General features: G+C 72.7%; 184 protein-coding genes and 10 pseudogenes (2 of these 194 cut by a window edge). 71 read left to right on the forward strand and 123 right to left on the reverse strand.

What is annotated here, in order from left to right; genetic code table 11:
- From ACZ5GH_RS02050 to ACZ5GH_RS02065, 4 genes and pseudogenes are all read right to left on the reverse strand, one after another.
- Positions 1-118, reverse strand: a pseudogene (locus ACZ5GH_RS02050) (tyrosine-type recombinase/integrase) (its annotated part extends 265 nt beyond the left edge of the window); the annotation flags it as partial.
- A 418-nt stretch (positions 119-536) separates the two neighbouring features.
- Positions 537-926 (reverse strand): hypothetical protein, encoded by a 390-nt coding sequence (locus ACZ5GH_RS02055; protein ID WP_464333212.1) that lies wholly within the window; start codon positions 924-926, stop codon positions 537-539.
- A 158-nt stretch (positions 927-1084) separates the two neighbouring features.
- Positions 1085-2299 carry an acyl-CoA dehydrogenase family protein gene (locus tag ACZ5GH_RS02060; RefSeq protein WP_387747896.1) on the reverse strand — a complete coding sequence of 405 codons (1215 nt, stop codon included), beginning with the start codon at positions 2297-2299 and terminating at the stop codon, positions 1085-1087.
- Positions 2300-2358: 59 nt separating this feature from the next.
- On the reverse strand, positions 2359-3384 hold the full coding sequence (locus ACZ5GH_RS02065; protein ID WP_464333213.1) for a phosphotransferase family protein: 1026 nt from the start codon (positions 3382-3384) through the stop codon (positions 2359-2361).
- A 293-nt stretch (positions 3385-3677) separates the two neighbouring features.
- On the opposite strand from ACZ5GH_RS02065, the gene ACZ5GH_RS02070 reads away from it, so the two are divergent.
- Complete coding sequence (locus ACZ5GH_RS02070; protein ID WP_387747892.1) at positions 3678-4469, forward strand: hypothetical protein; 792 nt, start codon at positions 3678-3680, stop codon at positions 4467-4469.
- A gap of 38 nt (positions 4470-4507) precedes the next feature.
- On the opposite strand, the gene ACZ5GH_RS02075 is transcribed toward ACZ5GH_RS02070, so the two are convergent.
- Positions 4508-4729, reverse strand: a complete 222-nt coding sequence (locus ACZ5GH_RS02075; protein ID WP_387747890.1) for a hypothetical protein — start codon at positions 4727-4729, stop codon at positions 4508-4510.
- Between the two features lie 453 nt (positions 4730-5182).
- On the opposite strand from ACZ5GH_RS02075, the gene ACZ5GH_RS02080 reads away from it, so the two are divergent.
- From ACZ5GH_RS02080 to ACZ5GH_RS02090, 3 genes are all read left to right on the forward strand, one after another.
- Positions 5183-6412, forward strand: a complete 1230-nt coding sequence (locus ACZ5GH_RS02080) for a polysaccharide deacetylase family protein (protein WP_464333214.1) — start codon at positions 5183-5185, stop codon at positions 6410-6412.
- A 343-nt stretch (positions 6413-6755) separates the two neighbouring features.
- Positions 6756-7937, forward strand: coding sequence for an MFS transporter (locus tag ACZ5GH_RS02085; protein WP_464336782.1), 1182 nt, complete (start codon positions 6756-6758; stop codon positions 7935-7937).
- 135 nt (positions 7938-8072) lie between these two features.
- Positions 8073-8942, forward strand: coding sequence for a LysR family transcriptional regulator (locus ACZ5GH_RS02090; RefSeq protein ID WP_464333215.1), 870 nt, complete (start codon positions 8073-8075; stop codon positions 8940-8942).
- Positions 8943-9306: 364 nt separating this feature from the next.
- Here the strand turns inward: ACZ5GH_RS02090 and ACZ5GH_RS02095 are convergent, their stop codons facing one another.
- The 3 genes and pseudogenes from ACZ5GH_RS02095 to ACZ5GH_RS02105 form a co-directional block, all read right to left on the reverse strand.
- On the reverse strand, positions 9307-12321 hold the full coding sequence (locus ACZ5GH_RS02095) for an ATP-binding protein (RefSeq protein WP_464333216.1): 3015 nt from the start codon (positions 12319-12321) through the stop codon (positions 9307-9309).
- 29 nt (positions 12322-12350) lie between these two features.
- Positions 12351-13282, reverse strand: a pseudogene (locus ACZ5GH_RS02100) (IS5 family transposase).
- A gap of 140 nt (positions 13283-13422) precedes the next feature.
- Positions 13423-15486, reverse strand: coding sequence for a transglycosylase domain-containing protein (locus tag ACZ5GH_RS02105; RefSeq protein ID WP_464333217.1), 2064 nt, complete (start codon positions 15484-15486; stop codon positions 13423-13425).
- A gap of 288 nt (positions 15487-15774) precedes the next feature.
- Between ACZ5GH_RS02105 and ACZ5GH_RS02110 the strand changes: the two genes are divergently transcribed.
- Positions 15775-16884 (forward strand): hypothetical protein, encoded by a 1110-nt coding sequence (locus ACZ5GH_RS02110; RefSeq protein WP_464333218.1) that lies wholly within the window; start codon positions 15775-15777, stop codon positions 16882-16884.
- Positions 16885-17024: 140 nt separating this feature from the next.
- Here ACZ5GH_RS02110 and ACZ5GH_RS02115 read toward each other — a convergent pair whose 3' ends face one another.
- The 14 genes from ACZ5GH_RS02115 to ACZ5GH_RS02180 form a co-directional block, all read right to left on the reverse strand.
- Positions 17025-17924: a Gfo/Idh/MocA family protein gene (locus tag ACZ5GH_RS02115; protein ID WP_387747879.1), complete on the reverse strand. Its 900-nt coding sequence runs from the start codon at positions 17922-17924 to the stop codon at positions 17025-17027.
- A 149-nt stretch (positions 17925-18073) separates the two neighbouring features.
- On the reverse strand, positions 18074-18745 hold the full coding sequence (locus ACZ5GH_RS02120) for an O-methyltransferase (protein WP_464333219.1): 672 nt from the start codon (positions 18743-18745) through the stop codon (positions 18074-18076).
- Positions 18746-18901: 156 nt separating this feature from the next.
- Positions 18902-19561 carry a DedA family protein gene (locus tag ACZ5GH_RS02125; RefSeq protein ID WP_464333220.1) on the reverse strand — a complete coding sequence of 220 codons (660 nt, stop codon included), beginning with the start codon at positions 19559-19561 and terminating at the stop codon, positions 18902-18904.
- 201 nt (positions 19562-19762) lie between these two features.
- The gene (locus tag ACZ5GH_RS02130; RefSeq protein WP_464333221.1) at positions 19763-20578 is read right to left on the reverse strand and encodes a class I SAM-dependent methyltransferase; all 816 of its coding nucleotides are present in this window, start codon (positions 20576-20578) and stop codon (positions 19763-19765) included.
- 527 nt (positions 20579-21105) lie between these two features.
- Complete coding sequence (gene tkt, locus ACZ5GH_RS02135; RefSeq protein WP_464333222.1) at positions 21106-23253, reverse strand: transketolase; 2148 nt, start codon at positions 23251-23253, stop codon at positions 21106-21108.
- A gap of 163 nt (positions 23254-23416) precedes the next feature.
- A complete protein-coding gene (locus ACZ5GH_RS02140; RefSeq protein ID WP_464333223.1) occupies positions 23417-23830 on the reverse strand; it encodes an ATP-binding protein in 414 nt (137 codons plus the stop codon).
- A 255-nt stretch (positions 23831-24085) separates the two neighbouring features.
- Positions 24086-24433, reverse strand: coding sequence for a PRC-barrel domain containing protein (locus ACZ5GH_RS02145; RefSeq protein WP_387747867.1), 348 nt, complete (start codon positions 24431-24433; stop codon positions 24086-24088).
- Positions 24434-25481: 1048 nt separating this feature from the next.
- Complete coding sequence (locus tag ACZ5GH_RS02150; RefSeq protein WP_464333224.1) at positions 25482-25613, reverse strand: hypothetical protein; 132 nt, start codon at positions 25611-25613, stop codon at positions 25482-25484.
- A gap of 428 nt (positions 25614-26041) precedes the next feature.
- Positions 26042-26569, reverse strand: coding sequence for a GNAT family N-acetyltransferase (locus tag ACZ5GH_RS02155; RefSeq protein ID WP_464333225.1), 528 nt, complete (start codon positions 26567-26569; stop codon positions 26042-26044).
- A 646-nt stretch (positions 26570-27215) separates the two neighbouring features.
- Positions 27216-27791, reverse strand: coding sequence for an HD domain-containing protein (locus tag ACZ5GH_RS02160; RefSeq protein ID WP_464333226.1), 576 nt, complete (start codon positions 27789-27791; stop codon positions 27216-27218).
- The gene (locus ACZ5GH_RS02165; protein WP_464333227.1) at positions 27788-28918 is read right to left on the reverse strand and encodes a helix-turn-helix domain-containing protein; all 1131 of its coding nucleotides are present in this window, start codon (positions 28916-28918) and stop codon (positions 27788-27790) included. The genes ACZ5GH_RS02160 and ACZ5GH_RS02165 overlap by 4 nt, the downstream gene beginning before the upstream one ends.
- A 227-nt stretch (positions 28919-29145) precedes the next feature.
- Positions 29146-29694, reverse strand: coding sequence for an HAD domain-containing protein (locus tag ACZ5GH_RS02170; RefSeq protein WP_464333228.1), 549 nt, complete (start codon positions 29692-29694; stop codon positions 29146-29148).
- Positions 29695-29813: 119 nt separating this feature from the next.
- Entirely contained in the window at positions 29814-30608 is a 795-nt protein-coding gene (locus tag ACZ5GH_RS02175; protein ID WP_464336783.1) for a spermidine synthase, read from the reverse strand.
- Positions 30609-30715: 107 nt separating this feature from the next.
- Positions 30716-31702, reverse strand: coding sequence for an alpha/beta hydrolase (locus ACZ5GH_RS02180; protein WP_387747857.1), 987 nt, complete (start codon positions 31700-31702; stop codon positions 30716-30718).
- A gap of 475 nt (positions 31703-32177) precedes the next feature.
- Between ACZ5GH_RS02180 and ACZ5GH_RS02185 the strand changes: the two genes are divergently transcribed.
- Positions 32178-33581: a selenium-binding protein SBP56-related protein gene (locus ACZ5GH_RS02185; protein WP_464333229.1), complete on the forward strand. Its 1404-nt coding sequence runs from the start codon at positions 32178-32180 to the stop codon at positions 33579-33581.
- 19 nt (positions 33582-33600) lie between these two features.
- Here the strand turns inward: ACZ5GH_RS02185 and ACZ5GH_RS02190 are convergent, their stop codons facing one another.
- The 4 genes from ACZ5GH_RS02190 to ACZ5GH_RS02205 form a co-directional block, all read right to left on the reverse strand.
- Positions 33601-34869: a globin domain-containing protein gene (locus ACZ5GH_RS02190; RefSeq protein ID WP_464333230.1), complete on the reverse strand. Its 1269-nt coding sequence runs from the start codon at positions 34867-34869 to the stop codon at positions 33601-33603.
- Positions 34870-35179: 310 nt separating this feature from the next.
- Positions 35180-35608, reverse strand: a complete 429-nt coding sequence (locus ACZ5GH_RS02195; RefSeq protein ID WP_464336784.1) for a DUF6114 domain-containing protein — start codon at positions 35606-35608, stop codon at positions 35180-35182.
- 104 nt (positions 35609-35712) lie between these two features.
- A complete protein-coding gene (locus tag ACZ5GH_RS02200; RefSeq protein ID WP_387747851.1) occupies positions 35713-36369 on the reverse strand; it encodes a DUF6230 family protein in 657 nt (218 codons plus the stop codon).
- A 185-nt stretch (positions 36370-36554) separates the two neighbouring features.
- Positions 36555-37283: a TetR/AcrR family transcriptional regulator gene (locus ACZ5GH_RS02205; protein ID WP_464333231.1), complete on the reverse strand. Its 729-nt coding sequence runs from the start codon at positions 37281-37283 to the stop codon at positions 36555-36557.
- A gap of 638 nt (positions 37284-37921) precedes the next feature.
- On the opposite strand from ACZ5GH_RS02205, the gene ACZ5GH_RS02210 reads away from it, so the two are divergent.
- The 3 genes from ACZ5GH_RS02210 (at position 37922) to ACZ5GH_RS02220 (ending at position 41145) form a co-directional block, all read left to right on the forward strand.
- Positions 37922-38590 (forward strand): Tat pathway signal sequence domain protein, encoded by a 669-nt coding sequence (locus ACZ5GH_RS02210; protein ID WP_387747847.1) that lies wholly within the window; start codon positions 37922-37924, stop codon positions 38588-38590.
- 261 nt (positions 38591-38851) lie between these two features.
- The gene (locus ACZ5GH_RS02215) at positions 38852-39724 is read left to right on the forward strand and encodes an AAA family ATPase (RefSeq protein WP_387747845.1); all 873 of its coding nucleotides are present in this window, start codon (positions 38852-38854) and stop codon (positions 39722-39724) included.
- Positions 39721-41145, forward strand: coding sequence for a vWA domain-containing protein (locus tag ACZ5GH_RS02220; RefSeq protein ID WP_464333232.1), 1425 nt, complete (start codon positions 39721-39723; stop codon positions 41143-41145). Before ACZ5GH_RS02215 ends, ACZ5GH_RS02220 begins: the two co-directional genes overlap by 4 nt.
- Positions 41146-41226: 81 nt before the next feature.
- Here ACZ5GH_RS02220 and ACZ5GH_RS02225 read toward each other — a convergent pair whose 3' ends face one another.
- The 3 genes from ACZ5GH_RS02225 to ACZ5GH_RS02235 form a co-directional block, all read right to left on the reverse strand.
- Positions 41227-42195, reverse strand: a complete 969-nt coding sequence (locus ACZ5GH_RS02225; protein ID WP_387747841.1) for an alpha/beta fold hydrolase — start codon at positions 42193-42195, stop codon at positions 41227-41229.
- A gap of 223 nt (positions 42196-42418) precedes the next feature.
- Positions 42419-45934, reverse strand: coding sequence for a S8 family serine peptidase (locus ACZ5GH_RS02230; protein WP_464333233.1), 3516 nt, complete (start codon positions 45932-45934; stop codon positions 42419-42421).
- Positions 45935-46163: 229 nt separating this feature from the next.
- The gene (locus ACZ5GH_RS02235) at positions 46164-47015 is read right to left on the reverse strand and encodes a siderophore-interacting protein (RefSeq protein ID WP_464333234.1); all 852 of its coding nucleotides are present in this window, start codon (positions 47013-47015) and stop codon (positions 46164-46166) included.
- An 81-nt stretch (positions 47016-47096) separates the two neighbouring features.
- On the opposite strand from ACZ5GH_RS02235, the gene ACZ5GH_RS02240 reads away from it, so the two are divergent.
- The 5 genes and pseudogenes from ACZ5GH_RS02240 to ACZ5GH_RS02260 form a co-directional block, all read left to right on the forward strand.
- On the forward strand, positions 47097-47948 hold the full coding sequence (locus tag ACZ5GH_RS02240) for a TetR/AcrR family transcriptional regulator (protein ID WP_464333235.1): 852 nt from the start codon (positions 47097-47099) through the stop codon (positions 47946-47948).
- A gap of 32 nt (positions 47949-47980) precedes the next feature.
- On the forward strand, positions 47981-48271 hold the full coding sequence (locus ACZ5GH_RS02245) for a hypothetical protein (RefSeq protein ID WP_464333236.1): 291 nt from the start codon (positions 47981-47983) through the stop codon (positions 48269-48271).
- A 45-nt stretch (positions 48272-48316) separates the two neighbouring features.
- Positions 48317-48485 (forward strand): annotated as a pseudogene (locus tag ACZ5GH_RS02250) (transposase); the annotation flags it as partial.
- Positions 48486-48537: 52 nt separating this feature from the next.
- Entirely contained in the window at positions 48538-48699 is a 162-nt protein-coding gene (locus ACZ5GH_RS02255) for a hypothetical protein (RefSeq protein ID WP_387747829.1), read from the forward strand.
- 81 nt (positions 48700-48780) lie between these two features.
- Positions 48781-48906: pseudogene (locus ACZ5GH_RS02260) on the forward strand (GNAT family N-acetyltransferase); the annotation flags it as partial.
- A gap of 4 nt (positions 48907-48910) precedes the next feature.
- On the opposite strand, the gene ACZ5GH_RS02265 reads toward ACZ5GH_RS02260, so the two are convergent.
- A complete protein-coding gene (locus tag ACZ5GH_RS02265; protein ID WP_387747827.1) occupies positions 48911-49108 on the reverse strand; it encodes a hypothetical protein in 198 nt (65 codons plus the stop codon).
- Between the two features lie 162 nt (positions 49109-49270).
- Between ACZ5GH_RS02265 and ACZ5GH_RS02270 the strand changes: the two genes are divergently transcribed.
- The 4 genes from ACZ5GH_RS02270 to ACZ5GH_RS02285 all read left to right on the forward strand — a co-directional run bounded on the left by ACZ5GH_RS02270 (position 49271) and on the right by ACZ5GH_RS02285 (position 52248).
- Entirely contained in the window at positions 49271-50623 is a 1353-nt protein-coding gene (locus ACZ5GH_RS02270; RefSeq protein ID WP_464333237.1) for a D-alanyl-D-alanine carboxypeptidase family protein, read from the forward strand.
- A 104-nt stretch (positions 50624-50727) separates the two neighbouring features.
- Entirely contained in the window at positions 50728-51252 is a 525-nt protein-coding gene (locus ACZ5GH_RS02275; protein ID WP_464333238.1) for a P-loop nucleotide/nucleoside kinase family protein, read from the forward strand.
- Positions 51253-51302: 50 nt separating this feature from the next.
- On the forward strand, positions 51303-51716 hold the full coding sequence (locus ACZ5GH_RS02280) for a PPOX class F420-dependent oxidoreductase (protein ID WP_464333239.1): 414 nt from the start codon (positions 51303-51305) through the stop codon (positions 51714-51716).
- A gap of 130 nt (positions 51717-51846) precedes the next feature.
- A complete protein-coding gene (locus ACZ5GH_RS02285) occupies positions 51847-52248 on the forward strand; it encodes an NTP pyrophosphohydrolase (protein ID WP_464333240.1) in 402 nt (133 codons plus the stop codon).
- A gap of 120 nt (positions 52249-52368) precedes the next feature.
- Here the strand turns inward: ACZ5GH_RS02285 and ACZ5GH_RS02290 are convergent, their stop codons facing one another.
- Complete coding sequence (locus ACZ5GH_RS02290) at positions 52369-54567, reverse strand: M4 family metallopeptidase (RefSeq protein ID WP_464336785.1); 2199 nt, start codon at positions 54565-54567, stop codon at positions 52369-52371.
- Between the two features lie 508 nt (positions 54568-55075).
- Between ACZ5GH_RS02290 and ACZ5GH_RS02295 the strand changes: the two genes are divergently transcribed.
- Genes ACZ5GH_RS02295 through ACZ5GH_RS02305 form a run of 3 tightly spaced genes read left to right on the forward strand, consistent with a single transcriptional unit; the run spans position 55076 to position 57953 of the window.
- Positions 55076-55237, forward strand: coding sequence for a hypothetical protein (locus ACZ5GH_RS02295; protein ID WP_401108243.1), 162 nt, complete (start codon positions 55076-55078; stop codon positions 55235-55237).
- The gene (locus ACZ5GH_RS02300) at positions 55234-57471 is read left to right on the forward strand and encodes a heavy metal translocating P-type ATPase (RefSeq protein WP_464333241.1); all 2238 of its coding nucleotides are present in this window, start codon (positions 55234-55236) and stop codon (positions 57469-57471) included. The genes ACZ5GH_RS02295 and ACZ5GH_RS02300 overlap by 4 nt, the downstream gene beginning before the upstream one ends.
- Positions 57468-57953, forward strand: coding sequence for a copper chaperone PCu(A)C (locus ACZ5GH_RS02305; RefSeq protein ID WP_387747813.1), 486 nt, complete (start codon positions 57468-57470; stop codon positions 57951-57953). The genes ACZ5GH_RS02300 and ACZ5GH_RS02305 overlap by 4 nt, the downstream gene beginning before the upstream one ends.
- Positions 57954-57993: 40 nt before the next feature.
- Here the strand turns inward: ACZ5GH_RS02305 and ACZ5GH_RS02310 are convergent, their stop codons facing one another.
- The 3 genes from ACZ5GH_RS02310 to ACZ5GH_RS02320 all read right to left on the reverse strand — a co-directional run bounded on the left by ACZ5GH_RS02310 (position 57994) and on the right by ACZ5GH_RS02320 (position 61180).
- Positions 57994-58998 (reverse strand): Acg family FMN-binding oxidoreductase, encoded by a 1005-nt coding sequence (locus ACZ5GH_RS02310; protein ID WP_464333242.1) that lies wholly within the window; start codon positions 58996-58998, stop codon positions 57994-57996.
- A gap of 215 nt (positions 58999-59213) precedes the next feature.
- Positions 59214-60065: a universal stress protein gene (locus ACZ5GH_RS02315; RefSeq protein ID WP_464333243.1), complete on the reverse strand. Its 852-nt coding sequence runs from the start codon at positions 60063-60065 to the stop codon at positions 59214-59216.
- A gap of 275 nt (positions 60066-60340) precedes the next feature.
- Positions 60341-61180 (reverse strand): alpha/beta fold hydrolase, encoded by an 840-nt coding sequence (locus tag ACZ5GH_RS02320; protein ID WP_387747807.1) that lies wholly within the window; start codon positions 61178-61180, stop codon positions 60341-60343.
- Between the two features lie 39 nt (positions 61181-61219).
- Here ACZ5GH_RS02320 and ACZ5GH_RS02325 point away from each other — a divergent pair, with 39 nt between their 5' ends.
- Both ACZ5GH_RS02325 and ACZ5GH_RS02330 read left to right on the forward strand, forming a co-directional pair.
- Positions 61220-62365, forward strand: coding sequence for a saccharopine dehydrogenase family protein (locus tag ACZ5GH_RS02325; protein ID WP_464333244.1), 1146 nt, complete (start codon positions 61220-61222; stop codon positions 62363-62365).
- The gene (locus tag ACZ5GH_RS02330; RefSeq protein WP_464333245.1) at positions 62362-62943 is read left to right on the forward strand and encodes a TetR/AcrR family transcriptional regulator; all 582 of its coding nucleotides are present in this window, start codon (positions 62362-62364) and stop codon (positions 62941-62943) included. The genes ACZ5GH_RS02325 and ACZ5GH_RS02330 overlap by 4 nt, the downstream gene beginning before the upstream one ends.
- A gap of 38 nt (positions 62944-62981) precedes the next feature.
- Here the strand turns inward: ACZ5GH_RS02330 and ACZ5GH_RS02335 are convergent, their stop codons facing one another.
- The 10 genes from ACZ5GH_RS02335 to ACZ5GH_RS02380 form a co-directional block, all read right to left on the reverse strand.
- Entirely contained in the window at positions 62982-63701 is a 720-nt protein-coding gene (locus tag ACZ5GH_RS02335) for a response regulator (protein ID WP_401108848.1), read from the reverse strand.
- 207 nt (positions 63702-63908) lie between these two features.
- Complete coding sequence (locus tag ACZ5GH_RS02340) at positions 63909-64442, reverse strand: hypothetical protein (RefSeq protein WP_387747801.1); 534 nt, start codon at positions 64440-64442, stop codon at positions 63909-63911.
- 104 nt (positions 64443-64546) lie between these two features.
- Positions 64547-66370, reverse strand: coding sequence for an aa3-type cytochrome oxidase subunit I (ctaD, locus tag ACZ5GH_RS02345; protein ID WP_464333246.1), 1824 nt, complete (start codon positions 66368-66370; stop codon positions 64547-64549).
- 214 nt (positions 66371-66584) lie between these two features.
- The gene (locus ACZ5GH_RS02350) at positions 66585-67472 is read right to left on the reverse strand and encodes a Vgb family protein (RefSeq protein ID WP_387747799.1); all 888 of its coding nucleotides are present in this window, start codon (positions 67470-67472) and stop codon (positions 66585-66587) included.
- A gap of 57 nt (positions 67473-67529) precedes the next feature.
- A complete protein-coding gene (locus ACZ5GH_RS02355; protein ID WP_387747797.1) occupies positions 67530-68639 on the reverse strand; it encodes an AI-2E family transporter in 1110 nt (369 codons plus the stop codon).
- 99 nt (positions 68640-68738) lie between these two features.
- Positions 68739-69836, reverse strand: a complete 1098-nt coding sequence (locus ACZ5GH_RS02360; RefSeq protein ID WP_387747795.1) for a winged helix DNA-binding domain-containing protein — start codon at positions 69834-69836, stop codon at positions 68739-68741.
- The gene (locus tag ACZ5GH_RS02365; protein WP_464333247.1) at positions 69833-70537 is read right to left on the reverse strand and encodes a glycerophosphodiester phosphodiesterase; all 705 of its coding nucleotides are present in this window, start codon (positions 70535-70537) and stop codon (positions 69833-69835) included. Before ACZ5GH_RS02365 ends, ACZ5GH_RS02360 begins: the two co-directional genes overlap by 4 nt.
- Positions 70534-70980 (reverse strand): hypothetical protein, encoded by a 447-nt coding sequence (locus ACZ5GH_RS02370; RefSeq protein ID WP_464333248.1) that lies wholly within the window; start codon positions 70978-70980, stop codon positions 70534-70536. The genes ACZ5GH_RS02365 and ACZ5GH_RS02370 overlap by 4 nt, the downstream gene beginning before the upstream one ends.
- A 71-nt stretch (positions 70981-71051) precedes the next feature.
- Positions 71052-71468, reverse strand: coding sequence for a TOBE domain-containing protein (locus tag ACZ5GH_RS02375; RefSeq protein WP_464333249.1), 417 nt, complete (start codon positions 71466-71468; stop codon positions 71052-71054).
- A 101-nt stretch (positions 71469-71569) separates the two neighbouring features.
- Positions 71570-72754, reverse strand: a complete 1185-nt coding sequence (locus ACZ5GH_RS02380) for an ROK family transcriptional regulator (protein WP_387747785.1) — start codon at positions 72752-72754, stop codon at positions 71570-71572.
- Positions 72755-72863: 109 nt separating this feature from the next.
- On the opposite strand from ACZ5GH_RS02380, the gene ACZ5GH_RS02385 reads away from it, so the two are divergent.
- Entirely contained in the window at positions 72864-74105 is a 1242-nt protein-coding gene (locus ACZ5GH_RS02385; protein ID WP_464333250.1) for an MFS transporter, read from the forward strand.
- Positions 74106-74199: 94 nt separating this feature from the next.
- On the forward strand, positions 74200-74970 hold the full coding sequence (locus tag ACZ5GH_RS02390; protein ID WP_464333251.1) for a dienelactone hydrolase family protein: 771 nt from the start codon (positions 74200-74202) through the stop codon (positions 74968-74970).
- A 100-nt stretch (positions 74971-75070) separates the two neighbouring features.
- Here ACZ5GH_RS02390 and ACZ5GH_RS02395 read toward each other — a convergent pair whose 3' ends face one another.
- Complete coding sequence (locus tag ACZ5GH_RS02395; protein WP_387747779.1) at positions 75071-76369, reverse strand: MFS transporter; 1299 nt, start codon at positions 76367-76369, stop codon at positions 75071-75073.
- 244 nt (positions 76370-76613) lie between these two features.
- On the opposite strand from ACZ5GH_RS02395, the gene ACZ5GH_RS02400 reads away from it, so the two are divergent.
- The 6 genes from ACZ5GH_RS02400 (at position 76614) to ACZ5GH_RS02425 (ending at position 81814) form a co-directional block, all read left to right on the forward strand.
- The gene (locus ACZ5GH_RS02400; RefSeq protein ID WP_387747777.1) at positions 76614-77150 is read left to right on the forward strand and encodes a CGNR zinc finger domain-containing protein; all 537 of its coding nucleotides are present in this window, start codon (positions 76614-76616) and stop codon (positions 77148-77150) included.
- A gap of 139 nt (positions 77151-77289) precedes the next feature.
- Positions 77290-78030: a TVP38/TMEM64 family protein gene (locus ACZ5GH_RS02405; protein WP_464333252.1), complete on the forward strand. Its 741-nt coding sequence runs from the start codon at positions 77290-77292 to the stop codon at positions 78028-78030.
- 144 nt (positions 78031-78174) lie between these two features.
- Positions 78175-78690 (forward strand): DinB family protein, encoded by a 516-nt coding sequence (locus ACZ5GH_RS02410; RefSeq protein WP_387747773.1) that lies wholly within the window; start codon positions 78175-78177, stop codon positions 78688-78690.
- A 282-nt stretch (positions 78691-78972) separates the two neighbouring features.
- Positions 78973-79365, forward strand: a complete 393-nt coding sequence (locus tag ACZ5GH_RS02415) for a cell division protein SepF (protein WP_387747771.1) — start codon at positions 78973-78975, stop codon at positions 79363-79365.
- A gap of 149 nt (positions 79366-79514) precedes the next feature.
- Positions 79515-80234, forward strand: coding sequence for a TetR/AcrR family transcriptional regulator (locus tag ACZ5GH_RS02420; protein WP_464333253.1), 720 nt, complete (start codon positions 79515-79517; stop codon positions 80232-80234).
- Positions 80231-81814, forward strand: a complete 1584-nt coding sequence (locus ACZ5GH_RS02425) for an MFS transporter (protein ID WP_464333254.1) — start codon at positions 80231-80233, stop codon at positions 81812-81814. The genes ACZ5GH_RS02420 and ACZ5GH_RS02425 overlap by 4 nt, the downstream gene beginning before the upstream one ends.
- 147 nt (positions 81815-81961) lie before the next feature.
- Here the strand turns inward: ACZ5GH_RS02425 and ACZ5GH_RS02430 are convergent, their stop codons facing one another.
- The 8 genes from ACZ5GH_RS02430 to ACZ5GH_RS02465 all read right to left on the reverse strand — a co-directional run bounded on the left by ACZ5GH_RS02430 (position 81962) and on the right by ACZ5GH_RS02465 (position 94754).
- On the reverse strand, positions 81962-84457 hold the full coding sequence (locus ACZ5GH_RS02430; protein ID WP_387747765.1) for a SpoIIE family protein phosphatase: 2496 nt from the start codon (positions 84455-84457) through the stop codon (positions 81962-81964).
- Positions 84458-84605: 148 nt separating this feature from the next.
- Complete coding sequence (locus ACZ5GH_RS02435; RefSeq protein WP_387747763.1) at positions 84606-85226, reverse strand: TetR/AcrR family transcriptional regulator; 621 nt, start codon at positions 85224-85226, stop codon at positions 84606-84608.
- 113 nt (positions 85227-85339) lie between these two features.
- Entirely contained in the window at positions 85340-86938 is a 1599-nt protein-coding gene (locus ACZ5GH_RS02440; RefSeq protein WP_387747761.1) for a 4-coumarate--CoA ligase family protein, read from the reverse strand.
- 313 nt (positions 86939-87251) lie between these two features.
- Entirely contained in the window at positions 87252-88424 is a 1173-nt protein-coding gene (locus tag ACZ5GH_RS02445) for an acyl-CoA dehydrogenase family protein (protein WP_464333255.1), read from the reverse strand.
- 12 nt (positions 88425-88436) lie between these two features.
- Positions 88437-90494, reverse strand: a complete 2058-nt coding sequence (locus ACZ5GH_RS02450) for an acetyl/propionyl/methylcrotonyl-CoA carboxylase subunit alpha (protein ID WP_464333256.1) — start codon at positions 90492-90494, stop codon at positions 88437-88439.
- 14 nt (positions 90495-90508) lie between these two features.
- A complete protein-coding gene (locus ACZ5GH_RS02455) occupies positions 90509-92107 on the reverse strand; it encodes an acyl-CoA carboxylase subunit beta (protein WP_387747755.1) in 1599 nt (532 codons plus the stop codon).
- Positions 92104-93813: an acyclic terpene utilization AtuA family protein gene (locus ACZ5GH_RS02460; RefSeq protein WP_387747753.1), complete on the reverse strand. Its 1710-nt coding sequence runs from the start codon at positions 93811-93813 to the stop codon at positions 92104-92106. The genes ACZ5GH_RS02455 and ACZ5GH_RS02460 overlap by 4 nt, the downstream gene beginning before the upstream one ends.
- 206 nt (positions 93814-94019) lie before the next feature.
- Positions 94020-94754: a hypothetical protein gene (locus tag ACZ5GH_RS02465; RefSeq protein ID WP_464333257.1), complete on the reverse strand. Its 735-nt coding sequence runs from the start codon at positions 94752-94754 to the stop codon at positions 94020-94022.
- A 417-nt stretch (positions 94755-95171) separates the two neighbouring features.
- Here ACZ5GH_RS02465 and ACZ5GH_RS02470 point away from each other — a divergent pair, with 417 nt between their 5' ends.
- Complete coding sequence (locus ACZ5GH_RS02470; RefSeq protein ID WP_387747749.1) at positions 95172-95531, forward strand: DoxX family protein; 360 nt, start codon at positions 95172-95174, stop codon at positions 95529-95531.
- A gap of 95 nt (positions 95532-95626) precedes the next feature.
- Here the strand turns inward: ACZ5GH_RS02470 and ACZ5GH_RS02475 are convergent, their stop codons facing one another.
- Positions 95627-96301, reverse strand: a complete 675-nt coding sequence (locus ACZ5GH_RS02475; RefSeq protein WP_464333258.1) for a response regulator — start codon at positions 96299-96301, stop codon at positions 95627-95629.
- Positions 96298-97620 carry a sensor histidine kinase gene (locus ACZ5GH_RS02480; RefSeq protein WP_464333259.1) on the reverse strand — a complete coding sequence of 441 codons (1323 nt, stop codon included), beginning with the start codon at positions 97618-97620 and terminating at the stop codon, positions 96298-96300. The genes ACZ5GH_RS02475 and ACZ5GH_RS02480 overlap by 4 nt, the downstream gene beginning before the upstream one ends.
- A gap of 302 nt (positions 97621-97922) precedes the next feature.
- Here ACZ5GH_RS02480 and ACZ5GH_RS02485 point away from each other — a divergent pair, with 302 nt between their 5' ends.
- From ACZ5GH_RS02485 to ACZ5GH_RS02495, 3 genes are all read left to right on the forward strand, one after another.
- Complete coding sequence (locus ACZ5GH_RS02485) at positions 97923-99413, forward strand: alpha/beta hydrolase family protein (protein WP_464333260.1); 1491 nt, start codon at positions 97923-97925, stop codon at positions 99411-99413.
- Between the two features lie 248 nt (positions 99414-99661).
- A complete protein-coding gene (locus ACZ5GH_RS02490) occupies positions 99662-100204 on the forward strand; it encodes a hypothetical protein (protein WP_464333261.1) in 543 nt (180 codons plus the stop codon).
- A 164-nt stretch (positions 100205-100368) separates the two neighbouring features.
- Positions 100369-101589, forward strand: coding sequence for a C40 family peptidase (locus tag ACZ5GH_RS02495; protein ID WP_464333262.1), 1221 nt, complete (start codon positions 100369-100371; stop codon positions 101587-101589).
- A 271-nt stretch (positions 101590-101860) separates the two neighbouring features.
- Here ACZ5GH_RS02495 and ACZ5GH_RS02500 read toward each other — a convergent pair whose 3' ends face one another.
- Positions 101861-102706: an alpha/beta fold hydrolase gene (locus tag ACZ5GH_RS02500; RefSeq protein WP_464333263.1), complete on the reverse strand. Its 846-nt coding sequence runs from the start codon at positions 102704-102706 to the stop codon at positions 101861-101863.
- Positions 102707-102924: 218 nt separating this feature from the next.
- On the opposite strand from ACZ5GH_RS02500, the gene ACZ5GH_RS02505 reads away from it, so the two are divergent.
- A complete protein-coding gene (locus ACZ5GH_RS02505) occupies positions 102925-103338 on the forward strand; it encodes a VOC family protein (protein WP_387747735.1) in 414 nt (137 codons plus the stop codon).
- A 230-nt stretch (positions 103339-103568) separates the two neighbouring features.
- A complete protein-coding gene (locus ACZ5GH_RS02510; protein WP_387747733.1) occupies positions 103569-105944 on the forward strand; it encodes an ATP-binding cassette domain-containing protein in 2376 nt (791 codons plus the stop codon).
- Positions 105945-106030: 86 nt separating this feature from the next.
- Here ACZ5GH_RS02510 and ACZ5GH_RS02515 read toward each other — a convergent pair whose 3' ends face one another.
- The 5 genes from ACZ5GH_RS02515 to ACZ5GH_RS02535 form a co-directional block, all read right to left on the reverse strand.
- A complete protein-coding gene (locus tag ACZ5GH_RS02515) occupies positions 106031-106552 on the reverse strand; it encodes a GNAT family N-acetyltransferase (protein ID WP_464333264.1) in 522 nt (173 codons plus the stop codon).
- 80 nt (positions 106553-106632) lie between these two features.
- Positions 106633-108501 (reverse strand): endonuclease/exonuclease/phosphatase family protein, encoded by a 1869-nt coding sequence (locus ACZ5GH_RS02520; RefSeq protein ID WP_464333265.1) that lies wholly within the window; start codon positions 108499-108501, stop codon positions 106633-106635.
- Positions 108502-108631: 130 nt separating this feature from the next.
- The gene (locus ACZ5GH_RS02525) at positions 108632-109678 is read right to left on the reverse strand and encodes a Gfo/Idh/MocA family protein (RefSeq protein ID WP_464333266.1); all 1047 of its coding nucleotides are present in this window, start codon (positions 109676-109678) and stop codon (positions 108632-108634) included.
- A 39-nt stretch (positions 109679-109717) separates the two neighbouring features.
- A complete protein-coding gene (locus ACZ5GH_RS02530; RefSeq protein ID WP_387747725.1) occupies positions 109718-110293 on the reverse strand; it encodes a TetR/AcrR family transcriptional regulator in 576 nt (191 codons plus the stop codon).
- 269 nt (positions 110294-110562) lie between these two features.
- Positions 110563-111471, reverse strand: a complete 909-nt coding sequence (locus ACZ5GH_RS02535; protein ID WP_464333267.1) for a LysR family transcriptional regulator — start codon at positions 111469-111471, stop codon at positions 110563-110565.
- 217 nt (positions 111472-111688) lie between these two features.
- Between ACZ5GH_RS02535 and ACZ5GH_RS02540 the strand changes: the two genes are divergently transcribed.
- The 3 genes from ACZ5GH_RS02540 to ACZ5GH_RS02550 all read left to right on the forward strand — a co-directional run bounded on the left by ACZ5GH_RS02540 (position 111689) and on the right by ACZ5GH_RS02550 (position 116381).
- Positions 111689-113077, forward strand: a complete 1389-nt coding sequence (locus ACZ5GH_RS02540; protein WP_464333268.1) for a hypothetical protein — start codon at positions 111689-111691, stop codon at positions 113075-113077.
- Positions 113078-113230: 153 nt separating this feature from the next.
- Positions 113231-114634 (forward strand): TolB family protein, encoded by a 1404-nt coding sequence (locus ACZ5GH_RS02545; protein WP_464333269.1) that lies wholly within the window; start codon positions 113231-113233, stop codon positions 114632-114634.
- A 184-nt stretch (positions 114635-114818) separates the two neighbouring features.
- Positions 114819-116381, forward strand: a complete 1563-nt coding sequence (locus ACZ5GH_RS02550; protein WP_464333270.1) for a TolB family protein — start codon at positions 114819-114821, stop codon at positions 116379-116381.
- Positions 116382-116582: 201 nt separating this feature from the next.
- Here ACZ5GH_RS02550 and ACZ5GH_RS02555 read toward each other — a convergent pair whose 3' ends face one another.
- Positions 116583-117776, reverse strand: a complete 1194-nt coding sequence (locus ACZ5GH_RS02555; protein ID WP_387747715.1) for a glycine C-acetyltransferase — start codon at positions 117774-117776, stop codon at positions 116583-116585.
- Positions 117777-117830: 54 nt separating this feature from the next.
- Positions 117831-118859, reverse strand: coding sequence for an L-threonine 3-dehydrogenase (gene tdh, locus ACZ5GH_RS02560; RefSeq protein WP_401108426.1), 1029 nt, complete (start codon positions 118857-118859; stop codon positions 117831-117833).
- A 492-nt stretch (positions 118860-119351) separates the two neighbouring features.
- Here tdh and ACZ5GH_RS02565 point away from each other — a divergent pair, with 492 nt between their 5' ends.
- Positions 119352-120779 carry a serine hydrolase domain-containing protein gene (locus ACZ5GH_RS02565; RefSeq protein WP_464333271.1) on the forward strand — a complete coding sequence of 476 codons (1428 nt, stop codon included), beginning with the start codon at positions 119352-119354 and terminating at the stop codon, positions 120777-120779.
- 63 nt (positions 120780-120842) lie between these two features.
- Here the strand turns inward: ACZ5GH_RS02565 and ACZ5GH_RS02570 are convergent, their stop codons facing one another.
- Positions 120843-121904 carry an ATP-dependent DNA ligase gene (locus tag ACZ5GH_RS02570; protein WP_387747709.1) on the reverse strand — a complete coding sequence of 354 codons (1062 nt, stop codon included), beginning with the start codon at positions 121902-121904 and terminating at the stop codon, positions 120843-120845.
- A 66-nt stretch (positions 121905-121970) separates the two neighbouring features.
- Here ACZ5GH_RS02570 and ligD point away from each other — a divergent pair, with 66 nt between their 5' ends.
- A complete protein-coding gene (gene ligD, locus ACZ5GH_RS02575; protein ID WP_387747707.1) occupies positions 121971-122978 on the forward strand; it encodes a non-homologous end-joining DNA ligase in 1008 nt (335 codons plus the stop codon).
- 54 nt (positions 122979-123032) lie between these two features.
- On the opposite strand, the gene ACZ5GH_RS02580 is transcribed toward ligD, so the two are convergent.
- A complete protein-coding gene (locus ACZ5GH_RS02580; protein ID WP_387747705.1) occupies positions 123033-124229 on the reverse strand; it encodes an 8-amino-7-oxononanoate synthase in 1197 nt (398 codons plus the stop codon).
- A 171-nt stretch (positions 124230-124400) separates the two neighbouring features.
- Between ACZ5GH_RS02580 and ACZ5GH_RS02585 the strand changes: the two genes are divergently transcribed.
- Positions 124401-126893 carry a DEAD/DEAH box helicase gene (locus ACZ5GH_RS02585; RefSeq protein WP_387748061.1) on the forward strand — a complete coding sequence of 831 codons (2493 nt, stop codon included), beginning with the start codon at positions 124401-124403 and terminating at the stop codon, positions 126891-126893.
- A gap of 70 nt (positions 126894-126963) precedes the next feature.
- Here the strand turns inward: ACZ5GH_RS02585 and ACZ5GH_RS02590 are convergent, their stop codons facing one another.
- Positions 126964-127821, reverse strand: a complete 858-nt coding sequence (locus ACZ5GH_RS02590) for a hypothetical protein (protein ID WP_464333272.1) — start codon at positions 127819-127821, stop codon at positions 126964-126966.
- 248 nt (positions 127822-128069) lie between these two features.
- Here ACZ5GH_RS02590 and bioB point away from each other — a divergent pair, with 248 nt between their 5' ends.
- Genes bioB through ACZ5GH_RS02610 form a run of 4 tightly spaced genes read left to right on the forward strand, consistent with a single transcriptional unit; the run spans position 128070 to position 131878 of the window.
- Positions 128070-129293 (forward strand): biotin synthase BioB, encoded by a 1224-nt coding sequence (gene bioB / locus ACZ5GH_RS02595; protein WP_387747701.1) that lies wholly within the window; start codon positions 128070-128072, stop codon positions 129291-129293.
- Positions 129294-129319: 26 nt separating this feature from the next.
- Positions 129320-130624: an adenosylmethionine--8-amino-7-oxononanoate transaminase gene (locus ACZ5GH_RS02600; RefSeq protein WP_464333273.1), complete on the forward strand. Its 1305-nt coding sequence runs from the start codon at positions 129320-129322 to the stop codon at positions 130622-130624.
- The gene (bioD, locus tag ACZ5GH_RS02605; protein WP_387747697.1) at positions 130621-131379 is read left to right on the forward strand and encodes a dethiobiotin synthase; all 759 of its coding nucleotides are present in this window, start codon (positions 130621-130623) and stop codon (positions 131377-131379) included. The genes ACZ5GH_RS02600 and bioD overlap by 4 nt, the downstream gene beginning before the upstream one ends.
- Positions 131380-131431: 52 nt before the next feature.
- Positions 131432-131878 (forward strand): hypothetical protein, encoded by a 447-nt coding sequence (locus ACZ5GH_RS02610; RefSeq protein ID WP_464333274.1) that lies wholly within the window; start codon positions 131432-131434, stop codon positions 131876-131878.
- Here ACZ5GH_RS02610 and ACZ5GH_RS02615 read toward each other — a convergent pair.
- The 5 genes from ACZ5GH_RS02615 to ACZ5GH_RS02635 form a co-directional block, all read right to left on the reverse strand.
- Positions 131865-132314: a hypothetical protein gene (locus tag ACZ5GH_RS02615; protein WP_464333275.1), complete on the reverse strand. Its 450-nt coding sequence runs from the start codon at positions 132312-132314 to the stop codon at positions 131865-131867. The genes ACZ5GH_RS02610 and ACZ5GH_RS02615 overlap by 14 nt on opposite strands.
- A 212-nt stretch (positions 132315-132526) precedes the next feature.
- Positions 132527-133165, reverse strand: a complete 639-nt coding sequence (locus tag ACZ5GH_RS02620; protein WP_464333276.1) for a hypothetical protein — start codon at positions 133163-133165, stop codon at positions 132527-132529.
- Positions 133166-133218: 53 nt separating this feature from the next.
- Complete coding sequence (locus ACZ5GH_RS02625) at positions 133219-134295, reverse strand: radical SAM protein (protein ID WP_387747689.1); 1077 nt, start codon at positions 134293-134295, stop codon at positions 133219-133221.
- A 55-nt stretch (positions 134296-134350) separates the two neighbouring features.
- Positions 134351-134551, reverse strand: a complete 201-nt coding sequence (locus ACZ5GH_RS02630; RefSeq protein ID WP_387747687.1) for a hypothetical protein — start codon at positions 134549-134551, stop codon at positions 134351-134353.
- Positions 134552-134736: 185 nt separating this feature from the next.
- Positions 134737-135381 carry a helix-turn-helix domain-containing protein gene (locus ACZ5GH_RS02635; RefSeq protein ID WP_387747685.1) on the reverse strand — a complete coding sequence of 215 codons (645 nt, stop codon included), beginning with the start codon at positions 135379-135381 and terminating at the stop codon, positions 134737-134739.
- 112 nt (positions 135382-135493) lie between these two features.
- Here ACZ5GH_RS02635 and ACZ5GH_RS02640 point away from each other — a divergent pair, with 112 nt between their 5' ends.
- Positions 135494-136948 carry an aminopeptidase P family protein gene (locus tag ACZ5GH_RS02640; RefSeq protein ID WP_387747683.1) on the forward strand — a complete coding sequence of 485 codons (1455 nt, stop codon included), beginning with the start codon at positions 135494-135496 and terminating at the stop codon, positions 136946-136948.
- A 102-nt stretch (positions 136949-137050) separates the two neighbouring features.
- Here the strand turns inward: ACZ5GH_RS02640 and ACZ5GH_RS02645 are convergent, their stop codons facing one another.
- From ACZ5GH_RS02645 to paaK, 4 genes are all read right to left on the reverse strand, one after another.
- Complete coding sequence (locus ACZ5GH_RS02645; protein ID WP_387747681.1) at positions 137051-137335, reverse strand: hypothetical protein; 285 nt, start codon at positions 137333-137335, stop codon at positions 137051-137053.
- Between the two features lie 166 nt (positions 137336-137501).
- Complete coding sequence (locus ACZ5GH_RS02650; RefSeq protein WP_387747679.1) at positions 137502-137939, reverse strand: GNAT family N-acetyltransferase; 438 nt, start codon at positions 137937-137939, stop codon at positions 137502-137504.
- A gap of 83 nt (positions 137940-138022) precedes the next feature.
- Complete coding sequence (locus tag ACZ5GH_RS02655) at positions 138023-138694, reverse strand: class I SAM-dependent methyltransferase (protein ID WP_387747677.1); 672 nt, start codon at positions 138692-138694, stop codon at positions 138023-138025.
- Between the two features lie 144 nt (positions 138695-138838).
- The gene (gene paaK, locus ACZ5GH_RS02660; RefSeq protein WP_464333277.1) at positions 138839-140173 is read right to left on the reverse strand and encodes a phenylacetate--CoA ligase PaaK; all 1335 of its coding nucleotides are present in this window, start codon (positions 140171-140173) and stop codon (positions 138839-138841) included.
- A 276-nt stretch (positions 140174-140449) separates the two neighbouring features.
- Between paaK and ACZ5GH_RS02665 the strand changes: the two genes are divergently transcribed.
- The 3 genes from ACZ5GH_RS02665 (at position 140450) to ACZ5GH_RS02675 (ending at position 144033) form a co-directional block, all read left to right on the forward strand.
- The gene (locus tag ACZ5GH_RS02665; protein WP_464333278.1) at positions 140450-142114 is read left to right on the forward strand and encodes a hypothetical protein; all 1665 of its coding nucleotides are present in this window, start codon (positions 140450-140452) and stop codon (positions 142112-142114) included.
- A gap of 113 nt (positions 142115-142227) precedes the next feature.
- The gene (locus ACZ5GH_RS02670; RefSeq protein ID WP_387747671.1) at positions 142228-142563 is read left to right on the forward strand and encodes a hypothetical protein; all 336 of its coding nucleotides are present in this window, start codon (positions 142228-142230) and stop codon (positions 142561-142563) included.
- 306 nt (positions 142564-142869) lie between these two features.
- On the forward strand, positions 142870-144033 hold the full coding sequence (locus tag ACZ5GH_RS02675) for an ROK family protein (protein ID WP_387747669.1): 1164 nt from the start codon (positions 142870-142872) through the stop codon (positions 144031-144033).
- Positions 144034-144164: 131 nt separating this feature from the next.
- Here the strand turns inward: ACZ5GH_RS02675 and ACZ5GH_RS02680 are convergent, their stop codons facing one another.
- On the reverse strand, positions 144165-144938 hold the full coding sequence (locus tag ACZ5GH_RS02680) for a GntR family transcriptional regulator (RefSeq protein ID WP_387748059.1): 774 nt from the start codon (positions 144936-144938) through the stop codon (positions 144165-144167).
- Between the two features lie 319 nt (positions 144939-145257).
- On the opposite strand from ACZ5GH_RS02680, the gene ACZ5GH_RS02685 reads away from it, so the two are divergent.
- On the forward strand, positions 145258-146052 hold the full coding sequence (locus ACZ5GH_RS02685; RefSeq protein WP_464336786.1) for an exodeoxyribonuclease III: 795 nt from the start codon (positions 145258-145260) through the stop codon (positions 146050-146052).
- Between the two features lie 634 nt (positions 146053-146686).
- Here ACZ5GH_RS02685 and ACZ5GH_RS02690 read toward each other — a convergent pair.
- A complete protein-coding gene (locus ACZ5GH_RS02690; RefSeq protein ID WP_464333279.1) occupies positions 146687-147910 on the reverse strand; it encodes a beta-ketoacyl-[acyl-carrier-protein] synthase family protein in 1224 nt (407 codons plus the stop codon).
- Positions 147911-148176: 266 nt separating this feature from the next.
- A complete protein-coding gene (locus tag ACZ5GH_RS02695) occupies positions 148177-148404 on the reverse strand; it encodes a phosphopantetheine-binding protein (RefSeq protein WP_464333280.1) in 228 nt (75 codons plus the stop codon).
- Positions 148405-148917: 513 nt separating this feature from the next.
- On the opposite strand from ACZ5GH_RS02695, the gene ACZ5GH_RS02700 reads away from it, so the two are divergent.
- The 4 genes and pseudogenes from ACZ5GH_RS02700 to ACZ5GH_RS02715 all read left to right on the forward strand — a co-directional run.
- Complete coding sequence (locus ACZ5GH_RS02700) at positions 148918-150027, forward strand: wax ester/triacylglycerol synthase domain-containing protein (RefSeq protein WP_464333281.1); 1110 nt, start codon at positions 148918-148920, stop codon at positions 150025-150027.
- 47 nt (positions 150028-150074) lie between these two features.
- Positions 150075-151046, forward strand: coding sequence for an SDR family oxidoreductase (locus tag ACZ5GH_RS02705; protein ID WP_464333282.1), 972 nt, complete (start codon positions 150075-150077; stop codon positions 151044-151046).
- Between the two features lie 128 nt (positions 151047-151174).
- Positions 151175-151789: a hypothetical protein gene (locus tag ACZ5GH_RS02710; RefSeq protein WP_464333283.1), complete on the forward strand. Its 615-nt coding sequence runs from the start codon at positions 151175-151177 to the stop codon at positions 151787-151789.
- Positions 151790-151948: 159 nt separating this feature from the next.
- Positions 151949-152203, forward strand: a pseudogene (locus ACZ5GH_RS02715) (transposase); the annotation flags it as partial.
- A gap of 542 nt (positions 152204-152745) precedes the next feature.
- Here the strand turns inward: ACZ5GH_RS02715 and ACZ5GH_RS02720 are convergent.
- Positions 152746-153729, reverse strand: a complete 984-nt coding sequence (locus ACZ5GH_RS02720) for a terpene synthase family protein (RefSeq protein ID WP_464333284.1) — start codon at positions 153727-153729, stop codon at positions 152746-152748.
- 342 nt (positions 153730-154071) lie between these two features.
- Here ACZ5GH_RS02720 and ACZ5GH_RS02725 point away from each other — a divergent pair, with 342 nt between their 5' ends.
- From ACZ5GH_RS02725 to ACZ5GH_RS02735, 3 genes are all read left to right on the forward strand, one after another.
- Positions 154072-154728: a hypothetical protein gene (locus ACZ5GH_RS02725; RefSeq protein WP_464333285.1), complete on the forward strand. Its 657-nt coding sequence runs from the start codon at positions 154072-154074 to the stop codon at positions 154726-154728.
- A gap of 507 nt (positions 154729-155235) precedes the next feature.
- The gene (locus ACZ5GH_RS02730) at positions 155236-155556 is read left to right on the forward strand and encodes a transposase domain-containing protein (protein ID WP_464333286.1); all 321 of its coding nucleotides are present in this window, start codon (positions 155236-155238) and stop codon (positions 155554-155556) included.
- Positions 155557-155593: 37 nt separating this feature from the next.
- Positions 155594-156007, forward strand: coding sequence for a phage tail protein (locus ACZ5GH_RS02735; protein ID WP_388986244.1), 414 nt, complete (start codon positions 155594-155596; stop codon positions 156005-156007).
- A gap of 211 nt (positions 156008-156218) precedes the next feature.
- Here the strand turns inward: ACZ5GH_RS02735 and ACZ5GH_RS02740 are convergent, their stop codons facing one another.
- The 7 genes and pseudogenes from ACZ5GH_RS02740 to ACZ5GH_RS02770 form a co-directional block, all read right to left on the reverse strand.
- Entirely contained in the window at positions 156219-156740 is a 522-nt protein-coding gene (locus tag ACZ5GH_RS02740) for an RICIN domain-containing protein (protein WP_464333287.1), read from the reverse strand.
- Between the two features lie 212 nt (positions 156741-156952).
- The gene (locus tag ACZ5GH_RS02745; RefSeq protein ID WP_464333288.1) at positions 156953-157849 is read right to left on the reverse strand and encodes an IS982 family transposase; all 897 of its coding nucleotides are present in this window, start codon (positions 157847-157849) and stop codon (positions 156953-156955) included.
- 108 nt (positions 157850-157957) lie between these two features.
- Positions 157958-158953: a TauD/TfdA family dioxygenase gene (locus ACZ5GH_RS02750; protein WP_464333289.1), complete on the reverse strand. Its 996-nt coding sequence runs from the start codon at positions 158951-158953 to the stop codon at positions 157958-157960.
- A 40-nt stretch (positions 158954-158993) separates the two neighbouring features.
- Positions 158994-160112, reverse strand: a complete 1119-nt coding sequence (locus tag ACZ5GH_RS02755) for a hypothetical protein (protein WP_464333290.1) — start codon at positions 160110-160112, stop codon at positions 158994-158996.
- A gap of 88 nt (positions 160113-160200) precedes the next feature.
- A pseudogene (locus ACZ5GH_RS02760) lies at positions 160201-160341 on the reverse strand (IS1380 family transposase); the annotation flags it as partial.
- Between the two features lie 57 nt (positions 160342-160398).
- Positions 160399-160764, reverse strand: coding sequence for a profilin (locus ACZ5GH_RS02765; protein WP_464333291.1), 366 nt, complete (start codon positions 160762-160764; stop codon positions 160399-160401).
- 486 nt (positions 160765-161250) lie between these two features.
- Positions 161251-162036, reverse strand: a complete 786-nt coding sequence (locus tag ACZ5GH_RS02770; protein WP_464333292.1) for a serine protease — start codon at positions 162034-162036, stop codon at positions 161251-161253.
- A gap of 444 nt (positions 162037-162480) precedes the next feature.
- Here ACZ5GH_RS02770 and ACZ5GH_RS02775 point away from each other — a divergent pair, with 444 nt between their 5' ends.
- On the forward strand, positions 162481-163239 hold the full coding sequence (locus ACZ5GH_RS02775) for a YncE family protein (RefSeq protein ID WP_464333293.1): 759 nt from the start codon (positions 162481-162483) through the stop codon (positions 163237-163239).
- A gap of 74 nt (positions 163240-163313) precedes the next feature.
- Here ACZ5GH_RS02775 and ACZ5GH_RS02780 read toward each other — a convergent pair whose 3' ends face one another.
- From ACZ5GH_RS02780 to ACZ5GH_RS02800, 5 genes are all read right to left on the reverse strand, one after another.
- Positions 163314-164555: a DUF7927 domain-containing protein gene (locus ACZ5GH_RS02780; protein ID WP_464333294.1), complete on the reverse strand. Its 1242-nt coding sequence runs from the start codon at positions 164553-164555 to the stop codon at positions 163314-163316.
- Positions 164556-164597: 42 nt separating this feature from the next.
- Complete coding sequence (locus tag ACZ5GH_RS02785; protein WP_464333295.1) at positions 164598-166154, reverse strand: discoidin domain-containing protein; 1557 nt, start codon at positions 166152-166154, stop codon at positions 164598-164600.
- Positions 166155-166225: 71 nt separating this feature from the next.
- Positions 166226-169681, reverse strand: a complete 3456-nt coding sequence (locus ACZ5GH_RS02790; protein ID WP_464333296.1) for a hypothetical protein — start codon at positions 169679-169681, stop codon at positions 166226-166228.
- A gap of 57 nt (positions 169682-169738) precedes the next feature.
- On the reverse strand, positions 169739-171961 hold the full coding sequence (locus tag ACZ5GH_RS02795) for a hypothetical protein (RefSeq protein ID WP_464333297.1): 2223 nt from the start codon (positions 171959-171961) through the stop codon (positions 169739-169741).
- 111 nt (positions 171962-172072) lie between these two features.
- Positions 172073-174409, reverse strand: a complete 2337-nt coding sequence (locus ACZ5GH_RS02800) for a DUF6603 domain-containing protein (protein WP_464333298.1) — start codon at positions 174407-174409, stop codon at positions 172073-172075.
- A 926-nt stretch (positions 174410-175335) separates the two neighbouring features.
- On the opposite strand from ACZ5GH_RS02800, the gene ACZ5GH_RS02805 reads away from it, so the two are divergent.
- Positions 175336-176319, forward strand: a complete 984-nt coding sequence (locus tag ACZ5GH_RS02805) for a carbohydrate kinase family protein (RefSeq protein ID WP_464333299.1) — start codon at positions 175336-175338, stop codon at positions 176317-176319.
- A gap of 265 nt (positions 176320-176584) precedes the next feature.
- The gene (locus tag ACZ5GH_RS02810; protein WP_464333300.1) at positions 176585-177775 is read left to right on the forward strand and encodes an HAD family hydrolase; all 1191 of its coding nucleotides are present in this window, start codon (positions 176585-176587) and stop codon (positions 177773-177775) included.
- A gap of 16 nt (positions 177776-177791) precedes the next feature.
- Here the strand turns inward: ACZ5GH_RS02810 and ACZ5GH_RS02815 are convergent.
- Positions 177792-178678 (reverse strand): IS5 family transposase gene (locus ACZ5GH_RS02815; RefSeq protein ID WP_464333301.1). Its coding sequence is split into 2 segments (ribosomal slippage): positions 177792-178324 and positions 178324-178678, totalling 888 coding nucleotides; the frame shifts between segments, so codons are not numbered across the junction.
- Here ACZ5GH_RS02815 and ACZ5GH_RS02820 point away from each other — a divergent pair.
- Positions 178586-179650, forward strand: a complete 1065-nt coding sequence (locus ACZ5GH_RS02820; RefSeq protein ID WP_464333302.1) for a trehalose-6-phosphate synthase — start codon at positions 178586-178588, stop codon at positions 179648-179650. The two genes, ACZ5GH_RS02815 and ACZ5GH_RS02820, sit on opposite strands and share 93 nt — an antisense overlap.
- A gap of 192 nt (positions 179651-179842) precedes the next feature.
- On the opposite strand, the gene ACZ5GH_RS02825 is transcribed toward ACZ5GH_RS02820, so the two are convergent.
- Positions 179843-181045, reverse strand: coding sequence for an IS110 family RNA-guided transposase (locus tag ACZ5GH_RS02825; protein ID WP_464333303.1), 1203 nt, complete (start codon positions 181043-181045; stop codon positions 179843-179845).
- Positions 181046-181330: 285 nt separating this feature from the next.
- On the opposite strand from ACZ5GH_RS02825, the gene ACZ5GH_RS02830 reads away from it, so the two are divergent.
- Together ACZ5GH_RS02830 and ACZ5GH_RS02835 are read left to right on the forward strand one after the other, a co-directional pair.
- Positions 181331-181549 carry a hypothetical protein gene (locus ACZ5GH_RS02830; protein WP_464333304.1) on the forward strand — a complete coding sequence of 73 codons (219 nt, stop codon included), beginning with the start codon at positions 181331-181333 and terminating at the stop codon, positions 181547-181549.
- 149 nt (positions 181550-181698) lie between these two features.
- Positions 181699-183219, forward strand: a complete 1521-nt coding sequence (locus tag ACZ5GH_RS02835; protein WP_464333305.1) for a hypothetical protein — start codon at positions 181699-181701, stop codon at positions 183217-183219.
- Positions 183220-183430: 211 nt separating this feature from the next.
- On the opposite strand, the gene ACZ5GH_RS02840 is transcribed toward ACZ5GH_RS02835, so the two are convergent.
- From ACZ5GH_RS02840 to ACZ5GH_RS02905, 14 genes and pseudogenes are all read right to left on the reverse strand, one after another.
- Positions 183431-183826 (reverse strand): YidB family protein, encoded by a 396-nt coding sequence (locus ACZ5GH_RS02840; protein ID WP_464333306.1) that lies wholly within the window; start codon positions 183824-183826, stop codon positions 183431-183433.
- Between the two features lie 671 nt (positions 183827-184497).
- A pseudogene (locus tag ACZ5GH_RS02845) lies at positions 184498-185736 on the reverse strand (IS701 family transposase).
- A gap of 80 nt (positions 185737-185816) precedes the next feature.
- Positions 185817-185915, reverse strand: a pseudogene (locus ACZ5GH_RS02850) (IS982 family transposase); the annotation flags it as partial.
- Positions 185916-186277: 362 nt separating this feature from the next.
- Complete coding sequence (locus tag ACZ5GH_RS02855) at positions 186278-188164, reverse strand: CHAT domain-containing protein (protein ID WP_464333307.1); 1887 nt, start codon at positions 188162-188164, stop codon at positions 186278-186280.
- 59 nt (positions 188165-188223) lie between these two features.
- On the reverse strand, positions 188224-188817 hold the full coding sequence (locus tag ACZ5GH_RS02860) for an IS5 family transposase (protein ID WP_464333308.1): 594 nt from the start codon (positions 188815-188817) through the stop codon (positions 188224-188226).
- Between the two features lie 177 nt (positions 188818-188994).
- Positions 188995-189294 carry a hypothetical protein gene (locus ACZ5GH_RS02865; RefSeq protein ID WP_464333309.1) on the reverse strand — a complete coding sequence of 100 codons (300 nt, stop codon included), beginning with the start codon at positions 189292-189294 and terminating at the stop codon, positions 188995-188997.
- Positions 189295-189304: 10 nt separating this feature from the next.
- Positions 189305-189892 (reverse strand): hypothetical protein, encoded by a 588-nt coding sequence (locus ACZ5GH_RS02870; RefSeq protein WP_464333310.1) that lies wholly within the window; start codon positions 189890-189892, stop codon positions 189305-189307.
- Between the two features lie 252 nt (positions 189893-190144).
- Complete coding sequence (locus ACZ5GH_RS02875; RefSeq protein ID WP_464333311.1) at positions 190145-191551, reverse strand: phospholipase D-like domain-containing protein; 1407 nt, start codon at positions 191549-191551, stop codon at positions 190145-190147.
- A complete protein-coding gene (locus ACZ5GH_RS02880) occupies positions 191538-191954 on the reverse strand; it encodes an AAA domain-containing protein (protein ID WP_464333312.1) in 417 nt (138 codons plus the stop codon). Before ACZ5GH_RS02880 ends, ACZ5GH_RS02875 begins: the two co-directional genes overlap by 14 nt.
- Positions 191918-192565, reverse strand: coding sequence for an AAA domain-containing protein (locus ACZ5GH_RS02885; protein ID WP_464333313.1), 648 nt, complete (start codon positions 192563-192565; stop codon positions 191918-191920). The genes ACZ5GH_RS02880 and ACZ5GH_RS02885 overlap by 37 nt, the downstream gene beginning before the upstream one ends.
- Positions 192565-194736, reverse strand: coding sequence for a DUF6531 domain-containing protein (locus ACZ5GH_RS02890; RefSeq protein ID WP_464333314.1), 2172 nt, complete (start codon positions 194734-194736; stop codon positions 192565-192567). Before ACZ5GH_RS02890 ends, ACZ5GH_RS02885 begins: the two co-directional genes overlap by 1 nt.
- Positions 194737-195039: 303 nt before the next feature.
- A pseudogene (locus ACZ5GH_RS02895) lies at positions 195040-196293 on the reverse strand (IS701 family transposase).
- A 393-nt stretch (positions 196294-196686) separates the two neighbouring features.
- Positions 196687-197259 carry an Imm1 family immunity protein gene (locus ACZ5GH_RS02900; RefSeq protein WP_387747665.1) on the reverse strand — a complete coding sequence of 191 codons (573 nt, stop codon included), beginning with the start codon at positions 197257-197259 and terminating at the stop codon, positions 196687-196689.
- A 1-nt stretch (position 197260) separates the two neighbouring features.
- Positions 197261-201307 carry a polymorphic toxin-type HINT domain-containing protein gene (locus tag ACZ5GH_RS02905; RefSeq protein ID WP_464333315.1) on the reverse strand — a complete coding sequence of 1349 codons (4047 nt, stop codon included), beginning with the start codon at positions 201305-201307 and terminating at the stop codon, positions 197261-197263.
- 371 nt (positions 201308-201678) lie between these two features.
- Between ACZ5GH_RS02905 and ACZ5GH_RS02910 the strand changes: the two genes are divergently transcribed.
- Complete coding sequence (locus ACZ5GH_RS02910; protein WP_464333316.1) at positions 201679-203775, forward strand: trypsin-like serine protease; 2097 nt, start codon at positions 201679-201681, stop codon at positions 203773-203775.
- Positions 203776-203871: 96 nt separating this feature from the next.
- On the opposite strand, the gene ACZ5GH_RS02915 is transcribed toward ACZ5GH_RS02910, so the two are convergent.
- Positions 203872-204315 (reverse strand): HNH endonuclease family protein, encoded by a 444-nt coding sequence (locus tag ACZ5GH_RS02915; protein ID WP_387747659.1) that lies wholly within the window; start codon positions 204313-204315, stop codon positions 203872-203874.
- A 158-nt stretch (positions 204316-204473) separates the two neighbouring features.
- Here ACZ5GH_RS02915 and ACZ5GH_RS02920 point away from each other — a divergent pair, with 158 nt between their 5' ends.
- Complete coding sequence (locus ACZ5GH_RS02920; RefSeq protein ID WP_464333317.1) at positions 204474-206201, forward strand: IS1634 family transposase; 1728 nt, start codon at positions 204474-204476, stop codon at positions 206199-206201.
- Between the two features lie 189 nt (positions 206202-206390).
- On the opposite strand, the gene ACZ5GH_RS02925 is transcribed toward ACZ5GH_RS02920, so the two are convergent.
- Entirely contained in the window at positions 206391-207956 is a 1566-nt protein-coding gene (locus tag ACZ5GH_RS02925; RefSeq protein WP_464333318.1) for a recombinase family protein, read from the reverse strand.
- Between the two features lie 88 nt (positions 207957-208044).
- Between ACZ5GH_RS02925 and ACZ5GH_RS02930 the strand changes: the two are divergent.
- A pseudogene (locus ACZ5GH_RS02930) lies at positions 208045-208182 on the forward strand (exodeoxyribonuclease III); the annotation flags it as partial.
- A gap of 361 nt (positions 208183-208543) precedes the next feature.
- Here the strand turns inward: ACZ5GH_RS02930 and ACZ5GH_RS02935 are convergent.
- From ACZ5GH_RS02935 to ACZ5GH_RS02985, 11 genes are all read right to left on the reverse strand, one after another.
- Positions 208544-210112, reverse strand: a complete 1569-nt coding sequence (locus ACZ5GH_RS02935) for a trypsin-like serine protease (protein WP_464333319.1) — start codon at positions 210110-210112, stop codon at positions 208544-208546.
- A gap of 522 nt (positions 210113-210634) precedes the next feature.
- Complete coding sequence (locus ACZ5GH_RS02940; RefSeq protein ID WP_387747653.1) at positions 210635-211897, reverse strand: sensor histidine kinase; 1263 nt, start codon at positions 211895-211897, stop codon at positions 210635-210637.
- 4 nt (positions 211898-211901) lie between these two features.
- Complete coding sequence (locus tag ACZ5GH_RS02945; RefSeq protein WP_464333320.1) at positions 211902-212669, reverse strand: response regulator transcription factor; 768 nt, start codon at positions 212667-212669, stop codon at positions 211902-211904.
- 125 nt (positions 212670-212794) lie between these two features.
- Positions 212795-213655: an endonuclease/exonuclease/phosphatase family protein gene (locus ACZ5GH_RS02950; protein ID WP_464333321.1), complete on the reverse strand. Its 861-nt coding sequence runs from the start codon at positions 213653-213655 to the stop codon at positions 212795-212797.
- Between the two features lie 179 nt (positions 213656-213834).
- A complete protein-coding gene (locus tag ACZ5GH_RS02955) occupies positions 213835-214734 on the reverse strand; it encodes a D-alanyl-D-alanine carboxypeptidase family protein (protein WP_464333322.1) in 900 nt (299 codons plus the stop codon).
- 525 nt (positions 214735-215259) lie between these two features.
- Complete coding sequence (locus ACZ5GH_RS02960; protein ID WP_464333323.1) at positions 215260-216615, reverse strand: flavin monoamine oxidase family protein; 1356 nt, start codon at positions 216613-216615, stop codon at positions 215260-215262.
- Positions 216616-216837: 222 nt separating this feature from the next.
- Positions 216838-217257 (reverse strand): RidA family protein, encoded by a 420-nt coding sequence (locus tag ACZ5GH_RS02965; RefSeq protein ID WP_387747643.1) that lies wholly within the window; start codon positions 217255-217257, stop codon positions 216838-216840.
- A 13-nt stretch (positions 217258-217270) separates the two neighbouring features.
- Entirely contained in the window at positions 217271-218104 is an 834-nt protein-coding gene (locus ACZ5GH_RS02970) for a phytanoyl-CoA dioxygenase family protein (RefSeq protein WP_387747641.1), read from the reverse strand.
- An 80-nt stretch (positions 218105-218184) separates the two neighbouring features.
- Positions 218185-219741 carry a GMC family oxidoreductase gene (locus ACZ5GH_RS02975; protein WP_464333324.1) on the reverse strand — a complete coding sequence of 519 codons (1557 nt, stop codon included), beginning with the start codon at positions 219739-219741 and terminating at the stop codon, positions 218185-218187.
- 79 nt (positions 219742-219820) lie between these two features.
- Positions 219821-220780: an alpha/beta hydrolase gene (locus ACZ5GH_RS02980; RefSeq protein WP_464333325.1), complete on the reverse strand. Its 960-nt coding sequence runs from the start codon at positions 220778-220780 to the stop codon at positions 219821-219823.
- A complete protein-coding gene (locus tag ACZ5GH_RS02985; protein WP_464333326.1) occupies positions 220777-222300 on the reverse strand; it encodes a flavin-containing monooxygenase in 1524 nt (507 codons plus the stop codon). The genes ACZ5GH_RS02980 and ACZ5GH_RS02985 overlap by 4 nt, the downstream gene beginning before the upstream one ends.
- Before the next feature lie 189 nt (positions 222301-222489).
- Here ACZ5GH_RS02985 and ACZ5GH_RS02990 point away from each other — a divergent pair, with 189 nt between their 5' ends.
- A complete protein-coding gene (locus ACZ5GH_RS02990) occupies positions 222490-223062 on the forward strand; it encodes a TetR/AcrR family transcriptional regulator (protein ID WP_387747635.1) in 573 nt (190 codons plus the stop codon).
- A 3-nt stretch (positions 223063-223065) separates the two neighbouring features.
- On the opposite strand, the gene ACZ5GH_RS02995 is transcribed toward ACZ5GH_RS02990, so the two are convergent.
- From ACZ5GH_RS02995 to ACZ5GH_RS03005, 3 genes are all read right to left on the reverse strand, one after another.
- A complete protein-coding gene (locus ACZ5GH_RS02995) occupies positions 223066-224613 on the reverse strand; it encodes a long-chain-fatty-acid--CoA ligase (protein WP_387747633.1) in 1548 nt (515 codons plus the stop codon).
- A gap of 48 nt (positions 224614-224661) precedes the next feature.
- The gene (locus ACZ5GH_RS03000; protein ID WP_464336787.1) at positions 224662-226113 is read right to left on the reverse strand and encodes an aldehyde dehydrogenase; all 1452 of its coding nucleotides are present in this window, start codon (positions 226111-226113) and stop codon (positions 224662-224664) included.
- 421 nt (positions 226114-226534) lie between these two features.
- The gene (locus ACZ5GH_RS03005) at positions 226535-227866 is read right to left on the reverse strand and encodes an NAD(P)/FAD-dependent oxidoreductase (protein WP_464333327.1); all 1332 of its coding nucleotides are present in this window, start codon (positions 227864-227866) and stop codon (positions 226535-226537) included.
- Between the two features lie 180 nt (positions 227867-228046).
- On the opposite strand from ACZ5GH_RS03005, the gene ACZ5GH_RS03010 reads away from it, so the two are divergent.
- Complete coding sequence (locus ACZ5GH_RS03010; protein ID WP_464333328.1) at positions 228047-228736, forward strand: TetR/AcrR family transcriptional regulator; 690 nt, start codon at positions 228047-228049, stop codon at positions 228734-228736.
- Between the two features lie 623 nt (positions 228737-229359).
- Positions 229360-230686, forward strand: partial view of a fibronectin type III domain-containing protein gene (locus ACZ5GH_RS03015; RefSeq protein WP_464333329.1) — the 5' end (the start) only. The gene runs 1898 nt beyond the window's last position; the window shows 1327 of its 3225 coding nt (coding positions 1-1327); the start codon lies at positions 229360-229362; its stop codon lies beyond the right edge, outside the window.

The following is a 230686-nucleotide window of genomic DNA, read 5'->3' on the forward strand; positions in this document are numbered from 1 at the left end:
CTCGGCGGAGGAGCGCTTTGAAGTGTCGGGTGAGGGTTACGGGTTCGATCGGGTGGCCGTCTGGCCGGGTGAAGAAGTGACCGCTGTCCTTCCGGCTCTGGCCGGCCTTCTCCCGCTCTTAAGCCTGCTGGCGGCCGGTGGCGTCCCGCACGGACCTTTCGCCGACGCGCTCGGCGGCGAAGGCGTCCAGGGCTGGGTGGATGACGCGGCGGGCGCCGAGGAAGAGATCGTCCACCGCTCGGAAGGCTGTCCAGCCGAAGTCGGCGTCGAGCCGGTGCATCTCGGCGACGATGTTCTCGGGGGTGCGGATGCTGACCTCGGGATTCATGGAGGCGGCTGCTCCGCAGAAACCGCACTCGTAGGGCAGTCGCGCGAGCACACCAGTTTGGCCTCGATGCGGCCGTCGACGGTCCGGTACGGGTCCTGAGCGAGGAAGCGGCGGCGACGGCGAGGGAGTCGATGTCCGGGACGAGCCAGCGGGTGGTGTCGCCAAAGAGCTGGACGCCGCCGGCGGTGGTGCCGAGCAGGCAGTCGCATCACATCACCTTCGGCAGCTCGCGGCGCCGGTGGCCGTCCCCGAGCAGGGCAGCGACCCGCATCTCGCCCTCACCGATCACCAGGGCCTCCAGGCAGGCGAAGCGCGGATTGGACAGGACGCGCCGCGGGTCGGCCTTGGCGTGGTGGCCGTCAGCCATCAGCGCGATCGCCGGGTCCAGGGCGGTGGCAATCCACGCCGTCAGCTCGTAGGTCGGGGCGAGGAGGTTGAACGCGAGCCAGCGCGGCCACAGCGCGTTGACGACGTCGGCGTTGCGCCGGATGCCGCCCCTGTGGGCCTTGGCGTCCAGGGTCCCGACGCCTGCCTCAGTTCCGGCGCTGCCGGTGCGGACCGTGTCCCGCGCGATGCCGAGCCGTCGGGACACAGCCATGATCGAGTGGCCCCGGCGCACTCCAAGACGATCTGGGCCGTCGAGCGGCGACGGGCCCAGGACCGGAGCACCTCCCGCCGGGCATCGGTGACGGGTGACGGCGGGAGCTTCGAACCAGGACGGCTCGCACCCGGCCGACGCCGGATCTCCGGATCAGGTCACTGGCGGTACTTCCGCAGCTCCCGGCGAGCCAGGGAGCGCTTGTGCACCTCGTCCGGGCCGTCGGCCAGCCGCAGGGTGCGGTTGCCGGCCCAGAGCTGGGCGAGCGGGGTGTCCTGGCTGACGCCGGCGGCGCCGTGGGCCTGGACGGCCTTGTCGAGGATCCACTCGACGGTGCGCGGGGTGGCGATCTTGATCGCCTGGATCTCGGTGTGCGCACCCCGGTTGCCGACGGTGTCCATCAGCCAGGCGGTCTTCAGCACCAGCAGCCGCAACTGCTCGATCCGCACCCGGGACTCGGCGATCCAGTCCTGCACCACGCCCTGCTCGGCCAGCGGCCTCCCGAACGCCACCCGCTCGCCGGCCCGGCGGCACATCAGCTCCAGCGCCCGCTCGGCGATGCCGATGGCGCGCATGCAGTGGTGGATCCGGCCGGGGCCGAGCCGGGCCTGGGCGATGGCGAAGCCCGTCCCCTCCTCGCCGATCAGGTTCTCCACCGGGACGCGGACGTCCTCGAACAGCACCTCGGCGTGGCCGCCGTGGTCGGCGTCGTCGTAGCCGAAGACCGTCATGCCGCGCTTCACCGTCACGCCCGGGGTGTCGCGCGGGACGAGCACCATGCTCTGCTGGCGGTGCGGCTCGGCGGCCGGGTCGGTCTTGCCCATCACGATGAGGATCCGGCAGTCGGGGTTCATCGCGCCGGTGATGTACCACTTGCGGCCGTTGACCACGTACTCGTCGCCGTCCCGTTCGATGCGGGTGGCGATGTTGGTGGCGTCCGAGGAGGCGACCTCGGGCTCGGTCATCGCGAAGGCGGAGCGGATCCCGCCGTCGAGGAGCGGGCGCAGCCAGCGCTCGCGCTGTTCGGCGCTGCCGAACTGGGCGAGCAGTTCCATGTTGCCGGTGTCGGGCGCCGCGCAGTTGAGCGCGGGCGGCGCCAACTGGATGCTGCGGCCGGTGATTTCGGCGAGCGGGGCGTACTGGAGGTTGGTGAGTCCGGCGCCGAGCTCGCCGGGCAGGAAGAGGTTCCAGAGGTTCTGCTTGCGGGCCTCGGCCTGGAGGTCGGCGACGACCGGGGGGACGGCCCAGGGTTCGCGGTCCCGGTCGGCGAGTTGGGCGGCGAGGACGGGCTCGGCGGGGTACACGTGCTCGTCCATGAAGGCGAGCAGCTGCTCGCGGAGTTCGTTCGTCCGGGCGTCGTAGGCGAAGTCCATCGGTGTTCGGTTCTCCTTGAGGGTGCGCGGGCTTCGGGAGCTCAGGCGTTGAGGGGTGATCAGGCCTTGAGAGTGCCCAGCCCGTGCCGGGCGAGGATCGGGGCCATCTCGCCGGCGCGCTCGAAGCCGGCGCCCAGGGTGCGGCCCTGCTGGAAGCGGAAGTGGATGCCCTCGGCGACGGCGGCGAGCTTGAAGGAGGCGAAGGCGACGTACCAGTCGAGGTCCTCCGCCCGGCGGCCGGTCGCGTCGGCGTAGCGGGAGACGATCTCGTCCGGCCCGGGGAAGCCGGGGGCCGTCATGGCGGAGGGGATGATGCCGCCGCCGACGCCCGCGAGTTCGGTGTACATCACCAGGAGGCCGACGTCGGTGAGCGGGTCGCCGAGGGTGGACATCTCCCAGTCCAGGACGGCGGCGATGTCGTCGTCCGCGTCGACCAGCACGTTGTCCAGGCGGTAGTCGCCGTGCACCAGGGCGGGCGCGGGTGAGGCCGGCAGCCGCCGGCCGAGGAGGTCGCCCAGCCGGTCCAGGTCCGGCAGGTCGCGGCTGCGGGAGGCGGCGAGCTGCTTGGCCCAGCGGCGCAGCTGGCGCTCCAGGTAGCCGTCCGGGTGCCCGAAGTCGGCGAGGCCGACGGCGGCGGGGTCGATCCGGTGCAGGGTGGCGAGGGTGTCGACCAGCCTGTATCCGAGCGCGTGCACCCGCTGCTCGCCGAGGGCGGCGAGCGGGGCGGCGTCCCGGTGGGCGGTGCCGGGGACGTACTCCATGAGGTACCAGGGCGCGCCGAGCACGTCCTCGCCCTGGTCGAGCAGGAGCGTACGGGGAACGGGGACGCCGGTGTCGCGCAGCGCGGTCATCACCCGGTACTCGCGGCTCATGTCGTGGGCGGTGGCGAGGACGTGCCCGAGCGGGGGCCGGCGCAGCACCCAGCGGGAGACGCCGTCGCCCAGGACGTACGTGAGGTTGGAGCGGCCCCCCTCGATGAGGTCGGCCCGCAGGGCCCCCTGGAGGGTGCCGGGCAGCTCGCGCTCCAGGTGGGACCGGAGTCGGGCCAGGTCCAGGCCGGGCGGGTCGGCGGGGGTCTCGGCCATCGGGCGGCTCCTCCAGGCGGGGTCTCGTTGACTAAGCGCTTGCTTAGCATTCAGCCGCGGGCGTCCGCTGTCAATGCCACCATGTCGATGCCGCTCAAGGTCGCTCAAGACCGCACATCCATGCCGTACCCGGAACCGCTCGACGAGCACGGCGGTGGCCTCGGAGTCCGGTGCGCCACCGGTACCGGCCTGGTCCGTTCACGCGTGCAGGTTGACGGGATCGATCCGGGCGGGAAGATCCTTTTCCACCGAGGGATCCGCGGACCATCCCCTACCCTGCCGGGGTGGCTGGAATGAGGATCATCGTGTGCCTGCCCGGTGCGGACGCGACCAGGGTGGACGAGGCGGTCGCGGAGGCGATGCGGCCCTTCGCGTCGGACGGCGCGGGCGCCGTGGAGCGGGATGTGTGGGACAGCTACCGGATCACCGGCGGCGGAGGGCTGCCCGTCCTGCCCGGCCACGAGGACGACCCGCGCCTGGTCGCCGGGCGACCGTTCCCCGACGGGACGCCGGACGGAGCGGAACCCGGCCTGTGCGCGGGTGGACCGCGCGAGCTGATCGACTTCCGCGACCGGCAGCGGACGGAGGCCGCCGAACACACCGGCCTGGTGTGGGACCGCTGGCGGGAGGTGGCCGCCGAACACCCCGTCGCGCACGGCGAGTCCGTGTTCTACGGGCGCCACCTCGCTGACGGTGGAACCCGGGCGTCCTACCCGGGCTCGCGGGAGGCTGTCGCCTACCGGGCGCAGCCGGCCCTACGCGCCTGGGCCGAGGTCGCGCCGGCCCTCGAACGGCGCGACCTCGGCGACCACTTCACCTTCGACTGGGACCCGGTCGGCATCGGCGAGCGCAGCCGCGAGGAGTTCACGCTGGCCTACGCGTTCAGCCTGCTGCCGCCGCGCGGTGTGCTCACCCTCGGCGGATGGTGGTGCGACGGTGACGAGGAGCCGCTGCACGGGGCCTGCCGGGGCCGGGCCACGTGCGACCACGAGCCGGAGGTCGCCGGCAGGCACCAGGATCTACTGGCCTACCTCATCGGCCTTCCCGGCGACACCCTGCTGGTCAACGTCCGCTGCCACGTGTGAGTCGAGGGGGCCGCTCCGTCGAGGGGGCCGCCCCCGGCTCAGCGGGGTTCGGCGGGCTGCGTGGCCCCGGCCACGCCGTAGATGGTGATGGCGGGCGCGGGGACCGAGCCGGGAGCGGCGGTCGCGGCACCGGCGGCGCCGACGGCGATGCCGGTGACGACGCAGGCGAGCACCGCGGCGGCTCCTGCAGCGGAGGCGAGCCGACTCCGGCGGGTCGTGGTCGCCGGACGGTCCAGCGGGCGGTAGTACGTCCTGTTCATGGCACACCAGTCCAATCGGGAAGGTCCACGGAGGTTCATGGGGCTGATGCGACCCTAGCCGGGACCGGAACGATTGGGTACGGAGCGCCGTGGCCATGCCACGAACTTGGCCGGAAAGCTGTGCGGCGCGCCCCCCTGGGGACGGATGTCGCCGAACTGGACGACGAGACCTCCGTCCTCGAACCCGACCACCGACCGGTGCTCCGCGCCGCCCTCCAGCGCGTCCTGGACCGTCACGCCGGCGCGGTTCCGGCGGAGCATCCGCCTTGTGACGTAGGGCAGTTGCTTCCTCCCCCGTACCCTCCGCAACCGTGCCGGACCCGCCTCGACAGAGGTCGATCAAAAGTGTTCTGATGATCACATCCATCGATCGTCTTCAGAACGCCGTCTGATCGAAGATCAGAGAAATGGGGTCCGGTGCGGACTGCTCGCAGCTCGGCCATCCTGCTGGCAATGGGGGTCCTCGGGGCCTCCGCCCTCGCGACGGGATGCTCCGGCACGCAGAGCAGACCCTCCTCCGCCGCCACCGGCACCACGCCTTCCACCCCCGCCGCGAGCACCACGACGGAGGCCCCCGCGCCGCCACCGCCGCCCGCTCCCACGCCCACCTGGGACGGCCAGGTCAAGGTCCTCGGCGACGGCTCCACCTCCGACACCGGCCCACAGCCCAAGCAACCCGTGCCCGAGCGGCTCAAGCCGGGCGAGAAACCGCCGCAGTTCGTCGTCTTCTCCTGGGACGGCGCCCTGGAGGGCGACGAGCGCCTGTTCTCCCGCTTCCGCAAGCTCGGCGTGGAGAACAACGCCCAGATGACCTTCTTCCTGACCGGCCTCTACACCCTCCCCAAGTCCAGGAGCACGCTCTACCAGCCGCCGCAGCACAAGGCCGGCGAAGCCTCCATCGACTTCGCCACCGACCCCCACATCAAGGACACCCTGGAGCAGCTGCGCCTGGCCTGGCTGGACGGCAACGAGATCGGCACCCACTTCAACGGGCACTTCTGCGGCCCCAAGGGCGGCGGCGACTGGAGCACCGAGGAGTGGAAGAGCGAGCTCGACCAGTCGGTCTCCTTCGTCACCAACTGGAAGACCAACACCGGTCTCAAGGACCTCCCCCCGCTCCCCTTCGACTACACCAGGGAACTGGTCGGCGGCCGCGCCCCCTGCCTGGAGGGCCAGAAGAACCTGCTGGCGGCCGAGAAGGCGGCCGGCTTCCGCTACGACGCCAGCTCCCCGGGCGAGTTCCAGGTCTGGCCCGTCAAGAAGGAGGGCATCTGGAACTTCCCGCTGCAGATGCTCCCCTACTCCGGCAAGTCGACCCAGAGCCTCTCGATGGACTTCAACTTCCTGGCCAACCAGTCCGGGAACACCACCAACGGCGACCCCAAGAAGTACGACACCTGGGAGAAGGAGACCCGGGACAGCTACCTCGCCGGCTTCGAACGCGTCTACAACGGCAGCCGCGCCCCGCTCTTCATCGGCAACCACTTCGAGTCCTGGAACGGCGGCATCTACATGCAGGCCGTCGAGGACGTGATGAAGAACGTCTGCAAGCGCGACGGCGTCCGCTGCGTCTCCTTCCGTCAGGTCGCCGACTGGCTGGACGCCCAGGACCCGAAGGTCCTCGACAAGCTGCGCCAGCTCGACCCCGCCCAGCCGGCCGACTGGTCCCGCCTGGTCAAGTGACGCGGCGGCCCCGCAGGGACCTGGGCCCTGGACCCTGGCCCCTGGGACCTCGGCCCCCACGGTCATCTCCGAACGAGATGACTGACATTCCGAAGCATCTCCTCAAGTGAGGAAGCAGCGGGGGCGGATCAACGCTCGTACCTGCGGGACGGCAGCGAGGAGGCTGCCGTCCGCCCCGCCCCCGCCGGAATCCCCGGCCCGCTGCCACGAGTAGGTGCACATGTCCGCATCGCCGGATCTCCCGACCGCCGCGCGCCAGCGCGAAACCGCGACCGCAGGCGCAAGCTCGACCACGACCGCAGGCGCGACCACGACCGCCGCCCCGGCTGCCGCCCCGCACGGCGTGCCGGGCTGGCTGATCGCGCTCTTCGCCGTCGCCTCCGGCATGACGGTCGCCAACCTGTACTACGCCCAGCCCCTGCTGTCCTCGCTGAGCGCGGTCTTCCACACCAGCACCGCCACCACCGGGGCCCTGATCACCCTCACCCAGGTCGGCTACGTGATCGGCATGCTCTTCCTCGTCCCGCTCGGCGACCGGCTGGAGAAGCGCAACCTGATCACCGCCCTGCTGACGGTCACCACCCTCGCCCTCGTCGCGGCCGGGCTCGCCACCAGCTTCCCCATGCTGCTCGTCGCCTCCCTGATCAGCGGCGCCACCTCCGTCGTCGCCCAGGTCCTCGTCCCCTTCGCCGCGAGCCTCGCCCCCGACCACGCCCGCGGCCGCATCGTCGGCCGGGTGATGAGCGGCCTGCTCACCGGCATCCTGCTCTCCCGCACCCTGAGCAGCCTGGTCTCCGACCTCGCCGGCTGGCGCACCGTCTTCCTCGGCTCCGCCGTCCTGATGGCCCTCCTCGGCATAGCGCTGCGCATCGCCCTGCCCGCCCACGCCCCGACCACCACCATCCCCTACCACCACGTCCTGCGCTCCACCGCCCGCCTGGTGCGCACCCACCCCGCCCTGCTGCGCCGCGGCCTCTACCAGGCGGCCATGTTCGGTGCCTTCAGCGCCTTCTGGACGACCGTCTCCTTCGTCCTGACCGGCCCCGGCTTCCACTACTCCCCCGTCGGAGTCGGCCTGTTCGCCCTGGTCGGCGCCGCCGGCGCGGCCGTCGCCCCGTTCGCCGGACACTGGGCCGACCGCGGGCTCGTCCGCCCCGCGACCGGCATCGCCTTCACGGTCGCCGCCGCGGCCTTCGCCCTCGCCGGCTTCGGCGGGCGCAGCGTCGTCCTGCTCGCCCTCGCCGCCGTCCTCGTCGACATGGCCGTCCAGGCCACCCTGATCCTCGGCCAGCACACCGTCTACCAGCTCGACCCGGCCGCCCGGGCCCGCCTGAACAGCGCCTTCATCGCCATGTTCTTCGTCGGCGGAGCAGCCGGATCCGAACTCGGCTCCGTCCTCTACCACTCCTGGGGCTGGACCGGCGTCACCGTCCTCGGCACCGCCCTGCCGCTCCTCGCCCTCCTCTACTGGACCACCGAACGCCGGCCGGAGGCGGACGCGGGCGCCGGCACGGCGAAGGCCTGATCCCGTCGCGACCGCCGGTCCGTCCCCCCGCCGGGGGCCGGGCCGGCGCCGCCCGCCCACCGCCTACGATGCGGTGACGACCGACAGCGCGCCGCCTCCGGACCGGACGGAACGCGGCCCGACCAGGAGTGGACGATGGACCTGCGGCAGATGGAGGTCGTGGTCGCGGTGGCGGACACCGGCGGCTTCACGGCGGCGGCCCGGCGGCTGCACGTGGTCCAGTCCTCGGTCTCCAGTACGGTCCGCGCCCTCGAACGCGAACTGGGCACCCCGCTGTTCGACCGCACCACCCACCGCGTCGCCCTCACCCCGGCCGGCGAGGCGTTCGTCCCCGCCGCGCGGGCGACCCTGCGCGCCGCCGAGCACACCCGCGAAGCGGTCAACGCCGTACGGGGGAAGCTGTGCGGCCGGGTGACGGTCGGCACCATGCAAGGGGTCTGGGCCGGACTCCACCACGCGCTCGCCACCCTGCGCGCCGAGCACCCGGGCGTGGTCGTGCGGCTGCGCCAGGCCGCCGTCGCCGACATCCGGCAGTCACTGCGCGACGGCACGGTGGACCTGGCCGTGGTGGCGCTCGACCGCCGGCAGCAGCGCGGGCTCACCACCAGGCTGCTGTCCCGCGAGGACATGGTGCTGCTGGCGGCGCCCCGGCGGGTGCTCGCCGGGACGACCCCGGAGGGCGAGGTGCGACTCGCCGACGTCGCCCGGCTGTCCATGGTGGACTTCACCCCCGGCTGGGCGATCCGCGACGCGGTCGACCGGGCCTTCCGGGCCGCGGGCGTCGACCGCAGCACGACCTTCGAGGTGAACGACATCGTCGCGGCGGCCGAGCTGGTCCGCAACGACCTGGGCGTCTGCATCATGCCCAGGTCGATCGCGGACCGCTTCCCCGATCTCCCCCGGTACCGCTTCGAGCGGCACGCACCGCACTGGAAGGTCATGGTGGTCCGGCCGCCCGGCGAGGCACCGCCGGCGGTCGCCGCGCTGCTGCGGCACATCACCTGACGCCGGGACGGCGGGGCCTCACTGCTGGACACCGGCCCGAAGAACCGGGTCATCCTGCCCGTCGATCCGTCGGATCCGGATCCGGCCCGCGTTCGCGGGGCCGCTGGACGCGCCTCCGGCCGGGTCCGTCCCCTGCGCGGACCCGACCGGCTGCTCGTGCGGCGGGTACCGGACGGGCGCGTCGACCGGGCCTGGGGCCTGGTTCGTGTGCCTGTCCTGTGCCGTGGGGATCGATCCTAGGCAGGGGCGTCTTACCGAATGCTTACCGATTGGCCGGCGACCGGTACGACGACGGTAAGGCGGTAAGACGGGGCGGTAGAGCGGTAAGGGCGTAAGACGGTGGGACCGCCGGCGCCCCCGTCCGCTACCGGATGTCGCTCAGCTCCCGCGCCTCCGCCAGCACCCGCGCCGCCGACTCGGGCAGCCCGGCCGCCCCGTACGCCCGGCCGAGCGCGCGCAGCGCCTCCGCGAGGAAGGAGCGCCAGCCGCGGGCACGCCACACCAGGACCGACTCCTCCAGGTGCGCGACCGCCGAGGCGTGGTCCCCCGCCGCCAGGTCCAGCTCCCCGAGGATGCCGAGCGCCTGGGCGAGGTGGTGTCCCAGGTCGAAGCGGCGGGCGATGGCCAGCGCGGCCTCGGCAGTCCCGCGGGCCCGGCCGTCGCCGGTGGCCGCGTACAGCATGGCCAGGTAGAGCAGCGAGAACGCCTCCACGTAGCGGTCCTTGAGGGAGCGGGCCATGGCGAGCGAGCGGAGCAGCAGTTCGCCGCCGCGCTCCACCTGGCCGGCCCGGCCGTGGGCGGCTCCCAGGAACTGGATCGCGGTCGCCTCGAAGCGGGTGTTGCCGATCAGCCGCGCCAGCCGCAGCGTCTCGGTGAGGTGCTCGATCGTGCGGTCGAGGTCCGTCTCCCCGTAGGCGATGGCGATGATCTGGTGGGCCCGGGCCTCGCCGCCCGGGTGGTCGTGGGCGGCGGCGAGGTCCAGGGCGCGGCGGCCGGCGTCCAGGGCCTCTCGCTCGCGGCCCTGCGCCACCAGGCTCCAGGCGGTCAGCACGAGGGCGTCGGCGGTCCCGCGCGGTTCGCCCACCTGCTCGAACAGGTGCTGGAGCTGCCGGGCGCGGTCCGCCAGGGCGACCATCGTCTGCGAGCCGTCCGCCAGGTCGACGGCCGTCCCGGCGCCGTCGGCCGGGGTGGTCCAGGTCGTCACCTCGATCAGGCCGCGGGTGAGCACCGCCGTGCCCAGGCCGTCGCCGGCCGCGCGGCAGGCCTGGAGGACGGCCAGGTGGGTGGTGCGCCACTCGTCGTACAGGCCGCGCACGTCGCAGTACTTCTCCTGGCAGGCGGCCAGGTCCCAGGCCGTCGGCACCATGCGCAGCGCGGCGGCCTGCCGGGCGCTCGCGTTCAGGGCCGGCTGCTCGGCGTCGAACCAGGCCATCGGGTCGTCCAGCAGCGCCGCCGCGAGGCCGGACGGCATCGGGTGGCGCGGCGCGGGGCCGTGGATCGGCGCGAAGCACGGCCCGGGCACCTGGTCGGCGGCCTGTTCGGCCAGCCAGAGCCAGGCGCCGAAGGCCCGTTCGAGCGCGGCGGCGCGTACCGCCGGCTCGTCGGCGGCCTCGGCGTGCTCGCGCGCGTACAGCCGGACCAGGTCGTGGAAGCGGTAGCGCAGGTGCGGCTCGGTGCCGGTCTCCTGCAGCAGTTGGGCGTCGATCAGTTCTTCCAGCTGCCGCTCGGCCTGCTCCGGCGGGATGCCGGCCAGCGCGGCCGCGGCCCACGGTGCGAAGTCGGGCGCGTCGAGCAGCCCGAGCAGCCGGAACGTCCGGCGGGTCGGCTCCGACAGCCGGGCGTAGCCGACCGCGAAGCCGGCCCGTACGGCCAGGTTCCCGGCCGACAACTCGTCGAGCCGCCGCCGTTCGTCGCGCAGCAGGTGCGCGAGCCGGGCCAGGGTCCAGCGCGGCCGGGCGGCCAGCCGGGCCCCGGCGATGCGGACGGCCAGCGGCATGCCGCCGCACAGTTCGACGATCTGGGCGGCGGCCACCGGTTCGGCGGCGACCCGGTGGTCCCCGAGGATGCGGCGCAGCAGCGTCCGGGCGTGGGGGGCGTCGAGCTCGTGCAGGTCGACGAGCCGGGAGCCGGGCAGGGCCGTGAGCGCGGCGCGGCTGGTGACCAGGACGGCCGGGCGGGGCCCGGGGCGGTCGCCCGCGCCCACCGCGTCACCCGTACCGGCCGCGTCCCCCGGGGTCCCCGGGAGCAGCGGCCCGATCTGCTGCTCCCCGGCGGCGTTGTCGAGGAGGACGAGCGTACGGCGGCCGGCGAGCAGGGTGCGGTACAGCGCGGACCGCTCCTCCAGGGAGGCCGGAATCTCCCGGGGGTCGGCGCCGAGGGCGCGCAGGAAGGCGGCCAGGACGCCGGCCGGGTCGGCGGGCGTCTCGTCGGCCCCGCGCAGGTCGGCGTACAGCCGGCCGTCGGGGTAGTCCGCGGCGGCGCGGTGCGCGGCGTGGACGGCGAGCGCCGTCTTGCCGATGCCGCCCATGCCGGCGATCACCGGCACCCGGCCGGCCGCCAGGGCGTCCAGGACGATCCGCACCTGTTCGTCGCGCCCGGCGAAGTCCGGGAGGTCCCGGGGGAGTTGGGAGGGAACGCGGGCCGGTCCGGGGCCCGTGCGGGCGCCCTCCCGGTCGTGCGCCAGCAGCGCCAGGAAGACGTTCTGCACCTGCTCGCCCGGCTCGATCCCTAGCTCCTCGGACAGCCGCCGGCGCAGCGCCTGGAAGCGGCGCAGTGCCTCGGCCGCCCGCCCGTCCGCCGCCAGCAGCTCCAGCAGGGCGGCCTGCACGGGCTCGTCGAACGGGTGCTCCTCGGCGAGCGCCGTCAGGGCGGGAACGGCGGTCCGGGCCATCCCGGCGGCGGGTGCGGCCCGGGCCAGGGCCAGGACGGTGGCGCGCACCTCGTCCGCCACGGACGTCACCAGTGGGTCCTCGCGGTTGATCCGCTCCACCCCGGCCAGCACCGGGCCGCGCCGCAGGCCGATCGCCCCGGCCGGGTCCCCGTCGGCGGCGAGCCGGCGGAACCGTCCGAGGTCCACCGCGTCCGGCCCGGTCACCAGCCGGTAGCCCTGCGCGTCGGACTCCAGCGCCACCGCCTCGTCCCCGAAACGTCCGAGCCAGGTGCGCAGCCGGGACATCCCGGTGTGCACCGCGCCCCGCCCGACCCGGTCCGCCTGCCCCGCCCACACGAGGTCCAGCAGCCGCCCGACAGGCAGCCGCTCCCCCTCCGCGAGCAGCAGCGCGCCCAGGAGCCCACGCAGCACGGTGGCCCGCGGCAGCGTCTGCGGCACCGAGTCCACGGCGACCGTCAGGGGCCCCAACAGCCCGAACGTCATCTTCATCCGCTTCAGCCTAGGACACGTCCGGTCGATCATGTGCGGAGCCAGATGGCGAGGGCGGCTGCGGTGATGGTGCCGAGGTAGACGTATCCGCGTTTGTCGTATCGGGTGGCGACGGCTCGGGCGTGCTTGAGCTTGTTGATGGCCCGTTCGACGGTGTTGCGTTTCTTGTACCGCTCCTCGTCGAAGCCCGGTGGCCGCCCGCCGCGCGAGCCTTTGCGCAGGCGGGCGGCCCGGCTGTCGCTCTTCTCCGGGATCGTGTGCCGGATGCCGCGCCTGCGCAGGTAGGCGCGGATGGGTCCGTTGCTGTAGGCCTTGTCGGCGGCCACGCTGTCGGGCGTCTTGCGGGGCCTGCCCGGCCCGGTCCGCGGGATGCGGATCTTCTCCAGCACGGGCTCGAACTGGGTGCAGTCCGCCCGCTGCCCCGGCGTGACGACCAGGGAAAGGGGGCGGCAGCGGCCGTCCGCGCTCAGGTGGACCTTGGTGGTGAACCCGCCCCGCGAGCGGCCAAGGCCCTCGCCTCCAGCACCACCTCCACCAGGCGGGCGACGAGGCTCTGCCACGGCGTCTCGTCCTGGTGTTCGCCCTGCCCAGCCCCCTTTGAGGCCAGGGCCGGTGGTGGATCGGTGCGGGCACCGGCCGCGTGCTGGTGGGCCCGCACGATGGTGGAGTCGACGGAGATGTCCCAGTCGATGTCGCCGGCCGCGTCCGCTTCCGCCTGGACCTGCTGGAGCAGACGCTCCCACGTCCCGTCGGCCGACCACAGCCGGTGGCGCTCGTAGACCGTCTTCCACGGCCCGAACCGCTCGGGCAGGTCACGCCAGTGCACACCCGTCCGCACCCGGTGCAGAATCCCGTCGATCACCTGCCGATGGTCGCGCCACCGGCCACAACGCCTGTTGCTGACCGGCAGGAACGGCCGCAGCCGTTCCCACTCGGCATCCGTGAGATCACCCCGCCCCATGCCCGAACTAACGACCAAGGCCGGTGATAGTCACATGATCGGCCGGACAAGTCCTAGTACCGCGCGGCCCGCCGCCCGATACCGCGGAGCCCGCCGACCCGGTACCGCGGAGCCCGCCGCTCCACGGGCCCCGCAGCGGGCTACCGGGCGGCCGTCGACTTCATGTAGGCGGACCAGATGCGGGCCGGAAGGGCGGCGTCGGAGGCGTCCGGAGCGGCGCCGCCGAGGCCTTCCAGGGAGAGCAGCTTCATGTCCTTCAGGTCCGCGCGGAACACGGTGACCGCCGTCGACGACTGCCCGTCGTAGCCGACGAACCACCCCGCCGTACGGTCCGCGGTGGTGCCCGGCTTGGCCGCGAGGTTCGGGCCCGCGTCCGCCGCGGCCTTGGCGGCGCCGTCGCGGACCGAGCCCTTGAGCGCCGCGTCCACCTCGGCCGCGACCGCCGGGGCCAGCGCCTGGACGGCGGCCGGCAGGCGCAGGGGCAGCTGGACGCCGTTGCGGGAGACCTTGAGCACCGAGTACGGGTCGGTGTGCCGGCCGCCCGCCGCGAAGGTGGCGTACGCGTCGGCGGTGCGGACGGCGCTGGGGGTGGAGTTGCCGACGCCGAGGGCCGGGACGAGTTCGCCCAGGCTGGTGGGAAGCAGGCCGAGCTCGGTGGCGGTCCGCTGCACCCGGTCCAGGCCGACGTCCATGCCGAGCTGCATCAGCGGCCCGTTGACGGACTGCTCGACCGCGTTCCGCAGGGTGATCGTGCCCCAGCTCCGCCTGCCCTCGTTGACGGTCTTGACGATCTTCCCGTCCCTCCCCCAGTACGGCCCCTCCGGGGTCATCACGTTCACCCCGTCGTCGCCGTTGTAGGGGGTGGCGGGGGTCACCGGGGTGCGGTCGCCGTCCCGCCGGCGCTGCGCCCCCTCGCCGAGACCGGCCGCGTACACCACCGGGGTGAAGGCCGAACCGATGGGCACGGTGGTGGTGTTGGCGTTGTTGAAGCCCTGTTTCAGGTAGTCGGGGCCGCCGTGCAGCGCGACGATCCTGCCGTCCGGGGCCACCGAGGCGGCGCCGACCTTGAGGAACCTGTCGGCCTCCCGGTTGTCCGGGTCGATCCCCGCGGTGGCCTCCCGCACGGCGGCGGCCAGGGCGTCGACCTTCGGCTTCTCGAAGGTGGTGCGGATCTGGTGGCCGCCGAGGTCGAACTGGGCCGGGGTGATGTCGCTGTGGCTCTCCACGTACGCGCGGGCCATGTCCACCAGGTACCCGATCTGGCCGCTCAGCCCCGCCGACTTCGGCTGCGGCCTGGGCTCGGGGAAGACGGTGTACCGGGCGCGATCGGCGGCGGACAGCTTTCCGACCTTCACCATCCGGTCCAGGATCCAGGACCAGCGCTCCTCGGCCCGCTCGTGGTTCTGCGGGCCCACCGCCGGGTCGTACTGCCCGGCGCCCTTCAACACGGCTGCCAGCAGGGCGCCTTCGCTCGGGTCGAGCTGGGAGACGTCCTTGCCGTAGTAGGCCGCCGCGGCGCGCTCGATGCCGTAACTGCCGCGCCCGAACCAGCTGGTGTTGAGGTAGCCGGCCAGGATGTCCTGCTTGGTCATCCGGTCGTCCAGCTTGACCGCGATGACGATCTCGCTGAGTTTGCGGGAGATGTCCTGGCGCTGGTTCAGGTAGATGTTCTTGACGTACTGCTGGGTGATGGTGGAACCGCCCTGGGTGTCACCGCCCATGACCATCTGGGAGACGGCGCGGCCGATGCCGGTCAGGGAGATGCCCGGGTCGGTGTAGAAGGTCTCGTTCTCGGCGGCGAGCACCGCCCACTGGACGTGCTCCGGCACCTGGCCGAGCGGCACCTCCTGCCGGTTGGTCGGGCCGATCCGCGCCATCTCGGTGCCGTCCGCCCAGTAGTAGACGTTGTTCTGCTGGGTGGCGAAGGAGTTCAGGTCCTCCGGGACCGCGGTGTTCACGTAGAACCAGACCAGCCAGCCGACCAACGCCGCCGTGCCGGTCCCGGCCACCAGCAGCAGCTGCCGCCAGGACGGGAGCCAGCGGCGGATCCCGCGCCGTCCGCGGCGCGGGTAGTCGATCCGCAGCGAGGGGCGCCGCCCCTTCAGCGGACGCGCCTCCTGGAGCGGCCCGCGTCGCCGCGGTAAGCGCCACCGGCGGCGTCCGGGCTTCTCGTCCTCGGGCCCGTCGTCCTGCTGAGCACGCACAGTCCGGTCTCCGATTCGCTCGTGGGACTGATCCTCCGCACTCAAGACGCGATGAGAACATCAGTACGTAGGCCTGGCCGCGGTGTGATCATGGTCATACTCCGAGCCCCTGACACGGGTGACGGGTGGGGCGCGTGGCGGGCGGGCGCTCTGGGACGGGGCTGGCCAGCGGCGGGGCGGGCACCCGGCGGCGGAGCGGGCCGACGGCGGGCGGGCACCCGGCGGCGGAGCGGGCGGCCGTGCGGAAGCCGGTCCGCCGCACCCCCGGGCTACCGCCAGAATGGCGCCATGAGGATGATCCAGACCGCGCTCGGCGCGCTGCTGCTCCTACTGGTCGTCGGCAGCATCCTGCGCACGCTGGTCGTTCCGCGCGGGCTCTACTCGGCGCTGGTGATGCGGCTCTGGCGGGTGCTGCGCACCCTGCTGCGGCTGTCCGCCGTACCGGCCCGCGGGTACCACGCACAGGACCGGGCGCTCACCTGGCTGGCGCCGCTGGTCCTGCTCGGCATGCTCGGGGTGTGGCTCAGCTGCATGCTGACCGCCTACACCCTGCTGCTGCACGGCACTTCCGAACTCAGCTGGTCGGTGGCCGTGCGCGAGGCCGGGTCCAGCCTGTTCACCCTCGGCTTCGCCAGCGGCGAGCGGCTGCACCTCTCCGCGATCGACTTCCTGGCCGCCGCCAGCGGTCCGCTGGTGATCGCCCTGCAGATCTCCTACCTGCCGACCCTCTACGCCGCCTACCAGCGCCGCGAGACCGAGGTGACACTGCTCCAGTCCCGGGCCGGCGAGCCCGCCTGGGGCCCCGAGCTGCTGGCCCGCCAGTCCCTGGTGGACACCGAGACCGCCCTGCCCCAGCTCTACCGGGACTGGGAGCGGCTGGCCGCCGACATCGGCGAGAGCCACTCCAACTACCCGGTGCTGCTCTCCTTCCGCTCCCCGCAGCCCAACCGCAGCTGGGTGGTCGGGCTGATCGCCGTGATGGACGCCGCCGCCCTGCACCTGGCGCTCTGCCCGCGCTCGGCCCCGCCCGAGGCCCGGCTGGTGCTCCGGGCCGGCTTCACCGCGATGCGCGACATCGCCCGCTCGCTGCGGATCGGCTTCGACCCGGACCCGGACCCGGACCTCCCGATCCGGCTGACCTACGCCGAGTACCTGGGCGCGGTCGCGATGATCACCGCGGCCGGCTTCCCGCGCGAGCGCCCGGTCGAGGACGCCTGGGCGCACTTCCACGGCTGGCGGGTCAACTACGAGGCGCTGGCGTACGAGCTGGCCCGCCGCAGCGACGCCGTCCCCGCGCTGTGGACCGGCCCGCGCGACTTCCACGCCCCGGTCATCCCCCCGGCCCGGCCCCCGGACCGCCGGCCTTCCTCGGCTCCGCCGCAGCTGCCGCCGTCCTGAGGGGCGGGACGCGGCGGGGCCCGGCGCGGATCTCCTCCGCACCGGGCCCCGCCGTCTCAAGCGCTCAGCCGTCCAGTCGGTCAGCCGTCCAACCGCCCAGCCGTTCGCTCGATCACTCGATCGCTCAGGCGCTCAGAAGCTCAGACGTCCACCGTGGCACCGCTCGCCAGCGAACGCTCGGCGGCGGCCAGGATCTCCACCACCCGCAGGCCGAAGTCGGCCCCGCAGGGGTGCGGCTCGCCGGAGGCCGCCGAGGCCTGCAGGGCGTCCAGCGCCCGGTGCAGCGCCGCGACCGGGCCCTCGCCCCGCGCGGGCAGCTGCACCACGCCGTGCTCGCCGCGCAGCTCCATGCCCGTCCCGCCCGCGGCGAGCGGCGCGGTCAGGCTGAGCGCGAGCGTGCTGGAGGCGCCGCCGGCGTGCCGCACCACCAAGTGCACGGTGTCCAGCGGGCCGGCCGCCGCCGTCACCCGGGTGGCGTCGCCCAGCACCGGCAGCAGCACGGACAGCGCGTGCGGGCCGACGTCCCACAGCGCGCCCTTCTCCTCCCGCCACGGCGAGGCCGCGTACGGGCTGGTGCTGCCGGGGGCGAACACCGAGCCGAGCCAGTCCGAGCGGCCGGTGAACCAGCCGCCGAGCTCCGCCTGCCGCTCGATCCACGGGATCTGCTCGCCGCCGAAACGCACGGTGAAGAAGACCACCGAGGCGACCTTGTGCTCGCGCACCGCCACGGCCACGGCCTCGGCGTCCGGCACGGTCAGCGCGACCGGCTTGTCCAGCAGCAGGTGGCAGCCGGCCTCGGCGGCGCGCACCGCGAGGCCCGCCTGCACGGTCGGGGGCAGCGCGATGGAGACCGCGTCCACGTCGGCCAGCAGCCGGTCGAGGTCCGCGTACCCCGGCACGCCGTACCCGGCGCCCAGCGCCTCGGCCGCCTCCGGTCGGCGGCCCCAGACGCCGGTGAACTCCAGCCCGGGGTGCTCGGCCAGGACGGGCGCGTGCACCCGCTCCGCCCAGGGGCCGGTTCCCAGCAGTCCGATCCGCACGATGTCTCCGTTCTCCGGTGTTCGAGTGTTCGAGTATCCGCGTGTTCGCGTGTTCGCGTGTTCGCGTGTTCGCGTGTTCGCGTGTTCGCGTATCCGCGTGTCCGCCTGTTCCTGGCGGGCATCCCCCATGAGGGTCCCCCGGCAAGGCTTCAGCCCAGGACGCGGGCCAGGGTGAAGCCGTCGTAGCCCTTGCTGCCGACCGTCTGCACCGAGGTCGCGGTGACCGTCGGCTCGGCCGCGATCAGCTCGTGCAGCGCGCGGGTGCCGAGCACCGCCGGGTCGGTGCTGGCCGGGTCGGCGACCGCGCCGCCGCGCACCACGTTGTCGACGATGATCAGCGAGCCGGGCCGGGTCAGCTGGAGCGCCCGCCGGAAGTACTCCGGGTTGCTCGGCTTGTCGGCGTCGATGAAGACCAGGTCGAAGGGCTCCACGCCCTGCTCCACCAGCGCGGCCAGCGAGTCGGCCGCCCGGCCCGCCCGTACCTCGGCGACCCCGGCCAGCCCGGCGGCCGCCAGGTTGTCCCGGGCGACCTCGGCGTGGTGGGGGTTCAGCTCCAGGGTCAGCAGGGTGCCGTCCGCGGGCAGCGCCCGGGCCAGCCAGATCGCGCTGTAGCCGCCGAGCGTACCGACCTCCAGGATCCGCTTCGCGCCCTGGGTCAGTGCCAGCAGGTGGAGCAGCTTGCCCTGGTTGGGCGCCACCGCGATCTTCGGCAGCCCGGCCGCGTCGGCGGCGGCCGTCGCCCGCTCCAGCACCGCGTCGGGCCCGACCAGCTGCTCGGTGAAGTACGCGTCCACGGCGTCCCAGGTCGGCTGCAAAGACATCGGGCCCTCCGGAGTGCAAGATCGGCAGGTACCCGGCCGATGCTACTCCGAGGGCCCGAAGGCACCACGACGACGGTTGTGGACGACCGACCGAGGACCGACCGACCGGACGAACGGTCGGACGAGCGACCGGTCCTCGACCGGCTACCCGACCCGCTACTCGGCGGCGGCGCCGGCCTTGGCCGCCTCCGCCGCCTCCTCGGCCTCGATCCTGGCGTGGGTCTTGGCGGCACGGCGCTTCATGATCCAGGCCGAGAGCAGGCCGATCACCAGCGCCGCCCCCAGGCCCGCCCAGGAGAACCGGGACAGCCAGGGCTCGATGCTCTTGCCGACCTTGTAGATCAGCAGCGTCGTACCGCCGGCCCAGACGATGCCGCCCAGCACGTTGGCGATCAGGAACTTCCAGTACGGCATCTTCAGCGCGCCCGCCAGCGGACCGGCGAAGATGCGCAGCAGGGCGATGAACCGGCCGAAGAAGACCGCCCACATGCCCCACTTCTGGAACGAGCGCTCGGCGGTGGCCAGGTGCGAGGGCCCGAAGTGCTTGGGGAACTTGCGTCCCAGCTTCTCGAAGAGCGGCTTGCCGCCCTTGCGTCCGATCGAGTAGCCGATCGAGTCGCCGATGATCGCGCCGGCGATCGCACAGATCGCGACGCCCCACGGGCTCACCACACCCTTGACGGCCATGAGGGACGCCGTGACCAGGGCGATCTCGCCGGGCAGGGGAATGCCCAGCGATTCCAGGCCGATGATCAGACCGATCACGGCGTACACCGCCGTGGGCGGAATCCCCTCGATCCAGGCGTCGATGTGCAAGGCCAGTCCCTCCGTGGCAGGACGGGACCGGCAGCGCTCCCCCTGGAGCAGCGTGCCCGTCCCGGCATTTCGTCCGATGGCGGCACCCAGGCCGCTCCCCCAGAGCGAGCCTAACGTGCCGGGCGGCCTGTCCCCCCGGCCGATCACCCGTGGTTACGACGTACGCCCCGAGGCCATGGTTCCAGGTCGGCCGGCGTTTCTTCAAGATTCGGCAAAACGCAGTGCGACCACGGACGGGCGCTGCTTGATCCGGCGCGCGAGCGGCAGCAGGGCGCTCACGGGCCAGCGTCCGCCCTCCGGGTACACCTCGCGCAGGTCGGTGACCCCGGGGTGCGCGGTGGCCAGCCGGCCGCGCTCGTCCGCGTCCATCCCGAACGGCATCGGCGGGGCCTGGTAGTGCCGGTCCCGCAGCTTGCCCTCGACGGCCCGCCGGCTGAACCAGCGCGGCACCGCGTCCAGCACCATGGCCCCGCCGGGGAAGCGCTCGGCGCAGGCCGCGATCAGGTCGCGGACCTCCTGCGGCCGCAGGTACATCAGCAGCCCCTCGGCGCTCAGCAGCACGCCGTTCGCCGGGTCCACCTCGTCCATCCAGCCCGGTTCGGTGGCCGAGTGGGCGACGATCCGGTGCCGCTCGTCCGGCGGCAGCAGCCGCCGCCGTAGCGCGGCCGTCTCCGGCAGGTCCACCGACAGCCAGTGCGCCCGTCCGTTGTCCACCCGCCAGGCCTGGGTCTCCAGCCCGCCGCCGAGCCCGACCACGGTGCCGCGCGGGCAGCGGATCAGGAAGTCGGCCACCTCGCGGTCGAAGCAGGCCGCCCGCAGCGCCTGGAGCTGGCTCACCAACGCGTTCCGGCCGAACCGCCCCGCGAACGGGTAGTCGATCCGGTCCACCAGCTCGACCGCCTTCGGGTCCGGCAGCACGGTGTCCGCCCGCCGCGCCTCCAGCGCCCGGTGCCACAGCGTCCACAGCGCCGTCTCCGGCACCTGCCCCAGCTCCGGCCGCACCCCGCCGCCACTCATCGCGCACTCCTTCGGACGTGGTCCCGTCATGGGCATGAACCCGCCGATTCTCACACCCCGCCCGCCCCTCCCCTCCCGCCGACGCGCCGACCACCCCAAGGGGGCGCATCCACCCCGACAGGGGCGCACACCGCACAGCGCACGCCGTCGCCCTTGGTCGCACAGGGGCCGGACACCGGCGACGGCCCTGCACGATCCGCAGGAGTTCCAGCGGCCGCAGCCGGTCCGCCCCGCCGAGACCGTCACACCCGGGTACGTGCTGTGCTACGAGTACGACGGCCTGGGCTGGTGCCATGGCTGCGAGGGACGCGGCCGGCTGCCCGACCCGACCGGCGGGCGAATCAACTGCCCCGCCTGCCACCGGAGCCGCGTCTGCGTGATCTGCCGGGGCGCGGCGGAGCTCGCCATCTCCCAGCTGTCCCCTGCCAGCGTGGCCACTACCCGGAGTTGGACCGCTAACGGGCCCGACCGACTCGGCGGTCCGCACCCTCGACGACCGTGAAGGTCGGCCCGCGCCGGCCCGCGGGTCAGCCCGCCGCTGCGGCGAGGCTCTCCCGGGCGGCCGCGGCCACGGCCTCGGCGGTGAGGCCGAACTCCCGGTACAGCCGCTCGTAGTCGGCGGAGGCGCCGAAGTGCTCGAGGCTGACGATCCTGCCGTGCTGCCCGACCAGCTCGCGCCAGCCGAGTGCCACGCCCGCCTCCACGCTCACCCGCGCCGTCACGGCGGGCGGGAGGACCTCGTCGCGGTACTCCCGGGGCTGGGCGGCGAACCACTCCAGGCACGGCAGCGACACCACCCGGCTCGCCACGCCCTCGTCGGCCAGCAGGTCCTGGGCCGCCGACGCGAGGTGGACCTCCGAGCCGGTGGCGAGGAGCAGCACCTGCGGCGCGGCGCCGTCCGCCGGGTCCCGCAGCACGTAGCCGCCGCGGGCGGCGCCGTCCGCCGGCGCGTACCCGGCCGCGCCGCGGTCCAGGACGGGCACCTTCTGCCGGGTGAGGACGAGGCCGGTCGGCCGGTCGTGCTGCTCCAGCACCGCCCGCCAGCAGGCGGCCGTCTCGTTGGCGTCGCAGGGGCGCACCACGTCGAGGCCGGGGATCGCGCGCAGCGCCGCGAGGTGCTCCACCGGCTGGTGGGTGGGGCCGTCCTCGCCGAGGCCGATCGAGTCGTGGGTCCAGACGTAGATCGTCGGGAGCTTCATCAGCGCGGCCAGCCGCACCGCCGGCCGCATGTAGTCGCTGAAGGTCAGGAAGGTGCCGCCGTAGGGGCGGGTCAGGCTCTGCAGGGCGATCCCGTTCAGGATCGCCCCCATGGCGTGCTCCCGGATCCCGAAGTGCAGGGTGCGGCCGTACGGGCCGCCCTTCCACTGCGCGGTCTCCACGCCTTCGGGGAGGAACGAGGGCTCGCCCTCCATCGTGGTGTTGTTGCTGCCCGCGAGGTCGGCGGAACCGCCCCACAGTTCGGGCAGCGCCGGGGCGAGCGCGGTCAGCACCCGGCCCGAGGCGGCGCGGGTGGCCAGCCCCTTCGGGTCCGCGGGGAAGTCCGGAAGGCGGTCCGCCCAGCCGTCCGGCAGCCGGCGCTCCGTCAGCCGGTCCAGCAACGCGGCACGCTCGGGGTGCTCGGCGCGCCAGCGCTCGTAGCGCGGGGTCCACGCCTCGTGGAGCTCGCGGCCGCGCACCCGTGCCTCGCGGGTCCGGGCGAGGACCTCGTCCTCGACCGTGAAGCTGGCTGCGGGGTCGAAGCCGAGGAGTTCCTTGGTGGCGGCGACTTCCTCGTCGCCGAGCGCGGAGCCGTGGGCCTTGCCGGAGTTCTGGAGGTTGGGGGCCGGCCACCCGATGACCGTCCGCAGGACCAGCAGCGAGGGCCGGGTGGTCTCCGCGCGGGCGGCCCGGAGCGCTTCGAGGACGGCGTCGACGTCCTCCACGTAGCGGCCGGTGCGGGTCCAGTCGACGGTCTGCACGTGCCAGCCGTACGCGCGGTAGCGGGCGGCGACGTCCTCGCTGAACGAGACGTCGGTGTCGTCCTCGATCGAGATGTGGTTCTGGTCGTAGACCATGATCAGGTTGCCCAGCTGCTGGTGGCCGGCGAGCGAACTCGCCTCCGCGGTGACGCCCTCCATCAGGTCGCCGTCCGAGGCCAGGACGTAGACGTGGTGGTCGAAGGGGCTCTCGCCGGCCGGGGCGTCCGGGTCCAGCAGGCCGCGTTCACGGCGGGCCGCCATCGCGATCCCGACGGCCGAGCCCAGGCCCTGGCCGAGCGGACCGGTGGTGATCTCCACCCCTCGGGTGTGCCGGTACTCGGGGTGGCCCGGCGTGGCGGAGCCCCAGGTCCGGAGGGCCTTCAGGTCGTCGAGCTCCAGGCCGTAGCCGGTGAGGTAGAGCTGGATGTAGAGGGTGAGGCTGGTGTGGCCGCAGGACAGCACGAACCGGTCCCGTCCCAGCCACTGGTCGTCGGCGGGGTCGTGGCGCAGGACGTTCTGGAACAGCAGGTGGGCCAGCGGCGCCAGGCTCATCGCCGTCCCGGGGTGGCCGTTGCCGGTGCGCTGCACGGCGTCGGCCGCGAGCAGCCGGGCGGTGTCCACGGCCCGGACGTCCACGGCGTCCCAGCCCGCCTGCGCGGCGACGGGGTCGGCCAGCGACTGGTGGCGGCTCGCGGGGTGCTTGTCGGGGGGTGTCACGGGTGTCCTCCCAGAGGGCCGGTCGGGTCGGTGAGGTCGCCGGGAACGGCTCGGGGCCGCCGCGCGGCCCCCAGCGTCTACCCGGTGTCCGGACCCGCATGGCCCGAACCGGTCCGGGATTCACCCTCCCGGGACGGCCGGCGCTCACCTGGCCCGCCGGCGCTCAGTGGGACGGCCCCACACCCGGCGGGTGGAAACAGGCGGTGACCGTCTTGCCGTTCTTCTGCCGGCGGGTGTGCCAGTGGTCGGCGAGCGCCTCGACCAGCTTCAGGCCCCGCCCGCCGACGGCGTCGGGGGCGGCCGATCGCGGACGGGGCAGCCGGGGGCTGTGGTCGTGGACGCTCAGGTGCAGACAGCGCCCGTCCCACGTCAGCACCAGCTCCGCGTCACTGCCGGCGTGGACGTGGGCGTTGGTGGTCAGTTCGGACACGGCCAGCACCACCGCGTCCGCGACCGCCGGCGCGTCCCGGTTCCAGCCCATGGCCTCCAGATGCGTCCGCGCCCACTCCCGGCCGGCCCGTACTCCCGCGCCGAGCGGAAGGCGTCGGGCCCACCCCACTCCGTGGATCCTGGCCATGCAGACCTCCCTCCAACCTTCGGATGCCTTCGAGAACCTCCGGATGCGTGCGTCCAGCGCCTGCCCGCATCCGGTCACCGCATGCCGACGCACCTCACGGTCCGTCGGCCGTCGGCCGTCGGCCGGAGACCGGAGACCGGCGACCGGCGACCGGCGACCGGTCAGGCGCACCGGCGCTCCCGCCACTCCGCCGGGAGCGCCGCAGGGCCCCGACCTGGTGGTCGGGGCCCTGCGGGGCGCGCCGGTGAGGGGCGGTCAGAGAGCCCCGCCGTAGTACCCGCCGATCGCCCGATGGTAGTCCGGGTCCGCGGTGTGCCGGTCCTTGTGGAACTCGGGCGAGTTCTTCACCTCGTCCTTCGTCCGGTTCACCCACACCGTCCGCTCGACGGTGTCCACGCGCCGGATGGTGCCGGCGGGCAGCAGCACTTCACGGCCGAAGATCCACGGGCCGGTGTCGACCACGATGTGCGCGGAGTCCACCTCCTCGGTGTGCCGGTCCACCTTGCCGATGTGACCGTCCTCGGCCTCGACCCGGTAACCCGTCAGGTCGGTGCCCGGGGCGTAACCCTCGGCGTTGCCGTAATCCCACAGTCCACTGGTCACAACTGCCTCCTCGTCGGACGGAGTTACCGTCTTCCTGGTGTGGCTGCCGGTTTCCCCCGTCCCGGCGGAACATTCCCCCGCAATCCGCACTTTCTCCCAGAGACGGGGCCCGCTGCGGGCGCCCGGCATCCGCTCGCGCCGGGCGCCCGCCCGCACGGGCCGCTGACGCATGAATCCGCAGATCAGGGGCAGACGGACGCGGAGAGCGGCCGGCGCATCCAGGGCCCGGCCCGACGACGAAGGGAGCAACCCGCCGTGACCGAGCAGACCCGGCCCCTCGAGGCCGCGCCCCCTCCCGACCCCGGCGGCCCCTCCCGCCCCCCGCTGGTACCGGACCCACCGCCGCCACCCGGCGCCCCCGTACCGCCCCCGGAACCGCACCCGCGTACCCCGGCCCCACCGAACCCCGAACCGGCCCCACCGGGACCGGGCGAGCCCCACGCCCCCGAGCCGCCGGACTGACCCGGGCCGATCCCGCCCGACGGGCCGCCGGGCCGGTCGGGCCGCGGGCCGTCACCGGGGTATCGGATCCGAGCCCGTCGGAGCCGCTCCGGCTTCCTTCCGCGGGGGCTCGGAGTCGAGCCGGCGGTGCAGCGCGCCCGCACCGGACGGGGCGCCCGAGGGCCGCCGACCACTCCCTCCTGCGCCCCTACCCGGGCTCCCGGGGCGCCCCTGTCGAGCTGACGCGCACCACCGCCCTCACCAACGCGAACGCCGCCGCCGGGACGGCGGCCACGGCCAGACGGCGGCGCCAGACGCGCTTGCGGCCGGGAACGTGCCGGCCCTGCGCAGGGTGGCCGCGACGGCGCCGCAGCCGTCGAAGGGCCCACCCGGCCGCCACACCGCTCCACGGCCCCGGTACCAGGCCGAACGCCTTGAACGTCACATCTGCAGGCTTCACGGTGCCCGCCTCCTTTCGCACAACGGCCCGGACGACCAACAAGGGCATCCCGGGCCCGGCAGGCCGACCCGGCCCCGAGTACGAGACCCCCGCCGCCCACCGCTTCGACCCGCCCCGGCCCCGCCCACGGCGAGCCGGGGCCGGGGCTCATGACGCGGCGCCGCCGCTCACCGCGGGGCCGTCCTCCTCGCCGGCGTCGCCCGCGTCCCACACGTACTGGCCGTAGTCGTGGCCGACCTCCAGAGCCTGGCACTGCACGGAGATCAGGTCGTACGCCACGTCGCTGAACCCGGTTTCGCCGGTAGCCGTCGCGGGGCCTCCCTTCTCGGTGTTCGTCGCTCCGGTGCCCGGGCGCGTGCCCGGCGGGCGGGGCGGCAAACCCGCAGGCCCACGCCCCGCCGGAGGGACGCCGAGGGACGTCAGCCCTCGTGGCTGCAGACGGCCCCCGTCCAACCCCGAATGGCCCCGCCGATCACCCGCAACCCGAGGTCAGGACCGGCCCCCGCCCTGGAGCGGTCATCCGTCGGCGCCCCCGTCTCGCGGGGCCCGGCGGCTTCCCGCGAGCACCGGAGCGGCGGGCCGCGCCGAGTGGACGTCAGCCCTCGAAGTCGGACCAGGAGATGCCGACGCCCGTACAGCACAGACCGGCTCGACCGCCTCCGTCAGCGGCCCGGACCGCCCTTCACGCACCTGTCCGAGCGGTGCGGTCAGACTCCCCTGGCAGTCAGGTCGAGCCGCCAGTCGTTGGACTCCGACCAGGTGCCCTTGGGGTATTCGAAGGAGGTCGTGCCGACCAGGTCGAACCCGGCCTTGCGGCACACCGCGTTCGACGCCGCGTGTTCCACGTGGGGAAACGCGTGCAGGTAGCGCCGGTCGCCACGCGCCGCCGCCCGGTCCGCAGCCAACCGCAGGGCCTCGACCGCGTATCCGTTACCGCCGAACTCCGGAAGGATCCCGTACCCGGTCTCGTACACGTCCTCGCCGTTCCACTCCCGCTCCCAGTACCCGACCGAACCGATCGCCACCTCACCGAGGTGGACGATCAGCATCTCGCCGCCGTCAAGGCGCAGGTAGCGCGCATGACGATCGGCGATCGCCTGCTCGGTCTCCGGTCCGCCGAGGTGCTCGGTCATCTCGGGAGTGTTCTGGCGGTGCAGGATCTGCAGACCCTTTTCGGACCATGGTGCGAGGTGAAGAGTGTTCATGGCGCGGACAGTACGCCCCGCCACTGACATGACCGACCGCACCGCCGCCCCGGCGCACAGAGCCGCGCCCGCATGTCCTCGACTCGGACGCCACCACGCCGGGCGGAATCGGCTTCCGACGCCCGATGACTACCGGTACACCTGCCACGGCGGCGGCCCCGGCCACCCCGGCCAGGGTGGGGGCGGGGGCGGAGCGGGCTGCGGGAGCGGCGGGGGCTGGTAGACAGGCCCATCATGGTGACGCGGAGGATCCGATCGACCATGACCAGGAGGTCCGGGCAAGTGGAGGACGAGGGCCGTGGCGATCACCGTGAACAGGACGAGCAAGAGCGTGCGTGGCACTCGGAACTTGCTCCACATGTCCTCATTGTGCCCCGGCGGGAACGCGGTCACCCATCGTTCTAACTCGCGGAAATAACAAGTGAGTTACCACGTGCGACAGATTTCACGCGACGTACGCGACACGGACGCCGCGTCCCACACGAGGTTTTCCCCAGCGGGCAGCGATGGCGTCGCGGCCGCGCCTCGGACCTCCGCCTTCACGGCGGATCTCGGCAAGGCGGCCAGGGGCCTGCCTGAGTCCGCGCAATATTGCCGGCACCAGGCCGAAGCCGCCGTACGACAGTTGCTCGCCGCTGGTCAGCTGACCAGCAGCCGGAGACGACGTCAGCAGGCATTAGCTGAGGTAGACCTTCTGCCATTCCAACGACGTCATCGTCAGTGCGGCCTCGGCGAGGGTGCGAGCCGACTCGGTCTTGAGGCTGCCGAGGCTGCTGTCGATCCACGGCTGGACGTTCTGGTATCCCTGCTCACGGTACTCCACCGCCTGAATCAGGCACTCCAGCTTGTCCGCGTCGTGGGCGACGGTGACTTCCAGGCTCTCGGCGTTCTCGTACTCCTCCACAATGGCTTGCACCCCCGCGACGACGGCCGGGTGAGCGGCGCTGACCTGGTCGGCAGTCACGCGTTCGTTCGAAGCAGCGGTGAGGTAGCGCCGGCTGATGTGCGGAATATCGCTGACCCGAGTCTCCTGGGTGTCGTGGAAGAGACACAGCAGGGCGACCTTGGCCGGGTCTGCGCCCTCCATCATCGCGAGTACCGCGCCGACGACTCCCGCCCGGAACGAGTGCTCGGCAATGGTCTCCGGGTCCTTGACCCCAGCGATCCACCAGCCGGAGCGCTTCGCCCGCTTGAGCATGCCCGCCTCGAACAGGAAACCAGCGGTGCCTTTCGCCTGCTTGTCGTCCGTCATCGCTGTCCTTCGCTGTTGGATCGGTTGTTGCTGTAACCGCCTACCCGCAGACCGTAGTGCACAGACTCCAACTCGCGACGGGACTGCTGCGAGAGGCCGGCTCCATCGAGCAGTGTGCGAACACGTGCGGCCAGGTCGCGGGCTGTGCGGGGGTCGGCGTCGGCCAGCCCCCGGCGGGAGAGCAGGAGTGCCCAGATCGAATGGACGTACAGGTCTGTGTACGCGCCGGCACGGTCCAGCCGGACGGCGAGCTGCCGCAGCAACGAGGAGGCATCCCACGCCGGGCGTTCCTGCTCCGCCATGAAGTCGTCGCTGGTCTGGGGCCGTGAGTCGAGCCCGAGCCAGTGCGCCCAGTAGTTCAGGTTCGCGGCTTCGAAGTCGTCGTTGTCGGTGATCGAGCGGGCGATGAAGTACCGGAGCAGTTCGGGATCCCCCTGCCGCGCCAGAGCCGCTGCGACCGACCGAGCCTCGGCCCAGCGCGGTGACCAGCCCGAGCCGGCCGAGGGAATCCTGCCCCTGCGCTGCATCCCGCCGAACCACTCGACCACATCGCGGGCACGGTCGTAGGAGGACAGGTACCAAACCTGTCTCCGGAGCAAGGCGGTCTCGGCACCGCCGGTCTCCACCAGGTCGGCGGTATGCCGGAGGTTGTCGAAGAAGCGCGAACGCACGTCCTGACCGAGGAGCGGCGCGGTGGAGACCGGCCCGCGTCGGGCGGCGGGGATGCTCAACTCGGATGCCACCGCGCCGGGCAGGACCCCGCTGACCGCCCACCCGATCATGTGCGTGGTGTCCCGGGTAAGAACCCACCCGGCCAGTGGATGCTCCAGAACCTCGGCCCTCGTAGGCCGGGACCGCAGTATCTCGCCGAGGACGAAGTCCGCATCCATCGCAAGGCTGATCAGGTCCACCAGCCCGGTCGGCGCGCCGAGCAGGACCAGCTTCCGGCGCAGCAGCACCAGGTTCCCGGCCCTCGTGGAGGAGAGCGGCCGACGGCCGGACTCCCAGCCCTGCACGGTGCTCTTGTCGATGCCCAGATCCACGGCCAACTCGTCCTGAGTCCTCGGGATCTGCTCCCGGATGACCTTGAACAGGAAGCCGGAAATCACCCCTTCGGGGATCCGCATGGGCGCGGACTTCCCGCGCGGGGGTCGGTTCACCGCGTGCGGCCCGCTCGGCCGCGTCGTGGTAGGTGTCCTGGTCGTCCACGACGTTGTACGCCGGCCACTTGTCGAGCGCGGCCCGCAGCACACGCATGGGGAGGTGCGTCTCGCCATCGATCTGTCCTCTTCCACGCCGCGTAGCGGTCCCCGGGATGTTGTGACAAAGGCGGGGAGCGGCCCGGCCCTTCCGCTCAGCCGAGCCCGTTCGACCAGTCCGTCAGCCGGGCGAAGTCCTTCGTCGTCAGGCCGGTCTTCGGGTCGACGTGGTGGAGGAGGGCCGGGCCGTCGTGGTGGGCGGCGACCCAGGTGCGGTCGGCGTCCGTGATCAGGTCGTCGACCCAGGCGAACGGGCGGCCCTGCGCCCAGGCGACGATCTCCGGGGTCTTCCAGAACACTCCGCCGTCCGGCTCGGGCCGGGGTTCGGGCCAGGCGAGGTACGGCAGGGCGGGCAACCCCAGGAGGGGCGCGATGAAGGTGTTGGCCTCCTCTTCCCAGGTCGTCGCCCAGACCAGGTCGAAGGGCAGCGCGGCGAGGGCCGGCCCGTGGGCCGGGTTGAGCCAGACCCGCAGCGGCTTCGGGGGTTTGTGGGGAAGGCCCCACGCGGTGAGCCGGCGGCGCTCGGCCGCCGCCCAGCGCGGCGTCATCAGGCGGTGGGTCTCGTACCCCTCGGGCCGCCGGTACGGCTTCGCCGCGTGCGGGTTCAGTGGTCCGTCGACGTCCACCAGCAGCAGCGGCCGCATCGTCTCGCCTCCTCCGGGTTCGTCCCCGCACGCTATCGGCGGGGACCGGGGAGGCCCAACGGATTTCCGGGCCCGGGACGGGGGGACGGTGGGCCCCGGGGCCTCGGGGCCCCGGAGCCTCAGCCGATGCTGAAGGCGCCGTCCGGCGGGGGCGGGGAGTCGGTGGCCTCGGCGTCGGTGACCGGGGCGATCCGGCCGACCAGGGCCGCCAGGTCCTCCCCCTCGGTGAGCCGGGCCGGGAAGATGTCGCCCGCGAGCAGCCGGGTCAGCTCGGCGACCGGCAGCGGCGCCGTCGAACCGGCCAGCAGGATGTTGCCGTACCGGCGGCCGCGCAGCACCGGCGCCTCCGCCACCAGGCAGACGTACGGGAACACCGCCCGTACCGTCGCCGCCTGGGCCTTGGCGAAGGCCAGCGGCGGGCCGTCCGCCAGGTTCGCCGCGTAGCAGCCGCCGGGGCGCAGCGCGGCCGCCGCCAGCCGCAGGAACTCCACCGAGGTGAGGTGGGCGGGGGTGCGCGAGCCGTGGAAGACGTCGGCGATCACCAGGTCCTGGGAGCCGGCCGGCACCTCGGCCAGGGCCGCGCGGGCGTCGCCGACGGTCGCGGTGATGTTCGCGCCGGGGCCCTGCCAGGGCAGTCGCTCGGTGACCAGTTCCAGCAGCGGTCCGTCGACCTCCACCACCCGCTGCCGCGAGCCGGGCCGGGTGGCGGCCAGGTAGCGCGGCAGGGTGAGGGCGCCGCCGCCGAGGTGCAGCGCGTCCAGCGGCCGTCCGGCGGGGGCCAGCGCGTCGGCGAGGTGGCCGAGGCGCCGGGTGTACTCGAACTCCAGGTGGGTGGGGTCGGCGAGGTCGACGTACGACTGCGGGGTGCCGTCGAGGGTGAGCAGCCAGCCGCCGTCGCGGTCGAGGTCGGGCATCAGCTTGGCGAAGCCCAGGTCGGTCTGCCGCCCGACCGGCAACGGATCGTCGTGCGAGTCGAACGAGTCGTCGGAGTCGCGCGAGTCGGGCTCGTGCTGCTCGGAGGTCACGCGTGCTCTCCGACGGCCCGCCCGGCCACGGGCTCGACGTCCAGGTAGGCCGCGAGCCAGTGGTCCAGCTCGGCGAACACCTCGGTGCGGGCCGCCTCGCCGGAGAGCACCAGGTCGTGCATGCCGCCCTCGATCCGCACGATGGTGACGTGCCGGCCCAGCCGGGGGCCCTGCGCGGCGATGTCGTCGGCGCGCAGCACGGCGTCGGCGTGGTGCAGCGCGTTGTGCCACTTGGTGGTGGAGATGGACCGGGTCGAGGCCATCAGCAGCACCGGCACGTCGATCCCCAGCCCGTGCCGCAGCCGCCGGTGGCCCTGGTGGATCGCCGACAGCCACCCCGCGAACAGCGGGAAGCTCTCGGGGCGCTTGAGGGTGAGGTCGAAGTCCCACTCGCCCCGGTGGTCCTTGTGCAGGCTGTGGGTGTAGTGCGGGTTGAGCGCGGACGGCAGGACGCGGGTCGGCGCCATCCGCCCGAGCGCCGTCAGGGGCGGCCCGCCGAGCGCGCGGACGGCCGGCCCGGTCGGCATCGACAGGAACGGCGAGTTGAGGAACAGCCCGTCCACCACCCCGCGCCCGGACCGCCGGCCGGCCCACAGTGCGGCGACGAGGCCGCCGGTGGAGTGCCCGTTCAGCAGCAGCTGCCGGTGGCCGTCCACCTCGCGGATGATCCGGACCGCCTCGTCGATCTCCTCGTCGTACTCGGCGAGGTGGCGGACGAAGTTCGGCGACTGGTGCGGGCGCAGCGAGCGGCCGTACTTGCGCAGGTCGAGGGCGTAGAAGGAGAACCCGAGCGCGGTGTAGTGGTCCGCGAGGTTGGTCTGGAAGAAGTAGTCGTTGTAGCCGTGGATGTACAGCACGGCCCGCTCCGACCCGGGCACCAGCCGGCGGACGAGCGTCGCGCACACCGGCCCCTCGCCGTCCGGCCGCAGCGTCAGCTCGGCCGCCTCGTAGGGGGCACCCAGGATGTCTTCACGGAAATCCATCAGCTCGCCGCACCCGTCCTCTGCTCCGCCTGCCCGGATCGGCAGGCGACCACCCGTTTCCGCCCCTGACCATACCGGCCGGTAGCCGCGGAGCGCTCGGCGGCCGGGGGTGTCACGCGTCGGTCCGCTCCCCGGCGCCGCGGACGGGGCCGGGATTCCACCTCGCCGGGGGTGAACAGGGCGACCATTCGGACGGAGGAACGAGGACGGCCGGGCGCCGCGGGGGAGGGTCTCCCGGGAGGTGATCAGGAGGCGGCGGCGGGCGGACGGCGCCGGCGGAGGCGGACCTGGTCGGGGGCCGGGCGTGGAGGGCCGGCTGCGCCGTGTGCACCTGGACGACCGGGGCGTGGACGTTGCCGCCCCGAATGCCGTCGTGCACGCCGCCAGGGTAGCCGTCCGCCCCTCGTGCGCCTGCTGTGCGCCGGTGGTCGTGTGGAACGCTTCCCGGACCGACAAGGCGAGTTGGGGAGTCTGCATGCGGCACGGGCACATCGATCCGTCGCTCTACCGGTCGGCCGCCGAGGCGATCGCCGCTCCGCCGGAGAAGCTGGCGTACGTGGCCGGCTTCGACCGGTCGGGGCGTCGGCCGGACGCGCTGCTGAGCGTCGACACCGATCCGGATTCCGCGAGCTACGGGAAGGTCCTGAACTTCGCCGAACTTCCCACGCTCGGCGACGAGTTGCATCACTTCGGCTGGAACGCCTGCTCCAGTGCCCTCGCCCACGCCTGCCACGAGAACCCGGAGCGGCGCTACCTGCTGCTGCCCGGGCTGCGCTCCTCCCGGCTGTACGTGCTGGACACCCGTCCCGACCCGGTCCGCCCGCGCCTGGTCAAGACGGTCGAGGCCGGGGAACTGGCCGCCCGGGCGGGCTACTCGCGCCCGCACACCCTGCACTGCGGCCCCGACGGCGTCTTCCTGTCCTGCCTCGGCAGCGGCGAGGGCGACGACGGCCCGGGCGGGGTGGCACTGCTCGACCACACCACCTTCGAGGTGCTGCGCGCCTGGGAGACCGAGCGCGGGTCGCAGCACTTCGCCTACGACGTCTGGTGGCACCTGGGCACCAACGTGGCCGTCACCAGCGAGTGGGGCACCCCGCGGATGGTCGAGGACGGCGTGGTGCCGGACCTCCTGCTGGGGCGCAAGTACGGCCACGCGCTGCACTTCTGGGAGCTGGACTCCGGCCGCCACCTCCAGCGGGTGGACCTCGGCGACCAGTACCAGATGGTGCTGGAGCTGCGCCCGGCGCACGACCCGCAGGCCGAGTGGGGCTTCGCCGGGGTGGTCACCAACGTGGAGGACCTCTCCTCCTCGGTCTGGCTCTGGTACCGGGAGGGGCCGGCCTTCACCGCGCGCAAGGTGATCGAGATCCCCGCCGAGCCGGCGAAGGCCGAGGACCTGCCGCCGGCGCTGCGGCCGTTCGGCGCGGTGCCGCCGCTGGTGACCGACATCAACCTGTCGGTGGACGACCGCTGGCTGTACGTGTCCGCCTGGGGCACCGGCGAGTTGTTCCAGTACGACGTGTCGGACCCGTTCCACCCCCGGTTGGCCGGTTCGGTCCGGCTCGGCGGGATCACCGCCCGCACCCCGCACCCGGCCGAGCCGGGCCGTCCGCTGAGCGGGGCGCCGCAGATGGTGGAGATCAGCCGGGACGGCCGACGGCTCTACCTCACCAACTCGCTGTACGGCGCCTGGGACGACCAGTTCTACCCGGACGGCATCGAGCCGTGGATGGTCAAGCTGGACGCGGACCCGGAGGCCGGCGGGCTGAGCGTCGACGAACGCTTCTTCCCGCACGGCGCCGACTTCCGGGGCCTGCGCGTCCACCAGACCCACCTGGCGGGCGGCGACGCCTCCTCCGACTCCTACTGCTACCGCTGAGCCGTCCGCACCGCCGGCGTCACCGGAACAGCGCCTGGTCGAACCGTACCCGCGCCGGCGGCAGCCCGGCCGCCGCCAGCCGGGTGCGGACGGACCCGACCATGCCGGCCGGCCCGGTGACGCAGGCCAGGTGCTCGCGCCAGTCGCCGGCCGCCGCGACGGTGTCGGCGAGTTCGCCGACGGTGACCGGGGTGACGGTCAACCACGGCTTGTGCAAGCCGAGTTCGGCCAGGGACTGCCAGTCGTAGAGGTCCGCGCGGTCCCGGGCGCCGACGAACAGGTGGACCAGGCGGCCGGCCGGCCGGTGGGCGGCCTGCTGCTCGACGATCGCCTTCATCGGGGCGAGGCCGGTGCCTCCCGCGACCAGCAGCAGGTCCCGGACGTCGTCGTCGGGCAGCAGGCTGCCGCGCGGCGGGCCGAGGCGCAGCCGGTCGCCGACGGCGGTGTGCTCGACCAGGGCGGCACTGACCCCGCCGGGCCCGGTGCGGCGGACGTGGAACTCCACCTCGTTGTCGGCGCGCGGGGCGCAGCCCATCGAGTACTGCCGCCAGGTGTGCGGCAGCGCCGGGTGCTCGACGGTGCCGTACTGCCCGGCCCGGTACGGGTACGGTTCGCCGGTGCGCACCCGCAGCACGGCGAGGTCGGGGCGGCGGCGCTCATGGCCGGTGACCACGGCGTGCCAGTACGGGGGTTCGGTGAGCGCGGAGTCGGCGCCGGCGACCATCGCACCGACGGCGAAGCGCAGCATCCGCACCCAGGCGCCCTCCAGTTCCTCGCTCCAGCGCTCGCCGGCCCGGTGCCGGACGGCCGCGCACAGGGCCTCCTCGAACGCCTCGTAGTGCACCGGCCGGACGCCCAGTTTCCGGTGGTCGCGGCCGAGTTGGCGCAGCGTCCGCTCCAGTTCGGCCGGCCGGTCGAGGTGGTCGATCAGGTGGTGGAAGATCCGTTCGAGGTGGAGCTGCTGGAACTCCATGGAGTCGGGGAAGAGCGGCCGCAGGTAGGGGCGGTGGTCGAACATCACCGCGTAGAGGTGGTCGATCAGGTCCGCGAGCGGGGAGATCAGGTCGAGGTCGCGCCGGATCAGGTACTGGTCGGCGGCGCCGTCGTAGCCGCTGTCCCCGCCGTGGGCGCCGTACCCGAGGTCGCCGCCGCCCGAGGAGGACGGGGCCAGGAGTCGGCGTCGCAGGCGCATCGCGTGATGGCGGGCGATCAGGCGGTCGTACTCGGCGGTGGCAGTGGCGGTGCCAGTGTTCGTGCTGCTGCTGTTGTCCATGTCCTGTTCAGTCAACTGCCCGCCCGCCGAACGCGAGAAGGGCCGATCGCCCCGGGCGGACCCGGGACCATCGACCCCTTGCGTCGGTGCCGACGGACCGGGAGGGTTGACGGCGGCCGGGACCGCGGCCGGAACCGCGGCTGGGACCGCCCGGAACGGGCGGGCACGACCGGAGGGTGCCCCGCGCCCCCGTGCCCCGGCGCCCCGTGCCCTGGTGCTCTCCCACCACCAGGACCCCGGGGCGCCGCCGTCACGAGCCCCTGGCCGTCCGGCTGCGGCCCGCCAGGCGCCGGCCCCGACAGGCCGTGGAGACCCGTCAGGCCCGTCAGGCGCCCGCCCGGCGCGCCTCCCGGCGGTCCAGCCGCCGCTGCCGGCCCTGGCGCAGCGGCTGGTCGGGCAGCCATCCGAAGGTGAGGCAGGCGCCGACCACCCCGAGCAGCATCCCGATCACGAAGCCGCCCAGGTTGGAGGTGATCCAGCTGCCCAGCGAGGCCAGCAGGGCGAGGATGGAGTAGAACAGCCGCTGCGCCGGGTTGAACAGGATCAGCAGGCCGCACAGCACCATCACCGCCGGCACCAGGTACCCCGCCAGCCCCTGCATCCCGATGTGCAGGATGACGGGCAGCGGGGCCTTCAGGGTGAACAGGATCTCGGCGCCGCCGAGCGTCACCAGCAGCCCGCCCCAGAACGGTCGCTTGCCCCGCCAGTCGCGCTTGGCCGGGCGTGCGGCGGGCTCGGCGGCGGGGGCCGCCACGGCCTGGGCGGGCGCGGCCGCCGTCCCCTCGGCGGCCACCCCCTGGGCCCGTGCCGCGGTGTCCCCGCCGGTGCGGGCCGGCTCCGGTACGGACTCCGTCATGGTCAGCAGCCCGTGGAGCTGAAGCTCAGCCGCAGGTTGGGCAGCTTGAACCCGACGGCGGTGCTCGCGTAGTTGTGCTGGTTCAGGTTGGTCAGCGTGACGTGGTCGGCCTGCTGGCCGAACACGCCGGGGTTGCCCTTGCCGATCGGTCCGGCCTTGGTGTACGTGCTGGCGTCGCCGCCGATCTCGATGTTCCTGAACTCCGCGTTGCCGGAGAGCAGGTCGGAGTCGGTGGTGAGGTCGGAGGCGGTGACCGGGGTGCCGCCGTCGCCCGCGTGGATCACCAGGTTGATGCCGCCGAGGTCGACGCTCTGGCAGAGGTTGGTGATCTCGGCCTTCTTGATCGCCGACACCGCGACCAGCACCTGGCCGCCGGTGGACCCGGCGTTGGGGCTGTCGGGGATCATCGAGTCCAGCGCGCCGAACTGCGCGAAGCCCTCGCCGTCCAGCTTGTCGGCGGTGATGGTGAACGGCATGCCGGAGATGGAGAACTGGGCGGCGAGCACGCCCTGCGCGGTGAGCGCCATCAGGACGCCCCCGGCCGCGACGGCCGGCACGGCCATCAGGGCGGTGCGCTTCATCCGAACCCGGCCTCTTCTCGGCGCGCTCGGCGTCTGCGGGGTCTCGGCCGCCGTGGCGGCGTCCTCGGACATGGCCATGTGTGCTCCCTGTGGATGGAATGGGTGTGCAGGCACTGGCACGTTGTCCTGGCGCGGACAGCGTTACCCGGCCCGACCGGGCCGTCCGCCCCTTGGCAGCGGGGCGGGCCCGGTCGGCGCTCGGTGAGTAACTGGGAAGCTACTGCCCGGTATTGGCCGGGTCAATACGGGTGCACGGAGGATCTTCACCAGTCCGCGACCCGCTTCGGCCAGTCCCGCACCCCCAGCCGCTCGGCCGCCTCCGCCGGGCCGAGGAACGGCGACAGGCAGAACATGCTCAACACCGGTAGCAGTTCCATCAGTTGTTCCGTCCGGCCGGAGTCGATCCGCCGGTAGATCGCGCTGTAGACGCCGCCCACCACGGCGTCCACCATCTCCTTCGCCTCGACGCCGCCCGGAAGTTGGGGCACGTCGGCGAAGAACCCCCGGAATCTGGTGAGCAGTTGGGCCCGCTCATGCCGGCCGGCCGGACCGACGGCCTCGACCTCGATCACCGCCATGGTGGCGAACGCCGGTGTCCCGGCGAGCAGTTGGAGCATCACGCCGAGGGCCTTCCGGATGCCCCGGCACCAGTCGGATTCGGCCGTGAAGGCCTCCGCCATCCGCCGGATCACCACGCCGGTGCCGTGCCGGTGCGCGGCCAGGAAGGCGTCCTCCTTGCCGCTGAACAGCTCGTAGAAGACCGGCCTGGTCACGCCGGCCGCCCGGCAGATGTCGCTGACCGTGGCGTGCTGGTAGCCGCGCTCGGCGACGGTCCGCACCAGACCGTCCAGCAGCCGGTCGCGCTGGGTGGCGGCGATGACGCCGGCGGGCAGTCGGCGCGGGCCGGGCTTGATCGAGCGGGCCGGGTCCCGGCCGGTCCGGGCGCCCGGCAGCAGGACCACGTCGGCTCCGCGGAGGTGTTTCCGATCCATCACCAACTCCTGTGTCCTGTATTGACATTGACGTAACACCGGGTTTACAACACTGACAGGTTTCCAACCGGTGGGCGAGCAGGCCCCCACCGGTCGAACCTCCGGGGGCCCCGGTCGGCCCGAGGCGAACGCCCGGGCCGTCGGGACCACGGCGGAGGCGGGACCGCGACGGTGGCAGCCGTCGACGTGCCCCCACGGCACCGCACGTCCCCGACCGAACGGCGCGGTGCCGCTGGTGGTCCACGCCGCCGTCCGTACGCAGGGCCGCACGGCAGCACCACCGCACGCCGGTACCACCACCGCACCACCGCACGCCGGTACCGCCGCACCACCACCGCACCACCCGCACCGCAGCACCACCCGCACCTCCGTACGCCCACCCTCGCGTACGTCCGCACCGCCGTACCGCACGGACGGGCCCGTGGCGCCGGGCCCGCCCTCCCTCGGCACCGTCCGAAGCCCGCGCGACGCAGCCTGCGGGACACCTCCCGCGGGACGAACCGGCTCGACGGAGCCTTCGGCACGAGGCCACCGGTACCAAGCCTCCGGCACGCCATGCACCTCCCCCGCCGTGCTCACCACCACACCCGCACGCCGGGATTCCCCCACCCGTCCTCCGGACGGAGAGAGGTACCCTCATGCGCATCCGCCGCACCCTCGCCACCACCGCCCTCGCCGCGCTCGCCCTCACCGGCGCGGCCGTCTCCCCCGCCCAGGCCGCCGGCGCGGTCCTGACCACCGGCAGTCCGACCGGCCCGGCCGTCGCCGTCGGTGACGTGCTGACCGCCAACCTGGTCTCCGGCACCTCCGCGACCTTCTACAACAGCGCCACCGGGACGACCGGCGTCAAGTGCGCCGCCTCCTCCTTCTCGGCGACCGTCACCTCCAACCCGGCCGCGCCGGGCAGCGCCGTCGAGCGGCTCGACACCCAGACCTTCGGGTCCTGCACCTCCAACGTCGTCGGTGTCACCGGCGTCAAGAGCGTCACGGTCACCAACCTGCCGTTCACCAACACGGTCAGCGACGCCCCCGGCAACCCGGTCAAGCTCACCCCCGGCGCGGCCGGCGTGATGGGCACCACCGTGGTGCTCAACACCATCCTGGGCAGCATCAGCTGCAACTACCAGAACACCACCGGGATCAACGGCACCACCTCCAACACCGGCAACACCATCGGGTTCGCCGGCCAGGCGTTCACCCTGGCCTCCGGCCCGAGCCTGTGCTTCTCGACGGGCTACTTCAGCGCCACCTACGGCCCGGTCGTCGACAGCTCCGTCGCCGGCAGCCCGGTCCTCTTCGTCAACTGACGCCGGGACGCGGCTGAGGGCCCCGGGTCCACCGCCCACCAGGCCCGCCGGCACCACGGCGGCGTACGGCACCTTCACGGGGCCGTACGCCGCTCCGCCGTACGCCGCTCCGCCGTACCCGCCCCGTAAGCGCGCCCTGACCGAACGCCCCCCGTCACCCGTCCCCGGACACCCGCCCCCGCCCCAACCCCCGAGACAGCGAAGTGACCGGCCGGTAGGGTGGCGCCGCACGCAGACGGCCAACCGGAACGGGGCAGGCGGATGAGCGACGACAGCACGGGCTTCTTCACCTCGGTGGCGGACGCCGCCGAGCAGTTGGCCGCCACCGGCTACCTGGCCTCCACCGCCGTGGCCACCACCGTCTTCCTCGCCGACCGGCTCGGCAAGCCGCTGCTGGTCGAGGGCCCCGCCGGGGTCGGCAAGACCGAACTCGCCAAGGCGGTCGCCGAGATCGGCCGCGCCCGGCTGGTCCGGCTCCAGTGCTACGAGGGCATCGACGAGGCCCGCGCCCTCTACGAGTGGAACCACGCCAAGCAGCTGCTGCGGATCACCGCCGGCCGCGACGAAGGCTGGCAGGAGGCCCGCACCGACATCTTCGGCGAGGAGTTCCTGCTCACCCGCCCGCTGCTCACCGCGATCCGCGGCGAGGAGCCGACCGTGCTGCTGATCGACGAGATGGACAAGGCCGACGTCGAGGTGGAGGCGCTGCTGCTGGAGGTGCTCAGCGACTTCCAGGTCACCGTCCCCGAGCTGGGCACCATCACCGCGACCCGCCGCCCCTTCGTCCTGCTCACCTCGAACGCCACCCGCGAGCTCTCCGAGGCGCTGCGCCGCCGCTGCCTCTTCCTCCACCTCGACTACCCCGACGCCGAGCTGGAGCGCCGGATCGTCCGGCTCAAGGTGCCCGGCCTGGACGAGACGCTGGCCGAGTCGCTGGTCCGGATCGTCGGCGCGCTGCGGGCGATGGAGCTGCGCAAGGCGCCGTCCGTCGCCGAGACCATCGACTGGGCCCGCACCCTGCTCGCCCTCGGCGCCGACACCCTGGACGAGGCCGTCGTCCGGGACACCCTCGGGGTGATCCTCAAGCACCAGGACGACGTCCGCAAGGCCGCCCAGAAGCTCACCCCGGCGTGACGGCGCCGCAGCCGGCCGACACCGCAGCCCGCCTCACCGGCCTGGTCCGCGCCCTGCGCGGCCACGGCCTGCGGATCGGCCCGGCCGAGACGGTGGACGCCGCCGCCGTGCTGGACGTCCTCGGCTTCACCGACCGCGAGCGGATGCGGGCCGGCCTGGCCGCCGCCCTGCTGCGCTCGGAGGGCCAGCGGACGGTCTTCGACGCCGCCTTCGACCTGTTCTTCCCGCTCGGCGTCGGCACCCCGGAGGCCGTCCGGGCGGACCCGCCGCCCGTTCCCGACGACCCCGAGCCGCCGCGTTTCGGCCGCCCCGACCCGCTGCGCGAGCAGCTGCGCGACCGCCTCGCCGCCGCGCTGGCCGCCGACGACCGCGCCGCCCAGGCCCGGCTGGCCGGCGAGGTGGTGGAGGCCTTCGGCCGGTACGGCACCGGCGGCTCGCCCGGCACCGGCGGCTGGTCCGCCCAGCAGGCGCTCGGCCGGCTCGCCCCCGAGACGCTGCTGGCCCGCGTCCTGGCCGCCCTGCGCGAGGGCCAGGACGCCCCGGACCTCTCCGACCTGGTGCTCGCCGACGAGATCCGCCGCCGCATCCGGGACTTCCGCGCCCTGACCGCCGGCGAGGCCCGCCGCCGGGTCGCCGAGCTGCGCGGCCCCGAGCGGATCGCCGAACGCGCCGTCGCCCCCACCCCCGACCTGGTCGACTTCCTCTACGCCGGCCGCGACCAGCTCGCCGAACTGCGCCGCACCGTCCACCCGTTGGCCCGCAAGCTGGCCACCCGGCTGGCCGCCCGGCGCCGCCGCGCCGCCCGCGGCGAGATCGACCTGCGCCGCACCCTGCGCCGCTCGCTGACCACCGGCGGGGTACCGCTGCGCCCCGCGTACCGGCTGCGCCGCCCGGCGCGCCCGGAGCTGGTGCTGCTGTGCGACGTCTCCGGCTCGGTGGCCGGCTTCGCCGACTTCACCATGCTGCTGGTGCAGGCGATGAGCGAACAGTTCAGCAAGGTCCGGGTGTTCGCCTTCGTCAACCGCACCGCCGAGGTCACCGGCCTGCTCCGCGGCGGCGACGACCCGGCCCGCCTGGCCGCCCGGATCCTCGCCGAGGCCGAGGTCACGGGCTACCACGGCAACAGCGACTACGGCTCCGCGCTGGGCGGGTTCGCCGAGCACCACCTGGACGCGGTCGGCCCGCGCACCTGCGTCCTGGTCCTCGGCGACGCCAGGAACAACCAGCGCGACCCCAACCTGGACGCGCTGCGCCGGATCGACGCCCGGGCCCGCCGGGTGTTCTGGCTCAACCCCGAGCAGCCCTCGCTCTGGCCGACCGGCGACTCCGCCGCCCTGGCCTACGCGGGCGTGGTGGAGATGCACTCCTGCCGCAACGCCCGCCGCCTCGGCGAGCTGATCGCCCGCCTGCTGCCGGTCTGACGCCGACCGGGGCCACTGGTCCGCGCCGAGGCGGAACGCCGGCCCCGGGCGGGCGGCCGCGACCGGCGTTCCGTCGGCCGATCACTTGTCCAGGTGCGCCAGGAAGTCCAGCAGCGCCTCGGTCACCTCGGCCGGGCGTTCCTGCTGCGTCCAGTGCCCGGTGTCCGGCAGCCGGACGTGGCGGTGCAGCCTGGGCAGCCGCCCCAGCAGGTGGTCCAGCACCGGGGGCGGGACCATCGCGTTGACCAGGTCCTGCTCGCCGACCACGAACAGCGCGGGCACGTCGACCGTCACCCCGCTGAAGGCGGCCAGCAGTTCGGCGTTGCGGTCGAGGTTGCGGTACCAGTTGAGGCCGCCGGTGAAGGCCTTCGCCCCGTGGGTGGCGTAGTCGGCCGTGAAGACGTCCAGGTCCGCGTCGGTGAGCCAGTCCGGCAGCCGCTCCGGCTCCGGGACGGTGTCCAGCAGCCCCTTGCCCTCGGGGATGATCCACGGCCGGGGCACGCCGTCCGGCTGCCTGCCGCAGAGGATGCGGCGCAGGCTGGACTTCACGTCCGCGGCCAGTTCGGCGTCGGCCTTGCCGGGCTCCTGGAAGTAGACCTGGTAGAAGCCCTCGCCGAAGGCCGCCCGGGCCGCCTCCAGCGGCGGCGGCCCGCCCACCGGCAGCGGCGGTACGCTCAGCCCGGCCACCCCGCGCACGAGGTCGGGGCGCAGCGCGGCGGTCGTCCAGGCCACCGGCGCGCCCCAGTCGTGCCCGACCACGACCGCCCGCTCCTCGCCCAGCGCGCCGATCAGCGCGGTCACGTCGCCGACCAGGTGCAGCAGGCTGTAGGCGTCCGCCCGCTCCGGCTGCGCGCTGCGGGCGTACCCGCGCTGGTCCGGCGCGACGACCCGGTAGCCGGCCTCGGCGAGCGGCCCGAACTGGTGCCGCCAGGAGTACCAGCTCTCCGGGAAGCCGTGCAGCAGCAGGACCAGCGGCCCTTCGCCCTGCTCCGCGAAGTGCAGCCGTACGCCGTTCACCTCGGCCTCGCCGTGCTTGATCGCCTGGTTCAACTCGAAGACTCCCCATCCGGTGACGACATCCGTTCACTCCCGACCCTGCCCAGCCGACCGGCCCCGGAACCCACCGGTGCCGCGCCGGTACCGCGTTGGTGCCCGCACGGCCCCACCCGCAAGGTGTCCGGCCCGCAAGGTGTCCGGCCCACCGGACGCGGCCGAGGCCGCCCCGGCGATCCGGGACGGCCTCGGTCTCGACTCCGGTGGAACCGGCGTGAGGTCAGCCCACCGTGTAGCTGTACGGGATCGCCGCGAGCACCGAACCGGTGGTGTTCAGGACGTTGTTGGCGGTGGCCACGCCGGTCGGGCCGGAGACCAGGTACAGCACGCCCCTCACGGTGCTGCCCCTGGGGCCGGCCGGGGTCAGCGTCACCTGGAGCGAGCCGGTGGCGCCGGGGGCGACGGTCACCGGGACGGCGGCCGCGGCCGAGGCGTCCACGGAGGCGGCGTACGGGTCACCGGTGCTGGAGGTCAGCGCCGGGTCGAAGGCCGGGGTGTGCGCGGTGGCCGTGACGGTGGAGGTGCCGGCCGGCGCCCCGCCGGTGCCGAACGGGCCGATCTGCTGGACGAAGGTGCCCCAGTTGCCGGGGACGACCGGCTGCTCGGCGGTGCCGTGGTCGGTCGCGACCGAGACGGCCGAACCGTCCTGGGCCTTCCTCAGGTCGCCGAACAGGTCCGGCGAGCCGGCGGTGGCGCTCAGCTCGATCTGCGCCGGCGTGGAGGACGCCGCCACGGCCTGGAGCCGGTCGGTGCCCGGCGGCACCAGGAAGGACGGCACCGCGGAGTCGAGGCTGAGCGGCAGGCTGACGGTCGCGGAGGCGCCCCGCGGTACCAGCGGCAGGTCCACCCGGCGGTCCAGCCGGCCGTCGGCCGCGATCCGCTGGGTCGCGACGGTGTTGTTGGTGTAGTCCACCTGGACGGTGACCGGCTTGCCGGCCGCCAGCCTGGTGCGGGTGTCGTTCGGCAGCCCGGCCGCGGTGGCCTGGTTCCGGTCGAACGCCACGGTGCCGGTGAAGTCCTGGGCGAGTTCCTGGCCGCTGACCGGGCCGAGCACGTTCAGGACGAACCGCCAGCGGCCGGCGGCCGGGGCGACGGCGGTGGCCGAGACGCCGTCACCGGTGCCGGCCGGGTTGCCCTGGGCGTCGAACAGCCCGTTGCCCTCGATGTCGACCGGGGTGCCGTTCGGGCTGATCAGCGCGCCCTGCATGAGCAGCTTCGGGTCCTTGCCGACAGTCACGCCGACCCGCAGGTCCCGCTGCCCCTTCGGGACGTCGAAGGCGTACGAGAAGCTCTGCGTCGGCGAGGCGCTGCGGGCGTTGCCACCGGTGACGGTTCCGGTGAAGGTGCCCTTGCCGTGGTCGACCGGGACGAGGCTGCGCAGCACGACCGGGACGCTGGTGGTGTGGCCGTCGGAGCTGGAGACCAGTACGGCCTGGCTGGAGTCGCCGCTGGTGGCCGGGGTGGTGAGCTGGACCTTGAGGGTCCTGGTCTGGCCCGGCTTCAGGTCGGTGGTGCTCGGGCTCACGGCGCCGGCCGGCACCGCGCGCTGGGTGGCGGTGCCCAGCTGGACGTCGCCCTTGTAGCCGGCGGGACCGGCCGGGGTGTAGAGGACGGCGGTCCACTCGCCGGCCACCGGGTGCGGGACGTCGACCAGGCCGAAGTCCGCCGGGGTGGCGCCGCCCTGCGGGCGGGTGTTGGTCTCGAAGCGGCCCGAGGGGTCGAGCAGCGTCATGCGGACCACCGGTCCGTTGGTGACCGGGTCGGGCGCGCCCTGCCAGGCGATCGAGGCCGCGAGGCGGTCGGCGCCGGCCGGGACGGTGAACGTGACCTGCTTGCGCACCCAGTCCGCGCCGTTGGTCGCGTACTTGAAGGTGTCCGTCGAGGACGGGTCCAGCTGGACGGTCTGCCGCTCGCTCGACTGCGGGGCGAAGGTGCGGGTCGCGGCGCTCACCGTCTGGGTGCTGTCGCCGGTGTTGGTGACGGACACCTCGGCGGTGTGGGTCGAGCCGGGGGCGCCGGCGATGTCGACCTGGCCGGTGCCGACCACCACGGTCCGCGCGCCCCCGGTGCCGTCCCCGTCGTCGTAGCCGCGGGCGGCCTCGACGGCGGCGCGGACGTTCAGCAGGCCGGCGCCCTGCTCCTCGGCCGGCACGCCGAGGTCGGTGGCGGTGCCGGTGAGGAGCTTCTTCACCAGGGCCGGGGACGGCGAGTCGCCGCCGTGGGTGTCCCGGTAGGCCTGGATGACCAGGGCCGCGGCGCCCGTCACGAAGGGGGCGGACTGGCTGGTGCCGCCGAACGGCTGGATCGGCGAGGGCCGGCCGTTGTAGCCCTTGCAGTCGGTGTACCTGCTGGTGTCGGGCGTGCACAGCGCCCAGTCCGACTCGCCGGGCGCGACCAGGTCGACGGTCCGGCCGGCCTGGGTGAAGCCGCCCGAGGAGAGCGCGGAGATCCGGTTGTCGCTCCAGGTCCGGTTGGAGAACTGGGAGGCCGCGTAACCGGTCTGCTGGTAGTTCTGGTTGTCGGTGGAGGCGCCGACCGCGATCACGTACGGGTCGGTGGCCGGGGTGCCGATCGTGCCGCTGATGCCGGCGTCACCGGTGGAGACGGCGACGGTGACACCGGCCTTGACGGCCTGCTCGTTGAAGAGCGAGATGGTGTCGTGGGCGCCGCTGTCCGGGGTGACGTTGCCGCCGAAGGACTCGTTCAGCACGTCCACGTGGGCGACCCGCACCGCGTAGTCGATCGCCTGGAGGATCGACGAGTTGGACATCATCTCGCCGCCGGCCTTCAGCGCGACCAGGTCGGCGTCCGGGGCGAGGCCGCGGATGCGGATGGTGCAGCCGGTCGGCAGCGGGTGCGAGGCGTTGACGAACGCGGAGACGTCGTAGACCTGGCGGCCCTGGGCGATGACCGCCGAGGCGTCGCCGAAGGCCTCGGCCGCGCCGGTCGGCGCGTCCCAGCCGTCGCCCGCGAAGTCCTGGTGGTCGACCACGGCGTGCGAGCCGTCGGCCCGGATGAAGTCCGGGTTGTCCGGGTCGAGGCCGTCCGCGATGTAGGCGACCTTGACGCCCTTGCCGGTGGCCAGGTCCTCCACACCGGGCTTGCCGTTGCCGGTGACGGCCCGGGTCGAGTACAGGGCCTCGGGCTCCAGGAGCGGCTTGCCCGGGTCGGAGGGGCAGACCGTGTTGGTCGCGTTCTCCTCGGCCGCCTGAGCCTTGCCGCTCTGCCCCTTGCCGTCCAGAGCCTTGCCGTCCTGAGCCTTGCCGTCCTGACCGTTGCTGCCCGGAACGGCCTGCACAGCGGCGTCGGCCTGTGGCGAGGCGTCGGCCTTGGGCGCCTTGGCACCCGCGGCGGCAGCGGCGGCCTTCGCCTTGGCCGCGGTCGGCGGGGCGACCTGGACCTGGCCGTCCGCCACCACCGCGGCGACCGCCGGGTCTGCCTGGAGCCGGGCCCGCAGGGCGGGACCGACCGTGGCGGAGAAGGCGTTGCCGACCACGAAGGTCTTGATGTCGGTGCCGCCGCCCGCCCTGACCCTGTCCAGCAGCGGCGCCTGGGCGTCGGCGGCCTTCTGCTGCCGGGCGCCCAGGTGGCGGTGGTCGGCCGGGGCGTCCGCGATCTGGTCCTTCAGGATCACGATCACCGGCACCGGGGCCCCGTCCGCGGGCGCCGCCTGGGCGTTCTGCGGGGCGGGGGCGGCCGGGGCCGCTCCGGCGACCGTCCCGAGGCTCAGGACCATGGACGCCGCGGTGACCGCGACGGCGGCTGTTAGCCGGGTTTTCCGCCAGCTGATCATATAAATCCTCTCGTCAGATGGACAGCTGACGCATTTCAACGCACCTGAGAGGATCACGACAAGGGGGTAAATCCCCATCAGAAAGTAAAGTTGACCATCGATCAGTAAAATTCGGAGCGGAAATCGGGCCGAACCCCCCGCTTTCAGCCGATCGGCCCTTTCCGAGCCCCGCTCAGCGGCCGGCCGGCCGCTCCCGGGCGTCCGCCAGGTCCTCGGGGGTGGGCGCGTCGTCCTGGGTCAGCCGGTGGCGCCAGTAGCCGGTGAAGTCGATGTTCCCCTTCGGCACCCCCTGCTCCTCGACCAGGCACCGCCGGATCGCCCGGACCGCCCCCGCCTCCCCGGCCAGCCAGACGAAGGGCTCGCCCGCCGGCAGCACACCGTCCCGGAACGCCTCGGTGAGCACCGCACCCGGGGTCGCGCCGTCGCGGTACAGCCACTCCACCTCCAACTCGGCGCGGCTTTCCAGGCTTTGGCGCTCCGCCCGGTCGGCGACCTCGATCCAGGCGTACGCCCGCACCCCCTCGGGCAGCGCCCCGACCAGCGTCGCGAGCGCCGGCAGCGCGGTCTCGTCACCGGCCAGCAGCACCCAGTCGGCGGCGGCCGCCGCCTCGGCGAACGGCACCGGCGGGGCGTACAGCGCGGACGGACCGACCATCCCGAGCCGGTCCCCCGGCGCGGCGCGCAGCGCCCAGGCGGCGGCCGGGCCGGTGTCGCCGTGCAGCACGAAGTCGATCTCCACCAGTCGGGTGCCGGGGCGCCGTCCGCGCAGGGTGAAGCTGCGCAGCAGCGGGCGCCGCTCCTCCGGGATCGCCAGGTAGGCCTGGTACCAGCCCATCGGGTCGTCCTGCCGGGCGGGCAGCACCGGCTCGCGCTGCCCCGGGCGCGGGAAGCAGAGCTTGAGCTGCTGGTCGGGGGCGGTGCCGGCGGTGTCGGGCAGATCGTCGGCCGCGAAGGCGATCCGGGCGGTGCGCGGGGTGATCCGGCGGACCTCGACGACCTCGACGAAGGTGACGGGCAATGTCATCGCGAAACCCCTCCGATTGATAGCCTTACGGCATAAAGAATTGCTCCGGAAAAGATACTTTACGCCATAAGGAGATGCCGGATGACCGTCTACGCCGGGCAGGGCGACGCCCACCGCTCGCTCGCCCTGCTCTGGGGCGCGCCCGAGGAGCCGCGCACCGGGCGCAGCGGCCCCAAACCGGGCCTGAGTGTGGACGCGATCGTGTCCGCCGGCATCGCGGTCGCCGACGCCGAGGGCATGGCCGCCCTGTCGATGCGCGCCGTCGGCGAACGGCTCGGCCGCACCGCGATGGCGCTCTACACCTACGTGCCCGGCAAGGCCGAACTCCTCGACCTGATGCACGACCGGGCGCTCGCCGAACTCCCCACCGCCGTCCCCGCCGAAGCTCCCGCGCCCGACGACTGGCGGCAGGCCGTCACCGGCTGGGCCGAGGAACTGTACGCCTGCTACCTGCGCCACTCCTGGGTGCTCCAGGTCTCGCAGGCCCGCCCGGTGCTCGGCCCCGCCGAACTCGCCGCGATGGAGGCGCTGTTGAGCGCGCTGCGACCGGCCGGCCTGACGCCACCGCGACTGCGCGGGGCGGTCGCCGCGCTCTGGCAGTTCGTCCGCGGCCTGGCCGCCACCGCCGCCGACGCCCGCGGCGCGGCGGCCGCGACCGGGGTCACCGACGAGGACTGGTGGGCCACCCGCTCGGCCCGACTCGCCGAACTGGCCCCGGACTTCGCGCAACGCTTCCCGCTGCTGGCCGCCCTCCAGACCCCCACCGGCGACACCCCGGAAGGCCCCCACCGGGAGGCCTTCCGCACCGGCCTCGCCGTGCTGCTCGACGGCATCGCGGCGGACGAGGCGTCCGAGGCGCACCGGGATGCCTCAGGGGCAGACGGTGACCCGGGCGCCTGGGCGTTTCGTTTGGATCATGGCGAGGGCGAGTGATGACGGCGGTTCCCGGGTGGCACCCTGGTGCGATGCGACCTGGAACCGACGCCACCGAGAACGACCTGCGGCAGCTGCTCAATCAGTGGGATCCGATCGGCGTCGCCGACGAGGTGCGGGACGAGTATGACTGCATGCTCGCCCCTCTGCTCCAGCGCCTCCGTGCTGGCGCGGACCAGGAGGAGATCGGTGCGCTTCTGCGGCAGGAGCTGGAGGAACACTTCGGTCTCGACCCTCTGGGCCTGCGACCTGACGCGATGGCAGCCCGAGTGATCGGCTGGTGGGCGACTGTCGGCAGGGCTGATGGCACCAGCTGCGTCTAGGCTGTGTGGCGAAAGTGGATCTGGTGCTGTGGATGATCACGGTTCATGGGTCGGGGAGATCTCACGGACGAGCAGGGCGGTGCTGGAGCCGTTGTTGCCGAAGGGCACGAAGGCGGGCCGGCCACCTGTCCGGCCTCCGCGGCGGTTGATCGATGGCATACGGTTTCGGGTCCGTACTGGGGTTCCGTGGCGGGACGTGCCCGTCGAGTACGGGCTCAACGCCCACATCGCCCGGTCCCTCGGACACTACGGGTAGGCTCGTAGGTATGGGAATTGACTGGGAGAACATACTCGACGCAAGCGGTGACGACCTCGACGATGCCTACAACAGGGCGGTCTCCGCGGCCATCCACAGCGATGACCCGGCGGAGGACCGTCGGCCACTCCCAGTCGGCGAAGAGCACGACGACACAGACGGCTTGCGCTGAACCGAGGAAACGCCCCGGCAAGCCGCGGCGTTTCGCCATCGGGTCAGAGGTCAGTCAAGAGGCGGCCGAGCTCGACTATGCGGCTCGATCGCCGCCTTCACCGAACTCGTCATCCCCGGCAACGGCACGGGTGACGGCCGGGACTACGGCACGGGGGTGCTGCCCGAGCACCGAGGTCACGGCTTCGGCCAGATGATCCGAACGAAACCGACTAACCGCGGTGGGCGGCGGGGAGGGCCAGCACGACGCCGAGCACCACCAGCGTGGCGTACCCGGCGACCTCGTGGCCGACCGGTACCAGGACCCGGACGAAGCCGAACAGCCGGAAGCCGTCGATCCAGGTGGACAGCAGGCCGGAGGTGCCGCCGACGATCAACACGGAACCGAGGTAGCCGAGCAGGGTCTTCATGATCCCGAGCCTAGGAAGCCGCCCCTCGGCCGGGCATCCGACTTTCGGCGCGGCCGGGCACCACCAAAGTCGTGGTTTCCGCGCGGCCGCGCACGGCTCCGGACGGCTCCGGACGGAGCAGCAGGCCCGGCGGCCCGGCGGCCGCCCGGGTACGTTCGCCGTGTGCTCCCCACCCGCATACCGCCGAAGCCGCCGTACGTCGCCAGGGCCGCGGCCACCGCCGGTACCGCCCTGGTACTCGCCGCCGTCGCCCCGTCGGCCCTCGCCCAGGACGCCGTCCCCGCCGTCGGCGGCGAGCGGCTCGGCCTCTCCGCCGTCCAGGTCGCACCGCTGGCCGGGGCCCCCGCGCTGCCGTCGGCGCTGACCGGCCGCTCCTGGCTGATAGCCGACGCGGCCACCGGCGAGGTTCTCGCCGCCCGCGACGCCCATCTGCCGCTGCCCCCGGCCAGCACCCTCAAGATGCTGTTCGCGGACACCGTGCTGCCCAAGTTCGACCGGGCGCTGGAGCACCGGGTCACCACCGCCGAGCTCGCCGGCCTCGGCGCGGGCAGCAGCCTGGTCGGCGTCAAGGAGGACCTGCCGTACCGGGTCGAGGACCTCTGGCGGGGTGTCTTCCTCAGCTCCGGCAACGACGCCGTCCACGTCCTCGCCCACATGAACGGCGGCCTCCAGCGGACCGTCGCCGAGATGCAGGAGCGCGCCCGGGCGCTCCAGGCCCGCGACACCAGGGTGGTCTCCCCCGACGGCTACGACATGGACGGCCAGGTCTCCTCCGCCTACGACCTCACGCTCTTCGCCCGGGCCGGGCTGCGCAACGCCGACTTCCGCGCCTACTGCGCCACCCGCACCGCGCGCTTCCCGGGCGGGCTGGACAAGCTCACCGGCCAGCGCGCCAGCTTCGACATCGCCAACACCGACCGGCTGCTGGGCAAGTACCCCGGCCTGATCGGCGTCAAGAACGGCTACACCACCAACGCGGGCGCCACTTTCACCGGCGCCGCCGAACGCGGCGGCCGCACCCTGCTGGTGACGGTGATGCACCCGGAGGTGCAGAGCAAGGTCTACGACGAGGCCGCCAGCCTGCTGGACTGGGGCTTCGCCGCCGCCGGGAAGGTCCAGCCGGTCGGCCGACTGGTCGACGAGGTCGCCGCGCCCTCCCCCACCGCGCAGGCCGGGGCCCAACCCGGGGCCGACGCCGAGACCGACGCCGTCGAGCAGGTGCCGCCCTGGTCCCGCCCGCCGGTGACCGGCGGCTCCGGCACCGGCCTCGCCCCCGCCGCCTGGACCGCCGCCGCCCTCGGCGCCGCCCTCGCCGCCTGGGCCACCGCCCGTACCGCCGCCCGCCGCCGCACCGCACCCGCCCGGGCCGTGGCCGCCCCGGCGTACGGCGGGGGCGGCGCGACCGCCCTCGGGGGCGCCACCGCCGTCGGCGGGCGCGGCCGGCGCCGCCTCACCCGTCGCGCCCGCGCCCTGGTCCACTCCGCCCGGAGCCACCGGCACCGCCCGCCGCGCTGAGCGCCGGCCGGTCCCCGCTCGGGAGCGGGTCGGGCAGCCGCCCCGCCGTGGCCGGCCGGAGAAATCGGTGGCCGGACACCCGGCTCCGCGGGCACCATCCAGGGGTGACGACGTTGTTCCTGATGGTCGGCCTGCCGGGCGCCGGCAAGACCACGGAGGCCCGGCGGCTCGCGGCGGAGCACGGCGCACTGCGCCTGACGCCCGACGACTGGATACTCCCCCTGTTCGGCACGGCGGAGGCGGACGGGAAGCGCGACGTGCTGGAGGGGCGCCTGCTCTGGCTCGCCCTGGAGGCGGTCCGGCTGGGCACCGACGTCGTGGTGGACTACGGCTGTTGGTCCCGGGACGAGCGCTCCGCGATCCGCTGGCTGGTGGAGGCGGAGGGCGCGTGCTTCCGCATGGTCTACCTGCCGGTGGACGACGCCACCCAGCGCGCCCGGATCGCCCACCGCTGGGCGACTTCCCCCGAGGAGACGTTCCCGATGACCGAGGCCGACATCCGGCACGGGCGGGCGCACTTCGAGGAGCCCGACGCGGCGGAGCTGGAGGGCCGCGAGCCGGTCGGCCCGCCCCCCGGCCCGGTGGACTGGCGGCGGTGGGCCGCCCACCGGTGGCCGTCGTTCGGCTGACCCGCGCCGACGCGTGGGAGGCCCGGGCGACAGGCCCTAGACTTCCGGCCATGACCACGCCCGACCCCTCCGCCGCGAACCGGCTCGCCCGGATCGTGCAGCTCTCCTCCGGGAGCTACCTGCTCGTCACCACGTACAAGAAGGACGGCACCGCCGTGCCGACCCCGGTGTGGGTGGTGCGCGACGGGGAGGCGCTCGGTGTCTGGACCGTCGCGGACTCCTGGAAGGTCAAGCGGATCCGCAACCGCGCCGACGTGCTGGTCGGTCCCTGCGACGTCAAGGGCCGCCCGACCGGCGAGCAGTACCCCGCCACCGCCGAGATCCTCGGCCCCGAGCGCACCGGCGCCTACCGCACGCTGCTGCGCCAGAAGTACGGCCTGCTGGGCGTGCTCACCCTGCTCGGCAGCCGGCTGCGGCGCGGCGAGCGCGGGACCGTCGGCATCCGGATCACGCTGACGGACTGACGGCGGCCCGGACGCCATCCGCCGCCGGGACACCGACCGCCGCCGGGACGCCACCCGTCGGCCGGACGCCTGCCACCCCACCCCGGCAGGCCGACCGCCGCTGCCGTCCGGGCGTGGCAGGCTGGCGGCCATGGAACAGAACGAGGCCGCGCCGCCGCCCCTGCTGGTGGTCGACGGCGCGAACGTGGTCGGCTCCGTCCCGGACGGCTGGTGGCGGGACCGGCAGGGCGCCGCCGGGCGGCTGCGGGACACCCTGGTCCCACTCGCCGCCCGGGGCCTGCCGGAGCTGCCCGGCCCGCTGGAGGTGGTCCTGGTGGTGGAGGGCGCCGCCCGGGGTGTCGCCGGGCTGCCCGAGGTCCGGGTGGTCGAGGCGGACGGCAGCGGGGACGACCGGATCGTGGAGCTGGTCCGGGCGGCGCGGGCCGAGCACCCGGAGCGGGCCTGCCTGGTGGCCACCGCCGACCGCGGACTGCGGTCCCGGGTCGGCGCCCTCGGCGCCGCCGTGACCGGGCCGCGCACTGTGCGGCCGTAGCGCCGGGCCCCGACCAGGTGACCCGGAGCCCGGCGAGGAACCGTACCGCGCTTCCGGGGAACGGTCCGGCCGGCGAAGCGGGCGCTTCGCCGGCCGGATCACCTCGATGAGGCGTGACGGTCAGAAGACGAGCTTCCAGCCGTCGAGGCGGCCCGAGTCGCCGCGGTACACGTCCTGCACCCGGAGCCGCCAGGTGCCCTTGGCGGGCTGGGCGGAGGCGTCCACCGTGTAGGTCGCGACGACGTTCTCGGCCGAGTCGCCGAGGTTGCTCTTCTTCAGCGGGTACACGGTGCCGTCCGGGCCGACCAGGTCGATGGCCAGGTCACCGCGCCAGGTGTGCTTGATGTCCACGGACACCCTGAGGTCGCTCGGCGCCTGGCCGGGGAGCCGGTCGACGGCGATGTCCGAGAAGACCGCCGGGCCGCCGTCCGGGATCGGCAGGGGGGTGGTGTTCGCGAAGATGCCCGCGGAGACCTTCCAGGAGAACGTCGTCGTCAGGCTGCTGTGGTGGGAGGCCTTGGCGGTGAGGGTGACCGGGTACGTGCCGGGAAGGGCCGGGACGCCGGTGACGCGGCCGGTGACCGGGTGGAGCGTCAGGCCCAGCGGGAGGCCGGTCGCGTGGTAGGTGACGACGCCGGGGTTGAAGTTGACGGCCTTCACCTGGAGATCGGCGGCGGTGCCGATCGCGGTGATCTGGCTGTCGACGGGGTCGAGCAGGAGCCCGTCGACGACGCGCGGGCCGACGTTGATGGCCGCCCAGGCGTTGGCGACGTTCTGGTAGGTCGCGCTGGTCGGCCCGTAGAGGTCGGCGGTGGCCTTCAGGGTGGCGACGCGGGCGGCCGCGTAGTTGGTGGACGAGGTCATGTAGGTGGTGAGCGCCCGGTACCAGATCTTGGTGGCGGCGTCCCGGCCGATGCCGGTCACCGGCAGGCCGTCGGAGGTCGCGGAGTCGTAGGCGACGCCGTTGACGGTCTTGGCACCGCTGCCCTCGGAGGCCAGGTAGAACCAGTGGTTGGCCGGCCCGGAGGAGTAGTGCACGTCGACGGAGCCGAGGTCCGCCGACCAGTAGTCCCTGGACTTGCCGTCCTTGGACGGCTTGTCCATGTAGCGCAGCGGGCTGCCGTCGCCCCTGATGTCGATCTTCTCGCCGATCAGGTAGTCGCCCTGGTCCTGGGGGTTGTTCGCCCAGAACTCGATCGCGGTGGCCATGATGTCGGAGGTGGCCTCGTTCAGGCCGCCGGACTCGCCGCTGTAGACCAGGTTCGCGGTGGCGGAGGTGACGCCGTGGGTCATCTCGTGGCCGCCGACGTCGATCGAGGTCAGCGGCTTGACGTTGCCCGCGCCGTCGCCGTACGTCATGCAGAAGCAGGCGTTGGACCAGAACGCGTTGACGTAGTTCTTGCCGTAGTGGACCCGGGTGTACGCGGCGACGCCGTCGTCCTTGATGCCGTTGCGGCCGTGGACGTTCTTGTAGTAGTCCCAGGTGAGTTGGGCGCCGTAGGCGGCGTCGACGGCGGCGGTCTGCCGGTTGGCGACGGTGCCGTCGCCCCAGGTGTCGGTCGGGTTGGTGAACAGCGTCCTGGTGCCGGTGGTGCCGTTCAGGTCGTAGGTGCTGTGGCCGCCGCGGGTGTTGTCGGTCATCGCGAAGCCGCCGCCGGCCGCCGTGGTGCCGATGTCGACCTGGCCGGAGTACTTGCTGTTGCCGACACCGGTCTCGATGCCCTGGTACTCGAAGATCTTCTTGCCGGATGCGGCGTCGGTGATGACGTGCAGTTCGGACGGCGTGCCGTCCTCCTGGGTGCCCGTCACGACCGTCTCCCACGCCAGGCGCGGGGTGCCGGAGGCGGCCCAGACCACCTTGCGGGCGTCGTCGGCGGCCGGCTCCGCGACCTTCGCCTCCCCGGCGCTCTCCAGCGCGAGGCCCTTCGCCGCCTCCGCGCTCTCCTTGGGCGCGGTGTCGACGGCGATGCTCGCCTCGGTGGCCTTGTCGACGCCCTTCGTGGAGCCGTCCGGCGCGGTGTGGACGACCAGGTCGCCACCGAGCACCGGCAGTCCGTCGAAGGTCCGCTCGTAACGGGTGTGCACGGTGCCGTCCGCGTCCTTGGTGACGCCCCGGACGACCAGCGCCTCCTTCGACTCCAGGTTCAGCGAGGCGGCGGTCTTCGCCAGCGACGCGTCGGCGGAGGCCAGCAGATCACCGCGCTGCTCCGGCGAAAGCTCCACCGGCAGCGCGCCGGCGAAGGCCCGGGCCTCGGCGGAGGCCACGGCGGGAGTCTCGTCGGCGGCGGCGACGCCGGACGTCAGAGCGGTCACCACCATCGCGGCGCTGGCTATCAACGCGCCTGCGGCGGTGGCCTTTCGGAAGGATCGAGTCACACGGAACTCCTTCTGCGACGGCCGGGTTCGGGGCGGCCGGAGTCAGCCGGGCGGCGAGCGTGGTGCCGCCCGGTAGAGCTGGTGGTCCGAACGGGTGGAACGGTGTGTCCGACCCGACGCGATCGCCGCGTCGGGTGGTGCGCGTGCGACGGCAAGGGCCTCTGCCGCGATGGGACGGTACAGTGCCAGCTTTGGTGGGAACGCGTCACCCCGTGCGGCGGCAAGTTGGCCGAAATCCCTTCGCCATCAACCTAATGTCGAGGTGATGATCCGTCAGCAGACGGGCAAATGCGGGAGAAAAGGCGGGCAGCGCCGACGGCGGCGCCCCACCGTCCCCGGCTCCTCGGCCGTCATCCGATTGTTCGCGCACTGTTTCCGAGCTTCCGGGAACCGGCCGGGGTGGCCGTCCGACTGGTGGGGCGTGAGTGCGAAGTCGCCGGGTGTCCGGCCGTTGAGTGTGCTGGCGGGGTTCCTCCTGCTGCTGGTGGTGGTGTTCGTGGTGGCCTACGGGGTGGGGCGGCAGGTGGGGCCGGTGTCGCCCGGGCTGCGGCCCGCCGACGGGGGCGGCGCGCCGCCCGGGGCGGGTGGGCACGACATGGGCGGCATGCGGTGAGCGCCGTCGCGGAGCCCGTGGTGGCCACCGATCTGGCGGTCGGCGGGATGACCTGCGCCGCCTGCGTGGGCCGGGTCGAGAAGCGGCTGGCCCGGATCGAGGGCGTGACGGCCGGGGTGAACCTGGCGACCGGGCGGGCCCGGGTGCTGCACCCGGCCGGGGTGCCGGTCGGCGAACTGGTGGCGGCGGTCGAGCGGGCGGGCTACACCGCCGCGCCGCTGCCCGCGGGGGCGCCGGTCGGGGTGGCGGCCGAGGAGCCGGACGAGTGGTGGCGGCTGCTGGTCACCGCCCTGCTGGCCGTCCCGGTGCTGGTGCTGTCGATGGTGCCGTCGGCGCAGTTCACCGCCTGGCAGTGGGTCTGCTTCGGGCTCGCCGTGCCGGTGGTGACCTGGGGGTCGGCCGGCTTCCACCGCCGGGCCCTGCGGGGCCTGCGGCACGCGGCGGCGACCATGGACACCCTGGTCAGCCTGGGTGTGGTGGCCTCCTTCGGCTGGTCGGCGTACGCGCTGTTCCTCGGCGGGGCCGGGGATCCGGGCATGCGGATGCCGTTCTCGCTGACCGCCGACGGCGGCGGCACCGCGCACGTGTACCTGGAGGCGGCGGTCGGCGTGCCGCTGTTCGTGCTGGCCGGGCGGCTGCTGGAGGGCCGGGTGCGCCGGCGCAGCGGCTCCGCGCTGCGGGCGCTGGCCGAGCTGGGCGCCAAGCAGGTGTGCCTGCGGGACGCGGACGGCGAGGAGCGCCTGGTGCCGATCGAACTGCTGCTGCCCGGGCAGGAGTTCGTGGTGCGGCCGGGCGAGCGGGTGGCCACCGACGGGGTGGTGGTCGAGGGCGGTTCGGCGCTCGACCTGAGCCTGCTGACCGGGGAGAGTGTGCCGGTCGAGGTCGGCCCCGGGGCCCTGGTGGCGGGGGCGACGGTGAACGTCGGCGGCGCGCTGGTGGTCCGGGCCACGGCGGTCGGCGCGGACACCCAACTGGCACGGATCACCGCGCTGGTGGCGCAGGCCCAGGCGGGCAAGGCGCGGGCGCAGCGGCTCGCGGACGCGGTGGCCGGGGTGTTCGTGCCCTGTGTGCTGGCGGTCGCGGCGAGCGTGCTGGGCTTCTGGCTGGGGGCGGGCGCCGAGCCGCAGGCGGCGGTGACGGCGGCGGTCGCGGTGCTGGTGGTGGCCTGCCCGTGCGCGCTCGGGCTGGCCACGCCGACGGCGCTGCTGGCGGCGACCGGACGGGGCGCGGAGCTGGGCGTGCTGGTGCGCGGCCCGGAGGTGCTGGAGAGCCTGCGCCGGGTGGACACGGTGGTGATGGACAAGACCGGGACGCTGACCACCGGCCGGATGGAGCTGGCCGCCGTCACCACCGCGGGCGGTCTCACCGAGGACGAGGCGCTGCGGCTGGCCGGCGCGGTCGAGCACCGCTCGGAGCACCCGATCGGCCGGGCCGTCGCGGCGGCCGCCCGGGAGCGCTGCGGGCCGCCGCCGGCCGTGGAGGGCTTCGCGGCCACCACCGGGCTCGGGGTGTCCGGGACGGTCGGGGGCCGGGCCGTCCGGGTGGTGCGGCCGGACGACACCGTCCTGCCGCCGGCCCTGGCCGAGGCGGTCGCGCGGGCCGGGGAGACGGGCCGCACGGCCGTCGCGGTCGAGCTGGACGGGCGGCCGGCGGCCGTCCTGGAGGTCGGCGACACCGTGCGGTCGGGCAGCTGGCGGGCGCTCCACCGGCTGCGCGGGCTGGGCCTGGAGACCGTCCTGCTGACCGGGGACGGCCCCGGCGCCGCCCGCGCGGTGGCGGCCGAACTGGGCATCGGGCGGGTGCACGCCTGCGCCTCCCCCGAGCGCAAGGCCGAGGTGGTGGCCGAGCTGCGCGCCTCCGGCCGGACGGTGGCGGTGGTCGGCGACGGCGTCAACGACGCGGTGGCACTGGCCTCGGCGGACCTCGGGGTGGCCCTGGCCTCCGGCAGCGACGCCGCGATCGGTGCGGCCGGGCTGACCCTGGTGCGCGGCGACATCGAGGCGGTGGTGGACGCCGTACGGCTGGCGCGGCAGACCCTGGCGACCATCCGGGCCAACCTGCTCTGGGCCTTCGGCTACAACCTGGTGCTGATCCCGCTGGCGGCGGTCGGGCTGCTCAACCCGATGCTGGCGGCGGTCGCGATGTCGCTCAGCTCGCTGCTCGTGGTGGGCAACAGCCTGCGGCTGCGCACCTGGGAGCCCGGGCACGGACGGCGCCGGGGAGGCCGTCGGTGAAGGCGGTCGGACGGCTCGGGGTGGTCGGCCCGCCGGTCGGCGCGGCGGCGCTGGCCCTGGTCCTGCTCTCCGGGTGGACGGCGGTCGGCGGGGCCGGCCGCGCCCGCCCGGTGGAGGCCGGGCCGGGCTGGGTGCTGCTGCCCGCGGCGGGCGCGGCCTCCGCCACCGCGGCCTTCTTCACGGTCCGCAACCCGGGCGACGTACCGGACGAACTGACCGGTGCCAGTTGGCGGTTCGGCGGCCGGATCACCCCGAAGCGGCACCTGCACCAGGGCGCGGCGGGCCGCTGGGAGGCGGCCCCGGCGCTCCCGGTGCCGGGCCGCGGCGAGCTGCGGATGACCCCGGAGGACGCCGACCTGATGATCGCCGACCCGCCGCCGCTGCGGGCCGGCCAGTGGGTGGAGTTCACCCTCACCTTCCGTCACAGCCCGCCGCTGCGGCTCGCGGCCCAGGTGCTGCCCGCGGCCGAACGGCCGCGCTGAGCGGGGCAGGGGGCCGAGCCGGCTGCTGGGGAAGGCCTGCTCAGGAACCCCCGAGGGTCTCCTCGGCGGACCGCCGCGGGGTGGCCGCACCGGGCGGGCCGTAGCCGGCCCGCAGCACCAGCTGGACGTGGCCCGGCCCGGCGGCCGGGTCGCGCAGCGCCCAGCGGGTGTCCGGCCACTCGATCGCCTGGTGCCATACGGTGAGCCGCACCCCGTGCACCGTGGCCAGCAGCCACACCCTCTCCAGCGCCTGCCCGGTGCGCAGCCAGTCCAGCGGGCCGTCGCCGGGGGTGCTGAGCGTGCACAGCTGGGGCAGCGCCTCGAAGCGCTGGGACGGCTGCTGCCCGGGGGCCTCCGGCGGGCGGCCCGCGAACCCGCGCATCGGCACCCGGGCGTCGTGGTCCTGCGGGCCGAGCGCGGCCTGCGGGATGCCGTCCCCGGCGGTGCCGTCGTCGGGCCGCAGCCAGGCGCGGGACTCGGCGGTGCGGGCCGGGTCGGCGGCGTTGCGGCGCTCGGCCTCGGCGGTGAGCGCCTGCACCCGCCGTACGCCCTCCTCCTCCAGCACGGTCAGCACGACGCCCTCCTCGCGGGCGGCGTCGATGAGCTCGCCGACCACCGCCTCGGGCACGTCGCGCTGGGTGAAGGGCAGGCGGCTGGAGTGCCGGGCGGCGACGGCGGGGTAGAGGTCGCGGCCGAACGGCGTCTGCTCGGCGGCCGGGCGGGAGAGGTCCAGCACGGCGAGCAGCCCGGGCTCGGCGGCGTCCGGCAGCAGCCGCACCAGCGGTTCGCGGTCCAGCCGCCCGGCCGCCACCCGCAGGTTGAACACGGCCGCGCCGACCGCGATGTGCACCGCGGCGCCGACCGGGTCGGCCAGCGGTACGGAGCGCCCGGTGTCGGCGTACACGGCGAGCCCGCGCCCGTCCGGGGTCGGCGTGAAGCGCCAGGGCTGGCTGTTGTGCAGCGACGGCGCGGCGCCGCCGGCCGCGGCGAGCAGGCGCAGGTCGGCGGCGCTGAGCATCGGGGTGAGGGCCGGGTCGAGCGTCATGGCGATGCACTCCTTCAACCGCGGGGCTTCGGCTTCGACCGCCGGGTCCGCGCGCGTGCCCGGAGGTCCCGCTGCTTCCGAGGGTGCGCGCCCGGCACGGGCCGGCGAAAGGGCCCTTGGGCCTGTTCCTCCGGCCGCCCCCAGGCGTTCGCAGGCCTGGGGAGGGCCCGTCCGGTGGATCGGGACGGGGGCGGATCCACCGGACGGGCCGCCCGTCACCCGTGCGGAACGACCGCGACGGGAGCCTCGGTGTGGTGCAGGACGGCGTGCGCGACCCGGCCGAGCCGGGGGCCGAGCTCGATCGGGCGGCGGCCCCGGCCGACCACGACCAGCGCGGCGCCGGCCGAGGCCTCGACCAGGGCGCGGGCGGCACCGAGCTGCACGTCCTCGACCACCTCGACGTCCGGGTGCCGCTCGCGCGGCCCGGCCAGGGCGAGCGTCAGCAGCTTGGCCTCCAGCGCCTCCAGCTGCGCGAGCTCGGCCGCCGGGACGGCGCCGCCCGCGTAGCCGAACACCGGCGGCAGCTCCCAGCCGTGCACCGCCCGGACCCGGGCGCCGCGCAGGGCCGCCTCGCGGAAGGCGAAGTCGAGCACCTCGGCCTCCGGGGTGTGGGCGTCGACGCCCACCACCACCTCGCCCGCGCCCTCCGCGCCGGCCTCGCGCACCACGACCACCGGCACCGGGCTGCGCCCGGCCACCGACCTGCTGACCGAGCCCAGCAGCAGCCCGGTGAAGCCGCCGCGGCCGCGCGAGCCCAGCACCAGCAGCTCCGCCTCCTCGGCGGCGGCCACCAGACCGTCCACCGGCGCGTCCAGCACGGCGTCGGTCTCCACGGCCAGCTCCGGGTGCGGACTGCGGACGTCCTCGGCGGCCTCGGCCAGGATGCGGCGGACGGCCTCGGGCAGCGTGTCCGGCTCGGCGAAGGACGACACGCCGTCGGTCAGCCACGGCCAGGCGTGCACCAGGCGCAGCGAGGCGCCCCGGCGCGCCGCCTCGGTGGCGGCCCAGCGGGCGGCCGCGGTGCTCTGCGGCGATCCGTCGACCCCGGCCAGCACGGTTGACGTCATGAGTCCTCCTCCACACTGTCGACACGCTGTCGACGCTCGGCGGTTCGGTGCGGGCCGCGGTGCGCTCTGACGCCCCGTCCGCTCCTCCCCCACCCTGGCAGCGGTGCACGGCCCGGCGGCAGAGGCCGCAGGACCCTCCGCGACGGGACGAAAGGCCCGCCCGACGGAGCCTACGGCCGACCCCGCCGTCCCCACCGCCGACACGATGGCGCCGCCGGGAACACGGCGGTCCCGCCGGTCGGACGGCACTCGGTCCCGGCCGGGCGCCGGAGCCGTCAGCCCCGCAGGGCGCGCAGGAAGCCCAGGAGGTGGGCGTTGAACTCGGCGGGCCTTTCCATGTTCGGGTAGTGCGCGGTGCCCTCGACGGTCACCGCGCGGCCGTCGACGACGGTGCGGCAGACCCGTTCGGCCAGGCCGATGTGGTCCACCGAGTCGATGCCGCCGTTGATCGCCAGCAGCGGGACGGTGATGCCGGTCAGCCGCTTCCAGGTGTCGGTCACCGGCACCAGGTACTGGGGCTCGTCGGGGGTGTGCTTGGCGACGGTGTGCCGGGTCATCTCCTTGAGCCGGCGCACCACTTCGGGGTCGACCTCGTCCAGGCCGCGGTACGGACCGGAGGCGAGCCGGGTGAACGAGTCGAGCCAGCGCTCGCCGTCCCCCTCGGCGAGCGCGGCGCCCTGCTCGGCGGCGAGTTCGCGCAGCCACGGGTCGTTGAACTCGGACTCGCCGGTGCCGTTGCCGCTGATCACCAACGCGCGGACCAGCTCGGGGTGTTCGAGCGCCAGGTCGAGGGCGATCGTCCCGCCCATGGAGAGCCCGACCACGGTGACCGGGCCGAGGCCGAGGTGGCGCAGCAGGTCCGCCAGGTCGTCGGCGGGGCGGAACGGCCGCCTCGCGTTGTCGGAGGCGCCGTGGCCGCGGGTGTCCGGTGCGATCACCCGGTGTTCGGGCAGCAGGGCGGGGAGCTGGTCCGCCCAGCTCCGGTGGTCCAGCAGGCCGCCGTGGAGGAGCACCAGCGGCTCGCCCGAGCCGGCGTCGAGGTAGGCGAGGCGGCCGTGGCCGCTGTCGAACGAATGCAGGTCGAAGGTCGATCCGGGGGCAGCGGAGTACGTCATGACGACAATTTTAGGTCGGACGACCTATATTTGTCTCCCATGAGCACCGACCCCGTGGGCGACGGCCTGCCCGTACACCCCACCTTCCCCTCAGACCGCCTCAGCCACAACCCCGACGGCCCCGTCCTGCTGGTCGGCGGCTACGGCACCGTGGGCGCCGAACTCGCCCGACTCGCCTCCCCCGCCTGGCCGTTGCTGCTCACCGGCCGCTCCGAACGGCGCGGCGCCGCCCTGGCCGCCGAACTGGGCGACGCCACCGTCCGGCGCTGGGACCTCGCCGACCCCGAGCCGTTCAGCGCCGCCGTCCGGGCGGTGGTCGGGGTGGTCAACGACCCGGACGACCGGGTGCTGCGGGCCGCCGTCCGCGCCGGCGTCCCGTACGTGGACGTCACCCGCTGGACCGCCCGGCTGCAGCGCGCGGCCACGCTCGCCGCCCTGCTGCGCCCGACCGCCCCGGTGCTGCTCTCCTCCGCCTGGATGGGCGGGGTGACCAGCCTGGTCGCCGCCGCCCTGGCGGACCGGCTGGGCGGCGCCGAGCGGATCGAGACCGCCGTCCGCTGGGACCTCGCCGACCGGGCCGGCGCCGACTCGGTGGAGTTCATGGACCGCCTCGGGCTCGACTACGAGGTGGTGCAGGACGGCCTGCGCCGCTCCGTCACCCCGCTCAGCCGCCCCCGCACCGTCCGGATCGGGGACTCCCCGACCCTGGTCGCCGGGATCGACACCCCCGAGCAGTTCACCCTCCCGCTCACCCTGGGCGCCACCACCGCCACCACCCGGATCGGCTTCAGCTCCCGCTCCTCCACCACCGCCCTGCTGGCCGCCCGCCGCGCCGGGTTCTTCCGCTGGGGGCGCGGCGAGCGCTGGCAGGGCGCCCGCCGCGCCCTGCTGTACTCCCCCGGCGAGGGCGGCACCGCCCGGCTGCGCGTCGACGTCGGCTCCGGCGGGCGCACCCTCACCGCCACCGTCGAGGACCGGGCCGGACAGGCCCGGCTCACCGCCGTCGGCGCCCTGCTCGCGCTGCGCCGGACGCTCGGCACCGACGGCGCCCCGCCGCCCGCCGGGGTGGCCTTCCCGGAGCAGACCCCCCTGCCCGGGCGAGTCCTGGGAGCCCTCGCGGCACTGGACGTCACCGTCACGGTCTCCGCGGCCGACGGGCGGCCCGGTACGGAGGCGGCGGCATGAGCAACACCCGGGGCCTGAGCGGCAAGGGCGCCCAGCGGCGCGAGCAACTGCTGGACACGGCCGAGGAGTTGCTGGTCACCACCGGCGGCAGCGAGCTGTCCATGCGGGCGGTGGCGGCTGCCGCGGGCGTGCGCCTCGGCCACCTCCAGCACTACTTCCCGACCCACGCCGAGCTGGTGGGCGCCGTACTGGAACGCGTCCTCGGCCGCTCGGCGGAACGGCTCGCCCCGCTGCTCGACCCCGGCCGCGACGAGGACGACCTGATCCGCGCCCTCCTCGCCGAGCAGCAGGACGCCCGCCTGGTCCGGCTGTTCGCCGAGCTGTGGGCACTGGCCGCCCGCGACCCCTCGGTGGCCACCGCCGTCCAGGCCTTCTACACCCGCTACCGGGACCTGGTCGTCTGCTTCCTCGCCGAACGCCGCCCGGCCCTCGGGGAGGACGAACGCCGGGCCCGCGCCCAGGTGTTCATCATGCTGATCGAGGGCGCCTCGCTCTTCCGCTCCGGCCTGGCCGGCGCCCCGGAGACCTCGGCGGACACCGAACTCCTGCGCACCGCCCGGGGGTTGCTGGGACTGTGAGGGAGCCGAACCGCCCCGGAGGGAGCCGGGCGGCCGGGTCAGAACCGGCCGGAGCGCAGCACGGAGGACTGCGGGGCGGCGGAGGCCTGGCGCAGCTCGGTGGCGATCAGGGCGGCCTGCACCCGCCGCTCGACACCGAGCTTGGCGAGCAGCCGCGATACGTGGTTCTTGACGGTCTTCTCGGCGAGGTAGAGCCGCTCGCCGATCTGCCGGTTGGTCAGGCCCTCGCCGATGAGCTCCAGGACCTCCTGCTCGCGCGCGGTCAGGCCCGGCCCGGTGGTGACCGGCTGGGCCGGCTCGGCGTCGCTGCGCAGCCGGTTGAGCAGGCGGGTCGCGGCGCCCGGGTCCAGCATCGAGCGCCCGGAGGCGACGGTGCGGACGGCGGCGACCAGGTCGGTCCCGCTGATCTGCTTGAGCACGTAGCCGGCGGCACCCGCCATCACGGCGTCCAGCAGCGCCTCCTCGTCGTCGAAGGAGGTCAGCATCAGGCAGGCCAGCCCGGGCATCCGCGAGCGCAGCTCACGGCAGACCGAGACGCCGTCGCCGTCGCCCAGCCGGACGTCCAGCACGGCCACGTCGGGCCGCAGGGCGGGCACCCGGACGAGCGCCTGCTCGGCCGTCGCCGCCTCGCCGACCACCTCCAGGTCCGGCTCGCTGTCCAGCAGGTCGTGCACGCCGCGGCGCACCACCTCGTGGTCGTCCAGCAGGAACACCCGGACCGGTGCCGAGGCCTCGGCACCCTCCGTCTTGGTCGCCATCATGATGCGGCTCCGCCTTCGTCACACCCCCGCACACTCCCAGCGGGGCCCAGGGCATCCTCCCCCGGATCCGGCCGCCGCCCCAGGGCCCAACGGCCCCATTCGGACCGGGCCCCGGTGCCCTGGGCCCGGAGCCCCGCCCCCGCCCCCGCCCCCGCCCCCGCCCCCGCCCCCGGCAACGGGCACCGGGCCGTCGGCGCGGGCGCCTCAGCGCCCCTGCCGCCGTACATTGCCCAGCCCCATCAGCAGGAAGGCGAGCGCGACGCCCGCGCCGCTGACCGCCGCGAGCACCACCCGGGGCACCACCGCGCCGCCGCCGGACAGCAGGATGGCCGCCGCCCCCAGCGAGGCGACGGCCGCGCCGACCACCAGCCACCCGGCCAGCACCAGCGCCGGCGGCCGGTCGGAGCGCGGGGCGGGCCCGGCGTCCAGGGCGGCCCAGCGGGCGGCCGCCTCCCGCACCTCCCGGCGGCGGTCGCCCAGGGCCCGCAGCCGCAGCGCCGCGCCGCCGACCAGGCCGGCGAGTGCGATCTGCGCGGCGGGCCGCCAGTCCGGCAGGACGAGCAGCAGCCCGCCCGCCAGCGCGAGCCCGGCCCACCACAGCACGCAGGCCGCGGCGGCCGTACGGGTGGAGCGCGGTCGGTCGGCGCCGGCCTGGAGGTCGGCGATGGCGGGCAGGTACCAGACACAGCCGCTCGCGGTGAGGGCGGCGGTGCCGATGGCGAGAACGGTGTGGTTCACGACCCGGCCTTCCTGGTCACGAAGGGGTGGCGAGAGTGGACGGGCCGTCCCCGCCCGCCCGGCGGCGGCGAGGCGGGCGGGGACGGCGTTCGGTACGGCGGAACTCAGCCGCCCGACGGCGGGTCGGCGGGCCCGGCGGCCGGGGCCTCGGCGGCGAGGGCGGCGGCCGCCCGGTCCGCCCGGCTCAGCGGCCGGTCGTACTTCGCCGGCTCCACGCCCTCCAGGTGCTTGGCGGGCTCCCCGCTGTGCTCCAGCACGTCCCGGGCCGCGATGTCCGGGTGGTGGAGGTCGAAGGCCGGGGATTCGGAGCGGATCCGCGGCAGCTTCACGAAGTTGTGCCGCGGCGGCGGGCAGGAGGTGGCCCACTCCAGCGAGCGGCCCCAGCCCCACGGGTCGTCCACGGTGACCTTCTCGCCGTACTTGGCGGTCTTCCAGACGTTGTAGAGGAACGGCAGGATCGACAGGCCGAGCAGGAACGAGCCGATGGTGGAGACGGTGTTCAGGGTGGTGAAGCCGTCCGACGCCAGGTAGTCGGCGTAGCGGCGGGGCATGCCCTCGGCGCCCAGCCAGTGCTGGACCAGGAAGGTCGAGTGGAAGCCGACGGTGAGGGTCCAGAAGGTGATCCGGCCCAGGCGCTCGTCGAGCTTCCTGCCGGTCATCTTCGGCCACCAGAAGTGGAAGCCGGCGAACATCGCGTAGACCACGGTGCCGAACAGCGTGTAGTGGAAGTGCGCGACCACGAAGTACGAGTCGGAGACGTGGAAGTCGATCGGCGGGGCCGCGAGCAGCACGCCGGTCAGGCCGCCGAACAGGAAGGTGACCAGGAAGCCGACCGTCCAGAGCATCGGGGTCTCGAAGCTCAGCGAGCCCTTCCACATGGTGCCGACCCAGTTGAAGAACTTCACGCCCGTCGGCACGGCGATCAGGAAGGTCATGAAGGAGAAGAACGGCAGCAGGACCTGCCCGGTGACGTACATGTGGTGCGCCCACACCGTCACCGACAGGCCCGCGATGGCCACCGTCGCGGCGATCAGGCCGGAGTAGCCGAACATCGGCTTGCGGCTGAACACCGGGATGACCTCGGAGACGATCCCGAAGAACGGCAGCGCCAGGATGTACACCTCGGGGTGCCCGAAGAACCAGAACAGGTGCTGCCAGAGCATCGCCCCGCCGTTGGCCGGGTCGAAGACGTGCGAGCCGAACTTGCGGTCGCACTCCAGCGCCAGCAGCGCGGCTGCCAGCACCGGGAAGACCAGCAGCACCAGCACCGAGGTCAGCAGCACGTTCCAGCAGAAGATCGACATCCGGAACATCGTCATGCCCGGGGCGCGCATGCAGATGATGGTGGTGATGAAGTTGACGGCCCCGAAGATGCTGCCGAAGCCGGACAGCGTCACGCCCATGATCCACATGTCGGCGCCGACGCCGGGCGAGTGGATCGCGTCGGACAGCGGCGCGTAGAGGAACCAGCCGAAGTCGGCGGCGCCCTGCGGGGTCGCGAAACCGGCCGCGGCGATCAGCGAGCCGAACATGAACAGCCAGTAGGACAGCATGTTCAGCCGCGGGAAGGCGACGTCCGGGGCGCCGATCTGCAGCGGCATGATCCAGTTGGCGAAGCCGGTGAACAGCGGCATCGCGAACAGCAGCAGCATCACCGAGCCGTGCATGGTGAAGGCCTGGTTGAACTGCTCGTTGGAGAGGATCTGCGTTCCGGGCCGGGCGAGTTCGGCGCGCATGACCAGGGCGAGGATGCCGCCGATCAGGAAGAACGCGAACGAGGACACCAGGTACATGGTGCCGATCGTCTTGTGGTCGGTGGTGGTCAGCAGTCTGACCAGGGCCGAACCGGGCCTGCTGGGCCTGACCGCCCCGGCGGGGAGGGCCGTCGGCGGTGAGGTGGGGTCGCCCTGTGCCTGGGTGGCGCTCAAGGACGCGCTCCTTCGGAACGTCGTGCGGATGGGTGGCGATCCATGATCCGAACAGACCGCCTCCGCACCCCAGGGCCCTTCGGCCCGCCCGCCCGGGGCCGCTGGGCCCGAGTTCCCGGGCCCCGACCGGGACCTCCCGACCGCGTGCCCGGGGCCTCACCGGCCGCGCACCCGGGGCCTCCGCACCGCCCGCGCGGGACCTCCCGACCGGCCGTCAGGCTCCAGGCCGCGCCGGCGCCAGCCGGGCGATCTGCCCGCGCTCCAGCGCCGCGTACACCGTGCCGTCCGGGGCGACCGCGATGCCGTGCGGCTCGGCGCCGTCGCCCGGGACCGGGTGGCCGTCGAGCCGCCCGTCCGGGGTGAGCACCCCGATCCGCCCGGCGCCCCACTCGGTGAACCAGAGCCGGCCGTCCGGCCCGGCCGCGATCGCGTGCGGCCGGGCCGAGCGGTCGGCCAGCGGGAACTCGGTCACCCCGCCGTCCACGGTGATCCGCCCGACCAGCCCGCCGCCGATCCCCACGTACCAGAGCGCCCCGTCCGCCCCGGCGGTGATCCCGACCGGCGCGGTGCCCGCGGTGGGCAGCCGATGGACGGTCACCTCGCCGTCGGTGGCGACCCTCGCCACCGCGTCCGCCTGGTTGAGCGTGCACCACAGCGCTCCGTCCGGCCCGGCGGTGATCAGCGACGGGAACGCCCCTTCGACCGGTAGCGGGTACTCCGTCACCTCGCCCCGCACGGTGATCCGCCCGACCCGGTTCGCGTTCAGCTCGGTGAACCAGAGCGCCCCGTCGGGCCCGGCCGCGATGCCGTACGGCCCGGCGTCCGCCGTCGGCACCCCGTACGAGCGCGCCGTCCCGTCCGCGCCGATCCGCCCGATCCGGTGGTCCCGCATCCGGCAGAACCACATCGCCCCGTCCGGCCCCGCCGTGATCACCGAAGGCCCGCACCCGGGCGCCCCGAGGCCGTGGAGCTCGACACCGCCGCCCGCGTCGAGCCGCCCGACCTGCCCGCTGTGCACCAGCGTGAACCAGACGCCCCCGTCCGGCGCCACCGCCACCCCGTACGGCCCGGCCCCCGCCTCGGCGACCTCGATCAGTTCCATGCGACCCCTCCAAGCGCTATCGCGACTCTCGTCGCATTAGCGATCTTCGCACAGCGGTCAGGCCCCGGCAACCGACTTCTCCGCCGCCGGTCCCGGGTCGCCCCGCAGGACCGAGACGACGCCCATGCCCGCGGCGCAGACCGGGACGGCGAGCAGGGCCCCGATGATGCCCGCGATGCCGGAGCCGGCCACCACGGCGACCATGATGGTGGCCGGGTGCAGCTCCACCGTCCGGCTCTGGATGACCGGTTGGAGGATGTTGCCCTCGATCATCTGCACCGCGAGCACCACGCCGAGCGCCCACAGGGCCGTGCCGAGACCGCCGTCGGCGAGGGCCACCAGCACCGCCACCGTGCCGGACAGGAAGGCGCCGACGAAGGGGATGTAGGCGCCCATGAAGACCAGCGCCCCGAGCCCCGGCGCACCCGGAACACCGAGGGCGACCAGGCCGACGGTGATGAAGCCCGCGTCGATCAGGGCGATCAGGGTGGTGCCGCGCATGAACCCGGCCATCGCGGCGAAGGCCCGCTCGGCGCAGGCGATCACGGTCGTGGCGCTGCGCTCGGGCAGGTAGGAGCGGATGGCGTCGCCGGTGCGGTGGCCGTCCCGGAGGAAGAAGAACACCAGGGCGAGCGACAGCACCCCGCCGGCGATCAGCTGGGTGAGCAGGCCCAGCCCGGAGAGCACCCCGCTGGTGAGGGTGGAGACCAGCGAGTCGGTCTCGCCCTTGGCGTTGCTGAGCGCGTGCTGGATCTTCGCGCCGAACGGGCCGAGCCAGTCGGCCAGCCGCTCCCCGGCCTCCTGGAGCGAGGAGGCGATCTGCGGGGCGCTGTGCACCAGGGAGTTGACCAGCAGCGCCAGCACCCCGCCGACCGCGCAGACCAGCACGGTGCAGGTCAGTCCGGCGGCCAGGCCCCGCCCGACGCCCCTGCGCACCAGCCAGGGCACCACCGGGTGGAGCAGCGAGGCGCCGAGCAGCGCCAGGACGAACGGCACGGTCGCGGCCCGCAGTTCGACCAGCGCGAAGACCGCCAGCGAGGCGACGGCGATCAGCAGGATCACCGCCACCGACCAGGCCGCCGCCTGCCGCAGCGCGGGCGGCAGCATCAGGTACGGCCTGCGGTGGTCCGGCGGCCGCTGCTCGCCGGGCTCGCGCTCCACGGACACGGCCACCTCCGCCGGGGTCGTCGGGGATTCCGGACCGCCCCAGCTCAGCAGAGGTTCCGACGGCCCGCGCGGCGGACCTGCCGGGAGTACCCGAACGGACTACCCGGGCGCCTGGAACCGCACCACGCCGTCCTCGCCCGCCCCCGCGAACGCCAGCACCCGCCGCGCCTCGGCCTCCGCCGCCTGCCGGTCGGCCCGCCCCAGCGGCGCGAACGGTACGACGTCCACCTCGCGTTCGCCGGTCAGCCGCCAGGTGCCGGCGACCAGCCCGTCCACCAGCAGCGTCCCGGGCACGATGCCGTTGCGGGTCATCACCCGGCCCCGGTGCTCCTCGGGCAGCACCCGGGTGCGGTCGGCGTGCGAGAGCAGCAGGTTGTCGAAGGGCGCGACCAGCCGTACCGGCGCCGGGGTGTCCGGGTCGGGGCGGGGCGCCTCGGGCAGGTCGTACAGCTGCCGGCCCCGCTCGTCGCGGAAGGCCAGGAGCCGCGGAGCGAGCCGCCGCAGCACCGGGGCGAGGCCGGCCAGGCCGCACCACTGGCGCAGGTCCGCCGCGGAGGCCGGGCCGAAGGCGGCGAGATGGCGCAGCACCAGGCCGTCCGGGTCGGGCGACGGATCGAGCGGTCGGCCGAGCCAGGCTTCGGCGGTGGTGTGGGCGGCCGGGCCGCCGCGCCCCCACAGCCCGCGCGGTGGGACCTGCACCAGCGGCAGCCGGCAGCGGGCGGCCTGGGCGAGGGCGGCCGGGTCGCGGTCCGGCCGGCTCTGCGCGAGCAGCGCGCCGAGCTGCTGGAAGGTGCGCGGCTCCGCCTCGACCAAGGCGCGGGCCTCGGCGGCGAGCGCGTCCAGGTCCAGCCCGGCGAGCCGCTTGCCGTAGGTGGTGCGCAGCGCCTGGTCCAGCATCGGCTGGAGGAGCGGGCGCAGTGTCCGGCAGTCCTCGGCGGTGACCAGGTGGATGGTGCCGCGGTGGAGGGCGATCCGGACCGCGGCCCGCTGCTCCAGCAGCGTGCTCAGCCGCTCGGGCGTGAAGCCGTCGAGCCGGGCGAGCAGGCCGAGGTAGGGCGGCTGGGGCGCGGCCTGGGCCTGGAGTCCGCCGAGGTGGTGGATGACGGCGGCGGGCGGCTGGTCGGTGCGGGCGAGCAGGTGCTGGCGGGCCAGCAGGGCCCGGCCGAGCGCCCGCCGCCCGAGGACCGGGCCGGTCACCGGCGGCCGTCCAGCACCGAGCGCAGGACGCCGATCCGGTTGGAGGTGATGGAGGCGACGCCGCTCCCGCGCAGTCGGCGCATGGTGCGGCGCAGGTCGGCGGTCCAGGTGGAGACGGCGAGTCCCTCGTCCGTCGCGGCGGCGGTGAACTCGGGGGTGACCAGCCCGAACGGCGGGTTGAGGTAGCGCGGGCGCAGGTCGTCCAGCAGGGCGCGCACGGGCATCCGGGGCTGCTTCCAGGTGAGCGCGAGCTCGGCGTCCGGGCTCAGCTCGCGCACGGCGAGCATGGCGGCGGCGGGGCCGCAGAAGGCGACCGCCCGTTCGGCGCCGAGCGCGGTGACCACCGACCAGGTGGCGGCGGCCGGCGCGGCGTCGTCCAGGTCGATCAGCAGCCGGCGGCCGTCGACGGCGGCCACCGCCTTGACCGCCTCGGCGAGGGTGGGGACGGCGAGCGGGCCGTGCCGCAGCTCCGCCAGCTGGTCGGCGGTGACCCGGTCGATCGGGCGCGGGTCGCCCCACAGCCGTTCCAGGGTGCGGTCGTGCAGCAGCACGGGCACCCGGTCGCGGGTGAGCTGGACGTCCACCTCGACGGCGTCGGCCCCGGCGGCGAGCGCGGACTCGACGGAGGGCAGGGTGTTCTCGCGGAACCGGTACGGGTCGCCGCGGTGGGCGACGGCGAGCGGCTTGGCTGCGGCGTTCATCGGACCCTTCCGGTGAGCCAGGGGGTGAGGCTGTGGACGCCGACGTCCTCGCGGTAGCTCGGCTCCCCGGGGACGGTGACGATCAGCGTGGTGGACGGCGGGAAGGTGCGCGCCCGGACGTGCACCAGGTCGGACCAGACGGCGTTCAGGAAGCCGGGGACGCGGTCGCGGTCGACGTCGAAGGGGATGCCCTCGACGGTCACGGTGACCTCGTCGTGGGTGAACAGCCGGACGGTGACGGCGGGGCGGCCGTCGAACTCCAGCAGCGCCTCGTGCGGGAGGCCGGCCGGCTCGTCCGCCGGGCCGTCCGGACCGACCAGGCCGGCGAAGGTCCGGTCGCGGCCGATGTCGTGCTCGGCGCGGACGGTGCGGCCGTGCCGGCCGGCCACGGCCTCGATCGCGAGCACGGCGCTCTGGGTGGTCGGCAGGTGCGGGGGCGGCATCCGGGCCTCTCCTTCGGTTCCGGGACTCGGGCGGCTCGTGCGGGGAGGGCTAGGGAATTGTCAGACACGCCCTAGCGCAGTTCGACCATCACGTTGGTGGACTTGACGACCGCCGTGGCGGGTGCGCCGGGGACCAGCTTCAGCTCCTCCGCCGACTCCCGGCTGATCAGTGACACCACCCGGAACGGCCCGGCCTGGATCTCCACCTGCGCGGCCACGTCGCCGAGCACCACGTGGGTGACGATCCCCGGGAAGCGGTTGCGGGCCGAGGACGGCCGGCCCTCCGCCTCGGCGTTCTCCGGCCGGGCCAGCTCCCGGGCGAAGGCGGCGAGTTCGGCGCCCGGGATGATCCGGTGCCCGTTCTCGTCCCGCGCGGCGGCGACCCGCCCGGCGTCCACCCAGCGCCGCATGGTGTCGGCGCTGACGCCGAGCAGCGCCGCGGCTTCGCCGATGCGGTACGGGTTGGCCGGCACCTCGGGCTGGCGCATGTGCGTCTCCTGACCGTGGTTCGGGATCCGGGGACGGGTGCCCCCGCGCCATCCTGCCGTACCGGCGGCGCGGGTGATCACCCGAGGGCGGCGGACCGGCGCTACGGCTCGCCGAAGAGGTCGCGCCGCACCGCGTCCCCGGCGGTGAGCACCGCCCCGGCGAGCACCGCGCCGCCGCCCGCCGTGCCGGCCCGCACCTCGGTGCTGAGCGGGGAGAGCCGGGCCAGCCGCCGTTCGACCCGCCGGGCCAGCTCCGGTCCGCCGGCCCGGCCGGTCTCGCCGCCGAGCACCACGCAGCCGGGGTCCAGCACCACGCAGACGCCGGCCGCGCCGATCGCGATCCGCTCGGCCAGCTCGTCCAGGAAGCCGTCGCCCGCCGCGCCGGCCGACAGCGCGGCCCGGACGACGGCCTCGGCGGCGGGGGCGTCGTCCGCCGGGTCCGCCGGCAGTCCGTGGGCGCGGGCCAGCGCGCAGATCGCGGCGCTGCCGACCAGTCCGTGGAAGCCGCCCTCGCAGCTGTCGGCGCTGGGCAGGCCGACGGTGCCGGGGACGGGCAGGAAGCAGATCTCGCCGGTGCCGCCGGAGAAGCCCCGGCGCAGCCGCCCGTCCAGGATCACGGCGGCGCCGACGCTGTGGCCGAGCCACATCAGGACGAAGGTGTCGCGGTCGCGAGCGGCGCCGACCCGGTACTCGGCCCGCCCGGCCAGGTTGACCTCGTTCTCCAGGATCACCTCGGTGCCGGGCAGGTCCCGCAGCGCGGCGAGGAGTTCGGCGTGCCAGGCGGGGAGCTTGCCGGTGCTCTGCAGCCGTCCGGTGGCCGGGTCGACCAGCCCGGGGGCGCCGACGGCGACGGTGTGCAGCCGTTCGACGCCGGCGCCGCGGGCGGTCTCCCGCAGGGCGGCGACGACGGCGCCGGCGGTCTCCGGGCCGCCGTCGCCCTCGACCGGGACCTCGGCGGTGGCGAGGCTGCGCCCGGCCAGGTCGGCGACGACCAGGCTGACGCCGCCGGAGCGGACGTCGAAGGCGGCCAGGTGGGCCCGGGACGCGACCAGCGCGTAGAGCCGGGCGTTGGGGCCGCGCCGCTGTTCACCGCGCTCGCCGACGACGGCCACCAGGCCGGTGCGCTGGAGGCGTTCGAGCAGGTCGGCGACGGTCGGCCGGGACAGGCCGGTGAGGTCGCGCAGCTCGGTCGCGGTCAGGGGGCCCTGTTCGAGCAGCAGGTTGAGTGCCAGCCGGTCGTTGATCGCCCGGGCGGTGCTCGGCGTGGCCGTACGCGCGATGGTCATGGCAGATCATCCTTCCAGAGCATTTCTATCAGGGTCCCTTCCTGATAATTTATCCACCGTCACAGGGCACTGTCGCGCCCCTCGTCGCGCGACCGGGAGGGAACACCGAATGAGCGGGACCACCGCACCACCGCCGGAGCCGCTGACCGCCCCGCGCCGGGCCCGGGCGGGCATCGCCCTGGTCTTCTGCGTGCACGGGGCCGTCAGCGGCAGCTTCGTCACCCGCATCCCGTGGATCCAGGACCGCCTCGACCTCTCCGCCGGCCAGCTCGGCCTGGCCCTGGTCATGCCCGCCATCGGCTCCTCCCTCGCCATGCCGCTGGCCGGCCGCTTCGTGCACCGCTACGGCGGCCGGGCGGCGGTGCGCGGGCTGATCTCGCTCTGGTGCCTGACGCTCGCCCTGCCCGCGCTCGCCCCCTCGCTGCCCGCGCTGTGCGCCGCGCTGCTGGTGTACGGCGCCACGGCCGGGATGGCGGACGTCGCGATGAACGCCCAGGGCGTGGAGATCGAGGAACGGCTCGGGCGCTCGATCATGTCCGGACTGCACGGGATGTGGAGTGCCGGCGGCCTGCTGGCCTCGCCCTTCGGCATCCTCGCCGCCCACCTGGAGCTGGACGCCCGGCTCCAGCTGGCCGTCACCGCGCTGATCCTGCTCGCCCTCGCCCAGCCCGTCTGCCGCGCCCTGCCCGACATCCGGGCGCACGAGGGCGCGGAGGAGCCGCCCCGGTTCGCGCTGCCGCCGCGCAGCTCGCTGGTGATCGGGCTGGTCGGCTTCTGCGCGGTCTTCGCCGAGGGCGCCTCGATGGACTGGAGCGGCGTCTACCTGCGGGACGTCACCGGCGCCTCGGCCACCGTCGCCGCCGCCTCGTACACCGCCTTCTCGCTCACCATGGCGGTCAGCCGGCTCGCCGGGGACGCCGCGATCCGCCGCCTCGGCGCCGTCCGCACCACCCGCATCGGCGGCGCCGTCGCCACCGCCGGCGGCCTGCTGGTGGTCGCCGCGGACAGCCCGGCGCTGGCCATCCCCGGGTTCGCCCTCATCGGCGTCGGCATCGCGGTGATCGTCCCGCTCGCCTTCGCCGCGGCCGGCCGGATCGGCACCAACCCCAGCCAGGCCATCGCGGGCGTCGCCACCGTCACCTACACCTCCGGCCTGATCGCCCCCGCGGTCATCGGCGCCCTCGCCCAGGCCACCTCGCTGACCGTCTCCTTCACCCTGGTCACCGCGCTCGCCTGCGCCCTGCTGCTGAGCGCCGGGGCGCTGAAGCTGGCCGAACGGAACTCCGGCGACGGGAACGTGACCGCAATGTCACCGGAAAAGCCTTCCGGAAAAGATCTCTCCGCGATATGATGGTGAATTCCCGAGGGAATTCCCCGCTAAGGTCTCGAACCGCCGGGCGCACACCGCGCCCGGCGGTTCTCGCGTTCCACGAGAGGAATTCCCCGTGTGCTACGACCCGAATGCCGCCCCGCCCGCCTTCAGCCCCGCCCGGTGGCCGCCGGCCGAGGCCGCCCCGCTCACCCTGACCTCGGCCGACGGCACCCGCTTCGGCGCCTTCCTGGCCCGCCCCGAGGTCGCCACCGGGCCCGGCGTGCTCGTCCTGCCGGACAACAAGGGCCTTTCCGCGTTCTACCGGCAGACCGCCGCCCGGCTCGCCGAACAGGGCCACCCGGCCCTCGTCCTCGACTATTACGGCCGCACCGCCGGGGCCTTCCCGGAAAAGCGCCCGGCGGAATTCGGCGAAATGCCGGGCCTGCTCCCCCACCTGCTCGCGCTCACCCCCGGGGGACTGGACGACGACATCACCGCCGCGCTGGAACGGCTGCGCGCGGTCGGGCCCGCCGAGGTGGTCGCGCTCGGCTTCTGCTTCGGCGGCCGGCAGGCCTTCCGCACCGCCGCCCCGCGCTTCGGCCTGGCCGGCGCGGTCGGCTACTACGGCTACCCGGACGCCCTCCACGGCGCCCCGGGGCCCACCCAGCTGGCCGGGGAGCTGACCGCCCCGGTCCTCGCCTTCTGGGGCGGCGCCGACGAGCACATCCCGGCCGGCACCGTCGACGCCTTCGACGCGGCGCTCACCGCGGCCGGCTGCCCGCACGAGTTCGTCCGCTACCCGGGCGCACCGCACGACTTCTTCGAGAGCGCCGCCGTCGAGCACGCCGACGCGGCCCGGGACTCGTGGCGGCGCCTGCTGGCGTTCCTCGCCGGGCCGCGCTGAACCGGGGCCGCACCGAACCCGGGCGGCGCTGTTCAGCGGGTCCCCGGCCGAGAGCCGCCGGACGGCGGACGGCGGCCCCCGGACGGCGGAGGCCGGAGGCTCACGGCGAACCGCTCCTGCGCCGGTGCCGGTCGCCGCTCGCGGTCGCCACGAGGGTCAGGGCCGTGGTGCCCGCGAGGGCCGCCCAGGCCGGGGTGAAGCTGTGCGTGGTGTCGCGGAGCAGCCCGAGTGCGGGCGGGACCAGGATGACGGCCAGCTGGTTGACGGCCATGACCAGGCCGAGCGCGAAGCCGGTCCGGCCCGGCGGGGCGGACTCCGCCAGGTGGGCGACCCAGGGGCCGTACCAGCCGATCCCGAAGAAGCCGAGCCAGGTGAACACCAGGGCGGCCACCGGTGGGGACTGGCCCGCCGGCGTCATCAGCACCGTCAGGCCCGCCACCACCGCGCCCATGCTGACCAGGACGGGCCGGTACCGTCCGCCGCGGCTGCGGTCGCTCCAGGCGGCCAGGCCGATCCGGCCGGTCGCACCCGCCACCTGAGCGGCCACCAGGACGGCGGCCGTCGGACCGGCGCCCAGGCGCGTCACGTCGTGCAGGTACAGCGCGCCCAGGAGGCCGACGCCGCCGTGCACCGCCACCATGCTCGTGCCGGACAGCAGGATCCTCACCATGGCCGGTTCCCGCAGCATCCGCAGCCGGGAGCGCGGCGCGGCGGACGGGGCCCCCTCCCGGAGGTCGGACCGCGTCCGGCCGGGGTCGGCGACCGGAACGACCGCGACGGCGGCGGCGGGCGGCCTCCGGTAGAGGGCCATGAAGACCACGGCTCCCGTGAGTGCCGCGAGCCCGCCCACCACCAGGGCCATCCGCCACCCGTACGCCGCGGCCACGGCCGGCAGGACGGCGGCGGCGACCGCCGCACCCAGCGGCAGTCCGGCCTGCCGCACGCCCATCGCCAGCCCGCGCTGCGCGGGGGCGAACCAGGCGGCGACCGACTTGCTGCCCCCGGGCTGCGCCGTGCTGTACCCGGCGCCGACGACCAGCAGCACGGCCAGCAGGGAGGCGTACCCCTGCGCCAGGCTGCCGAGGAGCAGGCCTCCGGCGACCACGGCGGCGCCGATGCCGACGACCCAGCGCTCGTTGTGCCGGTCCAGCAGCTCGCCGGCCACCAACAGGCCTACCAGGGGGACGAGTTGGGAGGAGGACAGGAGCAGTCCGAGCTGGCCGGTGCCGATGTCCAGTGAGCGTTGCAGGTCGACGGCCATCGCTCCGATGCCCTGCACGAAGAAGCAGGAGGTCGCCTGGGCGAAGGTGGCGATGCCGAGGATCGTCCAGCGGTACCGCCCGGCGGGAGCGGCGCGCCCGCGGTCGTTCCGGACCCTGGTCGCGGTGCGGCCGCTCACCGGCACCGGTCCGGGGCCGGTGACGCCGGGGACGCCGGGGACGAGACCGGGACCGGGGCCGCGCCGTCGAGGGCGGGAACCCGCGTCCCGAGTTCCGGGTGATCGTCAACTTCTTTGGCGGGCACGGCAGTCGATCGATCGGCTCGGGGATGTGCCCGGGCGGTGACCGGCCGGCAGGCCGGGCCGGACCTCCGGCGGTGACGGGGGTGGTGACTCATGCCGCCCAGCCTGGTGTCATGGTCTTATGCATCTCAACCCTTACGGCGGGGACGCCGTGAAGCTCGCCGCCGAGCTGGCCAACCGACGTCCGCAGACCGTCGAAGACCTGACGGACCGCTGCCGCGCCGCCGGGCTGGTGATCGACGGGCCGGTGCCGCAGGCCGACCTGGCGCACACCCTCGCCCTCCTGGACACCTGGGAGGGAGTCGTCGACGCGGCCACCGAAGGCGAGCGGGCCGAGCGGCTCAACCGGATGCTGGCCGCCGGCGCGTCCCACCCCCGGCTGACCGACCACTCCGGCGGCTGGCACCTCCACTACCGCGACGACCGCCTGCCGTTCGCCGCCGTGCTGTCCTCGCTGATCGCCGTGGGCACGGCGTTCCACCTGGTGGGGCGCGGCATGCACCGGCTCGGCCGGTGCGCCGTCGCCGGGTGCACCACGATCTACGCCGACACCACGCGCACCGGCCGCCAGCGCTACTGCTCCCAACGGTGCGCCAACCGGGACGCGGTCCGCCGCCACCGCGCGACGCGGTCGGCGGCGGACCCGGCTCGCGCCTGATCCCCGGGGGGCGTCACCCGGGGACCGGCCGGCGCGCCCGACCGGCACCCGGCGCGACGACCCGTGGTGGGACTCATGCCCCCGCCGGCGGTCGGGGCCGGGAAGCGGGGCGCGGCCGGGTACCGGTTAGGCTCGGGCGGTGTTCGAGCCCGATGCCGCCGTCCCCGCGCCGCCCGCCGTGCCGCCGCAGGCCCCCGCCGCGGCGCCGCAGCCCGTCGCCTCGCCGCGCTCTCCGTGGTGGCGGTTCGCGCTGCTGGTGGCGGTGCTCGCGGCGGCGGCCGGGTCGCTGTTGCTCTGGAGCCCGACGGACCTGCTCTCCGGCGGCCTGGCGGACCGGATGCCCGGGTACTGGTTCGGCCCGCTGTTCGCCCTGGTCTACGCGGTGGGCACGCTCGCCTTCGTGCCCCGCCCCGCGCTGAACGCGGCGGCCGGGCTGCTGCTCGGCATCCAGCAGGGCGTGCTGCTGTCGGTGCTCGGCACCACGGTGGGCGCCGCCCTGGCCTTCGGGCTCGGCCGGGGCCTCGGCCGCGAGGCGCTGCGCCCGTACCTGCGCGGGAAGGTGCTCGGGGCGCTGGACCGGCGGTTCACCGAGCAGGGTTTCCGCAGCGTGCTGGTGCTGCGGCTGCTGCCCGGCATGCCGTTCCAGGCGGCCAACTACGGCGCGGCCTTCTCCGGGGTCCGCTTCCTGCCGTTCGTCCTGGCCACCGCGATCGGCGTGGTGCCGACCACCGCGGTGTACGTCACGGCGGCGGCGAGTGCGGGCCGGCCGGGCTCGGCGGCCTTCCTGCTGTCGGCGGGGGTGATCGCGCTGCTGGTCCTGGGCAGCGTGGTGGGGCTCTGGCGGACGGCCCGAACCCGCCGCCGGGCGACGGCCGACTGAACGCCCGAACCGGCTGAACCGCCCGCCGGGCAGGGACGGACGAGGCGGAGACGGGCAGGGGGACGGAGCCGGACAGGGCGGAAACGGGCAGGTCCGGGCTAAATCATTCGCGCCCGTGCACCACCAGACGCCAGGATGGCGGGCATGACCGAACTCGACCCGCGGGTGGACCCGCCGACGACGGCCGACGAGGCCGCCACCCTGATCGCCTTCCTCGACTACCACCGCGACACCCTCGCGCGGAAGTGCGAGGGCCTGACCGACGACCAGCTGCGGCTGCGCTCCGCCCCGCCGTCCAAGCTCTCGCTGCTCGGCCTGGTCCGGCACATGGCCGACGTGGAGCAGCACTGGTTCCGGTCCATGCTGCCCGGCCGGGAGATCACCGCCTGGCACTTCTGGACCGACGAGAGCGAGGACGGCGACTTCGACGGCGTCGACACCGCCGACGTGGCGGCCGACTTCGCCACCTGGCGCGCCGAGGTCGAGGCGGCCCGCCGGGCCACCGCCGGCCTGCCGCTGGACACCGTCGCCAAGAAGCTGCGCCACGGCGAGCCGGTGACGCTCCGCTGGATCCTCACCCACATGATCGAGGAGTACGCGCGACACAACGGCCACGCGGATCTTCTGCGCGAATTGATCGACGGTTCGACCGGGGAGTGACGCGACGGGTGAAATCGTTCCCGCATTGTTGACAGAAGGTCAATTGCGCAGTGACCGCGACCGATAAGGTCAACGCGCGCAACCGTACGGCGCTGTGCCGCGTCCATGGGAGTGCCCGGGTTCGCCCGGGTTTCCGGCGCGGCACGACTCGTACGGGGGTTGCGAGCGGGCACGGGACCGGTGAACAGTGCGATACTCGGACAGTTCCGACGAGTGGATGACGTGTCAAGAACGGCACGCGACCCCGGGGGACCAGGACGGGACGAGGCAGGGAGGCGCGGCATGGGAGCACTTCGCGACGAGCACCACAACGGGTGGCTGATGCCCTCGGGGAACTACCCGGCCGCGGTGTACGACGACGAGTGGGTCGACCAGGAGACGGTTCCGACCGCCCCCGCGCCCACGAAGATCGTCTCCCTGCGGCCGACGGGCTTCGAGGCGGCCCGGACGGTCGGTGAGCACATCCGGGCGAGCATCCCGGTGGTCATGGACCTCACCGAGATGGAGGAGGCCGAGGCCAAGCGCATGGTCGACTTCGCCTCCGGGCTGATCTTCGGCACCCGGGGCGGCATCGAGCGGATCGCCCGGAGGGTCTTCCTGCTCACCCCGGCCGACGTCGAGGTCATGGTGATCGACCGCCCGATGGACGACACCGGCTTCTACAACCAGAGCTGAGCCGACAGGCCCGGAGCCCGGCCGAGACCGGGGACGGTACCCACCGTCCCCGGTTTTTTGCGTGCCCTGCGGCCGGGGCGTCGCGTCTCGCATGAGAGACGGAACAAAAGAATGAGACATCCATGTCTCACATGACCTAGACTCGACTCATGGCCACCGATCGCGACACCGTCCTGGAAGCCGCCGTCGGCGTGCTCTCCCGCCGCCCCACCGCCCACCTGGACGAGATCGCGCGCGCCGCCGGCATCAGCCGCGCCACGCTGCACCGGCTCTTCCCGGGCCGCGAGGCGCTGATCCGCGAGGTCGGCCTGCTCGGGCTGCGCCGGTTCGCCGCCGCACTGGACACCGCCGAGGTCGAGCGGGGCGACGCCGAGGCCGCGCTGCGCCGCCTGGTGGACGCCTCCGTCCCGGACGCCATGCTCTGCGCCTTCCTGGCCGGCGAGAACCAGCTCTACGAGAACGACGACATCAACGACCTCTGGGAGGTCCAGATCGCCCGGCTGCACGCGCTCTTCCTGCGCGGCCAGCAGCAGGGCGCGTTCCGGATCGAGCTGAGCGCCGCCTGGCTGAGCGAGGCCTTCTTCGACCTGGTGGCCGGCGTCGGCTGGGCCATCCAGGACGGCCGGCTCGCCCCGCGCGACGCCGCGTTCTCGCTCGCCGAGCTGTTCCTCGGCGGCGCGCTGCGCAGACCGGACGCCCGCACCGCCGCTGCCGCCTCCGCCGGGAGCACGACCGCCCCCGGGGCCACGCCGCACGTCACCACCACCCACGGCACCACCACCCACGGCACCACCACCCACGGCTCCACCCCGCACGGCACCACCTCCCCCAGTACCGCCGACCACAGGCCGGACACCGATAAACCATGAGCACCCTGACCGCCCGCCAGCGCTGGACCGGCCTCGCCGTCCTCGTCCTGGCCGTGACCGTGGTCGCCCTGGACGCGACCGTCCTCTCCCTCGCCATCCCGTCGATCAGCGAGACGCTGCGCCCCAGCGGCACCCAGCTGCTCTGGATCGGCGACTCCTACTCCTTCGTGCTGGCCGGCCTGCTGGTCAGCATGGGCGCCCTGAGCGACCGGATCGGCCGCAAGAAGCTGCTGCTGGTCGGGTCCGCCGCCTTCGGCGCCGCCTCGCTGCTGGCCGCCTATGCGCCCAGCGCCGGCTGGCTGATCCTGGCCCGCGCGCTGCTCGGCGTGGCGGGGGCGACCATCATGCCCTCCACGCTCTCGCTGATCCGCGGCCTCTTCCCGGACGACCGCGAGCGGGCCACCGCGATCGGCATCTGGGGTGCGGCCGCCACCGCCGGCGCCGCCCTCGGGCCGGTGGTCGGCGGGGTGCTGCTGGAGCACTTCTGGTGGGGTTCGGTGTTCCTGCTGAACATCCCGGTGCTGGTCCTGCTGCTGGTGTCCGGCGCCTGGCTGCTGCCGGAGTCCAAGGACCCGGCGCCGGGCCGCTGGGACGTGCTCAGCGTGCTGCTGTCGATGGCCGGGGTGATCGGCGTGGTGTACGCCGTCAAGGAGGCCGCCGCGCACGGCGTGGACCGCTGGGACGTACCGGCCGCCTTCCTGCTGGGCGCCGCCGCGCTGTTCGTCTTCGTCCGCCGCCAGCTGCGGCTGGAGTCACCGCTGCTCGACGTCCGGCTGTTCCGCGACCGGCGGTTCACGGCGGCCGTCTCGGCGTCGCTGATCTCCCTGGTCGGGCTCTCCGGCGTGATCTTCGTGGTCTCGCAGTACCTCCAGCTGGTCCGCGGCTACCAGCCGCTCCAGGCGGGCCTGGCCGAGCTGCCGGCCTTCGCGGGCTCCGTGGTCGGCGGTCTGCTGACCGCCCGGATCGCCCGGCGCTTCGGCGCCCGCAGGGCGCTGACGGCCTGCCTGCTGGCGATGGGGCTGGGCGTGGGCGCGCTCGGCTGGCTGGCGCAGGACACCACCTACCTGCTGCTGGCCGCCTCCTTCCTGCTGGTCGGGACGGCCGAGGGCGTGGTCTACACGCTCGGCGCCGACCTGGTGCTGGGCGCCGCGCCCGCCGACCGGGCCGGCGCCGCCTCGGCGGTCTCGGAGACGGCGTACGAGCTGGGCACCGCGCTCGGCATCGCGCTGGTGGGCTCGGTGGTCGGCTCGGTCTACGCGAACGGGCTGGCGGTCCCGGCCGGGACGGACCCGGCGGCCGCCGCCCGGGCCGGCGAATCGCTGGGATCGGCCGTCGAGACGGCGCAGGGGCTGGCGCCGGAGCTCGCCCAGCCGCTGCTGGCGAGCGCCCGCGAGTCCTTCGTCCACGGCATGAACAGCGCCGGGCTGCTGGCCGCCGCGCTGCTGGTCGGTGCGGCCGTGATGGCCTGGCGGCTGCTGCGCGGGCTGTCCGACCCGAAGACCGGGACGGGGACCGGCGCGGGAACGGACGCGGCGGACGTGGTCGCCGTGCCGGCCGCCCAGCCGAAGGTCGACGCGTAGCGGCTCGGACGCGTCGGCGAGAACAACGAGAACGGCCGTTTCCCCCAGGGGAACGGCCGTTCTCGTGCTTGCGAGGGCCGTTCTCGTGCCTGCGAGGGCCGTTCTCGTGCCTGCGAGGGCCGTTGTCGTCCGTGCGGCGAGCGTTCCCTACAGGGTCCCGAAGGGCAGTTCCAGCTCCGCCCAGACCACCTTGCCGTCCCGGGTCAGCCGGCTGCCCCAGCGCTGCGCCAGCTCGCTGACCAGGAACATCCCGCGGCCGCCCTCGTCCTGCTCGGCGAACGGGCGCAGCTGCGGGGTCTGCCCGCCCGCGTCGGAGACCTCCACGGTGAGCACCCGGTCGCGGAACAGCCGCAGCCGGCGCGGGGCGTCGGCGTGCAGCAGGGCGTTCGTGACCAGTTCGCTGACCAGCAGCTCCGCGTAGTCGGTGAGCGTCGACAGGCCCCAGGCCTCCAGGGTGGCGCGGGTGAAGCGGCGGGCCTTGCCGGGCACCCGGCCGCCGCCGGACAGCGGCAGGGTGGCTATCCGGTCGGCGGGCAGCGGCAGCACCCGGGCCATGATCATCGCGATGTCGTCCTCGGTGCCGTCGGTGACCAGCGCCCCGAGGACGGCGTCGCAGCTCTCCTCCAGGGTCCGGCCGGGGCCGGCCAGGGTACGGGCGAGCAGGTCGATCCCGGCGTCCAGGTCCTGGCCGCGCCGCTCGACCAGGCCGTCGGTGTAGAGCGCGACCATGCCGCCCTCGGGGATGCCGAACTCGATCGACTCGAAGGCCACCCCGCCGACGCCCAGCGGCACCCCGGGCGGCACCTCCACGACGGACGCGGTGCCGTCGGGGGCGACCCGGACCGGCGGCAGGTGCCCGGCCGAGGCGACCTGGACGGTGCGCTCCAGCGGGTCGTACACCGCGCAGATGCAGGTGGCGAACTGGCCCTCGCCGATCCCGGAGGCGGTCTCGTCCAGCCGGGTGAGGACCTGCTCGGGCGGCATGTCGAGGGTGGCGAGGGTCCGGGCGACGGTGCGCAGCTGGCCCATCGTGGCGGCGGCCCGGATGCCGTGGCCCATGACGTCGCCGACCACCAGGGCGACCCGCCCGCAGGACAGCGGCACCACGTCGAACCAGTCGCCGCCGACCTCGCTGACCACGCTGCTGGGCAGGTAGCGGTAGGCGATCTCCAGGCCGAGGGTGCGGTGCACCTCCTGCGGCAGCAGGCTGCGCTGGAGGGTGAGCGCGGTCTCCCGCTCGCGGCGGTAGAGCCGGGCGTTGTCGAGGGCCAGCGCGGTGCGGGCGACGAGTTCCTCGGCGAGGGCGACGTCGGCGGCGGTGAACGGCTCGGGGTTGCGCATCCGGATGAACTCGGAGCCGCCGAGCACCATGCCCCGGGCGGTGATCGGCACCATCAGGTACGAGTGGATGCCCGCCGCCATCCCGGGGGCCACCCGGTCCTCGCTGGCCACCAGTCCGCGCAGCGCCTCCTCGTCCACGTGGGCGCGCAGCAGCGGCTTCCCGCTGCGCAGGCACTGGACGTAGCTGCGGTCGGGGGCGTACTCGGAGGTCTCGCCGACCACGTCCACGGCGTGCGCGAGGCCGCTCTCGTAGGACTCCCCGACGGCGACGGCGCGCAGCTTGATGTTGCGGTCGGAGGGGATCGCGGCGGGTTCGGCGCCGCGCAGCACCGGCTCCAGCAGGTCGACGGTGGCGAAGTCGGCGAACCGGGGGACGACGGCCTCGATCAGCTCCTCGGCGGTGCGCTGGAGGTCGAGGGTGGTGCCGATCCGGGCGGTCGCCTCGGCGATGGTGGCGAGCCGCTCCTGGGCGCGGGCGGCGCGGGCCTCGGCCTGGAAGCGCTCGGTCACGTCGATGATCGAGGAGCAGACCCCGAAGATCCGGCCGGTGGAGTCCTCCAGCCGGAAGTAGGAGGCGGACCAGGCGCGGTCCCGCTTGGGGTCGCCGGGGACCCTGCCGTGCGAGCGGGCGTCCACCACCGGCTTGCCGGTCTTCAGCACCTGGCGCATGATCTGCTCGATCTCGACGCTGTTGATGCCGGGCAGTACGGCGGATATCCGGCGGCCGAGGTGGGCGGCGACGGGCACCCCGTTCATCCGGGCCAGCGCCTCGTTGATCCGGATGTAGCGCAGCTCGGTGTCGTAGACGGCCATGCCGATCGGCGAGCGGCCGAAGATGCCGTCCAGCACCGCGAGGTCGGCCTCGACGGCGTGCAGGGCGCGGGTGTCGGAGGCGGTGGCGAGCAGCAGCAGGGTGCCGGCCGGGCCGGCGATCGGGTAGGTGCGGAACTCCAGGTCGACCGTGTGGCCGTCGCGGTGGCGCACCGGGAAGACGCCGGACCACCCGGTGCCGCTCATGATCCGCTGGAAGAGGCCGAGCACCTCGGCGCGGTCGGACTCGTCGGTGAGCAGCTGGGCGGCGTAGCTGCCGACGGCCTCCTCGGCGGGGTACCCGAGCAGGGCCTCGGCGTCCTCGCTCCAGTGCAGGATCAGTCCGTCGCCCTGGAGCAGCGCCGTCGCGAGCGGGACGAGCCGGTGGCCGGTGGGCCGTTCGCCCTCGGAGCGGGCGTCCTCGGGGCGCACCTGGGTGCCGCCCGGTGCCGGGTCGGCGGCGTCGGTCGCGTCCCACTCGTGTCCGTGCATGATCAGGCAGCACCCCGGTTCGGCTCGTGCCCGGCCGGATGGGCCTCGCGGTCCGCGCCGGCCGGGGTTCTTCTCCAGACTGCACGGACATCGGCCGCCCGGCGACCCCTTGGTCAGGGGGCGTCCGGCCGCTCCGGGTGTACGGGCGTCATGGGCGTACCGGCCGCAGCGTACTCTCCAGAACGCCCGCCCACTGCCGGATCACTCCGGAACGTCGGTGGCTGTCGTCGGTGAGCAGGTTGGCGAGGCCCAGTCCGCGGGCGAGGTCCAGCGTGGCCTGCACCGATTCGCGCACTCCGGGGCGGCTCTCGTCGGCGTCCAGGAACTCCACGGCGGCCCGGTGGGCCTCCCGGCCGACGTGGCCCTCCAGGGCGATGATCCGCTCACGCAGCGCCTCCTCGGTGGCGGCGGCGGTCCACAGGTGCAGGGCAGCGCGGAACAGCGGGCCGGTGTAGAGCCGCACGATCATGTCGACCACGGCCCCGGTGCGGTCCGGCCCGGCGGCCGGCAGCTCGTCCGCGTGGGCGCGGACGGCGGCCAGCCGCTCGGCGGTGACGTGCTCGACGGCCGCGGTGAAGAGGTCCTCGCGGGTCGGGAAGTGGTGCTGGGCCGCGCCCCGGGAGACCCCGGCCCGCTCGGCGACGACGGCGACGGTGGAGCCGTGCCAGCCGAGCTCGGCCAGGCAGTCCACGGCCGCCGCGAGCAGCCGGGCCCTGGTCGCTCGGCTGCGGTCCTGCTGCGGGGTGCGGACGGCGGGGTGGCTGGTCATGGCGGCGGGCGGTTCCTGTTCCGGTCGGGGCGCGGCGGGTCCCGGTCGGGGCGCGGCAGGAAGATCCTCACAGACGGGCGCCGGTCTTCGGCCGCCGGGGCGGCCCGGGCCGGTCAGCGGGCGGCGGCGCGGCCGGCCTCGCGGGCGCGCAGTTCGCGGCGGAGGATCTTCCCGGCGGCGGACTTGGGGACGGCGTCCACGAACTCCACCACGCGGACCTTCTTGTACGGGGCGACCTGCCGGGCGACGTAGCCGGTGACCTCCTCCTCGGTGAGGGCGCTGCCCGGGGCGCGGACCACGAAGGCCTTGGGGCACTCGGTGCCCTCGGCGTCCGGGACCCCGATCACGGCGGCGTCGGTGATCTGCGGGTGGCCGAGCAGGACGGCCTCCAGCTCGGCGGGGGCGACCTGGTAGCCCTTGTACTTGATCAGCTCCTTGACCCGGTCGACGATGTGCAGGTAGCCGCGCTCGTCCACGAAGCCGACGTCGCCGGTGTGCAGCCAGCCCTCGGCGTCTACCACCGCGGCGGTCTCGGACGGGCGGCCGAAGTAGCCCTTCATCACCTGGGGGCCGCGGATCAGCAGCTCGCCGCGCTCACCTGGCCCGAGGTCGCCGTCGGAGCCGTCCAGGGCGGCGATCCGCAGCTCGGTGGAGGGGACCATCCGGCCGACCGAGCCGGGCGGGGGGTCGCCCTCGCGCGGGGAGACGACGTGGGTGACCGGGGAGAGCTCGGTCATGCCGTAGCCCTGGAGCAGGTGCGGCAGGCCGAGCCGCTTGGCGCAGGCGTCGGCGAGTTCGTGGTCCAGCGGGGCGGCGGCGCACAGCAGGTACTCGACCGAGGAGAGGTCGTACTGCTCCACGACCGGGTGGCGGGCCAGCGCGAGGGCGATCGGCGGGGCCACCACCAGGGCCTGCACCCGGTGCTCCTGGATCGTGCGGCAGAACTGCTCCAGGTCGAAGCGGGGCAGGACGACCACGGTGGCGCCGCAGCGCAGCGGCTGGTTGAGCAGCGCGGCCAGTCCGTAGATGTGGAAGAACGGCAGGACGGCGAGCACCCGTTCGCCCTCGGCGGGCCGGTAGAGGGCGTCGCACTGGGCGAGGTTGGTGGCGATCGAGCGGTGGGTGAGCATCACGCCCTTGGGCAGGCCGGTGGTGCCGCTGGAGTACGGCAGCACGGCGATGTCCTCGCCCGGGTCGATGGCGACCTCGGGGGCGGGGCCGGCGGAGGCCAGCAGGTCGGTGAGCGAGCGGTGGTCCTCGGCGCCGTCCAGGACGATGATCTCGGCCAGCGGGTGGCCCTGTTCGACGAGCAGTTCGGCGGCCGCACGGGCGGTCGGCAGGAAGCGGGAGACGGTGACCAGCCAGCGGGTGCCGCTGTCGCGCAGCTGGCCGGCCAGCTCGGGGGGCGTGGCGAAGGAGGAGACCGTGGTGACGGTGGCGCCGGCCCTGGTCGCGCCGAAGTAGGCCATCGGGTAGGCGGTCGAATTGGGGCTGAAGAGGGCGACGACGTCACCGCGGCGCACGCCTGTCTCGGCCAGCCCGGCGGCCACCCGCTCGACGGCGGCGGCGAGTTGGGCGTAGCTGGTGCTCTCGCCGGTGATGCCGTCGATCAGGGCCGGACGGTCGCCGTACCTCCGTGCGGCGCCGAGCACCGCCTCGTGGATCGGCAGGTCGACCACGGGGACGTCGGGGAACTCGCTTCGGAACACCAAGGTGAGCCTCCAGTAAGGAAGTTGACGTAGCAACAAAACCGGTGAGCGTTTCGGTGCGGTGCGCGTTCAGGAGCATACGGACAGTCAGGGGTCCGGCTCGGCCATTGTGGGGAACCGGGGACGGGGGATGCGGGGCGCGGTTGCTCCCGGGGGGCGCCCGACCGGGCGGTGCGCACCTCGTCCACCCGCCCCCTGGCGCTCCCCCGCCGGGTGACCCCCTCCCCCGCCGCCGGCCCGGGCCCCGACCGTGGACGCCGCACCGGCCGCGAGGACGGCACCGTGGTGTTCGCGCATCCGTGCGACGGCCGGTGGCTCAGTACGACTTGGGCAGCCCGAGGGTGTGCTGGGCCACGTAGTTGAGCACCATCTCCCGGCTGACCGGGGCGACCCGGCCCACCCGGGTGGCGGCCAGCAGCGCGCCCAGCCCGTACTCCTGGGTCAGGCCGTTGCCTCCGAGGGTCTGCACCGCCTGGTCGACCGTGCGGGCGGCGGCCTCCCCGGCGGCGTACTTGGCCATGTTGGCGGCCTCCCCGGCGGCGACGTCCTCGCCCGCGTCGTAGAGCAGCCCGGCCTTCTGGGTCATCAGCCGGGCCAGCTCGATCTCCACCGCGCACTGGGCGAGCGGGTGGGCCAGGCCCTGGTGGGCGCCGATCGGGGTGGACCAGACGGTGCGGGTCCTGGCGTACTCGACGGCCTTGCCGAGCGCCTGGCGGGCGAGGCCGAGCGAGAAGGCGGCGGTCAGGACGCGCTCGGGGTTGAGGCCGGCGAACAGCTGGAGCAGGCCCGCGTCCTCGTCGCCGACCAGGGCGTCGGCGGGCAGCCGGACGTCGTCCAGGAAGACCTGGAACTGCTTCTCCGGGGCGACCAGCTCCATCGGGATCGCCCGGTACTCGAAGCCGGGGGTCTCGCGCGGGACGACGAACAGGCAGGGCTTGAGCCGACCGGTGCGGGCGTCCTCCGTACGGGCGACGAACAGCACCGCGTCGCAGTGGTCGATGCCGGAGACGAAGACCTTGCGGCCGGTCAGCAGCCAGTCCTCGCCGTCCCGGCGGGCGACGGTGGATATCCGGTGGGTGTTGGAGCCGGCGTCCGGTTCGGTGATGCCGAAGGCCATCCTGCGGCTGCCGTCGGCCAGGCCGGGCAGCCAGCGGCGCTTCTGCTCCTCGGTGCCGTAGCGGGCGATCACGGTGCCGCAGATCGCCGGGGAGACGATCAGCAGCAGCAGCGGGCAGCCGGCGGTGCCGAGTTCCTCCAGGACGATGGCGAGGTCGGTGACGCCGCCGCCCCCGCCGCCGTACTCGGCGGGCAGGTTGACGCCGAGGTAGCCGGCCTTGCCGGCCTCCGCCCACAGTTCGTCGGCGGGCTCGCCGGCCCGGGCCTTGGCGAGGTAGTAGGCGGAGCCGTAGCGGCGGCCGAGGTCGCCGACGGCCCGGCGCAGGGTCCGGCGTTCGGGGGTCTCCAGGAGCTGGCTGCCGATGGTGGACATGCGGGTCCTTCCTCAGGCTTCGGTGGGCCGGACGACGGCCGGGGCGGGCTGGGCGGCGGTCGGGGCGGGCTGGGCGGCGGTCGGGGCGGGCTGCACGGCTGGCACGGGCTGCACAGCCGGGGCGGGCTGGACGACGGCCAGCAGGGTGCCGGTCTCGACCTGCCGGCCGGGGGCGGCGAGCAGTTCGACGAGGGTGCCGTCGGCCGGGGCGGCGACGCGGTGCTCCATCTTCATCGCCTCCAGGACCAGCAGCGGCTGCCCCGCGGCGACGGTCTCCCCGACGGCGGCGACGACCCGGACGACGGTGCCGGGCATCGGGGCGAGCAGCGCCCCGGGGTCGGTGCGAACGGCGGGGTCGGGGAAGCGCGGCAGGGCGGTGAGCGCGGTGCCGCCGGCCGGGGTGTCGACGTGCACCCGGTTGCCGTACCGGGCGATCCGGTAGGTGCGCCGGAGCCCGCCCTCGGACAGCACCACCCGGTCCGGCGCGGCCTCCACGAGTTCGACCTCCGGGTGGCCTTCGGCCAGCAGGCCGGTGCGGGTGAGCCGGTAGCGCACGGTCACCTCGGCGCCGTCCTCGGTGTCCGCTTCGGCGCCGCTCTCCGTGCCGCCCTCGGCCCGGTAGCGCCTGAGCTGCGGCTGGGAGGGCAGGTTGCGCCAGCCGGAGGGCAGCGCGCCCCGGCGGCCGGCCGCGTCGGCCAGGGCGGCGGCCAGCGCGGCGCGTTCGACACCCCCGGTGTCCGGGGCGGTGAGGTCGTCCGAGTGCTCGGCCAGGAAGCCGGTGTGCAACTCGGCGGCCAGGAAGGCCGGGTGGCGCAGCGCGCGGACCAGCAGCTCCCGGTTGGTGGCCGGGCCGTGGATCCGGGCGCGGGCGAGCGCGTCGGCGAGCCGGCGGGCGGCGGCCGCGCGGGTGGGCGCCCAGGCGATCACCTTGGCGAGCATCGCGTCGTAGTGCGGGGTGATCTCGCTGCCGGCCTCCACGCCGGCGTCCAGCCGGATCCCGGCGCCGGTGAACTCCTGGTGCGGGACGGTGAGTTCGAGCCGGTGCAGGGTGCCGGTGGCGGGCCGCCAGTCCTGGGCCGGGTCCTCGGCGTATAGCCGGGCCTCGATCGCGTGGCCGCTGGGGGCGGGGGGCTCGGGCGGCAGCCGCTCGCCCTCGGCGACGGCGAGTTGCAGGGCCACCAGGTCCAGGCCGGTGACCGCCTCGGTGACCGGGTGTTCGACCTGGAGGCGGGTGTTCATCTCCAGGAAGTAGAACCGGCCGTCCTCGGCGAGCAGGAACTCGGCGGTGCCGGCGCCCGTGTAGCCGATCGCCCCGGCCGCGTCGCGGGCCGCCGCGTGCAGCGCGGTGCGGACCTCCGCCGGCAGGCCGGGGGCCGGGGCCTCCTCGATCACCTTCTGGTGCCGCCGCTGCAGCGAGCAGTCGCGGTCGCCGACCGCCCAGACGGTGCCGTGGGTGTCGGCCAGCAGTTGGACCTCGACGTGGCGGCCGGCGGGCAGGTAGCGCTCGCAGAACACCTCGTCCGAGCCGAAGGCCTTGGCCGCCTCGGCGCGGGCGGCCGCCAGTTCGCCGGGGAGGTCGGCCAGGCTCCGGACGACCCGCATGCCGCGTCCGCCGCCGCCCGCGGCGGCCTTGACCAGCAGCGGCAGGTCGGCCTCGGTGGGCTCGGTGAGGGCGCCCAGCACCGGCACCCCGGCTTCGGCCATCAGCCGCTTGGCGGCGGTCTTGGAGCCCATCGCGGCGATCGCGGCCGGCGGCGGGCCGACCCAGACCAGGCCGGCGTCCAGCACGGCCCGGGCGAACCCGGCGTTCTCGGACAGGAACCCGTACCCGGGGTGGACGGCGTCGGCCCCGGCGGCCAGCGCGGCCCGGACGATCAGGTCGGCGCGCAGGTAGGTGTCGGCGGGCGAGGCGCCGGGCAGCCGGACGGCGGCGTCGGCCTCGCGCACGTGCGGGGCGCCCGCGTCCGGGTCGGAGTGGACGGCGGTGGTCGCGATGCCGAGCTCCCGGCAGGTGCGGAAGACCCGGCGGGCGATCTCACCCCGGTTGGCGACCAGCAGGTTGGTGATCATGTCTCGGGAGTCCCTTACAGTCGGAAGACGCCGTAGCCGCGCGCGCCCTCGACCGGCGCGTTGTGGATCGCGGACAGGCACAGGCCGAGCACCGTCCGGGTGTCGCGCGGGTCGATGACGCCGTCGTCGTAGAGCCGGCCGGAGAGGAACGCCGGCAGGGACTCGGCCTCGATCTGCTGCTCGACCATCGCCCGGATCGCCGCGTCCGCGTCCTCGTCGTACGGCCGCCCCTTGGCCGCGGCGGACTGCCGGGCGACGATCGACAGCACCCCGGCGAGCTGCTGGGGGCCCATCACCGCGGACTTGGCGCTCGGCCAGGCGAACAGGAAGCGCGGCTCGAAGGCGCGGCCGCACATGCCGTAGTGGCCGGCGCCGTAGGAGGCGCCCATCAGCACGGACAGGTGCGGCACGGTGGAGTTGGCGACGGCGTTGATCATCATCGCGCCGTGCTTGATGATGCCGCCCTGCTCGTAGTCCTTGCCGACCATGTAGCCGGTGGTGTTGTGCAGGAACAGCAGCGGGGTGTTCCGCTGGTTGGCCAGCTGGATGAACTGGGCGGCCTTCTGGGACTCCTGGCTGAACAGCACGCCCTGGGCGTTGGCCAGCACACCCACCGGGTAGCCGTGCAGGCGGGCCCAGCCGGTGGCCAGGCTGGTGCCGTAGAGCGGTTTGAACTCGTCGAAGTCGGAGCCGTCGACGATCCGGGCGATCACCTCGCGCGGGTCGAAGGGCACCTTGAGGTCCCCCGGGACGATGCCGAGCAGCTCCTCCTCGTCGTACCTGGGCGGCTCGGCCAGCGGGTCCGGGTCGGGGCCGGGCTTGCGGTGGTCGAGCCGGGCGACGATCCGGCGGGCGGTCCGCAGCGCGTCCGCCTCGTCCACGGCGAAGTGGTCGGCCAGGCCGGAGACCCGGGCGTGCATCTCGGCGCCGCCCAGCGACTCGTCGTCGGCCTCCTCACCGGTGGCCATCCGCACCAGCGGCGGGCCGCCGAGGAACACCTTGGCGCGCTCCTTGACCAGCACGGTGTGGTCGGACATGCCCGGCACGTAGGCGCCGCCGGCCGTCGAGTTGCCGAACACCACGGCCACGGTGGGGACTCCGGCGGCGGAGAGCCGGGTGAGGTCGCGGAAGAGGGCGCCGCCGGGGATGAAGATCTCCTTCTGGCTGGGCAGGTCGGCGCCGCCGGACTCGACCAGGTTGACCAGCGGGAGGCGGTTGACCAGCGCGATCTCGTTGGCCCGCAGGGCCTTGCGGAGGGTCCAGGGGTTGCTGGCGCCGCCGCGCACCGTCGGGTCGTTGGCGGTGATCACGCACTCCACCCCCTCGATCACGCCGATGCCGGTGACCAGGGCCGCGCCCACCGGGTGGTCGCTCCCCCAGGCGGCCAGCGGGGACAGCTCCAGGAACGGGGAGTCCGGGTCGACCAGCAGCTCGATCCGCTCGCGGGCCAGCAGCTTGCCGCGCCCGCGGTGGCGCTCCACGTACGCGGGGCCGCCGCCGGCCAGTGCCTTGGCGTGCTCGGCGTCGAGCTCGGCGAGCCTGGCGAGCATCGCGGCGCGGTGCTCGGCGTACTCGGGACCGGCCGGGTCGACGCGGGTGGTCAGGGCGGTCACAGCAGGGCCTCCGGGATGTCGAGGTGGCGGGAGCGCAGCCACTCCCCGAGGGCCTTGGCCTGCGGGTCGAAGCGGTGCCGGGCGGCGACGCCCTCGCCGAGCAGGCCGGTGAGGGTGAAGTTGACCGCGCGCAGGTTCGGCAGCAGATACCGGGTGACGGGCAGGTCGGCCGTCTCGGGGAGGAGTTCGCGGAGCCTCTCGACGGTGAGGGTGTGCGCCAGCCAGCGCCAGCCGTCCGCCGAACGGGCCCAGACGCCGAGGTTGGCGTCGCCGCCCTTGTCGCCGCTGCGTGCGCCGGCCACCAGGCCGAGCGGGGCCCGCCGGGTGGGCCCGGCCGCCGGCGGCTCCGGCAACTCGGCTTCCACCGGCTCCGGTTGGGCGGTGGTGACGGGCGCCGGCGGTACGGCGATCCGGCGGCCGTCCGGCAGGACGGCGGTGTGCTCGACGGCCTCGGCGTCGACGTACGCGGCGCTGAACACCCCGTACGGCGCACCCGGCCCGGGCGGGGCGGCGAGGTGGAAGCCGGGGTACCCGGACAGCCCCGACTCCACGGCGGCCCTGCCGAGTTCGCGCCCGACCCGGGCCGGGTCCGGGTCGCGGGCGGCCAGCCGGAGCAGGGCGGAGGCGGCCTCCTCGGTCGGGGCGTCCGGGTGGTCGGTGCGGGCCAGCGTCCAGCGCAGTTCGGCGGGGCGGGCGCCGGGCGGCAGCGCCTGGGCGAACTGCCGCCGCACCAGGGCGGCCTTCGCCTCGATGTCCAGGCCGGTCAGCAGGAACACCACTTCGTTGAGGTGGCCGCCGAGCCGGTTGAGGCCCGCCTTCAGGGTGGGCGGCGGGGCCTCGCCGCGCACGCCGTCGATCCGGACCCGGTCCGGGCCCTCCTCGGTGAGCCGCACGGTGTCCAGCCTGGCCGTGACGTCCGGGCCGAGGTAGTGCGGTCCGCCGGTCTCGTACAGGAGTTGGGCGGTGACGGTGCCGGTGGTGACGGCGCCGCCGGTGCCCGGGTGCTTGGTGATCACACTGGAGCCGTCGGCGTGGAGTTCGGCGAGCGGGAAGCCGGGGCGGGTGACGTCGTGCTCCTGGAAGAAGGCGTAGTTGCCGCCGGTCGCCTGGGCGCCGCACTCCAGGACGTGCCCGGCCACCACCGCGCCGGCCAGGGCGTCCAGGTCCTCGTGGGTCCAGCCGAAGTGGGCGATCCCGGGGCCGACGACCAGCGCCGCGTCCGTCACCCGGCCGGTCACCACCACGTCGGCGCCCGCGGCCAGGCAGGCGGCGACGCCGAACCCGCCGAGGTAGGCATTGGCGGCCAACAAGCCGTCGGGCAGTCCGAGTTCGGCCCGGCGTGGCAGCAGGTCGTCACCCTCGACATGGGCGACGGAGGCCTCCACGCCCAGCCGCCGGGCCAGCGCGCGCAGCTCCTCGGCGAGCCGGGCCGGGTTGAGGCCGCCGGCGTTGACCACGATCTTCACGTCCCGCTCGCGGGCCAGGCCGAGGCACTCCTCCATCTGCCGCAGGAAGGTCCGGGCGTAGCCGAGCGACGGGTCCTTCAAGCGGTCCCGGGCGAGGATCAGCATGGTCAGCTCGGCCAGGTAGTCCCCGGTGAGCACGTCCAGCGGCCCGCCGGTGAGCATCTCCCGCACCGCGGCGAAGCGGTCCCCGTAGAACCCCGAGGCGTTGCCGATCCGCAGTACCGTGCCGTCGCGCGCCAATGCGCCTCCCCTGCCGGTGAGTTGACGGCATCCTCGGACGGGCGCCGCCGGGCAGCAGCGTGGCACCGCCCGAAGAAAAAAGCAATCATGCTTGCTTGTTTTCGGGCATCCGTTTCCCGCCCTCCGGAACGGGAACGGGCGGGACGGCGACCGCCCGGGTGTCCGTGCCCTGACCGCCGACGGCGGCCTGTCGAGTCGCCGTCCCGCTACTCCGCGGCGGGGGTCAGCCCCTGCTCCGCCGCCCAGGTGCGCAGTGCGGCTTCGGCTTCCGCGCGGGACTGGGGGCCTCGGTCGAGGTGGAGTTGCTGGAGGTGGCGGATGGCCGCTCCGATCGTCCGGCCCGGCGGAAGGCCGAGCAGGGCGATGATCTCCCCGCCGTCCAGCGGCACCGGGACGCCGGGCAGCCGCCGGTGGACGGCGCGCTCGGCTGCGGCGCGCTCCCCGCGCTCGCGCTCGGCCCGCTCCCCGGCGTGCCACTCGTCGTAGTCGGCCACGTCGCGGGCCTTCAGCGCGGCCCGACGCCAGTCCTCCTCGTCCCGTCCCCGGCCGAGCCCCACCTCCAGGAACAGGTCGCGGTGGTCCGGCGCGCCGGGGCCGGCCGGCGCCACCCCGAGCCGGGCGAGCGCCGCGTTGATCGGCCACTCCTCCCGCGGACCACTGAACTCCGCGGTGTGCACGGGCCCCCACTCCCGCGCACCGGCCCGCCAGACGGCGGCGGTCTGGTCCCCGTCGCCGCCCCAGAAGTCCGCTTCGACCCGGGCCACCGGCCCGCTCCGCGAGAGCTCACGAAGGATCCGCGGCAGCTCACCGCGGAGCGCGGTGGACAGCGGCAGCAGCCCCAGGCGCTGCCCGAGCGGGGCGACCACCGCCCCCGGCACGCCTTGGGCCCAGCTCCGCAAGCGGTCGAAGTCGCCGATGACGGCGTCGAGTCGGTACGACATCCGCGCACAGTAGCCGCGCTCCCCCGGCGTCGGCCACCCGCCTCCGGCGCCGACGGACGACGGTGGCACCGGGTGGGTCCGCGGATTGCGCCAGGGCGCACACCGGTGCCGCGCCGGACCGGCCGACGCACGTGCTCAGCGGCGGTACGCGGCCGTGGCGGTCTCGACGAAGGAGCGGACCAACGGGTTGGTGTCCCCCGCGTTCCACACCGCCACCACTCGGCTCGGCGCCATGTCGGCCAGCGGCACCAGGGCCACTCGTGCTCGCCACCGGCCGGCTGCAGACGCCCCGGACCACCCTCGACGCGATGAGCCGCTACGCGACCGAGCCCGCCACCGGCCTAGGGTGAAGGGCCCCTCCCGGCGAACCACACCATCGACGGGCCGCCGTGGACCGGCGGCCCATGAACGGGAACCATGAACGCCGTCTACTGGATCGTCGCGGGACCGCTCGCGCTCTTCTACTGCTACGCGGGCACGCTGAAGGCGGTCCGCAGCCGCGATGAACTCCGCCCGATGATGGCCTGGGTCGACCGCCTGCCCCTGCCCGCCCTCAGAGCCCTGGGGACGGTCGAGATACTCGGCGCGACCGGCCTGCTCCTGCCACCGCTGACCGGCGTCGTCCCCTCCCTGGCACCGGCCGCGGCCATCGGCTTCGTCCTCCTGCAGATCGGCGCGATCACCGTCCACCTCACGGGCGGAGACCGCCGGATCGCACTCAACGCCGGGCTCACCGTCACGGCGGCCGCGGCCGTCTGGCCGGCCACCGGGCCGTGACCGGGCACGGCCCTCGGCCGGTTGGCGCGGCGGCGGGGTCGGCCCCTGACCTGCGGCGAGATCCGATGCCTCTCCCCACCCAGCGGGCGGCCGGGTCAGGTCGGGTGGACGAGGCGGGACTCGTAGGCGAAGACCACGGCCTGGATGCGGTCGCGGAGTTCGAGCTTCTGCAGGACGCGGCCGAGGTGGGACTTGACGGTGGCCTCCGCGAGGTGCAGGGTGGCCGCGATCTCGGTGTTGGACAGGCCGCGGCCGACCTGGACGAGCACCTCGCGTTCGCGGGGGGTGAGCCGTCGCAGGCGCTCGTCGCGGGCGGTGTCGCGGGCGGTGTCCCGGCTGCCGGGGAGGTGAGGGCGGAAGTTCTCCAGGAGGAGGCGGGTGATCCGCGGGGAGACCACCGCGTCGCCGGCGGCCACGCTGCGGATCGCGGTGAGCAGTTCCTCAGGCCTGGTGTTCTTCAGCAGGAAGCCCGAGGCTCCGGCGTCGAGTCCGGCGAAGGCGTACTCGTCGAGGTCGAAGGTGGTGAGGATCAGCACCCTGCTCTGCGGGGAGGCCCGCACCAGCCGCCTGGTCGCCTCGATCCCGTCGGTGCCGGGCATCCGGACGTCCATGAGGACGACGTCGGGCCGCAGTTCCCGGGCGAGGCGGACGGCCTCGGCGCCGTCCGCGGCCTCGCCGACCGGGGCCATGTCGGGCTGGGCCTCCAGGACGGTGCCGAAGGCCATCCGGAGCAGCGCCTCGTCGTCGGCGATCAGGATGCGGATCGTCATGCGGGCGCCTCCGTGCCGCCGCCGAGGTCGAGGCGGGTCCGGACGCCCCAGCCGCCGTCCGGCAGCGGTCCGGCCCGCAACGTCCCCCCGTAGGCGGCGGCGCGCTCGCGCATGCCGGGGATGCCGTGGCCGGCGGGAGTGGCGCCGGAGGACGGCGGGCACGGGCCGCTGTCGGTGACGTCGACGGTGACGTCCACGGCCGAGCACCGCACCCGGACGTTCGCCCGGGTGCCGGGGGGTGTGTGCTTGAAAGCGTTGGTCAAGGCTTCCTGTACCAGGCGGTAGACGGTCAGTTGGGCGGTGGCGGGGACGTGGGTGTGGCTGCCGTGGACCTCCAGCCGGGTCGGCAGCCCGGCGGCGCACATCTGGTCGGCCAGGGCCCGCAGTTGGGCGATGCCGGGCAGCGGGTGGCGCTCCACGTCCGGTTCGGCGTCCGGTTCGTCGGTGCGCAGCAGGCCCAGGGAGCGCCGCATGTCGGTCAGGGCCTGTCGGCCGGTCTCGGAGATCTGGAGCATCGCGGCGGTCGCCTTCTCGGGCGACCGGTGCTGCGCGTAGACGGCGGCGTCGGTGAGCGCGACCATGACGGACAGGTTGTGGGTGACGATGTCGTGCATCTCGCGGGTGATGCGGGCCCGCTCCTCGGCGACGGCCAGCCGCGCCTGCTGTTCCTGCTGCTGCTCCAGGCGGGCGGCCCGTTCCTCCACGGCCGCGAGGTAGGCACGCGTGGTCCGCACGTTCACGCCGAGGACGGCGGCGGCGACGGCCATCGCGCTCGCCGCGACGAAGGGGGTGAGGAACGCGCCGTCCGCCGTCCAGCGCAGGCAGGCCAGCAGGGCGCCCGCCTCCACGACGGCACCGGCGACCAGGGTGGCGCGCCGCCCCGCGTTCGCGGCCACCGTGTAGAGCGCCACCAACAGGGCGATGTCCGCGGGCAGTTGGACGTCCATCAGCCACTGGACGAAGGCCACGGCCGCAACGGTGCCGAACACGGTGAGCGGCGCCCGGCGCCGCCACACCAGGGGCAGCGCGAGCGCGGCCGTGAAGCCGGCGGCCTCCGGCAGGTCCTGCGGCCCGCGCGTGGTCGCGATGTTGAGGACGAGCAGCGCGGGCAGCAGCGAGTCCCACACGGTGGGCGGCAGCCGGGAGCCCCGGCGCCGGGCGGCGCTCAGCGCTCGCGCCGCCCAAGCGGAGGACGCGGCGCCCGGGTCGGCGTACTCCGCCGGCCGTACGGCCGCCCACGCCCGGAGCACCCGGCCCGGCACCCTGTCCCGCCGCCGCACCGGACTGGCACCGCCGGTGCCCGCTGCCGCCTCGGTCATCGCACGTCCCTGTCGATCCGGCGTCATGGCGGCCCGGTCGGGCCCGCCTCCGCGTACCGCGGCCCTGCCACCGTAGGGCCGCGCGCAGGCGGAGCGCATGAGTCCACCGTCGGAGGGCGGCGGTCCGGAGTACGACCGCAGGAGGAGTCCCACCACCTCCCGGGGTCGCAGAAGGACCGCTGATCAGGCGTGCCGGACTGCGACTCCGGTCGCACGGGCGACGCTTCCGGGTGCGGCCGCGGTCGGCGGGGGACGTGCCGCCGGTTGCGGCTCCGGTCGCACGCGGTGGCGACCCGGGATCGATGTGGCGGCGCGCACCGCGCGCCGACGATGGCCGGGTGACCGACATCATCACGGGACCGCAGATGTCCCCCCTGGAAATCCTCGCCCTGCTGGCAGCCCTCGCACTGGTCGTGGCGCGCTGGCTTCCGCCCGCCGCCCGGCCGCCCGTCACCGTCGCGGCGGGACCGGTCTTCGCGCTGTCCGCGGCAGCACTGGGTGTGTCGGGGCTCCGCTGGCAGCTGCTGCCGGTCCTGGCGGGTGGCGCCCTGGCGCTGCCGTTCGCCGTCTCCCCGCTGCTGCGCCGGCGTGCCGGCCGACCGGTCAGGCGGGCCCGCTGGTGGGTGGCGCTGCCGGGTTCGCTCGTCTGCGCCGCCCTGACCGCCACGGGCCCGGCGGCCGCCTGGGCCTTCCCCGTCCCCGTCCTCCCCGAGCCGACCGGCCGCTTCGCGGTCGGCACCCGGGTGGTGCAGTGGACCGACCCGGAGCGCCCCGAGACCGCCACGCCCGAACCCGGTGACCGGCGCACGGTCGTGGTCCAGCTCTGGTACCCCGCGCAACGCAGCCCCGCGGGTGCGCAGCGGGCCCGGTACCTCGGCCGTACGGAGCAGGAGGCGCGGACCGTCGCCGGCGCCCTCGCCCGCTACTCCGGCCTCCCCGGCTTCCTGGTCGACGGGGTTCCGCGCGCCCACGGCCACGCGGTGGTCGACGCCCCGGTGGCCGGCGACGGCGGACGGTTCCCGGTCGTGCTGTTCTCCCCCGGACTGGGCGGCGTGCGCACCCAGAACACCGCCTGGGCGGAGGAGCTGGCCAGTCACGGCTACGTGGTCGCCGCGCTCGACCACCCGTACGACTCCGCCGCCGTCGTGCTCGCCGACGGCCGGACGGTCGGCACCGCGCTCGCCGCCACCGGCGACGACGCCGAGGACGACCGGCGGGCCGCCGAGACGACCGGGATCCGGGCCGCGGACCTCGGCTTCGTCCTCACCCAGCTGGGACGGCTGGACCGGGGCGAGATCGACGGCCCGCTGGCCGGACGGCTGGACACCGGCCGGGCCGCGGCGACCGGCCACTCGCTGGGCGGCGCCGCCGCCCTGCAGGCAGCCCGCCAGGACCGCCGGTTCGCCGCCGTCATCGACCTGGACGGCTACCCCCGCGACCCCGAGCCGCTCCCCTTCCACCAGCCGGCGCTGGCGCTCACCCAGGCCCTCGGCCCGACGACCGACCCGCGGTACCTCCCGCGCCTCAACGAGGTCCTCGGGCGCAGCACCGCGACGGGCTACCGGCTCACCGTCCCCGGTGCCGCCCACCTCACCTTCACGGACGCGCCCCTGTACCTGCCGCCGGTGCCCTCGCTGGTCGGCTCCCTGGGCCGCACCCGGGGTCCGCACATCGTCGCCGCGACCACGCTCGCCTTCCTGGACGCCACCCTGCGGCAGGAACCCGGCGACCTGGCCGGCGCGCTGTCGGCCTACGGCGACCTCACCGTCCACCGCCCGGGCACCGGCGGCTGACCGGCCGAACCACCAGGGCCGACCCACCAAGGGCCGACCGCCCCCGACGCCGCCCGCCCGGGCACCGACGCCGCCCGCCCGGGCCCTGACGCCACCTGCCCGGGCCCTGACGCCACCTGCCCGAACCGCGACAGCCGCCCGCCCGAACCACGTGAGCCGACGCCCGGTCAGGGCCGTCGGCTCACGCCTGCCCCAGCGGGACCCGTACGGAGTCCCACGCCATCCCCGCGACGGTCCGCGGCGACTGGGTGGTCGTCAACCCGACCCACCCCGGCGACCCCTCCTTCCTCCTCGGCCACAACGTGCCGGGCCTGTTCCAGCAGCGCGTCCTGATCGGCGCCTCGGCCGTCCGCGGCGGCCTGGTCTCCCACCTGCCCGAGGACCTCCCCGCCGCCCGCGCCACCCTGGTCGAGCCGTACGCCGTCGTCCGCTACGCCCTCTCCTGCCTGGCCGCCTCGGCCCCCGACACCCTCGTCGTGCACGGGGACGGCCTGACCGGCAACCTCGCCGCCCTGCTCGCGCCCCGCTTCCTCCTCCCGACGGTCCGGGTCGTGGTGGTCCACCGCGGCGAGGCCGGTCTGCGCTGGACCCGGGCCCACCTGCCGCACGCGGTGGGCGTCCTGGACACCGAGCCGCTCGACCGGCACGCCGGCGGCGCCGTCGCGCTCCTGGTCACCATCCATCGCGGCGGCACCGTCCCCGCCGTCGAGGCCGCCCTCGGCTCGCTCGTCGTCCGCCTGGTCATCGACCTGGGCGGCGCCCCGGCCCGTCCGGGCGCCGGGCTGCGGTAGCCGGGCCCCCGCCGCCTCCGGTCGGGCCGGACGCCGGCCGGATGCCGCGCAGTTGCCGGTCGGCGTGCCCGGAACACCCGGACCGGCAACTGCGCGGAACCACAGGACGTAGGTGGGACACGGCCATTGACCCGGAGTCAGCGGTTCGGAAAGGATGCGCGACCATGACTACGCGCGTAAACCTCCTGTCAGGACGGCTGATCGCCTCCCTGCGGTGGGCGGCCCTGCTGTCGGTCCTGGTGTCGGTCGGAGTGTTCTTCGTCGGCGCCGGAGCGGCCCAGGCCGCGCCCGCCTGCGGGGTGCTCTCCACCGGCGGGGCGGCGCAGGCGGACGCCGCCGTCCGCTCGGCCTGCGGGCTGATCGGCACCCCGTACTCGTGGGGCGGCGGCCACGGCTCGCAGCCCGGCCCGACCTACGGCCTCTGCGACCCCGCCAACGGCGCGCCGAACGACTGCCACGTCCGCGGTCTGGACTGCTCCGGCATGGTCCGCTACGCCTACGACCTGGCGGTCGGCGAGGACGTCGTCAACGGCACCACCCGGACCCAGTGGCCGACCTCCCGCGCGGTCGCCCGCTACTACCGGGCGGACGGCACCGCACCGCTGCTCCCCGGCGACCTGGTGTTCTTCGGCAACACCGCCTCCACCATCCACCACGTCGCGATGTACCTCGGGCAGGGCTGGATCGTCGAGGCCCCCTACTCCGGCGGCCACGTCCAGGTGGCGGCGCTCTCCTCGCACGGCGACTACTACGGCGCCATCCGGCTGTACGGGCCCGGCAGCACGACCCCGCCCACCACGCCCCCGTCGAACAGCGGCCAGTACTGGGTGGACACCCTCGCCGACGCGCCGGTGTACGGCTCCCCGACCTCCACCACCAGCACCGGGACGCTGTACCAAGGCACGAACTACGTCTTCTGCAAGGCCTGGGGCCGCGAGGTCTCCAACGGCGGCGCCTACAACCACTGGTGGCTGAAGACGGACCCGGACGTGGGCCCCGGCGGCCAGTGGGTGTCGGCCTTCTACCTGTCCCGCTGGGGCAACGACGTGGCTAAGGACAACAACGGCACCACCATCCCCACCTGCGCGGGCGGCGGCACCCCGCCCGCCACCGGCAAGTACTGGGTGGACACCTTCGCGAGCGCGAGCGTCTACGCCTCGCCGACCTCCACCAACGCCACCGGCACGCTGAACCAGGGCACGAACTACGTGTACTGCAAGGCCTGGGGCCGCGAGGTCTCCAACGGCGACGCCTACAACCACTGGTGGCTGAGGACGGACCCGGACGCCGGCCCGGCCGGCCAGTGGGTGTCGGCCTTCTACCTGTCCCGCTGGGGCAACGACACGGCCAGGGACAACAACGGCACCACCATCCCCGACTGCTAGGGCGTGTCTGACAATTGGCGTCGGATCAGCGAGCGGCGTTGGGGTGCGTGCATCGCAAGGCGGAGGAGGGAGCCACTGCGGAGCATTGGCGACCGACGACAACGCGGCGAGGTGCGTGCCCCGGCGTCGCGTGCCCGGCGGGAATTGTCAGACACGCCCTCTCGCGTGTCCGCCGGGACGAGGCCCGGCTCCCGGGCCGTGGCCTCGTCGCCGGTGGGGGTCGCCGGGCGAGTCGGGGCTGCGCGGGACCGGTGGCCGACGCGGGACCGGGTCAGCCCCAGAACTCCCGCAGGGCGGCGTTGACGGCGGCGGGCTCCTGGGTGTGCGGGTAGTACCCGGGCACCCGGAGGAGCCGGCCCGCGAGGGACTCCGTGAGGGACTCGGCCACGGCCATCAGGGGGAGCCCCACGTGCTCGCGGTACGCGGCGGGCGCGCCCTCCCAGGTCCCGCAGATCACCAGGACCGGCAGGGCGGCCCCCCGGATCGCCTCCAGCGGGATCTCCGCCTCCCAAACAGGCCGCTCGCCCATGGACGTGGCCACGGCGCGGAGCCGGCGCTCCGTGGGCTCGGGCATCTCCATCCCCAGCCCCTCGGTGGACGCACGCAGGTACTGCTCCGGCGTGACGTCGTCCGGGATGCCCGGGGCGCCCTCGCGCACCCGGTCGAGGAGGGCGGCGACGACCGGATGGTGCGCGGCGGCGGTGAAGGCGGAGGGCTGGACGAGGGCGAGCGAGCGGACGAGGTCGGGCCGGCGCGCGGCGGCGAGGAGCACGGCGACGGCGCCGTTCCCGTGCCCCACCAGGTGGGCGCCGCCGGGCCCCGCGGCCCGGGCCCCGCCTTCGAGGACCTCCACGACGTCCTCGGCGTCGACCTCGAAGTCGCTGCGCGCGGTGTCCGGGCTGTCGCCGTAGCCCCGGCGGTCCACCAGGAGGAGCCGCCGGCCGTCCGCGAGGGGCCGCTGCCCGGCGAACCCGTACGCGGGGTCGCTGCCCCAGCTGAAGATGTTGTGGACGAAGAGGGCGGGGGCGTCCGGGTCCACCGAGGTCGCCGGGCCCGCCGGGGCCCGGTCCGCTCCGGCCCGATCGCGGTCGTCCCACACGGTCACGTGCACGGCCACAGGTCATCCTCCCCGGCTCCGAGGGACGTCAACTCCCCTGAGAATAACGGATCGTCGCGGATCGACCCGGTCCAGCCGCCCGGCCGACGACCCCGGCCGACGGCCCCGACCAGCACGGTCGCGTCCATGCCGTGACGATCACCGCCCCCAGGGCGGCCGGGCGGACCGATCAGGATTCGAGAAGCGCCCCGCCGGGGTGCGCGCCTAGCGTTGCAGTCATGAACGAGATCACCATTCACTGGACCTTCCTCCCGCACACCGACCCCGAGGCCTCCCTCGCCTTCTACCGCGACCTGCTCGGCTTCGAGGTGCGCAGCGACGTCGGCGGCGGCGCGATGCGCTGGATCACCGTCGGCCCCGTCGGCCAGCCCGACGTCTCCCTGGTGCTGGAGCCGGCCTCCGCCGCCCCGGGCCGCACCGAGGAGGAGCAGCGGACCGTCACCGAGATGATGGCCAAGGGCACCTACGCCCGGCTCGTCCTGGGCACCACCGACCTGGACGGCGTCTTCGACCGGCTGAAGTCCGGCGGCGCCGAGCTGGTCCAGGAGCCGACGAAGCAGCCGTACGGCGTCCGCGACTGCGCGTTCCGCGACCCGGCGGGCAACATGGTCCGCTTCAACGAGCTGGGCTGAGCCGGGCCCGGCCCGGGCCGCACCGCGCCGAGCCGCCGGGCAGCGCGCCCGCCCCGCCGTCGCCCCCACCCTCGCCCTCCCTCCCGCCGTCGGCCGTACTCGAATCCTGTTCGATCCCGGCCGGATCGATGGTTGGATCGGGGGGTCCGAGCACACCGACGGCGGCCGCGGGGCGGGCCCGCCCGGCCCCCTCCACCCAGACCGCCGAGAGCCAGGGAGCGAAGAGAACGATGCCCAAGCGGACGGACGCGCAGCCGCACGTCGCCGACAGCCACGACCTGATCCGCGTGCACGGCGCCCGCGAGAACAACCTCAAGGACGTCAGCGTCGACATCCCCAAGCGCCGGCTGACGGTGTTCACCGGGGTGTCCGGCTCGGGCAAGAGCTCGCTGGTCTTCGACACCGTCGCCGCCGAGTCCCAGCGGCTGATCAACGAGACCTACAGCGCCTTCGTCCAGGGCTTCATGCCCACCCTGGCCCGTCCCGAGGTGGACGTCCTGGAGGGCCTGACCACGGCGATCATCGTCGACCAGCAGCGGATGGGCGCCGACCCGCGCTCCACCGTCGGCACCGCCACCGACGCCAACGCGATGCTGCGCATCCTGTTCAGCCGCCTGGGCACCCCGCACATCGGCTCCCCCAAGGCCTTCTCCTTCAACGTCCCCTCGATCAGCGGCGCCGGCGCCGTCACCGTCGAGCGCGCCGGCCGGACGGTCAAGGAACGGCGCAGCTTCAGCATCACCGGCGGCATGTGCCCGCGCTGCGAGGGCCGCGGCACCGTCTCGGACATCGACCTCACCCAGCTGTTCGACGACGGCAAGTCGATCTCCGAGGGCGCGATCACCATCCCGGGCTGGAAGACGGACAGCTGGTGGACGGTCGGCGTCTACGCCAACTCGGGCTTCCTCGACCCGGACAAGCCGATCCGCGAGTACACCGAGCAGGAGCTGCGGGACTTCCTGTACCGGGAGCCGACCAAGGTCAAGGTCAACGGCGTCAACCTCACCTACGAGGGCCTCGTCCCCAAGATCCAGAAGTCCATGCTCGCCAAGGACAAGGAGGCGCTGCAGCCGCACATCCGGGCCTTCGTGGAGCGGGCCGTGACCTTCACCGCCTGCCCCGACTGCGGGGGCACCCGGCTCAGCGAGGCCGCCCGCTCCTCCAGGATCGCCGGGATCAGCATCGCCGACGCCTGCGCGATGCAGATCAGCGACCTCGCCGACTGGGTCCGCGGCCTGGACGAGCCCTCGGTGGCGCCGTTGCTCGGCACGCTCCGGCAGGCCCTCGACTCCTTCGTGGAGATCGGCCTCGGCTACCTCTCCCTCGACCGCCCCTCCGGCACCCTCTCCGGCGGCGAGGCGCAGCGGGTCAAGATGATCCGCCACCTCGGCTCCTCGCTCACCGACACCACCTACGTCTTCGACGAGCCCACCACCGGCCTGCACCCGCACGACATCGACCGGATGAACCGGCTGCTGCTGCGCCTACGGGACAAGGGCAACACGGTGCTGGTGGTGGAGCACAAGCCGCAGACCATCGCGATCGCCGACCACGTGGTCGACCTCGGCCCCGGGGCCGGTACGGCGGGCGGCACGGTCTGCTACGAGGGCGACGTGGCGGGGCTGCGCACCAGCGGCACGGTGACCGGCCGCCACCTGTCCGACCGGACGCCGCTGCGGGCGACCGTGCGCAAGCCCACCGGCGCGCTGGAGATCCGCGGCGCGAGCACCCACAACCTGCGGGACGTGGACGTGGACGTCCCGCTCGGGGTGCTCACCGTGGTGACCGGCGTGGCGGGCTCCGGCAAGAGCTCGCTGATCCACGGCTCGATCCGCGCCGAGGAGGGCGTGGTCTCCGTCGACCAGGGCGCGATCAAGGGCTCCCGGCGCAGCAACCCGGCCACCTACACCGGGCTGCTGGAGCCGATCCGCAAGGCCTTCGCCAAGGCCAACGGCGTGAAGCCGGCCCTGTTCAGCGCGAACTCCGAGGGCGCCTGCCCGACCTGCAACGGCGCGGGGGTGGTCTACACCGACCTGGCGATGATGGCCGGGGTGGCCACCACCTGCGAGGACTGCGAGGGCAAGCGCTACCAGCCGGCGGTGCTGGATTACCACCTGGGCGGGCGGGACATCGCCGAGGTGCTGGCGATGCCGGTGACGGAGGCGGAGGAGTTCTTCGGCTCGGGCGAGGCGAAGCTCCCGGCCGCGCACCGCATCCTGGAGCGGCTCGCCGACGTCGGGCTCGGCTACGTGAGCCTCGGCCAGCCGCTCACCACGCTCTCCGGCGGCGAGCGGCAGCGGCTCAAGCTGGCCACCCACATGGCGGACAAGGGCGGGGTGTACGTGCTGGACGAGCCGACCACCGGCCTGCACCTGGCGGACGTCGAGCAGCTGCTCGGGCTGCTGGACCGGCTGGTGGAGTCCGGCAAGTCGGTGATCGTGATCGAGCACCACCCGGCGGTGATGGCGCACGCCGACTGGATCATCGACCTCGGACCGGGCGCCGGCCACGACGGCGGGCGGGTGGTCTTCGAGGGCACCCCGGCCGAGCTGGTCGCCGCCCGGTCCACGCTGACCGGCGAGGCGCTGGCCCAGTACCTGGGCTGAGCCGTACCTCCGCTGATCCGTGCCCGGGCCGGGCCGCCGTGCCCGGGCCGGGCCGCCGTGCCCGGGCCCGGGCCGCCGCGCGCTGGTCAGCCCAGCGGCAGGGCCATCTCCAGGATCCGCGCCGAGGCGTCCAGCACGTACGGCGTCGACTCCCCCGTGTAGGCGAACCCGCGCCGCCGGTAGAACGCGGCGGCGCGGGGGTTCGCCTCGTGCACCCCGAGCAGCATCCGCCCGGCGCCCCGGACCCGCGCCCAGGCGAGCACCGCGTCCAGCAGGCCGTCGGCGACGCCGCGCCCGCGGCCGCGGTGCGCCGGGTCCACCCAGACGCCGATCAGGTCGAGCGCGCGGGCCTGCGTCCGGTTCGGGGCGGACAGCATGGTGCCGACCCACTCCCCCGCGGCGTCCACCGCGACCAGCCCGAGCCGGTCGGGTTCGTTGAGCCAGTCGCAGCGGGCCCGCCACTCGCCCTCGCCGTGCCGGCCGGCGGCCTCGTGGGTCTCGCCGAACGCCAGGGGCGTGTCGAGGAGTTGGGCCAGCCGCACGGCCCGCAGGCGCTGCCAGTCGGCCCGCCCGATCCGCTCGACCCGGTACTCCGTCGGCATCGACATCGGCTCCGCTCCCCGTCACACGGCACTGCCTCCGCCGCCGGCGGTCACCGGTGGCGGAGGCAGGATAGCCGTGGCCGGTACTACGGCTTGATGCGGACCACCTGCGGGTCGTGGTCGCTGGCCTGCTGGGCGAACTCGGCGTTGATGTGCACCACGTCGTACTTGGCGTAGCCGACCTCGGGGCTGACCAGGATGTGGTCCAGCACCTGCGAGTTGCCCTGGAAGACGTACGAGTACTGCTCGGTCTCCGGCAGCTCGTTCACCAGGTCGCGCAGCACGCCGTCCTTGGTGAGCGCGGCGAGCGCGGGCGAGAACTGGTAGTCGTTGAAGTCGCCGAGGGAGACGACCTTGGCCTCCTTGTCGGCGGCCAGCAGCCCGGCGACGAAGGCCTGTTCGACGGTGGCCTGCCTGGTCCGCTGCACCTCGGAGCCGCGGGTCGGCTGCTGGAACCGGCTGTCGATGCCCTGGTCGCCGCCCTTGCTGTTGAAGTGGTTGGCGATCACGAAGACCTTCTTGCCGCGGAAGGAGAACTGGCCGACCAGCGGCTTGCGGCTGTTGGTCCAGGCCTCGTCGTTCGGCTCGATCCGGCCGGGCGAGGCGGTCAGCGCGGCGTCCGCGCCGGTGCCGGTCACGCCGACGGCGGTGGTGGCGGTGCCGCCGGGGATGTCGGTGAAGGACACCCGCTGCGGGTTGAACAGGAAGACCTGGCGGATGTTGCCGCCGGGCTCGCCGCCGTCCTTGCCGTCCTGCGGGTCGATCGAGCGCCAGTCGTAGGACGGGCCGCCGGCCGCCCTGATCGCGGCGGTGAACTTGGCGACGGTCTGGCTCGCGCCCACCGTGCCGTCGTTCTTGGCGCCGTTGTCGTCCTGGATCTCCTCCAGGGCGATGATGTCGGGCGAGCGCAGGTTGGTGACGACGCCCTGGGCCAGCTCGGCGAACTTGGCGTCCGGGTTGCCCGGGGCCAGGTTCTCCACGTTGTAGGTGGCGAGGGTGAGTTCGCGGTCGCCGGGCTGGGCGGTGACCTCGCGCTGGAGGTGGTTGTCCTTCAGCGTGCCCATGGTGCCGGCGACCAGGGTGTAGCCGCCGAAGTTGTTGTAGTCCAGCGGGCCGCTGGTGGTGCCGGTCAGCTCGTCGCCGACGTTGGCCACCGGGAAGGGCTGCTGGGAGACCGCGGCCTGCTGCTGGACCATCAGGCGGCCGACGTTGGGCTCGCGGTAGGACTCGTACAGCACGCCGCCGCGCTTGCTGCGCTGGTCCTGGCGGTCGGCGGCGACCCACAGCTCGTTGTACTTGTCGGTGGCCTGGATCACCCGGACGTCCTTGACCTGGACGAGCATGCCCTCCAGGGACTCGTAGAAGTCCAGGGTGTACTTCTCCGGGCGGAGCCCGACGCCGTCGATGGAGCCGTCCGCGCCGGCCGCCGGGCTGTAGGTGCCGGGGATGTTGCGGGTGTCCACGACCACCGGGGCGGGCAGCGGGTTGCCGGCCGACAGGACGGTGACGCCCGGGGCGGAGATCTCGGTGAGGGACTGCGAGCCGCCGTTGAAGTTCGGGTAGTACTCGGTGACTTTGCCGCTCACCAGCACCGAGTCGCCGACCTTCACGGTCGGGTTGCCGCCGGTGAAGACGAAGACGCCCTCGCTGGTGGCCGGGTCGGCGTCCGGGTTCGGGTCCTGGATCCAGAAGCCCTTGGAACTGCCGTACGCGCGCACGCCGGTGACGATGCCGGGCACGCCGGTGACGGGCTTGCCGGCCTGCGGGGATATCCGGGTGCCGCCCTGGACGTCGTGGATCCGCAGCGGGCCGGCCTCGGTCGGGGCGGGGGTCGCGGGGGCGGCGGCGTTCGCCACCGGCAGTGGGACGAGCACCAGCGAGGCGGCCAGCGAGGCCGGGATCAGGGCGGCGCGCAGCAGGGCTCTGCGGGGGCGGGGAGCGGGGGCGGTGGTCACCGGGCAGGACTCCTAGCTCCGCCGTGCGGCACGGTCGTGGCACGGCGGTCCGGGCGGAGGCGCGCTTCGGGCGCGGCTACTCGCGTGGGGAAGAAGCGGGGGAACGAACACCCGCCCCCCGCGGCGCCCCTCAAGATACGCGCGTAGAAAACGCCCCGACAAGACCTCTCCGGTGAACTGTCGGTTCCACCGGGGTGACGTGACTCACGGTCAGTCCGGGCTGCTCACAGCCCGCCCCGGCGGACTCCCAGGAGGCCTCGATCCGCTCCACGACCAGCTCGCACAGCTCGTGGGTGCGCAGCGCGTCGTGGGCGTCCAGGGTCTGCCCGGCCCGGACGGCCGCCAGGAAGGCCAGCACGCACTGCTCGATGCCGCGCTGCCGGGCCACCGGCACCCAGTCGCCGCGGCGCCGGACGGTCGGCTGGCCGCGGTGGTCGATCACCTCGGCCAGGTTGCGCACCTCGCGCTTGGAGTCGCCGCCGGAGACCTCCAGCACCTCCTCGGTGGAGCCGGACAGCCGGTTCATGATGCCCAGCGCGGTGAACCCGGCCCCGCCGAGGGTGAGCACCACGTGCTCGACCAGCCCGTCCCGGGTGCGGGCCCGGACGTCCACGTGCTCGATCTCGCCGGGGGCCAGGAAGCGCAGCAGGTCCACGACGTGGATGAAGTCGTCGTACACCAGGGTGCGGGCGGTCTCGGGCAGGCCCTCGCGGTTCTTCTGGAGCACGATCAGGTCGCGCGGGCGCTCCTTGGCCTGGGCGTAGCCGGGCGCGTGGCGGCGGTTGAAGCCGACCATCAGGGAGCGGCCGGTGCGGTCGGCGAGGTCGACCAGCCGGCGGGCGCCATCCAGGGTGTAGTCGAGCGGCTTGTCGACGTAGACGTCCACCCCGGCGGTGAGCAGCTGCTCGACGATCGGGACGTGCTGGTCGGTGGCGGCGTGCACGAAGGCGGCGCGGATGCCGCCGGCGATCAGCGCGCCGAGGTCGGTGAAGCGGTGCTCGGGGGCGATCCGGTGGGCCTCGCCGAGCCGGTCCAGCTTGGCCGCGTCGCGGGTCATCAGCCGCAGGTCGAGCCCGGGCAGTGCGGTGAGCACCGGCAGGTAGGCCTTCTGCGCGATGTCGCCGAGGCCGATCACCCCGACCGGGAGCCGGGTGTCGGGTGCGGCTGTCGAACTCATGGGGACTCCTGTGGTGCGCGGTCGTCGGCCGCCTCCACCCTATGCGTCGCCGATCCCGCCCGATGCGTCCGGCCGGGCGGCCAGCAGGGTCTCGGCGATGCCGCGGGCCCGCAGGGCGGCGTCCGGGGTGCCCTCGCGCAGGGCGGTGACGATGGCGCCGTCCATCAGGAGGGCGAACTGCCGTGCCCGCTCGGCGGGTTCGGGGATGTCGGCGTCCCGCATGAGCTGCTCGACCAGCTCGATGACGCGCCGTTTGTGGAGCGCCGCCATCTCGCGGGCCGGGCTGGCGCGGTCGGAGATCTCGGTCATCGTGTTGATGGCCACGCAGCCGCGGTAGTCCTGGGCCGCGAAGCGTTCGGCCAGCGCGTCGAAGACGGTCAGCGGGTGGCCGCCGTGGGCCGCGACCCGCTCGGAGAGCCAGGCGCGCCACCGCTGGTCGCGGCCTTCCAGGACGGCCGTCACCAGCGCCTCCTTGCCGGCGAAGTGCCGGTAGAAGGAGGCCCGGCCCACGCCGGACTCGGAGAGGATGCGCTCCACGCCGACCGCGTGGATCCCGTGGGCGTAGAAGAGGGACTCCGCCGTGCTCAGCAGGCGCGCCCGTGCGTTGACTGCCATGCCACCGATCCTAACCGCCCTTGACGCCAAACGGCACCGATCGGTACCGTTTTCGAGTCGGAACCGATCGGTACCGCCGGACCACCCCTCGACACCGGGTGCCGGCGGCCGGGCACCGGACCGACCCCGAGGACCTGCGGCTGCCCGGCCGCCCGGGCCGGGACGCCACGCCAGCTGCACACGGCGCGGCCGCCCGACCCGGGACGCCGAGCAGCCGCACAGCCTTTTCCGGGCCTCTTCCGGGCAGCGCCGCTCCCGCTCCGGGCCCGTTAGGAGCCTGCGGCCGCCTCGGCGAGGGAGTCCAGGACCGGCCGGATCAGCGGATGCCCGTCGGCGCCCGCCCGGACGGCGGCGAAGACCCGGCGGGTGGCCAGCTCGCTGTCCACCGGGCGCACCGCGACCGCGCCGAGGTCGACGCCGCGCAGCGCCGAGCGCGGCACCAGCGCCACCCCCAGGCCCGCCGAGGCGAGCGCCACCACGGCGCGGAAGTCGTCCGAGGAGTGCAGCAGCCGGGGCTGGAACCCGGCGTGCTCGCAGGCCAGCAGCACCACGTCGTGGCAGGGGTTGCCCGGGTACGGCCCGATCCACGGCTCGTCGGCCAGCGCGGCGACGGCCAGCGGGCCGGCCTCCCCGGCCAGCCGGTGGCCGAGCGGCAGCACGGCCTCGAAGGGCTCGGCGTACAGCGGCACCCGGGTCAGCCGGGCGTCGTCGGCGCGCGGGGCGCCCCGGTACTCGACGGCCACCGCGAGGTCGGCGCGGCCGTCCAGCACCATCGGCAGGCTGGCGTCGCCCTCGGCGTCCAGCACCTTGAGCCGCACCCCGGGCGCGCGCCCGGCGAGCAGGCCGACGGCGGGGGCGAGCACGGAGGCGATGGCGGTCGCGAAGGAGGCGACGGTGACCTCCCCGGAGACGCCCGCGCTGTACGCGGCGAGGTCGGCCTCGGCGCGCTCCAGCTGGGCGAGCACCACGTCGGCGTGGCCGAGCAGGATCTCCCCGGCGGCGGTCAGCCGTACGCCCCGGCCCTCCCGGGCGAGCAGGTGGTGGCCGGTCTCCTGCTCCAGGGCGGCCAGCTGCTGGGAGACGGCGGAGGGGGTCAGGTAGAGGGCGGCCGCCGCGGCGGTCACGGTGCGGTGGTCCGCCACGGCCCGCAGGGTCCGCAGCCGTCGTGCGTCGATCACGGATCAATTCTGCCAGCGCGGCGCGGTGCGGCGGACCGGCCGCAGCGCGGGCCCGGCCCCACCGGAGCGGCGGTTTCGGCCGCGGGCACCGCCGGTGGCGCATTTCCGGACGAGATCGCCTCCGCTCGTTGACCGCCCGCCCGGCCCGGCGCTTGGCTCGTACCGACCGGGCCGCGGGGGCCGTGGGCCCGGCACCGTCACCAGGGGAGGACGATCCATGACGCACCCACCCACCCGACGCCGGCTCGCCCGCACCGCCGCCGTGCTGGCGGCCACCGCCGTGGCGGCCGTCGCCGCCGTCGCCGCGCCGCCCGCCGCCGAGGCCCGGCCGCCCAAGGGCGACACCGCCCGGGTCAGCGAGGGCTTCAAGGGCGAGCAGCCGAACGGCCCGTCGACCGCGCTCGGGCTGAGCGAGGACGGCCGCGCCGCGCTGTTCACCTCGACCGCGACCAACCTGCTGCCCGGGCCCGCCACGCCCGGCGCACCGGACTCCGGCGAGGTCTACGTCCGGGACCTGCGCAACGGCCACCTCGAACGGATCAGCGTCGCCGACGACGGTTCCCGGCTCGACGCCCCCACCACCGACGCCGCGATCAGCGGCGACGGCCGGTTCGTGGCGTTCAGCACCGCCGCCACCAACGTGCTGCCCGGCCAGCCGAAGCACGCCGGCGACGTCTTCGTCCGCGACCGCTGGACCGGCCGCACCGAGCTGGTCTCCGCCGGAACCCTGCCGAGCACCGACGACCAGAGCATCCGCGACGCGACCAGCCCCAGCCTCAGCCGGGACGGCCGCTACGTCGCCTACGCCTCCACCCGCACCGACCTCGCCCCCGGCGTGAAGCGCGGCAAGTCCAACATCTACGTCACCGACCGCTGGACCGGCACCACCCGGCTGGTCACCGCCGGCACCGAGGGCGAGGGCGCCGACAACCACTCCTTCACCCCGACGATCAGCGCGGACGGCGCCACCGTCGGCTTCGCCTCCCGGGCCGGGAACCTGCTCCCGGGCACCCCGGCCGCCGACGCCGACGCGCCCGCGCTGACCGGGCCCCGCTACCGCCCGTACTACGTCTGGAAGGCCAGCACGGGCACGATCACCGGCGCCAGCCTGGACGCCGCCGGCGAGCTGGTCGGCGTCGCCCACGACGGCCGGATCAGCCCGGACGGCCGCTACGCGGTCTACGGCGTCCCGGCGGTCGGCGGCCTCCCCGGCCCGAGCCACGGCGACCGGCTGGACGTGTACGTCCACGAGCTGGCCACCGGCACGCTCACCAAGGCCAACACCGACCTCCCGGGCACCACCGCGAAGTGGTCCGCCACCAGCGGGGTCATGACGGCCGACGACCGCTGGGTCTACTTCGACTCCGCCGCCGACAGCCTGGTCCCCGGCGACACCAACGACACCAGCGACGTCTTCCGCCGCGACCTGTGGACCGGGCGGGTCGAACGGGTCAGCCTCACCCGGGACGGCGGGCAGAGCACCGCGTCCTCCTACGGCCCGGTCGTGGACGCCACCGGCGACACGGTGCTCTTCACCGCCGACGACGGCAACCTGGTGCCGGGAGACGCCGACACCTTCCTCGACGTCTTCCGACGCCGCCTGTGACGCGCTGAACTCCCCTAGGGGATACGACCGGTGGCGTATTTCCCGACGAGATCGCCGCCGGTCGTTGACCAGCCCCGCGCAGGAGGCTTGGCTCTCTCCCGACCGGGCCGCGGGGGCCGTGGGCCCGGCACCGTCACCAGGGGAGGACGATCCATGACGCACCCACCCACCCGACGCCGACTCGCCCGCACCGCCGCCGTGCTGGCGGCCACCGCCGTGGCGACCGTCGCCGCCGTCGCCGCGCCGCCCGCCGCCGAGGCCCGGCCGCCCAAGGGCGACACCGCCCGGGTCAGCGAGGGCTTCAAGGGCGAGCAGCCGAACGGCTACTCGTCGGCGCTCGGGCTGAGCGAGGACGGCCGCGCCGCGCTGTTCACCTCGACCGCGACCAACCTGCTGCCCGGGCCCGGCACCCCGAACTCGGACGAGGTCTACGTCCGGGATCTGCGCAACGGGCACCTCGAACGGATCAGCGTCGCCGACGACGGCTCCCGACTCGACGCCCCCACCACCGACGCCGCGATCAGCGCCGACGGACGGTACGTGGCGTTCAGCACCGGCGCCACCAACGTGCTGCCCGGTCAGCCGAAGCACGCCGGCGACGTCTTCGTCCGCGACCGCCGGACCGGGCGCACCGAGCTGGTCAGCGCGGCCGGCGTACCGAGCACCGACGACCAGAGCTTCCGTGACGCGACCAGCCCCAGCCTCAGCCGGGACGGCCGCTACGTCGCCTACGTCTCCAACCGCACCGACCTCGCGCCCGGGGTGGAGCACGGCCGGTTCAACGTCTACGTCACCGACCGCCGGACTCGCACCACCCGGCTGGTCACCGTCGGCGCGAACGGCGAGGAGGCCGGAAACAACTCCTACCGCCCGACCATCAGCGCGGACGGTTCGACCATCGGCTTCACCTCCCGCGCCGGGAACCTGCTGCCGCCCGACCCGGCCGGAGCCGCCGACCAGGGCGCCGACGACACCGACGGGCCCGCGCTCACCGGCCCCCGCTACTACCCGTACTACGTCTGGAAGGCCGACACCGGCCGGATCACCGTCGGCAGCGTGGACGGCACCGGCGCCCGGCGCGGCGTCGGCCTGGCCGCCCGGATCAGCCCGGACGGCCGCCACGCGGTCTACACCCTCCCGGTCTTCGGCGCCGGGATCCCCACTTCCAACCACGGCATCCGGCTGGACGTGTATGTCCACGAGCTGGCCACCGGCAGGCTCACCAAGGTCAACACCGACCTGCCCGGCACCACCACGAAGCGGTCCTCGGGTTCCGCCGTCATGACGGCCGACAGCCGCTGGGTCTACTTCGAGTCCTACGCCGAGACCCTCGTTGCCGGCGACACCAATGACAGCAGCGACATCTTCCGCCGCGATCTGTGGACCGGCCGGATCGAACGGGTCAGCCTCACCCGGGCCGGCGGGCAGGGCACAGCCGACGCCCGCACCCCGTACGTGGACGCCACCGGCGGCACGGTGCTCTTCGACGCCGAGGACGGCGACCTGGTGCCCGGCGACACCAACGCCGCCACCGACGTCTTCCGGCGCCGCCTGTGACGGCCGGCCCCCATTCCACGTCGCCGCCCCTGACGCCCGACCCCCGTTCCGCATACGTCCGTTGACGTATTTTCCGCCGAGATCACCCACGGACGTTGACCACCGGCCCTCCCGACGATTGGCTCTCCCGAAAAGCCCGTCGCCGGGAGGGAGCCCGGCCGGGCGATCGGAGGGGGACCACCTCATGACCCGTACCATCCGCAACCGGTGGCTGGCGGGCGGCGGCAGCGCCCTGGCCGCGGCCGCCCTGCTCGCCGTCACCGCCGCACCCGCCCAGGCCGCACCGCCGCCGCGCGGCACCACGCAGGTCAGCACCGGGCTGAACGGCGCCGTGCCCGACGACCAGTCCTTCGGCCAGGGCGTCAGCGCGGACGGCCGCTACGCCCTGTTCACCTCCTGGGCCTCGAACCTGGTGCCCGGGACCACGCCGGGCTCGCGCGACGCCTACGTGAGGGACCTGCGCACCGGCCGCACCGAGCAGGTGAACCTGTCCGACTCGGGCGAGCGGCTGAACGGCTGGACCGAACAGGCCGCGATCAGCGCCAACGGCCGCTACGTCGCCTTCGAGAGCGACGCCGACAACGCGGTGCCCGGCATGCAGGTCAAGGGGCGCACCGAGGTGTACGTCCGGGACCTCAGGACCGGCCGCACCGAGCTGGTCAGCGGCGGGCTCACCGCCACCGACACCGACCGGTTCCACGGCTCGTACGCGCCCTCGATCAGCGCCGACGGCCGCTACGTGGCGTACGTGTCCTCCCGGACGGACCTGGACCCGACCGTCGTGGACCCCGGGCCCGAGCCCGAGCCCGGGGTGTCGCTCGCCAGGCCCTACACCTGGAAGATCAACGTCTACCTCACCGACCGCCGGACCCACACCACCCGGCTGGTCTCCCACGACGTGCAGGGCAGGCCGGGCGAGCTCACCTCCTTCCGCCCCACGGTCAGCGCGGACGGCCGCACCGTCGGCTTCGGCTCCATCTCCGACCTGCTGCCGCCCGAGCAGACCCCCGCCCTGGCCGCCGCGGCGGCCGCGGCCGCCGACACCGAACTCACCCCGGGCGCCGCCGAGGCCGCGCGCCGCAGCGTCCCGCAGTCCGTGGCGAAGTCCCTGCCGCAGCCGCTGCTGGCCCGCCCGACCTCCGCCGTCTACTACGCCTACGACGTGCCCTCCAGGACGCTCACCCCGGTGAGCGTGGGCCTCGACGGCGCCGTCGGCAACTCCAGCTTCGAGGCGACGATCAGCCCCGACGGGCGGCGCGCGATCTACACCCTGCCCGAGCCCGGCGGCTCGACCGGCGGCCACCGGTACCACACCGTGCTCCACGTCCGGGACCTGCGCACGGGGGCCGTGACGAAGGTCAGCGGCGGCCTGCCCGGCACCACCTCGACCGGTTCCTCCGACCACGGCTCGATCACCGCCGACAACCGGTGGCTCTACTTCGAGTCCGCCGCCGACAACCTGGTGGCCGGGCCGCAGCACCCGGGCTGGGACGTCTACCGCCAGGACCTGCGCACCGGACGCACCGAGCGGGTCGCCACCGCGCCGGACGGCTCGTCCGGCAACGGCTCGTCCACGCAGCCGTTCGTGTCCGCCGCCGGCACCACCGTGGTGTTCGACTCGACCAGCGGCAACCTGGTCGCCGGCACCGGCACCCCGGCGGCCGAGGGCTACCAGGTCTTCGCCAAGCCCACCGGGCTCCACCGGGGCGACGGCGACGACCAGGGCGAGGACGGCGACGAGCGGTAGCCCGGAGCCACGACGGAACCACGACGGGGGCGGGACGTCGGCGGGGCCGGCGTCCCGCCCCCGCAGCGGGAGGGTGGGGCGGATGGTCTCTGGTCCGTGCGGCGGGGGCGGATCGGTTCGCCCCCGCCGCACGGGAGTCGTGGGCCCGTGGGCCGGTCCGGTTCCGAGCGGTCCGGCCCACGGGCGGCTGGTGGCCGGGGGTTACTCCCCCAGCGCGGCGCGCGCGTCCACGAAGGCCGCGACGGCGCGCTCGACGTCCTCGGTGGAGTGCGCCGCGGACAGCTGGACCCGGATCCGGGCCTGGCCGTGCGGGACGACCGGGTAGGAGAAGCCGATCACGTACACGCCGCGCTCCAGCAGCAGTTCGGCGAGCTTGCCGGCCCGGGCCGCGTCGCCGATCATCACCGGGGCGATCGGGTGGTCGCCGGGCAGGATCTCGAAGCCGGCCTCGGTCATCCTCGTGCGGAACAGCGCGGTGTTGGCCGCGAGCCGCTCGCGCAGTTCGTTGGACTGCTCGACCAGGTCGAGCACCTTGAGCGAGGCGGCCGCGATCACCGGGGCCAGCGAGTTGGAGAACAGGTACGGGCGGGAGCGCTGGCGCAGCAGGGCGACGATCTCGCGGCGGGCGGCGACGTAGCCGCCGGAGGCGCCGCCGAGGGCCTTGCCGAGGGTGCCGGTGATGATGTCCACGCGGTCCATCACGCCGTGCAGCTCGGGGGTGCCGCGGCCGCCCGCGCCGACGAAGCCGACGGCGTGCGAGTCGTCGACCATGACCATGGCGTCGTAGCGGTCGGCCAGGTCGCAGATCTCCCGCAGCGGGGCGACGTAGCCGTCCATCGAGAACACGCCGTCGGTGACGATCAGGCGGCGGCGGGCGTCCTGGGTGTCCTGGAGCTGCTTCTCCAGGTCGGCCATGTCGCGGTTGGCGTAGCGGTGGCGGCGGGCCTTGCTGAGCCGGATGCCGTCGATGATGCTGGCGTGGTTCAGCGCGTCGGAGATGACGGCGTCCTCGGCGCCGAGCAAGGTCTCGAAGACACCGCCGTTGGCGTCGAAGCAGGAGGAGTAGAGGATCGTGTCCTCCTGCCCGAGGAAGGCCGAGAGGCGGTCCTCCAGCTCCTTGTGGACGTCCTGGGTGCCGCAGATGAACCGGACCGAGGCCATGCCGTAGCCCCAGCGGTCCAGGGCGTCCTTGGCCGCGGCGAGCACCGCGGGGTGGTCGGCCAGGCCGAGGTAGTTGTTGGCGCAGAAGTTCAGCACCTCGCCCGGGCGGCCGCCGCCGGTCACGGTGACCGCGGCGCTCTGCGGGGTGCCGATCACCCGCTCGGGCTTGAACAGGCCCGCCTCGCGGATCTCGTCCAGGGTGGCGGCGACGTCGGCACGCACGTTGTCGAACACTGCGGTCTCCTTCAGCAGTTCGGCGGGAGCATTTCGGCGGGGCCCGGGCCGGGCTCAGGCCGTCCAGTCGAGGATGATCTTGCCGCAGTTGCCGCTCGCGGCGTCGTCGAAGGCGGCCTCGAAGTCGGCGGCGGCGTAGCGGCCGGTGATCACCGGGCTGAGGTCCAGGCCGCCCTCCAGCAGCACGGACATCGCGTACCAGGTCTCGAACATCTCGCGGCCGTAGATGCCCTTGATGGTGATCATCGAGGTGACGATCGAGGCCCAGTCCACCGGGAACTGCTCGGCGGGCAGGCCGAGCATGGCGATCTTCCCGCCGTGGGTCATGTTGGCGATCATCGACTGCATCGCCTCGGGGCGGCCGGACATCTCCAGGCCGACGTCGAAGCCCTCGCGCAGGCCCAGCTTCTGCTGGCCCTCCTCGATGGTGTGCTGGGAGACGTCGAGCGCCAGCGTCACGCCGACCTTGCGGGCCAGGTCGAGGCGGTACGGGGAGACGTCGGTGATCATCACGTTGCGGGCGCCGGCGTGCTTGGCGACGGCGGCGGCCATGATGCCGATCGGGCCGGCGCCGGTGACCAGCACGTCCTCGCCGACCAGCGGGAAGGACAGCGCGGTGTGCACGGCGTTGCCGAACGGGTCGAAGATCGCGGCCACGTCCAGGTCGACCGGCACCCGGTGCACCCAGACGTTGGAGGCGGGCAGGGCCACGTACTCGGCGAAGGCGCCGTCGCGGTTGACGCCCAGGCCGACGGTGTTGCGGCACAGGTGGCGGCGGCCGGCCAGGCAGTTGCGGCACTTGCCGCAGACCAGGTGGCCCTCGCCGCTGACCAGGTCGCCGACCGCGATGTCCGCGACGCCGGCGCCGGTCTCGGCGACCTCGCCGACGAACTCGTGGCCGAGCACCAGCGGGGTCCGGATGGTCTGCTGGGCCCAGCCGTCCCACTTGCGGATGTGCAGGTCGGTGCCGCAGATGCCGGTCCGCAGCACCTTGATCAGCACCTCGCCGGGGCCGATCTCGGGCTTCGGGACATCGATCATCCAGAGGCCGGGCTCGGCCTGCTGCTTGACGAGTGCCTTCACGGCGACGGCTCCTGACGTGCGCGGGGGACGGCCTTCGGGGGTCGGGCAGGCCGAGGTGGCCCGGTTCGGCCGCTCCTGGCGGGCGCGCTCCGGGCAGGCAGCAATCTGCCTGGTCGGAGGGGGTGCGGTCCATCGAGGAATTCTTAAGGGCGGCCACAGCTGGGCTGAACGATCGTGCCCGAGCAGCGGCCGGCGGCGGGTGCGGCGTGCCGGTGCTCACCCGTCCGGCCGAGCGCGGGACGGCCGCCACGACACCAACCGGCGGTCCGGCCGGGGTACTTGACAGCACGACACCAGCCGGTTGCGGCACTCGGCTGACCCGCTCTCCCGTTCGGTCCAGTCGGGCCGCGACCCGCGCGCGGCCGTCCGGCGGCGGTGCTTACGGTGGCGGCGATCCCCCGCGCCCCGTGGAGCGGCGCTCCGGCCCGGCCGAGCCGCACTCCGGGGCCCTTCGCCACGGGGCCGTCCGCCCCAGAGAGGCCGCCTGCGCCGATGACCGACACCCGACGGCCCCGACCGGCCGTTCCCCGCTGCCCGCGCCCGGCCGTCCCCCGGTCCGTACGGGTGGCCTCCGCCGCCCTCGCGCTGACCGGACTGCTCGCCGTCTCCGGCTGCTCCGGTGACGCGAAGCCCGCCCGACAGGCCGGCCCGGCGGTCACCGCCGAACCGGCCGCGCTCAGCCCGACCGCCAAGCCGACCGGCAGCCCCTCCGGCGCAGTGGTGGCGCTCACCCCCGACGTCGAAGCCCGCCTGGACAGCGCGATCAAGCAGGTGATGAGCGAGGTCGACATCCCGGGGGTGATCGTCGGCTACACCACCCCCGACGGCAGCTACCAGCGCACCTTCGGCGTCGCCGACCGGAGCACCGGTACGGCGATGTCCCCCGACCTGTACATGCGGATCGGCAGCGTGACCAAGACCTTCACCACCACCGCCGTCCTGCGGCTCGTGGACCAGGGCAAGCTGCACCTGGACGACCCGGTCTCCACGTACGTCCCGAACGTGCCCGGCGGCGACGGGATCACCCTGCGCCAGCTCGGCGAGATGCGCAGCGGACTGTTCAACTACACCCTGGACGACGACTTCCAACAGGCGTTCTTCAAGGACCCGGGCCGCCCGTTCACCCCGGACCAGCTGCTCGGCTACGCGTTCAAGCACCCGGCGAACTTCGCGCCGGGCGCCAGGTTCGAGTACTCCAACACCAACCTGATCCTGCTCGGCCTGGTCGTCGAGAAGGTCGGCGGCCGGCCGCTCCAGGACTTCCTCAAGCAGCAGGTGTTCACCCCGGCCGGGCTCTCCCGGACGAGCCTGCCGACCGACGCGGCCTTCCCGGACCCGCACGCCCACGGCTACACCGACCAGACCCTCAGCGGCAAGGTCGAGGACTCCACCACCTGGAACCCGTCCTGGGGCTGGGCGGCCGGCGCCGCCATCTCCAACCTGGCCGACCTGCAGACCTGGTCGAAGGCGCTGGCCACCGGCGAGCCGCTGCTCAAGCCCGCCACCCAGGCGGAGCGGCTGAAGTTCAAGTCCGTCGGGGACACCCCCGACCTCGGCTACGGCTTCGGCATCTTCACCACCCACGGGTGGATGGGCCACAACGGCTCGCTGCCCGGCTACGAGAGCGTGGTGCTCTACCTGCCGCAGGCCAAGGCCAGCCTGGCCATCCTGCTCAACACCGACATCACGCACGACGAGTCGGAACCCTCGACGTTCCTGGCCCGGGCGATCACCCGGATCGTCTCGCCGGACAACGTCTACACGCTGCCCACCCCGCCCGGCACGGGCTCCCCGACGGCCTCGCCCACGGCTTCCCCGTCACCGACCGCCTCGCCCACCGGGTCCGCCTCGCCGAAGGCCTCGCCGACGGCGACCGCGCCCGGCACGCCCACCGGCACCGCCACGCTGCACGTCTCCTGAGCCCCACCCGGACCACACGCGAGAGGCCCGACCCGGCCCCCCGGGTCGGGCCTCCGTACGCCGTCAGCCCCCCAGCACCTTGCCGAGGTCGTACGAGACCGGCTCCTCCAGCTGCGCGTAGGTGCAGCTCTCCGGCGTGCGGTCCGGCCGCCAGCGGCGGAACTGCGCGGTGTGCCGGAACCGGGTGCCCTCCATGTGGTCGTACGCCACCTCGACCACCCGCTCGGGGCGCAGCGCGATCCACGAGAGGTCCTTGCCGCCGGTCCAGCGGCTGACCGCGCCGGGCAGCCGGCCCTCGGCGTGCGCGGCCTCGTCCGCCCAGCCGCCCCAGGGGTGCCGGGAGAGGTCGTCCATGCGCAACGGCGCCAGCTCCTCGGCGAGTTCGCGGCGGCGGGCCATCGGGAAGGCGGCGCAGACGCCGACGTGCTGGAGCCTGCCGTCGTCGTCGAAGATGCCCAGCAGCAGCGAGCCGACCACCGGGCCGCTCTTGTGCTCGCGGTAGCCGGCCACCACGCAGTCGGCGGTGCGCTCGTGCTTGACCTTGAACATGGTCCGCTCGCCCGGCCGGTACGGCTGGTCCAGCGGCTTGGCGACCACCCCGTCCAGCCCGGCGCCCTCGAACTCGTCGAACCAGCTCCGGGCCAGGTCGAGGTCGGTGGCGGCGGGGGCGGTGAACACCGGGTCGGCGGCGCCCGCGAGCGCGGCCTCCAGCGCCGGGCGGCGCGCCGACAGCGGCTCGTCCAGCAGGGAGTCGTCGCCGAGGGCGAGCAGGTCGAAGGCGACGAAGGAGGCCGGGGTCCGCTCGGCGAGCAGCCTCACCCGGCTCGCGGCGGGGTGGATGCGCTCCAGCAGTTCCTCGAAGCGCAGCCGGCCGTCCCGGGCGATCACCACCTCGCCGTCCAGCACGCAGCGCGGCGGCAGCTCCCGCCGGAACGCCTCGACCAGCTCGGGGAAGTACCTGGTCAGCGGCTTGCCGGTGCGGCTGCCGAGCTCCACCTCGTCGCCGTCGCGGAACACGATGGAGCGGAAGCCGTCCCACTTGGCCTCGTACTGCATCCCGGGCGGGATCTTGGCCACCGACTTGGCGAGCATCGGCGCCACCGGCGGCATCACAGGCAGGTCCATGCGTCCGATCCTCGCCCGGTTCGCCCCGGGGCGCGCGCCGGGCGTACGGCGCTTAGCGTGTGGGGCATGGGCTCAGCCGTGGAACTGGATGTCGCCGGGCGCACCGTCCGGCTGTCGAACCCGGACAAGGTGTACTACCCCGAGCGGGGCTTCACCAAGCTGGACGTCGCACAGTACTACCTGGCCGTCGCCGACGGGGTGCTGCGCGGGCTGCGCGAGCGGCCGACCACCCTGCAGCGCTTCCCGGACGGGGTGGAGGGCGAGTTCTTCTACCAGAAGCGCGCGCCCAAGGGCCTGCCGGAGTGGCTGCCCACCGCCCGGATCGAGTTCCCGTCCGGCCGCTCCGCCGACGAGATCTGCCCCACCGAGCCGGCCGCCGTGCTGTGGGCGGCCAACCTGGGCTGCCTCACCTTCCACCCCTGGCCGGTGCGGCGCTCCGACACCGGCCACGTGGACGAGCTGCGCATCGACCTCGACCCGCAGCCCGGCACCGACTTCCACGACGCCGTCCGGGCCGCCCACGAGCTGCGCGCCCTGCTGGAGGAGTACGGGCTGCGCGGCTGGCCCAAGTCCTCCGGCGGGCGCGGGCTGCACGTCTACGTGCCGCTGGCACCCGAGTGGACGTTCACCGACGGACGGCACGCGGTGATCGCGCTCGGCCGGGTGCTGGAGCAGCGGATGCCCGGGAAGGTCACCACCGCGTGGTGGAAGGAGGAGCGCGGCGAGCGGATCTTCGTCGACTACAACCAGATGGCCCGCGACCGCACCATCGCCTCGGCCTACTCCCTGCGCGCCCGTCCCCGCGCCACCGCCTCCACCCCGCTGCGCTGGGAGGAACTGGACGACGCCGTCCCGGAGGACTTCGACCTGCGCACCGTCCCCGCCCGTTTCGCCGAACTCGGCGACCTGAACGCCGGGATGGAGCAGCACGCGTTCCGCCTGGAGCCCCTGCTGGAGCTCTACGACAAGCAGTTGCACGACGAGGGCCTCGGCGAACTCCCCTACCCGCCCGACCACCCCAAGGCGGCCGGCGAGCCCACCCGGGTCCAGCCCAGCCGGGCGAGGAAGAAGTAGCGCGCCTGCGCCCCGGCTCACCCGCCCCGGGCCACGGCGTCGCCCGCTGGGGCCTCAGCCCCGCGCGCCGGCCGGGGCCAGTTCGGCGACGATGCGCACGGCCTCGGCGATCTGCCCGTCCGTCAGGTCGCCGCGGGCGGTCAGCCGCAGCCGGGAGACGCCGTCCGGGACGGAGGGCGGGCGGAAGCAGCCGACGGCGAGGCCGGCCCGGCGGCAGTCGGCGGCCCAGGCGACGGCCGCCTCGGGGCCGGGGGCCCGGACGGAGACCACGGCGGCCTCGGGCTCGCAGCTGCGCAGCCCTTCCGCGGTGAGCTGCCGGGCCAGGGTGCGGGCGACCTCGCGGGCGCGCTCGGCGCGGGCGGGCTCGGCGCGCAGCAGCCGCAGGGCGGCGAGGGCGGCGCCGGCGGCGGCCGGGGCGAGGCCGGTGTCGAAGATGAAGGTGCGGGCGGTCTCGGTGAGGTGGCGGATCACCCGGCGCGGGCCGAGGACGGCGCCGCCCTGCGAGCCGAGCGACTTGGAGAGGGTGGCGGTGGCCACCGTGTCCGGCTGCCCGGCGAGCCCGGCCGCGGCGAGCGCCCCGGTGCCGCCGGGGCCGAGCACGCCCAGCCCGTGCGCGTCGTCCACCAGCAGCGCGGCGCCGTGCGCGCGGGCGGCGGCGGACAGCGCGGGCAGCGGGGCCGCGTCGCCGTCCACCGAGAACACCGAGTCGGTCACCACCAGCGCCCGCTGCCGGGCCCGCCCGGCGAGCGCCTCGGCGACGGCCGCCGGGTCGGCGTGCGGGGCGCGGTGGACGTCGGCGCGGGAGAGCCGGCAGCCGTCGATCAGCGACGCGTGGTTGTAGGCGTCGGAGACGATCAGGGTGTCCGGGTCGGTGAGCGCGGTCAGCGCCGCGAGGTTGGCCGTGTAGCCGGAGGAGAACACCAGCGCGGCCTCCACCCCGCAGAACTCGGCCAGCTCCTCCTCCAGTTCGGTGTGCAGCGCGGTCGTCCCGGTGACCAGCCGCGAGCCCGTCGACCCCCCGCCCCAGCGCAGCGCCGCGTCGGCGGCCGCCCGGGCGACCACCGGATGCCTGGTCAGCCCCAGGTAGTCGTTGCCCGCGAGGTCCAGCACCCCGTCGTCCGCCGCCCGGCTGCGCAGCGTGCGCGTCAGCCCCGCCTCCGCCCGCATCGCGGCCGTCTCGTCGAGCCAGTCGAACACGTGCGCGGGGGCGGGGGCGGCGGTGCGCGGCTCGGCCGCGAGCGGATGGTTCATGCCCGGCACTCTGGCACGCGCCGTGAACGGGGATCAATGTGCCTCTCGGCACATGATCGGCGCGACCGGCCGGCCGGTCGCCACAAGCCGGTCCCCGGCGTCCGCCCGCCCGGGGCTTTGCCCGGGGTGGCGGCGAGCAGGCAAGATAGCCGGGTGACCCTCCTTGATCTGATGCCGAAGCCCGCCACCCCCGACGCGCTGTACGAGACGTTCGCAGCCTGGGCGGAGGAACGCGGGATCACGCTGTACCCGGCGCAGGAGGAGGCGCTGATCGAGCTGGTGTCCGGGAACAACGTGATCCTGGCGACGCCGACCGGCTCGGGCAAGAGCCTGGTGGCGGCGGGCGCGCACTTCGCGGCGCTGGCCGAGGGGCAGCGGACCTTCTACACCGCCCCGATCAAGGCGCTGGTGTCGGAGAAGTTCTTCGACCTGGTGAAGATGTTCGGCACCGAGCAGGTCGGCATGATGACCGGCGACGCGAGCGTGAACCCGACCGCGCCGATCATCTGCTGCACCGCCGAGGTGCTCGCCCAGATCGCGCTGCGCGACGGCGCCCGGGCGGACATCGGCCAGGTGGTCATGGACGAGTTCCACTTCTACGCCGAGCCGGACCGCGGCTGGGCCTGGCAGATCCCGCTGCTGGAGCTGCCGCAGGCGCAGTTCCTGCTGATGTCCGCGACGCTCGGCGACGTCCGCCGCTTCGAGGAGGACCTGACCCGCCGCACGGGCCGGCCGACCACGGTGGTGCGCAACGCGACCCGCCCGGTGCCGCTGTTCTACGAGTACCGCCGCACCACCATGCACGACACCCTGGAGGAGCTGCTGCAGACCGGCCAGGCGCCGGTCTACGTCGTGCACTTCACCCAGAAGGAGGCGGTGGAGCGGGCCCAGTCGCTGATGAGCATCAACATGTGCTCGAAGGCGGAGAAGGAGGCCATCGCCGACCTGATCGGCAACTTCCGCTTCACCACCAAGTTCGGCCGCAACCTGTCCCGTTACGTGCGCCACGGCATCGGCGTGCACCACGCGGGCATGCTGCCGAAGTACCGCCGACTGGTCGAACGCCTCGCCCAGGCGGGCCTGTTGAAGGTCATCTGCGGCACCGACACGCTCGGCGTCGGCGTCAATGTGCCGATCCGCACGGTGCTGTTCACCGCGCTGTCCAAGTACGACGGCAACCGGGTGCGCATCCTGCGCGCCCGCGAGTTCCACCAGATCGCCGGCCGGGCCGGCCGGGCCGGCTTCGACACCGTCGGCCAGGTCGTGGCGCAGGCGCCGGAGCACGTGATCGAGAACGACAAGGCGATCGCCAAGGCCGGGGACGACCCCAAGAAGAAGCGCAAGGTCGTCCGGAAGAAGGCCCCGGAGGGCTTCGTCGGCTGGACCGAGGAGACCTTCGACAAGCTGATCGGCGCCGACCCGGAGCCGCTGGTCTCCCGGTTCAAGGTCAGCCACGCGATGCTGCTGTCGGTGATCGGCCGCCCGGGCAACGCCTTCGAGGCGATGCGCAAGCTGCTGACCGACAACCACGAGGACCGGGCCGCGCAGCGCCGCCACATCCGCACCGCGATCGCCATCTACCGCTCGCTGCTGGAGGGCGGCGTGGTGGAGCGGCTGCCGGAGCCGGACGCCGAGGGCCGGATCGTCCGGCTCACCCTGGACCTCCAGGAGAACTTCGCGCTCAACCAGCCGCTGTCCACCTTCGCGCTGGCCTCCTTCGAGCTGCTCGACCCGACCTCGCCCTCGTACGCGATGGACGTCGTCTCCGTCGTCGAGGCGACCCTCGACGACCCCCGCCAGATCCTCGCCGCCCAGCAGAACAAGGCGCGCGGCGAGGCCGTCGGCGAGATGAAGCGGGACGGCATCGAGTACGAGGAGCGGATGGAGCGGCTCCAGGAGATCACCTACCCGAAGCCGCTGGAGGAGCTGCTCACCCACGCCTACGAGGTGTACCGCCGGGCGCACCCGTGGATCGGCGACCACCGGCTGCAGCCGAAGTCGGTGGTCCGCGACCTGTACGAGCGGGCGATGACCTTCTCGGACTACGTCGGCTTCTACGAGCTGGCCCGCACCGAGGGCATCGTGCTGCGCTACCTGGCCGGCGCGTTCAAGGCGCTGGAGCAGACCGTCCCCGAGGACGTGAAGACCGACGACCTCAAGGACGTCATCGCCTGGCTCGGCGAGCTGGTCCGCCAGGTCGACTCCAGCCTGCTGGACGAGTGGGAGCAGCTGGCCAACCCGACCGAGCCGCAGGCCGCCGAGGTGCGCCTGGACGACAAGCCGGCGCCGGTCACCGCCAACGCCCGCGCCTTCCGGGTCCTGGTGCGCAACGAGATGTTCCGCCGGGTCGAGCTGTGCGCGCTGGAGAACTGGGACGCGCTCGGCGAGCTGGACGGCGAGTACGGCTGGGACGCGGACCGCTGGGCGGACGCCATGGACGGGTACTGGGAGGAGTACGACGACCTCGGCACCGGCCCGGACGCACGCGGCCCGAAGATGCTGATCATCGAGGAGGAGGACTCCTCCTGGCGCGTCCGGCAGATCTTCGACGACCCGGAGGGCGACCACGACTGGGGCATCAGCGCCGAGGTCGACCTCTACGGCTCGGACGAGGAGGGCCGGGCGGTGCTGCGGGTGACCTCGGTGGACCGGCTCGGCGGCTGAGCCGGCGCCCGAACGCGCGGATCCCCCCGGAGGCCGAGGCTTCCGGGGGATCCGCGCGTTCGGCGGGCCGTCACATCCAGACGAACGGCGAGCCCGCGGCGTAGGAGAGCGCGCGGGTGGCCTCGTCCAGGCCCTGCTCGGCGCCGGGCGTCGCGCCGGCGGTCGGCGGGACCGGCGCGGTCGGCGCCCCGGTGCCGACCGTGGGGGAGCCCGCCGGTCGCTCGTCGCCCGGCCGGGAGCTGGTGACGGTCACGTAGTGCCCGACCGCCTCTATCCGCGGCTCGCCGCCCGGCTTGGCGCCGCCGGGAGGCAGGCCGGGGGCGGTGCCGGCGTTGGCGAGGGTGAAGGCGACCGCGCCGGGCTTGGCCCGCAGGGCCTCGGCGGCCCGGGCGGCGGAGGCCTGGTCGGGGAAGCGCAGCAGGGTGACGCTGCTGAGCACCGGGCGGTCCTGGCCGCTGAAGCTGACGGCCAGGTAACCCTGGCAGCCGGTCTCCTTCAGCGGGTCCTGGGTCCGGTCCTGGAGCGCCTCGGCGCAGTTCTCGCCCTGCCGGACGCCGTTGCGCCGCGCCTTGTAGGCGCCGACCTCGACCGGCCGCTGGGCGGGGAAGATGTTGTCGACGTTGAGGGCCTCGGGGTCGGTGAGCGGCGGCGGGGTGCCCACCACGCGCGGCGTCGCGGAGGAGTCCTTGCTGGACGGGCCTAGCCCGGGTATGTAGTCGCCGGGCATCGGGCGGGTGATGATCCATCCCCCGCCCGCCACCACGCCGACCACGACGATCCAGCCCGCCGCCCGACGGGCCGTCAGCCGTCGGCCGCGCCGCCCGCGGCCCGTTCCCCCGTCGGCGTCGGCGCCCCCGCCGACCCGCTGTCCTGCCCGGCCTTCCCGGCCCTCTCCCGGAGTCGGGGTGCGCTCCCCCTGCGTGGTCATGGCGCAGATTCTAAGCACCCCCGGGGTGGCGTGGATCACTGGGTCGGGAGTTGTGGATCATCGCCCGCCGGAGCCGTCCGCCGTCCGTCCCACCACCCGCCGGTAGGCGGCGCCCGGGCGCGACGTCAAGCGCGTGACCTGCGGCGGAGCCGTGAGCTTCGACACTGTGGCAATCGGCACATCCTCACACGGATCTTCTGGCGGGTTTGCTCTGGCGCCGCCCGATCACCACCAGGCAGGATCGCCCCATGGATCTGCTCGATACCCTCACCGCCAAGGGCCTGCGCGGCGAAGTCCCGACCCGCGAGGAGGCCCTGGCCGTCCTCGCCACCACCGACGACGAGCTGCTCGACGTGGTCGCCGCGGCCGGCAAGGTGCGCCGCCGCTGGTTCGGCCGCCGGGTCAAGCTCAACTACCTGGTGAACCTGAAGAGCGGGCTCTGTCCGGAGGACTGCTCGTACTGCTCGCAGCGGCTCGGGTCGAAGGCCGAGATCCTCAAGTACACCTGGCTCAAGCCCGACCAGGCCGCCGACGCGGCCCGCGCCGGGGTGGCCGGCGGCGCCAAGCGGGTCTGCCTGGTCGCCAGCGGCCGCGGCCCGACGGACCGCGACATCGACCGGGTCACCGACACCATGGCCGCCATCAAGGACGCCGACCCCGAGGTCGAGATCTGCGTCTGCCTCGGCCTGCTCTCCGACAACCAGGCGGAGCGGCTCAAGGCGGCCGGCGCCGACGCCTACAACCACAACCTCAACACCTCCGAGGGCACCTACGGCGACATCGCCACCACCCACACCTACGCGGACCGGGTGGACACCGTGCAGAAGGCGCACGGCGCGGGCCTGTCCGCCTGCTCCGGCCTGATCGCCGGCATGGGCGAGAGCGACGAGGACCTGGTCGACGTCGTCTTCGCGCTGCGCGAGCTGGGCTCGGACTCCGTCCCGGTCAACTTCCTGATCCCGTTCGAGGGCACCCCGCTCGCCAAGGAGTGGAACCTCAGCCCGCAGCGCTGCCTGCGCATCCTGGCGATGGTCCGCTTCGTCAACCCGGACACCGAGGTGCGGATCGCGGGCGGACGCGAGGTGCACCTGCGCTCGATGCAGCCGCTCGGCCTGCACATCGCCAACTCCATCTTCCTCGGCGACTACCTCACCAGCGAGGGCCAGGCCGGACAGGCCGACCTCGACATGATCAAGGACGCCGGCTTCGAGGTCGAGGGCGCCGGCGAGGCCACCCTGCCGCGCCACCGCGCGGACGTCGCCGAGGCGGCGGCCGGTGGCGGCTGCGGCACCGCGGCCCCGGCCTGCGGCAGCGGCGGTGGCTGCGGGCCGTGCGGCGGGCACGCGCACGGCTCCGAGGCCGCCTCCCCGGAGGCCGTCGCCCCGCAGACCCCGGACGGCGACGAGCTGCGCAGCGACCTCGTGAAGGTCCGCCGCCGCGGCGCCGGCACCGAACTCGCGCCCAACGCCTGACAGTTCCGACCCTCCGGAGAACCGCCATGCTCCAGCCGTCCGCAGCCGCCCTGCTCGACCTCGACCGCGCCCATGTGTGGCACCCGTACGGGCCGATGCCCGGGACCGTCACCCCGTACGTGGTCGAGTCCGCCTCGGGGGTGCGGCTGCGCCTCGCCGAGCCGGTCGCGGGCGGGCGGCGCGAGCTGGTCGACGGGATGTCGTCCTGGTGGGCGGCGATCCACGGCTACCGGCACCCGGTGCTGGACGAGGCGGTGCGCGACCAGCTGGGGCGGATGAGCCATGTGATGTTCGGCGGGCTCACCCACGAGCCCGCCGTCCGGCTGGCCGCCACCCTGGTGGAGATCACCCCGGAGCCGCTGCGGCACGTCTTCCTCGCCGACTCGGGCTCGGTGGCCGTCGAGGTCGCGATGAAGATGTGCCTGCAGTACTGGCAGTCCGTCGGGCGGCCGGCCAAGCGCCGGCTGCTCACCTGGCGCGGCGGCTACCACGGGGACACCTTCCACCCGATGTCGGTCTGCGACCCGGAGGGCGGGATGCACCACCTGTGGGGCGGGGTGCTGCCCGGCCAGCTGTTCGCCCCCGAGCCTCCGGCCGGCTTCGACGCCCCGCTCGACCCCGGATACGCCGCGCGCTTCGAGGAGTTGATGGCCCGGTACGCGGACGAGCTGGCCGCCGTCATCGTCGAGCCGGTGGTCCAGGGCGCGGGCGGGATGCGCTTCCACTCCCCCGCCTACCTGCGGATGCTGCGCGAACTGTGCGACCGCTACGGGGTGTTGCTGGTCTTCGACGAGATCGCCACCGGGTTCGGGCGCAGCGGCGCGCTGTTCGCCGCCGACCACGCGGGCGTCTCGCCGGACGTGATGTGCCTGGGCAAGGCGCTGACCGGCGGGTACCTGACGCTGGCCGCCACGCTGTGCACCAGCGGGATCGCCGACGGCATCAGCCGCGGCGAGGTGCCGGTGCTCGCCCACGGGCCGACGTTCATGGGCAACCCGCTCGCCTGCGCGGTCGCCAACGCCTCGCTGGAGCTGCTGCTCGGGCAGGACTGGTCGACCGAGGTGAAGCGGATCGGGGCCGGCCTGGCCGAGGGCCTCGCGGCGGCCGCGGACGTCCCCGGCGTGCTCGACGTGCGCACCCGGGGGGCCATCGGCGTCGTCCAGTTGGACCACCCGGTGGACGTCCGCGCGGCGACGGAGGCGGCGGCGCGGGAGGGCGTCTGGCTGCGGCCGTTCCGGGACCTGATCTACACCATGCCCCCCTATGTGACGGAGGACGAGGACGTGGCACGGATCGCTGCCGCCGTGACCGCCGCGGCGGTGGCGGGATGAGCGCGCGCATCCTGTTCGTGACGGGGACCAACACGGACGTCGGCAAGACGGTCGCCACCGCGGCGGTCGCCTCGGCGGCGCTGCGGGCGGGCCTGAAGGTCGCGGTGCTCAAGCCCGGGCAGACGGGCGTGTCGCCGGACGAACCGGGCGACGCCGCCGAAGTGCGCAGGCTGGCGGGCGATCTGACGGTCCGTGAGCTGGTGCGCTATCCCGAGCCGCTGGCTCCCGACACCGCCGCCCGGCGGGCCGGGATGCCGTACCTCTCCCCCGCCGCGGTGGTGTCCGAGGTGGCCGACCTGGCCGCCGGCCACGACCTCGTCCTGGTGGAGGGCGCGGGCGGGCTGCTGGTCCGCTACGACGACGAGGGCCGCACGCTCGCCGACCAGGCCCGGGCCGTGCGCGAGGCCGGGCTGCCGGCCGAGGTCCTGCTGATCGCCTCGGCCGGGCTCGGCACGCTCAACATCGTCGCCCTCACGGCGGAGGCGCTGGCGGCCCGCGGCCTGCCGCTCGCGGGTGTGCTCGTCGGGTCCTGGCCCGCCGAACCGGGCCTCGCCGAACGCTGCAACCTCGCCGACCTGCCCCGCTCGGCCGGCGCCCCACTGCTCGGCGCCCTGCCGGAACGGGCGGGCGGCGCCGAGGACTTCGCCGCCCTCGCGTACGCCTCGCTGGCCCCCGAGCTGGGCGGCGGCTGGGACGTGGAGCACTTCGCGCGCCTCCATCGGCCCGAATCGGCCCCGCTTCGCTCGAAGGGGTGATCCGGGCGCCCGGGCCTGTCGGAAGCCCAGGCGGCTCAATACCGTTCCTTCCATGACAGACGGGCTGACCGTGGACGAGGCCCTGCGGGCCCTGGCCGCCTTGGAGGCGGCGTGGAAGGACGACGACGAGGCGCTGTCCGCCCTGGCGGCGGGCGGCGCCGGCGAACGGCCGCTGCCGGCGCTGGTCGCCGCGTACGGCGAGCACGCGATGGACACCCTGATGGCGCTGGCCTTCGGGCTGCGCGCGACCATGAGCGACGAGGAGCTCGCCGAGATCTCCGACGCCGTCAGCTCCAACATCGGCGCCCGGATGAGCGCGCTGCTGACGCAGACGCTGAGGGCCTGGGGCACCCTCGCGCCCTCGGACGACCTCTCGGTGACGAAGATCATCGCCCACACGGTGATCGACGCGATGCGGGCCGTCACCGAGGACCCCGACAAGACCGAGGTGCTGCCCCTGCTGGCCACCTTCCGCAGCTACGCCCTCAACGACGCCTGAGGCCCGGGGAGTTCGGCGTCTTCTGATCCCTCTCCCATCCGCGGCCTTCCGGGACCAGGAAGCGGCCGGAGCGCCACCGCAGGCTCGCCGGGCCGCCGGTGGGCCAGTCGTGGTCCAGGTGGCGGCGGTCGCGGCCGAGTCCTCCGAGCTGCTGCGGGCGCAGCGTGCCCTGCCTCAGGCCGGTGGCCTCGTCGGCGGTCACCGGCATGATCGTCACGTACTGGGCGTCGTCCCCGCCCATCCAGTCGACGACCTCGCTGAAGATCCACACGAACCGCTGCGCGCACTCCCGGCAGCGCCGCAGACCGACGGAGAAGTGCGAGCCGTCCACCACCTCCGCCTCGTGCTCGAAGCCCTCCCGCTGCCGCCCCCACACGGCCTTCTCGTCCTCCCCGTAGCACTTCGCGCAGCCGAACTCCGCCCTCGGCCTTCCCATCGGTCGACTCCCTGTTCCGCGACGTCCCGGTCGCGGCCCATGATGCCCGCAGGGCCCGGCGGCCGGCCGGGGAGTCCACCCGGCCCGGGAACTATTCACGGTCCGTTCCCGCACCGTTCGCGCCCCGAGGCGTAATCCCCGGACGCCGGTTGACGAAGCCCCCGCCCCGGCCTGGGACCGACGACGCTTCTGAGCGCCCGCCGGGCGGGCGCTCAGTCGGCCTCCAGCAGCACCGCCGGCAGCGCGGCCTCCCGCACCAGGGTGCGCGGGAGGGTGAGCCCGAAGTGGCGGCCGAGCACCTCCAGGCTGGTCCGGTGGAGGTCGTCGTCCGCGCGGTCGTGGTCGGGCAGGCCGGCCGCCGCCAGCTCGGCCGTCAGGGCGGCGACGGTGGCCGGCTCGCCCGCGACGCCGTCGGGGCCCCAGCTGCCGTCCAGGTGGAGGTTGAGGAAGCAGATCTCCCGGCCGTCCCGGTAGCCGTGGAAGAACGGCGGCACCGGCTTGCCGTTCTCCTCCTCGAACTCCAGGTGGAAGACCTCGGCGCCGCCGCGCGAGGCGGCCGGCGGGACGCTCAGCTCGCCCTGCCAGTACCCGTACACCACCGCGAAGGCGAGGTCGCCGGTGCGCCCGTGGTGCAGCGCGATGTCCTCGATGTCGCCGGGGAACTCGAGTTCGTACTCCTCGACCAGGTCCCGAGCGGTGAGTTCGCCGAGCGGCCGCGCGGTGCACCTCGGGAAGCCCTCGGCGATCCGGGCCACCAGCTTCTCCGGCGCCAGGCCGCGGGCCAGCACGACGCTGTAGCCGCCGAAGGCGATCGACTGGGGTTCGGCGAGCCAGGTGAGCGTGTCCGTCATGCCGGCCATCCTGCCGCACGGCACCGACAACCCGGCCGATGCGGCCCCGCCGGTCAGCTCGGGACAGCCGCTGCCGGCCGCCTGCCGATCTGCAGCAGCGCCGGGGCCGGGGCCGGGCGGTCCATCGCCGCGTACGGGCAGTGCACCGCGCTCTCGTCGCCGGTCGCCCAGCCGCGCACCCACGGGGCGAGCCGCTCGTTGTCGATCCGCAGGGTGCCGTCCGGCAGCAGCCGGCCGACCGCGTTGGCGGGGTCGGTGAGCGCCACCGTGCACTTGCCGACGGTGCCGTCGGCCCGGATCACCAGGGAGTTCGGCCGGGCCGCGTAGCAGACGGGCAGCTCGTCGGGTTCCGGCGCGGCCGGGAGCCCGTCGTACGCCACGGCGGTCAGCTCGTCCAGGACCTTCGGGCGCAGCCCCTGTTCGAGGATCTCCATCGTCCGGTCGTTCGGCCCGCCCATCCGCTCGACCGGCTTGAGGTGGAGCGTGAACCGCTCGTCCCGCAGGAAGGTGTCGCGCAGCCGGGCGAGGAACCCGGGCATGAGCGGCAGGTTGGCGGGGGTGAGGTGGACCCGCAGCAGCACGCGGACGGGCAGCGCGCTGTCCCGGATCGCCAGCAGGTTCCGCCAGATCCGGTCGAACGAGCCGCGGCCGTCCGCGCGCAGCCTGGTGGTGTCGTGGGCCTCGGCCGGGCCGTCCAGGGAGATCTGGTACCGGTCGACGCCGAGGGCCGCGAGCCTGCGGGCGGTCCCGGTGTCGAGCAGGTAGCCGTTGGTGGTCATGTCAGCCTGGTATTGCAGACCGGGCCGGGCGGCGGCCAAGTCGGCCAGGTGGGCGGAGAGTTCCTCGACGATCGGGCGTGCGAGCAGTGGCTCCCCGCCGAACCAGGAGACGTCCAGGCGCCGCAGGTCCGCGGCGCGCCGGTCGATCAGCCGCTTGATGCCGCCGACCACGGCTTCGTCCATCCGTCCGACGGTGAAGTCCTCGTAGCAGTAGGTGCAGCGGAAGTTGCACTGCTCGGTGGGGAGGACGATCAGGTGCAGGGCCCGGTCGGTCAGTGACTCCGCGAGCTGCACCCGGAACGCCGGGGAGGTGCTCCCGCCGGTACCGGGCGCGGTGAGGGTCTGCGTCATGGGTGCGGTTCTCCGTCGGACGGGTCGGTCGGACTACTCGGGCGACTCGGTTCGACTACACCGGCGGAGAGCCGCAGCCGGCCACCATGTTGGGACAGACGTTGGTGACGTGGCCGTGTCGCCTCTGGATGTCGGGTGTCTCGCCGGTGCTCGCCAAGCTCGCCAGCTGGGGCGACACGACGATGCGGCCCTGCTCGTCCAGCTTGACGTCGACGCCGCTGGGGCTGTTCTGCGGATCGTTCTGCGGAGCGCTCATGGCGACTCTCCTCGGGGGTGGGCGCGAGGGTCGGGTCCCCTCGCCGTGCCGAGGACTCTTCCGTACACCACCGGCCGCTGCCACTGCTGACGGCCACCCGGAGGACGTGCCGGGCCGGGGGCGTGCGGGCGACGGACCGTTCGGCAAACCGAACGTGCGAGTCCAGCCCCGGCGAACCGCCGGGCTCAGTGCCCGTGCCCCTGCGGTAGACCGGGCTGCGGCCGTTCGCCCGCCGGGTCGCCCGTCGCAGCGGCGAGGTGCAGGCGCTGCTCCGAGCGGTGCTGCAGCAGGAGCACCGAGCGCACCGGCTCGCCGCTCACGGCGGTGTAGCTGTGCGGCAGGGCGGCGTCGAAGCCGACGTAGTCGCCCGGGCCGAGTTCCACCTCGCGGCGGCCCGCCCGGACCCGCAGCCGGCCGGCCTGGACGACGGTGTGCTCGGTGCCGCCGTGGCCGGCGGAGATCTGGGTGCCGTCGATCCGCACCACCTGGTCGTAGACCTCGAACACCGCGTCGCCGCACTCGATCCGGCGCAGCGGGCGCAGGTCGACGCCCCGTCCGCTGAGCACCTCGGTGTCGGCCGCGCGCACCACCGTGACCTCGTCGGCGGGCCGGGCCTCGACCAGGTCGGAGATCGGCACGCCGAGCACCCGGGACAGCCCGAGCACCGTCTCCAGGGTGGGGTTGCCGGCCCCCGACTCCAGCTGGGAGAGCGTCGCCTTGCCGACCCCCGCCTGCCGGGACAGCTCGGACAGCGACAGTCCGCGCTGGGCCCGCACCCGCTTCAGGTTGGCGGCGAGGACGCCCCGGACGGATTCCTCGGCATCGTTCATGCTGGACCTCTTCTCTCCCGAGACCGTTCGGTATACCGTACGGGACGCACACCGATGGACGGGGCAGCGTAGCGAAGCACCGCGCCTCCCTCACCCTCACCTGGAGACCGCAGTGACCGAGCCCGCCGAGACCGCCGAGCCCACCGAGACCATCAAGTACCGGAAGAACGGCCTGACCCGCGGCGTCACGGACGAACTCGCCGAGAGCATGACGCGGGGCTGGGCCGACACCGAGCGCACCACCCTGGAGCCGGTCCCGCAGGCCGCGCACACCGCCCGCCGCCGCGCGGAGCTCTCCGCCGCCTTCCCCGGCGAGCTGCTGGTGGTCCCGGCCGGCAACCCCAAGGTGCGGGCCAACGACACCGACTACCCGTTCCGCCCCTCCTCCGACTACGCCTACCTGACCGGCGACCAGTCCCAGGACGGTGTCCTGGTGCTCACGCCGACCGGGGAGAGCGGCCACGAGGCCGTGCTCTACCTGCGCGGCCGCTCCCGCACCGACAACGGCGAGTTCTGGCTGGACGGCCACGGCGAGCTGTGGGACGGCCGCCGCAACAGCCTGACCGAGAGCGAGCGGCTGTTCGGCCTGCCCTGCCGGGACGTGCGCGCCGTCGGCGCCGACCTGCGCGCCGCCACCGGCCCGGTGCGGGTGCTGCGCCGCCACGACGCGGGCGTGGAGGCGGCGCTCGCGGACCGGGCGGACGCCGAGCGGGACGAGGAGTTCGAGGTCTTCCTGTCCGGGCTGCGCCTGGTCAAGGACGAGTGGGAGATCGCCGAGCTGCGCTTCGCCTGCGAGGCGACGGCCCGCGGCTTCGAGGACGTGGTGCGCGTCCTCGGCACCGACACCGAGACCGCCGAGCGGCTGATCGAGGGCACCTTCTTCGTCCGCGCCCGGATCGAGGGCAACGACGTGGGCTACAGCACCATCGCCGCCGCCGGCCCGCACGCGACCACCCTGCACTGGGTGCGCAACAACGGCCACGCCCGGCCCGGGGACCTGCTGCTGCTCGACGCGGGCGTGGAGACCAACCACCTCTACACCGCCGACGTCACCCGCACCCTGCCGGTCAGCGGCCGCTTCACCGGGATCCAGCGCAAGGTCTACGACGCCGTGTACGCGGCCCAGGAGGCCGGCATCGCCGCGGTGAAGCCGGGCGGCCGGTTCCGCGACTTCCACCACGCCGCCCAGCGCGAGCTGGCCGAACACCTCACCTCCTGGGGGCTGTTCGGCGACCTTGGCGCGGACAAGGTGTACGAGCTGGGCCTGCACCGCCGCTTCACCCTGGCCGGCACCGGCCACATGCTGGGCATCGACGTCCACGACTGCGCCCACTCCCGCACCGAGGAGCACGTCGACGGCCCGCTCCGGCCGGGCATGGTGCTCACCGTCGAGCCGGGCATCTACTTCCAGGAGAACGACCTGACGGTGCCGGAGGAGTACCGGGGCATCGGGGTGCGGATCGAGGACGACATCCTGGTCACCGAGGACGGCAACGAGAACCTCTCCGCCGACCTCCCGCGCCGCTCCGACGAGGTCGAGGCCTGGCTGGCCCGGCTGCGCGGCTGAGGGCTCCACCGGCAAGGCCCCTGCTCCCGTCCTGGCGAGGACGGGAGCAGGGGCCTTTGGATCAGTCGGGCAGCCGGAACGGCGCCGACCGCGGAGCGGCCGTCAGAAGTGGCGGCTGGCGTCGCGGTCCGCCTTCTCCAGCGCGTCGATCCGGCGCTGCAGCGCGTCGGCCTGGGCGCGGGCCCTGCGGGCCGCTTCCTTCTCGCCCTCGTGGTCCATCCGCTTCGCCTTCTGGCGCAGCTCGTAGACCTGCTGGCGCATCTGCTTGAGATCGGCGGTGACCGAGGCGGCCGCCGCGGGCTGGGCGGTGGCGACCTGCGCGACCGTCGCCAGGGCTCCGCCGGCCAGGGCGGCGGTCAGGACCAGGGCGGGAATGCGTCGACGCACTTGGGTGACTCCTTGCTGGGGTGCGTGGCTCGATGACCGGACGTCATCTGATTACCAGTCGGTAACCATGATCGCACGAACCTGCGCCACCCGCGGAACCCGCCCGCTCCCGACGTCCCGCCACGGCGCCGCCGGAGGAACTCCTCGCAGGTCAGGCGCCCCCGCATCAGGCCGGCAGGGGCTTGACCCAGCGGCTCCACTGCGGCTCGGGCGCGTAGCCGGCCGCCTGCCAGGTCCGGTGGCCCAGGGCGTTGTCGTCCAGCACCATCGCGTCGGCCCGCCGCCCGCCGAGCGCGGCGAAGCGCTCCTCGGCGGCGGCCAGCAGCGCGGCGCCGATGCCCCGGCGGCGGTGCCCGGGGTCGACGGCGAGGCGGTACAGGTGGCAGCGCCAGCCGTCCCAGCCGGCGATCACCGTGCCGAGGACGGTCGCCGGGTCCTCGGCCGGGGTGGCGACGATCAGGCACTCCGGGTCCCGGGCGAGCAGGGCGGCCACCCCCGCCTCGTCGTCCGTGATGCTGGTGCCCTTGGCGGCCCGGGCCCAGAGGGCGAGCAGGGCGGGGATCTCGTCGGGGACGGCGGCGCGCAGGGCGATCTGGTCGGTCATGCGCGCCTGTCTACCAGCCGTCGCCGCCGCGCCGCCGGGAATTCCACGGCCCGGACGGCCACGGCGCGCCACCCGGCGGCCCGTCAGCCGAGCCGCCACACGGTGGTGGTCTTGACCGCGGTGTCCTCCAGGTCCGCGACCACCGGCACCTGGTACGCCGCCACCGCGGTGAACCGCTCCCGGGGCAGGTAGGCCCGGCCCGGGTCGCCGACGACGACGGTCGCGCCGCGCGCCGCGGCCCGCTCCAGGAACGGCAGGAACCGGGCCGCCATGGCCCGTTCGTAGAAGACGTCGCCCGCGAGCACCACCTCGGCGGGCCCGCCGTCGCCGTCCACCAGGTCCACCAGGGCGCCGTCCACCCGCACCCCGTTGGCCTCGGCGTTCAGCCCGATCGCGGCCACCGCGTAGGCGTCGATCTCGGCCGCGCGCACCTGCGTCGCCCCGCGCAGCGCGGCGGCCACCCCGACCAGCCCCGAGCCGGACGCGACGTCCAACACCGTGCGGCCCGCGACGAGTTCGGGGTGGTCCAGGACGTAGCGGGCGACCGCCACGCCGCCCGCCCAGGCGAAGGCCCAGAACGGCGGCGGCAACCCGGCCTCCCCGCGCGCCCGCTCGGTGGTCTCCCACAGGGCGATGGCGTCCTCGGCCATGTGCAGGCTGATCTCGGGCACGAAGGGGACGGGCTTCAGCTCGGTCTCCCGCCGGATGAAGGCGAGGTCGTCGGCCGGCTGAAGCGTGCGCAGCTCACTCGGCATGCCCCGCAGCATAGAGCCGTACGGGGGTGCTCCCGGACACCGGAGTCGCTCGGCGGCTCGGGCGCAGCGGTCGGCCCGGGCAGCTCGCCCGGTCGGCCCGGAGCGGTCGGCCGGCCGGCCCGGACCGGTCGGCCGAAGGCCCCGTCACCCCCGTTCGTCCACCACCCGCCTGATCTTCCCGACCGAGCGCTCCAGCGTGTACGGGTCCACCACCTCGGCCGCGACGGTGATCCCGACCCCGTCCTTCACCGCGCGGACGATCTCCGCCCGCGCCGCCTCCCGCTGCTCGGCGGAGGCGTCCGGCCGGGCCTCCACCCGGACGGTCATGTGGTCCAGCCGCCCCTGCCGGCCGAGCCGCAGCTGGAAGTGCGGCGCGACGGCCGGGGTGCGCAGCAGGATCTCCTCGATCTGGGTCGGGAAGACGTTCACCCCGCGCAGGATGATCATGTCGTCGCTGCGCCCGGTGACCTTCTCCATCCGCCGGAAGGCCGGCCGCGCGGTGCCGGGCAGCAGCCGGCTGAGGTCGCGGGTGCGGTAGCGGATGATCGGCAGCGCCTCCTTGGTGAGCGAGGTGAAGACCAGTTCGCCGCCCTCGCCCTCGGGCAGTACCTCGTCGGTGAACGGGTCGACGACCTCCGGGTAGAAGTGGTCCTCCCAGATGTGCAGCCCGTCCTTGGTCTCCACGCACTCCTGCGCGATGCCGGGGCCGACCACCTCGGAGAGGCCGTAGATGTCGACGGCGTGCAGGTCGAGCCGTTCCTCGATCTCGCGCCGCATCTCCTCCGTCCACGGCTCGGCGCCGAAGATGCCGATCCGCAGCGAGGTGCCGCGCGGGTCGATGCCCTGCTTCTCGAACTCGTCCAGCAGCGTCAGCAGGTAGGACGGGGTGACCATGATGATCTCGGGTTCGAAGTCCAGGATCAGCCGCACCTGGCGGGCCGTCATGCCGCCGGAGGCCGGGATGACGGTGCAGCCGGCCCGCTCGGCGCCGTAGTGCGCGCCCAGGCCGCCGGTGAACAGCCCGTAGCCGTAGGCGATGTGCACCTTGTGGCCGGGGCGGCCGCCGGCCGCGCGGATCGAGCGGGCGACCACGTCGGCCCACATGGAGAGGTCGCCGTCGGTGTAGCCGACCACGGTCGGCAGCCCGGTGGTGCCGCTGGAGGCGTGGATCCGGCGGACCTGCTCCATCGGGACGGCGAACATGCCGAAGGGGTACCCCTCGCGCAGGTCGGCCTTGGTGGTGAAGGGGAAGCGGGCGAGGTCGTCCAGGGTGCGGCAGTCCTCGGGGCGGATCCCGGCGGCGTCGAACTTGCGGCGGTAGAGCTCGACGTTGTCGTACGCGTGCCGCAGGGTGGCCCGCAGCCGGGTGAGCTGGTGGGCGCGCAGTTCGTCCGGACCCATCCGCTCGCCGGCGTCCAGGAGCTCCGGTGGGAGCGGCTCCCCGAGGTGTCGGCGCGGGACGGGTACGGTGCCGGTCATCATCGCTCCTTCGCTGCTCTGCCCGTACGGATCGCCGACCGATCGTTCGGTCAGGTCCGCCTCCGCTCCATTGATCCAGTACCCGAACCACCTGTCAAGGGATCGCACAGACCCTCCGGAATGCACCGTTCCGACCGCTTCGAGGCGACTTCGCCCCGGCAGCTTGGTTGTCCGATATGAAAATCATTACAGAAACTTGACTTGCTACCGACCTTCCCCGCCCCACCCCCGTGGTTCAGTAGTGCGGTTTCCGCCCCGCACCCCGGAGTGATCACCGTGCCCACGACTTCCGCCCTGGTCAGCGCGCTGCGTGAACTCGGCGACCGGCCCGCCGTCGTCGCCGACGGGCGCGCGATCAGCGGCATCGGCCTGCTGCTCGGCGTCTCCCCGCCGGGCGGCCTGCCCCGGGCCCTGGCCCAGCGGGTCGCCGAGCACGCGGCGCTGCCGCCCTCCGCCGCCCGCGCCGCCGAACAGCGGCTGCGCCACTGGGCCGGCGTCCTCGGCACGCCCCCGATCCGGCACACCGTGCTGCACCCCGTCACCGACCTCGCCGTCGACCTCGCCCTCGCCACCCTGCTGGCCGGCGGCACCGTCCACTGCGGGGACCCCGAGCAGCACCCCGAGCAGCTGCTCGCCGCCGTCGCCGCCGCCCGGACCACCCACCTCAGCCTGCCGTCCGCCCTGCTCTGGCGGCTCAGCCGGCAGCCCGGCCTCGGCGCCCGGGACACCGCCGCCGGCGATCCCGCCGGCGGGGATGACGGTGCCGGCGGTCCCGGCGGCGGGGCTGACGGTGCCGGCGATCCCGGTGGCAGCGATCCGGGTGCCCCTGCTCCGGGCACCCACGACCTCGGCTCGCTGCGCCTGGTCCTGCACGTCGGCCCCGAACCCCGGCAGGAGGACGTGTACGCGGCCGTCGACGCGCTCGGCGCCGTCCTCGCCCACGTCCGCGCCCCGGACAGCAGCGCCGAGGCCGCCGACCGCCGGCTGCGCGCCGACGCCGAGAGCGCCTCGGCCGCCGCCTGGAAGCACGGCATCGGCGTCACCGCCGAGCAGGTCCGCGACTTCGGCACCCGGCTCGACCGGGCCGTGCTCACCGCTCTGCTGCACACCCTCCAGCAGAGCGGTGTGCTCACCGACCCCGCGCGCGGCCACCCCGAGGCCGAGGTGCTGGCCGCGGCCATGGTCACCCCCGCCCAGCGACCCCGGGTCTCCCGCTGGCTGGACGCACTCGCCCGGCACGGCCTGATCACCCGCCAGGACGGCGGCGCCGGGGGCCCGGTCTACCGCGGCGGGCCCGGGCCGGACGCCGCCGAGGTCCGGGAGGTCTGGCGCCCGGTCGTCGAGGCCTGGGCCGACGGCCTGGGCCCGGCGGCCGCCCTGGACCGGGTCCGGCGCGACGCCCTGCGGCTGCCCCGGCTGATCACCGGCCAGGAGGCTCCCCGGCCGGCCGCCGCCCCGGTCCGCTCGGCCGCCGCCCGCGACTTCCTCGACGCCGCCCTCGACGCGCTGGTGCGCGGCGCCGCCGGGGCCCACGACGGGCCCGGGCCGCTGCGCGTCCTCGAACTCGGCCCCGAGGCCGGCGAGCCCGCCGTCGCCCGCGCCCTCGCCGCCCGCCCCCGGCAGGCCACCGAGCACCACCCCGCCCCCGACGGCGGCCGCTACCACCTCGTCGTCGCCACCGTGACCGGACGGCCGGAGCCCGAACTCCCGGCGCTGGTCCGGCTGCTCTCGCCCGGTGGCCGGCTGCTGCTGCTCGCGCCCACCGCCGAACAGCTCGACCTGCTGATCACCGGCGACGCCCACGGCCCCACCGCCCGACCGGCGGAGCACTGGCGGTCGGCACTGGCCGCCGCGGGCTGCCCGACGGTGCTGACCCTCCCCGAGGACGGGCACCCGCTGGGCCTGCTGGGACAACGGCTGTTCGCGGCCCGGGTGGACTGACCCGCGGATGGCCCGGGCACGACAGGCCGGGCGGCCGGCACGTACCGCGCAGCACGGACCAAGCAGCACGGACCGAGCAGCGGCCGGTGGCGCCGCTGGCTACGATCGGGGTCATGCCTCGGATTCTCCGCACAGTGGACGCGCTCGCGTCGATCGGCTCGAACCTCTCGATCGGGTCCGTCGGCTCCTTCCTCTCGATCGGTTCGGTGGGCTCGTTCCTGTCCATCGGCTCGATCGGGTCGTTCACCTCCATCGGCTCGATCGGGTCGGCCGCTTCCATCGGTTCGATCGGCTCGTTCGCGTCCATCGGCTCGATCGGCTCCGCGATGTCCGCCCTCTCCGTGGGCTCCTGGCGCCGTGTGGGCTCGTTCAGCTCGCTGGGCTCGTTCGGTTCGCTCGGCTCGCTCGGCCCGGCCCGCTCCCGCCGGTGCGCCCCGTCCGGTCGGTGACCCGACCCGTCACACCGGCCCCGTCCGCCGCCGGGCGCGGGCCGTCCGTGGGCGAGCGGTGAAGTCCGGGTCACGCACCGCCACCCGATCCGTACCATTTCGATACCGAAGCCTGGGTGAGCTGCGAGGATCCTCGCCGCCCGGGCCGGTCCCCGGGTAGGCTCCGGTTGTCCTCCGGCCCTCGCGCAGGCGGCCCCCGCCGCCGTGCCGCGTTCTCCGGAGGCGCTCCCCCGCGGGCCATTCGGTGGGCACCGCGCACTCGACACGCGCGCCAGGGCAGTCGCGCGAACGGCGAAGGGCATCGCATTGGCGGATCGGCTCACCGGAGGAGACTCCTCGCTGCTGCGGCGGATCAACGCGGCGGTCACGCTCCGGGCGCTGCGCAACGGCCACTCCGTGACCCTCACTCAGCTCGTCGGAGAGACCGGGCTCTCCCGGCCGACGGTCGAGGGCGTGATCGAGGGCCTGGTCGAGACCGGACTGGTCGCCGAGGTCGAGCAGCCGCGGGAGGAGGGCCAGCCGGGCCCCGGCCGCCGCGGCCGCCCGGCCCGCTGGTTCCGCTTCCGCGCCGAGGCCGGGCACATCCTCGGCATCGAGATCGGCGTGCACGACATCCGGGTCATCCTGGCCGACCTCACCGGCGAGGTGGTGGGCAGTCACTTCAAGCCGGTGGACGAGACCCTCGACGCCGAGGACCGGCTCGCCGCCGTCCGCACCGCCGTCGCCGAGGTGCTGCGCAAGGCCGGCATCTCCCGCGACAACCTGTGGGCGGTCGGCATCGGCACCCCCGGCATCGTGGACCGCGAGGGCACCGTCCAGCTGGGCACCGCGATGCCCGGCTGGACCGGGCTCGACCTCGGCGCCAAGCTGCGGCGCTCCTTCCGCTGCCCGGTCATGATCGAGAACGACGCCAACCTGGCCGCCATCGCCGAGCACTGGCAGGGGTCGGCGGTCGGCGCCGACGACGTCGTCTTCGTGATGGCCGGCCTCAGCCCGGGCGCCGGCTCCCTCATCGGCGGTCGGCTGCACCGCGGCTTCGGCGGCGCGGCCGGCGAGATCGGCGCCCTGCACCTGCTCGGCCAGGAGGTCACCCCCGAGCGCCTGCTGTCCACCACCGGAAAGCCCCTCAACCCGCTGGACGAGGCGGCGGTGGCCCGGGTGCTGAGGCTGGCCCGGGAGGGCGACGAGGTCGCCAAGGTCGCCATGGACCGCTTCCTCACCCGTCTCGTCCAGGGGGTGGCCGCGCTCGTGCTGGCCATCGACCCGCAGCTGGTGGTGATCGGCGGCTGGGCGGCCGGCCTCGACGGTGTCCTGGACCCGCTGCGCGAACGCCTGGCCCAGTTCACCCTGCGCGCGCCCGAGGTCGCCCTGGCGGCCCTCGGCTCGGAGGTGGTGGCGATGGGCGCCCTGCGCGTCGCCCTCGACCACGTCGAGGAGCAGCTCTTCGCGGTGGACCCGCCCCGGGCCTGACGCCCGACGCCCGACGCCCGGGCGGCCGCCGGCCCGCGGCCGCCCCATGGCCCATGCATCCCACTCAACGGCGAAGGCCCGGACGCCAGTTGGCGCCCGGGCCTCGGCCTGAGGGTTTTCCGGAGAATGGTTCAGGAGGCGGTACGGACCTCGGCCGTCGCGCCGACCGGGGTGACCTCGACGAGTCCGGCCTCACCGAAGGTCAGCTTGCAGGTGTCCGCGCGGTAGGTGGAGACCGCCAGCGCCACCAGCCGGCCGGCCGAGGCGTACTGGGTGGTCATCACCAGGACCGGCGAGCCGGGCGGGCGCTCCAGCAGGGCGGCCTGCTCGGCCTCGGCGACGCCCAGCTCGACCGAGCGGGACTCGCCGTCCACCTCCAGGCGCTCCAGCTGACGCAGCACCGAACGGGCGCGGTCGCTCTCGGCGCGGAAGCCCGGCAGGTGCGGCAGGGCGGCGGCCGGGACGTGCAGCGACTCGGTGGCCATCGCGCGGCCCTCCACCATGCGGACCCGGCGCACGGTGTGCACCGTGGCGCCCTCGGCGATGCCGAGGTCCTTCGCCAGCTGCGCGGAGGCGGGGGCGGTGGCGCAGTCGACCGTCCGCCAGGCCTGGCTGCGCGCGGTGCCGGGCCAGCCCTCCTCCTGCCGGTTGACCGGGACGCCGACCCGCGGGGCGGCGATCAGGGTGCCGATCCCCCGGCGGCGCACCAGCCGGCCCTCCAACTCCAGCTGGTCCAGCGCCTGGCGCAGCGTGGCCCGGGCGACGCCGAAGCGGGCCGAGAGCTCGCGCTCGTTGGGCAGCACCTGCCCGGTGGAGAACTCCGAGTCGATGGCCCGCAGCAGCACCGTGCGCAGGTGCCAGTACTTCGGCTCCGGCACCGCAGAAAGCTGTCCTGTCGTTCCCACCGCGTCCTCCACCCTGCTGTCTGTCCGCCCTGCGACGAAAAGGGCGGACCCCGGGCCCGCTGTCCGCTGTTGCGGCAGGTGGGAGAGCGGGCCTTTATCCGTCCTTCTTTATTAAAGGTCCTTGCAGTAAGTGACCCTAGGTGCTCCGTCCGGAGATGGTCAAGACCAATGGCGGGGCTTGATGGGGCCGTCACCCATATTCATGCCGCGTTCACGACAGCTCCTGTCAGCCACTGTCACCATCCGCCGCGGACGGCGGGTCCGCGCGTCGCCGTTCGGCCCGGCAACGGCCAGTCGGTAGGCTGCCCGAGTGATCGTGGTGACGAGTGTGAACGTGAACGGAATCCGGGCAGCGGCCAAGAAGGGCTTCGTCGAATGGCTGGCCGGGACCGAGGCCGACGTGGTCTGCCTGCAGGAAGTGCGCTCCGAGCCCGGACAACTACCCGTCGAGCTGCGCGACCTGGACGGTTGGCACGCGGTCTGGGCCCCCTCCGCCGCCAAGGGCCGGGCGGGCGTCGCCGTCCTCTCCCGCCAGGAGCCGCAGCGCACGGTGGTCGGATTCGGCTCCGCTGAATTCGACAATTCGGGCAGGTATGTCGAAATCGACCTGCCCGGGCTGACCGTCGCCAGCCTCTACCTCCCCTCCGGCGAGGTCGGCACCGACCGCCAGGACGAGAAGGAACGCTTCATGGCGGAATTCCTCGTCCACCTCACCGCCCTGCGCGCCCGCGCCGCCGCCGACGGCCGCGAGGTCGTCGTCTGCGGCGACTGGAACATCGCCCACCGCCCCGAGGACCTCAAGAACTGGCGGGCCAACCAGAAGTCCGCCGGCTTCCTCCCCGAGGAACGCGCCTGGCTCTCCCGCGTCTACGACGAGGCCGGCTACGTCGACGTCGTCCGCGCCCTCCACCCCGACCGCACCGGCCCCTACACCTGGTGGTCCTACCGCGGCCGCGCCTTCGACAACGACACCGGCTGGCGCATCGACCTCCAGGTCGCCACCCCCGCCCTCGCCGCCAAGGCCGTCGAAGCCTACGTCGAACGCGCCGCCACCCACGCCGAACGCTGGTCCGACCATGCTCCCGTCACCGTGGTGTTCGACGTGGACAACTGACGTGTGCTCCAACTCCCGATGCACACGGGTTCGAGCTCTACTACGACTGCTAGGCATGCCTCTGACCTGCGGAAACGCGAATCCGTCTCTCATGGGTTCCGCAGGCCAGCAAAGCTCTGACCTGCGGAAACGCCAGGCCGCCGACTCGCGCCGATTGTTCTGACGCTCGCGATGTGAAATGAGAGTGCACTGGGTTCGATCTCCGCGGGAGTTCTGTGTAGTGCCCGCCGTGGACCCCCGGTTGTGGCGGCGCACCCGCGTCGGCAACCGGGCTCCGGAGCCCGGGGCACCCGAGAGAAAGACGGCCGGAAGTCCCGAATACTCGCGCAACCGCGACGGTGCCCGCTCGTGCGGACCTCCGAGGACGGTGCCGCGCCAACGAGCTCACCCATTACCGTGATCAGCAGCACGGGCACGCGCTCGGACCGGGCCTCACAGCCAAGCGTCGTCCGAGTCCAGCTCGCCGGCCAGGGCCAGCAAGCACTCTGGCCGCTGGCACGCTTGCCTCGCCCTACCCGGTCTGCCCGCCACCGCAGGACCGTCGGCGTACCAACTCCAACCAGCCGACCGACCTCACGCGGCGGACTTGTGCGCCATCACATGACACCAGTGCTGATTCTAAGGTAGGACAAGCTCACGGGCCGTGGAAGGCGAGGACGACGTTGTGGCCGCCGAACCCGAAGGAGTTGCTGAGGGCCGCTCCCACACGCTGCTTCACCGCGGTTCGGGTGACGAGGTTGAGGTCGATGTCCTGGTCCGGGGTTTCGAGGTTGGCGGTGGGTGGGATGAGTGCGTGCTGGATGCTCAGGACGGTAAGGGCGGCTTCGACGGCGCCGGTGGCGCCGAGGGAGTGCCCGAGTACGCCTTTGGTAGACGTCACGTACGGGCCGTGCGGCAACACGTTGTGCACGGTGTGGGCTTCGACGGTGTCGTTGAGTCGGGTCGAGGTGCCGTGCGCGTTGACGTAGCCGATGTCGCTTGCGCGGAGCCCTGCGTCAGTCAAAGCGGTACGCATGGCCGCTTCGATGCCGCGCCCTTCGGGGTGGGGTGTTGTGGGGTGGTAGGCGTCGGTAGAGGATCCGCAGCCGGCGAGCAGGGCTCGGGGACGATGCCGACGGGCGATTGAGTCCTCGGCGCGTTCGAGGATGAGAACCGCGGCGGCTTCGCCTAGGACGAATCCGTCACGTGCCGCATCGAAGGGACGGGATGCCGATGCGGGATCGTCACAGCGGCTGGAGAGTGCGCCGAGTTGGGCGAGACCGGTCACGATCAGGGGCGTGTTGCACGCTTCGGTACCGCCCGCGATGACCACATCGCACTGCCGGGAAGTGAGCAGGTCGCGCGCGATCACGATCGCTGTCGCGCCGGAGGCGCAGGCGGTCCCGGTGGCCAGGCTCGGCCCCTGGGCGCCGCACGCGAGGGCGACCTCGCCCGCGGGGGTGCTGGGGCCGATCATCGGCAGCAGCAGCGGTGAGACCCGCCGGGGCCCGAACTCGTGCAGCTTCCTGCCCTGAGTCTCCCAGGTGTGTGAAGCACCCACTCCGCAGCCGATAACGACCCCTACGCGGGCACCGTCCCAGGTGGCGGGGTCAAGGCCTGCGTCGCGCAGGGCTTCTTGGACGGCGATGACGGCGAGCTGGCTGGAGCGGTCCAGGCGGTGCGCGGTACGGCGGCCGAGCGTGTCGGCGGGGTCGAAGGGGGGCAGGGAGCAGCAGAAATCGACGGGTAGACCGGCTAGCTGTTCGCTGGCGGCGGCCGTCGACTTACCGTCCAGGACCCCTGTCCAGGTGGCTTGCGCGCCGTTGCCGGCGGGAGTGAGCATTCCCAGTCCTGTAACGGCGATCTCAGGCCTGTTCATCGCACACCGCCTTCGCCTGCCGCCAGGTGGCCAAGGCCCACAGGGGTGTCCCCGCCGGGCGGCAATGGCTGCCGGGCCGGCAACAGCATCGGCGCTGACGCCGGTGCCGGCGTGCACGGGGCCACGGGGGCTGCGGAGACCGCCTGCGAGAGAGGGTGGAAGAGCACCTGGCACTGGTGATGTCGCGCGGTCCGGGTCCCTGCGCCCGGACCGGGGAGAGCGGTGAACGGCCTGGGAGCGGTCGTAAAGCTGTGCGGTGTCATGGTCTACGCCTGCTGCGGCTGGGCAGCGTGCGCGAGTTGCTGCGCGGCCTCGTCCAGGGTGGTGTCGAGGGTCATGCCGTCGGCGCCGGCACCGACCTCTTCGGCGGCGATGACGGCTAGCTCGGTCAGGGACAGCGAGTCCATCTCCAGCTGGCGGAAGGTGGTTTGTGCGGTGACGTGCGAGGTGTCGATGCCGATCTCGAACAACATTGCGACGAGCTTGTCGAACATGAGGATTGTCTCCATTGCCGGACTGAACGAGTGGTGCCGAGGAGTCCAACGGACACCACGCGCGAAAGGCACGGATCCGCAGGACCCGACTGCGGTGAGGCGTACTCGTCCTGAAGAAGTCCTTTGGCGCAGCTGTCACGGCGTCCCGAGCCGTCCCGAAGCGCGCACGCTCTCGTGTCTGCCTCACCGGCCGCCGTCGATCTGGGCGCATCCAATGCCCACCTGCGGTCGTTCCATCGGTGTCACGGCCGGCCCCTTGAGTACACGTTCGCGATCGGAGTATGTGTGAGTGCGCCAACCAGCATCGGATCAGGCGGAACGCAGGCGCCGGGCCCTGACAGTCATCACCCCGAGGTGTCCGTGACAACGGCCAGGCCGCCAGCCCAGCAAGATCACGCCCGGGAAGGCGACGCCGGCCCTGGACCCACACCTGCTGGTGCCGGCATGGCCACGACACAGGGTGTGAAGGCTGTCCCCGCGGGCGCAGAGTTTCCTGCCCACCAGGACCGCGCGATGCTCGAATGGTCGCGCCGGTATCCCGATGACGGCTTCGTCGTGGGCCTCACGCTGAGACTGAGAGGGCCCAAGCCCGACCTCGCCCAGATCGCTGCCCTTGTCAATGCCCGACTGCCTCAACTGCCGGCACTCGCAGAGCGCCTGGACGGGCCGGCCGGCGTAGAAGCCTGGCACCCGGACAGCGCCTTCGACGCCAGCCGCCACGTCCACATCCTTGACCGGTCCGCCGACCTGTGGCGCTGGGCGCAGATGCTCGCCAACCAGCCCGTCTGGGACGACCGGCCACGCTGGGGCCTGTGGCTCGGCGATACCGAACGCGACGGCGAGTTCCTGCTGGCCTACCGCGTCCACCATGCCGCCCAGGACGGGGTGGCGACCGCCCACACCATCAAGCGCCTGCTCGACCCCCACGCCCCCGTCCCGCTCAGCGGAGCCCGCCACGGCGCAGCCCCGGGGGCCAGTGCGCCCGACCCCGTCGGCAACCGCCTGCTGGCAACAGCAGATGCCCCCCTGGACGCGATGCGCGCCATCGTCCGCACCACGGGCGCCTCCCTGAACGACATCTACCTCGCTGCTCTGGCCGGAGCCCTGCGCGCCTGGCTGCCCCCCACCGAACGCGACCAGCCGGCCCCCGTACGCGTCCCCTTCAGCGTGCGCCTGCGCCATGAGCGCCAGGACCGCGGCAACCGCCTGGGATACACGCGCATGCTCCTGCCCGTCGACGAACCCAAGCCCGCGCACCGGCTGGCCCTCGTCGTCCAGCGAACGACCGTCTGGCCCCGGGAGCGCACCCGCAGGCTCCTGGACCGCATGCCGCACCACCTGCTGTGGCAGCACATCGCGGCCTCCCTCACCCCCGGTGACTCCCTCGCCGGCGTCACCCTCCTCAGCGCCCCCAGGCCCATGGCCTTCAACAACTCACCGGTCACCGCCGGCATCGCCATGCCCGCGCTGGCTGCCGGGCACCTCTTCTCCAGCGTCCTGCTCTACCTCCACAGCTGCGCCACCCTCTCCATCACCGCCCAGGAACAGCACCAGCACGTGCGCGACCTGCCCAACCTGTGGCAACGCGCCGTAGCCGAACTGGCCGCTGCCACCTGCCCCTGACACGCACATACCGCCACACCCCCCCAGTCACGATCTGAGGTGCCCGCATGCTCCCCTGCCGCCCCACCGTCCTGCTCACCGGGTCCACAGGGGTGATCGGGTCGAGCCTCCTGCCCGCCTTCGCCGCACGCCACCACGTCACCGCACTCGTCCGCCATCGACGGCCCGATGCCCCGGTGGCGTGCGTGACAGGTGACCTCACCGCCGAAGACCTGGGCATGAACACCAGCCAGCGCCGAGAACTGGCAGCATCAATCGACGTGATCGTGCACTGCGCAGGCCTCGCGGCCATGGCTCCGCCCGACCTCACCGCCTTTGACACCATCAACGCCGAGGGCACCCGCCGCATCCTGCGCCTGGCCGAGGAGGCACGCGTACCCGTCCTGCTGCTCTCCTCCGCCGCAGCAGCGTTCCAAACCCCCGGCGAGGACCTGGCCGCCCGCTCCATGCGCGCCTACAGCACCTCAAAACGCCGCGCCGAAGAACTCGCCGCCCACTGCACCCAGCCCGTCGCCATCGTCCGCCCCGCACTACTGTTCGCCGCACGCAACGCCACCGCCCCACCCCGCCACCAGTTCCCCCACGCCCTGCTCACCGCCCTGCTGCAGGACCGTGCCGGAGGACTGCCCGTCAACCCTGACCACTGGTGCGACGTCCTGCCCATCGAAATGCTGACCGACTACCTCACGGCCCTGACCGACGCCCTCCTCCGTGGCGACACCTCCGCGGCCACCCTCCACTGGGCCACCGCCGGCCAGGCCCGGCTGACGGCCGCCGACATGGAACGCGCCTGCCTCGACCACCTCACCGAAACCGGCCGCCCCACCCGGCCGCTCCTTGCCCCGCCCAGTGCCACCCACCGCCGCAGCCACGGCCTGGCCCGCATCGCCCAACTCGGCTTCCAACCCCCCGAGCACCCGCCACTTCCCTGCCACCTGGACCGCCTGCTGCCGTCCCAACTCACCCGAGAAGCAGCCCTCGAAGCCCTCGCACGCAACGTCCGCCTGTGCATCCCGTAGACACCGCGCAACCATCCTGCCAAGCCGACGGGCGCCCGCCCCGCACTCCGCTCCCGGAGCGGTAACGCGTACGAGTGATCACGGCCGATACCGCAGGTCCAGCCCCGGGACGCAGTCGTTAACTGGACATGAAGATCTTCACCTCCAAGAAGCGCACCGTCGTCCTCACTCTCCTCACCGCGACAGCCCTTGGCATCACCGCTCAGGCAGGCGCCATCGGCGCCGACCTCCCCATCCGCGGCAGCGGCACCTTCTGCCTGTCGCCCAACGCGGAACACACCCTGGCAGCCCAGAACGTGACGCTCGAAGCCATCGCCCCCGCCACGCGCACGGGCAACTGCGTCACCCTGCGCGGCTCCGGCACCCTGGCTTCCGACCTCTCCAGTGGCGGGGGCCCCTTCCAGGGAGGCATGCGCTTCGCCAGCTCCGAGCACCGTCTCGATGTGACCAACCTCAACATCCACATCAAGCTCGGTGAAGGCTCCACCAGCGCGGACGTCGCCCAAGACGGCGCAGCCGCCACGCACGTTGACTTCTTCCACTACCCGGTCGCGCTCGACCTCGTTTCCTTCACCCCAACCACCGTCGACACCAAGAACATCCCTCTCAAGCTCGCTGCGCCGGGCGAAGCTGCCTTCACCAACGCCTTCGGTCCCGGCACGACAGCGGCCTTTGACCCGCTCTTCCTCTTCGACGGACACGCCCAGATCACCAACCCGTTTGCGGGCGTGCCCAAGCCGTAGCCACCTCGACGCGCAGGCATCGGGTGCCGCGCCCGGGCAGAGCTCCGCTCGGCGCCGAGTGCGGGCACGGCAGCCGAGCGGAGTCCGGGCCAGATGATGGGCCGGGTACCTGTCGATGGGGGTCGCCCGCCGTTCCAGGTCGCAGTCGACGACAAGGCGAAGTCCGCGCAACCCGGCGCGACGAGGGCGATGCAGGAGATTTACAACGCCGAGGACGGGGCCCACGCAGAGCGGGCGGTCGAGGCGTTCGCCCGCTCCTACGGGACCAAGTGGCCGAACGCGGTCGCGAAGAACTCCGAGGACCGGGACGAGTTGCCGGCGTTCTACGACTTCCCAGCGGAGCACTGGGTCCATCTGCGGACGACGAACCCGATCGAGTCGACGTTCTCCGCGGTGAAGCCGCGGACGAAGGTGAAGTTTCCGAGGGACAGGACAGGAACCCCGTCCACGTAGGTGGGGGTCAGCGTCGGCGTGCCCTCGGGCTTCACCTCCGTCGCCGGGCTATTGATCGTGACCGGGGCCGGCCCCTTTGAGTCGGGCGTGAACTGCTCAGCCATGTCGCTCTCCCCTTACCGGTCGGCCCCATGCCGACCCTCAGGGAACCTTCCATGACTAATTGTCAGGATGACGTCACTTGCCGGACATGGTTGCGCGGATCCGTGTCCGATGAGCGCGGGCGTGACACCCCACCAGCACCGTCCCTGCCCAATTCGCCAACAGTGGCGCCACCCTATTGCAGGGTGATCGGCGCCGGGCCCCGGCCGTCGAGGGTGGTGGCCGGCGATGCCCCCTGGCCGGGTGACTTCTCCGCGACGAGTTGGACCTCGGCGCCGATGGCTGCCAGCAGCTTGTCACGGGCGTCTGCGGCGGCGGGCGTTGCGGGGTTATCCCGGCCAGCGAGGCGAAGCCGCTAGATCATCAGGACGTCTTCGGCGGCACGCCATCGGCGAGCGCCATCATGTGACCGGTGGCGGGACATGTGAGGCATCATCCCCCAGGACGTTCTCGAAGTAGCCGGGGCCGGACCTGGGAAGGGCATCCAGCGCCGTGGTGTAGCGGAGGGTCTCGGTCTCCCAGACGTGGTAGCCGCTGATCCAGGCAGTCATGACATCGACGTAGGCGTCCACGCCGGCCCGCTGCGAGGCGGGCAGCGCGAGGTCTGCGCACATGGCGGGGACCTCGCGGGCGAGCTGCTGGAAGCGGGTGCAGCGCCGGTGAACCTCCTCCTGGGCGGCGACCAGGGCTTCGTCGCGGGTGCGGTGCTGGGCGTGTTCGATGACGAGGACGAGGTTGTCCATGTCCCCGCGCGCCTCCTCCTTCTCCAGGGAGTACACGTCGTTGCACATGAGCGTGATGTCGATGGCGATCTCCCGCATGATCCTCAGCTGCGGGCTATGGAAGGCGGCCGGCGGGACGGTGATGCCCGCAGCGCGTTCTCCCAGTGACACCGGTAGCGCGGTCGCCGCGACGCCCCGGCGGACCTGGAGGTACTGCTCCATGTCGAGCGGTGTCCCGCGGCGCCGGTTCACGGCCTCGTGGGCGTGGGCGGCGAAGTAGTACTCCCACTCGTAGGCGACCCGCGCCGCCCAGCCGGCCGGGGCGCCGTCGGTGCTGCGGCGCCACAGGTCGGCGAAGGCGCTCGCGCAGGGACCGTCGCCGTGGCGCGGTGCGGCTCCGTGGACGATGTCGATCAGGCCCTGGCACACCCGGGCGGCACGGTCGGGTGCAAGGCCCAGTGGGCCGTCGAACTGGTCGTCGAAGACGAAGAAGAACGCCATGGCGTCGGTGCACAGGCTCAGCCCGGAGCCGGTGGCGTCAGGGAAGCCGTAAGCGGCGAGCCGGGGCATGTCCCACGAGGCGTACCAGTCCATCGACCGCTCACCGCCCACCAGCCCGTGGTCGCGGACCCACGCGAGGTTGCGGGACCGGGCAGCTTCCATGTCCGGGCTGACGCGAAGTGAAAACGGCAGATCGAAAGCGATGTTCTGTGGCATGAGCCCCCCAGTGCGCCGACCCCACATGCCGGCCGGTGAGGAGGAACGCTCCCCGTCGTCAGCAGGCCGGAACCGTGATCGCCTTGTTTGGCCGTCATGTCCATGGCCACCTCGACCTGATCCACAACGACCTGCGCTTCGACAGGCGGTGGTGGTTCGCCGCCGCGAACCACCACCGCCTGCTCCGGACCCCCGCCGCCGGATGGCCCCTGCCGGCACTGAAGACCCGTTCGGAGTGCCCCGCTTGAACACCGCATGACAGTGCTGCTCGCTGGATAGGCTGCCCAGGTGGCGGTATTCGACTGCCCAAAGCACCTGGGAGAGACCGTGCCTGACAGCTCCACCACCCCACAGGCCGAGGCCGACGGCCGGGGCCCGGCGCCGATCACCGTTGCGCCGGAGTCGCCCGCCGTCGCCGAAGCCCGCGACGCACTGCTCGCCGCCATCGGCGCCGAGGCCCAGAACCTGGCGGAGCAGTTCCCCGGTCAGGCGTCCGCCCAACTGGCCGAACTCGCCCGCGCCTACACGTTGACGACGCGAGGGTACTGGGCGACCTCCTCCGCATACCGCTTCGCCCCCGGAACGGACCAGCCTGAGGGCCCAACGGCCAAAAACATGATCACCGGTACGTCGCAGGCGGATGTCGCCCTCCTCGTCGTTCCAGCAGAACAGAGTGGCTTCGCGGCCGCCTTCTCCAAAGCCTCAACGGCGGAAGTACCCGCCGCCGCCTCGGCTCGTGACCTGCTCCTGCGGGCCATCGGCACCGAGGCCCAGAGCGCCGCCAAGCAGTTCCCCGGCCAGGCGTCCGCCCAACTGGCCGAACTCGCCCACGCCTACCGTCGCACCACGATGGACATCGACATCCTGACGCTCGTTGACTCGCTTCCGGATTCTGTTGATCTTCCGGAGCCCGCCATCGGGATCACCCACTACCTCCGCCACTGAAGACCCGCTCGGAACGTCCGGTCCTTCCCAGCTGTGTTAGCCGGCCTCGCAAGCGGGGTTCTGCGGCGCATGGACGGACGGGCGTATCCGAGCGACTTGTCAAACGAGCAGCGGGCGTTGATCGAGGCGATGGTCACGGCTTGGGAGCAGGGTCGGGTGGCGCGGTCGGCAACCGGGGATCCGGGGTCCCGCAGCCAGGCCGCTACCAGAAACGGACTTGACGTCCGCTGACAGCTCGGGTTCCGAGGTGGCTGAAGGTGCTTACCTGGACCAGCGGTTGAACATCGCCCCCCGGGGGCGCGGTTGGTGTCGGGAACGGCGAGAGCCCCTGCCGGGGTGCCTCGATCGGCAAGGGCTCTCGCGGGGCCACGCGTGCCGGTCGTGCTCCGGTGCCCTCAGAAGAGGTTCACCGTCGCGGTGGGCGTAGGGCCCGCGAGGGCGCCGGGGTACCGGGGGGCCAGGAACCCAATGCCGTTGCTTTAGCCCTGCCTGGCCTGTTGGACGGGTGTGGATCTTCGAGGGGCGGGGCCGGGCGGCCAGCTGAGGCTAGGAACGCTGGCTCAGGTGTTCACTCCGGAGCTGGTCGACGCGGCGATAGCCGAGCACGGCAGGGCCGAGCAGCGACGGCGAATACTGCCCGCCCGGCTGGTCATGTACTTCGTGCTCGGGCTCTGCCTGTTCGCCCGGGAGTCGTACGAGAACGCGCGCGTAGCCGGTTTTTGGCGCGCACCCGAGACAGAGTGGAATCGCCCCACTACTGTCAGCAGTCGGTGCTGCCATGCAAGGTCGGACGCACCGCCGAAACGGGATGCGCCTGTCCGGGGCTGACCCGCCGGGCCATGAGACAGAAGATCGGTGACGCAGGATGACTATCGAGGACGCCCTGACCGACCACACGTTCGAGCTCAGCCTGGGCCAGTTCCAGGTTGAGACCGTCCAGTCGATCGACGGCCTGACCATTGGGCAGGACGTCATCGAGGTGAACGGCTCCACCACAGTTCAGGACTTGGTCGGCGAGGTGAAGCCGAAGGTCGCCCAGCCCGGAACAATCACGCTCGTGCTCCCGGCAGAACAGGCCCAGGCCCTGGCCAAAGCGGCGGAAGACGGCACACCGGAGCCGGCTGTCCTCCAAATCTCCGACGCTACGGGCCACGTCCGAAGGATTCACCTCACCAACGCATGGGCCTCCAGCTGGGAGGGGCCTCAGCTCGGTGCAGCCAACTCGGGAATGGCAACTGAGGCGGTCACGATCACGTACGAGGACATCACCATCGAGTAGCAGGCGTCACACGGTTCCTGCCCGGGACCGCTGACAGCTCCTTTCAGGCCCGCCGGCCAATAGTCGGCGGGCCTGAACCCGTTCGGTTCCCCTTCAGCGGCTGGGTGGGCTAAAGCAACGGCATTGGGCCAGGAACCTTCCGGAGGCCGGTGCGTACGGGGCCGACCCGTCCTCAACGAGGCGAGGTCTTCGACTCGCCTCCGCCGATTTGTCAGATCGTGTCCTTGACCTTGAGCTGGCCGCTGTCGATGACGAAGTCCTGGTTGCCGAAGCCGGGGTTCTGGCACTCCCAGATCTTGACCCGGTCGCCGTTGTTGCGGGACCCGCCCACGTCCAGGCACATCTCTCGGCCGCTGCCGATGGTGCCCCTGACCTTGATCTGGCCCCGGTCCACGACGAAGTCCTGGTTGCCGAAGCCGGGGTTCTGGCACTCCCAGATCTTGACCCGGTCGCCGTTGTTGCGGGACCCGCCCACGTCCAGGCACATCTCTCGGCCGCTGCCGATGGTGTCCCTGACCTTGATCTGGCCCCGGTCCACGACGAAGTCCTGGTTGCCGAAGCCGGGGTTCTGGCACTCCCAGATCTTGACCCAGTCGCCGTTGTTGCGGGACCCGCCCACGTCCAGGCACATGGTGCTGGCCGCGCGGGGCGAGGCGACGGCAGCTGCGGGTACGGTCACGACGATCAGGCCGGCGGCGGCCAGGCCGGCCAGCGCGGTAATGGAACGGGACATGGGGTACCTCCGCAAGTGCGCCGACGGGTGTCGGCTCGGTGGGATGGTCGGACGTGGCCAGGCCCTGCCGGAAAGGGCAGTTGGCATACCTGCCTGGCATGGAAGAGGTTCGCAGAGGTCAGCTGCGACACGCCCGGGTACGAACCATGTTCATCTCTTGGGGCGACATGGGGTTTGAAGGGAACGATCTAGACGAGTAGTTCCGAAGTCGGTCAGTGGTCGTAGGCGATCAGTGAGCGGGTGACGGGTTGGCCGGTGGTCCGGTTGTGCCAGATCGCGCAGGTCATCGCCAGCAGCCGCTGGCCGACCCGGGCGCCGACGCCTTCGATGGTGCGGCCGCCGTGTTGTTCGAGTCCGAGTTGGCCTTTGAGCGTGTCGTTGACGGACTCGATGAGCTGGCGGACCGACTTCAGCAGTCCCTCGCCCGGGCGAGGGGCGAGGTTGCGGTACGACGGTCGCAGCAGCTGGATGCCGTACTGGTCGAGGAAGCGGTCGAGTTCGGCGGAGACGTAGCCCTTGTCGGCGAGGATCAGCAGGCCGGGCCGCTCGCGCACGAGACCGGGCTCGGTCTCGACGAGCGCGGCCAGGACCTCGCGCTCGTCGACCTTGGGGTTGGCGAGGGCCCAGGTGACGGGCAGGCCGGCCGGGGTGCACACCAGGTGCAGCTTCAGGCCCCAGAACCAGCGCGAGTGGGAGCGGCTGTAGCCGTAGCCGGCCCAGCCGGCCAGCGCCGAGCGGCGGACGGTGTCGCGGGAGCGGCCGCACTCCACGGGCGTCGAGTCGGTGATCCACACCGGGTCGCCCCACAGGTCGGTCGCCCGGGCCAGGTCGCGCACGGCCTGCTGGAGCAGCGGCCGTGCCGCGCGCAGGCGCTTGTTGTAGCCGGGCCTGCCGGGCAGGTTCGGGAACATGCCGCGCAGATGGGCCTGGGCGAAGCGGATCCAGCGGGCCTCTGAGTGGAAGCCGAGCAGCACCTGGGCCACGGCCAGGCAGACCAGTTCGGAGTCCGTCAGCAACGGCGGGCGGCCCAACCACCGCGTTCGGGGCAGGTGATCATCGATCTGCACGTAGAGTGCCGTCAGGAGGGTGTCCAGCTCTTCGGTCGTCACAACCCGATGCTGGACACCCTTCCTGCATGCCCGGAGCAGAACCGGCAAACCCAGCCCACTTCGGAACTACTCGTCTAGCCGGTTGCCGGGCGGCCGTCGAGGCACGGGTCAGCGGGCGAGTACGTGGCCGTCGTGGGGCCGGTGGTCGCGGGAGCGGCGCAGGTCGCTGCTGACGTAGGTGCGTTGGAGCCAGCGGTCGGCTCCGTCGTAGCGGGGCTGGAATGCGGTGCGGCCGTGGACGGTGACCCGGTTGTCGATGACGACCAGGTCGCCGGGGACCAGGCGCAGGGACCGGGCGGTAGCCCCACAGGCTCGTCCGAACTCGGCCAGCGCGGCGGTGGCCCGAGGGGTGAGCGGGGTGGTGACGAGCTGGGCCATGCGGATGTCGGGGTCCTCGACCGCTCCGGAGAGCACCGGCCGGGGCTCGGCCGCGGCCCCGCTCGCGGTGTCGGGGCCGAAGGAGGGGGGTGGGGTGGTGATGAACTCCGGTGCGAACAGGGTCTCGCGGTCTGCCGGGGTGAGGAGCGCCAGCGCCTGGCGGATGCCCGCGACGCGCATGCCGGCGGTGCGGTCGTGGTCGGCGCGCAGGCACAGGAAGACGACGTAGTCGGGCGGGTGGGGGTGGAAGCCGTTCTCGGTGTGGAAGGACAGCGGCGCCGATCCGGCGTTGCCGTGGAAGGTCTCCTGCCCGGGCACGGGCACCACGTCCTGCACCAGGGCGCCGGACTTCTCGGCCAGGTAGGCGAGGGGGTCACCGAGCCCGCAGGCCACCATCGTGAGCAGCGCGGCCGGGACGGTGGCCTGGCGCTGGACCGAGCCGGGTACGGCCGGTGTCGGAGGCAGGCTCGCCGGGTTGACGGGCAAGCCGCCGATCAGCAGGGTGCCGTGCGGGCCGGAGTGCCGGCGGAAGCGGCGTATCGCGCGTCGCAGTTGCAGCGGGAGTTCGTCCCAGGCGTCCCGGGCCCGTGCCACCCACTCGGGACTGTCCACCTGGTCACGCCCGTCGGTGCACAGGGCGCGGGCCAGCCGTTCGCTGGTGTCGGCGTCGGTCGGGTCCAGGGTCCAGTCGGCTGCGACGGTCTTGCCGGGTGCGGTGCCGGGCATCAGGGCTCCTGCCGGAAGTGCGGACGGTGGGCGGGTGGAGTCACGAATGGCGCAAGTCGGCCACGGCGTCGGCGATGTAGTGGTCCCCGAAGCGGACCAGGGAGGCGTACTGGGCCGCTCGGCGGTGGCGCATCAGCCGCAGCTCCGCGACGGCGTTGTCGGGGCCCTCGGGCCGTTGGGCGATGGAACGGCGCAGGTGCACCATCGAGTACGCCAGGGTGACGTGCCGTTCGGCGTCCACGAGATCGGCCTCCAGGATCGCGCCCCGTGCCTCCGCGAGTTCGGGAGCACGGGCGGCCAACTGCTCGTAGGAGTCGGGAAGCAGCGACAGCAGGTCCTTCATCGCGGCCCGGAACAGCTTGTACCCGCGGTGCTGACGCCCGCTCAGCGGGATGTCCGTCGACGGCGGTGCCATGGTCTGGCGGATCGCCGTCATGTAGTAGTCGGTGGGGATCGTACTGGCGTGGTTCATCGCCGCTGGGAAGCCGCGCACGTACACCGTCGCAGCGGCCAGCCGGTCCAGTGCGGCGTCGGTGTCGCCGTGGCGCAGGTGGTGGGCGGTGTCGGCCACGGCGACGGCGGCGCAGACGTTGAACAGGACGTGGACCTGGTGCCCGATGAGCCACCGAGCACTCCACGCTTGCTCCAAGGGCACCCCCGCGCGGGGCTGCGGGACGGGCACCGGTAGCGCGGACTCGGGGCCGGCGTCCGGCAACGCGCCGGTGATGTCGAGCACCGCCTGCCGCATCCCGGCCGCTTCCAGTGCCAGGTCGGCGCCCGACAGCGGAGCGTCGTAGAGGTCTTCCAGACCGCGGTGGACGACCAGGGCGCCATGCAGGGCGGCCTGTTGATCCGACAGCTCCACTTCGCGGACCCGGAAGTACGACTGGCTGGCCGACTCCGCCGGCACGTCCTCACCGACCACGGCCGGAGCCAGAGCCGACAGCGCAGCGACCAACTCGCCGACCGCCGCGGCCGCCTGTCGCACCGATGCTGTCCGCTGGACCGGTCGGGCGTGCGAGGCGACAGCGGCCAGCACGCTCGCGGCGCGCTGCGCGGAGCCGGCGACTCGCGGGCCCAACTCCGCGACGGGTTGGCCGCCCCGGGGCGTACGGAAGACGGCGACGGGAGGATGACCGGCAATCAGCGATAAGCCCATGGTTGGAATAGTTGACCAGGAACATGCCAATAGAAACCCCGCCCGGAGAGTCGATTCCTCCGCAGGACAATGAAGTTGAGCGAGGTGGCACACCGTTGATGTCCACGATCACCTCGCCGCCCACGTCCGGGGCCGCCTCGCAGGGCAACCGCCAGACTCTCTCGCGGACTTCGGCCCGAGCACGGCGGATCGCCATCAGTGCCTTGGATCCGGCCACGGCCAGGGTGTCGTCCCCGGTACGGGCGCTATAGCGCCCTGAGGGGCATCAAGATCCGCCGGACAGAACCTAGTAGCCGCCGCTCAGCAGGTAGTCGGCCAGCTTCTCCACGGTATAGATCGCGTCTTCGCGGTGCTGCTGCGCAGTGTAGAGACCGATCAGGACGGTCTGGTCGGTCCGGACCAGGACGGTGCCGTTGCCGCTGTTCTCGCCGCGGATCGAGCGGCCGACGCCCCTGGTGCCCCGGTAGTTCGTGCCGCCGACGGTGACGCCGGTGTTGAACACCTTCGAGGGGTCCGCGTACAGCTTGAGGATCGCTGCGGCCTCGCCGTCCTTCAGCGCGAATCCCGCGCTGGCGGCAACGGGTGCGCCATTGTCGCGCCTGATGATCGCCGCTTGGGTGATGTTCGCCGAGCCGATGAGCTGGTCCACCAAGCCCTGCCACGTTGCTGCCATATGCCCCACCCCTGTTGTTCCGGAATCGCACAGACCGGCGGATTGCCGGTCCGATCCGGAATCCTCACGTCCCCACGCCGTCCGCGTACCTGACTTACCGGCGGATGGCCGGAACTCCACGTTTCATAGCTCGTACACACATCCGGAAGGGCTGATTCCGGCCAGCGGCTGACGCGTCCTGCACGGGACTCCCGCCCGCATCAGGGAGTCGCGCCGGCCGGCGAGTTCGCCGTAGCGCGTCACGACGCTTCGATCCTGTTTCGGCGGACCGGTCCGGCATTCGGCCTTGTGCCTGCGTCTGCAGGGTCCGCGGTCGAGGCCGGGCGGCCGTCCGTCCGCGCTGCCGCGGCGCAGGCGGTGTCCGGCCCGGTCGGGCTTGTCCGGGACGGTGTGCGCGATCTGCCGCCGTACGGTGCGTGCTGCAACGCTTCTGTGCACGAGGGGCTGCAGTGTCCTGTGCGGGGGTTACTTGGCGGTGTTGATCCAGGAGCGGAGCTTGTTGACGTCCGTGTACACGCCGGCCCGTCCCGGCTGGGCGCAGCCGATGCCCCAGGAGACGATGCCGACCAGCTCGTTGTACCGGTTGACGAGCGGGCCGCCGCTGTCCCCCTGGCAGGCGTCCGTGTGCCCGTCCGGGTATCCGGCGCAGAACATCGTGTCGGAGAGGCGGCCCTCCCTGTAGTAGTTCGAGCACCCCTCCTGGTCGTTCCTCAGGCCCATCACATTCGTGGTGTACAGCTCGTCCGGTGTCGAGCCGCCTTCGGAAAGGCGCCCCCATCCTGCGACGGAGAGGACCTGGCCGTACGGCGGCTGGTCGGAGGAGAGCGGCCAGCCGACCGGGCCGAGGATGCCGGGCCTGAAGGTCAGGGGCGTCGCCAGCTTGAGCAGTGCGACGTCGTTGTTGTAACTGACGGCCATGTTGTACTGCGGGTGGACGACGTACTTCTCCACGGGGTGGATGGTGGCCCTGCTGAGCCGGAGATCGCCCACCCCCACGCTCGGTTCGCTCGGAGGGTACTGGTGCTGGAGGCAGTGCGCGGCGGTGAGGATCGTCCTGTCGTTCAGGATGACCCCGCCGCAGATGGCGCTCCCGCGCTCCCGGATTGACGCCATGTACGGGGGCATCTTTGTGGCCTTTGTGCCGTTGACGATGGCGCGCGCCGGCACCGTGCCGGACAAGAGCCCCATCAGCGCGCCCATCAGCGCGACTCCTGCCAGCCGCCGCCATGTCCTGCGCCATGACCGGGCCATGAAAACCCCACTCCGCAACGGACGGGAGCCCTTCCCCCGTCGCACCGGAGATCCAACAGCACGCCCTGTCGGGCAGGGCGAAATCCGGCCATCCTCATGGCCCGTCACCGTGCGGGTGCATCCGCGCGGTGACGGCGTTCCCGCCGCCCGCAGGCGGCTGGGCCCCGGTCGTGCCGGTCTCCGGGGCGCAGGCGGGGCCTCCCCGGACCGAGGCGCGCGGCCGGACGGCCGCGCATCCGGCGTGCGGCCCGTTCGCGGACTGCCCGGTCGGGCCGCCGGCGCACGGCGGGGCGCGCGGCAGCGTTGCGTCGACCGGCGGGTCGATCAGGGATGTGCAGATCTGTGCAGTTTCGAAGATCCGATGAGCTGTCAAATGCGGTTCGGATAGCGTCGGTTCGATCCGGAGCGACAGGTTCCGGGCGGGTTCTCCCCGAGAGGCGAACGATGCGATCACTCCAAGCAGGCCGCCCCAGGTCGGCCGCGCCGTTGTGGCGGGGCGCGGCCGCGGCCCTGGCCGCCGCGGTCCTCGGCACCGTCGGCGCGGTGCTGCCCGCGGTGCCGGCGCAGGCCGCACCGGCGCGGCTGGTCTACCTGACCGATCAGTCCCACGACGCGCTGGTGGCCTACGACCTGTCGAGCGAGAGCGTGGTGGCCACCGTCCCGGTCGGGTCCCGGCCCATCGCGCTGGCGGTCTCCCCGGACGGCGGCCAGGTGTGGACCGGCAACGTCTTCGGCAACTCGCTGTCGGTGGTGGACACCGCCACCAACACGGCCGTCGCGACGCTGACGCCGGGCGCCTTCCCGGCCGCGCTCGCGTTCTCGCCGGACGGCGCGCGCGTCTACGTCGCCGAGCTCAACAACAACAGGCCGTCCGTCGACGTGATCGACATCGCGACCCTGACGGTCGCCGCGAGGATTCCCACCCCCTACATGGTGAGCAGGTTCGTGCCGTCCCCGGACGCAACGCACCTGTACGCGGGAATGTCCGGGACCGTCGTGACCATCGACCCCGCCACGAACGCGATCACCTCTTCCGTGCCCACCCTCGACGGGCGGTCGATCAGCGGCATGGCGCTCAGCCCCGACGGCACGACGCTCTACGCCGCGAACCTCAACGCGGGCACGCTCTCGGTGGTCAGCACCACCGGCGACGGCGCCCACGAGGCCGCCGGCGCCACCGCCAGCCTCATCCGCATCGGCTGACCCCGCCCCCGAGACCGCGGAGGCCGCCACCGGAATGCCGGTGGCGGCCTCGCCTTGTGCGGGGTGGTGCGGTGTCAGGCGCGGCGGCCCCGGCGGCGGCCGAGGGCGGCGGCAAGGGCGCCGAGTGCGAGCAGGGCGGCGGCCGCGACGGCGCTGCCGAGGGCGCCGGTGCCGGTGGTGGCCAGGGCGGACGAGGAGGCGGCCGGCGGCGCGGTGGCGGCCGGGGTCCGCGGGTCGGGTCCGGCGGGCGCGGTGGGCGCGGGCGTCGGGGTGCCGGGTGCCTGCCCGCCGTCGTCGGTGGGCGTCGGCGTCGGGCTGTTCGGGGCCGGGACGGTGTGGTCGGCCGTGCAGCTCTTCGTGCTGTCGCAGGTGCCCCGCCGCTCGTCCGGGGTGCCGACGGTGCTGTGCAGGCGGCCGTCGACGGTCACCGAGTAGGTGATCGTCGCGCGGCCGCCCACCGGCAGGTCGCCGGTCCAGGTCAGCTTCCCGTCCTTGACGGCGGCGGTGCCGGAGTTCGCCGCCGCGTCGCCCGCGTAGGCGGCGTCGTCGAGGACCTGCGCCAGGTCGGCGGTCACGGTCGCGCCCGCGGCCGGGTCCGGGCCCTGCTGGGCGACGGTCACGGTGTAGGCGACCTTGCTGCCGGGCTTCACCGTCGAGCCGGACGCCGGGTCGGCGCTCTGCGAGAACACGTAGGCGCCGGCCGTCGCCGGGTCCTGGTAGGTGTACGCCCCGGCGGCGGCCGTGCCGCCCGGGGTGGTGACGGTGACGTCGGCCTTCCCGGGGGCGGCCCCGGCCGGGACGGTCGCGGTGATCTGCGTGTCGCTGTCCACGGTGAACGCGGTGGCGGCCACGGCCCCGAAGGCGACCGCGGTGGCCCCGGTCAGGTGGCTGCCCGTCAGGACCGCCCTGCCGCCGCCGGCCAGCGGCCCGTGGTCGGGGGCGAGGCCGGTCACCACCGGCGCCGGTGCCTGGACCTTCGTGGTCAGGGAGTCGGACCCGATCGGCTTGTGGGCGGGGTTGCGGGCGTCGGCCGAGACGGTGACGCTCGCGCCCGCCGTCGGCACCACCGTCAGGGTGACCGAGATGGGGGAGGTCAAGGCGGCCAGGTTCCAGCAGGTGCCGGAGGAACCCGCCGAGAAGTCGCACGCCCAGTCCGGGGCGGATGCCTTCGCGGACGTCACGGCGGCGGTCCCCGTCAGCGCGATGTTCACGATGGCGGAGTTCTGCGCCCAGTCGGGGGCGTTGTTCGGCACGTCAAGGGTGACGGTGTACGGGGCGTTCACCTGCACCGGACCGGCCGGGCCGGCGAGTTGCACGACGGTGTCGGCGCGGGCGGGGCCCGTGCCGGAGAGTATGCCTTACGTGCGCGTTCCGTCCTGGGCGTCCGCGTCCGGTAGCGGGAGGGGGGCATGTGTGGCGGAGGGCTGTGTGTCTGCTTGTGCGGGCGGGCCGTCGTCGTTCGTCACGGCTGTCGCATCGGCGGCAGCCGTTGGTTCAGTGCCGAGGCTGCGGGTGGAGCTGAGGCCGGCGGTGAATGAACCGCCTGGAGTGATGATGAAGTGCCGGATCTGGTAGGGGAGGAGCTGGCCTACAGGGAGAAGGAAGCGGACGTACCGGACCTCGGCTCCGCCGTTTGGAAGCGTGTGGCTGGACACCGGCGGGGTGACGGCCCCCCGTGAGGTCCAGTTGGTCCGATCGTTGGATGTTTCGACCCTTCCGATCACCCCGGATGAGGTGAAGTGGATGTCGATCCTGGTGATGCGGCGAACTTCCCCGAGGTCGACCATCGCCCAGTCGTTGACATGAGGGGTCAACCTCGACTGGTAGAAGGTGTCGTCCCGGCCGTCCAGCATCTTGTCGGCCGTGTAGCCCGCCATGCCCTCGGGGAGGGCGCTGGCGGTCGGTAGGCCGACGGTCAGGGAGTTGCGGGCTGTCACCGAAGTGGCGGTGAGCTCGCCCGAAACGGTGGCGTTCCCGTCGACGGTCAGGCCGCCGGTGTTGACCGAGACGCCGCCGGCCGACTGGTGGATGCTGCTGGCCACTTCGATGTGACTGCCGTTGCCGACGATCTTGGGAACGGCCAGCTGCTTGCCCGGCGCAATCGTGACATCGCCCTTCGCCATGACGGTGCCGTTGACGATGAGGTTGCCGATGTCGAGGTCGGGTTTGAGGACGGTGAGATGGGTGGAGAGGATCCTCACGACGGGGTTGGACGGGTCGCCGGTGGTTCCGCGCAGATAGAAGGTGGTGTCGGACGTGACGCCTTCGATGGGCAGGCTGGTGCGGGTGGTGACGTCGCGGTTGACCCCCGGGTACAGCAGCTCGTAGGTGGCGTTGGCGGAGCGTTCCCAGGTGAGCTCGACGTCGCCGCCGTTGGGGATGATGGAGGGTGCGCACTGGAAGTTGCGCAGGTAGAAGTCGGCGGGGAACTTGCCGAGGTGGAAGACGGTGGCCCGGTTCTGGAAGGCGGAGTTCCCGGTGCGGGAGCGTTCGGTGACGGTGACCGGGGCGGTGCCGACCTTGCGGCTGATGGGGATGTCGGACAGCTGGATGGTGAACCCGGTGCCGGGGCCGATCGGGGCGTGGCTGGCGGCGGGCGCGCAGACGAATTCCTTGGCGGCCGCGTCCAGGCGTACGGTCCAGCCGGTGAGGCTGATCCGGGGGCTGATCTTGTTGAGGTCGGTGGCGAGGTCGGGGGCCATCGCCCCGGCCGGGACCTTCACCTTGATCCATTCGACGTCGGCCGGTGTGCCGCTCTGCCGGGCGACCGAGATGATCAGTTCTCCGATCTCCTCGGGGGCCTGCGGGTTTTCGGGTGATGCCTTCAGCGGGCTCGGGGTGGTGGTGATCTGATAGGTCAGCAGCGGATCATCGGCGGCGGTACCGGCGTTCTGGGTCTGGATCACGACGGACACGGGGTGGTTCTCCTTCGGATTCGGGGGCCGCGCCGTCCCGTTCCCGAGGTGGCGTGCGGCGGCGGTGGGTGTCAGCGGGCGGTGCGGCTGTGTGTGGCGGCGTCGTCGAGGGTGAGGAAGCCGGAGCGGATCTCCGGTTCGGCGAGGGGGAGGTCGTACTGGTCCTGGCTGAGGATCGGCAGCTTCTCCCACTCACCGCCGCGGTTCTCGGACCACGTCCAGGTGCCGACAACACCGGCCGGGGCCGGCATGAGGGCGGTCTCCTCGCTCTCGCCGTGCGGGCCGCGCAGGCCGGTGGCGGCGGCCAGCAGCGGCCCGGTGCGGAAGTTCACGCTCATGCGGGCGATCGCGGGGTCGGTGAACTCCTGCGGGACGAACACCTTCTTGGTGGCGAAGATGTCGGTGGTGGCGTGCACGGCCGCGCGCGGATCGAGCAGCACGGTGGCGACCGCGGTGCTGTTGTCACCGAAGTCCAGTTCGAGGCTGGGCTTGTCGCCGATCGGGCGAAGGTAGCCGTCGCTGCCGGAGGCCGGGTCGATGATGGTCGCGAAGTGCTCGTAGTCGTCGTTGAGGACGTAGCCGACCAGGCCGTCGTCGCTCTGCTGCGCTTCGCCGAGGCGGACCGTCCACGGGTAGCCGGGCAGTTGGGAAGGGGACGGCGCGAAGAGGTTCTGCCAGCTGACGTCGGTGCGCAGGGGGCCGCGGAGGTTCATGGTGAGGCGGGTGCGGACCAGGGCGAGGGGGCGTCCGAGGAGGAAGCCGAGCCCGGGGTCGGCCGGTCCGTCCGGGTCGATGGTCTGCAGGGCCTGGTCGAGGGTGGTACGGAACGCGTCGAAGGTTTGCGGACCGCGGGTCTTCACGGCCTTGAGCAGCTGGTAGGTGTGCCGGGTGAGTGCTTCCAGCTGCTCGAAGTGGGTCATCTGGGAGCCGGGAAGAGCGCTCCAGGAGACCTCGCGCTGGCTGTTGCCGTTCAGGGTGACGCGGAGTTCGCCGAGTGCGGCGCCGTCGGGGGAGTGGACGACGAGGGACTGGTCGAGGCGGTTGTGCAGCAGCCAGGCGCAGACGGGGTTGGCCCCGGGGGTCAGGTCGGTGTCGTCGTCGGTGGTGGCGGCGAGGAAGTCGAAGCGCAGCCGGGCCGACTGCAGCAGGCGGGGGCCGAGTTCGACGAGCCGGTCGGAGTCGTAGCCGCTGACGGGGTGGGCCGGGCGCATGGTGTCCGGCATCTCGGGTGCGAAGTGGCTCGCGGCGCCGATCAGGTTGACGGATCGTCCGAAGCGGTCGACGACCGCCAGGTCGAGGAAGACGAGCTGGCCGGCGCGCAGCTCCTGGAACGTGGAGACGGGGTCGGGGTCCCAGTCGCTGGCCCTGACGGGGCCGGGGATGGGCGGAGGGTAGTCGCCGTTGCCGATGAGGTCGGCGAGGTCGCCGGCGGGCTGGAGGCCGGCGAGGGGCTGGCGTTGGGCGATCATGGCGCCGAACCCGTCGAGGGTCTGGGAGAGGTAGTCCACTTCGCGGGCCTGGGACCGGACCTGCCGCACGGCGTCGGAAGGCAGCTGGTCGCGCACGCGGGCGTAGGTCTGCAGGGTGCCGTCGACGATGTGGCCGGCGGTGGGGGCGAGCATCTGGCGGCCGTAGACGGTCAGGGGCTCGCCGGGCTGCCCGCTTCCGTTCCACTGGTAGCGGGAGCGGTCGACGAAGTCCCAGTGCGCGGTGTCGCCGTCGCGGAACGGCAGGGGGAAGTACTCGGCCTTCCACAGCAGGAACAGCGGCTGCCAGGGCATGGTCCAGGGCGTGGTGCCGTATTCGGGCAGGGTTCCGGTGACGTCGCGGATCGCGCCGGACTTCAGCGCGCGCTCCAGGATGAGGAACTCGGCGAGCAGCGCGGGCAAGCAGGGCGGCTGCTGGCCGGTGAGGTCGATCTGGGCGGCCACGGCGGCGACGTCGGCAGTGGTGATGCCGGAGGCACGGGTGACCAGGCGTTCGGGGGTGCGGCAGGGCAGGGCGGTGTCGCGGGTGAGCGGGGCGTGGAGGTTGGCGCCCTGAAGGGTGAGGACCGGGTCGGCGCTGTACTCGAAGTCCTCGGCCGGGACGCGGATCAGCCGGCGGGCGGCGCGTGCACCGTAGGCCGGGTACAGGGCGTCGATGCGCGCCGCCAGGTCCGCCTCGCTCTTGCCCCAGGGCAGTTCGGCGCGTTGCACGGCCAGCTCGCGGGCGAGGGCGAGGACACACCCGGCTGCGCCGTCCGGGTTGGCGGGGTCGAGTTCGTCGTCGATGCGGGCGGTGAACTCGTCGGACTTCTTCGGCAGGTGGTTGAGCCACCACAGGTGGTAGAGGTGTTCGCGGGCGGTGTCGAGTTCGGCTTCGGTGGCGTCGTGGGCGGCCTGGCGGCGGTTGAGTTCGGCGACGGTCTCGGCCTCCGCGGCCCGGGCCGCGCGGGAGGGGGTGCGGCCGGTCTCCTCGCCGCGTTCGCCGATGAACCACCGGTATCCGCCCGGGACGGGGCCGAAGGCGCTGTCGTGGGCGCGGCGGTCGGTGAGGAGGTCGGCCTCGGGCCGGTCGCGCTCCTCCAGGGCGTCGATGCCGCCGAGCAGGAACGCCCGGAACAGGTCGGCCTCGTCTGCGGACAGGGAGCCTTGTCCGGCGGACTGGGCTGCGAGTTCGGCGACGGCTTCGGCGATGCTGTTGGACACGATCGCGGTGACGTCGGCCGGCTTCGGGCAGGGCGAGTCGGGGACGGGACCGGTCAGGTCCCAGTCCAGGCCCAGGACGGTGCCGGAGTAGACGGAGGTACGGATGCCGCTGCCGGAGCCGACGGGCGGCGTCCACTGCAGGTGCTCCAGCAGGGCGGCGAGGTCGTCGGCGTGGGCGAGGATGTCGCTGTCCGGCTGGGCGTACCAGCCGGCGACGAGGTAGCTGAGCCGCTCCTGCGTGGGCAGTTCCCCGTCGGGGGTGTCCAGGAGGGTGTCGTGGAGGGAGAAGACGTTGGTGTTGTAGGGCTGGAAGACGGAGAAGGTGGGCAGGCCGGGGCCGATAGCAGTGAGGAACGGCGCGCGACGGTCGGCCGGTTCGCGCCAGGGGCCGGTGAGTTCGTGGCACTTGCCGATCAGGGTCGCGGCGGGTTCTTCACGGTCGGGGTCCTGGAAGGAGACAGTGCCGTTCATGGGGTCGAGGTAGTCGCTCTCGACGATCCATGCCTTGAGGGGGCGGGTGCTGTCGGTGTGGCGGACGACGAGCCACCGGTTGGGTACCAGGGGGAAGTCGCCGATGCCCTCCTCCTCGTCGTGGCGGCCGCGGGTGAGGGCGGCGGGCAGTTCCCACTGGAGGTAGACGCCGAGGCGGTCCTCCCGGCCGGTCCACTCCTCCGGGCTGGAGAACGGGTCCGGCTCGGCCGGAACGCCCTGGCCGATGTCCTTGAAGTTGGTGATCCACCGGTGGAACACGTGCGGGGTTGCGGTGTCGCGGGTGGCCCGGTTGACGGCGAGGGCCGCGACCTCGACCGGCACGACGAGGGTGTTGTCCACGGACATTGGCCCGGGGTCCTTTCGGTCAGCGCGTGGTGTTACGGCGCGGGAACGGGGCGGGGCTCAGGGCCGGGAGAAGGTCTGCGCCTGCGGCGCGTTGATCATCTGCAGGGCGAACTGTGCGGAGGAGATCCGTGCCACCCCGTGCGCTCGGGACAGCGCGGGCACCAGGGCGTCGCCGGGGCCGTCGACGTTGAGGACGTCCCGCCCTCCCGGGCGCAGGAACCGGGCGAAGCCGGCCGGCTGCGGGAACTCGCCCATGGGGTGGCCGATCCGGTCCCCGGTGATCTCGCGCAGCTCGATGGTGCCGACGTCGCCGATCCCGAAGCACAGGCCGCGCGGCGGCTCGGCCAGCTCGAAGCGATCGATCAGTTCCGGGAAGATCGACAGGCGGATCTCCGTGCCGAACACGGCCTCGCGCACGGGCTCGACGACTTCGGTGCCCTTGTAGGCGGTGACGACGGCCTTGGGCCAGTTCGGGACCAGACTGGAGTTGATCAGCACCGCGCACGTCGGCACCGGGCCGCCACCGGTGGCGAGGGCGTTGAGGTCGGCGTCCAGGGCGTGGCCGACGCCGACGCTCAGCGCCCCGTCCACGGCCGCCCGCACCCAGGCAGGGTCGATGTAGGCGAAGCGGATGCTCTCGGCGGGCAGGGCGCGCGGGTCGGGCACCAGATGGGACAGGCCTAGCAGCTCCAGACGGCGCAGCGCGTCCAGCCAGGCGGTGACCTTCGCGAACGTGTCGGGGGCGGCCTGGGTGAGCAGGCTCGCCACGCCGGGCTGGGCCAGGACGGCACGTGCGTCACCCTGGCCGCGGCGGGTGCGGGCGGCGGTGCGGCGCCGGCCGGCCCTCAGCTGCGGGCCGGCCTGGTCGAGGGCTTGGACGAGGCGGGCGCCGCCTGAGCGGGCGTCGCCGTCGGTGAGGAGGCGGTCGAAGGCCTCGAAGGCGAGCGGTGCCGTGAGGTGACGGCCAGTCAGGGATGCGGCGAACCGTGCGGCGAGTTCGGGGTGGGAGGCGAGGCGGCGGGCCGCGGTGCGGGCGGCGGAGCGGAACTCCAGCAGGGCGGTGCGGAACTCGGCGTCGGCGAGGGCGAGGGTGCGGCCGGTGGTGAACGCGGCGGCGTAGGTGGTGTCGAAGACGCCGTACTGCTGCAGGTAGATCAGGGCCTCGCCCGGGGAGTCCAGGCGGGTGGCGGCCGGGTCGGGAAGCTCCTGGGCGGGTTCGGCGGTGAGCGGGCCGCGGTAGAAGGCGAGGGTGCGCTCGCCGGTCTCCAGGCGCTGCGGCAGGGCCACGGCGCCGCCTGCCATGCGTTCCAGGGCTTCCTTCTGCGGGCCGGCCGGATGGGCCGGGCCGGAGGCCGGTACGCGCAGGCGCAGTTCGTCCTTGTGGCGCGGGGTGGTGCCGTCGGTGGTGGCCAGGTGCTGGGCGAGGTCGCCGAAGCCGATGCCGGAGTCGGGTTCGGTGGTGAAGGACCAGGAGGCGAGGGAGACCAGCCGTACGCCTTCGGAGGGGGCGGGGGCGGTCAGGTATCGGTCGTGGCCTTCGAGGGAGACGAGGTGGACGACGTGGCGCCCGCCCGCGGCGGCGGGGAAGCGGTTGGCGACGAGGACGGCGTTGAGTTCGCCCTCGTCGGGCTCGGGGTCCGTGCCGGCACGGGTGGCGTCGGGGCGCCCGCCCTCGCGAAGGTGCGCGAGGTAGCCCATCTCGGAGGGCAGCGGCTTCACCACGTCGAACAGCGCGGCGGGGACGAGGACGGTGGCGCACTGCTCGTCGTACTCGTCCGGGCGCATGCTCTCGGGGGCGATGACCGGCACCGCTCCGGGGCCGTGGGCGCCGGCGAGGAACTCGCGCACGCTGTCGGTGGTGACGAGGCCGACCGCGTCCGGATCCTCGGGCAGTTCGTCCTCGCGGAAGAGCAGCAGGGCCATCCATGGGACCGCGCCCGGCTGACCGTCGCCGAGCAGGCGGGCCCACGGCAGGCCGGGGACGTCGAGGTTGATGTGGGCGAGGGTCTGGCTGTAGGTGCCGACGGCGTCGGGCACCGGGAACCGGGCGTTGATGCCGGTCGGGTCGAAGCTGAAGCGCGGCTGGACGACGTCGAAGGGCTGCGGGGTGGCGTCGATGACACGGTCGGCGCCGCCGACGTCCTTGAGGGTCTGCCGGTTGTCGATCCGGTACTGGCCCGCGTACAGCGAAGGGATGCGGTGGTCGAAGAACCGGGTGCGGTGCTCGGCCCCCGGGGTGGTGGTGCGCGGCTGGGGGGCGGGTTCGGAGGTGGTGGTCACAGGGCGTGCCTTTCGACAGGACGCAGCAGTGGGCAAAGAGTCTGGGAGCGCACGGCGGATGGGGCCGCCCTGCGGAGGCGGCGCGGGCGGCCCCGGGTGCGGCGCGTCCGGTCAGCCGGCGACGAGCATCGGCTCGGCGGTGAACGCGGTGCCGGCGGCGTGCGCGTAGGCGCTCAGGTCGGTGTCGAGAACGCCGAGGTCCGTGCCGAGACCCTTGAGCGCCTGGGCCAGGGCGGCGCGATTGCCGCGAGTGGCGGTGGAGTCGATGCCGTCCTGGATCGCGGCGATCACCCCGACGGGACGGGTCGGGAGCGGGCCGGTGGCGGGCTCCCCGGAGAGGGGCTGGTTGCCGTCGGGGTTGATCGGGTCGAAGGAGATGGCCTTCTCGTCGAGGAACCCGGTGGAGGTGCCGTGGTCGACCGGGGGCGAGGTCAGCCGGATACCGAGGACCCGGTCGGGGATGATCCCGTCGTTGGGCGCGTCCGGCTGCTGACCCCACAGGCCGTTGGGCACGTTGCCGCGCAGCACGGCCCGGCCCCACTTCGTCATGCTCGCGGCCTGGCCGTTGTATGTGAGCCAGATACGCAGTTCGCTGCTCTTGCCCCGCAGGTGCATGGGCAGGATGTCGACCGCTGCGCTGTCGGTGGCGACGGGCGTGGTGCCGCTCTGGTCGAGGTAGACCGTGCTGACGGGGGCCTGGGTGTCGGCCGTGAAGGTGAAGCCGCCGTTGCTGACCAGCCACGGCTTGACCGCGCCGCGGGTGGCCGGGGCGCCCTCCCCGGTGTACCCGGCGATCGCCGTGGTGCGGACCATGTTCTCCGGCGGCGGCAGCATGCCCTGGAAACCGCCCCAGTCCAGCGCCGGGGCCTGGCTGCGGCGGCCGGCGCCGAAGCCGATGGTGAAGGAGATGAACCACAGGTGGACGGTGGCCTCACCACCCACCGCCGGGCCCCAGACCCGGACGCTGACGCCGACCTCGACCGAGATCCTGACCTTGACGAACCAGACCTTGATGGTCGCCGATACCCCGACCCGCACCCCCATGCCGACGTCGAAGTAGAAGGGGTTCCACTCCAGCAGGGCGTCCACGCGGGCGGTGAGCCAGGCGCGCAGCATGCCGGACTGGAAGACGACGTCCAGGGAGCCGCCGGCCATCAGGGACTTGGGGGTGAACGCGGCGTAGGCGTTGCCGGTGATGTTGACGGTTGAGCCGACGCCCCAGGTCAGGCCGGCCGGCTGCTGGCGTGGGTAGCGGGCGGGTAGCTCCCGGCCTGCGGGGATAGCGCCGAGCATGAACGCGAAGTCGCCGGCCTGCGGGTGGTTTCCGAACCAGAACTTCATGCCGACGCCGCCGCGCAGCTTGCAGTTCGGGTCGATGAGGAACGTCTTCTCGGTGAACGCCGCGCCGATGCTCAGCTCCCCGGCGGTGGGGCGCAAGGTGGCTTCGATGCCGATCTCCACCCGGGCGATCTTCTTGTCGCTCTTGGTGGGCAGCTGCATCCCGGCCGCACCCAGCAGGCTGATCGTCAGCTCGGAGCCGGTCTGCACCAGGGCCATGGCGCGCCCGCTGAACGTCTCGAAGCAGTCGAAGGCCAGGCCGGCGGCGAACCACAGGTCGCCCTCCTGCGCCCGCACCCACGGATTGCCGCCGCCGATCAGCTCGCTGAGGACCTTGAGCGGGTCGACCTCGTCGTCGTCGGCGCCGATCGCGCCGGGGTTGTCGAGGGCGACGAGGAACGGGAAGTCGCCCAGCGTGTCGGCGGCCGGGACCCGCACCCGGCTGTTCCAGCCGAACCCGGCGGAGATCCCGCGCACCTGGAACTGCGGCGGCCCGAACCCGACCTGGCTGCCGAGGGAGCCGTAGGCGAACAGCGACGGATCGGCGCCGCTCTTCGGAACGACGTAGGCGCCCATGGCGGAGCCGTTGAACGCGCCGGTGTCCACCAGCAGGACCCCGCCGACCACCGTCTCGTACGGCGCGGGGGCGGGCAGCGCGGTCAGCGCGCCGGCGATGCGAAGCGGCGGGCTGTAGTAGTCGACGCTCAGGCCGTTCTCTCCGCCCGGTGTGCCGATCGGCGACCAGCCGCGTGCCGACGGTGCCTCCAGGACCCTCATGCCCTTGCGGCGCCGCGGTCCGGGGCGCGGAGTGAGGATGCCGTGCTGGGTGACCAGCGCCTGCGGGACCCGCTCGCGTGCGGCGCCGTCGCGATGCCGCACCGCCGGCAGGGCGCGGCCCAGGCCGTCGAGACGTCCGGGGTCGGTCGGCAGCGCCGGCGCGCGCCGGACCAGCCGCAGGGCGCGGCCGCTTGTCAGCGCCCACGCCCCGGCCGCCAGCGGGGTGCCGGCAGGAGCGCCGTCGACCAGGAGCAGAGCCCGGCTCTCGCCGAGATCGGCGACGGCCACCATGCCGGTCACCCACTCGCCGTCCGTGGAGAAGGAGACACGCACCGGGACCGTGGACGCGCAGGCGGTGGTCGAGGCAAAGCCACTGACCGTCATGGCCTGCGGATCGCCCTGCGCGCCATCGACGCGCACGAGGCCAGAGCGGAACACGAGCGCGGCGGCGTCGGGATCGACGACGTCAGATGCCGGAATCTCGACCACACCTCCAGCGGCTGCCTGTTCGAGGAGCTTCCGAACGTCTTCCACGCGTGCTGTCACGGCGGCCCAACCCTCTGCATCGGGGCAAAAGGGGAAGGCGGAATCACGCGTCGGCGCCGGTGTCGGCCCTGACGTGTCCGCTGAAGGGAGCCTAGCCAGGCAGACACACTGAGCATGCGTCTACCTACATTTGGTTACGAGTATGGCTGAAAGTCGGTGTCCGAACCGGCCAGGGAGCCCGGCCCTGCGATCGGCGCAGAAAGCGGGGCGCCGGGCCCGCCCCGGCCTGTACGTGATGCCCTCCGCCCGGGACTGGGCCGCGATCCCCAGCTGGGAGTGGCACAAGGTCGGCGTTGACCCCGGGCTCCCCGCCGCCGTGCTGCGCGCCGACCGGCTTGCACCCCCTTCGAGAAGGCCTCTGTCATGAGCAGCGCGGAGGCCTTCGCCGGCTGATGTCGATGCCCGGCATCGCTGTCTGGACGGCGGCCGAGACCTTGCAGCGCGCCAACGCCGGCGCTGTCTCGGCCGGTGGCTTCCACCTTCATCCGCCTCACCGGCGCCCGCGCACCGCGCTTCGGGCCGCGCCTGGCCCTGAACGACCGCAGACGCCGGTAGCCCGGCCGCAGGGACCGAGCAGGTCTGCTTCGGGTCCGACGAATGTGGGGAGCCTGGCTCCGCGGTTGACGGTCGCCGGCATGGAGGAGGACGGGCGTATGACATCGGGCTTCGATCGAAGTGGGCGGGCACCGGGGCGGGACGGCCAGGTGCCCGCCGTGCCCCAGCGCCCCGCGCAGTCGGGCCGGCGCAGGTCCGTTCGCGCAGCCGAGGCGCCGACGGACGGTGCGTCGCGAGGTTGCGAGGTACTGGTCGTCGGCGCCTACTTCGCCGATCTGATCTTCCAGGATCTTGAGCGGCCGGTCCGGCCGGGCACCGAGGTTTTCGCCGGGGCACTCGACCTGCTGCCCGGCGGGGCCTTCACGCCGGCGATGGCCATGCGTCGGCTCGGCCATGACGTGGTGTGGGCCACCGACTTCGGCAATGACCTGTTCAGCTCTCTTGTCCTGTCGGCAGCCCGCGCGGAGGGCCCGGACGAGGCCGGCTTTCGTCACCACCCGGTCCCGCTGCGCAGTGTCACGGTGGCGCTGTCGCACCCCGGGGACCGGGCCATGGTCAGCTTTCAGGACCCGTGCGGTGCGCCGCCGCTCGGCGAGCTGCTGCGCGAGCACCGCCCCGAGATGCTGATGCTTCCCCAGCTCCGGTACGGAGAATCCGTGAAGGTGTCCCTACAGGTCGCCCGTCAGCTCGGAACTCAAGTGTTCATGGACTGCCAGGATATGCCGGCCACCCTCGACACCCCCACAGTGCGAGAGGTCCTCGCGGAGGTGGACGTCTTCGCCCCCAACGCCGATGAAGCGCTGCGGCTGACCGGCACCACCACGGTGGACGACGCTCTGGACGTGCTCGCGGGACTGGTGCGTACCGTGGTCGTCAAGCGCGGTGGGGAGGGGGCCAGTGCCGTGCGGGACGGGAAGCGCCACGACGTCCTCGCCGTCCCGGTCGACGTCGTGGACACAACCGCGGCCGGAGACTGCTTCAACGCCGGCTTCGTGCACGCCCTCCTCACGGGCAAGCGGCTTCCCGACTGCCTCGCCGCCGCTGTCGCGTGCGGGGCGGCGGCCACAGCCGGTCCGGGCTCCAGCCGCGCGCTCGACTCCGCCGGGCTGCGGCAGTGGTTGGCCCGCGTCCCTCGTCTCTGATCGCCCCACGTACCCGGCGTTCCGTCAGAGGCCGCTCGCACGCTGGGTGGTGCGCGAGAGACCGTCGGCGTTGCGCACAGTGGCACTCCCCATTCACTCGGTGACCGGTTCGTGTTAGCGTCCGGTGATCGACCTGGGATGCGCTCCGGCCCCGCCGGCGGGGCGCATCTCCACGCGGAGAGGGCGAGGGGGTGCAGGTGCGGCTGGGACGGCGACGAGCGGGCCCAGGACGGCTTCGGCCCCGCACCGCCGAAGGGGGCATCGGATGAGGATTCTGGTCACCGACCTGGACGGCACGCTGCTGGGCGGCGACCGGGCCGACCGTCGCCGCCTGCACGCCGCGCTGGCCCGCCACCCGGAGGTGGCCGTGGTCTTCGCGACCGGCCGCGGGTTGCCCTCGGTGCGCGAGGTGCTGCGGGACCCGCTGGTGCCAAGGCCGCGCTGGATCATCGCGGACGTGGGGGCGAGCGTCATCGACGGCGCGGACCTGACCCCGGTCGAGGCCCTGCAGAGCGGGCTGCGCAGCGGCTGGCCCGGAGCACGGCGGGTCCGCGCCGCGTTACGCCACCTTCCAGGCCTGGAATACCAGCACGGTGTGGCGCAGGACGGCCGCTGCTCGTTCCACCTCGGCCCCGAACAGCTCACCGAGGAGGTCACCGACTCGGTGCGCGCGCTGGGCTGTACCTGGTTGTACTCCGCGGACCGCTACTTCGACGTCCTGCCGCCGGGCGCGGGCAAGGGCGCCGCGCTGGCGGCGCTGGCCGCCGAGCAGCACTGGCCGATGTCATCGGTCCTGGTCGCCGGCGACTCGCTCAACGACCTGTCGCTGTTCGGCCTCGGCGCACACGGTGTGATCGTCGGCAACGCAGAGCCCGCCCTGCTCGAAGCCCTGCGTGAGGACACCGTAGTCCACCGGCCCGACCGGCCGGGCGCCGCCGGCATCCTGTCGGCCCTTCAGGAACTCGGCTGGGTGGAACGCGAGTACCCGCTCGTCGTCGGCTACCACCGGCCACCGGTGCAGTGGACCCCCGACGGCTGGCGGCCACCCGCCAGCCCCAACGGCATCCTGCCCACACTGCGAAGCCTGTTCGCCGCGAACTCGCAGGCCGTCTGGAGCACCGCCGCAGTCCTTGAGTCTGACGCGCACCCGGCTCCCCTGGAGCGACACGACACCGGGCTGCCGCTGTCCTTCGTGCCGTTGAGCCCCGCCGAGTGGACCGGATACTTCCATCGGGCCTGCAAGGAGACGCTCTGGCCGGTGCTGATGTCCCAGCCGCAGCGGCTGCGTTTCGACCCCGAGGCCTGGACCCGCTACCGCGATGTCAACGCCCGCTTCGCCGAACACATCAGCGCCCGCGCCGCACCGGGCGCCACCGTCTGGCTGCACGACTACAACCTGTGGCTCGTCCCCGGCCTGCTCCGCCCGGCCCGCCCCGACCTAGGGCGTGTCTCGTAATTGATCTTGGCGGGGGTCATTGCTCCTCGGCTCGCAGCCACAGGATCAGCGAGGCGAGGACGACGCCGGCCCGGTAGCGGTTGGCCAGTTTGTCGAACCTGGTTGCCACTGCCCGGAATTGCTTCAGCTTGGCGAAGCAGCGCTCAACGACGTTCCGCCCCTTGTAGGCGGCCTTGTCGAAGGCAGGTGGGCGCCCGCCGCGGCTTGCGCGGCGGGCGCGGCCGGCGATCTGGTCCCGGCGTTCGGGGATGGTCGCCTTGATCCGCCGGCGCCGCAGCAGCCGGCGGATCTTCCGGGAGGAGTACGCCTTGTCGGCCACGACCCGGTCGGGCCTGGTCCTTGGCCGCCCACTCCCGAGACGTGGGACGCGGATGGCGTCGAGGACGGTGGGCAGCATCGTGCAGTCGGCCGTGTTGCCCGTGCTCAGCACGATCGACAGCGGCAGGCCCCGACCGTCGACCGCCAGGTGGATCTTGGTCGTCAGTCCGCCCCGGGACCGGCCAAGCGCCTCGCGGCACGCAACTGCTGCCGGATCATCCGATTCGTCCTCGGACTGGCCCCCTTTTTGCGGGCGCCGGCCGCGTGCTGGTGGGCTCTGGCGACCGTGGAGTCGATCGAGACCGTCCACTCCACGGTCCCCACCGCGTCGTTGCGGACCTGGATCTCACGCAGGAGTGTGGCCCAGGTTCCGTCCTTCTCCCACTGGGCGAAGCGCCGGTAGACGGTCTGCCACGGACCGTACCGCTCGGGCAGATCGCGCCACGGGGCACCTGTGCGCAGCCGCCACAGCACCCCGTTCACCACCTGCCGGTGATCCCGCCAAGGACGCCCGGCCCCGTCCCGCTGCGGCAACAACGGCTCAATCCGAGCCCACGCCGCATCCGTTATCTCTCCACGACCCACCACAAGATCAATTATGAGACACGGCCTAAGGGTCGGCCTGTTCCACCACACGCCCTTCCCGCCGCCGGACATCTTCGCGCGCTCCCCACCGCTGCCGAAATCCTCGCCTCCCTGGGCTGCCTGGACTGGGCCGGATTCCACACCGAGGCCTTCGCCGAGCACTTCCGCCAAGCCCTCGCCCAAGTGCCCAGTCCACCTCGGGTGGGCGTGCATCCGCTGGGCATCGACCGCGACGTCATCACGGCGATGGCCCGTTCCCGCCGACTCCAGGCGGGCCCGGTGGACGGGGCGTTGGTGCTCTCCGTCGAGCGCCTGGACTACGCCAAGGCCCCGGTGCAGAAGGTCGAGGCCATCGCCGCGCTGCTCGCCTGCCGCCCCGAGTTGCGGGGACGGCTGCGGTTCCGCCTGGTGTGCCCACCTCCCGAGGCCGGCATAACCTCCTACGACGCGACCCGGCAACTGCTGGAGCGCCGCATCAGCGAGGTGAACCACGCCTGGGGAGACGCCGGTTGGCAGCCCATCGAGTATCTGCCCCGCAGCCTGCCCTTCAGCGAGGTGATCGACCACGACTTGGCGGCCGACGTGTTCTGGGTGACCTCCCTGCAGGACGGGATGAACCTGACCGCGAAGGAGTTCGTCGCCGCCCAGCGCGCTGCCGGCCGCCCCGGCGTGCTCGTGCTCTCCCGCCACACGGGCGCCGCCTCCCAGCTCGGCGCCGCGGCACTGCTCACCGATCCCCACTCACCCGTCGACCTCGTTGACACCCTGCACCAAGCCTTGACGCTCGCTCCGGAAGAACGCCGGATTCGGCTGGAGCGCCTCGCCGACCTCCTCGGACACCACCACCCCGCAGACTGGGCTGCCGACATCACCGCCGCCATCCGCGGCCGCGGTGACCCTCGGCGAGGCCCGCAAGACCCTGACCGATCTCACTCGAGTGACACCAACGCGTTTGCTGCCAGCCGTGGATGACAACGCGCATGTCCCCTCTTCCAGGCACCTGACCACCCGGGCCGAGGCCGAACGGGAGACCCGTCCGCCGAGGAGCGCGCACGGATCGACGATGCCGCCGCCCTGGTGCACCGCAGCCGTACCGCCATGCCCGGCATGCCCGCGTCGGTCGGCCACGGCCCGACGTCCGTCCCGGGAGTCTCAATGACTGAGTCAAGCCGTCTGCGCGGCCGGCGCGTCGGGGGTGAAGATGCGGTTGTCGCGCAGGAGGGCCCACAGGACGCTGACCCGTCGGCGGGCCAGGGCGATGACGGCCTGAACGTGCTTGCAGCCCTCACCGCGCTTTTTGAGGTAGAAGTCCCGGTTCGGGCCGTCCTTGATGATGCTGGTCTGCGCGGACAGGTAGAACACCCGTCGCAGGCGGCGACTGTAGCGCTTGGGCCGGTGCAGGTTGCCCGTCCGTCGGCCGGAGTCGCGCGGGACGGGCACGAGCCCGGCAGCCGAGGCGAGGTGGCCGGCGTTTGCGTAGGCCGTCAGGTCACCGGCAGCCACGACGAGTTCGGCGCCGAGTATCGGTCCGATGCCGGGCAGAGACTCGACGATCTCGGCCTGCGGGTGGGCGTGGAAGGTGTCGCGGATCTGCTTGTCGATCCGCTTCAACCGGTCGTCCAGGGCCAGGATCTGCGCGGCCAGGTCCGCGACGATCGCCGCGGCGACCTCTTCCCCGGGCAGGACGGTGTGCTGGGCATCGGCGGCATCCAGGGCAGTGGCCGCCACCGCGTCGGCGCCGCGCACGCTCCGGTTGGCAAGCCAGGCCGTCAACCGGGCACGGCCCCGGCGGCGGAGCGCGGCCGGGGTCTGGTAGCCGGTCAGCAGCACCAGAGCACCCTTGTGCGCGGAGTAGTCGAAGGCCCGTTCCAGCGCGGGAAAGATGCCGGTCAGCACGTCGCGAAGTCGGTTGATCATCCGCACCCGGTCGGCGACCAGGTCGGATCGGTAGGCGGTCAGCAGCGCGAGGTCGGCCGCCAGCTGGGCGGGCACCTTGATAGTGGTGAAGTCACGCCGGTGACGGGCGGTCTCGGCGATGACGTAGGCGTCACGGGCGTCGGTCTTCGCCTCGCCCCGGTAGGCGCCTGCCATGCGGTTCACGGTCCGGCCGGGTACGTAGACGGCCTGCTGGCCGTGGGCCGCCAGCAGGGCCAGCAGCAGCGCGGAGGACGTTCCGGAGATGTCCACCGCCCAGTACACTTCGCCGGCCAGAGCGAGGATCTCGCCGAGCGCGGTCAGGATCGCCGTCTCGTCGTTTTCGACCTTCTTCGACCACAGCGTCCTGCCGGTGTCGTCGACCACGGCCGCCCAGTGGTGACCCTTGCCAGCGTCAATACCTGCCCACACACGGACACGTGGCTCGCTCACTCGCCCCTCCTCGATCCCACTCGCATCCCGTTGGCCCGAGGAACACCCCGCTGTCGTCTCCGTAAACAGCGACCGCACAAGGCGCGCACATCTCAATCAGCAGCCAGGGTGCCCGGGAGAGCCGGACGGCCACTCCTGGGCAGCCACTGGAGGCAAGACCGCATCAGCCACATCCGGCCCTCCTGGGCCGCCTAACACCTTACGGAGAACCGCATGAGCCCTGCGATACACGGCGGACGGGGCCGGCGTGACCGGTGAACCAGAACAGCCGGGCTCGTTGAGGCGGTGCTGACCGACCTGCACAACGTACTGACCGCCGCCGAGCAAGTCAGCGGCGTGCGGTACGAGGAATTGCCACCCGCCGAGGCGCAGGCCGGTTACATCCTGGAGATGGACCGGGCGGCGGCGTGGAAGGGCTTCACGGACCTGCCGACCGCGTGTCGCCGTCAAGGCGACCCGGTGCGGGCACTTGACGCATCCGCTCTCCGCGCATCAACGACATGACAGAGGGTGACACCTCGTCGCTTTGTGTAGATTTCCATGCGTACGACCTCGGGCGTGTGGGCATGGTCAGCGCGGGGGCCGTCACGGCCCCCGCGGTTCGCGTCCACAGCGGGCCGCGAACGTACCGGTCCAGCGAAGAGGAATCCTCCATGACAGGTCAAACGTCCGACGCCGCGCAGCAGCAGGTGCAGTTCCCCATCACCGAGTCGTTCACCGGCACGGCCCCGGCGAATCCGCTCTGGCGGCTGCTGGGGAGCGCGCGGCTGAACGAGGGCGCGCTGGAGCTGACGCCGAACAGTGCGTCGCAGGCGGGTACGGCTTTCCTGGACCAGCCGTTCTCCTCCTCGCTCGGGGTGAGCATCGACTTCGACTACTCGTGCGAGGGCGGCGGGGGCATGGGTCTGGGGGACGGGTTCAGCCTCTACCTGATCGACGGGAACCGCACCACGGAGCCGGGGGCCCGTGGCGGGGCGCTGGGCTACTCCTACATCAAGGACGGCTCGATCAACCTTCCCGGCGTCAGCGCCGGTTACGTGGGCGTCGGCTTCGACAACTTCGGGAACTTCGCCGCCGCTTCCAGCGGTCCCGGCGGTCCCGGCCGCAGCCCCGGCACTGCGGGTGTGCGCGGCTCCGGGGACCTGCTCACGGGCTTCGCCTGGCTCGCCGGCGTCGAGGTGCCGGGCGGGTTCCGGGGCGGCTGGGAGGCGGGGGCGCACCTGCAGGTGACCGTCATCGGGGGGCGCGTGACGGTGCGGCGCTCCAGCGCCTCGGACCCCAACGGCGCGGTGCTGATCGACGATCTGGACCTGGCCGCCGGCCCGGGCCAGGTCCAGATGCCCGCCACATTCAAGCTCGGGTTCTCTGCCGGTACCGGCGGCGCCACCGCGGCCCACCGCATCCGCAACCTCACTGTCGCGCTGCCCGTCGCCATGCCGCTGGAGATGAGCGGCCCGCTGACCGCCAAGGCCGGCCACCGGATCTCCTACACCGTCGGCGTCCAGAACCACGGGCCCAACGACGCCCCCGACGCCGTCGTGCGCGGCGACGTGCCCGTTCAGTTGGTCGACGTGGAGGTGACGTGCCGTGGGGAGAACGGCGCGGTGTGCGGCCCGGGATCCGCCACCGAGGGCGAGCTCCACCAGCCACTCAGCCTGCCCAGGGGCAGCAAGGCGGTGATCACCTTGAGGGGCACCGTCGACCCCCACTACGAGGGCGACTTCACCGCCACGAGCCGGATCACCTCGGTCACCCGTGCCAACACCGCGACCCAGCAGTCCGGTCGGGTCACCACCACCGCCGAACTGCCCCTGATCACCGTCGGCCAGAAGACCGCCGCTCAGTGGGACCAGACCTGGCCCGAGGACGCCAGGGGCTGGCTCGTCAGCTACAACCTCACCCTGGCCGCCAACGAACACCGTGTGACGGCCTGGGAGATCGCCTTCGACGTCCCCGCGCGCACCCGCGTCAACCCCGCGCAGACCCAGTGGTACCGGGTCATCAAGGACGGCCTGGAAGGAACCGTCGTGCTGGGCTCCCCGGGCGGCGGCTCCCACACCATCGAGCCCGGTACCCCGCTGCCCGTCGATGTCCAGATCCTCTACCCCTCCCAGTCCGACGCCGGTGATGGCCGGCTGCGCGGCCTGTACGCCGTCGAGGTCACCAACCCCTGACCCCCGCAACACCTCATCCAGCAGGATCGGCCAGGGAAGTGCTTCCCGGGCCGATCCTGCGACAGTCTGCCCATGCGCGTACTGGACAGGGCCGGTCCGTACCACGTACGGCCGGCCGATATCCCGTCGCTATCCCGGCGTCGCCGTCGAACTGCTGCACACGCGAGCGGCACCCCCGCCCAGGGCGTCCTGGTCGCGCACCGGAAGTTTCCTAGAGGTAGTGGACGGTGAAAGTCACCGAGCCGTCGATCGCCACCTCGTTGTTCAGACTCAGCTGGCTGGTCGGCGCGATCCGGACCTGGAAACCGGGGAACCCGCTTCCGCCGTCGGAAGCGGTCTGGTCGTTGGGCGCGGCAGCCTCGACCAGCCCGGGAAGTCGGGCGGCGAGGTCAGCGGCAAGGCCGGCGGGCTCCCTTCCCAGATCTTCTGCGGCTTGGGCGAGCTGGTCCTCACCGACAACCGCAACGATCTGCGCGGCGCTGATGGCCTCATTGGGACCGTCGCCGATCCACGACCCCACCTGCGACTCCAAGCCGGCATCGGCCAGGCTCTCCGCCGTGATCGTCAAGAACCTTGGCTGCGCGTTCGCAGCGTCTTCGTTGGTCATAGCGACATGATCCCCTCTGGCCACGGCGAGGAGGATCACTTTCGGAAAGCTTCTCGCTACTCGTTGCTGCCGTGTCCTCAGTGGGGTGATCCCGGCAGAGTACGAGCAACCCGGGCAGCCCCGTGCACCACACCTGTTGCATCCGCTACAGTGCCCCAGACCGCTCCTGAGCTACGAAAGCCCCACCCGCGCACTCGGAATGCCCGAAGAAACGTCGGTGTGTGTGATGTCAACGAGCTTATGAGTGTGGTGTTTCCTGGCCTGTCGGCCTTGGTCGTCTAGGGTGTGGCGGACGAGGGCAAGGTGATCCGGGTGTCGGCCCGGACCCGGGACGGTCCGGTTCCGTGCGCGGTGTATGGGCGGCCGACGGGGCTGGTGCACGGCTTCCACGGCTTCTGCGTGGCATACCGGAGATGTTGATCGGCCCGGTGCAACGCGCCAGTCCGATCAACAGCGTACAGATCTGTGCAGTTTCGCAAATCCGACCAGCTGTCAAATTTGCTGCGGATAGCGTCGGTTCGATCCGGAGCGACTAGTAGTACTTCGTTAGGTTCGGCATGGTCCGGTGCGCCCTGGTCGGCGTGCGGTGGGTAACTCGCGGTGGCAGGTGGGGCATTCGCCGGTCCAGGCCCGTATGAGGTCCTGGATGGCGTCGAGGACTCGGTAGAAGGTCAGGCCGGCGCCTCGACTTTTGGGTCGAGGCGCCGCAGGGTGAGGAAGGCGTGGGCGGCGGTGACCAGGGTGACGTGGTGGTGCCAGCCTCGCCAGGTGCGGCCCTCGAAGTGGTCCAGGCCCAGACCGTGCTTCATCTCGCGGTAGTCGTGCTCGATGCGCCAACGGATCTTGGCCAGGCGCACGAGGCGGCGGATCGCGGTGTCGGGTGGCAGGGTGGTCAGCCAGTACTCGGTGGGCGCGCTCGCGTCGGGCGGCCATTCGGCCAGCAGGGTCTCGGCCGGCAGGACGCCGTCCCATGCGGCGCCGCCTCCGGCCTCGGCTGCGGCGAGCGTACGGGGGATCTTCCCCGCGGGCCGTATCTGCAGGACCCGGAACCGTGAGCGCATCGCTCCGCGGCTGCCCTGGCGCCAGGTGACCTGCCGAAACGCCCGGCGGCCGCCTTCGGCGGCGAGTTCGTGCAGGGCGAGGGGGTCGGTGCGGTAGCGGGGCAGGGTCCTGCGGCCGGCACCGCCGTAGGCGGGCGCCACCGGCTCGGCGTCGTGGCGGTGCGCGGTCTCGTCCCCGCGCACCGCCACGATGTAGTCCAGACCCCTGGAGCGCAGGGCATGGCGGAAGGCCGCCGACTGGCCGTAGCCCGCGTCGGCGACCACGACCTGCGAGGCGAGCCCCCAGGCGATCAGTTCGTCCAGCATGTCGATGGCCAGCCGCCACTTCTCGACGTGCCCGACCTCCGGCGGCAGGCCGGTGCGTCACCGGCGCTCGTCGTCGCGGCCGTCCCAGTCCGGCGGCACGAACAGCCGCCAGGACAACGGGCTGGAAGCCTGGTCGGTGACTGCGTGGACGCTCACCCCGACCTGGCAGAGCGAGCGCTTGCCCAGCGCGCCGCAGTACTGGCGCGCCGTGGCCACGGACTGGTCGCCGGCCTTCGGGAACGAGGTGTCGTCGATCACCCATGCTTCCGGTGCGAGGGCGGAGGTCATCTTCCGGGCGATCTGTCGCAGCACCGGCGCGTGGTCCCACGGCGACTGGCTGACGAACTGCTGCAGAGCCTGCATGTTCCCGTCCGGCAGCCGCTCGGCCATGGGCTGGATCGACTTGCGCCGCCCATCCAGCATCAGCCCGCGAAGATAGCAATCCCCCTGTCGGCGCTGGTCCTTGCGCACCAGGGATGCGAACACCTCGGCGACGAACTCGCCGAGGTCTTCGCGGAGCCTCTCCACTTCACCCAGATCCACAGACCGCAGCATGCACCGCACGGCAACCAAGATCAAATCGACCTAACGAAGTACTACTAGACGAGTAGTTCCGAGGTCGGTCAGTGGTCGTAGGCGACCAGTGAGCGGGTGACGGGTCGGCCGGTGGTGCGGTTGTGCCAAATCGCGCATGCTATCGCCAGAGGTTCTTGAGGAGTTCGACCCGGATGAAGCGGACCCCGTCTTCATCCGGTCGGTCCACTCCGCCGCGAGCGACCCTGAGATGCCGGAGGACCCGCTGCCGACGACGCTCTGTGGCATCCGCACGGACCCGTTGGTGCACACGCACTACCAGGCCGGTTACGAGCCGTGGTACCCAGCAGAGTTTGAGGACCGGCAATGCCGCGAGTGCGAGAGGGCCCTTCGGCGGATGTGATGAAGGGCCCCGAACTGGTGCCTCGGTACTGCATGCTCAAGCGGTCTCGTACCGGCCACCTCGGCGGCCCACCTGCCAACGTCCTCGGCCCTTGACGTCCTCAAACATCGCGTAGGTAGTCAGCACCTCCCGGACCACCACCGTCGATCAGCCTGGCTCCCCGGTGTGCGGTGTCAGGGCGGTGACCAGGGGGTGCCGGTCGTCGAAGGTCAGGTGCTTCCAGAATTCGGGCGGCGGCCCTTTCCAGAAGAACTCCAGCACGTCGTCCACCCGCGCGATGAGTTCGAGGTTGCCGCCCGGCCGGCCGTCCCGGCCGCCGAACGTGCTCTGGATCATGCTGACGGCGACGATGTCCAGGTCCCGGGCGATCGCGTACGGCAGGGTCCAGGGCCTCCCGCGCATGTTGTTCCTACGGCGCAGGAACAGCATGCCTCCGCCGACGGCCGGGCAGACCAGCTCGAAGTCCCCTGGCTCGCCCGACCGGTCCTGCAGCAGCACCGGGTTGCCGCGCACGCCACCCGCGATCGGCTCCGCCAACACCTGCCAGTCCGCCGGCTCCCCCGTCTCGTTCCACAGGAACATCAGCCGCTCCCCCACTCGCGCCACCACCTCAAGACTCCCCCGCCCCTCCCCGAGATCGCTCCTCACCATCCCCACCGCCTCCACCGCCCCGAGGTCCAGCAGGACGGGAGCCGGAGAGTCCCAGGGAAGGCCAGCCATGTTGTTCCTTCGCCGCAGGTGAACCAGGCCGCCGTCCTCAGCGGGGCACAGGAACTCGAAGTCACCGCTGGCCCCCGACCAATCCTGGATCAGCGTCGGTGTGCCCGTGACCTGCGTACCGTGGGCCGCGCCGGCCGCGATCAACCGTGCCTCGTCGATCTCCAGCCCCTCGGCGGCCTTCTCCTGGTGCGGCTGGGACAGCTCGATGTCGAACAGGCGAATGTCCTGGTCGTCGCGGACGTAGAGCACCGGCGTGGCCCAGGCGAGGCTGTCGTCGTTCTGCAGCAGCATGGCGAGGCGGCCTTGGTGCACTGCCACGTCGATCGGGCGGCGCAGCGCGACCAGGGCCTGGTAGAAGAACCGGGCGAAGACGATCGCCGCCTCGTCGGTGACCTTGAACTGCATGGCCACCACGGCCGGGACAAACCGCAGGAGCGCTCCCGCGACACTGGAGAAGACGTCCTGGTCGCCCGCGGCGCCGGTCTCGCAACCGTTCAGAACCACCAGTTGCGGCCTCGGGCGCGCGTACCCGATCGCCTGTCCCAGGGCCTTGGCGTGGATCCGCTGCTCGCCGCCGCGGCCGTCGTCGAAGAGCAGCGCGCCTTCCTGCTTGGCCTCGTCGTAGTGGCCGTGACCCACGAAGTGGAGGACGTGGCAGCCGCCGGGCTCACCGGTCAGCGCCTCCAGCATCGACTCCCAGTCCTCGGCGGTCACCCAGCGCAGGCGGGCGAGGTCGCCCCGCTCAAGCGCCGCCATGCTGCGCTCCAGGTGGCCGCGTTCCCTATCGATGTCCAGCCTGGGCTTCCCCGGCGCTTGGGAGGCCACTGCGAGCACCTGGAGGGGCGAGGTGACGGCGAGCGGCGCCACACTCTGGGACGGCTCGACCCGGCGCACCACCTCGTGGTCCAGGCACAGGTAGCCGAACTCTTCACTGTGCATCAGCTCCCACGGGAGCGCGGCCAGCTCCGGGTCATCCAGGTGAAGTAGCATCCGCAACGGGCGGCCCCGCTCCGCCGCGGCGCGCCGGCTGCTGGCGTACAGGCTCCGCACCTCACCGGGGAGGGCCGCCTCGAACAGCTTGTCGCCGATCTGCCGTGCGGTCTCGCCCTGCATGGAGAACTCACCTGGACCCGACCTCGCCGCGAGGCTCACTCTCCGCACCGGCACCTGCAGGTTGCCTGCCGTCCTCCGGAGGTCCACGACGTCCAGCGGGACGCCGTCGACCAACGCGCCGGGTACGTCTCCCGCCTGCGCCCGGACCGAGTAGCGGCCTTCGTGGCCTGAGATCTCCAGTGACAGGGAGTCGCGCTCCATCGCTCGTCCTCCGTGCTCCTTCGAGCCCTCGCCTCAGAAAGTGTTGGGTAATCGGGTGATCACTCGTTCTTGAGGTCGTCGGCGAGGCGGCGGGCTGCTTCGGTCTCGATGGGACCGCGTGGTTCGATCTCCTCGCCGGCGAGGCGGGCAGCCATGAGCCGGATTATGGCGACTTTGATCATCGCTTCGGCGTGCGCGGTCTTGCGCTCGTAGTCCCGTGCCAACCGTCTGCACCGTCCCAGCCAGGAGAATGTCCGCTCGACCACCCACCTGCGGGGCAGCACCTGGAAGCCTTTCACATCCACGTTGCGCGGCACCGCGACGATCTCCAGGCCTTCGTGCTCGGCCGCCCAGCCGACCAGGCCGGCATCGACCACGTTGACGTAGCCGCCGTCGACCCAGACCAGCCCGACCTGCGGAAACATGTCCCTGATGCCGGCGAGGACGAGCTTCGCGCCCGCCCGGTCCTGCACCGAGGCCGAGTGCACGACCGCCCGCAGCACAAGCCCGCAGGTGTCCACCAGCAGGTGCCGCTTGCGGCCCCGCACGCGCTTGCCCGCGTCGTAGCCGATCGCCTGACCGCCTTCGTGGCTGCGCGTCGACTGTGAATCCAGCACCGCCGCCGAGGGCTGCGGATCCCGTCCGTCGGCCACCCGGACCCGCTCCCGCAACACGGCTCGATCACCGCCCACTGGGCATCCGTCAACGACGAGTCATAGGACGGCTTGCACGCGCAGACACACATGGCGGTGATCTTCGCGGACACCCCGACCGCGAAGATCACCGCCAGCGCGTCACGGCACGCAGTTGATCAATTACCCAACACTTTCTCAGCCGGAGGCGGCCGCGCCGCCCCCGAGGTCGGCCCGCAGCGCCACCACGGCCCGGTCCGCCACATCGCCGCCGCCGATCAGCTCCACCTGCGCGGCCGGTTTCTCACCGGGAAGGTCCGCGACCTTCAAGTAGCCGATGCCGTGGCGGGTCAGGATCTCGCCGACCGCTGCGGCGTCGACACCCTCGGGTAGGTCCAGGCGCAGAATCTGTCGCCCGTGCTCGTCCCCCCGGTAGACGACCGTGGGCCATTCGTGCTCGCCACCATTCCCATTCGGACGTGGCATTTCCCGCTCCAATCACGGACAGTCACAGTTGGGAGATCACTGCCGCGAGGACGAGGGAGACCTCGGCCAGCAGCAAGAGGACGGCACACCGGTAGTACGCGGCCAGCTCTTTGATCTGTGCCTTGTTCTTCTTCAGAGTCTCCACCAGCTGCAGCACCAGCTCCCGGTCCACGGGAGGGTCGTTCGCCCCGCCCGACCGCGGGTCCAGCACACCGAGCACGCTGTGACCGAATGTGAAGGTCCTTGGCCAGAGCACCATCATGACGAAGAATCCCTGTACCAGTACGACACACAGCAAGGAGATGGCCGCCCAGAGCGGGAACTCGACCGCGCCGCCCGTCCCGACCAGGTGCACGGATGACGAGAACGTGACTACGAAGGCCGCGGTCGCGAAGATCCCGGTCGCCCTCGTACGAAGGTTCCCGACCGTGCGATCCTGGGCGGCGAACAGGTCCATGGCCACCTTGTAGGCCAGCTTCACCCGCTCCTGCTCGGCCGCCTCTTCGGCGGCCTTGTCCGCAGCAGCTTTGCCCGCCGCCACGTCCGGTTCCGTGGACTCCCGAGCGGCGTTCATCCTGCGCAGGCACCACAGCGCGTGCAGGCTCTTCATGACGCCCTCCTGGGATCGCTCCGCTCCACCCCGAGGTGCGCACTCGTACGTCCTTGGCCTCTGCCTTCACGATAGTCGCAGCTCAGCGGGGTGTCGACGCGCGGGCGCCCGGCCACGATATTGCGGCGACCAGCCGCTCGCGTACCGCAGCCTCGGACAGTAACGGATTGGCAGTTCCCCCGGGCCCGCGCGGCTGACTTGCCCCACATTGCACCCAGCCAGCGCCTGACCTCAGACGGGTATCACTGCCTGCTACCGGCGTTCCTGGTTGATCAGTTCGATGTAGCGACGGTACTGATCGTCGGCGGCTTGCCTGTTGCTGACGAGGGTGCCCTCTTCCATGCGGTAGGTGCGGTCGGGGTCGCCACGGAAGGAGAGCCAATTGAAGCTTGTGGCGATCCAGGTGTCGTCGAAGATGAGGATCTTCGCGTGAGTGGATTTCAGGCGGGCGACTGTGAGCTTGGCAGGGTAGCGGTGGGCTAGGTTCTCGAGCTTGCGGACGGCTGCAGGATCGGTCTTGGTGTCGTTGTCCTGGTAGCCGTAGGCGATGTGGACGGTGGTGCCGCGCTTGAGCCGATTCTCGAGCTTGGTGAGGAAATCGGTGGTAATGATGGCGTTCTTGATCCAGGGGGAGATGATCAGGATGCGTTGTCGAGCCTGGGTGAGGGCTTCGTCCAGCAGGTCGGGGTGCTCGAAAACGCTGATCGCGCGGACCTGATCGCGCCGTATTGCGGCTCCTCCAGTCTGGCTTTGATCATCCGATTGTTGGATACCGAGCTGGGCTGCTGCCTGGTCAGCACGTTGACGGGTGGCCTGCAGCAGGTCGATACGGGCGCACTCGAGGTCCGGGGCCAGCGCGGGGCGTTCGGGCGCGAGTTCGACCTGGATACCGAGGGCCCTGGCACCGCCGTGGTTCAGCAGAGCGATCTCGTGGGCATGGCTGAGCTCCCCGTCCACGACGACGCCGAGTTGGATGTCAGTGCGCTCCGGGTCTGCATAGACGAGAAGTTTGGCCGGCATGACGCGGCGGGCCTTGGCCTGGGTGATTCCGCGGACCAGCAGGACTTCGCGGTTGGTGGTCCCGCGTTCGCGCAGCAGCGCGTTGATGTCGGGGACTGGGATATCGCTGGTCTCCACGACCCCGGAATGGGGCGCGGGTAGCACGACGACGCCTTCTTCCTCGGCCTGGCGGTGGGGGATGATCGTGTGGCGGTCGTAGGGCTTGGCCTTACCGAGAAGCTGATCGTAGACGAGTGGCTGACCGACCTGCACGGGAGTGATGGCGGCCATGTCGTGGGCGGTCTGCTGACCGCGGGCTGTCAGGCGCAGCCTGTGGGCAGCCGACTCAGCACCGCTCCTGAGCCGGGGTGACGTGTAGGTGAGCAGGTCGTCGGAGAACTGCCGGGCGATGGTGTTGGTGACCATCCGCTGGGGCAAGCCGAGGATGCCGGCGATGGCTTCCTCGGTCTCGACGTTCTCGCCGACGAGGTGGAGGACGAATTCCTGGAGCAGGGGCAGTGGCTTGCGGTCCTGGGCGAGGATGTCGGCGGTGACCAGGGCAACGGGGATGCCGGCGTCGACGATGGCGACGAGCTCCAGTCCCTGGCGGTCGTTGTGGAAACGGATGTGCAGGAGGCTGTTCTCGCTAAAGGTAGGCATCGCGGACCTCGCACTCCTGCGGGTGGCTGGACATGTAGTCGAGGACATCGCGCAGCGCGCCGCGTTTGCTGCGGCAGAACGCCGCGTCCCCCACGACGATGAGGCCGAAGCGGGCGCGGGAGAGCGCAACGTTGATGCGTCGCCAGTACGGTTCGCCGAGGAAGCCGAAATCTGACCGGTCGTTGCTGCGGGTGACGGAGAAGACGGCCAGGTCACACTCTCGGCCCTGCACTGCGTCGACGGACAGCACCTCGACTGCCAGGTGCTTGAGCCGGACCTCAGCGAGTTGCCGATTTAGCTCTTCGACCTGTCGGCCGTACGGGGCGATGGCCAGGACGTCCAGCTTGCGGCCAGGCGGGGCCTTGATCAGCTGCCGGTCAATGGCCTTGTCGATTGTCTCCAAGCGCTTGACCGCGAGCTTGGCCTCGGTGCGGTTGAGATGCTCGTCTCGGTGCTGGTGCGCTCGAACTCGCGGCGGCTGGGGAGTTTGGTGGTGTCGAGCCACAGGACGGGCTTGTTGATCTGGTCGTAGCCCGGCAGCGTGTGGGGGTTGGGCGACAGGAGCTTACCGCCGTAGAAGCAGGTCGAGATCATGTTCCCGATGGCGGGGGTCATGCGGTACTGCTCACGCAGCAGGTGCTGGATGGGATGGGCAGTGTGGGTGGCCAGGTACTGGAACAGGGTGGTGGTTACCAGTTCGGGGATGAGCTGGTAGTCCGCCATGATCTTTTTATCGCGAAGGAGGTCCTCGTCGATGGGCGGCAGTTGGCGAGTGTCGCCGAGCAGTACCCACCGCTGAGACCGGGCGAGAGGTACAAGGGCCTCGGTCGCGGTGGCCTTGGATGCCTCATCGAAGATGCAGAGGTCGAACTCCAGGTCGCGTGCCGCCGGGTGTCCCAGGAAGCCGATCGCGGTTCCGCCGACGACCTGCCGTGTGCGCAGGAACTCGGCGAGTAGATCCTGGTCGGTACTGATGCGCTGCAGCCACTGTCCTTGCAGCCGCAGCAGTCGCATCAGATCCCGGCCGCTTCCGGTGTTCCCCAGGGGGTCGGTGGCGGAGGTGAGCAGGCCGCCCGCGTCGTACGTGTAGGCCGTTGTGTAGGCGGCGGCGTTGGCACCTCCGTGTTCCCGCGCGGGTCGGTCTTGCTCGTGAGTCGGGTGGCCGTGTCGTAGGTGAACGTCGTCTTCTCGCCGAGCGGCGTGGTGACCGATGTCCGGTTACCTGCGCCGTCGTACCCATATGTGGTGGTGGCCCCGCGAGGCGTGGTCACGGTGGCCAGGGCACCGAGCGGGGTGTAGGTGTAGCCGGTCTTTCCGCCGGCTGGGTCGGTGGTGCCGGTCAGCTGGTTCAGCGCGTTGTAGGCGTAGGTGGTGGTGCAGCCGAGGGCGTCCTTCTGCGCGGTGACGTTGTTGTTGCCGTCGTAGGTCCACGTCTGGATGGCGGACACCGGCGCCGGGGCCGTGCTGGTCAGCATATTGCCGTTGGCGTCGAACGTGAACGTCGAGGTGTTGCCGTTCGGATCGGTGAACGCCGTGCGGTTGAACGCGCTGTCGTAGGTGTAGCGGGTGGTCTTGCCATAGGGGTCGGACTGCCAGCTGATGATGCCGCCGGAGTAGGCGTGGGTCCAGATCCCGCCGTCCGGATGGGTCACATACGTGATGGAGTTGGCGGTGTCGTAGCTGAACGTCGTCGTGCCTCCGAGGGCGTCGACCTGGCTGGCGACCCGGCCGGAGCCGTCGTAGGTGTTGGCGGTCACGACGTGGCCGAGCGGGTCGGTGACAGTGCTGAGCCGGCCGTTCGCGTCGTAGCCGTAGACGGTGGTCTGGCCGCGCAGGTCACGGACACTGGTGAGCAGGTTGCCCGTGTACTGGTAGGCGACCGTGCGCTGCCCGGGCACGGTCATGCTGGTCAGCAGTCCGCCGGTGTAGGCGAGGCTGACAGTGCGGCCGGCGCCGTCGGTGATGCCGGTCAGTTGGCTGCCCGTGTACGTCATCGTGAGCCCGATACCGGCGGCATCCACCATCGCGGTGAGCCGGCCGGTCGAGTCGAACATCAGCTGATGCCGATCGGGCGTGGTCAGCTGGTAACCGGAGCCCTGCTTCTGCAGGCTCGAGTGGACGTAGGGGCGTGTGGCCTTCAGTGAGCCGTCGGCCTGGACCGCGTAGTCGACCTGCGAGCCGTCCTCGGCCCGGAAGGTGACCACCGACTGGCCCACGATGAGGGAAGCCGAGTACGGGAGCACCCAGCCCTTGCCGAGCACACCCGAGGCCGCCGATGTAGAGGAATAGCTGCGGGTCAGCCGGAACGGCTGCCCGGGGCCCGGGAGTTCGGCGTCCGTGACCGCCTCGCCGAAAGCACCTGTCGAGGTGTTGACTGGGTCGGCACAGTACCTGACCAGACTCAGTACGATCCCGGTGCTGGACGGCGAGTCCGGGCACGCCAGCGACACGTTGTCCGGCACACCGACAATCGGCACCGGCGGGGCAGCGATCGACGTCAGCTCGTCCGAGCTCCCGTCCGCGTACCCATAGCGGACCGTCAGGTAGTAGCCCACACCGCGCTGGATCGGAGCGCTGAGGGAGCACCACCCAGTGGCCTCGTACACCATCCACTGACTGGCACCCAGCAGAGCATTGTCGGACGCCCGGTGAAACGTGACCACGACATCCCCGCGGCTGTTCGCCCACAGTTCAGCCGGGAGATCCGGATTGAAATCCCAGGTCGCACACCACGACAGACCGGTGTTCCCACTCTGGGAGTTGTCGACGAATGTCCGAAGATTGGCGATATACGGATGACCCGCAGGCCAGCCCGCTACCACGCCCTCCACATCGTGGGCAGGCCTCGTCGGCGTAGGCCGGGCCTTGCCCAACGGCAAGGCCCGCAACTCCTCGCCCGAGAGGTCCCTGTAGCCTTCGGTCCCCGGACCCGCGATCCGCTGCGCGACCGGCGTCGGTGGCGGGCCAGCCGGCCCGTCCGTCTTGAGCTCGTGGGCCTGGCGCTGCTTCTGCTCGATCGTCCACGGGACCGGCGGGGCAGCAGCCTGCGGGGCTGCGCCGGCACGGGCGCCCGCGCCACTGCCTGGTTCCTTGCCCGGCTCGGCCCACGACGGCGGTGTCAGAACCAGTGAAACCAGGGCTAATAACAGAAACCCGAGTAATGACCTACGGAGGCTGTACCTCATATTTGGAGCGATCCCTTCGCGCGCAGATTGTGACGCCGCAAACAGCGCCGGGATGATCATGCGAGAGCGCGACTTGGATCGCGGGGCGATAGTCGGGGATCGACTGGAACTGGGCGGTGGATGGCTTAGTACTCCAGCAGGACTTCGACGTTTTGCCTGATCAGAAGGCTGCGCGGTGAGTGTAGTGGGTTGATGCCCGTCAGGGGCGGTCTTCCTGGGACCGCCCCTCGATCGTGTGCAGCCGTCGTTGGTAATGGCAGCGACGGGCGATGGCCTGGTGTCGTCGGCGCCAAGTGGACCAGTTCAAGGCGTGAACGCGGGGCGAGCACCGTGGCGGACACGAGCCGCGGGAACGGCCGCCTGCCAGGAGCCGCCGGATCTCTGCCACGGTGAGGTCGACCATGGTGCGTGAACCGTTTCTGCAGCCCCCTTTGATGCCGCGGCTGCGGCCATCGAGGCCAAGAACGCGTGGGCGAGCATGGCCAGCGTGATGTGTCACATCCAGCCGGTGTAGCGGCGGACCTCGTACTGGTCCAGGCCGCCCTCGTTCTTCGCGGCCTGGAAACACTCTTCGATCGCCCAGCGCATCCCGGCGATCCGCACCAACTGCTCCACAGTGGACTCAAGTTGTGCGTAGGCGAGGAAGTAGGCGATCTCGTCGGGCTTGGTCGGACTGCGGCGGGCCAGCGCCCATCGGCGGCGGACGAGAGTCTCGTCCTGGTAGTCGTACTCGGCCACGGCCGGCAGCCGGATGGCCGCCCAGTCGTAGATGCGTGGTCCCTTGGCGCCGTCCCCGCACGAGATCCGTTTCCAGGCCTCCGCCGGAGCCTGGGCGAACAGCCAGTCGATGCGTGGACATCCCACGCTGAACTGGGACTTGGGCACCGCCAGGACGTAGCCGACGCCGGACTGTTCGAGCAGGCGCCGGAAGCGACCCTCCTGTCCGTAGGCCGAATCCGCGGTGACCCAGGCGATCGGCAGCTCGGAGGCGAGCGCACGCAGCACGATGGCCTTGCCCAGGTCGCCCTTGGTATGGAAGTCCCGCTCGTCGGGGATCTTCGCCGCGCGGCAGCGGTCCCGGTCCTCGGTCCAGGACTTGGGCAGGTACAGCTCCCGGTCGACCAGGGCCCGGCCCTTAGCGGAGGCGTAGGCCGCGAAGACCCCGATCTGGCAGTTCTCGGTACGGCCGGCGGTGCCGGAGTACTGGCGCTGCACGCCCGCGGAGGTGATGCCCTTCTTGATGAAGCCGGTGTCGTCGAGGATCAGGACACCGTTGATCTCGCCGAGGCGTTCGGCGACGTAGTGCTGGAGCTCGTCGCGGATCTCGTCCGCGTCCCAGCGGGAACCTGCAAGCAGGTGCTGCAGCCCGTCAGGGGTGGCATGACCTGCGTATTCGGCCAGCTGCCAGCCGTTCTTGCGACCGACCGGGCCGAGTAGGCCGCGAACGTAGTCGCGCATTCGGCGACGTGGCTCCACGCGGCCGAAACGGTGGCCGACACGGAGGAAGAGGTCGTCGAGTTCGCGGTCCCAGCTCTCGGCTGCAGGCTCGTTGATCACAACGGGACGCTGCCCCCGTCGCTGCCATTACCAACGCCGGCTGCACACCATCGAGGGGCGGTCCCAGGAAGACCGCCCCTGACGGGCATCAACCCACTACACTCACCGCGCAGCCTTCTGATCAGGCAAAACGTCGAAGTCCTGCTGGAGTACTAGAAGGGTTTTGATTGGTTGTGACTGACATTGACCGCCCGCCGCCCCCGACTTCGAAGTCCGCACGGTTCAGGCGCTGGGGTTCCCTGCCAACTCGGGAGGCGACCGCCAGAGAGCAGATGTCCGCTTTCAAGGGGAAATCCCCCTTGTGCTGGGCGATGCGGACGCCGGGAAAAAGGAGGGCGGGACCGGGCCAATGTCAGCCCTGCCCCGCCCACCCACATTCTGGCTGTCCGGGATTCATCCCGAGCGGTTTTCTCCCTCGTCAGACGAAAGGTTCATGAGTTCGCCCGCTAGGGAGTCCCAGTCGGTGGTAGAAAGCGGTGCCGGTTCTACTCCGGGTCCCAGGACCTCACGTTCGCCGTTCATATGTCCCCTGACCCATTTGATGCAGGTGGGCCTGTCGCCGGTCCCTGTCCGGTAGAACTCTTCGAGAACCTTTCTAAGCTCGGAGAGGGGGAGCGCGCTTGCCGGCTCCATGAACACGGGATGGTGGGGATCGGACAGGATCCTCGGATCGACTTCGGGAGGATTTGGGTTGTCAGAGATCCAGGTGTAGGAGTATATTCCGCCCTGCTTTGGATAGTTCGTGCCGGCCTGCCAGATCACCCCTCCGTATCCAGTTGACGGATTCATTGAAATCTTGAGGGCGTTGCTTGCGTAGCTGCCCTCTTCGCGGCGCTGGTCATCGATTGAGAGCCATGCACTGTCGCCGAATTCCAGGCCCTCCAGCACCCTGGTGATCAACTGTTCCGCATCACCTTCACTTTCCCCGTAGAATTGCTCATCGCCAATTAGGACGGTAAGAATCATTTTAGTCCTCCAGGGAACCCTTTCCTTCGATCAGTCGGGAGGTCATCCTACCGGTTGCCGTATCCTTCATCCAAACCCTGAGAGTACTTCCGTCAGGAAGGATGTGCTGCACGGATTCGACACAGTTGGTCGTACCCTTGCAGATTCCTTCTGTGTTATTGATGACGACGTTCAGGTTCAGTTTTTGCGCGCCGTTCTTCATGGAATTCCGCATCATCCATGCGAGCCCAGTCTCAACGTGCGCAGAGGTGTCGAACGACGTACCCGCAGGTTTTCCGAACTTCTTGGCCAAATAGGCGCTGATTTCCGGCGACCATTTGGTGTAGCCGCTTTCCAGGCTGGTCGAAAGCTTCTCGATGCCGTTCTTGCCGATGTAGAACGCCTGCCCCATGGTTTTGTCACCCTTGACCCATGCGGGCAGTTCGTCGAAGAGGGTCTTGGGGTCGAGGCAGTTGTGGGTGAGCAGTGGTGTGTCGCCGGCGAGCACGTGGAAGGTGTGCAGGTCGGCGACGGCCAGGTTGTAGGCAGGGGCAAGCGCGGTCCAGTGCCGCAGGGAGGCGACCTGTGCAGAGGCGCCGGTGTCGGTGCGCAGGGTGTCGCCGGGCTTGATGTCGGCGGCGTCGGTCCACTGGCCGGTGTTCTGCAGCCAGAAGGGGTGGTGGTCGGTGGCGGTAACGGATGCCTTGGTGCCGTCGGCCGCGGTGACGGTCAGTTCGGTGTAGCTGCTGTCGTCTGGGGTGTAGATCGTGTCCGCTACCGTGCGCGGTCCGGATTCACCGGTGGTTGGGTCGGCTGATGAGACCTGGTCGCCTGGCCGGATGGCCTCAATGGGGCGGGCGGTGCCGTCTGCCATGAGGACTCGGGTGCCGGCGGGGAAGCTGTTGAGGCACGAGGGCAGGCCCGGCTTCGTCTTGGGCTTCTTGGCCCAGGGCCACTTGCTCTGGGCCCAGTCCGCGAGGTCCCCGGCGACTCCGTCGAGCTTCTTACCCCATTTGATGCCAAGGCTGATGTAGCCGACGCCGGGGATCATGTTGACGCAGGTCAGGACGGTGTTGAAGCCGTCCGCGTTTTTGTAGCCGCCGAAGTACTCGGCGGCGGTCCAGACACAGTTGGTGCCGTCGGCGAGGACGTCACCAACGATGGGGAACATGCCCGCCACGTCGAGGGCATTGTGGCCGACGGAGGAGAAGGTGTCGTACCAGCTGCCGCCGTCCGCGGTTCCGCCGTCCTGGGGCATGTTGATGAGGAAGTTCAGCATCGCCTGCTGCTGGTTGTCCCGCTGCGCCTGCTCCTGCTGTGCTGCGTAGGCGGCCTCCTTGAGGGCGTTCTCGGCGGTGGCGCGGGCTGCGTCGCGGCTCTGTCCGGCGTTCTCGGCGGACTTACGGGCTTCGGCCACGGCGGCGTAGGCGGTGTTCGCGGAGGTGCGGGCCGCATTGGCGCTGGCCTGCGCCGAAATCGAGGACAACTGGGCGGAGCGGGCGCTCTGCTCCGCGCGGGCTTGGGCGGCCCGTGCGGTCTTGGCCGATTGGGCAGCCTGGTTGGCCGAGGTCTGCGCGCGGTCTGCGGAGGACTTGGCCTGTTGTGCATACGAGGCGGCCTGCTGGGCGGAGGCGGCGGCCTGCTGCGCGTAGCTTTGGGCCTGGTCGTTGGCTCCGGCGGCGGTGGCGGCGGCCGCCTCCGCGGTGGAGGCGTTCTGCTGGGCAAGGGCGGCGACCTGGTTGGCGCCGGCGATGGCATTCTCGATGGACGTGACGTGGGTGCGGGTGAGTTCGTCCTTGGCCCGCGCCCGGTACTGACCGGTCTGGAGGAAGTCGGTGATGGCGGGCAGCGGGCTCGCGTCGGCCATGCGGGCGGCGATCTTGAGTTCCTCGCCGTCGGCCTCTATCAGCTGTGAGACGGTGAGCCTGTCGTCGCTCTCTCTGGCCGTGTACTGGCCCTGGTTGAGGAAGTCTGTGAGGGATTCGACGGTATTAGTTTCCATGGCGGCGAAGGCGGCCTGTTTGACCTTGGTTCCGCCGCTCTCAGCGAGCTGCGAGACCCTTAGCCGGTACTGGCTGAACGCTGCCTGGTGCTGCCCAATGGCCAGGAACGCGGCGACCTGGGCACCGTCGCCGGCCAGAGCGGCGGTGGCGGCGGTGCGCACGCTCTCGTAGGGGCTGTCCTGCGCGATGTAGCGGGCCTGGGTGCGGTCGTCCTGCTCAGTGGCGGTCTTCCAGCCAGTCGTGACGTAGTCAACAACGGCCTCGTCGTTGCCGGTGAGCGCGTACTCGGCGGCGGCTTTACTCCAGGGGCCGCGCACCTTCAATGCGGTGAGAGCCATCTTGCGCCCGGCGGAGACGACCGTGAGCGGGTCGGTGCCGGGCTGTGAAACCTGTTGCGCCAGGCGCACGGACTCCTGGTCCAGACGAAGGGCCTCGGCTTTGGCGTTGTCGGCGGCGCGCTGGCTCTGCTTGTAGGCGACGTCGAGGTCCTGAGCGCGGGCGAGGCCTGCGTTCAGTCGGGCGGTGCGCTCCTCGGCCTCGCTGGCGAGGGCGGCCTGGTGGATCTGGCCAGCCGTGGCGACGGCGTTCGTGGCCGCGTCAGCGGCCTGGCGGGCGCTCTTGGCGTGGGCGTCGGCCTGCTGGGCGGCGTTGGCGGCCTCGCCAGCGTTGGCCGCGGAGTTGCGGGCCGATTCGGCGGCGCGCGCGGCGCGGGTGGAGGCTGACTCGGCGGCCTGGCGGGCCTGGTCGGCGTAGGCAGCCGACTGGCGGGCGAGCGCGGCGGCGGCGGTGGCGGAGCGAGCGGCCTCGGTGGCGTCGCGGCGAGCCGAGGCGGCGGCCTGCTTGGCCCTGCCGGAGGATGCCCCGGCCTGGTCGGCGTATGCTCCGGCCTGGTCGGCCGCAGCGGCGGTGGCATCGACGTTGGCCTTCGCGGAGGCGGCTGCCTCGGCGGCGAACGCGGCCTGGATGGCGGCCTTGCTGGCCCGGTCGGCAGCCTTGGCCGCGTAGCCGGCGAGCATGGCCGCGTTCTCGGCGCCCTTGGCGGCGTCCTCGTCGACCTTCGCCGCCGCGGCGGAGTTCAGCGCGCGGGTGGTCGCCTGGGCGGCGCCGATCGCGGCGGCCGCGGCCTGAGAGGCGGCGGCGGAGGCGACCTTGGCCGAGTTGTTGGCCCTCACCGCGGCGGCGGTGGCGGCCTTGGCGGCCTCGCCGGCGCGTTTGCCGGCCTCGGCGGCGCGGTCTGCCGCGGCCGCGGCTCGCGCGGCGTCGCCCTGCGCGAGTCGCGTCTCCTCGGCGGCCTTGTCGGCGGCTTCCTTAGCCAGCGCGGCGGCGGCCACGGCCCGCTGGGAGGCGTCGACGGCGGCGTCCTTCTCGCGCACCGCCTGGTCGCCTGCGGCCTCGGCCTGCTTGACCAGTTCCTCGACGGAGGCGTGCTCCTGGTCGCGGGCACGGGTGATGTGCTGACCGACCTGCAGGAAGTCGCGGACGTCGTCCAGGTTGCCTTCGTAGGCAAGCAGCGCAGCCTGGCGGGTGGCGGGGCCGCCGCTCTCCGCGATCTGGGAGACCCGCAGACGGTCGTCGCTCTCGCCGAGGACGTACTGCTCCTCGTTGAGGAAGGCCCGGATCTCGGCGACCGGCCTGCCGGTCAGAGCGATGGCTGCGGCTTTCGTGCGGGGGCCGGCGGTCTCGGCGATCTGGGAAACCAGAAGTCGCTGGTCCTGCTCGAGCGGGACCTTCCAGCCCTCCTTGACGAACGTCTCGACGCTCTGGTCGTTGCCAGCGAGAGCGCTCTGGGCCGCGGCGCGAAGCTGCGGACCCGCCTCGGTGAGGATCTGCAGTGCGGCCTGGCGGCTGTCCTTGAATCCGGCACGGGCGAGCTCACCGCCCGGGTCGGTGGCCGTGCCGAGGAACAGCCGTACCTGGTCGTCTCCGCCGATCAGGGCGATCTCGGCGGCCGCTTTGACGGACGGTCCGCCGTCCTTCCATTCCTGCAGGACCCGTCCCCGGTCGGTCAGCTGAGGCCCGGTCGGCGGCTGTGTCGCATCCGCCGCCACCGGCGTCGCGGTGACCATAGACGCCAGCAGGGCAACGGGCAGCACGGAGCGGCCGAACAACCGAATGCCGGACCCCCTCCCCCCGGCCCTGGATTTACCTATTCGAAAAAGCACGACAACCCCTTCCGGTTATCGGAAAAGTGAACAACAAAGGGCAGCCTCCCTGATCCAGGGAACCGCTGATCAGTACCGCCAAAGTGGACAGAACGTCATAAAAGCTATGGTCAAAGGACTGGTATTTCTACGTAAATACCTGTTCGACGACGCAGAGATCGTACATTATTATGCGTCAGCTGCCAGTCATTCAAGAGTGCTTATGAGCGGCTTCCCGCACCCTCTGGTGAGAGGGACGGCACCCGACCGATCCGGACCAAACCGAAGGAAACCCCATGACGTCCCGTGCACACGCGCGCGGCCTATTCGCGGCCGCGGCTGCCCTCGTTCTCGCCGGCGTGACCGGCTGGACCGTGGCACCGACCGCCTCCGCCGACACCACGCCAGCCCCCGCGGCGGCCCCCGCCACGGTAGAGACCTTCTCCTACCCCGACGCCCAGCGGATCCTCGCCGAGCGCGGTATCACCCTCACCCGCGGCGACGGCGGCATCACCCTGACCGACTGCGCCGACGGCAACTATCAGATCAAGCTCGGCGCCATCACCCCGGACAAGACCGATGGCGACGTCGTCTGCTTCAAGGCCCCCGGCGCCAGCGGCTACCTGGCCCTGTCCATCCCGGACGCCTACCGCATACACACCTACGACCGCTCGATCAGGGCCAGCCTGTCCACCAACCAGCAGCCCGTCGAGACCGTCGACGTCGCCGCCAACACCTCCAAGGGCATCGGCCAGTCGATCGACCCCAACGCCCCCGCAGTCGTCCTCGAACTGCGCGTCACCGGCAGCAGCACTGCCCTGCCCACCCCACAACCCACCGACACCAAACTCGCCTTCGCCGCCAAGCTGAACATCGGCAACGGCAAGCGCGCCTGCACCGCCACCCTCGTCGACCGCAGCTGGCTGCTGACCGCAGCCAGCTGCTTCACCGACACCCCCGACAACCTGTCCACCGTCACCGCCGGCGCCCCCAAGGACAAGACCACTGCCACCATCGGGCGCACTGATCTCACCAACACCACCGCCGGCGCCGTCATCGACGTCGTTGAACTCGTCCCCCACCAGGACCGCGACCTGGTGATGGCCCGCCTCGCCACCCCCGTCGACGGCATTAATCCCGCTGTTCTCTCCACTGCTGCGCCCACTGCTGGCGAGAGCCTGCGCGCTCTCGGCTTCGGCCGCACCGTCACGGACTGGGTGCCCACCAAGCTCCACACCAACACTCACATCGCTGGCGTCATCACCACCACCGGCGTCGACACCACCCCCGCCGCTGGCCAGGCACCAATCTGCCAAGGCGACGCCGGCGCTCCCGTGATCCGTGAGGTCAACGGCAAGTCCGAGCTCGTCGCCGTCTCCTCCCGTTCCTGGCAGGGCGGCTGCCTGGGAGCCCCGGTGGCCGAGACCCGCACCGACGCCTTCAACTCCCGCGTCGACAACATCGCGAGCTGGGTCCAGCAAACCCGAGCGAAGTCCCTGGGTTGGAAGACCCAGGCCCTGGTCCGCAGCGACGACAACCTGTACTTCGCGACCCGCCTGTACGACGGTTCCTGGACGCCGTACGAGGACGTCCAGGCCGCGGCCGGCAACATCGGCGGCGTGCGTGCCGTCGCCACCGCCGGGATCAACACGTCCACCCACATCATCGCGCTTGGCGGCGACGGGCACCTGCACTACGCGATCCGCAACCTGGACGGCACCTGGGCGCAGCGCTTCGTCGATCTCAACATCGCGCTCAACGACCTCGGTAACATCACGCAGGTCTCCATCTCCCCGATCGGTGACAATCTGCACGTGGTCGTGGTCGCCGACGACTTCCTCTTCCACACCGTCCGTAACGGTGCCGGGCAGTGGAGTGGGTTCGGTGTGGTGACCGATGCTGCCGGCCCGCTGAAGGGCATCACGTCCATCTCGGCCGCCGGGGCCGCCGGCGGTGACCTGCACATCGCCGCCGTGTCGGGTGGGAAGATCTACCACACTCTGCGCAACGCTGCGGGGAGCTGGGGTGCGTGGGGCTCGGTCGCCGACGCCGCCGGGGCCACCGCGCCCGTGACCGCCGTGGCCATCTCCCGCCAGAGTCTCGATCTCAATCTCGCCTTCATCGCCAGTGACGGCCAGTACCACACCCTGCGCTGGGCCAATGGAAGCTGGCAGCCCGTCGCCTCTCTTGGCGGCGTCATCGGGAACGTCATCGGCACCAGCATCAGCGCCGCTCCCTTCGACACCGACGCCCAGTTCGCCATTGCCACCACCGACAACAAGGTCCTGCTCACCGCCCGCCACGCCGACGGCACCTGGGCCGCCCCCGAGACCCTCAACCTCACCTCCATCCCCGGAAACCACACCGGAACCATGATCACCAGCAGCCTCTGATCACCACACGGTCAAGTAAGGCTCCGGTGGGCAGGGCCCTGGTTCTGCCCACCGGAGCCCTGACGTCCCGCATTGACGGGGTGACTCCATACTGGCTCATCGGGCAAGTACGACCTGAAGCTTGGTGTCCTCGCAGCCGGCAGCGATCCGGTGCAGCGCGTCAGCTTCCCGTTGATCAATGCTCAAACCCCAGCGGGTCTTCACGACAACCCAGTCGCTGACATATGTGCACGCAAAGTCCCCTACCGGGGGCATCCAGTCCGCAGGGTCCTTGTCGGATTTCGAGCGGTTCGTCTTGGCGGAGACGGCGAGCAGCGCCCGGGGGTCGCGAAGGTCGTTGCCGTACCGCTCACGTTCCTTCGGACTCCAGCCTTGGCGGTCAGCCATCCAGTGTGGAGCGCGGCGGTGCTCCGGGCGCCCCTTGTTCACTACGGTCGGCGGGCGGTGCTGTCGGTTCCGACTGCCATAGAGGTGACGCACCGCCATCTCGCGATCACTGAAACTCGGTGTGGAGGGCAGCAGGATGTCGTTGGAGGCCAAGCCCGCGTTCCGCGTAATTCGGGGGGTCTGGAGTTCCTGCCGGGTTGAAGGTGCAGGTCAGTGGGTTGGTGGCTGGTGACGTAGTCGGATTCGCCTAGAGACGCGATTTTGCGGATTCGCCTGCGCCGACCTGGAGTTGGTCCGTAGGGTCTGGAGTCGTGTACGTGAAGACGACGAAGCGGGAGAACAAGTCCGGCACGGTCCGGTACCTGCACCTGGCCCACAACGAGTGGGATCCGGTGAAGGGCCGGGCGGTCCCGAAGGTCCTGTTCACGTTCGGCCGTGAGGACGACCTCGACCGGGACGCGGTCAAGCGCCTGGTCGCGTCTCTATCGAGGCTGCTGGAGCCGGGTGAGGCACTGGCGTCGACGGCGGCGGGTGACCTGGAGTTCGTCTCGTCGGTCCCGTTCGGCGGCACCTACGTCCTCGACCAATTCTGGCGGCGGCTGAGGATCGACAGGATCGTCGGGCAGGTCGGGCAGCCCAAACGGGGCCGGCGCCGGGACATGTCGGTGACCGAGCGGGTGCTGTTCTCCCTGGTCGCGAACCGGGCCCTGGCGCCGTCGTCGAAGCTGGCCGCCGCGGACTGGGTCACGCACGACGTGCACGTCGAGGGCCTGCCGGCCACCGACGACGACGCCTGCTACCGGGCGATGGACTGGCTCCACGAGGTGACCGACGACCTGGAGAAGCGGGTGTTCGACGAGGTCGCGAACCTCCTCAACCTCGAGGTCGACCTGCTGTTCTTCGACACCACCAGCACCTACTTCGAGCTGGAGGAGGCTGACGAACCCGTTGCCCGCGACGCCAAGGGCCGCCTCCTGACGGATGACGGCCCAACCGCCGAAGAGGACGGCGAGTCCGCGGAGCAGGCCGGGTTCCGCACCTTCGGCAAATCGAAGGACTCCCGCGACGACCTGCCGCAGATCGTGATCGGGATGGCCGTCACCAGGGACGGGATCCCGGTCCGCGTCTGGTCCTGGCCCGGCAACACCGGTGACCAGAAGCTGATCCGGCAGGTCAAGGACGACATGCGGGACTGGACCCTGAGCAAGATCGTGTGGGTCACCGACCGGGGATTCTCCAGCGAACGCAACCGCCGCTACCTCCGCCAGGGCGACCACGCCTACATCGTCGGCGAGAAACTCCGCTCCGGCAGCCCGGAGGTGAAGGCCGCCCTGTCCCGCCAGGGCCGCTACAGCGAGATCGCCGGGAACATGCGGGTCAAGGAGGTGCGGATCTCCGACACCGAACGGTTCGTGATCTGCCACAACCCCGAAGCCGCCACCCGTGACCAGCACATACGCGAACAGCTCGTCTCCCAGCTCACGACCCTGATCGAAGGCACCGACAAGCTCAGCGACTTCAAGCGTGGCGAACTCCGCGGCAAGCTCGCCGACAAGCCCGGCCTCAACCGCTACCTCCGCACCACCCCGGCCGGCAAGCTCCGCATCGACACCGCGAAGATCAAGGCCGAGGAGAACCTCGACGGCAAGTACCTGCTGCGATGCTCCGACCCGCAGTTGTCGGCCGAGGACATCGCCCTCGGCTACAAGCAACTCCTTGAAGTCGAGCGGGGCTGGCGGGACATGAAACAGATCATCGACCTGCGGCCCGTCTATCACCGGCTCGAGGAGCGCATACGCGCACACGTCGTCCTCTGCTGGCTCGCCCTGCTGCTGATCCGCATCATCGAGACCACCACCGACGCGACCTGGACGACCGTCCGCCGCGAGCTCGACCGGCTCCACCTTGGCACGTTCACCGGCCCTACCGGCCTGTTCCGACAGGTCACCACCCTCACCAAGCCCCAGGCCGACCTCCTGGCCAAGCTCGGCATCCCCGCACCGAAGCAGATCATCGCCCTCGAACCCGCACCCCGCTGACCAGCACAAACACCAGCGCCTAGAGAAACGACTCTCAGGCGCCCTCACCTATGTCCGCGCAGGTCACACCCCAGATCCGCAACTCTAGGCCGCTGAATTACGCGGAACGCAGGCCAAGGCCGCGTTCCCGGGCGGACGGTCCCGCGTACGCGGAGGTCTCGGGTCCACAACGATCCCGAATCACCCGACCTACGCCGAGCTTCCAGCGCGTTCGAGCTGCCGTACTCGGGATTCGAGTTCGGTGGGTAGGTACCAGCCTTCGATGGCGGGTGTCATGTAGAGACGGGCCTTGAGGCCAAGGAGGAGCTGGCGGCGGTACTCCTGGTCGGCTTGGGTCCAGGCGTCGGCGAAGGTCTGGCCGGTCTCGACCTCGACCCAGGCGGAGGGGCGTTGTGGAAGGGCTGCGAGGCGGCGTCGTTCGTCGACCAGGGTCTCGAGGGCTTCGGAGTACTCGTCGTCGCCGCCGGGGTAGTCGAACAGATTGCGGCGCTTCTCCTCGCGCAAGTCCTTCATGGCCGCCGTGACGTGGTTGAGCTGCTCGGTGTGGTCCTCGCCGGGGATGAACCTGCGCACGGTCATCGCCAGCCCGGCCAAGCGCTCCACCAGGGCGGTGATCGCGTTGGTGACGCGCTCGCCCTTGATGGACTGGCCCTTGCAGGCGGGTTTGCCGGCCGTCTTCGCGCAGCGGTAGTACTCGTAGATCTTGCCGTTCTTCGCGAGGTTCACCTGCCGGTAGAACCGGTCGCCGCAGCGGTCGCAGTGCGGCACGCCCAGCCAGGGTGAAGCGCCGTTCGAGCGCTCCTTCGTGACCGAGCGCTCGTCCATCGCCGCCTGGACCGCGGCCCACTCCTCCTCCGTGAACAGAGGCTTGGCCATCCGGATCGGCAGGCCCTTCGCGTCCCGGGCGATCTTGCGCGCCTTCACGGACCGGCCGGTCAGCTTCAAACCCATCGTCGCCGGCGAGCGCAAGATCTTCCCCACGCTGCTGGGGTTCCAGTGGTTCGACGGAGCAGTCTTGCGCTTGCTCGTGTAGGTGTCGCCCTGGTTCTTGTACGCGTGGGTGGCCGGAGTGTCGAAGCCAGCTGCCTCCAGGGCCGTGGCGATCATCCACTGACTCTGCCCCTCCAACAGCAGCTTGCCCATGTACCGCACGGCCTCCGAGGTCACCGGGTCCGGCTCGAGTGTGCGGCCGCCGCCGGGCCGGTCCACGATCCGGTAGCCGTACGGCGGCTGCCCGCCGGCCCACCGGTCGGTCTTTCGCAGGTGCTTGTGCGCGGCGGTGACGCGGGCCTTGATCCGCTTGAGTTCCATCTCCGCGAAGATCGAGGCGAGCATCAGGAAGGTGTTGGCCAGCTCGTTCCCGAACGACGACTCCCGACCCTGCCGGTAGTCCAGGGTGATCCCGTCGTCGGTGAAGACCAGGACTTTGTGGTTCTCCTCCGCCCAGTGGGCGACGTCCGCGCAGTCCTTCGCGGACCTGAACGCCCGGTCGACCTTCGCCCATACCATCGCGTCCCACTCGCCCTGGCGCTCGGTGAGCCACGGACCAAGGTCGGGACGCTTCCACGGCGTGATCTGGGCCGAGACGTCCAGGTCCTCGAACGACCCGACGATCTCCCACTCCTTCGAGACCGCGTGCCGCGTCGCCGACTCCGCCTGCACCAGATGCGAGACCTTGCCCTCATCCCCGTGCGTGTCCGAGACACGCGAACCAACGACCGCCCGAACCGGCGCCAAAGCCGTCACAATGCCCATGGGCCTCCCCCTACCGCCAAGGCCAGCAGGCACCCTCGAACAGGGCACTCTCGAACGGGTGGACCTTTTACAAAAGGCGTCGTTCCGCTGGCGCATCGACCTCCAGGTCGCCACCCCCGCCCTCGCCGCCAAGGCCGTCGAGGCCTACGTCGAACGCGCCGCCACCCACGCCGAACGCTGGTCCGACCACGCCCCCGTCACCGTGGTGTTCGACGTGGACAACTGACGTGTGCTCCAACTCCCGATGCACGCGGGTTCGAGCTCTACTACGACCTGTAGGAGTGCCCCTGACCTGCGGAATCGCAGGTTGATCTCTCACCGTTTCCGCAGGTCAGGCAAGGCTCTGACCTGCGGAAACGGGTGGGCCGTGACTCGAAAGACGCCAGTTCTCGGCGGTGACGTGCGCGACCGGTCGGCCGGAGCGGACACGCTCGGCCAGGAGCCGCCCGCGTGCACGGCCGGCCGGGCGTTGCGGTCGGACACGAAGACCTCCGTGTGCGGTGTGGAGCCTGGGCACCTCGACCGCACCGGAGGTCTTCGTCATGGTCGCGCGCGACCACCGTCGGCAACGCTCGTGATCAACACGCCTAGCGAGGTCCTGCTGTGGCACCAGTCAGCACACAGCCCGGGCGTGTCAGCTTCAATCGCGAGCCCTCGGTGAGGCAGGCGGCGATCTGATGGACCTGCTGGCCGTAGCTGCGACCCTGCACCGCGGTCACGGATCCGTCCCGGCCGACCTCGCAGGGGTTGTTGTCGGTGCACTGCTCGCCGTCGCGGTTGTGGGTGTTGTTGACGCCCACGACGGTCTCCCCGTCGGGCGCCAGCAGTGCACTGCCGGAGTAGCCGGGCCTGCTCACGCAGTTGTCGTTGGTTGCGTAGCGCACCGCGTGGTCCTGTTGATAGCCGTCCTCCCGCAGGTGTGGCACCACGGCCTCCACCGTGCACGACGGACGGCTGGACTTGTAGGCCATGGACAGCTGGTCACCGCTGCGCATCGGGGTGGTGGACAACCGGAAGACCTTCGCGCCCTCCGCGGCCAACTGTGCGTAGGTCTTGTCCAGCCGGTACAGCGCGATGTCGGTGCCCGACATCGTCGCGTATACCAGCCGGGTCGCGCGGGCGGTGGTCCGGGTGTAGCCGGCGGAGTCGTTGATGGTGACCGGGCCGTTCAGATCGGCGGGCCGGTCCACCAGCGCCGTCCCCGGCGCGGGCCGACCGCTCGGCACGCAGTGGCCGTTGGTCAGCACCAACGCTGGGTCCTTGGGGCGCGCGGTGGGCGGACGCACCACGGACCCCACGCAGTCACCCACCGTGGCCACGCCCTCCACGTTCGGGATCGGGTCGAACGGCGGCACATCGGTTCCGGTCACGATGCCGTTGATCCAGGCGAGGTTCTTCGCGACATCGGTGTACAGGGTGGGAAAGTTGGCGTTCCTGATGCCGCCGCCGATGACCGTTCCCGCGAGCGCCCACTCGTTGCCCGCACGAACCAGGGCAGGCCCTCCGGAGTCGGTCGTCCCCGGCCCGACAGGAGGATCGACGCGGCCGACACACAACGGCGCGGTGGCGTCGATGTCGTCCCAGCAGTCCTGGAGCGGCACGATCTCGGTGTCGGCCTCGCGCAGTCTGCTGGGAAAGCACGTGGGGTCGTCGAAGCTGTCGCAGGTGTCCGAAGCCTGGCCCCAGCCGAGTATGCGGACGGGCGTCCCCACGGCGGGCGTGGTCTCCAAGAGCCGTACGGGCTTGGCCCGCACCGGCTTGCGCAGGTGCAGCAACGCGATGTCCTGGCCCGGGGGGTCGAACTTCAGTAGACGCCGGTAGAACGTGTCGACCTCGGCGACTTCGCCGCCGTTGGTGACGTCCAGTGACCCGACGCGGACCTTCCAGCCGCGGGGAACGCCCGCCTTCAAGCCCGTCGGGGTGTTGGCGCAGTGCCCCGCGGTCACCGCCCACTGCGGGGCGATGAGCACGGCCCCGCACCGGTGTCCGTCCGGGCGGGGAGAGTCGTACTGGAGCGAGACCATGAACGAATACGGCTGGGTGGACTCGGTACCTCCCATGATGGCCTGCGCCGGTAAGGCGGTGACCAGGCTCATGATCGCCACAGCCCCGGTCGTCAGGACGGCGGCCGTCCTTCGGCTCATCCACTTGCGCATGTGTGACTCCCGTTCGAGCGCCGCCTGACATGAGGCCGGGCGGCATGTACGGAGGAACAGCACCGGGCCGTTCCGCATGGCCACGATCTTGACCGCAGGGAGTATCCGGAGGACTTCACCCGTGCTTCAGGCACACCACCGCAACCGCTCAAACGTGTTTCAGCGAGGGTCGGCCAAGCAGGGCATCTGATCAACTTCTCGGCAGAGATGCCTGTTTCGAGCGACTCCGCCGCCCGCGCGGTGCCCCGGTGGACGGGCATGCGGCCCTCCCGGCGCAGGGCCGGCCCGAGTACGGGGATCCGCCACAGAAACCGGCGGGGCCAGGGCGACCGATTCGATGGCCGAGCCGGTGCGGCGCGGCCATCGAATCGGTCGCCTGAGAAGGCTTGTGGAGAGTTCCGGTTCGGCAGGCGGGGGCGGATGGTCCGCCGCGCGATCGACTGATCCACCACGAGACGTGGCTCCTCAGGGCCACCGCATCTGTTCCCACCGTTCACCCGGCGAAGCTATGCGGTCACAGCACTAGGTGGGGAGGTCGAGGGTGGCGACGGCTCCGCCGCCGGGGGCATTCGCGAAGGTCAGACGGGCGTTGAGGACCGCGGCCTGGCCGGTGGCGATGGTGAGGCCCAGGCCGTGTCCTTGGCCGCGTTCGGCGACCCCGGTGCGGAAGCGCTGCGGCCCGTCGGCGAGGAGGGCGTCGGGGAAGCCCGCTCCGTGATCGCGTACGGTGATCCGGCTGCCGGTGACGGTGACCTCGACGGGGGCGGTGCCGTGCCGGTGGGCGTTGGCGACGAGATTGGTGATGATCCGCTCCACGCGGCGCGGGTCGGTGCGGACGGTGGCGGGTGTCGTCAGCCGGAGCCGGACACTGCCGTCGGCCTTCCTGCTCACCTCCTCGATGAGATCGCCGAGAGGTACCTCGTCGAGGCGGGCGCTCTCGGCGCCGGCGTCGAGACGGGAGACCTCCAGCAGGTCCTCCACCAGGCCGCGCAGGGCGCGGACCTGCGTGCGCACAAGGTCGGTGGCCTCATCGTCCTCGGGCAGCAGTCCGGCGGCGGTGACCAGGCCCATCAGCGGGGTGCGGAGTTCGTGCGCGACGTCGGCGGTGAAGCGCTTCTCCGCCGCGAGCCGCTCTTGCAGCGTCGCGGCCATCTCGTCCACGGCCGCGGACATCTCGGTGATCTCGTCGCGGGCGCGGCCCCGGCGGCCGATGCGGGCGTCGAGATCACCGTCCGCGATCCGGCGGGCGGTCCGGGATGTGTGGCGCAGGCGCCGGTTCATCCGCTCGGCGGCCAGCGCGGTGACGGGAACGACGACGGCGAGGGCCGCGAGGGCGGCCTTGACGATGCTGCGGTCCAGCAGTTGGAGGCTGCGCACGGTGGCGCTCAGGTCGGTGCGGACGGTGAGCACCTGGTTGTCGCCGACGGCGACGGCCGCCCACATCCAGTACCAGTTCGGCGCTTTGACGTCGTACCACAGGGCGTACTCCCCCGGGACCGTCGAGTCCTGGACTGCTTGGGCCAATGGTGCGGGCAAGGTGGTCCTGGGCTGGAGGGAGGCGTAGTCGGGGCGGCGGCCGGTTCGGGAGAACTCCTGCTCGGCGGAGCCCAGCCGGGCGATCGCCAGGTCGCGCCCCATCCGGTCGCCCCGCTCCGCGGTCGCCTGGTGAACGAGCACGCCGATCACCACGGCGATAGCACCACAGGCGAGCGCGACCAGGGCGGTGATCTTCCAGCGAAGGGAGCGCGGGTCCAACAGGCGCGGGCCGACGCGTCGTGCGGCCATCGCGTCAGCTCCGCACGAACTTGTAGCCGAAGCCCCGGATGGTTTCGATGCGCTCGGCGCCGATCTTCTTGCGCAACCGCACCACGCACAGGTCGACGACCCGGGTGTCGCCCTCCCAGCCGTAGTCCCACACGTCGCGCAGCAGACGGCGGCGGTCCAGGACCGTGCCGGGGTTCTCCGCGAAGACCAGCAACAGGCGTAGCTCGGTGGGCGTGAGGGGGACGGTCCGGCTGTCCAGGCACACGTCCAGACCACGCAGGTCGATGGTGAGGCCGCCGAAGGAGAGCAGGTCCGGCTCTTGTCCGGCGGAGTGCGAGGGCCGGCTGTGGGATTCGCCGGGCGCGGTTCGTTCCTCCGGGGCGGGCCGCGCGGCCGGTTGCTCGTGGAAGGCGGCGCGGCGTAGCAGGGAGCGGATGCGGGCGACGAGGACGGGGATGTCGACGGGTTTGATCACGTAGTCGTCGGCGCCGGCCTCGAGGCCGGCCACGACGTCGAGGGCGTCGCCCCGGGCGGACATCATCAGGATGGGGGTGAGGGTGTGTTCGCGGACGCGCCGGCACAGGCTGATGCCGTCGAGGCCGGGCAGCATCACGTCCAGGATCAGGACGTCATGGGCGCCGGTCCGGATGGCGTCCAGGCCGTCGAGCCCGTCCCCGGTGACGTCGACCTGGTAGCCGTAGCGTTCGAGGGCCAGTTGGACGGAGCGGCGGATGACCGCGTCGTCCTCGACGAGCAGCACGTTGACCGTGTCGGGTACTCGGGTGGCGGACAAGAGCTCTCCGATGTCGTCGCCTGGGGGGTGGGGGAACTCATTCCAGCACGTCGGCGGCCGGTCGCGGCTTCCGGGGGCGTGGTGTGCGGGTCACCGCGTTGGGTGGGTGCGGACGTGCGGGGCGGTCACAGTCGCAGGGACGCCGCGACCGGGAGGTGGTCGCTGCCGGTGTCGGGCAGGGTCCACGCGGAGCGCGCGGTGATGCCCTTCAGCAGGATCTGGTCGATGCGCACCACCGGGAACGACGCGGGCCAGGTGAAGCCGAAGCCGTCGCCGGCTTCCTGCTGGGCCGAGCGCAGCGGCCCGGTGAGCGTCCGCAGTGCGGAGTCGTCGAAGGAGCCGTTGAGGTCACCCACGACGACGATCCTCGCGAGCGGCTCGCTTCGGACAGCGGCAGCGAGCTTGGCGGCCGCGTCGTTGCGGTCGATGGTGGTGAATCCCGCATCCAGGCGTACCCGCACCGAGGCCAGGTGTGCTGTGTAGAGGGCGATGGGGCCCTTGGGTGTTTGGACGGTGGCTCGGATGGCCCGGGTCCAGGGCATGATCTCCACCGGCTCCACCGACTGCAACGGGTACTTGCTCCACAACCCGATGCCGCCGCGTACCTGGGAGTAGGGGTAGGTGGCGGCCAGCTCGCGCCGGAAGGTCTCCTGAGCGCGGCTCGCCAGTTCCTCCACCGCCACGACGTCGGCTCCCGAGCCGGCCAGGGCGCGCGCCGTCCGGGCGGGGTCGGGGTTGTCCTCGTTGACGTTGTGGCTGACGATCGTGAAGTCGCCGCCGTCCGCGCGCTTGTCGAGTACGGCCGGGACGAACAGGACGCTCCAGACGAGGGCGGGCAGCAGTACGGCCGCCGCGGCCAGGGCGGAGCGCCGCAGTGCCGCCAGGAGGAACAGCACGACGATGCCCAGGACCGACCAGGGCAGGACGGTCTGCCAGAGGCTGGCGAGGTTGACCGAGCCGTTCGGCAGCCAGGGGTTCAGCGTCATCAGGGCGGCGAGCACAGCGGCGGACCCCGCGATCAGCCGCCCGCGCCGCCCGGCGTCCCGGAGGGTTGGACGACGGGGAAGACGGTGGCGAACCGTCCGGCGGTGCGGGCCGTCGCCGTCGCCCGACTCGTGGGCCTGTGCTGCGACGACCGTTGCCGGGGCCGTGCCGGTGCGCCCGCTCACGCCCACTCCCGCCGGCCGCCGTCGAGCGCCGGGAGGACACCGGGCAGTTTCTGCCGCAGGGCGGCCACGAGCCGGCCGCTGCTCTCCAGAGCCGCCCGCATGCCGTCCGCGGGAGCGGCGCCGGCCCGCTGACCGAGCACGACACCGTAGACGAGCCGGCGCCCCGAGCCGCTCTCGGCGTCGGCGACTTCCAGGGCCCACATCAGGTTTCCGCCCGCCGAGGTGGTCGAACCGGTCTTCAGACCCACTACCCCGGGCAGGTCGAGCAGCCTGTTGGTGTTGCGTAGTGGCACGGCCCGGCCCGGCAGCGTGGTGTCGCGCAGGGCCACGGTCGCCCGCAGCGCCGGCTCCTTCATCGCCTCGCGGGCCAGCTTGAGCTGGTCTGCGGCGGTGGACACGGTCGTGGCCTCCAAGCCGCTGGCCCCGGTGTAGGTGGTGCCGGTCATCCCCAGCCGGGCGGCCTCCGCGTTCATTCGGGACACGAACGCCTCCTCGCTGCCCGCGTCCCACCGGGCGAGCAGCCGGGCCACGTTGTTGGCGGAGGGCAGCAGCATCACCTCCAGCAGTTTGCGCTGGGTCAGGCGCTGTCCGGCCGTGACGGGAGCGGTCGACTCGTCCGCCGAACCCGCCTCGGCGGCGGCCTGCGAGTCGACGGTGATCGTCGGCCCGTCCTCGCCGTCCTTGAGCGGATGGTCCCGCAGAACCACGTACGCCGTCATCACCTTGGTCACGCTCGCGATCGGCACCGGCTGCCGGCCGCCTTGGACGCCGAGCACCCCGACCTTCGCCGCCGCGACGGCCGACTGCCCCTCCTGCGGCCAGGGGAGACCCAGCGCCGCGATCGCCTCCGGAACCGGCAGCACCAGCGCCCCGCCGGCCCGGATGCCGCTGCCCACGGCCGCGTCGCCGCCCTGCCGGGCAGCCAGCGCGCCACCACCGGCCCCGGCCCCGGCGAGCAGGACAACGGCCAGGGCCCACAGCGCCCCCCTACGGACCGGAGCAAGCCGACCGGGCGAGTAACGCCGCTCCCGGTTCCGGTCTCGGTCTCGGTCTCGGTCTTCGGATGGTGTGGGAACTGACACGACAACGGCCTCCCGGAGTCAGAGGGACAACGTCCCGGGGCGGTGGCCACCGGGTGGACCCACAGACTCCACGACCGGCCCTTCGGCCCGGTCGTAGCTCGGCTTCCGCCATCACGCAGTCGTGTATCAACCGTGTACCGGCGCCCCAGACCGGGCCACAGCCCTGCAAAGCCGGAAAGCCTGACCCGCCGGACCGGACCGGGATGGACAGGCTGCCCTCAGGCGGTGCCCCGCCGGACCGATCACCTGGCAGCGCGCCTACGCCGCCGCCCGCCGACCTCGACCGACTCCAGTAGCGCTGCGGGTCGAACGGATGACGGCCGCCGCAGCCTTGAAGCGTCAGCGGCCCAGGCTTGCGAGAACCGCCTTCGCCGCGTTCTCGCCCGAGGTGGCCGCGTCGGCTAGCGAGGGCATGTCGAGCTGGTAGTCGCCGGCCAGGTGGATCGGTCCCCATGGGTTGCGCAGCGTTGGCAGCGACTCGCGGCCGCGTGGCGCCCAGAACGGCACCACGCGGCGGTGGCGTCGCACGATGCCGTCCCCGAGCTTCCCGTCGAGCCGGGGGTAGACCGAGAGGAGGTCCCTGGAGAACCGGGCGACGATCTCGTCGTCGGAGAGTTCGAACAGGGCGTCGGCCGAAGCGCCACCGGCGAAGCACGCCAGCGCACCGCCCGGCCTGCGCGGCCCCTTCTTTCGCAGGGCGGCGGCGTGGTTGAACACCGCCTGGAAGGAGAGCTGCGGCGTGGACACGGCGAGGAGCCCGTCCCAGGGCTGGGGGCCCTCTTCGTCGGTGAAGAAGCCGACGACCACGTACCGGCCGTAGCGGATGTCGTCGAACGCCTCGCGGTGCGCCCGCGGAAGCTCGGGGAGGATTCGCGTGGCGACGTCGCTGGGAACCGAGACGATGGCGCGTGCGGCGCGGAGCCGTGCCGGACGGCCCGCGACGTCGTAGTCCACGACGACGCCGTCGCCGCTCCTCCGTACGGACCGCACGGTCGAGCCGAGCTGAAGACGGTCGCCGAGGTCCGCGGCGAGGATGTCGGTCAAGGTCTGGTTTCCGCCGACCGGCAGGGCGAAGTTCGGCACCTTCGCCGGGTCCGTCAGAGCGACTCCGATCGACGCCACGAGCTGGGTCGCCGCCGTCTCCTCCGGCTCGCACCCCATCCACTGCGCGGACCAGGCCCGGACCATGGCCCGGGCCACCTCGGAGCGGACGCCGCGCAGGAGGTGCGACGCGGGGCGCTTGTCGAGCCTGGCCCGCACCTTCTTCGCCAGGCGGCTCTCCGACTCCAGGAACGGGACCGCGGCGAGGATCCGGGCACCGACCAACGCCATACCGACCCGGTCCATGACGGTCATGCGGGTGCGGAACATGAGGCCGAGCACATCGGAGGTGTCGACCGATGTGCCGTTGAGGACGAGCTCCACACTCGTGCCGGCCAGCGACCCCATCTCGATGCCGTGCCGGTCGAGGGCGTCGATCAACGGCCCCGTTCCCTCGGTGAACTGGGTGCCGACGTTGATCCAGTAGTCGCCCTTCCGGACCGTCTCGACCCGTCCGCCCGGACGGTCCTCCGACTCGAGGACCCTGACGTCGGTCTTGTCGGCGAGGGTGGTGGCCGCCATGAGGCCCGCCATTCCCGCGCCGATCACGACGACGTCGCAGGTCTCCTCGTCCATGTGTTGCACGGTGTTCATGACGCGCGACTCCTCTTGCTGTTCTCGGCCGGCGGTAACTGGAAGACGAATCGAGGGATGCCCGGCCGGCACCGGGCTGTTACTCACCCCACCGACTCCGCCCCGAAAACTCGGCAACCACCGAGCCGTGGGGGAACCTCACGGCGGCGGGGAGCCCGCGGCCGGTCGGGCGTCGGCCGACCGGGGACTCCCCGCCGCGCAACGATCAGGAAGCCACCGCCGTCAGTCGCCGCCGCTGCCGACCACGGCGACAACCCGTATCTCCACCACCAGCTCGGGGAGCGCGAGTTGGCTCACGCCGACCGCGGTCCACGACGGATACAGCTCGGGCAGGTACTCGTCCTTCACCCGGCTGAACACCTCCATGTCCCCGCGGAGGTCGGTGTGGAAGGTCGACAGCTCGACGATGTCGGCCAAGCTCGCTCCGGCGCCCCGGAGGGCGGATTTCACGCCTTCGAACGCGAGCCGGGTCTGGGCCTCCACTCCGTCGGCGGGTGTCAGGGTGGCGGTGTCGATCCCGACCTGTCCCGACACCCAGACCAGGTCGCCGACGCGGGTCGCCTGCGAGAAGTGCAGCGCCTCGTACATCGCCTGAGTGGGGGGCGGGTTGATCAGCTGACGCTTCATGTCGTGCGTACTCATGGCGGGGTCCGTTTCAGATCAGCTTGCGGAAGAGGGGCGAGCGGAACGGGTCCCCCGGATTGAGCTTCGCCATCTCCTCGACGAAGAGGACGCCGTTGCGGGCGAAGGGGTGCCCCTCCACGTCCGGCAGGGCACGGAACACCGCGTCGTCGCCGAAGAAGCGGAGGACCAGCGTGTAACGGTCCGGGCAGCCGGCGTCGACGGCGGGGCCACTGTGCAGCGAGCGGGGGTGGATCACCACGACGTCGCCGGGCTCGGTCGCCCACGAGGCCACGTCGTAGGCGTCGGGGTCGAGCGCGCGCTCGGCCTCCACGTCCGGCAGGCGGGGCAGGGAACCGTCGCCGAAGAGGGGCTCGGTCGGGTCGTCGGGGTTCGCGAAGGTGGTGCCGTCGTACTGGGCACCGTGGTGGGAGCCGCGCACGACCTCCAGCGAGTACTGCTTGGAGAGCGGCTGGAACGTGATCCACGCGTTTCCCCAGTGCTCGCCGGCCCACGGCAGGTAGGCGGTGTCCTGGTGCCAGGCACTGCGGCCGCCCTTTCCTCCGGCCTTGAGGAACACCTCCTCGGCGAAGTACCAGACGTTCTCCGAGCCCCACAGCTCGGCGAACAGGCGGCCGAAGGGCAGCGAGGACACCAGATCGTCCAGCCGGTCCTTGGCGAGCGGGTTGGCGTTGTCGACGAGCGACTGCTGCTCGGTCCCGTCGAGGAGCTGAGTCGCGAGCGGCGACGGGTTGGCCACGGCCCAGTCGAACGCCTCGCGGCACCTGGCCAGTTGACCGTCGTCGAGACAGCCCTTGATCAGGGCGGCTCCGTCGTTCCGGAACGCTTCCCGCACTGACTCGTCCATGTGTGGTCCTTTCTCGTAACGGGAGTCGTGCGAACGGTGGGGGCCCCGGGGGAGGATCCGAGGCCCCGGAGGATCGCCGGTCACACGACTCCCCTGATGAGGTCGGCCGCCTTCTCGGCGGCCATGATCGTTGGGGCGTTGGTGTTGCCGCGCGGTACCGTCGGGAAGACGGAGGCGTCGACGACCCGCAGGGCTGCCACGCCGTACACGCGCAGTTCGGGGTCGACGACCGAACCGATGGCGCAGGTCGAGGTCGGGTGGAACAGCGTCTGGCCGATCCGCTGCGCCCAGTCGAGGATGTCGGCGTCGGGGGAACCGGGGGCCGGCGCCTCGAAGGGTCCCGTGACGGCGTCGGTCACCGCCTGCTGCTCGGCGATGTCCAGGGCGATCCGGACCCCGGCGACGATGCAGTCCCGGTCCTGCGGCGTCGCCAGGTAGTTGTGAACGATCCGGGGCGCGGCGTCCGGGCGGGGCGAGCGCAGGGTCACCGCGCCGCGGCTGGTCGGGGCGAGCACACACGGGCCGAAGGCGAAGCCGTGCTCGGGGGCCGCGCCGAGCCCCTCCTGGTGGAAGAGCACGGGCGCGGCGTGGAACTGCACGTCGGGGGCCTCCAGTTCGGGACGGCTGCGGAAGAATCCGCCGGCCTCGCCGATGTTGGACGTCAGCGGGCCGCGCCCCTCGCTCTGCAGCAGCGCGGCGTTCGAGGCGGTGGCCGCGCTGATCAGCGACTCGGCGTCGGTGCGGAAGTTCAGCATCGCCATGTAGTGGTCCTGCAGGCCCCGGCCGACCGGGAGGTCCCGCACGACGTCGATGCCGAAGGCGACCAGGTCGTCGGCGGGGCCGATCCCGGACAGCATCAGCAGCTTCGGGGATTCGTAGGCGCCGGCCGACAGGATCACCTCGCGCTCGGCGCGAACCACCTCGACGGCACCGCCGCGGTCCACCTCCGCGCCCGCCGCCCGGCCGTTCTCGATGACCACGCGTCGGGCGAGGACCGAAGGCAGCACGGTGAGGTTCGGACGGTCGAGGGCCGGGTGCAGGTAGGCGACAGCCGCGCTGCAGCGCAGGCCGCCCCGCTGCGTCAGCTGGTAGCGCCCGACGCCGAACTGGTCCTCGCCGTTGAAGTCGTCGTTCGCCTTGTACCCGGCCTGCTGGGCGGCCTGCACGAAGAGCGAGGAGAGCGGATGCCCCGACCTTCCGTCGCTGACCGTCAACGGCCCGCCCGCACCGTGGAAGTGGTCCTCGCCGCGCTCGTTGTCCTCGGCGCGCTTGAAGTACGGGAGCACCTCGTCGTACGACCAGCCGGTCGCCCCTGCCGCGGCCCAGCCGTCGTAGTCGGCACGGCTGCCGCGGATGTAGATCATCGCGTTGGTCGAGCTGCAGCCGCCGAACACCTTGCCCCGGGGCAGGTAGGCCCGCCGCCCGCCGAGGCCCGGTTCCGGGTCGGTGTCCAGGTCCCAGTCGAGGCCGGACTTGAACAACTGGGGGAAGGCGGCCGGGATGTGGATCTCCTGAGCCGTGTCGGGGCCGCCGGCCTCGATCAGGGCCACCCGGACCTCAGGGTCCTCCGACAGCCGCGCCGCGAGGACACAGCCCGCGGATCCGGCGCCGACGATGACGTAGTCGTACATGCTCATCCCGTCCGTTGAACGAAGAATGTGTGGGGCGAACGACGTTGCGGTGAAAGAAGGTTGGGTGCCCAGGACCGGACGGTTCCTACGCCCGGGGAGCCCGGGGAGCCCGGTGCCGCACCGGAGGCGGGGGTGCCCCAGCCGGATCCAGGGTGTGGGTGAGGAAGGCGAGCTGGTCGGCCAGCACCCGCCGCTGCCCCGGCCCGGCGTACACGTCCAGATGGTCGACGGGGTACTCGCGCAACTGCGCCCACCGACCGGCCTTGCGGGCGGTCCGGCGTGCCGCGGCGGGCGGTGCGATGCGGTCGTGCGTACCGACCTGGACCAGGATCGGACACGCCAGGCGTCCGACGAAGGTCGTGGGCCGGTTCAACCCGACCTTCAGCGCGGCGCGGGCGCACACCTCGTTGCGGAAGGCCGACCCGGCGAACGAGGCGCAGAGCTCCTCCGCGCGCGGCACGCTCATCATCGCCAGGACACCGGGCTCCCCGACGACGGGCACGCGGTGCGCGGCTCGCGCGGTGAGCGCGCGAGCCGCGTCACGCAATCCGTGACCGGCCAGCCGCAACAACCGGCCGACCCCGGCGTGGCGTACGACCTGCGCCAAGGAGGCGAGGCCGTCGGTCACGGGAGTCAGGGAGACGACCGCGGCGACACGGGCGTCCTGTGCCGCGACCACGAGGGCGTGACCGCCCGCGTACGACACCCCCCACACCGCGATCCGGTCCGGATCGACGCCCGGCAGGCGCCGCGCGGCCGCGAGGGCCGCGTGGTAGTCCTGCCGCTGGCGGCGGACCGAGACGTCCTGGCGGAGTGCGCCCCCGGAGTCCCCGAAGCCGCGGTAGTCGAAGGCGAGCACGTCGATGCCGGCGGCGGCGAAGGGCTCGGCGTAGTTCAGCAGGCCGCTGTCGCGGGTGCCGCCGAAGCCGTGCGCCATGACCACACAGGGCCGCCCCGCCTGACCGGCCAGGGCGTCAGTGGTGGCCGGCACGTGCCAGGCGGCGCAGCTGACGCCGTGACTGGTGAACGTGATGTCGTGTTTCATCGCGCTCCCCTCGGTCGGGAGGCCGACGGCACCGGCCCGGCGGCGGTGAACCTCAGGGCCGGATCGTCGACGGGCCCCTCGCGCAGCCGCTTGACGTCCTTCTCGTAAGCCATCTCGACGGTCCAGGGGCCACTGGTCCCCGCGCGCGGGAACGCCCCGATGCCCCGCCGGACGTAGTTCGAGGCCAGGTCCATGTACGGCACCCGCTCCACGGACGGATCGTCCAGCACCGGTTCGACGGTGGCGTAGTCGTGGGAGTCCATGTGGTCGAGCAGTCGGCAGAAGTGTTCGCTGACCAGGTCGACCTTGAGCGTCCAGGAGAGGTTCGTGTAGCCGAGGGCGAACACGAGGTTCGGCACGCCGGAGAGCATCATCGCCTTGTACGACGTCGTCGCGGACGGATCGACGGGCCGGCCGTCGACACTCAACCTGATCTTGCCGAAGGGCGACATGACGAGCCCGGTCGCGGTCACGATGAGATCCGCGGCCAGCTCCTGGCCCGACTTCAGCAGGATGCCCGTCTTCGTGAACCGCTCGATGTGGTCGGTGACCACGGATGCCCGGCCGACGGAGAGCGCCTTGAACAGATCGCCGTCGGGCACCACGCACAGCCGCTGCTCCCACGGGTTGTAACGAGGGGTGAAGTGGGTGTCGACGTCGAAGTGCCGGGGCAACCGGCGGCGCACGTTGGCGATCAGCAGCCTGCGCATCAGTTTCGGGGCACGCAGGGACACCTTGTGGACCCCGCGCGTGAGGAGGATGTTCTTGCGCCGAACGGCCTTGTGTGCGCGCTCGTGGCCGAGGATTCGCCTGAGCGCGTTGGCGATCTTGTCCTCGGCGGGTGAGGAGAGGATGTAGCCCGGCGAGCGCTGGAGCATCGTGACGTGCCCGGCCGTGCGGGCCATCGACGGGACCAGCGTGACTGCCGTGGCACCACTGCCGATCACGATCACCTGCTTGCCCGCGTAGTCCAGGCCCTCCGGCCAGTGTTGGGGATGGACCACCTGCCCCTCGAAGTCCTCGACGCCGGTGAACTCCGGTGTGAAGCCGGCGTCGTGGTCGTACATGCCGGTGCCCAGGAAGAGGAATCGTGCGGTGAACTCGGCTGTCTCACCCGTGGGGGAATGCCGGGCGGTGACGGTCCACCGTCCTTGCTCGGACGAGAACTCCGCGCCGAGCACGCGGTATCCGAAGCGGATGGTCTCGGTCAGCCCCTGCTCGGCGACGGTCTGTTGCAGGTAGTCCAGGATGATGTGCCCGTCGGCGATCGACTTGCGGTGAGTCCACGGCTTGAAACCGAAGCCGAAGGTGGGCATGTCCGAGTCCGAACGGATGCCGGGATACCTGAACAGGTCCCAGGTGCCGCCGATGGATTCGCGTGCCTCGAGGATCGCGAACGACTTCAGGGGGTGGAGGGTTCTGAGGTGCGAGGCCGCCCCGATTCCCGAGATGCCGGCGCCGATGATCAGCACATCGACGTCCGCGGGGGGTGACGTCCTGCCGGTGGTCGTGATCTGCACGTGCGGCTCCCGCCCAGAGTGTCGAACTATGAAAGTCGACTCGACTTCGAGTTTAGAAGGGATTCAAGCACTGTCAATGCCTTCGACAGGGCGGACGGTCGAGTGGCGCTGATACGATCTCGAATCGTGTTCGAGATGGAATCGTCAGCACCGACAACCCGTCGCCCACGCGGGGCGCAGCGCCGTGGGATGGAGCGCAGACGAGCGATCCTCGATGCCGCCGAGGCGCTGCTCGGCGAGCAGGGTTACGAGGCCGCCACGCTCAAGGCGATCGGCGAACGGGCGGGCATTCCGACCGCCTCCGTCTACCACTACTTCTCCGACCGGCACGAGGTCGACATCGAGCTCATGCGGGGCCATGTGCGCGAGATGGACGCGCTCATCGGTACCGAGCTGGCCAGGCCCGGACCCCGCACGCTTCGAGACGCCGTCGAGGGCGTCATCGACCTCATGCGCGACTTCTTCCGCCGGCGCCCGAGCTGCGTCGAGCTGTGGTTCGCGATGGGCCATCGGGCCCTGGAAGAGCTCGTCCGCAGCTTCGACGAGTCGCAGGCGGACAGGTTCTGGCACTTCCTCGTCGGGAGGAAGCTGATCGCCGCCGACACCCCGCGACTCGTGGTGCGGCTCGCCTGGGCCGCCGGCTACCAGCTCTTCGAGGTGGCGTTCCGGAGCACTCCGGGCGGCGACGACGAGGTGATCGAGGAAGCCCGACGCCTCGTCGCCGCCTACCTGTCCTCCTACGCGACTGATGCCGACAGGTGACGCTCAGGTGAGCTCACGCTTGAGGATCTTTCCGGTGGCGGTCATCGGCAGGTTCTGAACGATCTCCACGATGCGCGGGTACTTGTGGCCGGCCATCTGCTCCCTGCCCCAGGCGACGAGCGCGGCGGGCGTGGCCTCGGCGCCCGGCGCGAGGATGACGAACGCCTTGATCTCCTCGCCGTGACTTTCGTGCGGCACGCCGACCACGGCGGCGAGGCTGACGGCCGGATGCGTCATGAGCACTTCCTCGACCTCGCGGGGGTAGACGTTGAAGCCGCCGCGGATGATGAGGTCCTTGGAGCGGTCGACGATGTAGTAGTGGCCGTCCTCGTCCCTGCGGGCCAGGTCCCCGGTGCGGAACCAGCCGTCCCTGATCGCCTCGGCCGTCGCTTCGGGACGGCCGTAGTAGCCCTTCATCACGTTGTGGCCCTTGACGGCGATCTCACCGACGGCACCGGCCTCCGTGACCTCGGTCCAGTCCGGGTGGATCAGCTTCAGTTCCACACCCCAGATCGGAACGCCTATCGAACCGGGACGCGGCTCGCGCTCGCTGTCGCTGAACGTGGCCACCGGGCTCGTCTCGGACAGGCCGTACCCCTCCAGAACCGTGACGTTCAGGCGTTCCTCGATCTGCTTCAGGAGCTCTACCGGCAGCGCGGCGCCGCCGGAGATGCCCACCCGGAGGTTGCGGGCGATGCGCTCCACGTCGATGCCGTCGGTCAGCGCCCCGAGAAGGCCCCACCACATCGTCGGTACACCGGCGAAGAAGGTGATCTCCTCGCGGTCCATGAGCTGGACGACCTGCCGCGCGTCGAAGCGCGGCACGAGGTGGAGCGTGGCGGCCGTGGAGAAGCCCGCGTGCATCTGCACGGTCGCGCCGAAGGTGTGGAACAGCGGCAGACAGAGCAGATGGCTGTCGGTGGCCGGCCTGCTCGTGAAGAGCCGGTTGACGGCCAGGGTGTTCATCATCGTGTTGGCGTGGGAGAGTTCGGCCCCCTTCGCCGTTCCGGTGGTGCCGGAGGTGTAGAGGATGATCGCGGTGTCGGTGGCCTCGGTCGGCACGGTCTCGAAACGGGTCCCGCGGCCGGCGGTCGCCCGGGCGAACGTCTCCGCGCCGGCGATCGGGCTCGCCGCCGCCGGATCGGCGGTGATGAGGAAGAAGTGCTCGACGCCGTCGACGGCGGTGAAGGCGGCGAAGCCCTCGGTTCCCATCGGCAACTCCGGCGTGCCTTCGAAGCAGAAGTACGCGACGACGTCGGCATCCTCGAGGTGATAGGTGATCTCGCGGCTCTTGAGGAGCACGTTCAGCGGCACCACGACGGCGCCGGCCTTGAGGATCCCGTAGTAGACGACCGGGAACCACGGCAGGTTCGGGCAGCTGAGCGCCACCTTGTCACCGGGCCGGACGCCCCGTTCGACGAGCAGGTTCGCGACCTGGTTGGCTGCCTCGTCAACCTGACGGTAGGTGAGGCGGTTCGGCCCGAGCACGAGCGCGTCCCGCGCCGGGTGCCTGCGGGCGGAGTCCTCCAGGAGGACGGAGAGGTTCAGCATGGTGTTCTTCCGGTGCGGAGGAGACGTGGTCCGCGGCGGCCCGCTCGGTCACACGTAGATGGACTTGATTTCCAGGTGGGCGGCGAGGGCTTCCGGCCCCAGGTCGCGGCCGCTGCCGCTGGCCTTGACCCCGCCGAAGGGGGCCGCGGCGTCGGGCAGGTAGCGGTTCACGCCCACGGTGCCCGTCCGCACGCGCCGTGCGATCGACCGGCCGCGCTCCGGGTCCCCGGTCCAGATCGCTCCCCCGAGCCCGTAGGCCGAATCGTTGGCGATGCGCACCGCGTCGTCCTCGTCCTCGTAGGCGATGACCGACAGCACCGGGCCGAAGATCTCCTCCTGGGCGATGGTCGACGCGTTGTCGACATCGGCGAAGACGGTCGGCTCCACGAACCAGCCCTTCGACCGGTGTGCCGGGCGTCCGCCGCCCACGGTGATCCGGGCACCCGCCGCCTTCCCCTCGGCGATGTAGCCCTCGACCCGGTCACGGTGCTTCGCTGTGGCCATCGGGCCGATCTGCGTCGACGGGTCCAGGGCGTCTCCGACCGTCATGGATCCGGCGAGCGCGGAGATCGCGTCGACGACCTCGTCGTAGCGGGAGCGCGGAGCGAGGATGCGGCTGGTGAGGAAGCAGGTCTGCCCGTTGTTCAGCAGGCACGTGGTGAACAGGGCCTCACCGATCCTGGCCAGGTCGAGGTCGACGTCGTCGAGGAAGATCGCCGCCGACTTGCCGCCGAGTTCCAGGGTCACCGGACGCAGCAGGCGTCCGCAGACCTCGCCGATCGCCCGGCCCACGGCGGTCGATCCGGTGAAGGTCACCTTGTCGATGCCGGGGTGGCTGACCAGGTACGCCCCGACGGCGCCGCCCGCGGGCACGATGTTGACCGTCCCGGGCGGCAGGCCGGCCGCCCGGGCGGCCTCGGCGAAGAGGTAGGAGTCCAGCACGGTCTCCGGAGAGGGCTTGATGACCACGGTGCAGCCGGCCGCCAGGGCCGGTCCGACCTTCCAGGCGGTCAGCGCCTGGGGGAAGTTCCACGGGACGATCGCTGCCAGGACGCCGATCGGACGGCGCTCGATGAGCGTGTCACCGGCTCCGAGGAAGCCGGGACGGTGCTCCTCGTACGCCGTCGTGACGGCGAGGCGCGCGTAGTACCGGAAGACCGCCGACGGGTAGTTGATCTCCAGTAGTCCGGCCACGGCCAAGGGCATGCCGTTCTGACTGGACACGGCCGTGGCGATGGCCTCCTGGCGGGCGTCGAGCTCGTCGGCCAGGCGGTTCAGGGCGTCGGCGCGCTGTTGCGGGGTGTAGCCGCCCCAGCCGCCGGCACTGTCGAACGACCTCCGTGCGGCGGTGACCGCGGCATCGACGTCCGCCTGCGTGCCCTCGGGCACCCGGCCGATGGCCTCCTCGGTGCTGGGGTTGATGACGGTGATCGTGTCGGTCCCCCGGGGGGCGACGAACTCGCCGCCGATGAAGAACGTGCCGTACTCGTGCACCTCGATGTGCTCCTCTACTGCGCCGGAACTGGCCGAGAGTCAAAGTCGATTCGATGTCGAGTATGTGCCCGGGGCCGGGTCGCGTCAACGGCCTGGAACTGCCGATTTACAACCCGACTTGAGTTCGTGTCAGGCCTCTTCGAGCTGGGCGGGCTTCACCGGGCCACCGAGGGTGCCGCGCTGGTCGCCCTCGGCGCCGGCCCCTGCGTCCGCGTGTCGGAGCTGACTGCGTCACAGGGGAGAACGGGCAGCGCGTCCACCCGCTCCCGCGGCGATCGCCGGGTCGCCGCCGTGCCCACCGGCGGTCCGAGACGCGCAAACGGCCCGCCGGTGAACCGGCGGGCCGTCGCCAACGATCGAGGGCTGCCGCCGAGGGTGTCCAACCCCGGCCGGGCGCACTCTCGGTTCCCCTCGTCAGTGCCCCTCGTCAGTTCCCCTTGGCGTGGGGCCGACTGCCGTTGAACCGGTCGGCGATGCGGTCCACGAGCCAGACGGCACGCAGACCCACCCGGGTCATCGGCGGCGAGGGGAGGAACCTGGGCTTCGTGCGCCACAGGGCGAGCAGGTCCTCGTGCGGAGCATCGCCGGCGATGCGGTCGGCGATGAGCTGCCCGAGGTAGGGGGCTTGCCCCAGGCCGTGCCCGTTGCAGCCGATCGAGTAGTAGACGGTGTCGCCGACCTGGCCGGCCACGGGCAGCCAGCTGGGCGTGACCGCCACCCAGCCGCCCCAGGCGCGCTCGAACTCGACGCCCGCGAGGGAGGGGAAGTGCGTCCTGAACCCGTCCACGAGACCGGCCACCACGGACTCGTCGGCCGTGCGTCCCGGCGGGAGCGGATACCTTCCGCGCTGCAGCCTGCGCACGCCGGTGATGATCGTGTTGCGCGGCGTCAGCCGGTAGTTCTGCATGATGGCGTGCTGGGTGACCACCCCGGACCGGCTGGTCCAGCCCAGCGCGGCGAGGCGGGCGGGATCGATCGGCTCGGTCTCGACCTCCGTGACCCAGATCGGTGAGGCGAGTCGCTTCGGCGTGATCCGCAGCTCTCCGCCGAACGCGTTGGTGGACAGCACCACCCGGTTGGCCCGGACCCGGCCACCGGGGACCGAGACGAGTACGCCGTCCCCGGACGGCTCGACGTCCTCGACACGCGTCTGCTCGAACACGCGCGCTCTCGACGCGAGCAGGGCGCGCCGAACGCCCAGGGTGAACTTCCCCGGGTTCATCATGCCGCCGACGGGTTCGAGGAACCCGCCGACGAAACTGCGCGGTATCCCGAGCTCCGCACTGGTTCCGACCTCGACGGTCGCGCCGCACCTCGCGAGGATCTCGGCGACCCTGCGGACCCTGCCCATCTGGCCCTTCGACACCGCGACACCGACGTTCCCCGTCGGCTCGTAGTCGCACTCGATGTCGAGGCGCTTCATCAGGCTCTCGACGAAGTGGGCGGCGTTCTCGGCGAACCTCACGATGGAGGACAGGCGCTTGGGATAGAGGATGTCGAGCATCTGGATGTCGCCGCCGGGACCGCCGGCCAGCTGTCCGGCGTTGCGCGAACTCGATCCGTGACCGCAGAACTCCGCCTCCAGCAGAACGACGTCGATGCCGCGTTCGGCCAGGCGCAGGGCGGTCGACATGCCACCGAGGCCGCCGCCGACGACCGCCACATCGCAGGTGATCTCCGCCTTGAGCGCCGGGAGGACGTCGGACGGAGGATCGATCCAGCCGGTGAACGCCGTGTAGTCGATGTCTTCGGTCCTCATCTCACCGTTCCTCGTGCGTCTGCTGCACCGGCGGCGGTGCGGGCTTCGGATCGATACTCGAACTCGTATCGAGTTTTATTTCTTCTCGGATGCGATGTCAAGGAGTGCGGTCGAGGTCCGGCCGTCCGCTGCTAAAATCCCCATCCGTGATCGACTTGGCTCTTCCGTTCGGGACGTGGCATGGCTAGACGGAGCGACGGCGGATCGACCCGCGCCTCGTCGACGGACTCCGGCTCGGAGATTCGCCAGGCGCCCGCCCGCCCGGAGGCCGTGCTGCAGCGCCGTGGTGCGGCCCGGGTCAAGGCGATCCTGGACGCCGCGGAGGAGATCCTGGTCGAGGGCGGCTACGAAACCGCCACTCTCAAGGCGATCGGTGAACGGACCGGCATCCCGACGGCTTCCGTGTACCACTACTTCGCCGACCGCTATCAGGTGGACACGGCCATCATCAAGCGTCACGCCGACGCACTGATCGTCAGGCTCGACCGCATCGACGGTGAAGACTTCCAGTCGATCTCGGATGTCCTGATCCTCGTGCTCGATGAGATCGTCGAGTACTTCCGGATGCATCCGAGCTGTGTCGAGCTCTGGTTCGCCGGTCGCAATGAGGCACTGACCGCCCTCATCCAGGAGTTCGACGACCAGGTCTCCGAGCGCGTGTGGCGGCTCGGAATCGGTCGCGGACTACTGCGCGCCGATGCGTCGCCGCTCGTGATGAGGCTGGCGTTCGAAGCCGGCGGGCACCTCTTCGACATCGCCTTCAAGCGGGACCCGAACGGGGACGAGGCCGTGATGGCGGAGGCGAAGCGGTTGGTGAGCGCCTACCTGGAGACGTACGCGGCGAAGAACGCGGCTGCTCGAACGGACTGACCGGTGGACTGATCCGGCGCCGGACGGGGGCGAGCTCCGGTCAACGACGCCCCCGGCGGAGCGGGATGCGTCCGTTCCGGCCCCGCCATGCCATCGCCGTGTACGTCCCGAGCCCACGCGTACGCCATGTACGGCGCGATCCCGCTGTCCGACATCAAGCGCACACTGCCGACCTACCGTCGCGAGGGCAGGCTCGACCAGGCCACCCTGCCGAGATCAGGGACAGCCCCGAGAACGCCGCCGCGATGAGGATGCCGTTCGCGCAGGCGATCCCGACATCTGTGCCGCCGGCCGTGCGCCGGCCGCTGGTCGTCGCGGCACGGGCGGTGAGCTGCGACACACGGGCCTCCCCCTCCCGTCACATGAGTCCTCCCCGGTCACCCGCGCGTCGATTCGACGGCCTCCCCTACGCCTTCCACCGGATCGGCGGTAGACGCCAAGTCCATTGCCTTGAAGCAGCTTTGGACATCGTTCTGCCGCTGCCGCTATCCGGAGCGATACGATCCGCTGGGCCCAATCGGGGCCCCCGCCCATGGACCTTGCGTGCGTGGGCAGAAAGGTGGGGAAACATGTGGCATGGACATGCCCGGAAACGGCGGGCCGGGAGCTTACGCGGACGCGCGGTGCTCGCCGTCGCGGTCGTGCTCGGCCTGGGCGCGGGAACGGTCGGCGCGGCCGCGGCACCCTCGGCCGGACCGGCCGGCGACTCGGCCCGGGCCACGCAGACGGTGCAGGCGCCGCTGATCGACTCGGTGCAGCCGTTCGCCTCCGGCACGGTGCGGGTGACCGTCACCCCGGGTGACACCGCCCAGGAGGCCGTGGCCGCCGTCGACGTGGCCGCCTACGCGCTGGACGATGCCGGCAACGCGACCGGCGCGCCGGTCGCCACCGGCCGGGCACAGCGCCCGGACCCGGCCAACCCGCCGGTGGTCGAGGTCAGCGGACTGGCCAACGACGTCAACTACGCGTTCACGGCCACCGAGACCACCGCGGGCGGTGTCGTCTCCGGCACGTCCCCCGCCTTCATCGGCGGCCCGCAGACGCCCAAGGCCCCGCTCGCCCCCACCCTGGCCGGCCTCCTGGGACGCGAGACCGGGGTGATCGTCAGCTGGAACCCGGCCCACCCCAACGGCTCGCCGGTGACCGCCTACACCGTCACCGCGACCCCGAACGGCCCGGGCGCCGGCGTGACCACCACCGTGGCCGGTGACGTGCTGAGCACCACCGTCACCGGGCTGGTCAGCAACCGGTACTACTTCGTCACGGTCAGCGCGACCAACGCCGCCGGGACCGGGCCGACCGCCGTCTCGGACAGCCAGACCACCGGCGCCGACTCCAACGGCACCGTCCTCACCAAGCCCGCCTACGCGGCCAGTGCCCCGCAGGACGTGTCCGCCGGACCGCCGCCGGTCGGCCCGGACGGCAGCCAGCCCGACCCGAGCGCGCTCAAGGTGACCTGGGACTCGCCGCAGGACGACGGCGGCAACACCGTCACCGGCTACACCGTCGACGCGACCGCGGCCGGACAGCCGACCGTCTCGGCCACCGTGGCGGGCACCGCCAAGGAGGCCACGCTGCTCTCGCTCGCCCCGGGCGTCGAGTACGCGGTCACCGTCACCGCCCTCCAGCAGGACGGCAACCGCGGCGCCACCAGCGCCCCGGCCAAGGCCGCGCCCGCACCGACGCTGAAGGCCGGCACGGTGTTCCTGTCCAGGGAATCGGTGGCGTCCGTCACCAAGCTCACCGGCAGCACCGTGGTGTTCACCAACCCGCCCGCGCAGGTGACCGGTCTGAAGGTCAGGAACATCATCGTGGTCGGCGAGAGCGCCAACCCGCTGATCCGCACCGGCCTGCTGCGCATCGTGGACAGGATCAGCACCGAGGGCGGCGTGGTGACCCTCACCACCAGCCAGGCCGCGCTGCAACAGGCCTTCCAGAACCTCGACTTCA

It is taken from the genome of Kitasatospora sp. Xyl93 (assembly GCF_055383135.1).

What these genes read in the sequence shown, in the direction of transcription:
- ACZ5GH_RS02055 (WP_464333212.1), bottom strand. Translation starts at nt 926, where the DNA reads ATGGCTGTGTCCCGACGGCTCGGCATCGCGCGGGACACGGTCCGCACC.
- ACZ5GH_RS02060 (WP_387747896.1), bottom strand. Translation starts at nt 2,299, where the DNA reads ATGGACTTCGCCTACGACGCCCGGACGAACGAACTCCGCGAGCAGCTG.
- ACZ5GH_RS02065 (WP_464333213.1), bottom strand. Translation starts at nt 3,384, where the DNA reads ATGGCCGAGACCCCCGCCGACCCGCCCGGCCTGGACCTGGCCCGACTC.
- ACZ5GH_RS02070 (WP_387747892.1), top strand. Translation starts at nt 3,678, where the DNA reads ATGAGGATCATCGTGTGCCTGCCCGGTGCGGACGCGACCAGGGTGGAC.
- ACZ5GH_RS02075 (WP_387747890.1), bottom strand. Translation starts at nt 4,729, where the DNA reads ATGAACAGGACGTACTACCGCCCGCTGGACCGTCCGGCGACCACGACC.
- ACZ5GH_RS02080 (WP_464333214.1), top strand. Translation starts at nt 5,183, where the DNA reads ATGGGGGTCCTCGGGGCCTCCGCCCTCGCGACGGGATGCTCCGGCACG.
- ACZ5GH_RS02090 (WP_464333215.1), top strand. Translation starts at nt 8,073, where the DNA reads ATGGACCTGCGGCAGATGGAGGTCGTGGTCGCGGTGGCGGACACCGGC.
- ACZ5GH_RS02095 (WP_464333216.1), bottom strand. Translation starts at nt 12,321, where the DNA reads ATGAAGATGACGTTCGGGCTGTTGGGGCCCCTGACGGTCGCCGTGGAC.
- ACZ5GH_RS02110 (WP_464333218.1), top strand. Translation starts at nt 15,775, where the DNA reads ATGAGGATGATCCAGACCGCGCTCGGCGCGCTGCTGCTCCTACTGGTC.
- ACZ5GH_RS02120 (WP_464333219.1), bottom strand. Translation starts at nt 18,745, where the DNA reads ATGTCTTTGCAGCCGACCTGGGACGCCGTGGACGCGTACTTCACCGAG.
- ACZ5GH_RS02130 (WP_464333221.1), bottom strand. Translation starts at nt 20,578, where the DNA reads ATGAGTGGCGGCGGGGTGCGGCCGGAGCTGGGGCAGGTGCCGGAGACG.
- ACZ5GH_RS02140 (WP_464333223.1), bottom strand. Translation starts at nt 23,830, where the DNA reads ATGGCCAGGATCCACGGAGTGGGGTGGGCCCGACGCCTTCCGCTCGGC.
- ACZ5GH_RS02155 (WP_464333225.1), bottom strand. Translation starts at nt 26,569, where the DNA reads ATGTCAGTGGCGGGGCGTACTGTCCGCGCCATGAACACTCTTCACCTC.
- ACZ5GH_RS02160 (WP_464333226.1), bottom strand. Translation starts at nt 27,791, where the DNA reads ATGACGGACGACAAGCAGGCGAAAGGCACCGCTGGTTTCCTGTTCGAG.
- ACZ5GH_RS02165 (WP_464333227.1), bottom strand. Translation starts at nt 28,918, where the DNA reads ATGCGGATCCCCGAAGGGGTGATTTCCGGCTTCCTGTTCAAGGTCATC.
- ACZ5GH_RS02170 (WP_464333228.1), bottom strand. Translation starts at nt 29,694, where the DNA reads ATGCGGCCGCTGCTGCTGGTGGACGTCGACGGACCACTGAACCCGCAC.
- ACZ5GH_RS02175 (WP_464336783.1), bottom strand. Translation starts at nt 30,608, where the DNA reads ATGCCCGACCTCGACCGCGACGGCGGCTGGCTGCTCACCCTCGACGGC.
- ACZ5GH_RS02180 (WP_387747857.1), bottom strand. Translation starts at nt 31,702, where the DNA reads ATGGATTTCCGTGAAGACATCCTGGGTGCCCCCTACGAGGCGGCCGAG.
- ACZ5GH_RS02185 (WP_464333229.1), top strand. Translation starts at nt 32,178, where the DNA reads ATGCGGCACGGGCACATCGATCCGTCGCTCTACCGGTCGGCCGCCGAG.
- ACZ5GH_RS02200 (WP_387747851.1), bottom strand. Translation starts at nt 36,369, where the DNA reads ATGGCCATGTCCGAGGACGCCGCCACGGCGGCCGAGACCCCGCAGACG.
- ACZ5GH_RS02205 (WP_464333231.1), bottom strand. Translation starts at nt 37,283, where the DNA reads ATGGATCGGAAACACCTCCGCGGAGCCGACGTGGTCCTGCTGCCGGGC.
- ACZ5GH_RS02210 (WP_387747847.1), top strand. Translation starts at nt 37,922, where the DNA reads ATGCGCATCCGCCGCACCCTCGCCACCACCGCCCTCGCCGCGCTCGCC.
- ACZ5GH_RS02215 (WP_387747845.1), top strand. Translation starts at nt 38,852, where the DNA reads ATGAGCGACGACAGCACGGGCTTCTTCACCTCGGTGGCGGACGCCGCC.
- ACZ5GH_RS02230 (WP_464333233.1), bottom strand. Translation starts at nt 45,934, where the DNA reads ATGGTCCTGAGCCTCGGGACGGTCGCCGGAGCGGCCCCGGCCGCCCCC.
- ACZ5GH_RS02235 (WP_464333234.1), bottom strand. Translation starts at nt 47,015, where the DNA reads ATGACATTGCCCGTCACCTTCGTCGAGGTCGTCGAGGTCCGCCGGATC.
- ACZ5GH_RS02240 (WP_464333235.1), top strand. Translation starts at nt 47,097, where the DNA reads ATGACCGTCTACGCCGGGCAGGGCGACGCCCACCGCTCGCTCGCCCTG.
- ACZ5GH_RS02245 (WP_464333236.1), top strand. Translation starts at nt 47,981, where the DNA reads ATGCGACCTGGAACCGACGCCACCGAGAACGACCTGCGGCAGCTGCTC.
- ACZ5GH_RS02255 (WP_387747829.1), top strand. Translation starts at nt 48,538, where the DNA reads ATGGGAATTGACTGGGAGAACATACTCGACGCAAGCGGTGACGACCTC.
- ACZ5GH_RS02265 (WP_387747827.1), bottom strand. Translation starts at nt 49,108, where the DNA reads ATGAAGACCCTGCTCGGCTACCTCGGTTCCGTGTTGATCGTCGGCGGC.
- ACZ5GH_RS02280 (WP_464333239.1), top strand. Translation starts at nt 51,303, where the DNA reads ATGACCACGCCCGACCCCTCCGCCGCGAACCGGCTCGCCCGGATCGTG.
- ACZ5GH_RS02285 (WP_464333240.1), top strand. Translation starts at nt 51,847, where the DNA reads ATGGAACAGAACGAGGCCGCGCCGCCGCCCCTGCTGGTGGTCGACGGC.
- ACZ5GH_RS02290 (WP_464336785.1), bottom strand. Translation starts at nt 54,567, where the DNA reads ATGGTGGTGACCGCTCTGACGTCCGGCGTCGCCGCCGCCGACGAGACT.
- ACZ5GH_RS02310 (WP_464333242.1), bottom strand. Translation starts at nt 58,998, where the DNA reads ATGACGCTCGACCCGGCCCTCACCCCGATGCTCAGCGCCGCCGACCTG.
- ACZ5GH_RS02315 (WP_464333243.1), bottom strand. Translation starts at nt 60,065, where the DNA reads ATGACGTCAACCGTGCTGGCCGGGGTCGACGGATCGCCGCAGAGCACC.
- ACZ5GH_RS02320 (WP_387747807.1), bottom strand. Translation starts at nt 61,180, where the DNA reads ATGACGTACTCCGCTGCCCCCGGATCGACCTTCGACCTGCATTCGTTC.
- ACZ5GH_RS02325 (WP_464333244.1), top strand. Translation starts at nt 61,220, where the DNA reads ATGAGCACCGACCCCGTGGGCGACGGCCTGCCCGTACACCCCACCTTC.
- ACZ5GH_RS02330 (WP_464333245.1), top strand. Translation starts at nt 62,362, where the DNA reads ATGAGCAACACCCGGGGCCTGAGCGGCAAGGGCGCCCAGCGGCGCGAG.
- ACZ5GH_RS02335 (WP_401108848.1), bottom strand. Translation starts at nt 63,701, where the DNA reads ATGGCGACCAAGACGGAGGGTGCCGAGGCCTCGGCACCGGTCCGGGTG.
- ACZ5GH_RS02350 (WP_387747799.1), bottom strand. Translation starts at nt 67,472, where the DNA reads ATGGAACTGATCGAGGTCGCCGAGGCGGGGGCCGGGCCGTACGGGGTG.
- ACZ5GH_RS02365 (WP_464333247.1), bottom strand. Translation starts at nt 70,537, where the DNA reads ATGAACGCCGCAGCCAAGCCGCTCGCCGTCGCCCACCGCGGCGACCCG.
- ACZ5GH_RS02370 (WP_464333248.1), bottom strand. Translation starts at nt 70,980, where the DNA reads ATGCCGCCCCCGCACCTGCCGACCACCCAGAGCGCCGTGCTCGCGATC.
- ACZ5GH_RS02375 (WP_464333249.1), bottom strand. Translation starts at nt 71,468, where the DNA reads ATGCGCCAGCCCGAGGTGCCGGCCAACCCGTACCGCATCGGCGAAGCC.
- ACZ5GH_RS02380 (WP_387747785.1), bottom strand. Translation starts at nt 72,754, where the DNA reads ATGACCATCGCGCGTACGGCCACGCCGAGCACCGCCCGGGCGATCAAC.
- ACZ5GH_RS02385 (WP_464333250.1), top strand. Translation starts at nt 72,864, where the DNA reads ATGAGCGGGACCACCGCACCACCGCCGGAGCCGCTGACCGCCCCGCGC.
- ACZ5GH_RS02400 (WP_387747777.1), top strand. Translation starts at nt 76,614, where the DNA reads ATGCATCTCAACCCTTACGGCGGGGACGCCGTGAAGCTCGCCGCCGAG.
- ACZ5GH_RS02410 (WP_387747773.1), top strand. Translation starts at nt 78,175, where the DNA reads ATGACCGAACTCGACCCGCGGGTGGACCCGCCGACGACGGCCGACGAG.
- ACZ5GH_RS02415 (WP_387747771.1), top strand. Translation starts at nt 78,973, where the DNA reads ATGGGAGCACTTCGCGACGAGCACCACAACGGGTGGCTGATGCCCTCG.
- ACZ5GH_RS02420 (WP_464333253.1), top strand. Translation starts at nt 79,515, where the DNA reads ATGGCCACCGATCGCGACACCGTCCTGGAAGCCGCCGTCGGCGTGCTC.
- ACZ5GH_RS02425 (WP_464333254.1), top strand. Translation starts at nt 80,231, where the DNA reads ATGAGCACCCTGACCGCCCGCCAGCGCTGGACCGGCCTCGCCGTCCTC.
- ACZ5GH_RS02430 (WP_387747765.1), bottom strand. Translation starts at nt 84,457, where the DNA reads ATGCACGGACACGAGTGGGACGCGACCGACGCCGCCGACCCGGCACCG.
- ACZ5GH_RS02435 (WP_387747763.1), bottom strand. Translation starts at nt 85,226, where the DNA reads ATGACCAGCCACCCCGCCGTCCGCACCCCGCAGCAGGACCGCAGCCGA.
- ACZ5GH_RS02445 (WP_464333255.1), bottom strand. Translation starts at nt 88,424, where the DNA reads ATGTCCACCATCGGCAGCCAGCTCCTGGAGACCCCCGAACGCCGGACC.
- ACZ5GH_RS02450 (WP_464333256.1), bottom strand. Translation starts at nt 90,494, where the DNA reads ATGATCACCAACCTGCTGGTCGCCAACCGGGGTGAGATCGCCCGCCGG.
- ACZ5GH_RS02465 (WP_464333257.1), bottom strand. Translation starts at nt 94,754, where the DNA reads ATGTCGTACCGACTCGACGCCGTCATCGGCGACTTCGACCGCTTGCGG.
- ACZ5GH_RS02470 (WP_387747749.1), top strand. Translation starts at nt 95,172, where the DNA reads ATGAACGCCGTCTACTGGATCGTCGCGGGACCGCTCGCGCTCTTCTAC.
- ACZ5GH_RS02475 (WP_464333258.1), bottom strand. Translation starts at nt 96,301, where the DNA reads ATGACGATCCGCATCCTGATCGCCGACGACGAGGCGCTGCTCCGGATG.
- ACZ5GH_RS02480 (WP_464333259.1), bottom strand. Translation starts at nt 97,620, where the DNA reads ATGACCGAGGCGGCAGCGGGCACCGGCGGTGCCAGTCCGGTGCGGCGG.
- ACZ5GH_RS02485 (WP_464333260.1), top strand. Translation starts at nt 97,923, where the DNA reads ATGTGGCGGCGCGCACCGCGCGCCGACGATGGCCGGGTGACCGACATC.
- ACZ5GH_RS02495 (WP_464333262.1), top strand. Translation starts at nt 100,369, where the DNA reads ATGACTACGCGCGTAAACCTCCTGTCAGGACGGCTGATCGCCTCCCTG.
- ACZ5GH_RS02505 (WP_387747735.1), top strand. Translation starts at nt 102,925, where the DNA reads ATGAACGAGATCACCATTCACTGGACCTTCCTCCCGCACACCGACCCC.
- ACZ5GH_RS02510 (WP_387747733.1), top strand. Translation starts at nt 103,569, where the DNA reads ATGCCCAAGCGGACGGACGCGCAGCCGCACGTCGCCGACAGCCACGAC.
- ACZ5GH_RS02515 (WP_464333264.1), bottom strand. Translation starts at nt 106,552, where the DNA reads ATGTCGATGCCGACGGAGTACCGGGTCGAGCGGATCGGGCGGGCCGAC.
- ACZ5GH_RS02525 (WP_464333266.1), bottom strand. Translation starts at nt 109,678, where the DNA reads ATGAGTTCGACAGCCGCACCCGACACCCGGCTCCCGGTCGGGGTGATC.
- ACZ5GH_RS02530 (WP_387747725.1), bottom strand. Translation starts at nt 110,293, where the DNA reads ATGGCAGTCAACGCACGGGCGCGCCTGCTGAGCACGGCGGAGTCCCTC.
- ACZ5GH_RS02540 (WP_464333268.1), top strand. Translation starts at nt 111,689, where the DNA reads ATGACGCACCCACCCACCCGACGCCGGCTCGCCCGCACCGCCGCCGTG.
- ACZ5GH_RS02545 (WP_464333269.1), top strand. Translation starts at nt 113,231, where the DNA reads ATGACGCACCCACCCACCCGACGCCGACTCGCCCGCACCGCCGCCGTG.
- ACZ5GH_RS02550 (WP_464333270.1), top strand. Translation starts at nt 114,819, where the DNA reads ATGACCCGTACCATCCGCAACCGGTGGCTGGCGGGCGGCGGCAGCGCC.
- ACZ5GH_RS02565 (WP_464333271.1), top strand. Translation starts at nt 119,352, where the DNA reads ATGACCGACACCCGACGGCCCCGACCGGCCGTTCCCCGCTGCCCGCGC.
- ACZ5GH_RS02570 (WP_387747709.1), bottom strand. Translation starts at nt 121,904, where the DNA reads ATGGACCTGCCTGTGATGCCGCCGGTGGCGCCGATGCTCGCCAAGTCG.
- ligD (WP_387747707.1), top strand. Translation starts at nt 121,971, where the DNA reads ATGGGCTCAGCCGTGGAACTGGATGTCGCCGGGCGCACCGTCCGGCTG.
- ACZ5GH_RS02580 (WP_387747705.1), bottom strand. Translation starts at nt 124,229, where the DNA reads ATGAACCATCCGCTCGCGGCCGAGCCGCGCACCGCCGCCCCCGCCCCC.
- ACZ5GH_RS02585 (WP_387748061.1), top strand. Translation starts at nt 124,401, where the DNA reads ATGCCGAAGCCCGCCACCCCCGACGCGCTGTACGAGACGTTCGCAGCC.
- ACZ5GH_RS02590 (WP_464333272.1), bottom strand. Translation starts at nt 127,821, where the DNA reads ATGACCACGCAGGGGGAGCGCACCCCGACTCCGGGAGAGGGCCGGGAA.
- bioB (WP_387747701.1), top strand. Translation starts at nt 128,070, where the DNA reads ATGGATCTGCTCGATACCCTCACCGCCAAGGGCCTGCGCGGCGAAGTC.
- ACZ5GH_RS02600 (WP_464333273.1), top strand. Translation starts at nt 129,320, where the DNA reads ATGCTCCAGCCGTCCGCAGCCGCCCTGCTCGACCTCGACCGCGCCCAT.
- bioD (WP_387747697.1), top strand. Translation starts at nt 130,621, where the DNA reads ATGAGCGCGCGCATCCTGTTCGTGACGGGGACCAACACGGACGTCGGC.
- ACZ5GH_RS02610 (WP_464333274.1), top strand. Translation starts at nt 131,432, where the DNA reads ATGACAGACGGGCTGACCGTGGACGAGGCCCTGCGGGCCCTGGCCGCC.
- ACZ5GH_RS02615 (WP_464333275.1), bottom strand. Translation starts at nt 132,314, where the DNA reads ATGGGAAGGCCGAGGGCGGAGTTCGGCTGCGCGAAGTGCTACGGGGAG.
- ACZ5GH_RS02620 (WP_464333276.1), bottom strand. Translation starts at nt 133,165, where the DNA reads ATGACGGACACGCTCACCTGGCTCGCCGAACCCCAGTCGATCGCCTTC.
- ACZ5GH_RS02625 (WP_387747689.1), bottom strand. Translation starts at nt 134,295, where the DNA reads ATGACGCAGACCCTCACCGCGCCCGGTACCGGCGGGAGCACCTCCCCG.
- ACZ5GH_RS02630 (WP_387747687.1), bottom strand. Translation starts at nt 134,551, where the DNA reads ATGAGCGCTCCGCAGAACGATCCGCAGAACAGCCCCAGCGGCGTCGAC.
- ACZ5GH_RS02635 (WP_387747685.1), bottom strand. Translation starts at nt 135,381, where the DNA reads ATGAACGATGCCGAGGAATCCGTCCGGGGCGTCCTCGCCGCCAACCTG.
- ACZ5GH_RS02650 (WP_387747679.1), bottom strand. Translation starts at nt 137,939, where the DNA reads ATGACCGACCAGATCGCCCTGCGCGCCGCCGTCCCCGACGAGATCCCC.
- ACZ5GH_RS02655 (WP_387747677.1), bottom strand. Translation starts at nt 138,694, where the DNA reads ATGCCGAGTGAGCTGCGCACGCTTCAGCCGGCCGACGACCTCGCCTTC.
- paaK (WP_464333277.1), bottom strand. Translation starts at nt 140,173, where the DNA reads ATGACCGGCACCGTACCCGTCCCGCGCCGACACCTCGGGGAGCCGCTC.
- ACZ5GH_RS02670 (WP_387747671.1), top strand. Translation starts at nt 142,228, where the DNA reads ATGCCTCGGATTCTCCGCACAGTGGACGCGCTCGCGTCGATCGGCTCG.
- ACZ5GH_RS02690 (WP_464333279.1), bottom strand. Translation starts at nt 147,910, where the DNA reads ATGAACAGGCCTGAGATCGCCGTTACAGGACTGGGAATGCTCACTCCC.
- ACZ5GH_RS02695 (WP_464333280.1), bottom strand. Translation starts at nt 148,404, where the DNA reads ATGTTCGACAAGCTCGTCGCAATGTTGTTCGAGATCGGCATCGACACC.
- ACZ5GH_RS02700 (WP_464333281.1), top strand. Translation starts at nt 148,918, where the DNA reads ATGCTCGAATGGTCGCGCCGGTATCCCGATGACGGCTTCGTCGTGGGC.
- ACZ5GH_RS02705 (WP_464333282.1), top strand. Translation starts at nt 150,075, where the DNA reads ATGCTCCCCTGCCGCCCCACCGTCCTGCTCACCGGGTCCACAGGGGTG.
- ACZ5GH_RS02710 (WP_464333283.1), top strand. Translation starts at nt 151,175, where the DNA reads ATGAAGATCTTCACCTCCAAGAAGCGCACCGTCGTCCTCACTCTCCTC.
- ACZ5GH_RS02720 (WP_464333284.1), bottom strand. Translation starts at nt 153,729, where the DNA reads ATGGAAGCTGCCCGGTCCCGCAACCTCGCGTGGGTCCGCGACCACGGG.
- ACZ5GH_RS02735 (WP_388986244.1), top strand. Translation starts at nt 155,594, where the DNA reads ATGACTATCGAGGACGCCCTGACCGACCACACGTTCGAGCTCAGCCTG.
- ACZ5GH_RS02740 (WP_464333287.1), bottom strand. Translation starts at nt 156,740, where the DNA reads ATGTCCCGTTCCATTACCGCGCTGGCCGGCCTGGCCGCCGCCGGCCTG.
- ACZ5GH_RS02750 (WP_464333289.1), bottom strand. Translation starts at nt 158,953, where the DNA reads ATGCCCGGCACCGCACCCGGCAAGACCGTCGCAGCCGACTGGACCCTG.
- ACZ5GH_RS02755 (WP_464333290.1), bottom strand. Translation starts at nt 160,112, where the DNA reads ATGGGCTTATCGCTGATTGCCGGTCATCCTCCCGTCGCCGTCTTCCGT.
- ACZ5GH_RS02770 (WP_464333292.1), bottom strand. Translation starts at nt 162,036, where the DNA reads ATGGCCCGGTCATGGCGCAGGACATGGCGGCGGCTGGCAGGAGTCGCG.
- ACZ5GH_RS02775 (WP_464333293.1), top strand. Translation starts at nt 162,481, where the DNA reads ATGCGATCACTCCAAGCAGGCCGCCCCAGGTCGGCCGCGCCGTTGTGG.
- ACZ5GH_RS02790 (WP_464333296.1), bottom strand. Translation starts at nt 169,681, where the DNA reads ATGTCCGTGGACAACACCCTCGTCGTGCCGGTCGAGGTCGCGGCCCTC.
- ACZ5GH_RS02810 (WP_464333300.1), top strand. Translation starts at nt 176,585, where the DNA reads ATGAGGATTCTGGTCACCGACCTGGACGGCACGCTGCTGGGCGGCGAC.
- ACZ5GH_RS02835 (WP_464333305.1), top strand. Translation starts at nt 181,699, where the DNA reads ATGACAGGTCAAACGTCCGACGCCGCGCAGCAGCAGGTGCAGTTCCCC.
- ACZ5GH_RS02840 (WP_464333306.1), bottom strand. Translation starts at nt 183,826, where the DNA reads ATGACCAACGAAGACGCTGCGAACGCGCAGCCAAGGTTCTTGACGATC.
- ACZ5GH_RS02855 (WP_464333307.1), bottom strand. Translation starts at nt 188,164, where the DNA reads ATGGAGCGCGACTCCCTGTCACTGGAGATCTCAGGCCACGAAGGCCGC.
- ACZ5GH_RS02870 (WP_464333310.1), bottom strand. Translation starts at nt 189,892, where the DNA reads ATGAAGAGCCTGCACGCGCTGTGGTGCCTGCGCAGGATGAACGCCGCT.
- ACZ5GH_RS02875 (WP_464333311.1), bottom strand. Translation starts at nt 191,551, where the DNA reads ATGCCTACCTTTAGCGAGAACAGCCTCCTGCACATCCGTTTCCACAAC.
- ACZ5GH_RS02885 (WP_464333313.1), bottom strand. Translation starts at nt 192,565, where the DNA reads ATGCGACTGCTGCGGCTGCAAGGACAGTGGCTGCAGCGCATCAGTACC.
- ACZ5GH_RS02890 (WP_464333314.1), bottom strand. Translation starts at nt 194,736, where the DNA reads ATGAGGTACAGCCTCCGTAGGTCATTACTCGGGTTTCTGTTATTAGCC.
- ACZ5GH_RS02900 (WP_387747665.1), bottom strand. Translation starts at nt 197,259, where the DNA reads ATGATTCTTACCGTCCTAATTGGCGATGAGCAATTCTACGGGGAAAGT.
- ACZ5GH_RS02905 (WP_464333315.1), bottom strand. Translation starts at nt 201,307, where the DNA reads ATGGTCACCGCGACGCCGGTGGCGGCGGATGCGACACAGCCGCCGACC.
- ACZ5GH_RS02910 (WP_464333316.1), top strand. Translation starts at nt 201,679, where the DNA reads ATGACGTCCCGTGCACACGCGCGCGGCCTATTCGCGGCCGCGGCTGCC.
- ACZ5GH_RS02925 (WP_464333318.1), bottom strand. Translation starts at nt 207,956, where the DNA reads ATGGGCATTGTGACGGCTTTGGCGCCGGTTCGGGCGGTCGTTGGTTCG.
- ACZ5GH_RS02935 (WP_464333319.1), bottom strand. Translation starts at nt 210,112, where the DNA reads ATGCGCAAGTGGATGAGCCGAAGGACGGCCGCCGTCCTGACGACCGGG.
- ACZ5GH_RS02940 (WP_387747653.1), bottom strand. Translation starts at nt 211,897, where the DNA reads ATGGCCGCACGACGCGTCGGCCCGCGCCTGTTGGACCCGCGCTCCCTT.
- ACZ5GH_RS02950 (WP_464333321.1), bottom strand. Translation starts at nt 213,655, where the DNA reads ATGACGCTGAACCCCTGGCTGCCGAACGGCTCGGTCAACCTCGCCAGC.
- ACZ5GH_RS02960 (WP_464333323.1), bottom strand. Translation starts at nt 216,615, where the DNA reads ATGAACACCGTGCAACACATGGACGAGGAGACCTGCGACGTCGTCGTG.
- ACZ5GH_RS02965 (WP_387747643.1), bottom strand. Translation starts at nt 217,257, where the DNA reads ATGAGTACGCACGACATGAAGCGTCAGCTGATCAACCCGCCCCCCACT.
- ACZ5GH_RS02970 (WP_387747641.1), bottom strand. Translation starts at nt 218,104, where the DNA reads ATGGACGAGTCAGTGCGGGAAGCGTTCCGGAACGACGGAGCCGCCCTG.
- ACZ5GH_RS02975 (WP_464333324.1), bottom strand. Translation starts at nt 219,741, where the DNA reads ATGAGCATGTACGACTACGTCATCGTCGGCGCCGGATCCGCGGGCTGT.
- ACZ5GH_RS02980 (WP_464333325.1), bottom strand. Translation starts at nt 220,780, where the DNA reads ATGAAACACGACATCACGTTCACCAGTCACGGCGTCAGCTGCGCCGCC.
- ACZ5GH_RS02990 (WP_387747635.1), top strand. Translation starts at nt 222,490, where the DNA reads ATGGAGCGCAGACGAGCGATCCTCGATGCCGCCGAGGCGCTGCTCGGC.
- ACZ5GH_RS02995 (WP_387747633.1), bottom strand. Translation starts at nt 224,613, where the DNA reads ATGCTGAACCTCTCCGTCCTCCTGGAGGACTCCGCCCGCAGGCACCCG.
- ACZ5GH_RS03005 (WP_464333327.1), bottom strand. Translation starts at nt 227,866, where the DNA reads ATGAGGACCGAAGACATCGACTACACGGCGTTCACCGGCTGGATCGAT.
- ACZ5GH_RS03010 (WP_464333328.1), top strand. Translation starts at nt 228,047, where the DNA reads ATGGCTAGACGGAGCGACGGCGGATCGACCCGCGCCTCGTCGACGGAC.